175 protein-coding genes, 1 tRNA gene, 1 pseudogene and 1 riboswitch are annotated in these 168,920 nt (G+C 64.5%); of the genes and pseudogenes, 71 read left to right on the forward strand and 106 right to left on the reverse strand.

The features are described from left to right. Positions 1-179: 179 nt before the first annotated feature. Complete coding sequence (locus tag GA0061098_RS28660) at positions 180-1,127, reverse strand: hypothetical protein (RefSeq protein WP_165637673.1); 948 nt, start codon at positions 1,125-1,127, stop codon at positions 180-182. Between the two features lie 165 nt (positions 1,128-1,292). On the opposite strand from GA0061098_RS28660, the gene GA0061098_RS28665 reads away from it, so the two are divergent. Further along, positions 1,293-4,769, forward strand: a complete 3,477-nt coding sequence (locus tag GA0061098_RS28665; protein WP_091964591.1) for an indolepyruvate ferredoxin oxidoreductase family protein — start codon at positions 1,293-1,295, stop codon at positions 4,767-4,769. A gap of 128 nt (positions 4,770-4,897) precedes the next feature. Here GA0061098_RS28665 and GA0061098_RS28670 read toward each other — a convergent pair whose 3' ends face one another. The 4 genes from GA0061098_RS28670 to GA0061098_RS28685 all read right to left on the reverse strand — a co-directional run bounded on the left by GA0061098_RS28670 (position 4,898) and on the right by GA0061098_RS28685 (position 9,849). Next, positions 4,898-6,625: an FAD-dependent oxidoreductase gene (locus GA0061098_RS28670; protein ID WP_091964593.1), complete on the reverse strand. Its 1,728-nt coding sequence runs from the start codon at positions 6,623-6,625 to the stop codon at positions 4,898-4,900. A gap of 59 nt (positions 6,626-6,684) precedes the next feature. Then, positions 6,685-7,704: a S1C family serine protease gene (locus GA0061098_RS28675; RefSeq protein ID WP_091964595.1), complete on the reverse strand. Its 1,020-nt coding sequence runs from the start codon at positions 7,702-7,704 to the stop codon at positions 6,685-6,687. 92 nt (positions 7,705-7,796) lie between these two features. Further along, on the reverse strand, positions 7,797-8,243 hold the full coding sequence (locus tag GA0061098_RS28680; RefSeq protein WP_091964597.1) for a hypothetical protein: 447 nt from the start codon (positions 8,241-8,243) through the stop codon (positions 7,797-7,799). 7 nt (positions 8,244-8,250) lie between these two features. Next, a complete protein-coding gene (locus GA0061098_RS28685) occupies positions 8,251-9,849 on the reverse strand; it encodes a GMC family oxidoreductase (protein ID WP_091964834.1) in 1,599 nt (532 codons plus the stop codon). Between the two features lie 200 nt (positions 9,850-10,049). Here GA0061098_RS28685 and GA0061098_RS28690 point away from each other — a divergent pair, with 200 nt between their 5' ends. After that, a complete protein-coding gene (locus GA0061098_RS28690; RefSeq protein ID WP_091964599.1) occupies positions 10,050-10,838 on the forward strand; it encodes a thermonuclease family protein in 789 nt (262 codons plus the stop codon). Between the two features lie 219 nt (positions 10,839-11,057). Here GA0061098_RS28690 and cyoD read toward each other — a convergent pair whose 3' ends face one another. From cyoD to GA0061098_RS28710, 4 genes are read right to left on the reverse strand one after another with little or no spacing between them, the layout of a single operon-like run. Beyond that, positions 11,058-11,444 carry a cytochrome o ubiquinol oxidase subunit IV gene (cyoD, locus tag GA0061098_RS28695; protein WP_018322693.1) on the reverse strand — a complete coding sequence of 129 codons (387 nt, stop codon included), beginning with the start codon at positions 11,442-11,444 and terminating at the stop codon, positions 11,058-11,060. Further along, positions 11,441-12,082, reverse strand: coding sequence for a cytochrome (ubi)quinol oxidase subunit III (locus GA0061098_RS28700; protein WP_091964601.1), 642 nt, complete (start codon positions 12,080-12,082; stop codon positions 11,441-11,443). Before GA0061098_RS28700 ends, cyoD begins: the two co-directional genes overlap by 4 nt. Beyond that, positions 12,082-14,082 carry a cytochrome o ubiquinol oxidase subunit I gene (gene cyoB / locus GA0061098_RS28705; RefSeq protein WP_091964836.1) on the reverse strand — a complete coding sequence of 667 codons (2,001 nt, stop codon included), beginning with the start codon at positions 14,080-14,082 and terminating at the stop codon, positions 12,082-12,084. Before cyoB ends, GA0061098_RS28700 begins: the two co-directional genes overlap by 1 nt. Further along, positions 14,072-14,905, reverse strand: coding sequence for a cytochrome ubiquinol oxidase subunit II family protein (locus tag GA0061098_RS28710; protein WP_091964603.1), 834 nt, complete (start codon positions 14,903-14,905; stop codon positions 14,072-14,074). The genes cyoB and GA0061098_RS28710 overlap by 11 nt, the downstream gene beginning before the upstream one ends. Positions 14,906-15,154: 249 nt before the next feature. Between GA0061098_RS28710 and GA0061098_RS28715 the strand changes: the two genes are divergently transcribed. Continuing rightward, on the forward strand, positions 15,155-15,955 hold the full coding sequence (locus GA0061098_RS28715; RefSeq protein WP_018322689.1) for an SDR family NAD(P)-dependent oxidoreductase: 801 nt from the start codon (positions 15,155-15,157) through the stop codon (positions 15,953-15,955). Positions 15,956-16,129: 174 nt separating this feature from the next. Here GA0061098_RS28715 and GA0061098_RS28720 read toward each other — a convergent pair whose 3' ends face one another. Continuing rightward, positions 16,130-17,494 carry a PQQ-dependent sugar dehydrogenase gene (locus GA0061098_RS28720; protein ID WP_245323671.1) on the reverse strand — a complete coding sequence of 455 codons (1,365 nt, stop codon included), beginning with the start codon at positions 17,492-17,494 and terminating at the stop codon, positions 16,130-16,132. A 178-nt stretch (positions 17,495-17,672) separates the two neighbouring features. Here GA0061098_RS28720 and GA0061098_RS28725 point away from each other — a divergent pair, with 178 nt between their 5' ends. The 3 genes from GA0061098_RS28725 to GA0061098_RS28735 all read left to right on the forward strand — a co-directional run bounded on the left by GA0061098_RS28725 (position 17,673) and on the right by GA0061098_RS28735 (position 20,234). Further along, a complete protein-coding gene (locus GA0061098_RS28725) occupies positions 17,673-18,875 on the forward strand; it encodes a urate hydroxylase PuuD (protein WP_165637674.1) in 1,203 nt (400 codons plus the stop codon). A gap of 148 nt (positions 18,876-19,023) precedes the next feature. After that, positions 19,024-19,881: a VOC family protein gene (locus GA0061098_RS28730; RefSeq protein ID WP_091964607.1), complete on the forward strand. Its 858-nt coding sequence runs from the start codon at positions 19,024-19,026 to the stop codon at positions 19,879-19,881. Between the two features lie 77 nt (positions 19,882-19,958). Beyond that, positions 19,959-20,234, forward strand: coding sequence for a hypothetical protein (locus GA0061098_RS28735; protein ID WP_091964609.1), 276 nt, complete (start codon positions 19,959-19,961; stop codon positions 20,232-20,234). 6 nt (positions 20,235-20,240) lie between these two features. Here GA0061098_RS28735 and GA0061098_RS28740 read toward each other — a convergent pair whose 3' ends face one another. After that, on the reverse strand, positions 20,241-21,293 hold the full coding sequence (locus tag GA0061098_RS28740) for a L,D-transpeptidase family protein (protein WP_091964611.1): 1,053 nt from the start codon (positions 21,291-21,293) through the stop codon (positions 20,241-20,243). Between the two features lie 183 nt (positions 21,294-21,476). On the opposite strand from GA0061098_RS28740, the gene GA0061098_RS28745 reads away from it, so the two are divergent. After that, complete coding sequence (locus GA0061098_RS28745; protein ID WP_091964613.1) at positions 21,477-22,436, forward strand: lytic transglycosylase domain-containing protein; 960 nt, start codon at positions 21,477-21,479, stop codon at positions 22,434-22,436. Between the two features lie 48 nt (positions 22,437-22,484). On the opposite strand, the gene GA0061098_RS28750 is transcribed toward GA0061098_RS28745, so the two are convergent. Next, entirely contained in the window at positions 22,485-23,603 is a 1,119-nt protein-coding gene (locus GA0061098_RS28750) for a DUF1236 domain-containing protein (RefSeq protein WP_091964615.1), read from the reverse strand. A gap of 107 nt (positions 23,604-23,710) precedes the next feature. On the opposite strand from GA0061098_RS28750, the gene GA0061098_RS28755 reads away from it, so the two are divergent. Continuing rightward, positions 23,711-24,172: an NUDIX hydrolase gene (locus tag GA0061098_RS28755; protein ID WP_091964617.1), complete on the forward strand. Its 462-nt coding sequence runs from the start codon at positions 23,711-23,713 to the stop codon at positions 24,170-24,172. 20 nt (positions 24,173-24,192) lie between these two features. Here GA0061098_RS28755 and GA0061098_RS28760 read toward each other — a convergent pair whose 3' ends face one another. Next, positions 24,193-25,176: a Bug family tripartite tricarboxylate transporter substrate binding protein gene (locus GA0061098_RS28760; RefSeq protein ID WP_091964840.1), complete on the reverse strand. Its 984-nt coding sequence runs from the start codon at positions 25,174-25,176 to the stop codon at positions 24,193-24,195. A gap of 454 nt (positions 25,177-25,630) precedes the next feature. Between GA0061098_RS28760 and GA0061098_RS28765 the strand changes: the two genes are divergently transcribed. Both GA0061098_RS28765 and GA0061098_RS28770 read left to right on the forward strand, forming a co-directional pair. Then, complete coding sequence (locus tag GA0061098_RS28765; RefSeq protein ID WP_165637675.1) at positions 25,631-26,278, forward strand: hypothetical protein; 648 nt, start codon at positions 25,631-25,633, stop codon at positions 26,276-26,278. Further along, entirely contained in the window at positions 26,275-26,571 is a 297-nt protein-coding gene (locus GA0061098_RS28770; RefSeq protein WP_091964620.1) for an HGGxSTG domain-containing protein, read from the forward strand. The genes GA0061098_RS28765 and GA0061098_RS28770 overlap by 4 nt, the downstream gene beginning before the upstream one ends. A 163-nt stretch (positions 26,572-26,734) precedes the next feature. Here the strand turns inward: GA0061098_RS28770 and GA0061098_RS28775 are convergent, their stop codons facing one another. From GA0061098_RS28775 to GA0061098_RS28785, 3 genes are all read right to left on the reverse strand, one after another. After that, positions 26,735-26,917, reverse strand: coding sequence for a hypothetical protein (locus GA0061098_RS28775; protein ID WP_091964622.1), 183 nt, complete (start codon positions 26,915-26,917; stop codon positions 26,735-26,737). Between the two features lie 178 nt (positions 26,918-27,095). Then, complete coding sequence (locus tag GA0061098_RS28780; RefSeq protein ID WP_049801728.1) at positions 27,096-27,335, reverse strand: DUF3606 domain-containing protein; 240 nt, start codon at positions 27,333-27,335, stop codon at positions 27,096-27,098. A 251-nt stretch (positions 27,336-27,586) separates the two neighbouring features. Next, positions 27,587-29,005 (reverse strand): TAXI family TRAP transporter solute-binding subunit, encoded by a 1,419-nt coding sequence (locus GA0061098_RS28785; protein ID WP_091964624.1) that lies wholly within the window; start codon positions 29,003-29,005, stop codon positions 27,587-27,589. Between GA0061098_RS28785 and GA0061098_RS44130 the strand changes: the two genes are divergently transcribed. The 3 genes from GA0061098_RS44130 (at position 29,004) to GA0061098_RS28795 (ending at position 32,369) form a co-directional block, all read left to right on the forward strand. Beyond that, positions 29,004-29,267 carry a hypothetical protein gene (locus GA0061098_RS44130; RefSeq protein ID WP_129590981.1) on the forward strand — a complete coding sequence of 88 codons (264 nt, stop codon included), beginning with the start codon at positions 29,004-29,006 and terminating at the stop codon, positions 29,265-29,267. The two genes, GA0061098_RS28785 and GA0061098_RS44130, sit on opposite strands and share 2 nt — an antisense overlap. A gap of 24 nt (positions 29,268-29,291) precedes the next feature. Further along, complete coding sequence (locus GA0061098_RS28790) at positions 29,292-30,812, forward strand: CYTH and CHAD domain-containing protein (protein ID WP_091964626.1); 1,521 nt, start codon at positions 29,292-29,294, stop codon at positions 30,810-30,812. 306 nt (positions 30,813-31,118) lie between these two features. Beyond that, positions 31,119-32,369: an MFS transporter gene (locus GA0061098_RS28795; protein WP_091964628.1), complete on the forward strand. Its 1,251-nt coding sequence runs from the start codon at positions 31,119-31,121 to the stop codon at positions 32,367-32,369. 54 nt (positions 32,370-32,423) lie between these two features. On the opposite strand, the gene GA0061098_RS28800 is transcribed toward GA0061098_RS28795, so the two are convergent. Next, positions 32,424-33,296 (reverse strand): outer membrane protein, encoded by an 873-nt coding sequence (locus GA0061098_RS28800; protein WP_245323672.1) that lies wholly within the window; start codon positions 33,294-33,296, stop codon positions 32,424-32,426. A 253-nt stretch (positions 33,297-33,549) separates the two neighbouring features. Here GA0061098_RS28800 and GA0061098_RS28805 point away from each other — a divergent pair, with 253 nt between their 5' ends. The 3 genes from GA0061098_RS28805 to GA0061098_RS28815 all read left to right on the forward strand — a co-directional run bounded on the left by GA0061098_RS28805 (position 33,550) and on the right by GA0061098_RS28815 (position 37,211). Next, on the forward strand, positions 33,550-34,743 hold the full coding sequence (locus GA0061098_RS28805) for a M20/M25/M40 family metallo-hydrolase (protein WP_091964842.1): 1,194 nt from the start codon (positions 33,550-33,552) through the stop codon (positions 34,741-34,743). A 110-nt stretch (positions 34,744-34,853) separates the two neighbouring features. After that, positions 34,854-35,942: a mandelate racemase/muconate lactonizing enzyme family protein gene (locus GA0061098_RS28810; protein WP_091964631.1), complete on the forward strand. Its 1,089-nt coding sequence runs from the start codon at positions 34,854-34,856 to the stop codon at positions 35,940-35,942. Between the two features lie 120 nt (positions 35,943-36,062). After that, positions 36,063-37,211 carry an amidohydrolase gene (locus GA0061098_RS28815; RefSeq protein WP_091964633.1) on the forward strand — a complete coding sequence of 383 codons (1,149 nt, stop codon included), beginning with the start codon at positions 36,063-36,065 and terminating at the stop codon, positions 37,209-37,211. Position 37,212: 1 nt separating this feature from the next. Here the strand turns inward: GA0061098_RS28815 and GA0061098_RS28820 are convergent, their stop codons facing one another. Further along, the gene (locus tag GA0061098_RS28820; RefSeq protein WP_091964635.1) at positions 37,213-37,428 is read right to left on the reverse strand and encodes a hypothetical protein; all 216 of its coding nucleotides are present in this window, start codon (positions 37,426-37,428) and stop codon (positions 37,213-37,215) included. Positions 37,429-37,520: 92 nt separating this feature from the next. On the opposite strand from GA0061098_RS28820, the gene GA0061098_RS28825 reads away from it, so the two are divergent. Further along, entirely contained in the window at positions 37,521-38,243 is a 723-nt protein-coding gene (locus GA0061098_RS28825) for a DUF72 domain-containing protein (protein ID WP_091964637.1), read from the forward strand. Here GA0061098_RS28825 and GA0061098_RS28830 read toward each other — a convergent pair. From GA0061098_RS28830 to GA0061098_RS28840, 3 genes and pseudogenes are all read right to left on the reverse strand, one after another. After that, positions 38,240-39,427 (reverse strand): CaiB/BaiF CoA transferase family protein, encoded by a 1,188-nt coding sequence (locus GA0061098_RS28830; protein WP_091964639.1) that lies wholly within the window; start codon positions 39,425-39,427, stop codon positions 38,240-38,242. The genes GA0061098_RS28825 and GA0061098_RS28830 overlap by 4 nt on opposite strands. A gap of 198 nt (positions 39,428-39,625) precedes the next feature. Beyond that, positions 39,626-40,525: an MBL fold metallo-hydrolase gene (locus GA0061098_RS28835; RefSeq protein ID WP_129590982.1), complete on the reverse strand. Its 900-nt coding sequence runs from the start codon at positions 40,523-40,525 to the stop codon at positions 39,626-39,628. A 46-nt stretch (positions 40,526-40,571) separates the two neighbouring features. Continuing rightward, positions 40,572-41,201 (reverse strand): annotated as a pseudogene (locus GA0061098_RS28840) (DsbA family protein); the annotation flags it as partial. A gap of 114 nt (positions 41,202-41,315) precedes the next feature. Here GA0061098_RS28840 and GA0061098_RS28845 point away from each other — a divergent pair. Continuing rightward, positions 41,316-42,227, forward strand: a complete 912-nt coding sequence (locus GA0061098_RS28845; RefSeq protein WP_091964846.1) for a LysR family transcriptional regulator — start codon at positions 41,316-41,318, stop codon at positions 42,225-42,227. A gap of 15 nt (positions 42,228-42,242) precedes the next feature. Here GA0061098_RS28845 and GA0061098_RS28850 read toward each other — a convergent pair whose 3' ends face one another. Continuing rightward, positions 42,243-42,422 (reverse strand): hypothetical protein, encoded by a 180-nt coding sequence (locus GA0061098_RS28850; RefSeq protein WP_091964642.1) that lies wholly within the window; start codon positions 42,420-42,422, stop codon positions 42,243-42,245. Further along, positions 42,419-42,643: a hypothetical protein gene (locus GA0061098_RS28855; RefSeq protein ID WP_049815116.1), complete on the reverse strand. Its 225-nt coding sequence runs from the start codon at positions 42,641-42,643 to the stop codon at positions 42,419-42,421. The genes GA0061098_RS28850 and GA0061098_RS28855 overlap by 4 nt, the downstream gene beginning before the upstream one ends. A gap of 325 nt (positions 42,644-42,968) precedes the next feature. Between GA0061098_RS28855 and GA0061098_RS28860 the strand changes: the two genes are divergently transcribed. Then, positions 42,969-43,424 (forward strand): Hsp20 family protein, encoded by a 456-nt coding sequence (locus GA0061098_RS28860; RefSeq protein ID WP_018322651.1) that lies wholly within the window; start codon positions 42,969-42,971, stop codon positions 43,422-43,424. Positions 43,425-43,528: 104 nt separating this feature from the next. Next, positions 43,529-43,870, forward strand: a complete 342-nt coding sequence (locus tag GA0061098_RS28865) for a hypothetical protein (RefSeq protein WP_091964644.1) — start codon at positions 43,529-43,531, stop codon at positions 43,868-43,870. A 25-nt stretch (positions 43,871-43,895) separates the two neighbouring features. Here GA0061098_RS28865 and GA0061098_RS28870 read toward each other — a convergent pair whose 3' ends face one another. Genes GA0061098_RS28870 through GA0061098_RS28925 form a run of 12 tightly spaced genes read right to left on the reverse strand, consistent with a single transcriptional unit; the run spans position 43,896 to position 53,236 of the window. Next, complete coding sequence (locus GA0061098_RS28870; protein WP_091964646.1) at positions 43,896-44,930, reverse strand: Gfo/Idh/MocA family protein; 1,035 nt, start codon at positions 44,928-44,930, stop codon at positions 43,896-43,898. 6 nt (positions 44,931-44,936) lie between these two features. Beyond that, positions 44,937-45,386 (reverse strand): type II 3-dehydroquinate dehydratase, encoded by a 450-nt coding sequence (aroQ, locus tag GA0061098_RS28875; RefSeq protein WP_091964648.1) that lies wholly within the window; start codon positions 45,384-45,386, stop codon positions 44,937-44,939. A gap of 13 nt (positions 45,387-45,399) precedes the next feature. Beyond that, positions 45,400-46,146, reverse strand: coding sequence for an amino acid ABC transporter ATP-binding protein (locus GA0061098_RS28880; protein WP_091964650.1), 747 nt, complete (start codon positions 46,144-46,146; stop codon positions 45,400-45,402). Positions 46,147-46,205: 59 nt separating this feature from the next. Then, positions 46,206-47,033: a transporter substrate-binding domain-containing protein gene (locus GA0061098_RS28885; RefSeq protein WP_091964652.1), complete on the reverse strand. Its 828-nt coding sequence runs from the start codon at positions 47,031-47,033 to the stop codon at positions 46,206-46,208. A 56-nt stretch (positions 47,034-47,089) separates the two neighbouring features. Then, positions 47,090-47,746 (reverse strand): amino acid ABC transporter permease, encoded by a 657-nt coding sequence (locus GA0061098_RS28890; RefSeq protein ID WP_091964654.1) that lies wholly within the window; start codon positions 47,744-47,746, stop codon positions 47,090-47,092. Positions 47,747-47,758: 12 nt separating this feature from the next. Next, positions 47,759-48,427, reverse strand: coding sequence for an amino acid ABC transporter permease (locus GA0061098_RS28895; protein WP_091964656.1), 669 nt, complete (start codon positions 48,425-48,427; stop codon positions 47,759-47,761). A gap of 51 nt (positions 48,428-48,478) precedes the next feature. Further along, positions 48,479-49,342, reverse strand: coding sequence for a shikimate dehydrogenase (locus GA0061098_RS28900; protein ID WP_208610692.1), 864 nt, complete (start codon positions 49,340-49,342; stop codon positions 48,479-48,481). 6 nt (positions 49,343-49,348) lie between these two features. Continuing rightward, complete coding sequence (gene aroE / locus GA0061098_RS28905; RefSeq protein ID WP_091964657.1) at positions 49,349-50,176, reverse strand: shikimate dehydrogenase; 828 nt, start codon at positions 50,174-50,176, stop codon at positions 49,349-49,351. Positions 50,177-50,179: 3 nt separating this feature from the next. Then, positions 50,180-51,421 carry a CaiB/BaiF CoA transferase family protein gene (locus GA0061098_RS28910; protein ID WP_165637676.1) on the reverse strand — a complete coding sequence of 414 codons (1,242 nt, stop codon included), beginning with the start codon at positions 51,419-51,421 and terminating at the stop codon, positions 50,180-50,182. After that, positions 51,418-51,888, reverse strand: a complete 471-nt coding sequence (locus GA0061098_RS28915; RefSeq protein WP_091964659.1) for a MaoC family dehydratase — start codon at positions 51,886-51,888, stop codon at positions 51,418-51,420. Before GA0061098_RS28915 ends, GA0061098_RS28910 begins: the two co-directional genes overlap by 4 nt. Before the next feature lie 12 nt (positions 51,889-51,900). After that, a complete protein-coding gene (locus tag GA0061098_RS28920; RefSeq protein WP_091964661.1) occupies positions 51,901-52,287 on the reverse strand; it encodes a VOC family protein in 387 nt (128 codons plus the stop codon). A 4-nt stretch (positions 52,288-52,291) separates the two neighbouring features. Beyond that, on the reverse strand, positions 52,292-53,236 hold the full coding sequence (locus GA0061098_RS28925) for a ketopantoate reductase family protein (protein ID WP_091964663.1): 945 nt from the start codon (positions 53,234-53,236) through the stop codon (positions 52,292-52,294). A gap of 103 nt (positions 53,237-53,339) precedes the next feature. Between GA0061098_RS28925 and GA0061098_RS28930 the strand changes: the two genes are divergently transcribed. After that, positions 53,340-54,323, forward strand: coding sequence for a LysR family transcriptional regulator (locus GA0061098_RS28930; RefSeq protein WP_091964665.1), 984 nt, complete (start codon positions 53,340-53,342; stop codon positions 54,321-54,323). A gap of 256 nt (positions 54,324-54,579) precedes the next feature. Here GA0061098_RS28930 and GA0061098_RS28935 read toward each other — a convergent pair whose 3' ends face one another. The 7 genes from GA0061098_RS28935 to GA0061098_RS28965 all read right to left on the reverse strand — a co-directional run bounded on the left by GA0061098_RS28935 (position 54,580) and on the right by GA0061098_RS28965 (position 60,838). Next, positions 54,580-55,860 (reverse strand): FAD-dependent oxidoreductase, encoded by a 1,281-nt coding sequence (locus tag GA0061098_RS28935; RefSeq protein WP_283808010.1) that lies wholly within the window; start codon positions 55,858-55,860, stop codon positions 54,580-54,582. A 16-nt stretch (positions 55,861-55,876) separates the two neighbouring features. Beyond that, the gene (locus GA0061098_RS28940) at positions 55,877-56,665 is read right to left on the reverse strand and encodes a sugar phosphate isomerase/epimerase family protein (RefSeq protein ID WP_245323673.1); all 789 of its coding nucleotides are present in this window, start codon (positions 56,663-56,665) and stop codon (positions 55,877-55,879) included. 29 nt (positions 56,666-56,694) lie between these two features. After that, positions 56,695-57,351 carry a hypothetical protein gene (locus GA0061098_RS28945; RefSeq protein WP_091964669.1) on the reverse strand — a complete coding sequence of 219 codons (657 nt, stop codon included), beginning with the start codon at positions 57,349-57,351 and terminating at the stop codon, positions 56,695-56,697. A gap of 14 nt (positions 57,352-57,365) precedes the next feature. Beyond that, the gene (locus tag GA0061098_RS28950; protein ID WP_091964671.1) at positions 57,366-57,860 is read right to left on the reverse strand and encodes a type II 3-dehydroquinate dehydratase; all 495 of its coding nucleotides are present in this window, start codon (positions 57,858-57,860) and stop codon (positions 57,366-57,368) included. A gap of 35 nt (positions 57,861-57,895) precedes the next feature. After that, entirely contained in the window at positions 57,896-59,176 is a 1,281-nt protein-coding gene (locus tag GA0061098_RS28955; RefSeq protein WP_091964673.1) for a TRAP transporter large permease subunit, read from the reverse strand. A 61-nt stretch (positions 59,177-59,237) separates the two neighbouring features. Next, entirely contained in the window at positions 59,238-59,747 is a 510-nt protein-coding gene (locus GA0061098_RS28960) for a TRAP transporter small permease (protein ID WP_091964675.1), read from the reverse strand. Positions 59,748-59,821: 74 nt separating this feature from the next. Beyond that, entirely contained in the window at positions 59,822-60,838 is a 1,017-nt protein-coding gene (locus GA0061098_RS28965; protein WP_091964677.1) for a TRAP transporter substrate-binding protein, read from the reverse strand. 230 nt (positions 60,839-61,068) lie between these two features. Here GA0061098_RS28965 and GA0061098_RS28970 point away from each other — a divergent pair, with 230 nt between their 5' ends. The 3 genes from GA0061098_RS28970 (at position 61,069) to GA0061098_RS28980 (ending at position 63,873) form a co-directional block, all read left to right on the forward strand. Then, on the forward strand, positions 61,069-61,728 hold the full coding sequence (locus tag GA0061098_RS28970; protein ID WP_091964679.1) for a GntR family transcriptional regulator: 660 nt from the start codon (positions 61,069-61,071) through the stop codon (positions 61,726-61,728). A 73-nt stretch (positions 61,729-61,801) separates the two neighbouring features. Beyond that, positions 61,802-62,977 (forward strand): M24 family metallopeptidase, encoded by a 1,176-nt coding sequence (locus GA0061098_RS28975; RefSeq protein ID WP_091964682.1) that lies wholly within the window; start codon positions 61,802-61,804, stop codon positions 62,975-62,977. Then, positions 62,974-63,873 carry an SMP-30/gluconolactonase/LRE family protein gene (locus GA0061098_RS28980; RefSeq protein WP_091964684.1) on the forward strand — a complete coding sequence of 300 codons (900 nt, stop codon included), beginning with the start codon at positions 62,974-62,976 and terminating at the stop codon, positions 63,871-63,873. The genes GA0061098_RS28975 and GA0061098_RS28980 overlap by 4 nt, the downstream gene beginning before the upstream one ends. 224 nt (positions 63,874-64,097) lie before the next feature. Here the strand turns inward: GA0061098_RS28980 and GA0061098_RS28985 are convergent, their stop codons facing one another. From GA0061098_RS28985 to GA0061098_RS29005, 5 genes are all read right to left on the reverse strand, one after another. Next, entirely contained in the window at positions 64,098-65,780 is a 1,683-nt protein-coding gene (locus tag GA0061098_RS28985) for a tannase/feruloyl esterase family alpha/beta hydrolase (RefSeq protein WP_091964686.1), read from the reverse strand. A 191-nt stretch (positions 65,781-65,971) separates the two neighbouring features. Further along, entirely contained in the window at positions 65,972-67,309 is a 1,338-nt protein-coding gene (locus tag GA0061098_RS28990) for an aspartate aminotransferase family protein (protein ID WP_091964688.1), read from the reverse strand. Between the two features lie 73 nt (positions 67,310-67,382). Then, the gene (locus tag GA0061098_RS28995) at positions 67,383-67,805 is read right to left on the reverse strand and encodes a RidA family protein (protein ID WP_091964690.1); all 423 of its coding nucleotides are present in this window, start codon (positions 67,803-67,805) and stop codon (positions 67,383-67,385) included. A gap of 1 nt (position 67,806) precedes the next feature. After that, on the reverse strand, positions 67,807-68,208 hold the full coding sequence (locus tag GA0061098_RS29000) for a hypothetical protein (RefSeq protein ID WP_091964692.1): 402 nt from the start codon (positions 68,206-68,208) through the stop codon (positions 67,807-67,809). Between the two features lie 101 nt (positions 68,209-68,309). Beyond that, positions 68,310-68,384, reverse strand: a tRNA-Gln gene (locus GA0061098_RS29005). Between the two features lie 256 nt (positions 68,385-68,640). Between GA0061098_RS29005 and GA0061098_RS29010 the strand changes: the two genes are divergently transcribed. Continuing rightward, complete coding sequence (locus tag GA0061098_RS29010; RefSeq protein ID WP_091964694.1) at positions 68,641-70,419, forward strand: acyl-CoA dehydrogenase family protein; 1,779 nt, start codon at positions 68,641-68,643, stop codon at positions 70,417-70,419. 90 nt (positions 70,420-70,509) lie between these two features. Here the strand turns inward: GA0061098_RS29010 and GA0061098_RS29015 are convergent, their stop codons facing one another. Then, positions 70,510-71,748 carry an MFS transporter gene (locus tag GA0061098_RS29015; protein ID WP_091964696.1) on the reverse strand — a complete coding sequence of 413 codons (1,239 nt, stop codon included), beginning with the start codon at positions 71,746-71,748 and terminating at the stop codon, positions 70,510-70,512. A 207-nt stretch (positions 71,749-71,955) separates the two neighbouring features. Between GA0061098_RS29015 and GA0061098_RS29020 the strand changes: the two genes are divergently transcribed. The 8 genes from GA0061098_RS29020 (at position 71,956) to GA0061098_RS29055 (ending at position 81,252) form a co-directional block, all read left to right on the forward strand. Continuing rightward, complete coding sequence (locus tag GA0061098_RS29020) at positions 71,956-72,714, forward strand: enoyl-CoA hydratase-related protein (protein WP_091964698.1); 759 nt, start codon at positions 71,956-71,958, stop codon at positions 72,712-72,714. Positions 72,715-72,907: 193 nt separating this feature from the next. Continuing rightward, entirely contained in the window at positions 72,908-74,563 is a 1,656-nt protein-coding gene (locus GA0061098_RS29025) for a bifunctional metallophosphatase/5'-nucleotidase (RefSeq protein WP_091964700.1), read from the forward strand. Positions 74,564-74,696: 133 nt separating this feature from the next. Then, the gene (locus tag GA0061098_RS29030; RefSeq protein ID WP_091964852.1) at positions 74,697-75,626 is read left to right on the forward strand and encodes a histone deacetylase family protein; all 930 of its coding nucleotides are present in this window, start codon (positions 74,697-74,699) and stop codon (positions 75,624-75,626) included. A gap of 74 nt (positions 75,627-75,700) precedes the next feature. Beyond that, complete coding sequence (locus tag GA0061098_RS29035; protein WP_091964702.1) at positions 75,701-75,952, forward strand: exodeoxyribonuclease VII small subunit; 252 nt, start codon at positions 75,701-75,703, stop codon at positions 75,950-75,952. Between the two features lie 609 nt (positions 75,953-76,561). After that, positions 76,562-78,490, forward strand: a complete 1,929-nt coding sequence (gene dxs / locus GA0061098_RS29040; RefSeq protein ID WP_091964854.1) for a 1-deoxy-D-xylulose-5-phosphate synthase — start codon at positions 76,562-76,564, stop codon at positions 78,488-78,490. Between the two features lie 193 nt (positions 78,491-78,683). Further along, positions 78,684-79,238, forward strand: coding sequence for a nucleoside 2-deoxyribosyltransferase (locus GA0061098_RS29045; protein WP_091964704.1), 555 nt, complete (start codon positions 78,684-78,686; stop codon positions 79,236-79,238). Between the two features lie 39 nt (positions 79,239-79,277). Next, positions 79,278-80,012: a TlyA family RNA methyltransferase gene (locus GA0061098_RS29050; RefSeq protein ID WP_165637677.1), complete on the forward strand. Its 735-nt coding sequence runs from the start codon at positions 79,278-79,280 to the stop codon at positions 80,010-80,012. After that, on the forward strand, positions 80,005-81,252 hold the full coding sequence (locus GA0061098_RS29055) for a class I SAM-dependent RNA methyltransferase (protein WP_091964708.1): 1,248 nt from the start codon (positions 80,005-80,007) through the stop codon (positions 81,250-81,252). The genes GA0061098_RS29050 and GA0061098_RS29055 overlap by 8 nt, the downstream gene beginning before the upstream one ends. A 10-nt stretch (positions 81,253-81,262) precedes the next feature. Here GA0061098_RS29055 and GA0061098_RS29060 read toward each other — a convergent pair whose 3' ends face one another. From GA0061098_RS29060 to GA0061098_RS29080, 5 genes are read right to left on the reverse strand one after another with little or no spacing between them, the layout of a single operon-like run. Next, positions 81,263-82,114, reverse strand: coding sequence for an ABC transporter permease (locus GA0061098_RS29060; protein WP_091964710.1), 852 nt, complete (start codon positions 82,112-82,114; stop codon positions 81,263-81,265). 2 nt (positions 82,115-82,116) lie between these two features. Beyond that, entirely contained in the window at positions 82,117-82,965 is an 849-nt protein-coding gene (locus tag GA0061098_RS29065) for an ABC transporter ATP-binding protein (RefSeq protein WP_091964712.1), read from the reverse strand. Continuing rightward, positions 82,962-84,008: an ABC transporter substrate-binding protein gene (locus tag GA0061098_RS29070; RefSeq protein WP_091964714.1), complete on the reverse strand. Its 1,047-nt coding sequence runs from the start codon at positions 84,006-84,008 to the stop codon at positions 82,962-82,964. Before GA0061098_RS29070 ends, GA0061098_RS29065 begins: the two co-directional genes overlap by 4 nt. Before the next feature lie 42 nt (positions 84,009-84,050). Then, complete coding sequence (locus GA0061098_RS29075; protein WP_091964716.1) at positions 84,051-85,265, reverse strand: CaiB/BaiF CoA transferase family protein; 1,215 nt, start codon at positions 85,263-85,265, stop codon at positions 84,051-84,053. Next, complete coding sequence (locus GA0061098_RS29080) at positions 85,262-86,197, reverse strand: hydroxymethylglutaryl-CoA lyase (protein WP_091964718.1); 936 nt, start codon at positions 86,195-86,197, stop codon at positions 85,262-85,264. Before GA0061098_RS29080 ends, GA0061098_RS29075 begins: the two co-directional genes overlap by 4 nt. Before the next feature lie 88 nt (positions 86,198-86,285). Between GA0061098_RS29080 and GA0061098_RS29085 the strand changes: the two genes are divergently transcribed. After that, on the forward strand, positions 86,286-87,194 hold the full coding sequence (locus GA0061098_RS29085) for a GntR family transcriptional regulator (protein WP_245323676.1): 909 nt from the start codon (positions 86,286-86,288) through the stop codon (positions 87,192-87,194). A 199-nt stretch (positions 87,195-87,393) separates the two neighbouring features. Here GA0061098_RS29085 and GA0061098_RS29090 read toward each other — a convergent pair whose 3' ends face one another. Together GA0061098_RS29090 and GA0061098_RS29095 are read right to left on the reverse strand one after the other, a co-directional pair. Beyond that, positions 87,394-88,011, reverse strand: coding sequence for a hypothetical protein (locus GA0061098_RS29090; RefSeq protein ID WP_091964720.1), 618 nt, complete (start codon positions 88,009-88,011; stop codon positions 87,394-87,396). 77 nt (positions 88,012-88,088) lie between these two features. Further along, on the reverse strand, positions 88,089-88,472 hold the full coding sequence (locus GA0061098_RS29095) for a bleomycin resistance protein (RefSeq protein WP_091964722.1): 384 nt from the start codon (positions 88,470-88,472) through the stop codon (positions 88,089-88,091). Between the two features lie 44 nt (positions 88,473-88,516). On the opposite strand from GA0061098_RS29095, the gene GA0061098_RS45220 reads away from it, so the two are divergent. Beyond that, a complete protein-coding gene (locus tag GA0061098_RS45220; protein ID WP_165637678.1) occupies positions 88,517-88,681 on the forward strand; it encodes a hypothetical protein in 165 nt (54 codons plus the stop codon). A gap of 15 nt (positions 88,682-88,696) precedes the next feature. Continuing rightward, positions 88,697-89,470 carry an enoyl-CoA hydratase/isomerase family protein gene (locus GA0061098_RS29100; RefSeq protein ID WP_091964858.1) on the forward strand — a complete coding sequence of 258 codons (774 nt, stop codon included), beginning with the start codon at positions 88,697-88,699 and terminating at the stop codon, positions 89,468-89,470. 37 nt (positions 89,471-89,507) lie between these two features. Here the strand turns inward: GA0061098_RS29100 and GA0061098_RS29105 are convergent, their stop codons facing one another. Continuing rightward, positions 89,508-90,143 carry a hypothetical protein gene (locus GA0061098_RS29105; protein WP_091964724.1) on the reverse strand — a complete coding sequence of 212 codons (636 nt, stop codon included), beginning with the start codon at positions 90,141-90,143 and terminating at the stop codon, positions 89,508-89,510. Positions 90,144-90,311: 168 nt separating this feature from the next. Continuing rightward, the gene (locus GA0061098_RS29110; protein WP_091964726.1) at positions 90,312-91,175 is read right to left on the reverse strand and encodes a DUF1194 domain-containing protein; all 864 of its coding nucleotides are present in this window, start codon (positions 91,173-91,175) and stop codon (positions 90,312-90,314) included. Positions 91,176-91,600: 425 nt separating this feature from the next. Beyond that, positions 91,601-91,691, forward strand: a riboswitch (Fluoride riboswitch). A 101-nt stretch (positions 91,692-91,792) separates the two neighbouring features. Between GA0061098_RS29110 and GA0061098_RS29115 the strand changes: the two genes are divergently transcribed. The 6 genes from GA0061098_RS29115 (at position 91,793) to GA0061098_RS29140 (ending at position 95,378) form a co-directional block, all read left to right on the forward strand. Beyond that, entirely contained in the window at positions 91,793-93,007 is a 1,215-nt protein-coding gene (locus tag GA0061098_RS29115) for an MFS transporter (protein ID WP_091964728.1), read from the forward strand. Between the two features lie 19 nt (positions 93,008-93,026). Next, positions 93,027-93,416 (forward strand): fluoride efflux transporter CrcB, encoded by a 390-nt coding sequence (gene crcB / locus GA0061098_RS29120; RefSeq protein WP_091964730.1) that lies wholly within the window; start codon positions 93,027-93,029, stop codon positions 93,414-93,416. A 6-nt stretch (positions 93,417-93,422) separates the two neighbouring features. Next, positions 93,423-93,845 (forward strand): fluoride efflux transporter CrcB, encoded by a 423-nt coding sequence (gene crcB / locus GA0061098_RS29125; RefSeq protein WP_091964733.1) that lies wholly within the window; start codon positions 93,423-93,425, stop codon positions 93,843-93,845. A gap of 2 nt (positions 93,846-93,847) precedes the next feature. After that, positions 93,848-94,189, forward strand: a complete 342-nt coding sequence (locus tag GA0061098_RS29130) for a DUF190 domain-containing protein (protein WP_091964735.1) — start codon at positions 93,848-93,850, stop codon at positions 94,187-94,189. A gap of 43 nt (positions 94,190-94,232) precedes the next feature. Then, positions 94,233-94,538, forward strand: a complete 306-nt coding sequence (gene clpS / locus GA0061098_RS29135; protein WP_091964737.1) for an ATP-dependent Clp protease adapter ClpS — start codon at positions 94,233-94,235, stop codon at positions 94,536-94,538. A gap of 78 nt (positions 94,539-94,616) precedes the next feature. Continuing rightward, positions 94,617-95,378 carry a hypothetical protein gene (locus tag GA0061098_RS29140; protein ID WP_208610694.1) on the forward strand — a complete coding sequence of 254 codons (762 nt, stop codon included), beginning with the start codon at positions 94,617-94,619 and terminating at the stop codon, positions 95,376-95,378. 21 nt (positions 95,379-95,399) lie between these two features. On the opposite strand, the gene GA0061098_RS29145 is transcribed toward GA0061098_RS29140, so the two are convergent. The 4 genes from GA0061098_RS29145 to fabI all read right to left on the reverse strand — a co-directional run bounded on the left by GA0061098_RS29145 (position 95,400) and on the right by fabI (position 99,377). Next, positions 95,400-96,590 carry an adenylate/guanylate cyclase domain-containing protein gene (locus tag GA0061098_RS29145; RefSeq protein WP_091964740.1) on the reverse strand — a complete coding sequence of 397 codons (1,191 nt, stop codon included), beginning with the start codon at positions 96,588-96,590 and terminating at the stop codon, positions 95,400-95,402. A 75-nt stretch (positions 96,591-96,665) separates the two neighbouring features. Continuing rightward, positions 96,666-97,754 (reverse strand): chorismate synthase, encoded by a 1,089-nt coding sequence (gene aroC / locus GA0061098_RS29150; RefSeq protein WP_091964742.1) that lies wholly within the window; start codon positions 97,752-97,754, stop codon positions 96,666-96,668. Between the two features lie 194 nt (positions 97,755-97,948). After that, entirely contained in the window at positions 97,949-98,548 is a 600-nt protein-coding gene (locus GA0061098_RS29155) for a histidine phosphatase family protein (RefSeq protein WP_091964744.1), read from the reverse strand. A gap of 13 nt (positions 98,549-98,561) precedes the next feature. Further along, positions 98,562-99,377 carry an enoyl-ACP reductase FabI gene (fabI, locus tag GA0061098_RS29160; RefSeq protein ID WP_091964746.1) on the reverse strand — a complete coding sequence of 272 codons (816 nt, stop codon included), beginning with the start codon at positions 99,375-99,377 and terminating at the stop codon, positions 98,562-98,564. A gap of 173 nt (positions 99,378-99,550) precedes the next feature. Between fabI and GA0061098_RS29165 the strand changes: the two genes are divergently transcribed. Both GA0061098_RS29165 and GA0061098_RS29170 read left to right on the forward strand, forming a co-directional pair. Next, positions 99,551-100,039: an RNA polymerase sigma factor gene (locus GA0061098_RS29165; protein WP_028144186.1), complete on the forward strand. Its 489-nt coding sequence runs from the start codon at positions 99,551-99,553 to the stop codon at positions 100,037-100,039. A 106-nt stretch (positions 100,040-100,145) separates the two neighbouring features. Continuing rightward, on the forward strand, positions 100,146-100,916 hold the full coding sequence (locus GA0061098_RS29170; RefSeq protein WP_091964748.1) for an anti-sigma factor family protein: 771 nt from the start codon (positions 100,146-100,148) through the stop codon (positions 100,914-100,916). Positions 100,917-101,237: 321 nt separating this feature from the next. Here the strand turns inward: GA0061098_RS29170 and GA0061098_RS29175 are convergent, their stop codons facing one another. Continuing rightward, entirely contained in the window at positions 101,238-102,200 is a 963-nt protein-coding gene (locus GA0061098_RS29175; RefSeq protein WP_091964750.1) for a DnaJ C-terminal domain-containing protein, read from the reverse strand. Positions 102,201-102,309: 109 nt separating this feature from the next. Next, positions 102,310-102,717: an RT0821/Lpp0805 family surface protein gene (locus GA0061098_RS29180; RefSeq protein WP_161966502.1), complete on the reverse strand. Its 408-nt coding sequence runs from the start codon at positions 102,715-102,717 to the stop codon at positions 102,310-102,312. 113 nt (positions 102,718-102,830) lie between these two features. On the opposite strand from GA0061098_RS29180, the gene pdxH reads away from it, so the two are divergent. Both pdxH and GA0061098_RS29190 read left to right on the forward strand, forming a co-directional pair. Further along, on the forward strand, positions 102,831-103,472 hold the full coding sequence (gene pdxH, locus GA0061098_RS29185) for a pyridoxamine 5'-phosphate oxidase (protein ID WP_091964751.1): 642 nt from the start codon (positions 102,831-102,833) through the stop codon (positions 103,470-103,472). Positions 103,473-103,498: 26 nt separating this feature from the next. After that, complete coding sequence (locus GA0061098_RS29190) at positions 103,499-104,251, forward strand: SDR family NAD(P)-dependent oxidoreductase (RefSeq protein ID WP_091964864.1); 753 nt, start codon at positions 103,499-103,501, stop codon at positions 104,249-104,251. Positions 104,252-105,283: 1,032 nt separating this feature from the next. Here GA0061098_RS29190 and GA0061098_RS29200 read toward each other — a convergent pair. Together GA0061098_RS29200 and GA0061098_RS29205 are read right to left on the reverse strand one after the other, a co-directional pair. Then, positions 105,284-105,502: a hypothetical protein gene (locus GA0061098_RS29200; RefSeq protein ID WP_038972668.1), complete on the reverse strand. Its 219-nt coding sequence runs from the start codon at positions 105,500-105,502 to the stop codon at positions 105,284-105,286. Between the two features lie 204 nt (positions 105,503-105,706). Further along, positions 105,707-106,684, reverse strand: coding sequence for a magnesium transporter CorA family protein (locus tag GA0061098_RS29205; RefSeq protein ID WP_028144018.1), 978 nt, complete (start codon positions 106,682-106,684; stop codon positions 105,707-105,709). A gap of 337 nt (positions 106,685-107,021) precedes the next feature. Between GA0061098_RS29205 and GA0061098_RS29215 the strand changes: the two genes are divergently transcribed. Next, the gene (locus GA0061098_RS29215; RefSeq protein WP_018321707.1) at positions 107,022-107,708 is read left to right on the forward strand and encodes a L,D-transpeptidase; all 687 of its coding nucleotides are present in this window, start codon (positions 107,022-107,024) and stop codon (positions 107,706-107,708) included. Positions 107,709-107,744: 36 nt separating this feature from the next. Here GA0061098_RS29215 and GA0061098_RS29220 read toward each other — a convergent pair whose 3' ends face one another. Continuing rightward, entirely contained in the window at positions 107,745-108,866 is a 1,122-nt protein-coding gene (locus tag GA0061098_RS29220; protein WP_091964753.1) for an extensin family protein, read from the reverse strand. A 65-nt stretch (positions 108,867-108,931) separates the two neighbouring features. Between GA0061098_RS29220 and GA0061098_RS29225 the strand changes: the two genes are divergently transcribed. Further along, the gene (locus GA0061098_RS29225; RefSeq protein ID WP_091964754.1) at positions 108,932-110,560 is read left to right on the forward strand and encodes a fatty-acid--CoA ligase; all 1,629 of its coding nucleotides are present in this window, start codon (positions 108,932-108,934) and stop codon (positions 110,558-110,560) included. A 207-nt stretch (positions 110,561-110,767) separates the two neighbouring features. Further along, entirely contained in the window at positions 110,768-111,622 is an 855-nt protein-coding gene (locus tag GA0061098_RS29230; RefSeq protein WP_091964755.1) for a DUF1499 domain-containing protein, read from the forward strand. 127 nt (positions 111,623-111,749) lie between these two features. Here GA0061098_RS29230 and GA0061098_RS29235 read toward each other — a convergent pair whose 3' ends face one another. The 4 genes from GA0061098_RS29235 to GA0061098_RS29250 all read right to left on the reverse strand — a co-directional run bounded on the left by GA0061098_RS29235 (position 111,750) and on the right by GA0061098_RS29250 (position 117,162). Next, the gene (locus GA0061098_RS29235) at positions 111,750-112,667 is read right to left on the reverse strand and encodes an MBL fold metallo-hydrolase (RefSeq protein WP_104463014.1); all 918 of its coding nucleotides are present in this window, start codon (positions 112,665-112,667) and stop codon (positions 111,750-111,752) included. Positions 112,668-112,836: 169 nt separating this feature from the next. Then, positions 112,837-114,051 (reverse strand): acyl-CoA dehydrogenase, encoded by a 1,215-nt coding sequence (locus GA0061098_RS29240; RefSeq protein ID WP_091964757.1) that lies wholly within the window; start codon positions 114,049-114,051, stop codon positions 112,837-112,839. Between the two features lie 129 nt (positions 114,052-114,180). Then, on the reverse strand, positions 114,181-115,257 hold the full coding sequence (gene ribB / locus GA0061098_RS29245) for a 3,4-dihydroxy-2-butanone-4-phosphate synthase (protein WP_091964758.1): 1,077 nt from the start codon (positions 115,255-115,257) through the stop codon (positions 114,181-114,183). A 174-nt stretch (positions 115,258-115,431) separates the two neighbouring features. Continuing rightward, complete coding sequence (locus GA0061098_RS29250) at positions 115,432-117,162, reverse strand: cation:proton antiporter (protein WP_091964759.1); 1,731 nt, start codon at positions 117,160-117,162, stop codon at positions 115,432-115,434. Positions 117,163-117,229: 67 nt separating this feature from the next. Between GA0061098_RS29250 and GA0061098_RS29255 the strand changes: the two genes are divergently transcribed. Together GA0061098_RS29255 and GA0061098_RS29260 are read left to right on the forward strand one after the other, a co-directional pair. Continuing rightward, positions 117,230-117,757 (forward strand): DUF3124 domain-containing protein, encoded by a 528-nt coding sequence (locus GA0061098_RS29255; RefSeq protein ID WP_165637679.1) that lies wholly within the window; start codon positions 117,230-117,232, stop codon positions 117,755-117,757. Positions 117,758-117,812: 55 nt separating this feature from the next. Further along, the gene (locus GA0061098_RS29260; RefSeq protein WP_091964760.1) at positions 117,813-119,045 is read left to right on the forward strand and encodes an aminotransferase-like domain-containing protein; all 1,233 of its coding nucleotides are present in this window, start codon (positions 117,813-117,815) and stop codon (positions 119,043-119,045) included. Positions 119,046-119,129: 84 nt separating this feature from the next. Here the strand turns inward: GA0061098_RS29260 and GA0061098_RS29265 are convergent, their stop codons facing one another. After that, the gene (locus GA0061098_RS29265) at positions 119,130-119,402 is read right to left on the reverse strand and encodes a helix-turn-helix domain-containing protein (RefSeq protein WP_026202606.1); all 273 of its coding nucleotides are present in this window, start codon (positions 119,400-119,402) and stop codon (positions 119,130-119,132) included. 159 nt (positions 119,403-119,561) lie between these two features. Between GA0061098_RS29265 and GA0061098_RS29270 the strand changes: the two genes are divergently transcribed. Together GA0061098_RS29270 and GA0061098_RS29275 are read left to right on the forward strand one after the other, a co-directional pair. Further along, positions 119,562-120,014: a hypothetical protein gene (locus GA0061098_RS29270; protein ID WP_091964762.1), complete on the forward strand. Its 453-nt coding sequence runs from the start codon at positions 119,562-119,564 to the stop codon at positions 120,012-120,014. Positions 120,015-120,109: 95 nt separating this feature from the next. Continuing rightward, positions 120,110-120,346, forward strand: a complete 237-nt coding sequence (locus GA0061098_RS29275; protein WP_091964869.1) for a hypothetical protein — start codon at positions 120,110-120,112, stop codon at positions 120,344-120,346. Between the two features lie 175 nt (positions 120,347-120,521). Here GA0061098_RS29275 and GA0061098_RS29280 read toward each other — a convergent pair whose 3' ends face one another. From GA0061098_RS29280 to GA0061098_RS29310, 8 genes are all read right to left on the reverse strand, one after another. After that, the gene (locus tag GA0061098_RS29280; protein ID WP_091964871.1) at positions 120,522-121,340 is read right to left on the reverse strand and encodes an aldo/keto reductase; all 819 of its coding nucleotides are present in this window, start codon (positions 121,338-121,340) and stop codon (positions 120,522-120,524) included. Positions 121,341-121,538: 198 nt separating this feature from the next. Then, a complete protein-coding gene (locus GA0061098_RS29285) occupies positions 121,539-123,113 on the reverse strand; it encodes an alkaline phosphatase D family protein (protein ID WP_091964763.1) in 1,575 nt (524 codons plus the stop codon). A gap of 213 nt (positions 123,114-123,326) precedes the next feature. Then, positions 123,327-123,746, reverse strand: a complete 420-nt coding sequence (locus GA0061098_RS29290; RefSeq protein WP_091964764.1) for a hypothetical protein — start codon at positions 123,744-123,746, stop codon at positions 123,327-123,329. Between the two features lie 107 nt (positions 123,747-123,853). Then, positions 123,854-124,855 (reverse strand): NAD(P)H-dependent flavin oxidoreductase, encoded by a 1,002-nt coding sequence (locus GA0061098_RS29295; RefSeq protein ID WP_091964765.1) that lies wholly within the window; start codon positions 124,853-124,855, stop codon positions 123,854-123,856. A 138-nt stretch (positions 124,856-124,993) separates the two neighbouring features. After that, positions 124,994-126,613, reverse strand: coding sequence for a DHA2 family efflux MFS transporter permease subunit (locus GA0061098_RS29300; RefSeq protein WP_091964766.1), 1,620 nt, complete (start codon positions 126,611-126,613; stop codon positions 124,994-124,996). After that, entirely contained in the window at positions 126,610-127,758 is a 1,149-nt protein-coding gene (locus tag GA0061098_RS29305; protein ID WP_091964873.1) for an HlyD family secretion protein, read from the reverse strand. The genes GA0061098_RS29300 and GA0061098_RS29305 overlap by 4 nt, the downstream gene beginning before the upstream one ends. Before the next feature lie 198 nt (positions 127,759-127,956). Next, positions 127,957-128,115: a hypothetical protein gene (locus tag GA0061098_RS45225; RefSeq protein ID WP_018321727.1), complete on the reverse strand. Its 159-nt coding sequence runs from the start codon at positions 128,113-128,115 to the stop codon at positions 127,957-127,959. 21 nt (positions 128,116-128,136) lie between these two features. Next, on the reverse strand, positions 128,137-128,511 hold the full coding sequence (locus tag GA0061098_RS29310; RefSeq protein WP_028144036.1) for a PRC-barrel domain-containing protein: 375 nt from the start codon (positions 128,509-128,511) through the stop codon (positions 128,137-128,139). A 141-nt stretch (positions 128,512-128,652) separates the two neighbouring features. Between GA0061098_RS29310 and GA0061098_RS29315 the strand changes: the two genes are divergently transcribed. From GA0061098_RS29315 to GA0061098_RS29345, 7 genes are all read left to right on the forward strand, one after another. Next, positions 128,653-130,449 (forward strand): thiamine pyrophosphate-requiring protein, encoded by a 1,797-nt coding sequence (locus GA0061098_RS29315; protein ID WP_091964767.1) that lies wholly within the window; start codon positions 128,653-128,655, stop codon positions 130,447-130,449. A gap of 8 nt (positions 130,450-130,457) precedes the next feature. After that, positions 130,458-130,685, forward strand: a complete 228-nt coding sequence (locus GA0061098_RS29320) for a hypothetical protein (RefSeq protein WP_018321730.1) — start codon at positions 130,458-130,460, stop codon at positions 130,683-130,685. Between the two features lie 88 nt (positions 130,686-130,773). Further along, positions 130,774-131,325, forward strand: coding sequence for a DUF4142 domain-containing protein (locus GA0061098_RS29325; RefSeq protein WP_091964768.1), 552 nt, complete (start codon positions 130,774-130,776; stop codon positions 131,323-131,325). A 199-nt stretch (positions 131,326-131,524) separates the two neighbouring features. Then, positions 131,525-132,415 carry an SDR family oxidoreductase gene (locus GA0061098_RS29330; RefSeq protein ID WP_208610696.1) on the forward strand — a complete coding sequence of 297 codons (891 nt, stop codon included), beginning with the start codon at positions 131,525-131,527 and terminating at the stop codon, positions 132,413-132,415. Between the two features lie 101 nt (positions 132,416-132,516). Continuing rightward, positions 132,517-133,095: a phosphatase PAP2 family protein gene (locus GA0061098_RS29335; protein WP_091964770.1), complete on the forward strand. Its 579-nt coding sequence runs from the start codon at positions 132,517-132,519 to the stop codon at positions 133,093-133,095. Beyond that, on the forward strand, positions 133,092-133,439 hold the full coding sequence (locus GA0061098_RS29340) for a DUF3147 family protein (protein ID WP_091964771.1): 348 nt from the start codon (positions 133,092-133,094) through the stop codon (positions 133,437-133,439). The genes GA0061098_RS29335 and GA0061098_RS29340 overlap by 4 nt, the downstream gene beginning before the upstream one ends. Further along, positions 133,439-133,924 carry a hypothetical protein gene (locus GA0061098_RS29345; RefSeq protein WP_091964772.1) on the forward strand — a complete coding sequence of 162 codons (486 nt, stop codon included), beginning with the start codon at positions 133,439-133,441 and terminating at the stop codon, positions 133,922-133,924. Before GA0061098_RS29340 ends, GA0061098_RS29345 begins: the two co-directional genes overlap by 1 nt. Here GA0061098_RS29345 and GA0061098_RS29350 read toward each other — a convergent pair. Both GA0061098_RS29350 and GA0061098_RS45230 read right to left on the reverse strand, forming a co-directional pair. Further along, the gene (locus tag GA0061098_RS29350) at positions 133,895-134,089 is read right to left on the reverse strand and encodes a hypothetical protein (protein WP_091964773.1); all 195 of its coding nucleotides are present in this window, start codon (positions 134,087-134,089) and stop codon (positions 133,895-133,897) included. The genes GA0061098_RS29345 and GA0061098_RS29350 overlap by 30 nt on opposite strands. After that, on the reverse strand, positions 134,073-134,231 hold the full coding sequence (locus GA0061098_RS45230) for a hypothetical protein (RefSeq protein ID WP_018321736.1): 159 nt from the start codon (positions 134,229-134,231) through the stop codon (positions 134,073-134,075). Before GA0061098_RS45230 ends, GA0061098_RS29350 begins: the two co-directional genes overlap by 17 nt. Positions 134,232-134,403: 172 nt before the next feature. Between GA0061098_RS45230 and GA0061098_RS29355 the strand changes: the two genes are divergently transcribed. Continuing rightward, positions 134,404-134,652, forward strand: a complete 249-nt coding sequence (locus GA0061098_RS29355; protein ID WP_091964774.1) for a hypothetical protein — start codon at positions 134,404-134,406, stop codon at positions 134,650-134,652. A gap of 251 nt (positions 134,653-134,903) precedes the next feature. Here the strand turns inward: GA0061098_RS29355 and GA0061098_RS29360 are convergent, their stop codons facing one another. From GA0061098_RS29360 to GA0061098_RS46335, 3 genes are all read right to left on the reverse strand, one after another. Beyond that, positions 134,904-135,125 (reverse strand): hypothetical protein, encoded by a 222-nt coding sequence (locus GA0061098_RS29360; RefSeq protein WP_028144043.1) that lies wholly within the window; start codon positions 135,123-135,125, stop codon positions 134,904-134,906. 70 nt (positions 135,126-135,195) lie between these two features. Continuing rightward, positions 135,196-135,327, reverse strand: coding sequence for a hypothetical protein (locus GA0061098_RS47025; RefSeq protein ID WP_257787559.1), 132 nt, complete (start codon positions 135,325-135,327; stop codon positions 135,196-135,198). A gap of 116 nt (positions 135,328-135,443) precedes the next feature. Beyond that, positions 135,444-135,638, reverse strand: a complete 195-nt coding sequence (locus tag GA0061098_RS46335) for a hypothetical protein (protein WP_091964775.1) — start codon at positions 135,636-135,638, stop codon at positions 135,444-135,446. 94 nt (positions 135,639-135,732) lie between these two features. Between GA0061098_RS46335 and GA0061098_RS29370 the strand changes: the two genes are divergently transcribed. Further along, positions 135,733-136,245 (forward strand): DUF4142 domain-containing protein, encoded by a 513-nt coding sequence (locus GA0061098_RS29370; protein WP_091964776.1) that lies wholly within the window; start codon positions 135,733-135,735, stop codon positions 136,243-136,245. A gap of 5 nt (positions 136,246-136,250) precedes the next feature. On the opposite strand, the gene GA0061098_RS29375 is transcribed toward GA0061098_RS29370, so the two are convergent. Then, positions 136,251-136,532: a hypothetical protein gene (locus GA0061098_RS29375; protein ID WP_091964777.1), complete on the reverse strand. Its 282-nt coding sequence runs from the start codon at positions 136,530-136,532 to the stop codon at positions 136,251-136,253. Positions 136,533-136,813: 281 nt separating this feature from the next. Here GA0061098_RS29375 and GA0061098_RS29380 point away from each other — a divergent pair, with 281 nt between their 5' ends. Both GA0061098_RS29380 and GA0061098_RS29385 read left to right on the forward strand, forming a co-directional pair. After that, positions 136,814-143,110 (forward strand): HAMP domain-containing protein, encoded by a 6,297-nt coding sequence (locus GA0061098_RS29380; protein WP_091964778.1) that lies wholly within the window; start codon positions 136,814-136,816, stop codon positions 143,108-143,110. A 13-nt stretch (positions 143,111-143,123) separates the two neighbouring features. Further along, positions 143,124-144,611, forward strand: a complete 1,488-nt coding sequence (locus GA0061098_RS29385; RefSeq protein ID WP_091964779.1) for an HWE histidine kinase domain-containing protein — start codon at positions 143,124-143,126, stop codon at positions 144,609-144,611. 97 nt (positions 144,612-144,708) lie between these two features. On the opposite strand, the gene GA0061098_RS29390 is transcribed toward GA0061098_RS29385, so the two are convergent. Further along, positions 144,709-144,930: a hypothetical protein gene (locus GA0061098_RS29390; protein WP_028144049.1), complete on the reverse strand. Its 222-nt coding sequence runs from the start codon at positions 144,928-144,930 to the stop codon at positions 144,709-144,711. Between the two features lie 142 nt (positions 144,931-145,072). Between GA0061098_RS29390 and GA0061098_RS29395 the strand changes: the two genes are divergently transcribed. Next, positions 145,073-145,330, forward strand: coding sequence for a hypothetical protein (locus tag GA0061098_RS29395; RefSeq protein ID WP_091964781.1), 258 nt, complete (start codon positions 145,073-145,075; stop codon positions 145,328-145,330). Positions 145,331-145,425: 95 nt separating this feature from the next. Continuing rightward, entirely contained in the window at positions 145,426-145,674 is a 249-nt protein-coding gene (locus GA0061098_RS29400) for a hypothetical protein (RefSeq protein ID WP_038972655.1), read from the forward strand. A gap of 111 nt (positions 145,675-145,785) precedes the next feature. Here GA0061098_RS29400 and GA0061098_RS46340 read toward each other — a convergent pair whose 3' ends face one another. Continuing rightward, positions 145,786-145,992: a hypothetical protein gene (locus GA0061098_RS46340; RefSeq protein ID WP_091964874.1), complete on the reverse strand. Its 207-nt coding sequence runs from the start codon at positions 145,990-145,992 to the stop codon at positions 145,786-145,788. An 18-nt stretch (positions 145,993-146,010) separates the two neighbouring features. Next, entirely contained in the window at positions 146,011-146,232 is a 222-nt protein-coding gene (locus tag GA0061098_RS46345) for a hypothetical protein (protein WP_091964782.1), read from the reverse strand. A gap of 115 nt (positions 146,233-146,347) precedes the next feature. On the opposite strand from GA0061098_RS46345, the gene GA0061098_RS29415 reads away from it, so the two are divergent. Both GA0061098_RS29415 and GA0061098_RS29420 read left to right on the forward strand, forming a co-directional pair. Beyond that, complete coding sequence (locus GA0061098_RS29415; protein WP_091964783.1) at positions 146,348-146,542, forward strand: DUF3072 domain-containing protein; 195 nt, start codon at positions 146,348-146,350, stop codon at positions 146,540-146,542. A 79-nt stretch (positions 146,543-146,621) separates the two neighbouring features. Further along, entirely contained in the window at positions 146,622-146,909 is a 288-nt protein-coding gene (locus tag GA0061098_RS29420) for a DUF6496 domain-containing protein (RefSeq protein WP_091964784.1), read from the forward strand. A 12-nt stretch (positions 146,910-146,921) separates the two neighbouring features. On the opposite strand, the gene GA0061098_RS29425 is transcribed toward GA0061098_RS29420, so the two are convergent. Continuing rightward, a complete protein-coding gene (locus GA0061098_RS29425; RefSeq protein WP_092262621.1) occupies positions 146,922-147,284 on the reverse strand; it encodes a hypothetical protein in 363 nt (120 codons plus the stop codon). 276 nt (positions 147,285-147,560) lie between these two features. Beyond that, on the reverse strand, positions 147,561-149,096 hold the full coding sequence (locus tag GA0061098_RS29430; RefSeq protein WP_165637681.1) for a Do family serine endopeptidase: 1,536 nt from the start codon (positions 149,094-149,096) through the stop codon (positions 147,561-147,563). A gap of 209 nt (positions 149,097-149,305) precedes the next feature. On the opposite strand from GA0061098_RS29430, the gene GA0061098_RS29435 reads away from it, so the two are divergent. After that, a complete protein-coding gene (locus GA0061098_RS29435) occupies positions 149,306-150,142 on the forward strand; it encodes a universal stress protein (protein WP_165637682.1) in 837 nt (278 codons plus the stop codon). Positions 150,143-150,162: 20 nt separating this feature from the next. Here GA0061098_RS29435 and GA0061098_RS29440 read toward each other — a convergent pair whose 3' ends face one another. From GA0061098_RS29440 to GA0061098_RS29485, 10 genes are all read right to left on the reverse strand, one after another. Next, on the reverse strand, positions 150,163-150,375 hold the full coding sequence (locus tag GA0061098_RS29440) for a hypothetical protein (protein WP_091964789.1): 213 nt from the start codon (positions 150,373-150,375) through the stop codon (positions 150,163-150,165). Positions 150,376-150,541: 166 nt separating this feature from the next. Further along, positions 150,542-152,398, reverse strand: a complete 1,857-nt coding sequence (locus tag GA0061098_RS29445; protein ID WP_091964791.1) for a putative bifunctional diguanylate cyclase/phosphodiesterase — start codon at positions 152,396-152,398, stop codon at positions 150,542-150,544. A gap of 265 nt (positions 152,399-152,663) precedes the next feature. Continuing rightward, positions 152,664-153,401, reverse strand: coding sequence for a ribulose-phosphate 3-epimerase (gene rpe / locus GA0061098_RS29450; RefSeq protein ID WP_091964793.1), 738 nt, complete (start codon positions 153,399-153,401; stop codon positions 152,664-152,666). Then, a complete protein-coding gene (gene cbbX, locus GA0061098_RS29455; protein WP_091964795.1) occupies positions 153,398-154,330 on the reverse strand; it encodes a CbbX protein in 933 nt (310 codons plus the stop codon). Before cbbX ends, rpe begins: the two co-directional genes overlap by 4 nt. A gap of 98 nt (positions 154,331-154,428) precedes the next feature. Beyond that, positions 154,429-154,836, reverse strand: a complete 408-nt coding sequence (locus GA0061098_RS29460) for a ribulose bisphosphate carboxylase small subunit (RefSeq protein WP_091964797.1) — start codon at positions 154,834-154,836, stop codon at positions 154,429-154,431. Positions 154,837-154,847: 11 nt separating this feature from the next. Continuing rightward, positions 154,848-156,308: a form I ribulose bisphosphate carboxylase large subunit gene (locus GA0061098_RS29465; protein ID WP_091964799.1), complete on the reverse strand. Its 1,461-nt coding sequence runs from the start codon at positions 156,306-156,308 to the stop codon at positions 154,848-154,850. Positions 156,309-156,346: 38 nt separating this feature from the next. After that, entirely contained in the window at positions 156,347-157,432 is a 1,086-nt protein-coding gene (gene fba, locus GA0061098_RS29470; RefSeq protein WP_091964801.1) for a class II fructose-bisphosphate aldolase, read from the reverse strand. An 11-nt stretch (positions 157,433-157,443) separates the two neighbouring features. Then, positions 157,444-159,462: a transketolase gene (tkt, locus tag GA0061098_RS29475; RefSeq protein ID WP_091964803.1), complete on the reverse strand. Its 2,019-nt coding sequence runs from the start codon at positions 159,460-159,462 to the stop codon at positions 157,444-157,446. A gap of 16 nt (positions 159,463-159,478) precedes the next feature. Next, entirely contained in the window at positions 159,479-160,354 is an 876-nt protein-coding gene (locus GA0061098_RS29480) for a phosphoribulokinase (RefSeq protein WP_018321765.1), read from the reverse strand. Between the two features lie 12 nt (positions 160,355-160,366). Next, positions 160,367-161,404 carry a class 1 fructose-bisphosphatase gene (locus GA0061098_RS29485; RefSeq protein ID WP_091964805.1) on the reverse strand — a complete coding sequence of 346 codons (1,038 nt, stop codon included), beginning with the start codon at positions 161,402-161,404 and terminating at the stop codon, positions 160,367-160,369. 118 nt (positions 161,405-161,522) lie between these two features. On the opposite strand from GA0061098_RS29485, the gene GA0061098_RS29490 reads away from it, so the two are divergent. Then, positions 161,523-162,500 carry a LysR family transcriptional regulator gene (locus GA0061098_RS29490; RefSeq protein ID WP_091964807.1) on the forward strand — a complete coding sequence of 326 codons (978 nt, stop codon included), beginning with the start codon at positions 161,523-161,525 and terminating at the stop codon, positions 162,498-162,500. A 229-nt stretch (positions 162,501-162,729) separates the two neighbouring features. On the opposite strand, the gene GA0061098_RS29495 is transcribed toward GA0061098_RS29490, so the two are convergent. Both GA0061098_RS29495 and rfbC read right to left on the reverse strand, forming a co-directional pair. Continuing rightward, on the reverse strand, positions 162,730-163,626 hold the full coding sequence (locus GA0061098_RS29495) for an NAD-dependent epimerase/dehydratase family protein (RefSeq protein ID WP_091964809.1): 897 nt from the start codon (positions 163,624-163,626) through the stop codon (positions 162,730-162,732). After that, on the reverse strand, positions 163,623-164,147 hold the full coding sequence (rfbC, locus tag GA0061098_RS29500) for a dTDP-4-dehydrorhamnose 3,5-epimerase (protein ID WP_091964811.1): 525 nt from the start codon (positions 164,145-164,147) through the stop codon (positions 163,623-163,625). Before rfbC ends, GA0061098_RS29495 begins: the two co-directional genes overlap by 4 nt. Positions 164,148-164,299: 152 nt before the next feature. Here rfbC and GA0061098_RS29505 point away from each other — a divergent pair, with 152 nt between their 5' ends. Beyond that, positions 164,300-165,532: a class I SAM-dependent methyltransferase gene (locus GA0061098_RS29505; RefSeq protein WP_091964814.1), complete on the forward strand. Its 1,233-nt coding sequence runs from the start codon at positions 164,300-164,302 to the stop codon at positions 165,530-165,532. A 14-nt stretch (positions 165,533-165,546) separates the two neighbouring features. Here the strand turns inward: GA0061098_RS29505 and GA0061098_RS29510 are convergent, their stop codons facing one another. From GA0061098_RS29510 to GA0061098_RS29525, 4 genes are all read right to left on the reverse strand, one after another. Then, positions 165,547-165,744 (reverse strand): hypothetical protein, encoded by a 198-nt coding sequence (locus tag GA0061098_RS29510; protein ID WP_028144073.1) that lies wholly within the window; start codon positions 165,742-165,744, stop codon positions 165,547-165,549. A gap of 138 nt (positions 165,745-165,882) precedes the next feature. After that, positions 165,883-166,302 carry a DUF4118 domain-containing protein gene (locus GA0061098_RS29515; RefSeq protein ID WP_091964878.1) on the reverse strand — a complete coding sequence of 140 codons (420 nt, stop codon included), beginning with the start codon at positions 166,300-166,302 and terminating at the stop codon, positions 165,883-165,885. Positions 166,303-166,451: 149 nt separating this feature from the next. Further along, positions 166,452-167,645 (reverse strand): MFS transporter, encoded by a 1,194-nt coding sequence (locus GA0061098_RS29520; protein ID WP_091964816.1) that lies wholly within the window; start codon positions 167,643-167,645, stop codon positions 166,452-166,454. Between the two features lie 53 nt (positions 167,646-167,698). Then, positions 167,699-168,319, reverse strand: coding sequence for a TetR/AcrR family transcriptional regulator (locus GA0061098_RS29525; RefSeq protein ID WP_091964818.1), 621 nt, complete (start codon positions 168,317-168,319; stop codon positions 167,699-167,701). Positions 168,320-168,920 lie beyond the last annotated feature (601 nt).

The raw sequence follows: 168,920 nt of genomic DNA on the forward strand, positions 1-168,920 counted from the left end.
GCCAGCCAACCGATCCAGCGCCGCATTGGCGCCGGCGCCCTTCGGCATCAGCGCTTCCACAAAGCTCGGCTGTCCTGTCCGCTTCACCGCCATCGATACCTCCAAGGCTTTGCCCTAGGGAATCACAACTGGCGGATTACGCAACAGGCCCACAAGGGGAGAGGGTGCAGCCATCGCTCCTACGCCCCATACAGCTGCCGATACTCTTCCGCGTACGGCGCATAGGAGTCCTTCATCGTTGCCATGTTCAGCAGCATGGTGGCGACCACCGTATTCGCCTTGTCGAACACACGCGTCCTGGCCCACGCGCTTTCGGTGCGGCGGCTGCCGGAAAGCGCCACCACCTCGCGCTCGACTTCGTAGTCCTCGTCGACGAAGAGCGGGCCCTTGATCAGCCGGATCTCTTGGTCGGCGAACAAGCCGACGGCCGGCCCCTTGGCCGGCAGCGGATCGTCCTTCGAGCGATACTGGAACAGCACGCTCAGCATCTCCATCGGGATGATCGGTCTGCCCCAGGGGTTGTCGGCGCCCGAATAGTATGGCGAGTTTTCGGTGATGACGGCGAGCTTCTGCCGCAGCGAGAAAGGATAGAGGTCGCCCATGATCTGATCGAACGCCATGCGGACCGTCTGCCGCTTGCCCGTCTGCGCCACCTTGACGTCGCGCAGGATCACGGGATCGGCAAGCGGCTTGAGCTCGGCGAGGCGCGCCTCCAGCGCAGTCGCTGCGTGCGGTTCACCGACGGAGGCCGTGCCGCGCAGCACCTCCGTGCCATCGCGCTTGACCATCTGGATCTGGCACTGGCGCGTCCCGGGCAGTGGCTTCGACAGGATCGCCTGCACCTCCTCACCCTCATAGCAGACGCTGCGATAATGCGCGGACAGGCAGCCGGTCTCGAACCAGGCGCGTCCCCACAGCTGCGCGCCAAGCGGAGCGAACTGGCTGAAATGCGTCGGGCCTTCGATGGTACCGCCCTTGAAGCCGAGCTTCTGCGCGGTGGCGTCGTCGTGAATGGACGCGTGCGCGTCGTAGGTTTGCGCTTGCAGCATCTGACGAGGCTGGCGCCACGGTCCAATCAGGGCCTCGGCCGTCGCCGTGATCTCGGTGTCGAATGCGCTTGCAGCCATGATGTTCTCCACTGGAAGCCATGACTAGCAGGAGCGCCACGGATGCGGCCAGCGATATTGACTTCGCCGGCCCATGCTCTTGACTGCGATCTCCCGCTTCGCAAAGCCGCAAACCTCCCGCGGCGCAAAATCCCTCGCCGGACCAGGACAACAAGGACCCCCGAAATGACGCTGTTGCAGGTCGAGCTGGACGATAAATACCGGCTCGAATCGAAGCGGATCTTCCTGTCCGGCACACAGGCCCTGGTTCGATTGCCCATGTTGCAGCGCGAACGCGACCGGCTCCAGGGCCTCAACACCGGTGGCTTCATCTCCGGCTATCGCGGTTCCCCGCTCGGCATGTACGACCACGCGCTGTGGCGCGCGAAGTCACACCTTGCGCAGCACGACATAGCCTTCGTCCCAGGCCTGAACGAGGATCTGGCGGCGACTGCGGTCTGGGGCAGCCAGCAGGTCGGCTTGTTTCCGGGCGCCAAGGTCGATGGCGTATTTGGCATCTGGTACGGCAAGGGCCCCGGCGTCGACCGCTCGGTCGATGCGCTCAAGCATGCCAACGCCGCCGGCACCTCGCTCAACGGTGGCGTGCTTGCGCTGGCCGGCGACGACCACGGCTGCCAGTCCTCGACGCTGGCGCATCAGAGCGAGCAGGTGTTCGCAGCGGCGCTGATCCCCGTGATCAATCCGGCGACGCTGCAGGACTACCTCGATCTCGGCCTCTACGGTTTCGCGCTGTCGCGCTTCTCCGGCTGCTGGGTCGGATTCAAGGCGATCAGCGAGACCGTGGAAAGCTCGGCGTCGATCGACAGCGACCCTGAACGCATCAAGATCGTGCTGCCCGAGGATTTCGAGATGCCGCCCGGCGGCCTCAACATCCGCTGGCCCGATCCGCCGCTGGATGCAGAGAGGCGTCTGTTCGGCCCGAAGATGGCCGCAGTGCAGGCCTTCGCCCGCGCCAACCAGCTCGACCGCATCGTGCTCGATTCCAAGCCGGCGCGGCTCGGCATTGTCGCGACCGGCAAGGCCTATCTCGATCTGCGCCAGGCCCTCGCCGACTTAGGGATTACCGACAAAGACGCGCAGGATCTCGGCTTGCGCATCTACAAGGTCGCGCTGACCTGGCCGCTGGAGGAAAGTGGCGCGAAGCGCTTCGCAGAAGGCCTTCAGGATATTCTCGTGGTCGAGGAGAAGCGTGGCTTCATCGAAGACCAGCTGATGCGCATCCTCTACAACATCGATGCCTCCAGGCGCCCGACGATCACAGGCAAGCGCGACGAGCGCGGCGCGCCGCTGTTGCCGAGCGAAGGCGAACTGACGCCGACCATCGTTGCCGCCGCGCTGGTGGCACGCTTGCGCAAGCTCGGCCATCATAGCCCGGTGCTGGAGCAGCGCCTGGCGCGGCTGGAGGCCTTCGACAATCCGGTCACCGCCAGCACCCAGATCAAGCTCGCGCGCACGCCGTTCTTCTGCTCGGGCTGCCCGCACAACACCTCGACCCGCGTGCCCGAAGGCAGCCGCGCCATGGCCGGCATCGGCTGCCACGGCATGGCCCTGAGCATGCCGACCCGCCGCACCGATCTGATCTCGCATATGGGCGCCGAGGGCGTGAACTGGATCGGGCAATCGCCCTTCACCACCGAGACGCACATCTTCCAGAATCTTGGCGACGGCACCTATACGCATTCCGGGCTTCTCGCCCTTCGCGCGGCATCGGCCGCCGGCATCAACATCACCTACAAGATCCTCTACAACGACGCCGTCGCGATGACCGGCGGCCAGCCCGCCGAAGGCGCCTTCAATGTCGCGCAGATCGCGCATCAGGTCTGGGCCGAGGGCGTCAAGCGCCTGGCAATCGTCTCGGACGATCCGGGCAAGTACCCGCAAGGAAACTACTTCCCGCAAGGCGCGACCATCCATCATCGCCGCGAGCTCGATGCTGTCCAGCGCGAGCTGCGCGACATCAAGGGTCTCACCGTCATCATCTACGACCAGACCTGCGCCGCGGAAAAGCGCCGCCGCCGCAAGCGCGGGCTCTATCCCGATCCCGCCAAGCGCGCCTTCATCAATGAGCTGGTCTGCGAAGGCTGCGGCGACTGTTCGCAGGCCTCTAACTGCGTCTCGGTGCAACCGCTCGAGACCGAGTTCGGCCGCAAGCGCCAGATCGACCAGTCTAACTGCAATAAGGACTTTTCCTGCGTCGAGGGTTTCTGCCCAAGTTTCGTGACCGTCCATGGCGGCTCGCTGAAGCGCATGAAGACTTCGGCCGTCGATTCAGGCCAGCTCTTCGCCGACCTGCCGCTGCCGCCCGCGCGCGAGCTGGACGCGCCCTACAACATCCTCGTCACCGGCATCGGCGGCACCGGCGTCATAACCATCGGCGCCCTGCTCGGCATGGCGGCCCATGTCGACGGCCGCGGCTGCTCGGCGCTCGACTTCACCGGCCTGTCGCAAAAGAACGGTGCCGTGATGAGCCATGTCCGCATCGCACGGAGGCCTGAAGACATCTCCGCGGTCCGCATCACCACCGGCGGCGCCGACGTCATCCTCGGCTGCGACATGATCGTCTCGGCCGGCCCCACCGCGCTCAGCCGCGCCGAACGTGGCGTGACCAAAGCCTACATCAACGCCGATTTGCAGCCGACCGCGAGCTTCGTGCAAAACCCCGATCTCGACTTCGAGATGGGCACGATGCAGACCGTGCTGCGCGACGCCGTCGGAGACAAGAACCTCGATATTATCGATGCCACAGGCATAGCCGCTGCGCTGATGGGCGACAGCATCGCCACCAATCCCTTCATGCTCGGCTTCGCCTTCCAGAAGGGCGCGATCCCGCTGTCGCTGGAAGCGCTGCTGCGCGCCATCGAAATCAACGGCGCCGCGATCGAGATGAACAAGCTCGCCTTCACCTGGGGCCGCTTGGCCGCCCACGACATGTCGCGGGTGCGCAGCGTGCTCCAGTTCAAGAGCCGGGCGGCGGCACCGACGAAGTCGCTCGACGACATCATCGCGACCCGCATGGAGTTTTTGACCAGCTATCAGGACAAGGCCTATGCCGACCGCTATCTCGCGGCCGTCGCCAAGGTACGCAAGGCGGAAACCTCCGCCTCTCCCGCGTCAACCGAGCTGACCGAGGCCGTCGCGAAGAACCTGTTCAAGCTGATGTCCTACAAGGATGAGTACGAGGTCGCCCGGCTCTACACCGACGGCAGCTTCGCGAAGAAGGTCTCGGAGAAATTCGACGGCGACTTCACCCTGAAATACCATTTGGCGCCACCCATCTTCGCACAACGCGACAAGACGACGGGCCGGCTGCAGAAGCAGGAGTTCGGCGGCTGGATGATCCATGCCTTCCGCGTTCTCGCCAAGCTCAAGTTCCTGCGCGGCGGCGCCTTCGATCCGTTCGGCCGCACCGAAGAGCGCCGCACCGAGCGCAAGCTGGTCGCGGATTATCTCGGCATGATCGATCAGCGGATCGCGGGCCTGAAAGCGGAGCAGATCCCGCTGCTGGCAAGGCTCGCCAGGGTGCCGGAGACCATCCGAGGCTTCGGCCACGTCAAGGAGGCCAATATCAAGCTGGCGGCGGCCGAGACGGCGCGGCTGGAGGCGGAGCTGGAGAACAGCCGTTTTGCGGCGGCGGCGGAGTAGAGGTTAACGCGAGCTTCTCCCCGTCATTGCGAGGAGCCCTTGCGACGAAGCAATCCAGACTGTCACCGCGGAAGGATTCTGGATTGCTTCGCTGCGCCCGCAATGACGCGGATGCAGCGGGGCCCCGATCAGACGGATGCCTTTGCAGCTCCGAGTGTCGTCACCACGCTTCCCTCCGCCAGATGCCGCCCCGCGATGTATCCGAACGTCAGCGCCGGCCCTAACGTGATCCCCGGCGCCGGATAATTGCCGTTCATGATCGAGCCCATGTCATTGCCGCAGGCATAGAGCCCCGCGATCGGCGCGCCGTCCGCGCGCAGCACGCGGGCCTGCGCATCGACCTTCATACCAATCGCGGTGCCGAGATCAGCCGGATAGATGCGCATCGCGAACAACGGGGCACCGACGATCGGCGCAACGCAGGGATTGGGCTTGTGAGCGGCATCGCCGAGATGGCGCTGGTAGATAGTGCTGCCGCGGCCGAATTCGCCATCGCGGCCCTCCCTTGCGCCTTCGTTGTAGCTCGCGATCGTCGCCGCCAGCACCGTCGGCTTGACGCCGATCCTCGCCGCAAGCTGCGCAATGTCAGGAGCCTCGACCAGCTCGCCGCTCGCCACATAGCGCCGATAGCTGCGCGTGAACGGCTTGATGCGGCCGAGGCCGTAGGTCCACAGGAACCGGCGATCGCAAATCAAATAGAACGGCCGGTCCGGATCGCCATCGCCATGACGGAGCATGGCGAGCACAAACTCGTGGTGGGACAGCGCCTCGTTGACGAAACGCCGGCCCGCTGCGTTGACAGTGATCACACCGGGCTTGGCGCGGTCGGTCACCGTGTGCGGGAACACGCCGCGGCTACCGTCGGCGCGGCGGAACAGCGAGGCCGGCACCCAATAGGCCGGGCTGGTCGCGTCCGTATTGAGCGCGGCACCTGTCGTTGCCGCGAGCCGAAATCCGTCGCCGGTGCTGGAAGGGTTGGCTGCCGAGACAAATCCGGCCGCCGCCGGGAGGAAGCGCTTGCGCAAGCACGCATCGTGCGAAAAGCCGCCCGTCGCCAGCACCACGCCGCGGCGCGCTGCGATCGGCCGGTCGCGGGAGCCATGACGGATCACCACGCCGCTGACGCGATCACCCTGAATCGAGAGGTCCGCGACATCGGCGCTGAAGAGAACTTCGACCTGCCGCGCCAGCAGCGAAGCATAGAGCTGCGCGGCAAGTGCGTTGCCGAGATGCAGCGACGTTCCACGCGGACTGCGCAGCCGTTGCAACGCATACGCGGAAACCAACCGCGCCGCTCGCAGGGTCGAGCGCAGCGATTTTCCAACACTGAGCAAATGCGGAACGTCGAGAGGATCGATCATCATCCCGCCGAACAGCGTGAACTCCGGCAGCGGCGGCCGCAATCGCTCAAAAGCTTCGCCCAGCCGCCTGCCATCGAAACCGACCGGCTCCAGCACGCGGCCGCCAGCGGTTGCGCCCAGCCGCTCCGGATAACAATCCGGACAGGCCTTCACCGGCTGGAGGCGAACTTCCGTGTTGGCTTCGAGATAGGCGATCGCCTCGGGCCCGCGCGCGAGGAAGGCGGCGCGCAGGCCGGCATTGGCGAGCTGGGGCACCGTGCTCGACAGATATTGGACCGCATCCGCGACGCTGTCGGAGAGCCCGGCCTCTTTCATCCTGGCATTGGCGGGGATCCAGACCATGCCGCCAGACCAGGCGGTGGTGCCGCCGACGAACGCGGTCTTCTCGATCACCAGCACGCGCAGGCCTTGCGCAGCGGCCACGGCCGCCGCCGTCATGCCACCGGCACCGGCGCCGATGACAATGACGTCGTAGGTCTCGTGTGCCGGCATCATGCGGCGGGTTTCCGAAGGCGAGGCATGACACCGTCATACCCCGCCTCGCCCGTCCCGCGCTAGCGCTGCGGCTTGCGCTCGATCGGGTCGATATCGATCGCCCGCAGGCGGCCGAGCCGCAGCACGTCCATCGCGAGCCGCCGGCCGATCCGGTCGCGGTCGAGCACGCGGATCAGATCGTCGACACCGTTGATCTCGACGCCGTCGAGCCTGATCACGACGTCGCCGGGCAACAGGCCCGCCTTCGCCGCCGGACCATCCGGCTCGATCTGCGCGAGCAGCGCGCCCATCTTGTTTTCGATGCCGGCCAGCACCGCGTGCCGCCGCGGGACCGGCGCGGTCTGCCCGGCGACGCCGATATAGGCCCGGCGGACATAGCCGTGACGGATGATCTCCGACAACACGAATTGCGCGGTGTTGCTGGCGACCGCGAAGCAGATGCCTTGGGCGCCGTTGATGATGGCGGTGTTGATGCCGATCACCTCGGCATTCGACGACAGCAGCGGCCCGCCGGAGTTGCCGGGGTTGAGCGCGGCGTCGGTCTGGATCACGTCCTCGATGGTGCGGCCGCTGACCGAGCGGATCGAGCGGCCGAGCGCCGAGACCACGCCGGCAGTCACAGTCGATTCGAAACCGAGCGGATTTCCGATCGCGATCACGAGCTGGCCGCGGCGCAGCGTCTTGGAGTTGCCGAGCGCGGCATAGGGCAAATGGCGCACGCCGTTGGCGCGCAGCAGCGCAAGGTCGGTATCGGGATCGACGCCGAGCACCTGGGCTTCGCCGACATGGCCCTCGACGTCGCGCAGCCGGATCTCCTTCGACGTGCCGACCACGTGGCTGTTGGTGAGGACGAGGCCATCAGGCGAGATCACGATGCCCGAGCCGAGCCCGCCGCGCTCACGGCCGTTCGGCACTTTTGGCCCGGTCTCGACACGCACGACCGCGGGGCCGACCCGGTCGGTCACATCGATCACGGCATTGGAATAGGCGTCCAGCAACGCCCGGTCATCGGCCGGCGCAGATGCTGTCGTTCGCGATGACGCGGCGTCATCGACGATATCTGAGGTGAAATCCAGCATGGCAAGAGTCCTTGAAGGCTCACACAGATGGTGGCCTGTGACCGGCCGCGCAAGGTGCCAGCCGGGCGCGCAGGGCTGGACTGCCCAGATGGCTAGGGCGCCCGCCTGAGCGTACCGGCCCTCGCCTTCACCGGGTCGAGCAGCGACCAGTCTCCATCCGGAAGCACATGGCCCTTCGGGAATGGCGCCCGCAGTTCGATCCCCAGCGAACCCAGCACGCGGTCGTCGCGGTAGTAGCATTGCAGCACGACGCGGACGAGCGTCGCGGCGGCGACGCCGCCGTGCTTGCGAAACTCCTGCGCCACCGCATCGCGCCTGGTGGCATCAAGCTCGGCGAGCGGCGCTCCTGACAGCCGCGCCAGATCATCCAGCGCGGCCGCGACCAATTTGGTATCGCGGCCAAGCGTTGCGAGCATATCTGCCTGGATCGCGGGATCGTCGGCGCCGGGCACCTTGTACTCGTCGCTGGCGGGAACGATCATCGCGGCGATGCTGCGGAGGTCGTCGCGTTGGGTGCGCGTAAGATTGTCTGCGGACATGGCGGCCTTAATCAAACAAATTGGCGAGGCGCTGCTTCATCTGGTCGGCGATGTAGAGCGCGAGGGCCTGGATGGTGGAGGTCGGGTTCACGCCGCCCGACGTGACGAAGATGCTGCCGTCGACGATGAAGAGATTCTTGACGTCGTGCGTGCGGCCCCATTCATTGACCACGGAGCTTTCAGGGTCGGTGCCCATCCGCGCGGTGCCGAGCAGGTGCCAACCGCCCCAGGGGATCGGCGAGTTGATGCAGATATCGGTGGCGCCCGCGGTCTCCAAAACCTCCCGGCCGCGCGCCAGCGCATGCTCCATCATCTTCCGGCTGTTCTCGCTGATCGTGTAGTCGATCTTCGGCGCGGGAATGCCGTGACTGTCTTTCAGGACGGGATCGAGCGTGACGCGATTATGCTCCTCCGGCAGATCCTCACAGATCGCGGAAAATCCGAGCCGATGGCCGTTCAGCTTGCGGAAGACGCGGTGATGATCCTCGCCCCAGGGCAGAATGCCCTTTTGCTCGCTGACGACAGCCTCGAACACCGGTCCGGCCCCGCGCACGAACTGAACGCCATAGCCGCGCACGAAGCCGCGCGAGGGGTCCGTGTCGTACCACTCCTTGCTCCACAGGCAGGTCGGCGGCGCGCGGTTGCTATCGGTCGGCTCCTTCACATAGCCGTAGATCTGCGCGTAGGGATGGAACATCAAATTCTTGCCGACGAGGCCGGACGAATTGGCAAGGCCGTTCGGAAAGCGCGAGGACGCCGAATTCAGCAATAGCCGCGGCGTGCCGACGCCGTTGCAGGCGATGATGACGACATGCGCGGGCTGGAACTGCTCGATGCCGTCCTTGTCGTAATAGACCACGCCCGAAGCCATACCGCTCTCGTCGGTGGTGATCTCGCGCACCCGGCAATGGGTGCGCAGCTCGACGCCGGCGCGGATCGCCTGCGGCCAATAGGTGATGTCGGTGGAGGATTTCGCGCCCTGCGCGCAGGCCGGCGTGCAGTGGCCGAGATTGATGCAGCGCGCCCGGCCCTCATAATCCATCGTCGCGACCGTCGTGTCCGACGGCCACCAGTGCCAGCCGAGCTTGTTCATGGCCTTGCCGATGATGGCGCCGGACAATCCGAGCGGCTGTTGCGGCATCGGCGGATGCGTCAGCGGGGACCGTGGGTCGCCCGACAAGCCCGATGTGCCCATGATCCGGTCGTTCTCTTCGAAGAACGGGGTCAGCGTGTCGTAATCGATTGGCCAGTCGTCGGCGACGCCGTCCAGCGTCCTCACCTTGAAATCGGAGGGATGCAGCCGCGGCCAGTGCGCGGTGTACATCACCGTGGAGCCGCCGACCGCATTGTAGTTCACGACCTTGATCGGCGAATTGTCGTCGTTGATCGGATAGTCCTCGGGACGGCCGCGCACGTTCGGGCTCGACGACCACTCGCCGTAGAACTTGGCCTCCCAGTCCCGGCCGGTGCTGGGATATTCCGCCGGGTTCATCCAGCCGCCCTGCTCCAGGCAGAGAATGTGCATCTTGGTCTCGGCCAGCGACCACGCCACCGCCGCGCCCGAAGCGCCGGCGCCGATGATCAGGACGTCCACGGGGTCTTTCATCGCAGCCTTTTCCTCCCGCCCTCGCCGCTTCCCGGGCGATTCGGCCTGCACGATCTGCAAGGCCTGGGAACGATAGGGTCAGAGCGGGCGGGGAGTAAAGCCGCGGGGCCGGAATGTCGCACTTCGCAGGGTGCAGACCATTGGTATCGCCACATCCGGATGCTAGGAACAGGCGCACGAGCAATCGATAGCGAGACCGTATGTCCTTCCGAAATGTCTTTGCCGCCGCCCGCGCTTTTGCGCTCGTTTTGTTTTTCGCCTTGTCCGGAGTCCTGGCGTCTTCCGAGCCGGCTTCCGCGCTGACCGCCGCCGCGACAGTCCGCGACGGCAACTCCATCCAGCTTGGCGACGTCACCTACCGGCTCGACGGCGTCGACGCGCCCGAACTGGACCAGGTCTGCATCGACGACCACGCCGATTCCTGGACCTGCGGCATCGAGGCTCGCGACCAGCTGGCGAAGCTGATCAACAAGCGCTCCGTGCGCTGTGACGATGTCGGGCCGGAGAAGAGTTTTGGCAAACGGCACCGGGCGATCTGCACGGCCGAGGGCGACAAGACCAGCTTGAACGAACAGCTGGTCAAGCTCGGCTTTGCCGTCGCGCGGGAGCCGATCAAGGCGAACGTCAAGCCGGCCGTGGCCGAGGCCAAGTCAGCCGCCGCCGGGATCTGGAAGGGCTGTTTTGTTGCACCGCAAGACTTCCGCGCGGGCAAGAAGGACGGCGCACTGCTGGGCGCCGCCTGCCGCCCGGACCGCGACAAGGAAATTCGGGCCGTGCTGTTCCCGGAGGAGCTGACGATGCCACCGAGTTGCAGCATCAAGGGAAAGCTCGCGGTGCGCGCACGCGTCACCGGCAACATCGGCATCTATCATTTGCGGGGTTGCCCGAGCTACCCGGCGACCACCAAGCCGGACCGCTGGTTCTGCTCGGAGGACGACGCCCAGGCAGCCGGCTTCCGCAAGGCCTACAACTGCCGCCGGCCGAAGTGAATAATTCTCTCACGCATCCGTGAGTAGTAGTCCGGGACCGTATTGATCCGGAATTGAACTCCTTCGCGAGTTGCCGCACTCATAAAGGTACGCAAGCGCTTGCGCGGGCGTTTCCTTGGCAGCAATCCGGCTCCGGCCTGATTGCCTTGCTTGGGCGTTTCCTCCCTAGACTTGGGCCGCTTGTCACAACAAGCGGCTCTTCTTTTTTGGGCGGTCCTTTCACTGCATCCGCATGATCTGGTCCATCGGCGGCATGTTCGCATTCAGATGCGCCATGATCCAGACCGTGCCGCCCACCACCAGGAAGACCACCAGCAGGCCGAAGGCCAGCGCCAGCACGTTGTTCGTGTTGTCGGGGCCGGTCGTGATGTGCAGGAAGAACACCAGATGCACACCCATCTGCGCAATCGCCAGCACGATCAGCGCGACGGGGATGGAGGGCTGCCAGACCAGATCGGTGCCGGCGATGAAGAACGACGTCGCCGTGAGCAGCAGCGCCAGGACAAGGCCGACGACGTAGCCAAGAATACGGGTGCCGACACTGTGTTGCTCTTCCTCGCCCGGCGCGAGGTCGTGGTCGCTCCGCGCGTGGCTCTGATCGCTCATGCGGCACTCCCAAGCAAATAGACGACGGAGAACACCCCGACCCAGACGATGTCGAGCGCGTGCCAGAACAGCGCAAAGCACATCATCCGGCGCAGGACGTCGGCGCGAAAGCCTTTCGCGAACACCTGGGCCATCATGGTGAGGAGCCACAGCACGCCGGCCGAGACATGCAGGCCGTGGCAGCCGACCAGCGAGAAGAACGCGGTCAGGAACGCGCTGCGCGACGGGCCATAGCCGCGCGCGACGAGGTCGGCGAATTCGCGGAATTCGATCGCCAGGAATATGAGTCCCAACAGACAAGTCACGGCCATGCCGAGATAGAACCAGAACCGGTTGCGCACGTCGGCGGCAATGCTGGCCATGCCGCAGGTAAAGCTCGACAACAGCAGGCAGACCGTCTCGATCGCGACGTTCCTCTGCTCGAATAACTCCGAGCCCTTCGGGCCGCCGGCCGTCTGGCCAGACAGCACCGCATAGGCCGCGAAGAAGCAGGAGAACATCACGATGTCGGAGAGCAGGAAGACCCAGAAGCCGTAGGCGGTCACGATCCGCTTCGAAGCGGGTCCGGGATGCTCGATGACGAGCCCGATGTGATGGGGATCGGCATGCGCGTGGCCGGCGGTCGCCGTCATCGCCATCAGACCGCCCCCGCCATGCTGATGAGGCCGCGTCGTTCCTCGAGATTGACGCGGTCGATCGCGGCGACCTCCTCCGCGGGAATGACGTATTCGTCATGATCGCGCCAGGCGAACACGACGAAGGTCGCGAACGCGCCGAGGCCGCCCAAAATCACCATCCACCAGATGTGCCAGATCAGTGCAAAGCCCATGATGGTGGCAAAGAACGCGCAGACGAAACCGGTGGGAGAATTCCGGGGCATCTCGATGTCCTGATATTCCGGCCTGTCGCGTTCGAGCGATTGCTGCTGGGCATGGACCTTCATGTCCCAATAGGCGTCCTCGCCGCGCACATCGGGATTGAAGGCGAAGTTGAACACCGGCGGCGGCGACGAGGTCGCCCATTCCAGCGAGCGGCCGTCCCAGGGATCGCCGGTGCGGTCGCGCAGCGCCTCGCGGTTGCGGATGCTGACCACGAGCTGCACGATCTGGCAGATCACCCCGATCGTCAGCACGGCCATGCCAATTGCTGCAACGATCATCCAGGGCCGCCACGCCGCAACGTCGTAATGCTGCATGCGCCGGGTCATGCCGAGCATGCCGGCAATGTAGAGCGGGATGAAAGTGATGAAGAAGCCGAGGAAGGTGAACCAGAACGCCAGCTTGCCCCAGCGTTCGTCGAGGCGGAAGCCAAACGCCTTGGGAAACCAGTATTCGAAGCCGGCGAAGGCGCCGAACAGCACGCCGCCGATGATGACGTTGTGGAAATGCGCCACCAGGAACATGCTGTTGTGGAGCATGAAGTCAGCCGGTGGCACCGCGAGCAGGACGCCCGTCAGTCCACCTACTATGAATGTCACCATGAAGCCGACCGCCCACAGCATCGGCGTCGCGAAGCGGATGCGGCCGCCATACATCGTGAACAGCCAGTTGTAGATCTTCACCCCGGTCGGCACCGCAATGATCATGCTGGCGATGCCGAAGATGGCATTGACGTCCGGCCCTGCCCCCATCGTGAAGAAATGATGCAGCCAGACCATGAAGGAGATGACGCAGATCGCCATGGTCGCGAGCACCATCGAGCGATAGCCGAACAGCCCCTTGCCGGAGAAGGTCGAGACCACCTCAGAGAAGATGCCGAACGCCGGCAGCACCAGGATGTAGACCTCCGGATGTCCCCAGGCCCAGATCAGGTTCATGAACATCATGACGTTGCCGCCGGCCTCGTTGGTGAAGAAGTGGAAGCCGAGGTAACGGTCGAGCAGCAGCATCGCGAGCGTGGCGGTAAGGATCGGGAAGGCTGCAACGATGAGGAGGTTCGAGGCCAGCGTGGTCCAGCAGAACATCGGCATGCGCAGATAATTCATGCCCTTGGTGCGCAGCTTCAGCACCGTGGTGACGAGATTGATGCCGGCCACCAGCGTGCCGACGCCCGAGATCTGCAGCGACCAGGCGTAATAGTCGACGCCGACGCCGGGCGAATAGGACAGCTCCGACAGCGGCGGAAAAGCGAGCCAGCCGGTGCGCGCGAACTCGCCGACCACGAGCGAGAGATTGACCAGCAGCGCACCGGTCGCGGTCAGCCAGAAGCCGACCGAATTGAGCGTCGGGAAAGCGACGTCGCGCACGCCGAGCTGGAGCGGCACGATCAGGTTCATCAGCCCGATCACGAACGGCATTGCCACGAAGAAGATCATGATGGTGCCGTGCGCCGAGAAGATCTGGTTGTAGTGCTCCGGCGGCAGGTAGCCCTGCGACTGGTAGGCGACGGCCTGCTGGATCCGCATCATGATGGCGTCGCTGCCACCGCGCAGCAGCATCACCGAGGCCAGTAGAATATACATGACGCCGATGCGCTTGTGATCGACGCTGGTGATCCATTCGCTCCAGAGATAGGGCAGATGCCCCTTCACCACGACCCAGGTCAGCACGCCCAGGATCGCGACCAGCACCACTGCGCCCGCGACCAGCGGGATGGGCTGATCGAACGGAATCGCCGACCAATCGAGCTTACCGAGCATCATGGCCTCCACTGTGCGGACGGCCTGCATCGGAGAGCAGTTCCGGCCCCGGTCCCGGCGGAATGTGCTGGGTCGCGATCAGATCGAACAGGCGGGGATCTTCCAGGCGATAGATCGGCCTGCCCTTCTCGACGCCCTGCTGCATCAGCTTCTTGTAGCTGTCCTCATTCAGCACGGCATCGGTCTTCGCCGTGGTCGCCACCCATTCCGGAAAGGCGAGCGGCGAGACCACGTTGACGTCGAACATCATGTCGGGAAAGCCGTCGCCGGAGAAATGCGCGGACAACCCCTGCAGCTTGCCTTCGTTGTCGGCGCGCAGGTTCAGCTTCGTCACCATGCCGTTCATGGTGTAGATCATGCTGCCGAGCTGCGGGATGAAGAACGTGTTCATCACGCTCGACGACGTCAGCTGAAAGTTCAGCTCGGCGCCGGCCGGCACGGTCAGCGTGTTGACGGTGGCGATGCGCTGGTCCGGATAGATGAACAGCCATTTCCAGTCGAGCGAAACCGCTTGGATCCGCACCGGGCTTCCAGTCCCCGGCACCGGTGCTGCGGGATCGAGCTGATGCGAGCCGATCCAGGCGACGCCGCCGAGCAGGATGACGGTGAGCGCAGGGATCGCCCACACCACCATCTCGACGCGGCCGGAATAGACGAAGTCAGGCTGGTAGCGCGCTTTTGGATTCGAGGCGCGAAACCAGAACGCAAAGCCGAGAATCGCGAAAATGGTCGGCACCACGATCACGAGCATGATGAAGACGGAATCGACCAGAATCGTGCTGTTGGCCGCAGCCACGGGCCCTTGTGGGTCGAGCAGATTCATCGGCAAGCCACTGGCGGTTGGGAAGCCCCAAGACAGAGCCTAGCGCGGGAAAGGCTCCGCAACAAACGCTGCGACCTCAGAACGGTTCCTGAACCGCGAGGGCCAGCCATGCGCATTGGGCCGGCGCAACATGCAAATCCATGCGATGTCAATGACATGAACGCAAAAGCCGCGCCCTTCTCTCCGGTCGGGGCGATTGCTAATCTGCACGAAAATAATGAGAAGTCCGGGATCAGGGAGTGAACCGAGATGCGCTTGAAGGACAAGGTCGCCATCGTCGTCGGAGCCGGGCAAAGCCCCGGCGAAGGCATGGGCAATGGCCGCGCCACCGCGCTGACCTTCGCGCGCGAGGGCGCAAAGGTCTTGTGCGTCGATCATCATCTGGAATCGGCGCAGGAAACGGTTGCGATGATCACCGCGAAACATGGCACCGCCGCGGCCTTCAAGGCCGACGTCACGAAGTCGGCCGACATCAAGGCGATGGTTAAGGACGCGCAGTCGCGCTGGGGCCGGATCGACGTGCTGCACAACAATGTCGGCGTCAGCCTGTCCGGCGGCGATGCCGAGCTGCTGCAACTGACCGAGGAAGCGTTCGACCGTGTCGTCGCCATCAATCTGAAAAGCTGCATTCTCGCAGCGAAAGAGGTGATCCCGATCATGCGCGCGCAAGGAAGCGGCGCCATCATCAACATCTCCTCGATGGCGGCGATCACGAATTATCCCTATGTCGCCTACAAGGCGACGAAGTCGGCGATGATCGCTTTCACCGAACAGCTCGCCTATCAGAATGCCGAATACGGCATCCGTGCCAACGTCATCCTGCCCGGCCTGATGAACACGCCGATGGCCGTCGACACCCGCGCCCGCGAATGGCACAAGACCCGCGCCGAGGTCGAAGCCGAACGCGACAGCAAGGTGCCGCTGCGCAAGAAAATGGGCACCGGCTGGGACGTCGCCAACGCCGCGCTGTTTTTGGCGTCCGATGAGGCGAACTTCATTACGGGCGTGACGCTGCCGGTGGATGGTGGAGCGAGCGTGAGACGGGGGTAGAAGCCGCAAGAGCGGTGCCTCTTCCCTTCTCCCCTTGCGGGAGAAGGTGGCGCGAAGCGCCGGAATGAGGGGTTCTTTCCACGCACTCATAGCGAGATGGATTCGCGGAGACATACCTCACCCGGCTTCGCTATCGCGAAGCCACCCTATCCCGCAAGGGGAGAGGGTGCACCGTCACTGCGGCGCGTGCGTCACCCGCCAGATCGCGCCGTTGCCGTCCTCCGACACCAGCAGCGATCCATCCTTCGCCACGGCCACTCCCACCGGCCTGCCCCACACCTCCGTGTCGCTGACGACAAAGCCCGTGACGAAATCCTCGTACTCTCCCGTCGGCTTACCGTCCTTCATCCGGATGCGGATCACCTTGTAGCCGGTGCGCTTCGACCGGTTCCAGGAGCCGTGCTCGGCGGCGAAGGCGTCGCTCTGATACTCGGGCGGAAAGTGCGTGCCCTGATAGAAGGCCATGCCGAGCGAGGCCGAGTGCGGCTGCACCAGCACGTCGGGGATCGTCACCTTGTCCTTGATATCCGGCCGCGCACCGGCATGGCGTGGGTCTTCGTTGTCGCCGATATAGAACCAGGGCCAGCCGTAGAATGCGCCTTCCTTCACGCTGGTCACGTAATCAGGAACGAGATCGTCGCCGAGCCCGTCGCGCTCGTTGGTCGAGCACCAGGGCAGACCGGTCTGCGGCTGGATCGCAAGCCCGACGCAATTGCGGATGCCGGTGGCGTAGATCTTCCGCTCCTTGCCATCGGGATTGAATGCCAGCACCGCCGCGCGTTCGGTCTCGCTGGCCCAGGCCGCGCCGAGCGGTTGCGTTTTCGCCCACGCCTCCATCCCGCCCGGCGGCATGCCGATGCCTTCCGCAACGTTGCTGAGCGAGCCGACGGAGACCAGCATACGCTTATTGTCGGGCGTGAAGACGATGTCGCGGGTGGAATGACCGCCGTCATGCGACAGGCTTGCCACGATCGTCACCGCCTTGCCGCGCGCCTTGAGATCGCCCGCCTGATAGGGAAAGCGGACGACACTGTCCGTGTTGGCGACATAGACCCATTGCGGATTGTCACCGTTCGGGAAGAAGGCGATGCCGAACGGTTGCCTCAGTCCGCTGGCGAACACCTCATTGGTCGCGAGCTTGTTGCCCTCCCCGGCACGAAGCACACGGATGGTGCCTGCCCGAGTCTCCGCGACAAAGACGTCGCCGTTCGGCGCCACCCGCACGATGCGTGGCGCGCGCAGGCCTTCGGCGAACAGCTCGATCTTGAAGCCTGCCGGCACCTGAAGCGCAGCCTCGGCCGGGCGCGGCACCACGCGCGACCAGCTCGCAACCGAGCGCGTGGCGCCGGGCCTGACCAGATCCTGCGGCCGGATCAGCCTGACCGTGCCGGGCTTGTCGGCCCGCCAATCGCCATAAGCGTCCTTGCCCTGCAACACCGGCTCGGCCTGCGCACCGGTAGCAATCAGTAGCCCCGCGAATATCGCGACGGACAAAATTCTGCTCTTCAAATTGTCCTCCCGGCCAGCAATCTCGAGCATCGATACCACCGCGGCAGGTCGAAGCTCTGCCGCATCCCACGTCACCCGATGCCCGCACGATGTGCATCAGCTGCGCCCATCGTACTGGAAAACACCGCGGATAGGTGCGACACATTGTATGGGCGGGGGTTGCGGTCATCAAAGCTGCGGCATCGCTGTCGCAATTGACGGGATGATCATGTGGGGATCCATCATATCGGAATGGGCGAGCCTGCTGCTGCGCTGGCTCCACGTGGTGGCGGCGATCGCCTGGATCGGCAGTTCCTTCTATTTCATCGCCCTCGACCTCAGCCTCAGGCCCAAGGGCAACCGAACGAGTGACCTGCCCGACGGCGTCCAGGGCGAAGCCTGGCAGGTCCATGGCGGCGGCTTCTACCGGATCATGAAATATCTGGTGGCTCCAAACCAAATGCCGGACGAGCTGACCTGGTTCAAATGGGAGGCCTACACCACCTGGCTGTCCGGCTTCGCGCTGATGGTGGTGGTGTATTATCTCGAGGCCGATCTGTTCCTGGTCGACAAGTCGGTCGCCGATCTCACGCCGTTCCAGGCCGGCCTGTTCAGCCTTGCGAGCCTGGCTCTGGCGTGGCTGCTCTATGAAGCGGCCTGCCGCACCGGGCTTGCCCAGCGCGAGCTGCCCTTCGCTATCGGCGGCTATCTGTTCCTGGTCGCGCTGACCTATGCCTTCACCCATGTGCTGAGCGGCCGTGGCGCTTTCAACCAGATCGGCGCGATCATCGGCACCATCATGGTCGCCAACGTCTTCGCGCTGATCATCCCGAACCAGAAGAAGATCGTGGCCAGCCTGATCGCGGGACAGACGCCGGATCCAAGGCTCGGCAAAGCCAGCAAGGAGCGCTCGGTCCACAACAACTACCTGACGCTGCCCGTGGTCGTGCTGATGATCAGCAACCACTATCCCCTGGTCTACGCCACGCGCTTCAACTGGATCATCGTCGCCATCATCCTGGCGCTGGGCCCCGTGATCCGCCACTTCTTCAACGAGCGCCACGCGGGGCGCAAATCGCCGTGGTGGGTGTGGAGCGTCGCGGCAATCGGCGTGATTGCGATCCTCTTCCTCTCCGCCGCAGGACCGCGCGAGGTCAAGTCCGGCGCACTGCCGACACAGCCGACCCTTGCCGCTGTCGAGGAGATCGTGACGTCCCGTTGCAGCATGTGCCACGCCGCCGAGCCGGTCTGGGCCGGCATCGTGACCGCGCCGAAGGGCATCTTGCTCGATGCGCCCGAGCACATCCATCGCAACATCCGCCTGATCGGCCGCGTCGCGGCCTGGTCCAATGCGATGCCGCCGGGCAACATCACCGAAATGACCGGCGAGGAGCGCGCGATCCTCGCCGCCTATCTTGAGCAGGCCCGCTGATGCTGCCCGTGCGGCGACAGATCATTTCGCGGAATGAAATTCCGCATCTCCTACCGAATTGAAAATGACTTGACCGCCCATCCGGCGTAGACAGGACCAGCGGCCGCCGACGCGGCCCAAAGTCATTTGCATGCGCGGGGAAAGAACAGTGGCTCTCAAGAACGTCATCGGTATCGACCACGCTGTGGTCATGGTTCAGGACCTCGAAAAGGCCGCCGAGAACTATCGGCAGCTCGGCTTCACCGTGTCGCCGCGCGGCACCCATAGCGCGCATATGGGCACCGGCAATTACACCATCATGTTCGACCCTGATTATATGGAGCTGCTGGGCGTGCTCGCGGCGACCGAGCACAACGCGCCGGCGCGCGCCTTCCTCGACAAGCGCGGCGAAGGCATCGAGCGCATCGCCTTCACCGCGGTCGATTCCGCTGAAGGCGCGGAGGAGATCCGCGCACGAGGGTTCACGCCGATCGGCCCGACCGATTTCGAGCGCCCGGTAACCTTGCCCAACGGCACGGTCTCGGCGGCAAAATTCCGCACCTTCATGTGGCCGACCGCGGAAGCGCCCGGCAGGGTACGCATCTTCGCCTGCCAGCACAAGACGCGTGAGACGGTTTGGATTCCTGAATTGATGAAACACGCCAATGCGGCGAAGCGGATCAGGCAGACGCTGATCGCAACGCCGGAACCGGCAAAGGACGCCGCGCATCTCGGCAGGCTGATCGACCGCGAACCGACCGCCGAGGCCGATGGCGCGGTCACGGTGCCCTCTGGCGGCGATCGGGCCGACTTCGTCTATCTCACGCTGGACCAGCTCGCCAAACGCTATCCGGGCGTGCCGCTCGCCGGCCTCTCCGAGCGCGGCGGCGCGGCGCTTGTGCTCGTCAGCGGCGATCTGGCGGCGACCGAAAAAGCGCTGGGTTCGGCAGCGGTGCGCAGCGGGGCTGCGATCTGTGTGCCGCCGGCCAAGGCCAACGGCACCCTGCTCGCCTTCATTGCCGGCTGATTTTAACTAGTTCTTTAACGAGCGTTTACCCGGCAGCCCTAGGATTCCCTGCAATCCTAGCCACCGGGGCCTAACGCATGTTCAAAGAGGGATCGCCGATCGCCTATGACGCGCCGGCCGAACTGAAGAAGTGGCCGTCGCTGAAGGGCGAGAGGCAGAAGGACAGGGGTCCGCCCTATCTCGTCTACAACGGCACGCTCGCCGACTGCGTCCGCGAGCTCATGGGCAAGCCGATCAAGGGCATCTCGCTCTACGACATCATGACGAAGCCGCAAACGGCCTTCGATCAGACCGTGCTGTCGCCGGGCGATGCCGCCGAGATGGCGATGCGCAAGGATTTCCCCAAGGACTAGCAAGGACTAGTTCGCGGCTCGCTTGCCGGCCGTCTTGCTCTTCTGCTTGGAGGAGGATTCCGTCGGCGCATCGAGGAAGACGACGGGCGTACCGCGCTTGGTGTTTTCGCCGAGCGTGCGGGCGTCCCAATTGGTCAGCCTGACGCAGCCGTGGGACGCCGACTTGCTGACCCTGTCGGGCTCCGCCGTCCCATGGATGCCATAGCCCTGCGCCGACAGCCCGATCCAGTACGATCCCACCGGATTGTTCGGGCCCGGCTTGATGTCGAATGGCTCCCTGGATTTAACGCTCTTGAACTTGTACTCGGGATTGTAGTGGTAAGTCGGCTTCTCGTTGGTGCTCGTGACCTTGAGTGTGCCACTCGGCGTCGGACGATCCGGGCTACCGATTGAAGCCGGGTAGAACGCGAGCAGAGCACCACTCCCATCGAACGCTTTGAGCGTTCCCAGTTTCTTGTCGACCTCGAGCCGTGCAATGCGCGGCAGCTCCTTTCGCGCGGAAACATTCGCAACGACGATCATCTCGCCGGCCTTGTCAAAGGACTTTCCCGCATTGAGCGCCTTGAGCAGATCCGCGCTCATGTGGAATTTCTCGGCGAGCCCCTCGAGCGCGCTGGTGTAGCTCAGCGCCTTCAGCGACCTCATCTGCTCGAGCCTGGCCGGCAGCTCCTTCAGGAAAGGTCCTTTTACATCAGCCTCGTCGATCTTGTAGTCGATGACAATGGACTCCTCGCTCGCTGCCGTCAGCTTGTCCCAGAGTTCGGGCGCAATTGCCTTCTCGGATGCGATACCGTTCTGCTCGGCAAATGCCTTCAGCGCTTTCTGCGCGTTCTCGCCGAGCTTGCCGTCGATCTCGCCGGGCGAGAATTGCGCACGATCGAGCAGGACCTGAAGCTTCACCACCGATGCGTTGAGCTTGTCGGTGGCCGGCTGTTTTGCGGGCCGCGCAGCATCATTCACCGCTTTTGCATCGAGATTGGCTTTTGCATCGAGATTGCCCGCGAGCACCGGGCAGATGAGCCACAGCGACATCACCGCGCCAAGCATCCATCGCATCATGATCGCTCGTCCAATTCGCAAAATAGAGGTCCGCGAAACCGCGGGAAGTTTCTGTTTGGGAACACCGTAGTAACACCGAAGGAACCGACGAGACCGCAGCTTTGCCGCAATCGGACGGTTAAGAACTCCTTATCGCCGCGCACCGCTGGCCGTTCATCCCACAGTTCGAGGTTGTCTCCGCAAATGCGATTTGTCATCGCGGCTTGCGCCGCGTTCATGATTCTGATGTGCGACCTCGATCCGTCGGCGTCCCGGCAAACATCAACTTTCGACCGCGCCGTTATTCAGAACAATCGGGCCTCCCCACTTGTTCCGGTGGTCGAACTCTTCCTCGCAAGTGTGCAGGCCATCGAGCTCGCCAACGCGCGTGCCGCCCATGAGCAGGTGATCGAGCCGCCCCGCGCGGACGAGCCAGCCCTACAGGCGCCGGTTTCCCCGACCGAGCGATTTTGCCACGCGCTTCGCGAGGCCGCCGAGGCCAGCGGCATTCCCGTTCCATTCTTTGCCCGCCTGCTCTGGCAGGAGAGCCGCTTCAAGTCCAACGAGGTGAGCCAGGCCGGCGCCCAGGGCGTGGCGCAGTTCATGCCCGGGACGGCCGCCGAAGTCGGGCTCGACGATCCCTTCGATCCCATGCAGGCGCTGCCCGCATCGGCAAGATTCCTGCGCAAGCTTCGCGACGATTTCGGCAATCTCGGCCTCGCTGCGGCTGCGTACAATGCCGGTCCCGGCCGCGTTCAGAAGTGGCTCGCCAAGGAGAGCGAGCTGCCACGTGAGACGCGCGACTATGTCCGCATCATCACCGGCACCAAGGCTGAGGACTGGACCGAGCGGTCGGAGGCGCTCGCGATCAGGATCGACCTGCCGCGCGAGGCGCCGTGCGAGGGCATCGGCAGCCTCTCCAAGGCGAAGGATATCGCCTGGGTCCCGGTCAACCTGACACCCTCGGTCGCGACCATCATTCGCAAGGCCGAACAGCTTGCGGCGCGCCTGTCGACCAACCGCGCGCGCAAGCGGTTCGTATCCCTGCTCCACAAGAAAACCCCGGCCTACGGCAAGGCGAGGAGCATGATTGCAGTCCGCGCGGCGAAGGGCACCAAGGCTCGCGCCATCCGCATCGCAGCGCGCGAACGTTCGGCGATCTGACGCACAGATCGAGAAGCCGCCCGATGGGCGGCTTCCGACGGCTGCGGACTAGTCGATCTCCTCGATCACGCGTCGTTCGCGAGGCTCGATGACATAAGTCCGGGTATCGCGATGGATGTAGCGGTACTCCCGCAGGTCGGGCGCATCACGGTAGACTGTGCTCGGAAATTCCTCGACCTCGACGCTATCAGGGACGCGATCGCCGACATGGATCTCGGTGCGCGCGGTGCTACCGGTGGTCTGCCGTTCGCTCCGGCCTTCGGGACGAGCTTTCGCATGCTTCCGGATCGCATCGCGATCGCGGTCAGAGAACTTGCTGGCGCTACGCTCGCGGGTGGTCGTCGTTGCCGTGGACTGCCCCGAATACGGCAGCACCGTCACGATCTTGTAGGTCGCCGGATCGACCACGACGATTTCATTCTTCACCAGCGCGAAGCTGTAGCCGCGATATTGCGGCACGATCTCGACCACGTCAGGCGGCAGTGTCGACAGATGCACATCGCGCGGCACCACCGTGCCGACATTCAGCGAGAAATTGACGCTGGTCAGCGGCCGAACGTTCAGGCGCGAGATCGAGGTGCTGATCCTGGTCTCCTGCTGGCGGTTCAGATTGACGTTGGTCTGCGCAGCCGCCTGAGAGTTGGTTCCGGACCGCTCGCCCTGCGCCTGATTGCCGGTTGGCGCAGTCGGCGCCTGCTGAGCCTGGTTGGTCCCGGATGCAGCGGGCGCCTGCTGGGCCTGATTGCTATTGGCCGGCGGCGGATTGGACCGATCCTGCGCCTGGTTCGTGTTTGCCGGCGGCGGGTTGGCGCCCTGCTGGGTCGCGGGCTGGTTGCCGGTCGTGTTCGAGCTTGCCGTGCCGCTCTGCGGCCGCGAGGTGTCCGTGCTGTTCGCAGCATTGGACGTGCCCGATCCGGAATTGGCAGCCCCGGAGGACGGCGCGGTGCTCTGCGTCGTCTGCGCCGAAGTTCCTGTCGGCGGTGATTGCTGCGGCTGCGATGTGGTCTGCTGCGTGCCGGCCGCGCCGGATGGCGAGGTCGTCGCTGGCGCCGTGGAATTGGATTGGGATTGCGGCGTCTGCTCAGACTTCGTCGTGCTTGGCGATTGCGCGAAGGCGGCGTTCGCCAGCACCAGCCCCAATGCGGTGGTTGCCAACAGGCGGATCATGGTTCACTCCCTTTTATCAAAATAAGCGTTGGCTACTAACCTGCGCTAAAACGGCCGGTTCCACTTTTTCCCGAGACAAAGCGGACCGCTTTTGCACGGAACCTGTGATGCCATCGAAGAGTGCCGGGATCATCGCCTATCGCAAACGCCGGGCGATCGAGATCCTTCTCGTTCATCCCGGCGGGCCGTTCTGGCGCAACAAGGATCTCGGCGCGTGGTCGATCCCCAAGGGCGAATATGCGGACGAAGAAGATGCGGAGGCCGCCGCGCGACGGGAATTTGCCGAGGAGCTGGGATTCGAGCTGTCCGGGCCGCTGATCGCGCTTGGCGAGGTCAAGCAGCGCGGCGGCAAGCTCGTCACCGCGTTCGCCGCCGAGCTCGACATCGATGTGCGCCGCATTCGCAGCAACACATTCGAGATGGAATGGCCACCGCGCAGCGGCAAACGGCAAGTCTTCCCGGAAGTCGATCTTGCCGATTGGTTCACGCTCGAGGAGGCGCGGGGGAAGATCAACGCAGGACAACGCCCGCTGCTCGATCGGCTGGCGCAGCTGACCGGCGGCGAATAGCGATGGAAGCAGGCGCGCCCCTACTCCGCCTTGATTTCCGCGGCTGCGACGACCTCGGCGAGCTCTTTCGTCTCCTTCGCGATCTTCGCGGCGTACTCGGCCGGGGTCAGCACGCTGACCACGCCCTGCGAGCCGAGCTTCTCCGCGACCGCCGGATCCTTGGCTGCCGCGGCGATCTCCCGGTGCAGCGTCTCCAGGATCGGCGCCGGCGTCGACTTCGGCATGAAGAAGCCGACCCAGAACGAGATGTCGAAGCCGGGGAAGCCTGCTTCCGCGACGGTCGGCACATCGGGCAGTGACGGCAGCCGCTCGGCCGACGACACCGCGAGCGCGCGCAACTTTCCGGCCTTGACCAGCGGCACGGCAGAGAGCGGATCGAACACCGCCAGCACCTCTTGGGCGAGGATGCCGACCTCGGCGGCCGAACCGCCGCGATAGGGCACGTGGATCAGCTTGATGCCGGCCTTCTGGCTGAGCAGCTCCATGGCGAGATGGGCGAGATTGCCGTTGCCGCCCGAGCCGTAGGCCAGCGCACCGGGTGCGGCCTTCGCTGCGGCGACAAGATCGGCGACGGTCTTGATATTAGCCGTCTTTGGATTCTCCGGATTGACCACGAGCACCAGCGGTGCCGACACGACGGTGGTCAGCGGCGCGAAGTCCTTTTCCGGATCGTAGCGGATATCCCTGAACAGCGTCTTGTTGAGCGTGATGGTGGACGAGTTGCAGGCAAGCATGGTGTAGCCGTCGCCGTCCGCATGCGCGACACCTTCGGCTGCGATCATGCCGTTGGCCCCGGCACGGTTCTCCACCACGAAGGGCTGCCCGAGCTTGTTGCCCAAGCGATCGCCGATGATGCGCGCGACGACGTCGACCGGACCGCCGGCGCTGAAGCCGACCATGACCTTGACCGGCCGCACCGGATATTTCTGCGCCATGGCCTGCGTCGACAGCGCAGAGGCGCACAATCCGGCGATGACGACCAGCAGGCGGGCGGTTCGTTGCATTGGCTCTCTCCCAGACATCAGCAGCGCCGCTTGTGCAGGCTTGTTGGTGCGACGCATCTAAAGATCATGAATAGCGGCCATCCCGGATTTCGCAATCGCGTTTGGGCGCCGGCATTCCGCCGCACGGCACGTGCGCGCCGCCGCCAAACAAAAAAATGCGAAAACAACCCCATGCACAGTAGACGGCCCTTGTCCGAACAAGGACTTACGCCAGGCAGAGACTTTCGGATGTTACGAAGTCGATTTTGACTCGTCGGGCAAAACAGGGGCATAATGCCATCATCGCGATTAGCGTCAGCAACCTGGCCTCCACGGTCATGTGGGCCTCGCTTCGATCGCGCACAAGCCCAGCATCGACATTTGAAAACGCAACCGCCGCACGGCAACCGAGAGGGTCGGCTTCGCACCAGAGGGGCCTGCTCGCCCGTGCCGTGGGCTCAAAGGAGACATCGACATGACAACAGCCATGACACGCAACAGCACGACGCCAATCGTCAGGTACGGCAGCAGGCCCACCCCGCGGGTCAAGCTCACCGGACAACGGATCGCAATTCAGCATCCGGACGCGGAGACCGGCGAGCACTTGATGGGCGAGGCGCTCGGTGCCGCCGATCAAGACGCTCTGCATGGCATCCTCAAGCAATTGATGAAAGCCAGCGTGATCCTGCAGAAGCCCGATGAGGATAATCTCGCCTTCATGATCTCGATGGTGAAAGGCATCGCGCCGCGGGATTCCCTCGAGACCATGTTGACGGCGCAGATGGTGTCCGTCCACGTCGCGACCATGCGCTTTGCCTGCCGCCTCGCCTTCGCCGAAGGCATCCCGCAGCAGGAAGGCGTCGCCCGCACATTGACCCGGCTGGCCCGCACCTTCGCAGCCCAGATGGAGGCTCTCAACCGCCATCGCGGCAACGGCGAACGTCCGATCACGGTGCAGAATCTGTCGGTGCAGGACGGCGGCAGCGCGATCGTAGGGAATGTCACGCAACAGGCGCATCTGATCGCTGCCGAGCCAGGCACCGCGATCGACGCGGGGCCGGTCCCGTCCCGCAACGTCGGCGAACGCGATCGGGCCGACGTCATGCAAGGCGCCACCGCATGAGTGCCGGTCACCTCCGCAACACGCGCGCGATGGCGGCGAGCCCGCGCTGCGGCGCCGGCACCCGCGGCGGCCTCGCCTGCCGCGCGCCGGCCGTGCGCGGCAAGCTCCGCTGCCGTATGCACGGAGGCGCGCCCGGATCGGGCGCGCCATGGGGAAACCGCAACGCGCACAAGCTTGGCGTCTTCACACAGGAGCGGATCGCGGAACGAAGGGCGATCCGGCAACTGCTCGATGAGGCAGGAAAACTGCTGGGGGAGATGGCGTCGGACGATCCGAGGGATCAAACCGCTTAGCAGGCGCGATCTCCGGCTGAAGCAGGCCGTCGCGCCTTGAATGCCGGCATCCCGAGCCCCGCAGCAAGATCAACCGCAATCGGACTGTGTCGCGAAGGACCTGCAAAGGCTGCCCGGCTGCGCAACCGGCGACTGGCCACATCACCGGGTGCCAGCCGAAAAGCTAGCGCGGCGCGTTTGTCGGATCGACTGCGGAAATCTGCAGCCCTGCCTCATCCAGCGCCTGGGCAATCTGCTTCGCCAGCAGCTTGGCCTCTTCGGTCCCGATCTGCGTGTCGGGATGTCCCTTGAAGAACGCGCAAATGGTCGTGGCGATGATGGTATTCACCTGGTGCAAATCATCCATTTGATGCACGCGAAGTTGCGAACGGATTCACCCGGAAGAGGTGGCGCATCGCGAACGCACAAGAAGAACGGTCAACGCAAGCCAAAGAACGACAGAATGGCTGCGATCACGACGACTAATCCTATGAGGTAAATCAGGCCGTTCATCGGAGTTCTCCTTTTCGATCGGGTAACTGAATCTATCCGGGGGACGTAAGTCCACCCTTGAGTCCATCCTTGGCGCTGCTCTGCTCCACGAGCTCGAGCTTTTCGAGCTGAACTTCCTTCTCGATGGCCGTCAGAGAGTTGCCGATCTTTTCGACTATCCTGACCAGATCGGCATCGGAGATCTTGAGGCGCTTTCGAACGGACTTGACCTGCTTTGCGTTCGCAAGATCAAGCGTCGTGCGAATGACCCGTGGCGGCCTTGAGCACAGCATGAGCAGTTCTCCTATCTAGACTAAGAGCGATAATGTCCGTTTTGTTCCGATTCTTCCCGAACAGCGCGGGCACCGAATGATGGAATAAGCGAAACGGCGACGAGAGCGTCACGATCGACGGCAGGATGTGTGTCGGGGCGGAGAACTTCGACCGCGTCGGAAGCCCGTGCACACAAGCAGAAGTTGATCTAGGCGGCTCCGCCCCTCGATCCGTTGGCATTTGCGGGCGATGCGTCGCAGCGCCGGTCGTCTCAACCTCGCGGCGCGCTCGCCGCGCCTCGAACGGTTTCGAAGTTGGCGGGCTGCAGCGCGGCTCGTCTCTCCGCGATGGCGCTGCTCAACAGGCCGAGCACCAGACTGAATGCTGCGAGCTCCTCCTCCTCGATAGCGCCGTCGTCGTAGCATTCGAGCGTTTCAGCTATGATGGCGTCGGCCTCCCGCTGCAGAACCAGAAGCTCCTGGTTCGATCCCGCGGTTCGCGCACTGGACACCATGGCCAGGATTCTCTTGCGATGGTCGTTGGTTTCCTCTCTTTCGTCGCGATTCAAATAGCGACGCAACCAGGCGGCGGCCGAGCCGATCCCGGAGAGAAGCAGCAGCCCGAACCAGAAGTAATCGCCGTATCGGTCGAGGAAGGTACGTTCGTTGCCGTCGATGACAGCCGCCGCTCCCCGATGCACCGGCAGCTCCGTGTCCTTGTCGACATCAGGCTTGGTAATGTGCGCAGCACCCGGGACCTGCCTTGCAATCGCCTGGCGAACGGCAAAGAGCTGACGGAAAAAGGCGGCCACCGTCGTTTCAGGCAGGGACTTTCTCGCGACGATGAGATGGCTGACGCTGACCGTTTCAACCTTGTCACCGGGCCAGGCCGGATCCGCATTGAAGACGCTGGGCGGAATTTCCTCCGATTCATACCGCGGATGCTTCAGGGCGATCGCTTCCGATGTCTCGATGGCGAGAAACTTCGGCTCGCCGCGCAAGCGCGCCGTTGCAGCCACGGCATCGGACGTTATTTTGCTGTCGAGCGGCCCGACCGCCATGAATGCATCGATGGTAAGATCGCGTGCCAGCTCCTCGGTCTGGTCCGTACCGAAATGTGTCACGACGACCTTGTCCGCCTCCACTCCGGAGGCGCTCAGGATGACGCGTAGCAATGCGGCGTTTACCGGGGTCCGGCCGATCACGCCGACGCGGCGCCCTGCGAGATCGGCGACCTCCTTGATTCTCGGCGAGGGCTTTCTTTTCGAGGTCTTGCCGGCAGGTCCAGACGGAGCCCACAGCACGACGAAGTTCTTGCGCACGACGGCGACGGTCTGTGCCTCGGCGGGCATGTCCAGATCGGCGCGGCCGACGGCAAGGTCGGCCTTGCCCGCCCCAAGCAGGGCGAGGGACTCCACCGCCCCGTCGGTTTTGACGGGAAGCAGCCTGACAGTTCGGCTTTCGCTCGCGAAGGTGTCGGCCATCGCCTGAATGACTTTGTAGTCATCGCTGCCGGACGGTCCAACGGCGATCCGGAGAATGTCCGGCCGCAACGCATAATAAAGCGCGCCGGCCGCGGCGGCAAAAATGAGAAATCCAACGGCGAGGACCAACAGTAAGGAATTGCTCCTTCTCCGCTCGCGGCGGGCCGCTTCACTGGTCGTTTTACTCGTACTCTCGGACGAAGACATGGCCGCCGCCAACCGCAGATCGTGGTTCTCCCTGCTCCGCAGGATACCACGTTTTCCCGGAAACAATCTCTGGCGGCCGGCCTGGTCCGTGCGCGCGAACGATGACGAGGATCGCGATTGCGTTGGTTCGGCCCAGGGCGCCGCTTCAGTTCATGGCGTTGCCTTCAATCGCGTGACGTTTCCATGCCTTTGCGGCTCCCGCAGCAGCGTGCGGGTTGAAAAGCTGGCGGGCCCGGAACTTCCCGAGCCGGCACCACTTTGAATTCAGCAAACGGAAGAATTCGCCATGGCCTCCGAAACGGAACTGAAATTCCGCGTTGCGCCGCGAAAATTGTCGTCAGTGTTGCGGACGGGCGGTTTGAGTGGGCGGCGCGGCGACCAGTCCGAGCAGTCGCTCGTGTCGACCTACTACGATACGACCAAGCACAAGCTCAGGCGCCATGGCCTGACGCTGCGCGTCCGCAAGATCGAGGGGCGCTACGTGCAGACCGTGAAAGCCGGCGGCACGGGTGGCGTGAAGCGGGGCGAATGGGAGCATGAGGTTTCCGGTGCATGTCCCGACCTGAACAAGACGGGACACACGCCGCTCCGGGATCTTGCGACGCGAAAGCTTCCTCGCAAGCTGAAGCCGGTCTTCCAGACCGACATTCATCGCCTGGCGCAGGCGCGACGCGTCCGGAAGAGCCAGATCGAACTAGCGGTCGACCGTGGCCGCATCAGCGCCGGCCACCGGTCGCGGCCCGTCGCCGAGTTGGAGCTGGAACTGAAATCCGGGCATGTCGCGGACCTGTTCCGCCTTGCCCGCGATCTCGAACGCAAAACCGGGGCGGAGCTCGATCTGCGTTCGAAATCCGAGCGCGGCTACCTGCTCGTCGCGGGCAGTGGCGGCGGCGCACAGCACGCCGAGCCGATCGCGCTGGAGGACGGACTCTCACCGCGCGAGGCGTTCCGCGTCATCGCGCATTCGACGTTACGTCAGGTCACCGCGAATGCCGATCCGGTGCGTGAGATGGACGCCGAAGGGGTTCATCAGATGCGGGTCGGCCTGCGGCGTCTGCGTGCGGCCATCTCGCTGTTCGCTGATATCCTTCCGCGGGCGAGCACCGCGCGGATCAAGGCCGAGCTGAAATGGCTCACGAGCGAGCTGGCGCCGGCGCGTGAAATCGACGTATTCCTGAACGAGAGCATCCGGCCGATCACCGAACGGGACGTGCCGCGACGCGGCGCCCGCGCGATCCGCAAGAGGTTCTCCCGGCAACGGGTGGCGGCATTCGAGCGGGCACGCGATGCGGTCATGTCGGCGCCTTACCGCCGCCTGCTGATCGACGTGATCGAGTGGATCGAAGTCGGACGGCCTCACGGCGATGATGACCGTTCGATCGCCGCTTACGCCGCGGAGTTGCTCGACCGGCGCATCAGGAAGGCGCGAAAGGAGGGCAAGCGCCTGCACGATCTGGATCCGATGCGGCGCCACAAGCTGCGGATAAAGATCAAGAAGATCCGCTACGCCGTCGATTTCTTCGAAAGCCTCTACGCTGATCGCGACCGCAAGGAGCTTGCAGCCCTGTCCGACCGCCTGAAGCAGATTCAATCCGCGCTCGGATCGCTGAACGACTTCATGGCGCACCGCGAGCTGGCAACGGAGGCGGCGCTGACGGCGCCACCTGCGCACCGCCGCGCCCAGGCTTTCGCATCGGGCGTCGTCGTCGGCCAGGAACGCGAGGCCGCTGACGGCCTGATGAAGGACGCGACGAAGGAGCTGAGCAGGTTGCGCCGGCTGCGCGCGATGCCGATTGCGCGAGCGTAGGAGGGCCGGCATGGCAACTGACATCGCTTGGGTCGGCAACTGGCGAAATCAGTTCGGCTCCATCTTGCCCATCACTGACGATGCGAACCGTCGGCCAAAGGGGGCCCGCGAACGGCGACGATCAGCAACGTCGTGCTCGCGCGGGCCCTGAGGTAGCCGACGAAGAAACTTCGGCTGCCCGTATCTCGTCTTTCCGCGCGCTGATCCCGAGACGCCACAATCCGGAATGAGGGGGTCGCGCTGCCGCCATTGGCGCCCGCCTCGTCATCATGTACGCCCAATTAAACCTTCCGGGACGGGACGCCCATGGCCACCACCGACGACGCGGGCACCGCCACCCGCACGCTGATCTTTGCACTGCTCGCGCTCGCCTGCGGCCATATGCTCTCGACCTTGTTGCGCACTATTCCCGCCGTCAGCCTCGACCTCATGGCCGCGGATTTCCACATCGAGCCGCAAGCCCTCGCCAGCCTCACCTCGATCTATCCTTTCGCCTTTGCCGCAGCGCAGATCCCGGTCGGGGCGGCGATGGACCGGTTTGGCGTGCGGCCGGTGTCGCTGAGCCTGCTCGCGGGGACCGTATTCGGCGCGGTGGCGTCGGGCTTTGCCACGGGGGCTGCGAGCTTTGCGGTCGGGCAGTTCATGCTGGGCGTTGCCACGTCCGGCATGCTGATGTGCCCGATGACGCTGGCGGCCAAGCAATTGTCGACGGGCCGCTTCGGGCTGTGGTCGGGCGCGATCCTCTCGATCGGCAATATCGGCATGCTGCTGTCGTCGAGCCCGCTCGCGTTCGTGGTCGACGCTTACGGCTGGCGCGCCGGGTTCTGGATATCCGCGGCTGGCGGCGTTGCAGTCGCGCTCGCCGTGTTCGCGCTGGTGCCGCAGCAGCCGGCCGAGCACAAGGACGATTCCTCGCCGTTGTCGCAGATGATCGAGGTGCTCAGGCTCGGCCTTTCGCGTCCGTTGCGAGGGCTGATTGCGCTCGCGCTGGTGTCGCTGGCAACCTCGCTGGTGCTGCGCGGCCTGTGGGGCGGACCGTGGCTGATGGACGTCAAGGGCTTGTCGCGGGTCGAGGCCGGCAATCAGCTCGGCGCGTTCACGCTGGCGATGATCGCAGGGCCCCTGTGCATCGGCATGATCGACCGCAGGCTCGGCCGCCGCCGCGCGCTAGTGGCAGGCTCGCATATGGCCGGGGCGCTGTTGCTGGCGCTGATGGCGCTCGGGGCGCCGCATTACCCCGTGTCCGTTTTGTTCGGCGTGCCCGTGATGCCGCCGCAATACGACCTCGTTCTGTTTGTGCTGATCGGCCTTGCGACCTCCGCCCAGCCGCTGCTGTTCGGCATGTCGCGGCAGCTGGTCGACGCGCAGACTACGGGCAAGGCGCTGGCGGCCGTGAACCTCGCCTTCTTCCTCGGCGCGGCGCTGGTGCAGTCGGTGACCGGCGCGGTAGCGGCGCTCGCGGGATTGCCGGCGGTGCTGCTGTTCATGGCAGCGATGCTGGCAATCGGCGTGCTGGTCTTCCTGGCCTATACGCTGCCGCTTCGCGGGACCGGCTGAGCGCCTCGCTCAACCCCATCCTTCCACGCTCTCAGAGCGCCCCCGTGGCCGAGCTCAGTACCTGGCGACGACCGGCCCGCCGAAGCGATAATTGACCCTGAGGGTCGCTTGCTCGACGGTCAGCCGCGAGCTTGACGTCCCCGTCGCGAAAACGCCGCCGAACCCATCGGGAACGGTGAAGGCGACGCTGCGGCGGCCGAAGTCGGTGTAGCGATATTCGCCGGCCAGGCTCCAGTTCGGGGTGAACGCCCACTCGATGCCTCCGCCGACGGTCCAGCCCCAGCGCGTGGTCGAGCCGTTCGTTGCCGTGAACGTTCCCGCCGGAATGCCGATGCCCGGGCCGTTGACGACGGTGGTCCTGGAACCGCCGATCTCGGCAACGGCGGCGCCGCCGGTGACGTAGAACAGCGCCCGGTCCACCGTGACGCCGGCGCGGCCGCGGAAGGTGGCCATCCAGTCGATATGACCGAAATCGACTGTCACCGTCTGCGTCACCGGCGGCGCAAATGTCGGAGCGCCGAAGGTACGCGAAGCGCTGCCGCTGCTGCCGTTCAAGCCGGTGCCGACCGCGTCGGCTTCCACGCCGAGCACGAACTGCTGGACCTGCCAATTGTATCCGATCTGGCCGCCGCCGATGACACCGCTGTGGCGGCCGTCACCGGGAATGGTGCCCCTCTGTTCGGGAACAATCGTCAGCACGGGTGCGACCGGGGGCGGCACGCCGAAAGCGGGAAACAGCGGTCCGAAATCGCTGTCACCGCTGCCGGGAGTCCAGGCGCCGCCGACATTGGCGCCGACATAGAAGCCGGTCCAGCTGAAGATCTGCGCAGCGACCGGCGCGGGTCTCGCCTTGACCGCCATATCCGCGGCATTTGCCGCCACGACACCGAACAATAAGGCACTTCCGGCAATGGCCGCGATCCGCATCGTCGTCCCCAGCATTTCGGCAAGTATCGGCGTGCCGCGGCGCCAAGAAACACCTTAAGTTAGAAGCGAATCGGAGCCGACGCTGTCACCTGACAGCAACATCCGGACACATTGTGTTCGCGCGACGCGACGCCGCCTGCGGGACCATGCGCGCATGGCAACGCAGCTCCGTCCTTCATGCGTCGAGGCCGCCTTGCACAACGGCGTGCTGCAAGGGATGCTGACAAGCATCGCGCATCAAAGGAATGAACTCATGCCTGTCGACACCAAAGCCGCCACCGACCGCCTCATGCGCTTCCTCGCCGTCGAGGGCGTGACCGGACAGGAGGCGGCGATCGGGCGAGAGCTCATGGCCGCGCTGAAGGACAGCGGCGTACCGGCGAAGGCGATTCGGCTCGACGATGCCAACACCCGCATTCCCGTGCCGACCGAGACCGGCAACCTCATCGTCGACCTGCCCGGCCGAGGCGCGCTGCACAACCAGCCGCGCATCATGTTCATGACCCACATGGACACCGTGCCGCTGTGTGCCGGGGCCAAGCCGAAGAAATCGGGCCGCAGAATCGTCAACTCCGCCAAGACTGCGCTCGGCGGCGACAATCGCTGCGGCTGCGGGGTGCTGGTGACGCTGGCGGCCGAGCTCGAGAAGCACAAGCTCGACCATCCGCCGATCACGCTGTTGTTCTGCGTGCGCGAGGAGAGCGGGCTCTACGGCGCGCGCCACGTCAAGCTGGACGAGCTTGGCTCGCCCGTGATGGCTTTCAACTATGACGGCGGCTCGGCCTCCAACGTCATCATCGGAGCCGTCGGCGCCGACCGCTGGACCGTCGAGATCATGGGGCGCGCCTCGCACGCCGGCGTCGCGCCGGAGCGCGGCATCTCCTCGACCATGATCATGGCGCTCGCGCTTGCCGAGGTGAAGGCCGGGGGCTGGTTCGGCAAGGTAGTGAAGGGCAAGCGGCAAGGCACCAGCAATGTCGGTCCCGTCACCGGCGGCGAGGGCCGCCCCGCGGGCGATGCCACCAATGTCGTCACCGACTACGTGCATGTCCGCGGCGAAAGCCGCAGCCATGACGGAAAGTTCTTCAAGGAGATCACCAAAGCCTACAAGGCCGCGTTCGAAAAGGCGGCCAAGAAAGTGACGAATGCGCAGGGCAAATCCGGCAAGGTCAAGTTCAAGGCCGAAACCGACTATTATCCGTTCCGCATGAAGGACAGCCAGCCCGTCATCAAGCGCGCGGTCGAGGCCGTATCCGCGGTCGGCGGCACGCCGAACGTCCGCACCGCCAATGGCGGCCTCGATGCCAACTGGATGGTCCGCCACGGCATTCCGACCGTGACCTTCGGCGCCGGCCAGAACGAGGCCCACACGATCGACGAGTGGATCAATCTCGACGAATACGACCGCGCCTGCGCGCTGGCCGTGCAGCTCGCGACGATGCGGTGAGGCAAGGGCGTAGGATGGGTAGAGCGTAGCGAAACCCATCGCCCAACGTTGAAGATGATGGGTTTCGCTGTGCTCTACCCATCCTACGATAAGAAGAAAAGGGAGGCCACATGCCGCACATCGCAAATATCGAGACCGGGCTCTACCGGATCCCCCTCCCCGTCACGCTCTCCGACTCCACGCATGGCGAGATCGCCGCGTTCGAGCTGATCACCTGCCGCATCCGTGATGCCGACGGCGCCGAGGGCGTCGGCTACACCTACACGGTCGGGCGCAATGGCGGCGCCGTCGCCGACATCCTCAAGCGCGAGATCCCCGCGCTGATCGAAGGACGCGAGGCCGACGATACCGAGGCGGTCTGGCATCACGTCTGGTGGGCGCTGCATTATGGCGGCCGTGGCGGGCCGGTGGTGCTGGCGCTGTCCGCGCTCGACATCGCGCTGTGGGATTTGAAGGCGCGGCGCGCCAAGTTGCCGCTCTACCAATTGCTCGGCGGATTCGATGCGCGCGTGCCGTGCTACGCCGGCGGCATCGACCTCGATCTCTCCGTGGAGGCGCTGCTCGCGCAGACCGACGGCAATCTCGCCAAGGGCTTTCGCGCCATCAAGATGAAGGTCGGCCGGCCCGATCTCAAATCCGACGTCGCGAAGGTCTCCGCGATGCGCCAGCACCTCGGCGACGGTTTCCCGCTGATGGTGGACGCCAACATGAAATGGACGGTCGAGGAGGCGATCCGCGCCGCCCGGGCCTTCGTTCCCTACGACCTCACCTGGCTCGAGGAGCCGATCATCCCCGACGACGTCGCCGGCCACGCGCGCATCTTGCAAGCAGGCGGCGTGCCGATCGCGGCGGGCGAGAATTTGCGCTCGCTGTGGGAGTTCAAGAGCTACATCGCCAGTGGCGCGGTGTCCTATCCCGAGCCTGACGTCACCAATTGCGGCGGCGTTTCCACCTTCATGAAGATCGCGCGGCTGGCGGAGGCCTTCAACCTGCCCGTCACCAGCCACGGCGCGCACGACATTACCGTGCACTTGCTCGCGGCCTGCCCGAACCGATCCTATCTGGAGGCGCACGGTTTCGGGCTCGACAAATATATCGAGCACCCGCTGGTGCTGCAGGAGGGCAAGGCGCTGGCTCCGGACCGGCCCGGGCACGGCATCAGCTTCGACTGGTCGGGGCTGGCGAAGCTGGCGCCTTAGTGCGCCGTCAAGCCCGGCCATGACGATGTGGTTGCACGCGAGCTATTCGCTGGCCCCGGATGCACAGGCCGAAGATTTCGGTATGGTGGCGGGTCGCAACCATTCGAAAGATCCCCAGCCTTGACACCCGAGCTGCACCAGAAACTGACCGCGTGGCGCCGGCACCTTCATGCGCACCCGGAGCTCTCGCTCCAGGAGAAGGAGACCGCCGCCTTCGTGCAGGACAAGCTCACCGAGCTCGGCATACCCTTCGAGGCGGGCATCGGCGGCCACGGCATCGTCGCGACCTTGACGCGCGGGCATGCGCGCAGCCGCGTCGGCTTGCGCGCCGACATGGATGCACTGCCGATCACCGAAGATACCGGGCTTGCCTACGCCTCCAGGACATCAGGCGTGATGCATGCCTGCGGCCATGACGGACACACCGCTTCGCTGCTCGGCGCCGCCGCGTTGCTCGCCGCTGATACCAGCTGGAGCGGCACGGTCGATTTCATCTTCCAGCCGGCGGAGGAAGGCTTTGGCGGCTCGCGCGCGATGGTCGCGGCCGGACTGTTCGACCGCTTTCCGATGCAACGCGTGTTCGGCTTTCACAATTGGCCGGGCCTTGCCGCCGGCACCATCGCCGTGCATGACGGCGTCGTCATGGCCTCCGGCGGACGCATCACCATCACCATCGAGGGCCATGCCGGCCACGCCGGCATGCCGCATCTGACGCGCGATCCGGTGATGGCGGCGGGCCATCTGATCGTGGCACTGCAATCGATCGCCTCGCGCAGCGTCGATCCGCTCGACACCGCCGTGCTGTCGCTCTGCACCATCGAAGGCGGCACCGCGCCGAACCAGATCGCCGGACGCGTCACCATCCGCGGCACGCTGCGGTACCACCGCGAGGCGGTCAAGCACGTCATCCTCGATGGCATCGAACGGACCTGCGCCGGCATCGCGACCAGCTTTGGCGTCAAGGTGACGCCCGAGATCGTGATGGGCGTCGGCGTCGTGATCAACACGCCTGATGAGACCGCCCTTGCGCGCATCGCCGCCGAGAAGGTGCAGGCCGAGGTGCGGCGCGACCTCGCGCCCAGCATGGCCGGCGAGGATTTTGCCCACTATCTCCAGCAGCGGCCGGGCGCCTTCGTCTGGATCGGCAACGGCGAATTGCGCGACGGCGCCGAGCTGCACGGCCCGCGCTACGATTTCAACGACGCGATCCTGCCGGTGGCGTCGAGCTGGATGGCGGAAGTCGCCAAGGCGGCGCTGGCGTCGAACTAGTTCACGAGATCTCGCGCGGCAGCTTCCAGTCTCGCCGCGGCGCGAACGTCTCCTCGACGGGCGCGACGTGATATCCGGCAGGGAGAAGCCGGCCGCCCTCCTCGTCTGCGACCGGAACGTCGGTCACGAGGCCCTCGATCAAGGCGGCTTCCCACACCTCCTTCTCGGTCGGAAAGGGATCGCCGATCTGCTTGTTGCCTTCGAACAGCGCGTACATCGGTTCCGGTCCTTGCGTTGGCGGGTTCACCAGCAACGTATCGACTGCCTGGACGTTCCTCTCCGGCAAAGGCAACGGAGGGCACGGAAACAATGGCGCGCGTTCTGATCGGAACTTCGGGCTGGCATTATGATTCCTGGCGCGGCCCGTTCTTTCCTGAAGGCGTGACGCTGAAGCAGCAGCTTAGCTATTACGCCGGACAGTTCGACACGACGGAGCTGAACGGCGTGTTCTACCGCACGCCGACGCCTGAAGCGGTGAAAGGCTGGCGCGAGCAGACCGGCCGCGATTTCGTCTTCGCCTGGAAGGCGTCGAAATTCATCACGCACTGGAAGCGCCTGTCGGAGCGCTCCGTCAACAGCCTCGAGCTCCTGGAGGACCGCATCTCACGGCTCGGCGGCAAGGCCGGCCCGATCCTGTTCCAGCTGCCGCCGCAATTCGAGGCGAATGCGGACCGCCTCGCCTCCTTCTTCAAGCTGTTGTCGCGGAAACGGCGTTACAGCTTCGAATTCCGGCATCCGAGCTGGTATCAGCCGCGCATCCTCAAAATGCTGGCGGACGAGAACATCTCGCTGTGCCTGTCCGACCATCACGATGCGCCCGCGCCCTGGAAGCGCACTGCGGATTTCGTCTATGTGCGCGGGCACGGGCCGGGCGGGCGCTATCACGGGCACTATACCAGGGCGGCGCTGGCGCAATGGGCGAAGCGCATCAAGTCGTGGAAGCGGCAGGGCTGCGACGTCTATGTCTATTTCGACAATGACCAGAAGAGCGCGGCGCCCGCGGACGCCAAGGCGTTGAAGCAGCTGCTCTAGATGACGCCGCGTTGCCGAAGCGCCGCGATCGCAGCCTCGTCATAGCCGAGTTCGGCGAGAACCAGATCGGTGTGCTCACCGAGCGTCGGCGGGCGGCTCGCGATCTTGCCCGGCGTTTCCGACAGCCGGACGGCGGCACGCGTCACCGGGGCGGGCTTCGGCAGGCCGGGATAATCGATGTCCTGCATGAAGCCTGCGGCGCGGATGTGCGGCTGATCCAGCGCCTGTTGCGGTGAGAGGACCGGCCCAGTTGGAATCATCGCCTGGCCCAGCGCATCGACGGCTTCCTGCGTGGTGCGCTCGGCGCACCAGCGCGCCATCCGCTCGCTGATGATGGCGCCGTTGTTGCCGCGGCTGATGTCGTCGGCAAAGCGAGGATCGTTCAGCCACACCTCCTCCTCGCCCATCAGCCTCGCCCAGCGCTTGAACAGCGGATGTCCCGTGACCTGGCACAGCACCCAGCCGTCCCGGGTGCGGTAGATGTCGGCGGGCGCTGCGGTCTGGCCGAGATTGCCCGTCGGCACGCGATTGACGTTGATCACGGCCTGCTCGATCAGCGTCGCATTGGTGAAGGACAGCGCGGTTGCGAGCAGCGCGCCCTCGACGATTTGCCCTCGCCCGGATTTGCCGCGCTCGATCAGCGCGGCGAGCGTGCCGAACGCGCAGTGCAGCGCGGTGCCGAAATCGACCCAGTTCACCGCGGCCCGGTATGGCGGATCACCAGTGCCCGTCATGTAGACCGATCCCGACATCACCTGCCCGACACCGTCGAAGCCGACCCGGTCGGACCACGGCCCCGGCCCGCCGAACGCGGTTGCGGTCGTCAGAATGATCTCCGGCTTGATCGCTTTCAAGGACTCGTAGTCGAGCTTCATCGCGCGCAGGGTCTGCGGCGGCAGATTGGCGACGACGACGTCCGCGGTCGCAACCAGGCGGCGCATCACCTCCTGCCCTTCCGGCTTCATCGGATCGAGCGTGACGCACTTCTTGTTGCGGTTGACCTGAAGGAACAACGCGCCCTCGCCGCCTTCGCCGACCGGCGCGACGAACCGATCCTCGCTGCCCTCGCGCTTCTCGACGCGAATGACCTCAGCGCCGAATTCGGCCAGCAATGTCGCGCAATAGGGCCCTGCGATATAGCGCCCGAAATCGAGCACGCGCACGCCCTCCAGAACTCCTCCCATCGATTCCTTCCCTGCGCCGTTTGCCTGGTGTTTTCGCCAGATTACAGGGACTGGCCGCCACGGCAAGATCGCAGCGCGCATGGGCCTTTGCCGCCGGGCTCGCGGGCCCGGACTTGTCCTCATCCTGAGAGCCCGCCTAAAGGCGGGCGTCTCGAAGGATGGCCGCAGGAACAGCTCTCGAATGCGAATCCCCTGCCCTCAGCCCCACTTCATCTCGCCCTTGGCGACCTTGGAGCCGATATCGAGCGCGACGCCCATGCCGAGATTCGGGAAGCGCGCTTCCATGGCAGCCTTCAGCGCAGCGCTGTCAGCGGCCTTCGCCAGCTCTTCGTCGAATGCGAGCAGATATGTCCTGGTATGCTCGACAGCGGAAAGATCGACGGCGACACCTAATTCCATGTGACCGGGCACGACGAGGGATGGCTTGCGGGCCGCGATCTTGTCGAGGTTGGCGATCCAGGCTGCGCGCTGCTCCTTGGTCGGGGTATCGGCGGTCCAGACATGCACGCCGGAGAAGACCATCACGCCGCCGAACACGGCATTCAAGGACGGAACGAAGAGATAGCGGCGGTTGGCGAGACCTTCGGCGTTGACGATTTCGATCGCCTCGCCGTCAACCGCAAGAGAAGCCCCATCGAACGCTTCCGGCAGAACGACATCGGCGAGCGTCTGCGGACCGTTCTCCTTGAGCTGCGGTCCCCAGACGGCGAGCTTCTTCTCCACATTCGCCTTGATGGCCGCGAGCGTCACGGACGCCGCCAGCACCTTGGCATTCGGGAAAGCCTCGCGCACCGGCTTCAGGCTGAAATAATAGTCGGGATCGGATTGGCTGATGTAGATGGTGGTGAGCTTCTTGCCGCTCGCCTTGATCGCCTCGACGAGCGCGCGTCCGTCCGGATAGGAGAAGCCGCCGTCGATCAGCACCGCCTCGGTCGGACCGGAAAGCAGGACGGGCGCACGGAAAAATCCGTTGGGGCCTGCGGGAAAATGTTTCCAGCTCAGCTTGGCCTCTGCGGCATGGCCGACGTCGGCGGCCGCGAATAGAGCGGCGGCACCCGCGGCAAGGCTGGTCTTCATGATCTGTCTCCTCGACAACATGGCTCTCTCCATTGAACTCTGCAGGGAAAATCGGTTTGGGTGATCGGGCGGCACGGAGTTGTGCGGCCAGCAGATCGAACCGCCCGAACAGCATGCTGCCGTCGAGCAGCCTCCGTCCGGCGCCCTCGCCGACCACCAGAGCCGGCACGCCACCGGCCCCAAATCGCGTCATGTCGGCGCGCGCGGCCGCGATCCGCGTCTGGTAAGCCGCGATCAATGCATCGTCAGGCGCCCGCACGCGCCGTGCCGCATCGGTCAGTTGCGCGCCCTCGAGCACGTCGGCGACGATTTGAAGGCTGGAATTATCGCGGCCATCGACGTAGCGGGCGCGCTGCAAGAGCTTGAGCGCCTCGAGCTCACGGATGGGGTCAGTGAGACCCACGGCGACGACGCCAAGGGTCGCCGCCGCCGAGTCGAACAGGCGGCCGGTATTGCCGAGAATGCCAGTGCGATAGGCCTCACTGAACGGCTGGCCGGTCAACCGCGCGATGCGCTGGTCGTTCTGCCAGGCATAGGCGGCAAAATGCTGGTCCATGGTCCGCGCCGCAGGGCCCGCAAACAGGCCGGTCGGTGCCAGCACCAGGGTGGCATCGCCGTGCGCGGCAAGCTGCTCCAGCACCGGCGATGCGCCGTAGCACCAGCCGCAGAGAGGGTCGAAGAGATAGGTGATTTGCATGATTTCGGGCCGCCAATGTTCGATGCAGTGAAACCTAGCGGCCGATCATTATTTGATAAATATCAGATAATGGTACATATTGTTTGTTATTAGCTAACAATGGCGACGACCCGCATGGAAGCGATCAACCTCAACCGCCTCGCTTATTTCGCAGCCGTGGTCGATGCCGGCTCGTTCACACGCGCTGCCGAGCGCCTCGGCATCACCAAGACCGTCGTCAGCCAGCAGGTGGCACGGCTCGAAGCGGAATTGAAAACGGCCTTGCTGCTGCGGACCACCAGGAGGGTCGAGCCGACCGAAGCCGGCCGGTTGCTGCATGCCCGTTGCGTCATGATCCTGCGCACGGCGGAAGATGCCGTGGACGAGCTCGCCCAGACCAATGCCGAGCCGATGGGCATGCTGCGGATCGCCGCGCCGAACGACTATGGCGCAACGATGATCGCGCCGCTGGCGGCGAAGTTTGCGCGAAAATATCCCGCTTGCAGTGTCGAGCTGATCCTGTCGGACACGCGAACGGACCTCCTCGCCAACCAGATCGACCTGTCGATCCGGGTCGGCTGGCTGAACGATTCAAGTCAGCAGGCCAGGCGGATCGGATCGTTTCGACAATTGCTGGTGGCCGCGCCGGACGTGGCCGCGGCGTTCAGAGGCATGACGCCCGATGAGCTTGCGGCTCTGCCGTTCATCGCCAACGGAGCGCTCGACGAGCCGCTGGTCTGGCGCTTCACCAGACGCGATATCGACAGCCGCACGATCCGCATGCGGCAGTCGATCTCGATCAACACGACGCCTGCGGTGCTGGGCGCAGCCCTCGCCGGCGGCGGACTCTGCGTGCTGCCCGACTATTTGGCCGCGGAGCATTTGAAGTCCCGCCGGCTGGTCCATGTCCTGCCATCCTGGAGCTTGCCGGCCGGCGGGATCCATGCCGTGTACCCCGCGGCCCGGTTCCGGCCGCCGAAGATCACGGCGTTCGTGGCCATGCTGGTGCAGGAAGGCCGCACGCTCGCCAGCAAATTTCCGGAATGACACATGCGCGCCTGTTCACGCCGCCGATCGATCCGGCAGGCCGCCCCGCAGAGCGTCAAGCAGGCGCTGCTCGCGCTCGATCCGGGCGCGGTAGAGCTCGCGTTCGCTCTCGCTTTTGGCACCGGCCAGCAACACGCGATAGTGCCCGATCACCTTCTCGCTGCCGCTGATGAGGAGGTTGCGGACGTCACTCATCGTTCCGCTCCGGTCGTGGCAATCGCCGATGGTGTATTCGGAACGGTGAATGCGGCCGGGAAGGCATCGGCGGCGAGAGCCTCGAGCGCGGTCTGCTCCTCGGCGAGGCGTCGTTCGATAAACTGGCGCTCAATGTCCGACAGCTCAGTCTTGAGCAAACGTCGATAACGAGAGAGGTTGTTGCGGTGCGCGCGGATGCGGGCGAAATCCTGATCGAGCATCGTCGTCACTCCTGACGGTCTTTCACGGTCCTTTTCGAATTAGCAGTGTCGGAAGAAGCATCTTCCGGCGCAAAAGATATTCAGGCTTGTTTTGCTGTCAAGCCCCTCTCTCGCCGCTTCCCGGACGCCGCCGGGAGCCACCGAAAAAATTTTACGCGTCCCTCTTGCAAGGTCCTTGCGGCGCTCTAAGTCGTTTTTCGCCGCGAGAGCGGTGTGCCGGATGCCCCGATCGGGTCCGGCGCGGGCGCCGGGCCGGGTCTTCGGATCTGTTCCGATTCCTGACTGGCGCTCCTTCGTATCCATCTTGCTCTTTGGAGGACTTGGTATGAGGACCACCTTTGACTTCGCGCCGCTGTGGCGCTCCACCATCGGCTTCGACCATCTGGCCGACCTCGTCGACAGCACGCTGCGCCAGGCGGGCGAGGACAATTATCCCCCCTACAACATCGAGCGCTCCGGCGAAGACCAATACCGGATCACGCTGGCCGTGGCGGGCTTTGGCGTCAACGACATCAGCGTAACCGCCGAACAGAACGCGCTCACCATCGAGGGCCGGAAGCCGGACAGCGCCACGCGCGAATATCTCTATCAGGGTATCGCCGCGCGTCCGTTCCGCCGCGTGTTCAATCTCGCCGACTACGTCCAGGTCAAGCAGGCCGCTTTCCAGGACGGTCTCCTGGTCATCGATCTCCTGCGCGAGATTCCGGAAGCCATGAAGCCGCGCCGGATCCAGATCGCGGGTGCTGCGTCACCGCAGATCGAGCAGAAGAAAGCGGCTTAGGCCAGTCGAACGCGTTTGACTGCGACCACCATGGCGGATGGCGACCGGACCGCCATCCGCCGATCGGACCATCCCTTCGAAAGGAGTGTAGAGGGAGACAAGTGATGACCAATGCCAATGCGACCACCGGCGGTCTCGGCGCGCTGTTCCATCCCGCTGCGCATTATGCATCGCCAAGCGCCGTCCTCGACGACGGCAAGCTCTCGACGGCGGAGAAGCGGATCATATTGTCGTCGTGGGCCTCGGACATGTACGCCGTCGAATCCCATCCCGCGCTGCGCGAGATTCCCGGCATGGATCAGCCGATCCGGCTCGCGGACATCCTCGCCGCGCTCCGCAAGCTCGATGATGACGACGACCCGCCGCCCGGCGGCGGCGTCCCGATGCGGCTGCGGCGGCCCTGGGCCGCCGCAACGCCGTCATCGAGGACCAGCCAAAGGATCTGAACAAAACCGGCTTCACTTTCCAGTATCAGACCGACACGAGATATCCGGTTTCCGCTGCGCGTTTGACCGCGTCGATCACTCTGAGCGTCTTCAGCCCCTCGCGCCCGCTCACCACAGGCTTGGCCGTGCCGCGGATAACCCGGCAGAAATTTGCGATCTGCAGGCCGAGCGGGTCTTCCTTCTCGTAGCTCAGCCGCTCGCGCTCGATCGGCGCCCACCAGCTGGCCTTGCTCGGATGATGCCATAGATCGAGCTGGGGAATAGCCAGCGATGCCCTCGTGCCGCCGATGTGATAGCACGTCTCCGGCGTATGGCTGTACGCCGGGTTCTCACCAGCGGTGAATTCCCAGCTCCAAGGCGACTGGATGGTATCGGAGACGTTGACCGTTCCCAGCGCGCCGGAGACGAAGTGCAGGATCATCACCGCTGTCTCTTCAACCGCATTTCCACGCAGTCGATTGGATTGGGCAGCTTGAACAGCCGCGATATCCCCACACAGGTACCGCAGCAGGTCAATATCGTGAATGAGATTCAGGAAAACAGGCCCGGCTCCTTTTTCGCGGCGCCAGCCCACATCGAAATATTCGTCCGGCTTGATCAGCCAGAACATGCCATGGACCGACACGATCTGGCCGAGGCGACCGCTCTCGATCTCCGCCTTGGCGCGTTGGATCATCGGATTGTGGCGGCGATGATGGCCGGTGAGCAGCGGCACCCCCGCCCGTTCGGAGGCTTCGACCAGGGCCTGTGCCGCGACGACGTCATCCGCTAACGGCTTCTCGATGAGAGCCGGGAGGCCCGCAGCGATACAATCCATGCCGTTGCCCACGTGCATCTGATTGGGGGTGGCGACAACCACCCCCTCGGGCCGGTTCTTGGACAGCATGTCCTGCAACGATGGAAACCAGTCCACCTTCAGCGAAACCGCCAACTCGCGTGCCGCCGGCGTCGGATCGACGATCGACGACAGCACCGCCTCCGGCCGCGCGAGAATGTGTTCGATGTGTCGCTTGCCGATGAGACCCGCTCCCATCACTGACAGGCCGACGGGTGCACTCATGCGATACTACCCCTTCTTCTCATCGAGCAGCTTGGCCACACGACGCAAGCCGAGCAGATAACCCTGTGTTCCGAAGCCCGCGATGACCCCATCAGCTCGTTTGGAGACAAACGAGTGGTGGCGGAATTCCTCGCGTTTGTGCACGTTGGAAATATGCACCTCGATCACTATACCCTCGAACGTGTTCAAAGCATCCAGGATGGCGACCGACGTATGGGTGAAGGCCGCGGGATTCATCACGATACCGGCAGCCGTCTCGCGCGCCTCGTGGATCCAGTCGATCAGCTCGTATTCCCTGTTCGATTGGTAAAAGCGCATCTCCAGTGCAAGCTCCCCGGCCAGCGCCCGGCAATCCCGCTCTACGTCCGCAAGCGTCTCGTGACCGTAGATGTGAGGCTGGCGCTTGCCAAGCAAATTGAGATTTGGCCCGTTGAGGACGTAGACAAGACGACTCATGGAAGAACTCCGTTCAGTGATGGGCAAGGATCTCGCCGAGGAACTGCCTGGTGCGGGCGTGCTGTGGATTGCGGAAGAAAGCGTCGGGCGCGCCTTCCTCGATGATGTGCCCTTCGGCCATGAAGATGACACGATCGGCAACCTGGCGGGCAAAGCCCATCTCGTGGGTGACGCAAATCATGGTCATGCCGTCGTTGGCGAGGCCAATCATCGTATCGAGCACCTCCTTGACCATTTCAGGATCGAGAGCCGAGGTCGGTTCGTCAAACAGCATCACCTTCGGCTGCATACATAGCGCACGCGCGATCGCGACACGTTGCTGCTGGCCGCCCGAAAGCTGAGCCGGATATTTCTCGGCCTGGTCACCGATGCGTACCCGCTCCAGATATTTTCGCGCGGTCGCCTCTGCCTCGGCCTTGCCGATGCGGCGTGCGCGAATGGGGGCGAGCATGCAGTTCTGCAACACCGTCATATGCGGAAAAAGGTTGAAGCTCTGAAAAACCATGCCGACGTCCTGACGTACGACATCGATCGCCTTGATGCTGTCGTCCAGCCGATGACCGTTCACCACGATACTGCCCTGCTGGATCGCCTCCAGGCGGTTGATACAGCGGATCAGCGTCGACTTGCCCGAACCGGACGGACCGCAGAGCACGATCTTCTCGCCCTTGCGTACGGTGAGATCGACATCGCGAAGCGCCTGGTATCCGCCATACCACTTCTGCACGCCCTTCATTTCGATCAGGTTCTGGTCCTGCATGCTTGCCTCCGCTGTCGGGCGGCGGCCAACGCGGATCGCGCGTCGGCCGCTCGCAGGGACTACTGAACGGTGAAAGGAACGCCGGGGACCGAGTCCGGGAAGACCGGGACCGGCACCTTCATCCATTTGGCGTAGAAGGCGGCCAGCTTGCCGTTCGACTTGATCTGGTCGATGAACTTGTTGACCGTCTCGTTCCACTCCTTGTCTCCCAGGCGCGTGCATGCGCCGTTGTACAGAGCGGAGAAATGAAGCTTCGGTTCGAACCCGAGCTCCGGTTTCGCGGCATTCAAACGTTGCGGGTAAAACAAGTTGGCACCCACGGCCTGGACCTGGCCAGAGAGCAGTGCCTGTATCGTGGCCGCGTCATCGTCGAATCTGCGGATCTCGGTGCCCGACGGGGCGTTGTTGGTGACCTGCGTATCTTGCGTCGAGGAGCGCGGGACACCGATGACATATTTGCCCATATCGGCATTGCTGTTGATCGGCGTTGCCTGGGCCGCGACAAGCGTAATTTCGTTGGCGACATACGGCTTGGAATACTGCACCGCCTTCGCACGCTCTGGCAGCATAGCCATGGTCGCGAACAGGATGTCCACACGGCCCGTGGTCAGTGCCGGGATACGATTGGCCACGGCCAGAGGCGAGAACTCGGCCTTCACGCCAAGGAATTCAGCGAAGGCACGCCCCATGTCGGCGTCGATGCCCTCCTGCTTTCCCGAGCTGTCGACAAAGCCCCAAGGCGCATTATCGCCCTGAATGCCGATGACAACGACACCCTTCTTCTTCACGTCTTCCAACGTAGCGGCCTGCAATTTGCCCGCGGTGGCGACAGCCGCCAGTGCGAGTAGCCCGATGCCGAGCTGGCGGCGAGTGATCGAAAATAGCATTTGGTGTTCTCCTCCTCCTGGTGATGGCTGTGTTTGATTGGGTAGGTGCGCCGTTCCTACCTTTGATTGGCCAGGGCGAGCCTGGCCTCCATCCGGCTGCCCCACCATGAGAGTGGCCAGCAGAGGATGAAATACATCGCGCCAACCACGCCGAAGACCAGCAACGGCTGGTAGGTCTGGTTCGATACGATTTGGCCGGCGCGGGCGAGTTCGATGAAGCCGACAATGGCGGCGAGCGAGGTGCCCTTGATGAGTTGCACGAGATAGCCGATGGTCGCCGGCAGCGAGATGCGGATCGCCTGCGGCAGCACGATGTCGCGCATGCGGGAGGAATAATGCAGGCCGAGCGCCATTGCCGCCTCGGACTGGCCGCGCGGCACGGCCTGTATTGCACCGCGCCAGATCTCGCCGAGAAAGGCGGAAGCGTTGACGGTGAACCCGATTGCGACCGCCACGAACGCTGACAGCTTCAACCCGACGAGCGCCAAGCCGTAATAAACCACGAAGAGTTGCAGCAGCAGCGGTGTGCCCTGGAATATCCCGATATAGATCCGGACCATCCATTCCACGGTCTTGTGACCAGAGGTGCGCAACAGCGCGACGATCAGGCCGGCTGTACAGCCGCCGACGAATGCAACCAGCGTCAGCAGCACCGTCCATTGCAGCCCCTGCAGCAGGAAGCCGAACTCGGGAAGACCGAAATGCGGTGTCATATTCCGTCCTCTTCAGCGCGTCGGATATGAGAAGAAGCGGTGGGAGATGATCGCGAAGCCCGACATCAGCAGCCAGGAGATCGCGAGGTAGAGGACGGTGACGAAGAAATAGACCTCGAAGCTGCGGAATGTGTCGCTTTCGATGCGCTGCGCAACCGATGTCAGTTCATAGGCAGAGACGGCCGAACAGATCGACGAGGTCAGCGTCAGCATGATGAACTGCCCCGTGAGCGACGGGTAGATCGCGCGAAGCGCGGGCTTGAGTACAATGAAGCGGAACACCTGTCCTTTGTGCAAACCGAGCGCGTAGCCCGCCTCAACCTGTCCTTGGTGAACAGACTGCACGCCGCCACGGATGATCTCGATGGCGTACGCGCCTCCATTCACGCCGAGTGCGATAATGGCGGTGGCGGTCGGATTGAGCTTCAATCCGATGAGCGGCAGTGCAAAGAACAGAAAGAAGATCTGCACCAGGAAAGGCGTATTGCGCACGATCTCGACGAAGCCGATCACGATGGCACGTAACCAGGCCGCCTTCGAATCGCGTGCCGCGACGCCGGCGACGCCGATAATCATCGCCAGTGTCATGCCGGCAAGCGCCAGACCCAACGTGCCCACGCACCCCCACAGCAGCGCGGGCATGGCATGCCAAACCACCGAGAAATCGAGCGTATAGCCCATCTTGCGTTTCCTCTCGGGCGTTGTGCGTGCCGCTCGCCCATCGGCCGGGTGTCACCCTCCCAGGGATGCGAAAGTTGAGAAGAAGACGTCTGGATCGGGTGAAATGCCCGTGAACAGGCGGAATGCTTCGGTGCCCTGGAAGATCGCCATGCCGCCGCCGTCGACGGTGCGGCAACCGAGGGCCCGCGCCTCGCGCAGCAGTGCGGTTTCCAGCGGGAAATAGACGATCTCGGCGACCCATAGATCGGGACGCAGCAAGGCCGTCGGCAGCGGCGTGCCCGGATACTTGTCCATGCCGATCGGCGTTGCGTTGACGATTCCGTCTGCGGCCGCCACGGCCGTTGCAACATCCTGGCCGGCCTTTAAGCGCCCTTCTGCAAATCGGGGGGACAATCCGTCCACCACGCTCTGCGCCTTGGCCAGGTCCAAGTCGACAATGATCAACTCCTGCACGCCGAGTTTCATCAGCGCAAAAGCGACTGCCGCGCCCGCGCCGCCCGCGCCGAACTGGACGACGCGGCCGAGCGGGGCGCCTTGCATGTTGCGGCGAAAGTTCTCGGCGAAGCCGAACCAGTCCGTGTTATGGCCGGTCATTCGACCATTATTGATGACCACAGTGTTCACCGCGCCAAGCGCTTCTGCATCCGGCGAGAGCTCGTCCAACAGCGGAAGAAGTGCCTGCTTGCACGGATGCGTCACATTCAATCCGCCAAACCCCATCCGCTTCGCGGCGGCGAGCAACTCGGGCAAGGCTTCGACGCCGAGCTTCAACTCGTTCAGGTCTATCTTCTTGTAGAGATAGCGGATGCCAGCGGCATCAGCGGCCGCTTCGTGCATGGGCGGCGTGCGGGACGCAGCAATGCCGCTGCCGATCAGGCCGACGAGGAAGCTGGGTTTGGGTTGAATGCTCGGCATAGCCCGTCAGCGCAATGGAACGGTCAGCGCCGCGATGACCTGAGCCGTGCTCGGTCGAACGCCGCGCCACCAGGCAAAGGCTTCTGCCGCCTGCTCGACCAGCATGCCGACGCCGTCGGCCAGCTTGGCCACGCCTTCGGCGCGGGCCGCGTGCAGAAAGGGAGTGAGCCCCTTGCCATAGGCGAGTTCGTACGCCAGCTCCGCACCGCGGAAGACATTGCCTGGAAGCGGCGGCATTTCACCGCGCAAACTGGCCGACGTCGCGTTGACAACGACGTCGTAGCCCTCCGCGAGATCGGCCAGTTCAGCATAGCCGCTGACGATCAGGGGACCACAGCCGGCAAACTCTTCCGCCAATGCCACGGCTTTCGACAGCGTTCGGTTGACGAGAACCAGCTCCGAGGGCTCCTGGCGCAGGAACGGCAGCATCGCGCCGCGCGCCGCTCCTCCCGCGCCGAGCATCAGGACGCGGCGGCCGGCCATTTTGACGCCGAGATTGAGGGTGATGTCACGGACGAGGCCGATCCCATCGAAATTCTCGGCAATGATCCGATCGCCGACGAACTTCAGGCAGTTTGCGGCGCCAGCTCGCTCGGCGCTCTCCGAAAGCTCGTTTGCGTACTCGAAGGCATCGAGCTTGAACGGGGCGGTGATGTTCAACCCCTTGGCACCCTCGGTCCGGAATTGATCAACGCGTCCGTTGAAGCCATTGAGGGGGCCCTCGATCGCCTCATAGACGAGGTCCTGTCCCGTCGTCTTGGCGAAAGTACTGTGAATGAGGGGTGATTTGCTGAAGCCAATCGGATTGCCTATCACCGCATAACGATCGCTCATGGCTCACTCCTGCACTGCGGCTTCGTTGTACAGCACGCCGTCGCGCACCATCGCCTCGACGAGCTCGGCCGACAGCAACAGCGACTCTGCAATGCGGCGATTGTCCTGGCCGAGCAGCGGCGCCGGAGTGCGCACCGTGGTGTCGCAATCTGAGAAGCGGAAGGGCAGGTTCGGCAACGTCACCTTGCCCAGCACGGGATGCTCCTGCTCGACCAGCATGCCACGCGCGCGGATCTGCGGATCCTTCACGACCTCTTCGATGGTCTGCACGGGAGCGGACGGCACACCTGCTTCCTCGAGTGCCGCCAGACAGGCATTTCGAGACGGCTGTGACAGAGTCCAGTTGCGCACAATCTCCATGGCCTCGGCGTAATGGGCGTTGCGCGCAGCAGGCTTGGCGAAGCGTTCGTCGGATGCCAACGCGCTCCCGCCGATCAACGTCGCCAATCGCCGCCAGGCATCATCGACTTGCGCGGCGATGACGAGATTACCGTCCTTGGCAGGGAAGACGCCGTAGACGGTCGAGTCCGGCTGTCCGCTGCCGGTCTGCTTCGGCATGTCGGCGCCGTTGGAGAGGAAGTAACGCTGAACCGCATAATCGTGCATCGAGACCATGCAGTCGTACAGCGCCAGATCGATGTGTTGGCCGCGGCCGGACGATACGCGGCCGACCAGCGCCCCGTTGATGGCTGCTACGCCGTGGATGCCGGTATACATGTCTGCCAGCGGCATCCGCAGCAACGGCGGAGCTTCACCGGGAGTGCCCAGTTGCGCCAGTGCACCCGACATCGCCTCTGCGATCAGACCGAAGCCCGGACGGTCGGCATAGGGACCGGTGTGTCCGTAGGCGGAGACCGAGCAGTAGATCAGTCTGGGATTCCGTGCCGCTAGCGCCTTGTAACCGAGCCCGAGGCGCTCGAGTGCGCCGGGGCGGTAGTTCTCGATGAAGATATCGGCCGTGTCGACGAGCTTCATCATCATGTCGAGACCGCGCTTGTCGCGCAGGTCGATGCAGAGCCCCTGCTTTCCCATGTTCTGCTGCAGGAAGTAGCCGGATTGCCCGTCCTTGAAATATCCGTGGGCGCGTCCCGCATCGCCTTCCCTGGGGCGCTCCACCTTGATGACTTCCGCGCCCATTGCGGCGAGGCAACGGCCCATGAACGGGCCTGCCAGGAAATGGCTGTAGTCGATGACGCGAATGCCTTTGAGCGGCAGATCTTGGAGCGGCAGATCTTGCGCGGTCATGCCTGCTCTCCTGCGGCGTTGTTCTTCGGGCGCATCGGAATCATCAACCGATGCTCACCTAGCTGCACCACTTCGCCGCGCTGATTGATCAGCTCCGAGGGCAGCACCACGATGCCCCACCCATCACGCTTCGTGGCGCGCATCGAGCCGACACGGAACTTCACGTGCACGGTGTCGCCGAGCTTGATCGGCAGCTTGAAATCCCACGTCCAGCCCAGCGACATTCCTGGAAGGAAGCGGTAGTCCGCACGGGTCTTCAAACCGTCGGCCAGCGAGAGACCAAACAGCCCGTGCGCGACGCGCGTGCCGAATGGTGTTGTCCTGGCGTATTCCTCGTCGACGTGGACCGGGGTAAAATCACCCGTCAACTCGGCATAGGCATTCACCATCGCTTCGGTGACCGTCACCGAGGGCGTGACGCATTCGTCACCGACCTTGGCATCGTCCCAGTAGCGTTCATCGATCATGTCGCGTTTTCCTTAGGCCCGTGGATTGATCGCCAGGGCGGCTTCCACAGCGCCTGCGCTGGCTTGCAAGATTTCGACGTTGAGCCCGCCCGGCAGTTCGAGCCAGTTTGGCCCCGCGGGCAACGCCCTCGCGCCCCAGGCGGCAGCGCGGGCGAGCACGCCTTCGTAGTCGTCGACCATGATGCCGAGATGGGCGAGACGCCCCTCCGGTCCGACAAAATTCGGATCTTCGATGAGTTGCACGCTTCCGAGCACCCACACCTGGCGCGGGCGCGCACCATCGGCGGGTTGCTCGTCGCGAATGGCGAGACCAAGCACCTCGCGAAAGAAGCCAACGTGACGATCAATGTCCGGCACACGGATCGCGGCGTGCTCGATATAAGCGCGAGGCAGCGACATCGTCTCAGCTCTTTCCAGGATAGTCGCTGCGGGCGTATTCGAGCCCTTTGACCAACGCGACGAGGGTAGAATTGACCGGGGTCGGCACGTTGAGCTTTGCGCCCCAACGGACGACGGAGCCGTGAATGTAGTCAACCTCGGTCGGATTGCCGGACTGCAAGCTCTGCAACATCGACGTCTTGAATTCGGGCGGCAGACCGGCTGATGCCATTGTCCAGGCGCGGAGCGGGTCGGTGATCGAGATCTTTACGCCGGCCGCCTGCGCTACCGCGATGCCCTCTGAAATCGCTGCCAGCGCACACTCCTCCAGGATGGGGAGCGAATAGAGGCCGCCATAGGTCAGGCCGGTAATGGCGGTGACGCCGCCGCCGGCGACGTTGATAAAAAGCTTGTCCCACATCGTGCCCGAGATGTTGTCGCTGAGCAGCGTGAGAATGCCGGCACGATTGAAAGCCTCGGAGATTCGCTGCGCGCGTTCCGTCAAGCGTCCGTCAAGTTCACCGATGATGGTTTCCTTGCCGATAATCCCGGAGCGAACATGACCGGGGCCAAGCAGCACGCCACCAACGTAGGTCTTGCCCGCCATGACCCGGTCACGACCAACTTCCTCCGAAAGGATGTCTTCGTGACCAAGACCGTTCTGAAGTGACATCACAACCGTCTGCGGCCCAATGATCGGCGCTGCAGCGCGGATCGCATCCCGCGTGTAGTAGGATTTGACGAGGACGATGACGAGGTCGGCCTCTACGCCGACTTGGGCCGCGGAGGTGCAAGCGGCGACCTTCACGATGGTTTCGGCGTCGCCTTCGAGCATCCGAAGGCCCGCGGCATTGATGGCGTCGACATGAGCCTGGAACGGATCGATCAACCACACCTCGGCACCGCCGCGCGCCAGCGTGCCGCCGATGGTCGAGCCCAAGGCTCCCGCTCCAATAAAGCAGATCCTCATCCGAACGCTTCCCCGCGCGCCCTTCTTGGCGCTGGAAGCGTGGTAGCAGGCCGATCGATATTAAGATATGATATGATCATTATATCCATTATTGTGAATCGCAATGACGTACGCGGATAATGTCGAGACCAACCTGCTGGACCCGCGCCTGCTGAGGCTCTTTGACGCGTTATTCGCCACGGGCAGCGTCACCAAGGCCGCAGAAAAGCTCGGTCAAAGTCAGCCGACCATCTCGATCTGGCTGGCGCGACTGCGTAAGGAACTGGACGATCCGCTCTTCATCCGGTCGGCGGAGGGAATGCTGCCAACGCCGCGCGCCGAGGCTCTCATCGGCACGGCGAGGCAGGCCCTGGAAACGCTGCGTCGTCTGGCTGAGCTTCGCACCGACTTCGATCCCTCAACCGCAAAGCGCCGTTTTGCGATCTGCATGACGGATGGAAGCCACGTCACGCTGCTTCCGTCCATCCTCGCTCGCATCCGCCGCGTCGCCCCGGGCGTTCGTATCGAGGCGACACAGATCGGCGCGGACACCCCACGGATGCTACAATCCGGTGAAGCCGATCTGGCCCTCGGATACATCTCGGGTCTCGATGCCGGACATTTCCAACAGGCACTTTTTCCGCAGGATTGGGTCTGCTTGGCGAACGCGAAACATGCCCGGATCCGCGACCGTATCACCGCAAAGGATTTCAGGCGCGAAGCCCACGTCCTCATTCGCTCCGGCACTGGACATCAGTTGCTCGGGACCGCGCTACAGGAGCAGCGGATAGTCCTTGACGTGGCGCTTGAGCTACCCGGCTTTTTGGGACTGCCTGCAATCGTGGGGACGACCGACCTGATCGCCACCCTGCCAAGGCACATTGGCGAAACGCTGGCTCACTATTACGGACTGCGCGTGCTCGACTGCCCGCTGGCGATCGCCGGGTTTACTGTGAAGCAATATTGGCATGCCCGCTTCCATCACGACCCGGCAAGCCAATGGCTGCGTGGCATCTGCGCGGAACTTTTTCAACAGCAGGAAGTGCGGGGTCTGCATCCTTCCAGTTGGCCAAAGAAACGAGGGCCACGCAAAATGCGGTCGCAGTGAAGCGCTTATTGAGGCAGTTTTCGGCTCTTCGCTGCCATACGATCGAAGCTAAACGTCCGCCTTGCGCAAGACAGCAGCTTAAGCTCTGGCTGGGGCGGGAGGGATCGAACCTCCGAATGGCGGAATCAAAATCTGTTTGATTATTCAACGATTTCAGGGCGGGTTTGGAAAAGTGGCCCAAAATGACCTCTGGGAAGCTCAAATACTTAGCAGCCATTTCCAAATGAACGACAACTCTCCACGCAGGATCTCTCGGTCAAGTCTTGGAGAGCGAACCGCGCCCGCGCTGAAGGGCCTCAGTCGAGGGCGGAGTTCCCTGGGGGTGAACCAGCCCGATACCAAAATCCCTGATGAATGCGCGGTCGCAGATTAGGAAGGCCGTCGCTGCCGAAGCGTTCGAGCGCAACATCGCTGCGACGAAGTCGTGGTAGGAGTCGGCTTCATTTACGAAGCGGCGCCCCGATTTGTTGACGGCGAGCAATCCAGGCTTGGCACGATCGAGCATGATGTGCGGGAAGACCGACACTTGGCCGTCGGCCTGCGCCATCACCGAACTCGGCATCCATAAGGCCGGGCTTTCGAGGTCGCGCTCGACGACGGCGTTGACGCGTTCGGCCGTCAGGATACCGTCTCCAGTGTTGGATGAAGGCGCGAGCGAAAAGCGGCGTGCGGCTTCGGGAAACAGCCGTTCGCGCAGCTCACGGCTCCAGCCGATGCCGCCTGTCGCCAGCACCACGCCCTTGCGGGCGCGGACGGCCACCTCTCCGATCGGAGCCGAGAGCACCGCGCCGGCGACATCGTCGCCATCGCAGATGATCTCGCGAAGTACCGTCTCAAATCTCAGGTCGACGCCGGCGCGGCGGACGCCCTCAAACAGTCTTGCGACAAGCGCGTTGCCCATGATCAGGCGTGTTCCGCGCTTGTGGCTGATGCGATCCAGCGCATGTCGGGTCAGAAGACCGATGACGTGCCGAAAATTCGTCCAGTTGCGGAAGGGCGCCAGCAGCGCAGGAATATCCGCCTTCCCGACCATCATGCCGCCGAGAACCATGAATTCCCGGCGCGGCGGCCTCACCCGGGCAAAATCGTCGCCGAGCTTGCGGCCGTCGAACGGAACGGCCCCGAGCGCGCGACCGCCGATCGCCGCCCCCGGAAGCTGTTTGTAGTCGGGATGGACCGGCGGCGCAGCGAACCGCACGTTTGTCTTCTGCTCGAGATAGTCGAGCACGACCGGCCCGGCCTTGAGGAACATATCCAGGCGTTCGTCAGTTGCGTGCTCGCCGAGCATCGCGGTCAGATAGGTGCGCGCGGCATCGACCGTATCGGGCGTTCCGGCAAGCTGTCCCTGCCGGCTGCCCGGGATCCAGACGGTACCGGCAGAGGTCGCGGTCGTCCCGCCAACCATCTCCGACTTTTCGCAAAGGACAACGTTGAGGCCTTCGAGGGCACCGACCAACGCTGCCGTCATTCCGGCCGCACCTGCGCCCACGACCAGCAGATCGGTCTCGACGTCCCAGGAGCGATCGCCTTGCGGCATCCGGAGCACCCTTCCTTCAGGAGTTCGCGCGCGCCCTCTCGACCACGGTCTTGCCCGCCGCGAGCGCCCGGCGCGCACGCGTTTCGGCATCAACAGTCTTCGCCAACTGGACGGTCGGAACCTCGATGCTGATGGTGAGGTCGTCCGGCATCGCCCTCGCCAGTCCGACGATATCTAGGCCGCCCTCGCCCGGAAACATCCGCTCCTCGCGCGCGGCATGGATGAGCTGCTCCGTCGTCGACGGGCGTTCGGCCGGACCGTCGCAGAGTTGCCAGTAGTGCAGCCGCCGCGCGGGGATGGTGCGGAGATCCCCAAGCGAACTCTGCGATCGATCGAAATGCAGCGCATCGACCAGAATGCCGGCAGCGGGATGATCGATACCACCGACGATCCGGATTGCGGTCTCGAGGTCCGGAACGCTGGTCCAGGGCATGAATTCGAGATCGGACGTCAGACCGTACTGTGCCGCCGCCTCGCAAAACTGCCGGTAGCGGTCGGAAAATCGTGCCAGATCCGGATCGTAGGCGGCGACGAGAATGTGTTTGGCGCCGAGGCGCGCCCCCGCCTCGAAGAAGGGTGTGAAGGAGCCAACATCCGTCTCCGGTCGGAATGCAACGACCTCGATATCGGCGACGGTCACGCCCGTCGACTGCAACCGCCGGAGTGTCTCCCGCAACAGCGGCGCATCGTCCATCAGACGGTAGGCGACCCCGCCAGGCGTTGCCGGCAGCAGCCTCAGCCCGACTTTGTCGTAGCCGCAACGCGCCGCCAGCTCGATCATCTCGGGCGGCGCCAGCTCGAGCACGGTTAACGCGGCGACCGAGAACGTGGCCATCAGCCGAAATCCGCGATGCGGGCGTCGAGCGCGAACATACCCTGATAGACTTCCGGCTCGCTCGCCCGGTCCATGACGTCAGGCGCAATCGTGCGCGCCTGCTGCAAGGCGGCCTGCAACGAGGCCTCGTCGAGTGCCTCGACCAGCAGAAGCCCGGCGAAAAAGCCCTCGTCCTTCCGCATGCCCTTCTCAGTCGTCGGCACCAACGTCCGCGCCTCGTCGGTTGCGCCGATCTGCACGGCGGCGATCCCGTCGCACGCAACGAGCGCCTCGGCCAATTTTTGCGGACCCGCCGGCAGTTTTTCGATCCGCAGCGCCATGATCGTGGCCCCCTCGCCCCGCCCTGCCCGCGCGACCATGACGCCCCCACCCCGCACGAAGTTCCCGAGCTTGGGCATGATGCGCTGCGACCAGGGAGTTGGTGCGTTGAGGCGTGCCAGATAGGCCTCGCCATCGAGGACCTCGGGCGCCTCAAGCTCGTACAGGATGAAGAAGCGATTGATGTCGTCGCGTGTCGCGCGGAAGACACGCGACGCCAGGAAACCCCTCGTCGTCACCCGCTCGGTAGTGTGCTCGCGCGTGAGCCAATGCCTGTAGTCGGTCAGATCGTGCGCCTCGACGTCGCTCCAGATGGCGAGGAATCCCGCTCCGCGCATCGCGCTCTCCCTGCTTACGCTTGGCCCGCGGCCGCAAGCCCGTGCAGCGCCGGCGCGATCGTTTCGGGCAATTGTCCGAGCCGCTGCACGGCCGCCAGGATCGCGGCGATATAGCCGTACGGACCCAAGCCGCAGATGACCGCCGTGCAGGCGCTCGACGTGATCGAGTGACGGTGAAGCTCGTCGCGCGCATGAATGTTCGAGATATGCAGCTCGATCTTCACCCCCTCGAAGATCTTCAACGCATCGATCAGCGCGATTGACGTGAAGGAATAGCCCGCCGGGTTCATGATGATCGCGTCCGCCTTGCCGTGAGCGGACTGGATCAGGCCGACGAGCTCGCCCTCCATGTTGGACTGATGGAACGAGATCGAAGCCCCGAGATGATCGGCCAGCGCATGACAACTCGCCTCGATCTCCTTCAGCGTCGTCCGGCCGTAGATGTGCGGTTCTCTGGTGCCGAGAAAATTCAGATTGGGTCCATTCAGGATCATGATTTTGGCAGCCATTTTATCCCTCGTCTCCTTTTGCCAATGCTGCGCGACTAACCGCCGAACCATTTCGCCGGAATCGTCACCAGTCCCGGGAACAGCACCATCGCGAACAGGACAATCAGCTGCGCGATCATGAAGGGCCAGACGCCCTTGATGATGTCCTCCATGCTGATCCTGGAGACGCCGCAGACGACGTTGAGCACAATGCCGACCGGTGGCGTGATCAGGCCGATGGAATTGTTGATGATGAAAAGCACACCAAAATAGACGGGGTCGATATGCGCTGCCTTGACGATCGGCATCAGGATCGGCGTCAGGATCAGGATCGTCGGCGTCATGTCGAGCGCCGTTCCCACGATCACCACCACGACCATGATCGCGAGCATCAGGATCGTGTTGTTCCCCATGAAAGGTTTCAGGAGATCGACGACCTGAGCGGAGATTTCGGACACCGTGATGAGCCAGGAGGACACCAGCGCCGCGGCCACCAGAAACATCACGATGCTCGTCGTCACGGCGGAGGAAACGAATACTTCGTAAAGCTGCGACAGCTTCAGCTCGCGGTAGACGCAGGTCGCCACGAACAGCGAATAGACGGCAACGACCACCGCGGCTTCCGTGGGCGTGAAGATGCCGAAACGAAGGCCGACCACGATGATGACAGGCAGCATCAGCGCCCAGAAGCCGTCGACGACGGCCTTCACGATCTCGGACATCGAGGCCCGCGGCGGCGGTGTCAAATTTTCCTGCCGTACGACCCAGGCCCAGGCGAGGCACAGTCCCGCCCCGAGCAACAGTCCGGGCACGATGCCGGCCAGAAACAGTTTCGAGATCGAGACGCCGGCGGCAACGCCGAAGATGACGAAGCCGATGCTGGGCGGAATCACGGGGGCGATGATGCCGCCAGCCGCCACAAGACCCGCCGCGTAGGACTTCTTGTGTCCCGCCGCCACCATCATCGGCACCAGCAGCGCTGCGAGGGCCGCGGCGTCGGCCGCGGCAGAGCCCGACAGCGAAGCGAGAATGCAGGACGCCAGGATCGTGACGTAGCCAAGTCCGCCGCGAAAATGCCCGACTGCAACGAGGGCGACATTGACGATGCGCTTGGCCAGCCCTCCTTTGTTCATGATCTCGCCGGCGAGCATGAAGAAGGGAATGGCCATCAGCGGAAAACTGTCCGCGCCGTTGATGACGTTCTGCGCCACGATCTGGGCGTCGAACATGTCGATCGTGCTCATCAGGGCGACGCCGCAAATGAGGAGCGCGAAGGCGATCGGCATACCCAGCGCCATGGCGCCGAGCAGCGAGAAGGTGAAGACGGCGATCGTCATGCCATGATCCCGGTGGTGTGCAGCAGGTGAGCGCCGGTCGGCAAGGTTCGAAGAGATGGCATCAGTGCTCTTCCGATTCTTTCACGGCGACCATGTCGGCTTCGCTGGCCTGTCCGGCGAGAACGCGGAGCAAGTCGTAGAGAAGGATCACGCCGGCCGACACGCCGAAGATCACGCCGACGGCGTAGAAAATAGCCATCGACAGGCCGGTGGCCGGCGCGCGGTCGTCGATGTTGATGAGGGTCTGGCGCCAGCTGCCGGAGAGCAAAAGCCAGTCGGCAAACAGCATCAGGCCATAATTGATGACGAAGCAGATGCGCTTGCCGAGAGCCGGCAGCATCCGGATCAGGGTGTCGACGCCGAGATGGGCGTGCTCGCGCAGCGCGACGATGGCGCCGAGGAAGGTCAGCCAGACCAGCAGCCAGCGCGACAGCTCCTCGGAAATCGTGATGCCGGAATTGAAGCCGTAACGCAGCACCACATTGCCGAAGACCAGGACCACCATGACCGCGAGACACGCGGCAATGACGGCTTTGAGGAACGAGCAATAGAGGTCGAGGAATCGCGCCATGCGTCAGGTCCGGGCAAATGGGGCATGAGCCGGCCGTTGGCCGGCTCCGCCGCTTTCCGTGATAGAGAAGCCGGCTACTTCACGTCCTTGCGGATGCGCTCGACTTCGTCGTTGAACAGCTTCACCGTCTCGGAGCGAAGATTGGCGGAGATCTTGTCCACGACCGGTTGCACCGCCTTGCGCATGCGCTCGGTCTCCTCGGGGGCGATCGCATTGTACTGCATGCCCTTGGCCTGCAATTCCGCCAGGGCCTTGTCGGTCTGAAGCCGCGTCTGCTCCTTCTGGTAGCCGCGGCTCTCTTCATAAGCCTCGCGCATCAAGCGCTGCTCGGTCGGCGACAGCTTGTCCCAGAATACCTTGCTCACCAGAATGATGTTCAGGGTGAAAGTGTGGTTCGTGGCGGAAACGTATTTCTGCACTTCGTAGAATTTGTTCGAGAGAATGACCGTGTAGGGATTCTCCTGGCCGTCGACGGTGCGGGTCTCCAGCGCCGAATACAGCTCGCCGAAGGCCATCGGGACCGGATTGGCCTTGAAGGCACTGAAGCTTTCGAGATAGACCGGATTCGGAATCACCCGAAGCTTGAGGCCGCTGAAGTCCTCGAGCTTGGTGATCGGGCGGGTGCTGTTGGTGACGTTGCGGAAGCCCAGGCCCCAATATCCCAGCCCGGTCAACCCCTTCGACGGCAACGTATCGAGCATCGCCTTGCCGAATTTGCCGGTCGCGAGAGCGTCGGCCTGCTCGGTCGTGTTGAAGAGGAACGGGAAGTCGATCAGGCCGAATTCCGGAACGACGGTCGCGAGCGATGTCGTCGAGGCCGACAGCATCTCCTGCGTGCCGCCGCGCAGCGCGGATTGCTGCTGCAGCTCGTTGCCGAGCTGCGAGGCCGCGAACTCGCGGACCTTCATCTTGCCCCCGCTCTTCGCAAGCAGGATTTCGGCGAATTTCTGCACGCCCATGCTGACGGGATGATCGGTGTTGTTCAGGTGGCCCCACCTGATCGTCCGCTCCTGAATGTCCTCAGCGGATGCACCGACCGTCAGCGCCACACAGATCGCCGTCGCAGACAGCGCCCGAACCAACAAGCTCATTCGTCTTCTCCCTGTTCGATCGGGCACGAACGACGGCTTAAGCCATTATTTTCCGCACCCTCAGCTTATTTAGACATCATACATATATTTCCATGTCAAACGACAAAATATATTTCATATGATATTTGTGCATACGTCATATGGTTGCGTTCTGCTATATTGCTGGCAACATTGATGGTTCGGCCGGCCGAGGGGTGGCCGGCGATCCGGGACAAGCGAGATCAGAGAGCATGACGTCACTTGAGGAACGGCCTCTGTCGGCGGGCGACAGCGGCTATCAGCGCATTCGCTCCGACATCATTTTCGGAGTGCTCATGCCATCCGGACGGCTCAGGCTCGATGCCATGAAGGAAGATTACGGTGTCAGCATCTCGACGCTGCGCGAGATCCTCAATCGCCTGACGTCAGAGGGTTTTGTGGTTGCCGAGGGCCAGCGCGGCTTCGAGGTGGCCCCGATCTCGATCCAGAACCTGCGCGAGCTCGCCGATCTGCGCATCCTGCTGGAGCATCACGCCATGGCCGAGTCGTTCCGTGCCGGCGACGTCGAGTGGGAGGGCCGCGTGGTGTCAGCGCATCACAAGCTGGCGGCGACCGAGCGTACCGTCCTCAAGGAGGGCGACGATCCCGAGCTGCGCAAGCGGTATGACGGCGAATTCCACCAGGCGCTGATCTCGAGCTGCGGGTCGCGCGAGCTGATGCATACCCATTCGATCGTGTTCGACAAATACTTTCGCTATGCGCTGCGCTATCGGGGCACGGAGACGATCAACCAGCACAAGGCGCTGTTGGAATGCGCCCTAAAGCGGGACATCAAGAGCGCGCGGACTGTCCTCAGCGAACATATCAACGGCTGCGTCGCGCATGCCCTTTCGTCCTGGAAGGACACCTGACCACCCTCTCCCACTAAGGATTAACGTCAAGGCTTCGCGTCAAGGATCAAGTCGTCTGCGAAAAGAACGATAGATGCACTCCGAAAAAATTCCATTCTCCATGGCCAGGCTTGACGACTTGCTCGATGATTTCGGCATCGACGTCCTGATCGTCACCTCGAAACACAACATTCAGTACCTTCTCGGCGGGTACTATCACTTCCAGTTCGATTTTATGGAAGCCATCGGCATCAGCCGGTATCTGCCCATCTTCGTCTACGTGAAGGGCGCTCTGGACAAGTCGGCCTATATCGCCAACCGGAACGAACGGGACAGCATCCAGAACAGAACCAGCGCCGGATATTGGATGCCGACGGTCGTGTTCGGGTCGTCAACCTCGGTCGAAGCGATGACACTCGCTCTCGAGCACGTAAAAGCTGCCGCAACATCTGCGTTAAATGTCGGCGCCGAGATGTCGTTCCTGCCGGCCGATGCGGCGGACGTGCTGCGCAGCGAACTCCCCAACTGCCGGCTCGTCGAGGCGATGCGCCCGCTTGAGAAACTGCGGTCCATCAAGACCGCGGCCGAGTTGGAGATCCTCCGCGAGGCGTCCGAGCGTGTCGTCGCTTCCATGATGGACGCCGTCAGCCGCACCCGCCCCGGACAAAGTAAGCGCAAGATCATCGATCATCTGCGTCAGGCCGAACTGTCCCGCGACATGATCTTCGAATACGCGCTCGTGACGATAGGAACGAGCCTTAACCGGGCTCCGTCTGAACAACGTCTCGAACCCGGCGATATCGTCTCGCTCGATTCAGGCGGGAACTATAGAGGTTACATCGGTGATCTCTGCCGGATGGCCGTGCACGGCGCGCCGGACGAAGAACTTGTCGATCTGCTCGCGGAAGTCGATCTGATCCAGCAGGCGGCCCGCGCTCCGATCCGCGCGGGTCTCACGGGCAGCGATATCTACGCCGCCGCAGCCGAAGCGCTGGCACGGTCCCCTCATGGCAAGCAGATGCACTTCGTTGCCCACGGCATGGGCATCGTCAGCCACGAAGCGCCGCGCCTCACGGCGAGCGGCCCCATTCCCTATCCCGCCGACGACGCCAGCGTACCTCTCGAGGCCGGCATGGTCATCTCGATTGAGACCACGCTGCCTCACGCGCGAAGGGGCTTCATCAAGCTCGAGGATACGATCGCGGTGACCCCGGACGGGTATCAGGCCTTCGGAGACGGCTCGCGCGGTTGGAGCCGGATTTCGGGATGACGACGAACCCGCCCCACAAGGTGGAGACCGTAGTCGCCACGACGGATATTCTCGGTGAGACGCCGCTCTGGTGCGGCCGCACGAACAAGCTCTGGTGGGTCGATATCGACCGGCAACTTCATCAATCTTTCGATCTCGCGACCGGCGCGCACGAGACGATCCGCTACGACTGCCGGTTTCTCGGCAGCCAGGCCTTGGCCTCCGACGGCTCGCACATCCTCGCGCAGGATCTCAGCCTGTTTCGTCGCGATCCGGTGAGCGGCATCGTGAGCCGCATCTGCGAGGTCGAAACGGGGGTCGACAATCGGCTCAACGACGGACGGGTCGATGCGCGGGGGCGCCTGTGGATCGGAACGATGGATAACGAGCTGCATCGGCCGAACGGCGCGCTCTATCGCGTCGACGGCGACGGCGCAGTCCGGCGCATGTTCGCCGATGTCATCGTCACCAATGGCATTGCGTTTTCGCCGGACAGCCGCACGCTCTATTTCACGGACACGCGGCGCTATCGCACCTGGTGCTTCGATTTCGATCTCGATGACGGCACGATCAGCAACAAGCGACTGTTCGCAGACTACGCAGCGTCCGGAGAGCGCCCTGACGGCGCCTGCGTCGACGTCGATGGCGGGCTCTGGACGGCGTTCTTCTCCGGCGGGCGCATAGCGCGTTATCGACCGGACGGCCAGATCGACACCGTTATTTCCCTGCCCGTGACCAATCCGACCTGCGTCTGTTTCGGCGGCAGCGACTACAAGACCATGTTCGTCACGAGCGCGCGAAAGTTTCTCGACACCGGGCAATTGAGCAGCGAGCCCGAAGCCGGTCACCTCCTCGCCATCCACGGCCTCGCGCAGGGCCTTCCGGAGCACCGCTTTGTGTTTGGGAAGGCGGACTGAAGACGCCCTCCTGTCCGTCGTTGTCGTATCCTGCGGCAGAAGCCACAACGACTTGGTCAGCCCTCATCCTGTCTCGAAAAGGCGCGGCCCAGCATGACCGAAGAGTCAAGCCAATCTGCTCGAAGCGGAACGCTCGATTGCATCGGGAATTTGGGTCGGATCCCATACTGCGGCGCGATCCGACTGTCCCGCAAGCGCCTGGATTGGGGAGACGCTCAGCCGCGCTACGGCGCCTTGCAGACGAAATTGCTCGCTTCCTCGATATCGCCCGAGCCGGAATAGGCCGCATACGACGGATAGACGCAAAGCGGCCGGGTACGATGGGGGCTCCACGTCCCCGGAACTTCCTTGTTGGCCGGATCGATCGAAGCAACTATCCGCTCAGGCGCCTTGCCCTGCTCCACCCAATCGGTCAGCGCCGTCAGAGCATCAAACTTGTCGAGTGCAACTCCGCCGCCGCAATGTGTCCCGCCGGGTATGGTGAAGAGGCGCACGAAGCCATCGGCATGGCCCTGCGCGTTTTTGTTCAGCCGGCCATACCACCGGATCGTGTCGTTGACCGAGAAGACCGGATCGGCATGACCGTGATAGATGAGCATCTTGCGTCCGGCCGCTTGCAGGCCTGCGAGCTTGGGGTCGTCAACATCGGGGGGCGTCATGAACTCCATGGCCGATTCGGTGAACGTGCCGTCCTTGGCGAATATCTTTGGCGCGTCCCTGTCGAAGTCGTAGGCCTTTAGCGCGTCAATGAGCTTCTCGTTGCTGCCTTCCACCGCAACAGGCGGGGTCGAAAAAATATAGTTCAGCGACGCCGCCCCCATCGTGGCGATGATCGGATAGTTGTTCCACGGTGCGACCGTGCTCTCGACCTTCCAGGCGCGCCAATTGCCGGTGCCGACGCCGCCATCGAGCGGCCAGTCCGAATAGAGCGCCTCGCCTTTCGAATTTTTCGGCCCGGCAAGGCTGGTCTTCAGCGCATCGACCTTGGCTTCAGGCAGGCACGCATTGGTTTGGCCCGGCGCGCAAATGAGGCTCTTGAGGTCGAAGGCCTTCTGGCAGGCTGCGAGATTGGACGTGAGGCCATCCTTGACACCATCCAGCGCGTCGCAGGCCTCCGTGATGCGCAAGGATACGAGTTGCGCATCCTCTTTGGTAATCGACTTGCGGAGATCCGGGTCGGCCTTCAGGAAAGCCTGCACATCCCAGGCGTGCTGGACCGCGGCGCGTGGCAGATCGAAGCCGGGATTGCCGACGAGGAAGCCATCGTAATTTTCGGGCATGCGGGAGGCGGCGACCATCGCATGACGCCCGCCGTTGGAGCAGCCGGCCATGTAGGAGCGATCAGGCTTGCGGCCGTAATGCAGTGTGATGATCTTTTTGGCGACCGGCGACAGAGCCATGTCGGCGGCGTAGCCATAGTCGCGCCGCGCCTGCGGATCGAGCCCGAAGGCGGCACCTGCTGCAAGCCCCAGCGCCTTGTTCGCGGGATCGGAGCCCGAATGGCCACTGTCCGACGACAGCACAGCGAAGCCTCGCGCCAGCGGCACTGTGCCGCCCGATGCAAGACCGTCGGGTTTGGGACCAAGGGCGGGGACCACGATGCCATCATTGCCGCCGTTCACCTGGTGCAGGAAGCGGCCGTTCCACTCGGCCGGCAGCCTGATCTCGAAGTGAATAGCGTAGGACTTTCCGTCCGCACCAGTGCGCTGGTTGGCGAAGCCGGTCACGATGCAATGCTTTGCTACGCCGTTGCTGGCTTCCTGGAGCTTCGAACCGACAACTTCGACGTTGGAGATACCAAGCGAAGCAGTGCTGACCGGCGAGCAGCTCTCACCCTCTGCGCGGACAACTACGGTCGATTCAAGGAGGGCAGCGAGCGCGACTACCGATACCAAGCCAGACCTCACCGGCTCCTCCCGATTTGTTTATATTTTATAATTATTACGTCTATTCTTCATTCTGGCAAGGGCATTTCATCCGCGTTGCTGCCATTGCGGACTTGCTCGAGGGCACAACTTGCCTGGTAGCCAGTCTGGGTTTGACCGAAGCGTGTCGCAATCTGTCTCTGCGCGCGCGCCAGGAAGACCAATCCTACCAGTTAGCGCCTTGGCAGGATGTCCCCCCAGCGGTCGGCAAAGCTGTCGACGGCCGACTCGACCTTGTCGAGATCGTCGTGGGAAAGTGCCAAGGATAGCGCCATCATCCCGCGGCGTGCAATCCATATCCCCTCCTCCAGCATGTGCAGGTAGAACAGTTCACGCAGACTAGGATGGGACGTCACGGCATCATTCGCATTCCTCAACGAACCCATCACGAAATGGATCGCCAAGATCGAGCCGAAGCCGGTGAACTGCCCCGCAACGCCGGCGCCCTCGAGCGTCCCGTTCAAGCGCCGGCGAAGGTCATTTCCGCGAACCGACAACTGGGAGATCGCTTCCTCCGTCGCGACCTCCGACAGCACAGCGGCACCGACCCGCATTCCAAGACTATTGTTGTTGAACGTGCCGGACAGGACGAGCGACGCCGGCTTGCGCGGGTCGAACTGCGCCATGATGTCCTCGCGTCCGCCAAATGCGCCGATCGAGAGGCCGCCGGCAAGATACTTGCCGAGCGTGGTCATATCAGGCGTGATGCCCCAGTAGCCCTGCATTCCGTTCGGGGCGAGGCGCGACGTCTGGATCTCATCGAAGATCAGAACCGCTCCGATCCTGGCCGTCTCCTCCCTCAACGCGGCGAGAAATTCGCGATCGGCGGGAATGCTGCCTCCCGCGCCCAGCATCGGCTCGACGATCACGACACCCAGCTTCTCGCCTTGACGCCGAATGGTCGCGCGAACGGCTTCAACGTCGTTGTACGGCGTCTGAACGAGGTCAAGGCGCGCGTTCAGCGGCGAAGGACCATTAACAGGGAAGTTTAGGCTGCCGCCATGGTAGGCCCCCTCGAACACCATGACCTTGGACCTGCCAGTGTAGTGAAGCGCGGCAGCGATCGCCGAGACGTTGGCTTCTGTCCCGGAATTGGTAAAACGGACCTTCTTGATCGAGGGGAAACGATCGACGATCAGGCGGGCAAAGCGCGCCTCGTCCTCGATCTGCCCGCCTAGACTAAGACCATTGTCGAGCGCCTGCCGTATCGTCCCCAGCACCACCGGATTGGAGTGCCCGAGCAGACCAGCCGTGAACTCGCTGAGGGCATCGACGTAGCGCTTGCCGTCGAGATCCCAGATGTAAGCATCCTGGCCGCGCGCGATGAAGACGGGAAACGGCGAGTTGAAAAGACCGCTACGAGTGGTGCCTCCCGGCAGATACTCGGCCGCCCGCTCGAACGCCTCCAGACTCTTGGGGTTGGCCCGGACATAGCTCGCGCGTGCTGCAGTCACCGCTGCATCGATATCGCTTTCCACGTTCTTCGGATCGAGCTGAAGCGACTTATTCATGGTTGTCCCTCGAATTGGCCTTGTGATTGGCGAGCGAAGCGCGCGACATCAGCCGGAAGATCGCCGGCGAACTTCACCCTGGAATCACTGCGATCGCGTCGATCTCGATCAGCGCGCCCGCTGCTGCAAGCGCCGACACTTCGACAAGCGTGCTCGCCGGTTTCGTCGTCCCGAAGACGCGTGCCCGGATCTCATTGACGTGCGCGCGCTGTCCAATGTCGGTGACAAAGGACGTCATCTGCACGACGTCCGCGCAACCGGCACCAGCCGATCGCAGGATACACGTCAGGATCTCGAATATCCGCTCGGTTTGCGGCCCGATCTGGCCGGGTGCGACGACGGCGCCCGTGTCATCGAAGGGCAGCAATCCCGAAACATAGACGGTGTTGCCGGCACGCACAGCATGGCTGAAGTGACCACGCGGAGCCGGAAGGCCCTCGCCAGAGATCTGGATGTGAGATGGTTGTTTCATCTTGCAGAACCGTTCCTGGCCCACCTCAACCGGCTGCGGCCTGATCGATCCGGCGCAGGGTCTCGGCGAAGATGCCTATGACGTGCTCTACGTCCTCGCCGGTATACGGCGCGATCGGGCCAAAGGTACGCGAGGTGATCGCCAAGCCCTGATTGGTCACGCCGAGGCACATCAAGCGCCACAGATCCTGATTGCCGCGCTCGGCGGTGTCGGCGTCCACGACGTCCTCACGGGTGAAGTGGATACCGGCGCAAGGACCTTCGCCCGTGACCTGTACGGGGATGCGCAGACCGTCCGCGGCCCTGCGAAGTCCCTCGCGCAGGCGCGCTCCCTGCGCACGCACGCGCGCAAAGACCTCCGGGGTTGCGAGCTTCACCCGGCGCCGCCAGTAATACACGGCGCTCCGGCGAAAGATGTGGACAGCCATTTCGAAACACACCCTGTGCAGCAGCAGTTGTGTCGCAGAGCTGTGCAGCAGCTCCCCAGCCAGGCGGGTTTCGCGAGTGATTTCAGGCCGAGCGGGAGATCTGGCTGGGGCGGGAGGGATCGAACCTCCGAATGGCGGAATCAAAATCCGCTGCCTTACCGCTTGGCTACGCCCCAACAGGCGACCTGGGGGCCGGCGGAAGAACTGGCTACCGCAGATTCCCTTGGTCGCAGCCGGTCTATAGGGAGCGGCGCAGCATTTCAACCGCCTGGAGGGGCAAAATACCACAGCCCCGGGATCGGCCCGCTACACTCTCTTTATTGGCCCGCGACGGCCGCGTTCTGACCGCCACCGTCCGGCCCCTCCCGCCCCATTGAGACCTCCCCCATTTCATGGGAATAGGGCGCCAAGACCTGTCCACGGGAGTGAGCCATGACCTACCGCGCGCCGATTTCTGACATGCTGCTGTCGCTCAATCACGGTGCCGGCCTCAAGGCTGCCGTGGAGGCCGGTCATTACGGCGATTTCGACGCCGACATCGCCGCGGCCGTGCTGGAGGAAGCCGGCAAGTTCGCAACCGACGTCCTGGCCCCGCTCAACAAGGTCGGCGACGAGCACGGCATCAAGCTCAGCGACGGCAAGGTGACGACCGCGCCGGGCTGGCCGGACGCCTACAAGCGCTGGACCGAGGGCGGCTGGAACGCGGTGTCCGGCCCCGAAGATTTTGGCGGCCAGGGCCTGCCGATCGCGATCAACGCCGCCTGCACCGAGATCTGGAGCGCCTCGAATCTCGCCTTCGGCCTCTGCCCGCTGCTGACGGCGTCGGCGATGGAGGCGCTGGACGCGCATGGCAGCAGTGAGCTGAAAAAAATCTATCTCGAGAAGCTCGTCTCCGGCGAATGGACCGGCACGATGCAGCTCACCGAGCCTCAGGCCGGCTCCGACGTCGGCGCGCTGCGCACCCGCGCCGAGAAGCAAGCCGACGGCACCTATCGCATCAAGGGGACGAAGATCTTCATCACCTATGGCGAGCACGACATGACCGACAACATCGTGCATTTCGTGCTGGCGCGTCTGCCCGATGCGCCCGCCGGCACCAAGGGCATCTCGCTGTTCCTCGTGCCGAAGTTCATGGTCAATGCAGACGGTTCTCTCGGCGCACGCAACGACATCTACGCCTCCGGCGTCGAACACAAGCTCGGCATGCATGCCTCCCCCACCTGCACCATGACCATGGGCGATCATGGCGGCGCCATCGGCTTCCTGATCGGCGAAGAGAACCAGGGCATGCGCTGCATGTTCACGATGATGAACCAGGCGCGCCTCGGCGTCGGCCTCGAGGGCGTCGGCGTCGCCGATCGCGCCTATCAGCAGGCTTTGTCATATGCGCAGGAGCGCAAGCAGGGCCGCGCCGTCGGCAGCAAGAGCGACGGCTCGGACGCGATCTTCGTGCATCCCGACGTCAAGCGCATGCTGATGCGGATGCGGGCGCAGACCGCCGCTGCGCGCACCATTTGCTACGCGACCGCGGTCGCGATCGACGTCTCGACGCGCGCCAGGGATCCCAAGGTGCGTGCGGATGCCGCCGCGCGCGCGGCGCTGCTGACGCCGATGGCCAAGGGCTATTCCACCGACATCGGCAATGAGGTCGCCTATCTCGGCGTGCAGGTGCATGGCGGCATGGGCTTCATCGAGGAGACCGGTGCGGCCCAGCATTATCGCGATGCCCGCATCACCGCGATCTACGAAGGCACCAACGGCATTCAGGCGATCGACCTCGTCACGCGCAAGCTCGCGGCCAATGGCGGCGCTGCCGTCTGGGCGCTGCTCGACGAGCTCGCAGCGACGGTCAAGAAAGTCGAAGCGTCGAACGATCTGGCTTTTGGCACCACGGGCGTCAAGCTGCGCGAAGCGCTGGAGGCCTTGACGCGCACCAGCAAGTGGTTGCTGGAGCGCGTGACGTCCGCGCCGAACGAGGCGCTTGCCGGCGCGACACCGTATCTGCAGCAGTTCGGCTCAACGCTCGGCGGCTGCCTGCTCGCCTCCGAGGCGCTTGCCGCCAAGGCCGAGGGCAACACGGACGCCGCACGCTACGTCTCGCTCGCACGCTTCTTCGCCGAGAACATCAGTGTGCAGGCCGGCGCGCTCGAGCGCACCGTGACCGAGAGCGCGGAGTCCGTCGCGGCGGCGGATGCGGTGTTGCTGGGGTAAGGGACCTTGTAGCCCGGATGGAGCGCAGCGCAATCCGGGGCCGTCGTCGCTCGTGGCACGAATCCCGGATTACGCTTCGCTCCATCCGGGCTACGAGGCCGGGACCTTCGCGCTTCTCCCCGGCCGCCACAACACGATGCCCGCCGCCACGAGATCCAGCACGACGCACATCGCAAACGCCATCGTGTAGTTGCCGGTCAAGCTGCGCACGAGGCCGACGATGCCGGGACCGAAGGCGCTGACGACGCCGCTGATCGAGGTGCCCAATCCCATTGCGGCGGCGAAGGCGGCGGCGCCGATCTCGCGCTGGATGATCAAGGGCGGAAACGTGATCATGTTGCCGATCGAGAAGCCGTAGACGGCGCAGCACACCAGCAGCACGGTCGGGCTCGTGCTCTGCACGAGAACGAACAGCGCCGCCGCCTGGCTCGTCATCGACGCCGCGCAGGCGAGCCTCGGATCGAGCCGGTCGACGAACAGGCCGAGCGACAGGCGGCCGACCACCGCCATCGCCGCCATGATGGTGACCGCGCCTCCTGCGGCCGAGCGGCCGATCAGCGGCTCGAGAAACGTCACCTGGTGGATGATGAATCCCATCTGCGCCAGCAGCGCGATCGCGATCGGCAAGACCATGGTCCAGAACGCCGCGTTGGCAAGCAGCGTCTTGCGGGAATGGCTTGGCGCGGCCGCGCTCTCACCGGAAGGGCGTCCGCTCGAAGCCGGCGAGGTCCCGGCAGGCCAGCCGATGAAGGTCACGACCACCGGCAGCACCAGCACCATCATCGCGAGCGTGGCCGCCAGCATGGCGGAGCGAAATCCGATGCTGCCGGTCAACGACAGCAGCAGTGGAACGAGGATGATGCCGCCGCAGGTAGCGCCGTTGAACGCGAGGCTGAGCGCGAGCCCGCGCCGGCGCTCGAACCAGGAGTTCAGCACGGTTGCGATCACCACGGTGCCCATGCCGGTCCAGCCGACCGACATCAGCGCGTAGGCGAGATACAGCTGCCAGGGCGTCTGCATCATCGCCAGCAGCACCGTCGAGGCGCCGAGCGCCGCCAGGCCGCACAGGATCAGCGACCGCAAGCCGATGCGCGCGAGCAGATCGTCGGTGAAGATGACGAGGACGGAGGTCAGGAGAAACGAGAATGTGCTGGCCGCGGAGACCAGCGTGCCCGGCCAGCCATGGGCGCGCTGCAGCTCGGCGAGATAGACGCCCTGGCCATACAGGCCAAAGCCGAACATGAAGAAGGCCATCAGGAAGCAGGCCAGCACGACGCGCCAGCCGCGGTAGTGCAGCGAGGATTCGTCGACGCGGGTTGCGGCAATCATCAATCGGGCAATCGGGTCACATGGAACCGCGCGGGATCGTGCACCACAACCACCGGTTTTTCAAATGAAACATTGTAGCCATTTGTTGCGGCGCGTTGGCGCCGAAAAGGTTGACTCAGCGCATTGGCACGCCTGCGGGATCATGTAGGCTGATGCTCGGCGAGACTCGCGAAGCGGCGAGCATCGCGGCGAGCGCAGGGGGCTCTCATGCCGAATGGCAATATCGTCGTCACCGAAGAGCGCGGAACGCGTGTCATCACCCTGCGCCGCCCGGGCAAGAAGAACGCGATCACCCAGGACATGTACCGGGAGATGAGCCACGCGATCGACACCGCGCAGAACAACCCCGACATCCGCTGCATGATCATCACCGGCGGCTCCGGCGTGTTCACCGCAGGCGATGATATCGACGATTTCATGCGCGCCGACACCGCGCGCCCCGAGACGTTGTCGGAAGGCGCCAAGTTTCTCTATTCGCTCGCCCTCAACGTCAAGCCGATCATCGCCGCCGTCGACGGCGCCTCGATCGGCGTGGGCACCGTGATGCTGTTTCACTGCGACTACGTGCTGGCCTCGAACGCTGCGACCTTCTCCGCGCCCTACATCCATCTCGGGCTGGTGCCGGTCGGTGCCGCCAGCCTCTTGATGCCGAACACGATGGGATATCAGCGCGCCTTCGCCATGCTGGTGATGGGGCGGACTTTTTCCGCCGCGGAGGCGCACGCGGCCGGCTTCGTCAACACCGTGGTGTCGCCGGGACATACCGAGGTCGAGGCGCGCAAGGTGGCGCGCGACATCTGCCGGCTGCCGGCGGAGGCGGTCGCAACCTCCCGCAAATTGCTGCGCGCGCCGGCCGAAGAGCTCACCCGCCGCATCGACCAGGAAGGCCATCTGTTCGGCGAGCGACTCAAGTCGGAGGAAGCGGTGGCGGCGTTCAACGCCTTTGCGAACCGGAAGAAGAAGTAGCGGCGCTCTCTCTCCGCGAGCCCGGTATCGTAGGGTGGGCAAAGGCGCACTTGCGCCGTGCCCACGCCTTAATACGTGGGCACGCTTCGCTTTGCCCACCCAACGAGGCCGTAGTCGGGGACAGACCCTCTCATCCCGCGCGTTCACGACAATGCTTCGTGAAATCTTCGCGCGGACCGACTAGTCTTGTTCCATGCGATACCGATCCATCCTCGCCGCCCTCGCCCTCATCACCGCGCTCCCCGCCTCGGCCCAAACCGCCGCGCCGGTCGAACTGCGCGTGCTCGCGATCAACGATTTTCACGGCAATCTGCGGCCGCCGCCGGGCGGCATCCGCATCGCCGATCCCGAGGACGGAGCCAGGAAGGTGACGGTGGCGGCCGGCGGCGCCGAATACATGGCGACGCTGGTGAAGCAGCTGCGCGAGGGGCACAAGAACACGATCTTCGTCGCCGCCGGCGATCTGATCGGTGCGAGCCCATTCCTGTCGGCGATGTTTCACGACGAGCCTTCGGTCGAGGCGCTTTCGCTGATGGGTCTTGCGATCAGCTCGGTCGGCAATCACGAGTTCGACGAGGGCAAGACCGAGCTGCTCAGGATGCAGAACGGCGGCTGCCATCCGATCGACGGCTGCCAGGGGCCGCATCCGTTCACGGGCGCCAAATTCCGCTATCTCGCCGCGTCCACCATCGAGACTGCGACGGGCAACAGCGTGCTGCCGCCCTACGATATCCGGGAATTCGACGGCATCCCGATCGCCTTCATCGGGCTGACCCTGAAGGAGACCGCGGGCATCGTCTCACCGTCGGGCATCGCCGGGCTCGAATTCCGCGACGAAGCCGAGACGGTGAACGCGCTGGTGCCGCAGTTGAAGGCGCGCGGCGTCGAGGCGATCGTGGTGCTGATCCACCAGGGCGGCGAGCCCGCCGGCGACTACAATGAATGCCCCGCCATTACCGGGCCGATCGTCGAAATCGTCAAGAAATTCGACCGCGCCGTCGACGTCGTCGTCAGCGGCCATACCCACCGCGCCTATGTCTGCGACATCGACGGGCGGCTCGTCACCAGCGGCGACAAATACGGCACGCTGGTCACCGCGATCGATCTCAAGCTCGATCCAGTAACCCGCGACATCGTCAGCGCCAAAGCCGAGAACGTCATCGTCGCCAATGCCTCGCTGGCGAAGGACGCAGAGCAGACCGCGCTGATCGAGGCCTATGACCGGCTCTCGGCGCCGATCGCCAACCGGCCGGCCGGATCGGTGACGCAGACGCTATCGCGCGTGCCGAACGAGGCCGGCGAAAGCGCGCTCGGCGACATCATCGCGGACGCGCAGCTTGCTGCGACCAGGGACGCCAAGGATGGCAGCGCTGTCATCGCGCTCACCAATCCCGGCGGGATCCGGACCGACATCGTCCCGAAGGAGAACGGCGCGATCTCCTTCGGCGATGTTTTCGCCAGCCAGCCATTCCGCAACCGCCTCGTGACGATGACGCTGACGGGCAGTCAGCTCAAGGACATGCTCGAGCAGCAATGGTTAGATCCGAAGCGGCCGCGAATTCTCCAGGTGTCGAACGGATTCAGCTATGCCTGGGATGCGTCGAAGTCATTCGGCGAGCGCGTAATCGCCGACAAGATGATGCTCAACGGCAGGCCGATCGAGCAGGCCAGCGGCTACCGCGTCACCCTCAACGATTACCTCGCCGTCGGCGGCGATGGTTTTACCGTCGCCAAGCAAGGCACGGCGCCGCAATATGGGGGCTACGACGCGGACGCGCTGTTCGCGTTCTTCCGGGCACACGGCCCGATCGGCCCGCTGCCGTTGAGCCGCATCCTGCGTGTGAATTGATCCGGATCAAACGGGCCAGAATGGGACGACCCTTTGCCATTCCCGTTCAAACGCATAGATTGGGATTTGCATTGCGTTTTGGCGCCGGATGCGCCAAGCGACGTCGAAAGCCCGGATCCATGAGGCCGACCTGATGAGCACGCTTCTCCTTTCCCACAAGGCCTGCCTCGACCATGTCACGCCGCCGGGACACCCTGAAAGACCGGATCGCCTGCGTGCGGTGGAGGAAGCGCTGTCGCATGAGCGCTTCCAGTTCCTGGTGCGCGACCAGGCACCGGAGGGCGATCTCGATCTCGTCACGCTCTGCCACAATGAGCACTACGTCACCGAACTGCGCCACATCGCACCGAGCAGCGGGCAGGTCTATATCGACGGCGACACCTCGATGTCGCCCGGCACGTGGGAAGCGGTGATGCGCGGCGTCGGCGGCGCGGTGGCGGCGACCGAAGCGGTGATGGCGGGCGAACATCGCAACGCCTTCGTCGCGGTGCGCCCGCCCGGCCATCACGCCGAGATCGGCAAGCCGATGGGCTTCTGCTTCTTCGACAACGTCGCCATCGCCGCGCGCCACGCGCAGCGCAAATACGGCATCAAGCGCGCGGCCATCGTCGATTTCGACGTGCATCACGGCAACGGCACGCAGGACATATTCTGGTCGGACCCGACCGTGATGTATTGCTCGACGCACCAGATGCCGCTGTTTCCGGGCACGGGCGCGACGGGCGAGCGCGGCGACCACGACACCATCGTCAACGCGCCGCTCGCCTCCGAGGACGGCGGGCCGGAATTCCGCTCCGCGTTCGAGAATTTGATCCTGCCGCAGCTCGAAAAATTCAGCCCCGAGCTGCTCATCATCTCCGCCGGCTTCGATGCGCATTATCGCGATCCGCTGGCTTCGCTGAATTTGCGCGCGGAGGATTATGCCTGGGTGACGCGCAAGCTGATGGATCTCGCCGACAGGTCCGCGGGGGGGCGCGTTGTTTCGGTGCTCGAGGGCGGCTATGACCTGCAAGGACTGAAAGAATCTGTTACGGCGCATGTCGGCGCCCTGATGGGCGCCTGACGACGCCCGCCACATTAAGCCCGCAAAACCCGCTTTCACTGCAAGGAAAGCGAGTCGGGCAATCGGAAACGGATATGGCCGAAAATACTCAAGTCGACGTCTCCAAGCTTACCTTCGAGCGCGCGATCGAGGAACTCGAAACGATCGTGAAGCGACTCGAGGACGGCAAGGTGCCGCTCGAGGAATCCGTGACGATCTACGAGCGCGGCGAGGCGCTGAAGCGCCGCTGCGAGGAATTGCTGCGCCAGGCCGAGGCGCGCGTCGACAAGATCACCACCGATGCCAGCGGCCAGGCCACCGGCACCGCGCCGCTGGACGTGCAGTAGAAAAGCCGAGACTTTCCCGCTCAGTCTTCTCAGGGCAGGCCCCGAAACGTCATCACGGGAGCGTGGCCGCCCGCATCGATTTCACGATCGCACGGCGCTATCCGCTGAGCAGCGCGGTTCCGTGCAGGCGCATCGATGCCATCCGTCCGGAAATCCGTCCCTCGGGACCAAAAAAAGAACTCATTCAGGCGAAAAAGCCTGCCAGGGGACCCGGCAGGGCGGGAACCCGTTGTCCCGGGCCACAGTTAACCACTCTGGCCCGCCGGTTGCATCTGCATACCCCTAATCGGTCCGGCGGGTTGGCTTTGGCCCAAGCTTTGGTGTAAAGCTGCGCGGAGTGTGGCTTTTTGCAAGCCTTGCGTGGGCAGAGAATTCCGACGACAAGCGCTTCAAACTGCTAATGAAATTGGCTGGGACGGACGAAGCCGATCTAAGTGACAGGGATCACAGAGACTGAACCGGAGCGCACTTAAGCTTACCTAAGCTTGAAGACGGGGCCTTGCCCCATGCAGGTGGCTCCGACGGTTTGAGGACTCGCGCTGCGCCGATATTGTGCAAACCCATCGCGCACCGGAATGACCTTCCGGCGCTGACAAATTGGAAATCGCCGTGAACGCATACAGTAAAACGCCGCTTCTCGACACCATCCGGACGCCGGACGACCTGCGCAAGCTCAAGATCGAGCAGGTTCGCCAAGTCGCCGACGAGCTGCGGCAGGAGACCATCGATGCCGTCTCGGTGACCGGCGGTCACTTCGGCGCGGGCCTCGGCGTGGTCGAGCTCACCACCGCGATTCATTACGTTTTCGACACGCCGCGCGACCGGCTGATCTGGGACGTCGGCCATCAGGCCTATCCGCACAAGATCCTCACCGGCCGGCGCGACCGCATCCGCACGCTGCGCACCGGCGGCGGCCTGTCCGGCTTCACCAAGCGCAGCGAGAGCGATTACGATCCGTTCGGCGCGGCGCATTCCTCGACTTCAATCTCCGCCGGCCTCGGCATGGCGGTGGCGCGCGACCTCTCCGGCGGCAAGAACAACGTTATCGCGGTGATCGGTGACGGCGCGATGTCGGCCGGCATGGCCTATGAAGCCATGAACAATGCGGGTGCGATGAACTCGCGCCTGATCGTCATCCTCAACGACAACGACATGTCGATCGCGCCGCCGGTCGGCGCCATGAGCGCCTATCTGTCGCGGCTCTACTCCGGCAAGACCTATCGCACGCTGCGCGATGCGGCCAAGCAGATCAACAAGCGCCTGCCCAAGATCATCGCCAACCGCGCCAACCGCGTCGAGGAATATTCCCGCGGCTTCATGATGGACGGCGGCACGCTGTTCGAGGAGCTCGGCTTCTACTATGTCGGCCCGATCGACGGCCACAATCTCGACCATCTGCTGCCCGTCCTGAAGAACGTCCGTGACATGGAGACCGGCCCGATCCTGGTCCACGTCGTGACGCAGAAGGGCAAGGGCTACGGCCCGGCGGAAGCGTCCGCGGACAAGTACCACGCCGTCGTCAAGTTCGACGTCGCGACCGGCACCCAGGCCAAGGCCAAGCCGAATGCGCCGGCCTACCAGAACGTGTTCGGCCAGAGCCTCGTCAAGGAAGCGCAGAAGGACGATAAGGTCGTCGCCATCACCGCGGCGATGCCCTCGGGCACCGGTGTCGACATCTTCAACAAGGCCTTCCCCGACCGCACCTTCGACGTCGGCATCGCCGAGCAGCACGCGGTGACCTTCGCCGCCGGTCTTGCGAGCGAAGGCTACAAGCCGTTCTGCGCGATCTACTCGACCTTCCTGCAGCGCGGCTACGACCAGATCGTCCATGACGTCGCGATCCAGAACCTGCCCGTCCGCTTCGCCATCGACCGTGCCGGCCTCGTCGGCGCCGACGGCGCGACGCACGCCGGCTCGTTCGACAACGCCTATCTCGGCTGCCTGCCGAACATGGTGATCATGGCGGCGGCCGACGAAGCCGAGCTCGTGCACATGGTGGCGACCCAGGTCGCGATCGACGACCGTCCGAGCTCGCTGCGCTATCCGCGCGGCGAAGGCCGCGGCATCGAGATGCCCGAGGTCGGTATTCCGCTCGAGGTCGGCAAGGGCCGCGTGATTCGCCAGGGCAGCAAGATCGCCTTGCTCTCCTTCGGCACGCGCCTCGCCGAATGCGAGAAGGCGGCCGATGAGCTCGCAGCGCACGGCCTGTCGACCACGATCGCCGACGCGCGCTTCATGAAGCCGCTGGACACCGAGCTGGTGCTCAAGCTTGCCCGCGACCACGAGATCCTGATCACGATCGAGGAAGGCTCGGTCGGCGGCTTCGGCTCGCATGTCGCGCAGTACCTGACCGATCAGGGTGCGCTCGACACCGGCATGGTCAAGTTCCGCTCGATGGTGCTGCCCGACGTGTTCCAGGACCACGACACGCCGGCCGCGATGTACGGCCGCGCCGGTCTGGACGCCAAGGGCATCGTCGCCAAGGTGTTCGAGGCCCTCGGCAAGGACGTGAAGGCCGAGACGGTCAAGCTGGCCTAACGGCCGTTTTCTTCACCTCTCCCGCTTGCGGGAGAGGTCGGATCGCGAAAGCGATCCGGGTGAGGGCTTTCTCCTCATGGGGGTTCTCGCTCGCGGAGAGACCCCCACCCCAGCCCTCCCCCGCAAGCGGGAGAGGGAGTAGAGCACGCGCTGCGGCTCGCACCTCGATCCAATCTTGTCCGGCGGTGACGCCATGAAAATCTATCTGGCAGGCCCCGACGTGTTCCTGCCGGATGCAATCGAGATCGGCCGGCAGAAGGTCGCGATCTGCGATCGCTACGGGCTCACCGGCCTCTATCCGCTCGACAACGCCATCGACCTCACCGCGCCCGATGCCGCGCGGCAGATCTTTTGCGGCAACGAGGCGATGATGGATGCGGCCGACGCCATCATTGCCAATCTCACCCCGTTCCGCGGCGCCGGCGCCGATCCCGGCACCGTCTACGAGCTCGGCTACATGGCCGGCCGCCGCAAATTGTGCCTGGCCTATTCCAACGACGGCGCCGCCTATGCCGACCGTGTCGGCCGCTTCATGGAGGTCACCTCCGAGGACGGGCGGCTGGTCGATGCGCAGGGGCTGACGGTCGAGGATTTCGGCCTCGTCGACAATCTCATGATGATCCATGCCCTGGAGCTGCACGGCTGCCCGCTGGTGACGCCGGCCGCGATGCCGATCGACGTCTGGCACGATCTGGCCGCGTTCGAGACTTGCGTCCGGATGGCGGCCGCGCGATTGATCGCTACATAAGCAGATCAATCGTTCCAAGAAGAGTCCCAAGAGAGCGTGATGTCCCCTGCCCGCAAGCGCGCAGATGTATTGCTGGTCGAGCGCGGCCTGTTCGAGAGCCGGGCGCGGGCGCGCGCGGCGATCGAAGCCGGCCTCGTCACCGCCGATGACAAGCCGGTCGCCAAACCGTCGGAGACGATTGCCGAGGACGCCGTGATCCAGGCCGAGCCTGCGCACCCCTACGTCTCCCGCGGCGGCGTCAAGCTCGCCGGCGCGCTGGAGCGGTATCCCATCGAGATCGAGGACCATGTCTGCCTCGACGTCGGCGCCTCCACCGGCGGCTTCACCGAGGTGCTGCTGGCGAACGGCGCGAGCCTCGTGTTCGCCATCGATGTCGGCACCAGCCAGCTGCATCCTTCGCTGCGCGACCATCCCAAGATCGTGTCGATGGAGGAGACCGACATCCGCAGCTATGACGGCAAACGGCTGCCGGCACGGCCTGATGTCGTCGTCATCGACGTCAGCTTCATCTCGCTCAAGACCGTGTTGCCGGTGGCGCTGTCGCTGGCCGCAGCGCCGATGAGCCTGCTGGCGCTGATCAAGCCGCAATTCGAGGCTGATAGGAAGCACAACAAGAAGGGCATCGTCCGCGACGCCGCCGTGCACCAGGAGATCTGCGACGACATCGCCGCCTTTGCCGCTTCGCTCGGCTGTACCGACATCGAGATTTTCCCCTCGCCGATCACGGGCGGCGACGGCAATATCGAATTCTTCCTGGGCGCGCATCGTGGTTGAGCGCATCAGGATCGATCATGTCGGCCATCGCGGCGACGGCGTCTGCCTCGACGCCGGCGAAGCGATCTACGTGCCCTACACGCTTGGCGGTGAGACCGTTGAGGTGGATCACGTCGTGGGCAACCATCCCGACCGCCGCAAGCTGCTCGCGGTCGACGTCGCAAGCCTAGAGCGTATCGAGCCGTTCTGTCCGCATTTCGGCGTCTGTGGCGGCTGCGCCATCCAGCATTGGGCGGCCGAGCCGTATCACGCCTGGAAGCGCGGCATCGTGGTGGAGACGCTGGCGCAGGCCGGCATCGATTGCGAGGTGGCGCCGCTGGTCGATGCCCATGGCGCCGGCCGCCGGCGTATCACGCTGCACGGCCGGTTCGGCACGCATGACATCCTCAAGGTGGGCTTCTCGGCGACAAGCTCGCACGACGTCATCCCGATCCATCGCTGCCCGATCCTCGATCCCGCACTCGATGGCGCGCTCGATGCCGCCTGGGCGCTCGCCGAGCCGCTGACGTCCAGGATGCCGGTGACCAAGCCGCTGGACATCCAGGTCACCGCCACCGCCAACGGCCTCGATGTCGACGTGCGCGGCTCCGGCCCGCTGCCGACGGCGCTCGTCACCGCGCTCTCGCGCGTCGCCGAGCAGCATCGCCTGTCGCGGCTGACGCGGCATGGTGAATTGGTGCTGCAACGCCTGGCGCCGACAATAAAGATGGGCCGCGCAGAGGTGACGCTGCCGCCAGGCTCGTTTCTGCAGGCGACCGTGGCGGGCGAAGAGACGCTGGCAGCGCTCGTCGCCGAGCGCATCGGCAAGGCCAAGGAGGTTCTCGACCTCTTCTGCGGCGTCGGCCCGTTCGCCTTGCGGCTCGCCGAAAAAGCCCGCGTCACCGCCTATGACAACGACGCCGGTGCGATCGCAGCGCTGGCAAAAGCCGCGCGCACGCCGGGCCTGAAGCCGATCAAGGCCAAGCCGCGCGATCTGTTCCGCCGTCCGTTGGTGCCTCCGGAGCTGCGCGATTTCGATGCCGTGGTATTCGACCCGCCGCGCCAGGGCGCACAGGCGCAGGCGCTCAAGCTCGCCGCAAGCAAGGTGCCGGTGGTGGTCGCGGTGTCCTGCAACGTCGCGACCTTTGCCCGCGACGCGCGGCTGCTGATTGACGGCGGTTACCGGCTGGAGGGGGTGGTGCCGGTCGATCAGTTCCGCCACACGCCGCATGTGGAGCTGGTGGCGCGGTTCAGCCGTTGAGGTCAGGCCGCTATGCCGACGGCTCGAATTGCGGCTGCCATCGCAGCAAATAGGACTGCAGCGAGCGTACCGCGATCGCCAGCAGGATGCCGACGAACATCATGACGAAGATGGCCACCATCATCTCGCTGGCATTGGCGCGCGCCTCCGCTTCGATGATGAGCTTGCCGAGGCCGCGCTCGGCGCCGATGAACTCGCCGACGATGACACCGATCAGCGCAAAAGACACCGCCGGTAAAAGCGAAGCGAACACCCAGGCGAGCGCGGACGGGATCACGACGGTCCGTAGCACGGTGAACGCGCTGGCGCCGAGCAGACGGGCGGCAGCGATCTGGTCGCGGTCGACCGCACGCGTTCCCTCGAACGTGTTGAAGAACACCACGAAGAAAACGACGAGCCAGGCGGTCGCGATCTTGGAGAGGTCGCCGAGACCGAAGATCAGGATCACGAGCGGCACCAGCGCAATGCGCGGTATCGAGTTGAGCGCCACGATGTAGGGTCCGAACACGCGGGCAAGGAAATCCGAACGGCCGAGGACCAGGCCAGCCGCGATGCCGCTCGCAGAGCCGAACAGAAAGCCCCACCAGGTGTTCTTCAGCGTGACGAGCGTGGCGAGCCAAAGATTGTTGTCGTTGCCCCTGATGCAGGCGGCAAAGCCGCCGGCGTCAGAGAAGCAGCCGAGCCGCAGAAAGCTCTGCCAGATCAGCGACGGCTTGGCGACAAAATAGGGATCGAGGATTTTGGGCACGTAAGCCCTCGGCAGCAGCGCCTTGCTCCATTCAAAGCCCCACTGCCAGATGACGAGCACGGCCGCGAGAATGGCCAATTGCCAGAACAGGATCACGGTGCGGCTGTTGGACATGGTCAATCGGCCCGGGTGCGGCGGAATTCTTCGCCGAGGGAGTGCCAGATGTGAGAATAGAGGCGACCGAATTCGGCGCTCTCGCGCACGGCCACGGGGTCACGCGGCCGCGGGATGGCGACGTCGAAGTCCTCCTTCAGTCGCCCGGGCCGCGCCGAAAGCAGGATGATGCGGCTCGCCAGCGTCAGCGCCTCGCCGAGATCGTGCGTCACGAACAGCACGGTCTGCCGCTCGCGCTCCCAGATCTCCAGCAGCGTCTTGTGCATCTCCAGCTTGGTGTGGGTGTCGAGCGCGCCGAACGGCTCGTCCATCAGCAGGATCTCAGGCTCGAGGATCAGCGTGCGCATCAAGGCGACGCGCTGGCGCATGCCACCGGACAGCATGCGTGGAAAGCTCTGCCCAAACCCCGAGAGCCCGGCCTTCTCGACCGCCGAAGCGACGCGGCTGGCGCGCTCGGTCTTCCGCAATCCCGCGATCTCCAGCCCATAGCCGATGTTCTGCTCCACGGTTCGCCAGGGAAACAGCGTATCGCGCTGGAAGACATAACCAACCCTGGGGTTGACCTTGCCGGTCTCGACCGTGTCCTGATCGATCAGGATGCGTCCACCAGAGCGCGGCAACAACCCCGCGACCATGTTGAGAATGGTGCTCTTGCCGCAGCCGGACGGACCCAGCAGCGCAACGAATTCGCCCTGCTTGACCTCGAAGGAGACGTCATCCACCGCCACGAACTCGCGGCCGGACGCGTTGAAGCGCTTGGCAAGACCCTGCACGGCAATGCGGACGCGCGCTGCCGCCGTTTGATCCTCGTCGCGCGCGAGCGCAAGGCCCTGGCCCGGCGCGGCGATCATTTGTACTTCGCCCTGGCCGCCTGGAGGAAGCTCATGTCAACGGCATCCTCGTATTTGGTCGCGGGAATATCCGTGCCCTTGCGGTACCAGGGCCTGGCGCCGCGTTCGAACGCAGTCTTGTCGATGACGCCGTCATAAGCCCAGGTCGACTTGTCGAAGCCGAGCTCGGCATTGACCGCATCGGGATCGATGCCCGAGAAATATTTCGGCGTGACCAGCGCCTGCACCTCCGCGAGCGGCGCCGCTTTCACGAACGCCATGGCCCGGTAGATCGCATTGACGTAGGCCTGCGCCAACGCCTTGTCCTGCTCCACCGTGTCCTGGAGCGTGTAGATCACGAGCACAGGCAGCGTGCCGCCGAAATCCTTCTCGAACACGCCCGGCTTGGACGTGTCGTAAATCGTCTTGCCAAACCCTTTCTTCTCGACCTCGACGATCCAGCTCGGCGGCGCCATGATGGCGTCGAACTGCTTGGTCTGGAGCGAGGGGAACATCGTGTTGGTCCCGCCGCCCGCGACCCAGTTCACCTTGTCGCCGAGCCCGCGTGCTTCGAACACATAGGTGCCGAACACCCAGGTGCCGGACCCGATCGCGGTGGCGGCAACGATCGGCTTGGCGCCGTCCGGCCGTTTGTAGTCGGCGAGTTTCTCGACCGAATTGATGCCGCTGTCGTGGAGGTCCTGCCGGACCATGATGTTGGCGTAGGAGCACACCATCTCGGTTGCGAGCAGTATCTTGCAGGGCTTGCCGCGGGCGCCGAGCTGGAGCGGGTGGCTGGCATCGCCGTGCGCGAACAGTGCCTGCCCTGCCGCCAGCGTCTGGCGTCCGAACGTCCCGGCATTGCCGGTGATGAGCTTTGAATCGAGCCCTTCGTCCTTGAAGTACCCTTTCAGCTCGGCGATCATGCCGATGGCGTAGACCGGCGACACCGGTCCGAACGCAAGGGAGACCTGCTTGCTCTGCGCAAGCAATCGTCCCGGCAACAGCGATGCTCCGGCCAATGCGGAGCCCGCGATCAGCGCCTGGCGCCTGGTAATGCTCATGTGCTCCTCCTCCCTCGTTTTCTGTTCGATTACGCCGATCGGTCAGGACGGCGCGACCTTGATCGTCCCTGCTTGTCGCAGCGCCTCGATGTCTTCCGGAGACATGCCGATCTCGCGCAGGATCTCGCCGCTGTGCTCACCGATCCCAGGTGGATCGTAGCGGTTGGGCAGGCGCCTTCCGTCCATGGAAATCGGCAAGAGCGGCGTCTTGGCCTCGTTACCGTCGGGCAGCCTGATGTCGGTCAGGCCGCCCGATTGGTTCAGATGCGGATCATCGAAGAGATCGCCGGGCTTGTTGACCGGCGCGTAGGGCAGATCAAGCTGCTCGAGGCGCGCGGCGAGATCGGCCTTGTCCCATTGCTTGAAGATCTTCGCGATTTCGGGGATCAGCCAGCCGCGATGATCGACGCGGTCATTGCTCGTCGCAAAGCGCGGATCAACGAGCCAGGCTTCACGATCGAAGGCACGACAGAACGCCTCCCATTGCTCCTCGCCGACGATGGTGACGAACAGCTTCGATCCGTCCCTGGTGTCGAAGAGATCGTAAACCGGCCACGGGCTGTCCTTGATCGAATAGGGAATCGAAGGCTGGCCGCTGACCACCTCGCACATCATGGCCTGCGCCATCAGGAACACGTTGTTCTCGTAGAGCGCGCTCTGGATGTAACGGCCGCGGCCGGTGCGCTGCCGCTCGGCGAGCGCCGCCTGGATCGCGATCACGCCGAACATGCCGCCCATGACGTCGTTGACCGAAGCCCCGGCGCGCATGGGACGATCGGGCAAGCCGGTCATGTAGGCGAGGCCCCCCATCATCTGCACGACTTCGTCGAGCGCGAGGCGGTTCTCATAGGGGCCGGGCAAATAGCCCTTGAGCGAGCAATAGATCAGGCGGGGCGCGAAGGCCGCGACGCTCTCGTAGTCGAGGCCGATCCGCTTCAAGAGGCCCGGCCGGAAATTCTCGATCAGGACATCGCTGTTCTCGATCAGCCTGCGTGCGATGTTCTGGCCGGCCGCGGTCGACGTATCCAGCGCGATGCTGCGCTTGTTGCGGCTGTAGGTGGCGAAGAAGCCGGCGGCTGGGCCTTTGAAAGTGCGGGTGCGGTCGCCCTTGGGCGGCTCGACCTTGATCACATCGGCACCGAGATCGGCCAGGATCAAGCCGCAGCTCGGCCCCATCACCATCTGACTGAACTCGACGACGCGAAGCCCGGCGAGCGGGCGAAGCTCCGATGCCGTCTCACGTGCAGCTGTGGTCATGCCGCGCTCCGCAGGACTTTGGGAATGCCGGCCTCGTGCAGATGCCCCGTCAAATGTTTTGCCGGGATATGACGGGCGAGAATCTCGCGCGTCTGCATCAGACGGTCGAGGTCGATGCCGGTGGAGAGGCCCATGCGTTCCAGCATGAACACGAGGTCCTCGGTGACGATGTTGCCCCGCGCACCGGGAGCAAAGGGGCAACCACCGAGGCCTGACACGGCGGCGTCGAAACGGCGGATGCCGGCTTCGAGGCCCGCGACGGCATTGGCAAGGCCCGCGCCGAGCGTATCGTGCAGATGCAGCCGCAACGTCATTTGCGGCCCGATCTCGCGCCGCACGGCTGCAGCGATCTGGCCGATCAACTTTGGGGTGGCGTAACCAACGGTGTCGGCAAGCCCGATCTCGTCGGCACGGGCCTCGGCAAAGGCGCGCGCCACCCGGCACACCGCCGCTTCACTGACCTCGCCTTCGAGCGAGCAGCCGAAGGCGGTGGCAATCGCGCCCATCAGTTGCGGCCGCTGGCCCACAGGCCGGGCGTCGATCGCGGCGCGGACCGCGCGAAATCCCTCGATCTGCTCATCGACCGTGCGGCGGACATTGGCCTGGTTGTGCGTCTCGCTCGCCGAGATGACGAAATAGACGGCGTCGACACCGGCGGCGATGGCGCGCTCGGCGCCCTTCACGTTCGGCACCAGCGCACCAATGGTTGCCGATTTGTGCGTGAGCGCGTGCGCCATCACCGTATCGACGTCGGCGAATTGCGGCACGACCTTTGGCGGCACGAACGAGCCGGCATCAATCTCGCGCACGCCGGCAGCAGCGATCGTGTCGATCAACGCGCATTTGGCTTCGGTCGGAACGAAGATGTCGAGATTCTGCAGACCATCGCGGGGAGCGACCTCGCAAATATGGACATCCGGCGCGCGTGCCATCGGGCTCTCCCTGGTTGATTGTATATTGTTGCATAAAAGAACAATCCATGGGACAGTCTGTCAAGCCCTAAACTTTGCGTGCACTGCAATGACTGCATCCGACAGTTCCCGACAACGCACTGACAAGAACGGTTCCGAACGCGCCGAACACCTTGCCGGGCTGATCATGGCGCTGGCCCGGCGCGAAGGCATGAAGGCCGGCGACCGCTTGATCGAACAAAGGCTTGCCGACGCGCTGGACCTTTCACGCGCGCCGATCCGGCTGGGCCTCAAGGCTCTGGAGGCCGCGGGGTTGGCGCGCGGCGAGCCGCATCGCGGCTTTGTGCTGGCCAAGAATCCCACCAGCGGCGCAGCCCAACCGGCGCTCGCGGCAGTCAGGCGCAACGAGCAGGTTTATTCGTCCGTCGCAGGCGACGTGCTCGCGAGCCGGCTGCCGACCGACGTTACCGAGGCGGAGCTGATGCGCCGCTATGACGTCACGCGGGCCGAGCTGCAGCGGCTGCTCGACCGGATTGCTGCCGAGGGCTGGATCGCGCGCCTGCCGGGCTATGGCTGGCGTTTCGCAGAGACGGTCTCAAGTCCCGAATCTCAAGCACAGGCCAAGGCGTTTCGTGCGGTGATCGAGCCGGCAGCAATCGCGCAGCCGGGTTTTGCCCTGCCGCAGGAAGTGATCGTACGTCTGCGCGAGCGCCAGCAGCGCGTCTTCGAAGGCGAGCTCGAGAAGATGACGATCGGCGAGATCTTTCACTCCGGTTGCGAATTCCACGAAGACATTATCCGCGGCGCCGGCAATCCCTTTTTTCTCGAAGCGCTCAAGCGCGTGAACTCGATCAGACGCCTGTTCGCCTACCGCAGCTTCGCCGACCGCGACGGCATGCGGCGTCACGTGCGCGAGCATCTGCGCCTGCTCGACATTCTGGAAACCGGGCGTTATGCCGAAGCGGCGGAACTGATGGCCAAGCACCTGCAACGGCCGCTGGTGGCGGGCTTGTCGTGATGCCCAAACCAGGATTGCGTGGCCCCGTCATCCGAACTTGATTCCGGTCAATCGTTCTGAGCCGTTGCTGCTAAGCGCATCCTGCGCAAGGGCATGGAGCGACGCTGTGGCTATCCCGCGGCCATCACCTCTTGTCAGTTTTGGCGGCGCCGCCGAAAACCTCGTTCTCGCGGCGTCCGCCGGAGCTGGTGATGCGATCCTAACGCCGAAGGCCACTCAGGGCCGGCGACTCGCCGGGCAGCATGTTCGATCTGATATCGCTGTCCATGCGACCCGAGTCCTGCTGGATGAAACCGGCGCCGAACGACAGACTGAGGTTGGAGGTCGGTTTGAACTCGACGCCGGCAAATGCGCTGGTGCCGGGTGCCGCGCCCGACGTCAGCGGCGCCACCGAGCTGCCGATGCCATTGCCATATTTCAACGTGTCGAAGCCGGCAAAGAACGTCACGGGCAAGCCGCCAGCTGTCTTGGTGGTGTAGCCGAACTGCGTGCTGTCATAGGAGAGCGCGCTGAAATTGCCGGCAAGTCCGCTCTGACTAAGCCCGGTCTGACTGAGCCCGCTCCAATTGAGGTTGCCGCGCTGGCTGCCGACGAAGAAGCCGTTCGCAAAATTAGTGCGCCCGCCTGCGTCACCGGCATTGAAGCCCGGAAAATTGCCGTAAGGATCCGAGCTCTGGCCATCGCTGCCGCCAAAGCCAAACGGTCCGCCCGATATGACATACCTCAGCGGTGCAACTTGCGCATCAACGGAGGTGCCGCCGAGCCAGAGCACGGCGAAGATAGCTGCAAGACCGCATGAAGTTGCAAGGCGGGACATTCAGGTAACCTTCGAAAACCTCGCAAATCATACCCTCCAGCGATGAGGAATGCCAGCGAGGCTGCGCCGGCATCGCCTCAGCCGGGTTCCGGGATACCCATGCCGAAGGTGAGCTGATTGCCGTCGGCATCAACGATGTCGAAATCGCGCATGCCGTAATCGCGATCCTCCGGCTGGTTGATGGGCCTGGCGCCACGGCCGGACAATTCGGCATAGAGCTGGTCGACGTCGCGGACGAAAATGCAGAGGCCGCCCTGCCCGGGCAATCGTTTCGTCCAGGCCGCTGCAAGCAGATGCAGGGCGACCTCCTCGCGGCAGAGGCAGGCATAGGACAAGGGCGCACCATATTCGAAGGTGACCTCGAACCCGAGCACGTCGCGGTAATAGGCGAGGCTCGCGGCGATGTCGGAGACGACGAAAACGGTGGCGGAGCCGGCCATCATGGGATGTTCGTCGGTCATCTGTCCTCTCCAAGTCGCGAGCAATCTCCGGCGCGCAGCCTAGCATGCGCGCCCGAGGTCTTGCACGGGTCGCGCCGCTACGTAAGCTGATCCCGCATCTGGCGGAACGGGCCGAATGTCTGGCGCGGCTGATCGGCGATGGTGCCCTTGCGGCCGCCCGCGAAGTCTTGCGCAAGATCGAGGGGCAGTCGAAGGTGCTGCCTCAATGAAGCATGGAGAACTTGGTGACCTCTGACAATCCCGTCGCGTACGAATGCGTTGGCAACATCGCCCGCATCACGCTGCGCCGCCCGCCCGTCAATGCGCTGAGCCTCGAGATGATCCGCGCAGTTGTCGCCGCCTTCCGCAGCGCTGCGGACGACGACGGCGCACGCGTGGTCGTGCTGGCGAGCGCAATTGCAAAGCGTTTTTCGGCGGGCCTCGACCTCGACATCCTGCTTGGCAGATCCGGCGCCGAGATCCGGGAATTCCTCCAGGCGCTCTATATCGACCTTTACGATGTACAGTACGGGCTCGGAAAGCCCTCGATCGCCGCGGTCGGCGGTGCGGCGCGCGGCGGCGGCATGACCATGGCGGTGTCCTGCGACGTGGTGCTGGCAGCCGAGAGCGCGACGTTCGGCTATCCCGAGATCGACGTCGGCGTCATTCCCGCGATCCACTACGCGCATCTGCCGCGCATCGTCGGACGCCATCGCGCCTTCGAGCTGCTGTTCACCGGCCGGGTCTTCAGCGCCATGGAAGCACGCGAGCTCGGCGTGGTGAACCGCGTCGTCTCGGATGCGGAGCTCGAGGCCGAGGTGGCGAAGCTCGCTGCGCAGTTCACCGCCAAATCGGCCGCGGTGCTGCGGATGGGCCGCGCCGCCTTCATGCGCCAGATCGATCTCGACTATCGCCGCAGCATTGCGAGCGCCGTGGACGATTTCTGCAATGTCGCGACGTCGGATGAGGCGCAGGAGGGCTTGAGGGCGTTCGTGGAGAAGCGGGCGCCGAAATGGTGAGGACAGCAGGCCCCGCGCGTGTCGGAGCGCCGCGCGTTCAGGCGGTCCTGTCCACGGAGGACGATGAATCGGCCGGCGGATATTTCGTCACCGGCACCATGAAGGATTTCGTACCGACCTGGTAGATGACCTTGCCGTTCTGCCCGTCATCGGTCGCGATCTGCGTCTGCCCGAACATGATGACGTTCTTGTAGACGTAGCCGGTTCCCTGGCGCGTGACGCCATCGGTGGTGACGCTGACCTGGGCTTCCTTGCCATTGACCGCGAGCACCTTGAAGCTCGCGCTCTTGCCGTTGGCGCTGGAATAGCCGCCCCAGCTTCCCATGAGGCGGCTGTCGGAAGCCGGCGGGGCCTGCTTCTCGAGATTCGCGGTCTGCTTGCCGGCGCCCCCGAAGGAGAACAGCATCACCATGTTCTTGCCGTCCTTGGTGCCGACCGTCACCCCGCCGAAGGTGATGAGCGTGCCCTGGACCTCGGCAAAGCCGCGCTCGGTGTGCCCGTTATGGGTGTACTCGACCTGCGCGCGGGCACCGCGGATGTTCACGACCTTGAAGCCGACGGGCTGGTTGTTGCCCACCCAATTGCCCTTCCAGTCACCGACCAGAGCACTCTGGTGATACAGGCGCTCGTTGGCGGGCGAAATCTGGTTGGTGCTCGATGAGATGACGGCCATGTGATTGCTCGGAAGACGGGCCCAACAGACCCGCTTCGTTCGGCTTCAGCGATATCGGGACGCCGACTGGAAACGGACAGAAACCGACCGATTAGGGCCATGCACCGGTTAACGAGCCGTTAAGTTCAACTGCCGGTTGGATGGGCAAAAGGTCTCAGCCGGGGGGCTTCATCGCCCCCAGCGGTCCGACCAGATCTTCTCGCCGATCAGGCAATTGACGCGCGGCTCCTTGTCGGCGACGCGCATCACGGGGCGCTCAGGCGTGCGGCCGGCGACCTCCATCAGCAGCTTGGTGCGGATCGCCTCCTTGAACTTGTCACGGTCCTTGATCGTGATGACGAAGGAGCCCGGACCGCCGATGACGCAGTCCTCGTAGTAGAAATCGAGATTGTCGATATCCATGGTCGAATAGGACGGCTCCTTGACCATGATCGGCAGGCCGTTGATGACGACGCCCTTCTCCAGCGCGGCGTCGCGCGCCACCGTGACCGGGCCGCCATTGTTGTTGGGGCCGTCGCCGGAAATGTCGATCACACGGCGCAGGCCCCGATAGGGATCCTCGTCGAACAGCGGCATCGCGAACGTGATCGCGCCGGAGATCGAGGTGCGCGAGGCGCGCCGGATCGGCGTCTTCATGATCTCGGCCGCGACCGCATCCGCCGTCTCCGGCCCGTCGACCAGCCGCCAGGGGATGATGATCTTCTGGTCGCTCGAGGCGGCCCACTCGAAATAGGTCACCGCGATCCGGCCGTTCGGACCGAGCTTCAGCGCCTGAAGAAATTCCTTCGACTGGATTGCCTGCGCATAGCCTTCGCGCTGGATCGCGAGCTCGTCCATGTCCATGGAGTAGGACACGTCGACGGCGAGGATCAGCTCGACGTCGACCGTCTGCGCGTCTCTGTCGGCTGCAAGCCGCTGCGGCTCGTTCTTTGGCGGTTCGAATTTTGGTCCTGGTGCCGCGATGCCCGCGACGTCCCCTCCGGCAAACATGCCGGCAACCAGCACAGCCCCGATCGAGAACAGCAAGCGCATCGCAGTCTCCCGTCGTATGACGCGATGGTGACATGCAATCGCCGAGCCGCAAAGGGCGAAGATCGCTTGCGCTTCACATTCGAGTGCATCGCTGCCGCGCGTCGCCGTCGTTTCGCCATGGCGCTGACACGGGAACAGGCGCGATCTGAGCGCACGCCTCGTCCTTCGAGACGACCGCGAGCCTGTCATCGGGCCGCGCTTTGCGCGGACCCGGTGGCGGTCCCAGAATGAGGCTAAGCGTCGGTGCCCGTCGAAACTAGCGCAACGCACTCGGTCCTCATCCTGAGGGCCCGCCAACGGCGGGCGTCTCGAAGGATGGCCACAGGCAAAATCGCTGCATATGCGATTGCCCTGGGAAAGACAGGGTGCTGATAGAGGCCTACACCCCGCCTACTTGTCCGGCACGATTTCCATGCTAGGTTGGCCACGCAGATGGGGATGGAGTCCCCCGATAACCGCCCGGCGGCCATGAACCCGAATCTTGGACCGTAGTGGGCTGATGACTCCTGCTTGAGGAGGGGCAATCACTGAGCCTCTGCCTTCGGCGGGAGCATGGACAAACCCGCCGGTGGCGGGTTTTTTGTTGTCCGGTGCCAAGGCCAGGAGAAGGCGACGACGTGACGACGACGACACCGACTGCTGCACGTAGCGGGCTGCCCAGGGGGATCTGGGTGCTCGGCTTCGTCTCGATGCTGATGGACATCTCCTCCGAGATGATCCACGCGCTCCTGCCGGTCTATCTCGTCACCGTGCTCGGCGCTTCGACGCTCACCGTCGGCTTCATCGAGGGCATCGCGGAGGCGACGGCCTCGATCACGAAGATCTTTTCCGGCGCATTGTCCGACTGGCTCGGCCGGCGCAAGCTGCTCGCGGCGCTCGGCTATGGGCTCGCGGCCTTCACCAAGCCGCTATTCCCGCTTGCCCCCAGCGTCGGATGGCTGGTGGCCGCACGCTTCATCGACCGCGTCGGCAAGGGCATTCGCGGTGCGCCCCGCGATGCGCTGATCGCCGATATCGCGCCTCGCGGCCTGCGCGGGGCGAGCTTTGGCCTGCGGCAGTCGCTCGACACCATCGGCGCCTTCGTCGGACCGCTCGTGGCGATCGGCCTGATGTGGTGGACCGCTGACAATTTTACCGCGGTGTTCTGGGTGGCGGTGCTGCCGGCCTTCTTGTCGTTCGGCTTGATCGCGTTCGCGGTGAGCGAGCCGGAGCCGGAGCCGGATCCGAGCCGGGAGCCCGCAGGGAATCCGCTCAATCTCGCCGCGATGCGGCAGCTCGGCACGGTTTATTGGCGCGTCGTGGCCGTCGGCGTCGTCTTCACCCTCGCGCGCTTCAGCGAGGCCTTTTTGATCCTGCGGGCGCAGAATATCGGGCTCAATGCGATGTGGGTGCCGGCGGTGCTGGTGCTGATGAACATCGTCTACGCGCTGTCGGCCTATCCGGCCGGCGTGCTCTCGGACCGGATCAACCGGACCGGCCTGCTCGCGCTCGGGCTCGTCTTCCTCGCGTGTGCCGATCTCGCGCTGGCGCTGCTGCCGAGCCTCGGCGGCCTCGCACTCGGCGTCGCGCTGTGGGGGCTGCATATGGGACTGACGCAAGGATTGCTCTCGGCCCTCGTCGCCGACGCCGCGCCGCCCAGCCTGCGCGGCACCGCGTTCGGCTATTTCAACCTGTTCACCGGCCTTGCCTTGCTGGCCGCGAGCGTGATCGCCGGCGCGCTGTGGGACGCCTATGGTCCGGCAGGAACGTTCTTTGCGGGGCTCGGCTTCGCGCTGGTCTCGCTCATGGGACTCTTGGCTGTCGGCAACGGTCTGGCAGCGGAGGACAAATGAGGATGGGAGGTCGTTCATCGTGCTGAGCGGAGCAATCGCGATCATGGTCGGCAGCGTGCTCGGCGGCTGCGCGCGCTATTTCCTGTCCGGCGTGATCGCGCGGCGGCTGGGCGAGACGTTTCCGTGGGGCACCATGACCATCAACGTCACCGGCGCCTTCCTGATCGGCATTTTCGGCGCGCTGGCGACCCATCCCGGCTCGGCCTTCGCCACGCCCAATCCGTGGCTGTTCGCGGTGACGGGATTTCTCGGCTGCTACACCACGGTGTCCTCGTTCAGCCTGCAGACGCTGACACTCGCACGTAACGGCGAACCGATGCATGCGCTCGGCAATGTCGTGTTCTCGGTCGGGCTCTGCCTTGCCGCCGTCAGCTGCGGTTTCCTCCTTGCGGACGGTCTGGGAGGCTAGAGGCCGATGAACTCTCCCGCCGAGCGCTGGCGCACTGCGCTGCTTTATGCCTGGGTTGCCGCCGGCAGCATCGTCGGCGGCCTGACGCGTTATCTGGTCGGGCTCGCGCTCGACACCGGGCCGGGCTTTCCCTTCGCGACGCTGTTCATCAACGCCACGGGCTCGCTGATCATCGGCTTCTACGCGACGCTGACCGGCCCCGACGGCCGCATGCTGGCGCGACCCGAGCACCGGCAATTCGTCATGACCGGGTTCTGCGGCGGCTACACCACCTTTTCGACCTTCAGCCTGGAGACCTTCCGCCTATTCCACAGCGGCATGAAATACACCGCGCTGGCCTATATCGCGGCATCCGTCATCTGCTGGCTGGTGTCGGTATGGGCAGGGCATATGATGGCCAGCCGCTACAACCGCTTGGCGAGGAGCTGACCATGCAAATCCCCAATCAGGCAGTTTCGCTCCGGATCTTCATCGGCGAGAGCGACCATTTCGACGGCAAGCCGCTTTATGAAGCGATCGTGATGACCGCGCGCGAGCGGCACCTTGCCGGCGCTACCGTGCTGCGCGGCCCCATGGGCTTCGGCAAGTCGAGCCGGCTGCATACGTCGAAGATCCTGCGGCTGTCGGAAGATTTGCCGCTCTTGATCGAGATCGTCGACAGCGAGGACAACATCAACGCATTCCTGCCCATCCTGGATGGCATGATGTCGAGCGGGCTGATCACCTTGGAGAAGGTGCAGGTCCTGCAATATGGTGCGAAGATCGCCAGCTGATCGCTGCGGCAGGGAACCCGAGCCCGCGTGTCCGGGAGGCGGAATGAACAACACTATCACCAAGCCGAAGACGCGGACCAAGACCAAGGTCGAGCGGCCGAAGCTGCACAAGGTCATCCTGATCAACGACGACTACACGCCGCGCGAGTTCGTCACCATGATCCTCAAGGCTGAATTCCGCATGACCGAGGATCAGGCCTACAAGGTGATGATCACCGCGCACAAGCTCGGCGCCTGCGTCGTCGCCGTGTTCACCAGGGACGTCGCCGAGACCAAGGCCACCCGCGCCACCGACGCCGGCCGCGCCAAGGGCTATCCGCTGCTGTTCACGACCGAGCCGGAGGAATAGGGCGTCGATTGCCCGCTTCCGGTCAATTTTACCGATCCCCGCTACCACAGGTTCAATCTCCTGTGTCACCACGGTGAGATGACAGTTGCACTGCGCAAACAGCTCGCGCTCAAGCCGGCCCGCCCAGAAACCTCGTTCGGTCCGTTCAAGCTCCTGCACGCCCTGCCCTGGCTGATCCTGGCGGCTGCAATGCGCGTGATCGCGTTCGGCGGCGGCGCCGTGGCACTGCCTGCCATCATCGTTTCCGACATTTCGGTGCTGCTGGCCTTCTTTGCGACGGCACGGCAATCGATCGAGGCGGCCGGCGGCCAATCCTCGCTCGGCACGCTGACATTGGGCGAGCAGTTCAAGCTTTCCTTCTCGATCCTGTGGCGGATCATGCTCGTGATGATCGCAGCGGCGCTCAGCGCCGCAGCGATCGGCTATAAGGCTTCGTATCATCTGATGGCGGGCCTCGACGGCATGGCGTTCGACCAGTTCACCCATCCCGGTCGATTCTGGAGCGCATGGATCGCCGCACTCGTGCTGCTCATGATCGTCCGTGCCGAGCGCGACGACGGCAAGGTCGCCCTGTTTGCCGCGATCGGCGAATTCGCACGGCGCGGACTGTGGCTCGGCACCGCCGTCATCGTCCTCGGCGTCGTCAACATCGCACTCGCCTATGGACAGGAAGCGGTGCGGACCGCGATCTGGAATTTCTGGCAGACCTCGTCGGCGACGCAGTTCACCAAGAACCTGATCTATTTCGTCTTCATCTTCAGCTTTGCGATGATGCGGCTGTGGATCACTCTGACGATCCTGACGCTTGGGCTGAGGCAGTCATATGTGCGCGCTGACTAGTTTCGTCGCCGGTGCCGTCCGCTAGGCCATCACAACCGGTGTCTCCTCGCCGAGCCCATACACGCGCTGCGCCTTGGAAAATCCTGCGATCGGAAACTCCCCGAGCTCGCGCCAGTCGTGGCGGCAGACATTGGCAAAACCTTCCGAGGCGACGACGGTCCGCCCCAGGCGGCCCGTGATCTTCTCGAGCCTTGCGGCAAGGTTCACGGCGGGACCAATGCAGGTGAAGTCGAGGCGATTGCCGCCGCCGATATTGCCGTAGAGGATGTTGCCGACGTGCAGCGCGACGCCGAAGCGGAAGCGCTCGACGGCCTCGCCGACCGGAAAGGCCAGCGCCTCGACGCTGGCGCGGGACTCGCGCGCTGCTTCCAGCACGCGCGTGCAGACATGCGCGGCATCGCCGACATATTCGTCGATCGGAAACACAGCGAGCAGGCCGTCGCCCATGAATTTCAGCACTTCGCCGCCATGGCCGCGGATCGCGGTCACCTGACAGTCGAAATAGTGATTGAGGATCTCGACCACCGTCTCGGGTGGCAGCCGGTCCGACAGCGCGGTGAAGCCGCGCAGGTCCGACAGCCAGATCGCGGCCTGCATGGTGTCGTTGTGGCCGCGGCGGATCTGGCCGCCGAGGATGCGCGCGCCGGCGCGGTTGCCGACATAGGTGTCGAGCAGCATCTCGGCGGTGCGGCGCAGGCTGATGATCTCGCTGACGCGCGCCAGCGGCGTCACGATGGAGCGGATCGCCGCGATGTGGTCGTCGGTGAAGCCGCCGGGATGCCGTGTCACCCAGCTCGTCGCGTGGACCGAGCCGTCGAGAAACGGCATCGGCACCGCGATGTAGTCGGTCGCTCCTTCGGCGCCGATGTCTTTGACGATCGGAAAGCGCGCATTGTCGGGATCGCCGACGCGCCCCCTGACCTCGATCCCCTGCTCGAACACGATGCGGAGCGGGCTCGCGGCGAATTCGGGCGTGTCCAGGACATCGAAATCGACGGTGCCGACCTCGACCTCCTCGCCCTGCCGCCAGATGAAGTTGCGGCCAAAGATTTCGGGATGCAGGGTACGGATGAAGATGCCGAACCGCCAGATTGGCAGGCCGGCGTCGACCAGATGCTCGCAGACGTCCGCGATCATCTCGGCCGGGGTGCCTGACGACCGCGCGCCGTCGATCAGCCAGTTGGTGATGCGCTGCAGCTCGGAGCTTTGCATGCCCGCATTTGCGGACGAAGTTGCGGGATCGTCAAGCTGCGCGGTGGGCTAGTACCGCGACATGAAGACCTTTTGCTAGCGTCCCACCTGCCCGCGGTCGCGCAGGAAGTGATCGGCCAGCACGCAAGCCATCATGGCTTCGCCGACCGGAACGGCGCGGATGCCGACGCAGGGGTCGTGGCGGCCCTTGGTGAAGATTTCGGTGTCCGCGCCCTTGCGATCGACGGTCCGGCGCGGCTGCAGGATCGAGGACGTCGGCTTCACCGCAAAGCGCACCACCACCGGCTGGCCCGTGGAGATTCCGCCCAGCACGCCGCCGGCATGGTTGGACAGGAAGCGCGTGCCGTCATTGCCGGTGCGCATCTCGTCGGCGTTTTCCTCGCCGGTGAGCTCCGCCGCGCCGAAACCGGCGCCGATCTCGACACCCTTCACTGCGTTGATGGTCATCATCGCGCCCGCCAGATCGGAATCGAGCTTGGCGTAGATCGGTGCGCCAAGGCCGGCTGGAACGCCTTCGGCGACCACCTCAATCACCGCGCCGATCGAGGAGCCGCTCTTGCGAATGCCGTCGAGATAGGTCTCGAAGAACGCGGCCTTGTCCTTGTCCGGGCAGAAGAACGGATTTTTGGCGATCTCGTCCCAGTCCCACTTCGCACGGTCGATCTTGTGCGGTCCGATCTGCACCAGCGCGCCGCGCACCTTCACGTCGGGCAGCACTTTGCGCGCGATGGCACCGGCGGCAACGCGCGTCGCGGTCTCTCGCGCCGAGGAGCGGCCGCCGCCGCGATAATCGCGCAGGCCGTATTTGGCCTCATAGGTGAAGTCGGCGTGACCGGGGCGAAACTTGTCCTTGATCTCGGAATAGTCCTTGGAGCGCTGGTCGGTGTTCTCGATCAGGAGCCCGATCGGCGTGCCGGTCGTCACCTGCACGCCGGTCTCCGGATGCGCCATCACGCCCGAGAGAATCTTGACCTGGTCCGGCTCCTGGCGCTGGGTGGTGAAGCGCGACTGGCCCGGCCGGCGGCGATCGAGATCGCCCTGGATGTCGGCCTCGGTGAGCGGGATCATGGGCGGACAGCCGTCGACCACGCAGCCGATTGCCACCCCATGGCTCTCGCCGAAAGTGGTGACGCGGAACATGTGGCCGAAGGTGTTGAAGGACATCGTTTATGCTGACTTTTTACATTTAAGTTGATTGTCAACGTGTGGTAACGCGCAGGCGCCCGGGGGTCAAACCTACTCCGTCATGGCCGGGCTTGTCCCGGCCATCCACGTTCTTGGGTGCCACGGTCAAGGAAGTTCGTGGATGCCCGAGACGAGCCCGGGCATGACGGCGGAGGGCGGGGCAGCCGACCGGCTTAACGAAACTTCTCCAGCCGGCCGTCGCGGAACACGTAGACAGCGCCCTGCTCGATATAGAGCTCGGCGGCACTGACGGGGGTCTCCAGGCCGAGCGAAACCATCAGGGCCCGGCAGGTCCCGCCATGGGCGACCGCGACGATGTCGGTCCGCAGCTGGTCGTACCAGGCGCGAACGCGGACCTGCACGTCGGCATAGGTCTCCCCGCCGTCGGGGCCGACCGTCCATTTGTCGGTGAGGCGCCTGGCATAGACGCCGGGATCCTTCGCCTCGCTCTCGGCCAACGTCAGACCTTCCCAGACGCCATAGCCGATCTCGCGCAGGCGATCGTCGAGCGCGTAATCCGCCACCGGCAGCTCTAACTTGGCGCGCGCGAGTTCCATGGTCTGGCGCGCACGGCCGAGCGGGCTCGACACATACGGTAGCGCCGCCTTGTCACGTCCGTCGCGCTTGAACAGATCGGCGAGAATGCTGCCGGCCTGCACGGCCTGACCGCGTCCACGCGCGTTCAGCGGAACGTCCTTGGTGCCCTGAAGCCTCCCGAGCGCGTTCCACTCGGTCTCACCATGGCGAAGGTAATAGATCGTGGGCACGGCCATTCCGGATTTGAGGCTAGTCCTTGCCGCCGAACGAGATGTCCGGCGCGTCCGGGCGCTTCATGCCGAGCACGTGATAGCCGGAATCGACGTGATGCACCTCGCCGGTGACGCCGCGCGAGAGGTCGGAGAGGAAATACAACGCACTGCCGCCGACGTCCTCGGTCGACACGTTGCGCCGCATCGGCGCGTTGGCCTCGTTCCACTTCAGGATATAGCGGAAGTCGCCGATGCCGGACGCCGCGAGCGTCTTGATCGGACCTGCCGAGATCGCATTGACGCGGATGTTCTTCTCGCCGAGGTCGGCGGCGAGATAGCGCACGCTGGCCTCCAGCGCCGCCTTGGCGACGCCCATCACGTTGTAGTGCGGCATCCACTTCTCGGCGCCGTAATAGCTGAGCGTGATCAGCGAGCCGCCGTCGGTCATCAGCTTCTCGGCGCGCTGCGCCACCGCCGTGAACGAGTAGCAGGAGATCAGCATCGACTTGGAGAAATTCTCCTGCGTGGTGTCGACGTAGCGGCCGTCGAGCTGCTCGCCATAGGCGATCGCGTGCACCAGGAAGTCGATCTTGCCCCACTTCTCCTTCAGCACCGCGAACGCGGCATCGATGGTCGCGGCATCCGTGACATCGCAATGGCCGAGCACGAGACCACCGATCTCGGCAGCGAGCGGCTCGACGCGCTTCTTCAGCGCATCGCCCTGATAGGTGAAGGCGAGCTCGGCGCCGGCGGCGCGGCATGCCTTGGCGATGCCCCAGGCGATCGAGCGGTTGTTGGCAACGCCGAGGACCACTCCGCGCTTTCCTTGCATCAGACCCGAATTCTGCGCCATTTTTGAACGTCCCGTCGAACTCTTGGTGAGGTCTGGAGGTACACCAGCCCTCCCCTGCGGTACAGCCCTAATACGCCGCGTTAACGCTGTTTCGAGCGCCGGAATAGCCGTTCCGTTCGGGTGTTATGATCGCTATAGGCGCTCGCGCCTGATACCAGGACGTCAAGATCGCAATGAGTGCGTTTCGCCAGAGTGTGGAAGCCATGATCCCGGCGTTGCGCCGCTACGCCCGCGCGCTCACGCGCGACGCGGACGCGGCCGACGATCTGGTGCAGGACACGCTGGTGCGGGCACTGCGTTCGGAGCGATTGTTTCTCGGAGGCGACGTCAGGAGCTGGCTCTACACGATCCTGACCAACCTCAACAAGAACCGGCGGCGCTCGCTGGCGAGGCGGCCGCAGTTCATGCAGCTGACGGAGAACAACCCGGACGCCAGCGGCACCGAAGCCGAAGGGCGCGACATCGAGAGGGCGCTGGCGACGCTCGTCGAAGAGCAACGCTCGGTGTTGCTCCTCGTGATGCTGGAAGGCATGAGCTACCGCGAGGTCGCCGACATCCAGGGCGTACCGATCGGCACCGTGATGTCGCGCCTGGCCCGCGCCCGCGCCCACGTCAAGGCTTCGCTGGAGGGCGAGCGTCCGACGCTCAGGCGGGTGAAATGATGGCAGGGTTGATGCATCGCGTGTCGTCCGCCCGCAGCATGAAGATGAGCTACGCGACGTCGAGCTTTGAACGACATTTAAGGCCACAGAGCCAGAGACGATTGATATGAACGACCGCAATATCCCAGTGACCGAGGACGAACTGCACGCCTATGTCGACGGCGAGCTGCCGGCCGAGCGCCGCGCCGACGTCGAGGCCTGGCTCGCAGCCCATCCTGAAGAGGCCGAGCGCGTGCAGTCCTGGCGCGCCATGGCGGAGATGCTGCACGCCCGCTACGATGCCATCGCCCAGGAGCCGGTGCCGGCCCGGCTGGAGCTCGAGCGGCTGGAACGCCGCCCGCGGCAATGGCTCTATGGCGCCGCGGCGGCGGTGCTGGTCGGCTTCGTCGCCGGCGGCGCCGCCGGCTGGGTCGGGCATGGCGCCGCCAATGCCCCCTCCACCTTCCGGAGCTTTACGGCGGACGCGCTCGACGCCCACCGCCTCTATGTCGTGGAGGTCCGCCACCCTGTCGAGGTCGGCGGCAACGAGCGCGACCACCTGCAGGCCTGGCTGACCCGGCGTTGCGGCTGGACCGTGTTCGCGCCGAACCTGGAGGCGAGCGGGCTGAAGCTCGTCGGCGGCCGGCTGTTGCCGGGTCCGAGCGGTCCGGCCTCGTTCCTGATGTATGAGGGCGCCTCGGGCGAGCGCTACACGATCTACACCGCCAAGACTGAGAATGGTGCGACGCAAATGCGCTACGCCAAAACGGACAAGGATGGTGCGTTGTTCTGGACCGAGCGTGGCGTCGGCTACGTCGTCAGCGGCGGCGGTGATCGCGACCGGCTGACCCGGGTGGCGCAGGCGGTGTATGATCAGGCCGAGAAAAACGGCACCTAGACAGTCGCTCGAGGGCGGTGCCTAGATTCCGTCATTGAAAATTTGGAATGAAGACATCGGCGCGTCTCATTATCGCACCGGATGATCACGCGAAAATGAGCAGCGTTCGATCCGCCGATCGACGCGGGCGGCCTCGATTGGGGTTTTTGGTACCGCGCTGGTCCCCCTCTCGAGGCCGCACCTTTTTATCGGCTGCCCCGCCGGGCAACCGACACGTCTCGAACGTCAGCGTCGAAGCGCGAGCCGCGCTTCAGGCGTATGTTGAGCATCATCCTTTCGGGAAGAGAATGCTCCGATCGTCGGGATACCTCGGCTAGCGCCCTAGCCGAGTCCGCTACGTGGATTGTAGGGGTGTTGGTCCCGCCACTTCTCCATCAATGCTTCAAGCTCGGCGTCGTTCCCGTCCGGTAGCATAATCCTGATGGTGACGAAGAGATCCCCGGTTCCGCCAGATTTCGGCAATCCCTTACCTTTGAGGCGGAAGGTCCGGCCACTGGAGGTGTTTTTCGGAACCGAAAGCTCCACGGCATTGCCGAGGGTGGGCACGCGGACCTTGGCTCCGAGCACCGCCTCGTAGAGCGTCACCGGCAGATCGATCCGCAAGTCAGCGCCCTCGACCTTGAAGTAGGCGTGCGGCGCGATGCTGATGGTGATCAGGAGATCGCCGGGCGGATGGCCCTGCGCGGACTCGCCCTGTCCCCGGAGCCGGATCTGCTGGCCCTCAGTGACGCCGGCCGGAATCTTGACGTTGAGCTCCTTGCCCGTCGGCAGCCGGACGCGCTTCTCGCCGCCCTTGACCGACTCTTCCAGCGAGACGGACATGGCGACATTCACGTCGAGATCGAGCCCGACGCCGCCGGTGTCGAATTCGAACTGCCCGGCGCCGCCGGCCCCAGGCCGGGCGCCGCGCACCCCGCCGCCGAACATGCTGTTGAGGATATCCTCGAACGCGCCGCCGCCCTGGCCGGGACCGCCGCCGGAGCGGAAAGTATAGCTTTCGAACCCGCCGGGGCCGGCGCGGCCGCGCGGCCCGCCACCGCCCGGAAAACCCTGGAAGCGCGGCTTGCCGTCGGCGTCGATCTCGCCGCGGTCGAACTGCTTGCGCTTGTCCTCGTCGCCGATGATCTCGTTCGCCGAGTTGATCTCGGAGAAGCGCTCGGCGGCTTTCGGGTCGTCCTTGTTGCTGTCGGGATGATGCTTCTTGGCAAGCTTGCGATAGGCGCTCTTGATCGCGGCAGCGTTGGCGCTCCGCGGCACCCCCAAGACCTCATAGGGGTCGCGCATCCGTCACGTCTCCTTCAAGAAATCGAATTGTTCAAAGGGCTCCCCGCCCCACCAGGGATTCATGTGGGAAGAGAGTGGCATTTTTGCAACTAGGGGCGCGCGCCGAATCCTAGCTCCGCCACGGCTTTAGCGTATGAATCTCCCAACGGCCACGGGTGCTTTGGCAGCCGGCGCCCTGGAGCCAGCTTTCGGTCGCCCCGTTGACGTAGCTCGCCAGGAAATCGCGGCATTTGCGGCCGTCCTCGGCGGCATAGGACTGCGCGATCGGCGTCACCGAACCGCGCGCGCCGGTCTCCGGATTCTCCCAATGCTGGCTGGAATCCCTGTCGCCCTTGCTGAGGACGTCGGAGGCGGCGTTGCGGGCGAAGGCGAGATCGGTCTCGGTCGGCGGGGCGTCCTTCGCCGGCCGCGCGATCGAACCGGTGAGGTCGCTGTCGTCGGCCTTGGCGTAGGCACTCTTGTCATTGCGGGAAAAGCTGCATCCTCCGGCACCGAGCCCGATGAGAATGATCGTCATGACAAAGCCGGACGGCCGGATCGCCGATAGGCCAACGCGTCCCCATGCCCTATATAGGGCGGTAGCGGACGACAACGCGTTTTGGGCCGCGGGACGCAACTCGGACTCCAGACATGACCGACACGACCTCGATGAAACACCAGACACCCTTAACATCCGGTGATTTCACCGCCGCCGACGAGCCATTTGCACTGTTCGAGGCCTGGCTGAACGAGGCCATCAAGAGCGAGCCGAACGATCCGAACGCCATGGCGCTCGCAACCGTCGACCCCGACGGCTTGCCTGACGTGCGCATGGTGCTGATGAAAGGCTTCGATACCGAGGGTTTTGTCTTCTACAGCCACATCGCCAGCCAGAAGGGCCGCGAACTCGCCTCAAATCCTAAGGCAGCGTTACTTTTTCACTGGAAGTCGCTGCGCCGTCAGGTCCGCATCCGCGGCAACGTGACGCCGGTGACCGAGGCCGAGGCCGACGCCTATTTCGCCACCCGACCCAAGCAGGCCCAGATCGGCGCCTGGGCGAGCAAGCAGTCGCAAGAGCTGGAGAGCCGCTTCGCCTTCGAGCAGGCGATCGCGAAGGTCGCGGCCAGATACGTCATCAGCGAAGTGCCGCGGCCGCCGGGCTGGAGCGGCTGGCGCATCACGCCCTCACGTATCGAGTTCTGGCACGACCGCCCGTTCCGATTGCACGACCGCATCGAATTTCGCCGTGACGCGGCCGGCCAGAAGTGGTCCAAGACGCGCATGTACCCCTAAGCTTTAGGCCGACCTGAAAGATGTCCATGCCGCATTCGTCCAATGCGCCGCGCCGCACACTGCTCCTGACCGGAGCCAGCCGCGGCATCGGCCACGCCACCGTGATCCGCTTCTCCTCGGCGGGCTGGCGCGTCATCACCTGCTCGCGGCATCCCTTCCCGGAAGACTGCCCGTGGGACGCGGGACCCGAGGACCACATCCAGGTCGACCTCGGCAATCCCGAGGACACCGCGCGCGCGATCAGCGAGATCCGCAGCCGGCTGGAGGGCGGCACGCTGCATGCGCTGGTCAACAACGCCGCGATCTCGCCGAAGGGCACGGGCGGCTCCAGGCTCGGCTCGGTCGACACCGATCTCGAAACCTGGACGCACGTCTTCCACGTCAACTTCTTCGCGCCGATCATGATGGCGCGCGGGCTGATCGAGGAGTTGAAGGCGGCCAGGGGCTCGGTGGTGAACGTCACCTCGATCGCGGGCTCGCGCGTGCACCCGTTCGCGGGCGCCGCCTACGCCACGTCGAAGGCCGCGCTCGCATCGCTGACGCGCGAGATGGCGTCCGATTTCGGCCGCGTCGGCGTCCGCGTCAACGCGATCGCACCGGGCGAGATCGACACCTCGATCCTGTCGCCGGGCACCGAGAAGATCGTCGAGCAGCAGATCCCGATGCACAGGCTCGGCACGCCCGACGAGGTCGCCAAGATCATTTACGTGCTGTGCACGGACACTTCGTCCTACGTCAACGGCGCCGAGATCCACATCAACGGTGGCCAGCACGTTTGACCGGCTCGCGTCATTGCGAGCTGTTGGTCCCGTCATCCCCGCGCAACCGCGAAGCGGTTGTCGCTGGAGGTGCGAAGCTTGCAATGCGAAGCGTTGCAAGCGAAGCCTCGAAGGATGAACGGCCGAGATGCAGCCGGGCCGTCGCCCTTCGAGGCTTGCTCTGCAGCGCTGCGCGCAGCAGAGCGCGCACCTCAGGGTGACGGCCATAAGCTTTTGCCTCGCTTTCTATCGCAGACATGGCTTCTCGTTCTCGCGGCTGAATTCGCCCGAGCTTTGCTTGGTCTCGCTACCCTCTAAATCCAAGAGGGCGCAGGGAAGACCGGGTGCTGGCTCGCACCCGCGGTCCGCTGCGCGAAAAGCGCACGCAGAAAGAACCGCACAGCAGCATACAGGTGGCGCCGATCACTCGGCCTTCCCTGCGCAGTGGCTGGACGGCTTATGCCGTGATCTCCCGGGAGCCGAACTTTCCTTCTGGCCTCCCTCGCCCCGCGAATTGATGATGCAGTCTGCCCGGTTGGGCTCGCTCGCATCTCCGCGGAAGCTTGACCGTAGCAACGACGGCCAGGACCACACGGTTTTGCCGTACGCACGGCCCGCCATTTCGCCGCAGTTTTTCCGGGCCCTGTCGACGGAGCCGGAAACTTACAGACGAGACGAAGCCTAGCAGCGCCGTCGTCCGCACGAAGCCTCGGGCTCACAGGGACTACCCGCCCTGCCCGCGCCTCTCATGCCGACGCTGCCGCGTCCACCGCAAGCCCGGCTCGCGATGCGTGACGACACATGATCGCCCCTCTTGGGTGAGCCGGGATGGACGACACATACCGAAACCGAATTTCGGTAAAGTGGAATATTTTTGGCGAAGCGGATTGACAGAGCGCGACACAGGCCCCGTTTTGGCTGGATGGACGGTTCAGTCGCTCTCCAGCGCACCCGCCAATCGGACGTCACAGCCGATTGTCTTGAAAAGAAAGGGAAGCAAGGCGATCCAGACAACGCCGCCGCAAGACCTGGATCGCCCTCGCCTTCCGTTCCTCAATCGATTCGAATCCGACGTGACCTGTCGCGCGGCCGCGGAGCGGCCGTGCTGAATGCGGTCGAGCAGTCGTCGTCGTTCTCACCGTCGAGCAGCGGAGCACCACAGTGCCGGCACATGCGTGCCGACATCGACGACGCCTTGCCGCTCGCCAGGACCTGACGATAGTTCGCCAGGTCGATGACGTTGCGGGGCGACGTTATGTGTTTTTCAACCATGGTTGTTCCTCGCGGCTACGCACTGCTTATCGCAGACAAGTTTCGCGCAAACGTTCAGCCCACCGCTCAAATTTTACCGGAGGAATTGCGGCACGGCGAACACATCACGGCGCGGCCTCAATCCCGATCTATTCTGCGACACGATTCACCGTGTCTGTGCGACCGGCGTAAGGTCTCGGTAGCTATTTTCCGAGCGCGACGAGATCAGAGCCACTTCTTCCACTTGAAGAGCCAGTACGGAAGAATCGCGGCGACGAGCATCATCACCAGCGCCATCGGATAGCCGTGCGCCCATTCGAGTTCCGGCATCATCTTGAAGTTCATGCCGTAGATCGAGGCGATCAGCGTCGGCGGCATCAGCACGACGGCCATGACCGAGAACAACTTGATGATGTTGTTCTGCTCGAGATTGACGACGCCGAGCATGGCATCGAGCACGAAGGTGATCTTGCTGGAGAGATAGGAGGCGTGGTCGGTCAGCGAGGAAACGTCACGCTGCATGGTCTTGAGCTGCTCGCGCATGTCCTTCGACCATTTCACACCCTCCACCACCGCCGAAAGGAAGGTGACGACGCGGCCGATCGACACCAGGCTCTCGCGAACCTTCGAGGTCAGATCGCCCTTGCGGCCAATCGAGATCAGGATCTGGGAATATTGCTTGGCGTGACCGTGGCGCTCGCTCTCGGGCTCGAAGATGTCGTGGCTGACCTGGTCGATCTCGGCGCCGCAGCGTTCCAGGATGTCGGCGCAGCGGTCAATCACGGCGTCCAGCAGCTCCATCAGCACCATCTCGCCGGTAATGGAGGGCGTGCAGGAGCGGGCGAGCTTGGCCTCGACCAGAGCGAACGGCTTCGGCAGGTCGTAGCGCACCGTCACCAGGCGGTGGTCGCCGAGGATGAAGGTCACCGCCGTGGTCCTGGGCATGTCGGTATCGGAGTGGCACATCAGCGTCGCGGTCATGTAGCGCGCGCCGTTCTCGATATAGAGACGGCTGGAGATCTCGATCTCCTGCATGTCTTCCCGGGTCGGGATGGCGATGCCGGCGAGCCGCTCCACCGCCTTGTCCTCGGCCGCGCTCGGGTTGACGAGATCGATCCAGACCGCGCTTTCGGGCAACGCGGTGAGATCTTCGATGACAACCTTCTTCAGGACGGACTCGGAGGGAACAAACACCGAAAACATGCACGACTCCAGCGAACCTGCGACAGAATGACAGCCCTTAGCGCGATTCTGACAAGTTCACGATGACAACCACATTAACGGAGCGTTTGCATTTGTGGCGGTGACATGGCTCAACTGTGGCACGGAATCGACAGTCCGGCCCCCTTTGGCCCAAAAATCTTCACGGGGCCGCAAAACTTGCGGCAGAAAAGCCACAGGTTGGGTCTCGCAGCGCGGGATAAGGCCTTCAGTGCTGGAATTGTGGCAGATATCAACGATAATGGGATTAACGGAGTCGAGGAACTTGGGCGGTAAGCTCAGGCCTTCCGCACGGTATTGTTTTGATTGGAACCAAATCATGTCGTCGCTGAAAGTTAAGTTAGGAATTCTGGCCGCCGGCCTGATGCTGTCGGGCTGCATGCAGGCCACGCATTTCGAGGCGACCGACACCAAAGCCTTCAAGCCGAAGGACAAGGAACTGCTCGCCAAGGTTCGGTACGAGAACACCCCGGTTGCGGAGCCGTTCCGCCGCGCCATCGTCCAATACCACCGCAAGGAATCGCCGGGCTCGATCGTGGTCGATTCCGACAATCACTACCTCTATTACGTGCTGGATGGCGGCAAGGCGATCCGTTACGGCATCACCGTTGGCGAAGAGGCCATGGCTTGGTCGGGCATCGCCAAGGTGGGCAGCAAGACCGAGTGGCCGGCCTGGCACCCCACCCCTGGCGAGATTTCGCGCCTGGGCGTGCCGACCTATGTCGCACCCGGCCCGGACAATCCGATGGGCTCTCGCGCGATTTACCTCTATTCCGGCGGGAAAGACACGTTGTTCCGCATCCACGGCACCAACCAGCCGGAATATATCGGCGCTTCGATCTCCTCGGGCTGCATCCGCCTGACCAACGAGGACGCGATCGATCTCTATGATCGCGTCAAACTCGGCACCCTCGTCGTGGTGCTCGAGCCGAAGCACGGCGATTCGCCCTACAATTCGCGGCTGGCGCTCGGCGGCAGCCAGACCGGCCAGGCGGGCAGCTACTGATCGCCTGCTGATCTCTGAGATCCAAAAGCGCCGGTTTCACCGGCGCTTTTTTGTTGCCGGCTTGCGCGGCTGGGACTTGCTGCCGTCGGCCGCCGGCTTTTTCGCAGGCGCCGCGGACTTCTCCGCCGCCTCGTCGTCAGCTCCTTCCTTTTCTTCAGACTTGGCCCCAGGCTTGGCCTCGGGCTTGACCTCGGGCTTGGCCGCGACCTCGCGCGGTGGCGCCTCCTCGGGGCGTTCCGCCGGCAGCAACGGGGCGACCTGCGGCAGGGGATCCCAGACGTTCCACTGGCAGATCCGGTAGTCGTTGCGCCGCTGCGCCAGGTCGAGATGGATATGGTCCTCATGGTACCAATCCGAACCCGGGCCGAGCACGGTGGAAAACCGCGCGCAAACCGAGTGCAGCACGCGCTCGCGCACCTCGCGTGACATGCTGCGATCGGTGAGGCCGATCGACTGCCCGTTGGCCAGCTTGATGGCCCGGACGTCGAGGGCGTTGGCCTTGCCGTGCTCGGACAGCAGCGCGCCGACGACGCGGTTGCGGCCGCGGCACTCGAACGAATCGAAATTGTCGAGTTCGCCAATGGTCGAGCCGAGGCTGGTGGCCAGCGGCGCCATGTCCTTGCGCAGCCAATCGGCGATCGCCGACGCCATGGTGCAGCGAAGGATCGCCGCCGGCTTGACCGTCACCTTGCGCTTGTCCGGCAGCACGACGGCCTCCAGCCGCACCAGATCCTCGCCGCCACAGGCGCCGGGGCCGCGGATATCCGGAATTGAGGGCGCGATCGCGATCTCGTCGGTCAGCGCGAGACGGCAGGCCGAGACCGGCTTCTGGGCCGGCGGCGCAGCCTCGGCCGGCTTGTCGGCGCCGGACTTGTCCGCCGAAGGCTTGCTGTCCGCCTCCGGCGGGGCCTCGTCCGATGCCTTGGGCGCCTCCTGGGGGCGCGGTCGCGGCAGCGGAATCCGGGCGGAATGAACCGCGGGGCGCGACCGTGGTGCAGCGATACCGAAGATATCCAGCGGGGATGTGTATTTTCGCGCCTCTGCCCTCTCGGCGAGCACGAGCGACAGCCCGAGCGCAGCGGTAACCATTGCCGCGCCAGCGGACATATAGCCGCGACAAGACCATTTGCGGCGAAAGTCCGGCAGGCTAAAACTCATGACAATTCTTTGGCCCAACGCTGAGAGCGACAACGCGCCCAGCGACTTCTCGGAGGAACGTCGGAATGCTTGGTTTGATGCAAGATTGGCCCCTGCTCTGCCACCGGATCATCGAACACGCCGCCAAAATTCATGGCAAGCAGGAGGTGGTTACTCGCTCGGTCGAGGGACCGATCCATCGCACCAATTACGCCGAGATCCACAAGCGCGCGCTCAAGGTCTCGCAGATGCTGGAGCGCGACGGCATCAAGCTCGGCGACCGTGTCGCAACGATTGCCTGGAACACCTGGCGCCATCTCGAGGTGTGGTACGGCATCATGGGGATCGGCGCCATCTGCCATACCGTCAATCCCCGCCTTTTCCCCGAGCAGATCGCCTGGATCATCAACCATGCGCAGGACCGCATCGTGATGACCGACATCACCTTCGTTCCGGTCCTGGAGAAGATCGCCGACAAGCTGACAAGCGTGGAACGCTACGTCGTGCTCACCGACAAGGCGCACATGCCGCAGACGACGCTGAAGAATGTGGTCGCCTACGAGGACTGGATTGCGGAGGCCGACGGCAAATTCAAATGGAAGGACTTTGACGAGAACACGGCAGCCGCGATGTGTTACACGTCGGGCACGACCGGTGACCCGAAGGGTGTGCTGTATTCGCATCGCTCCAACGTGCTGCATGCGCTGATGGCCAACAATGTCGACGCGCTCGGCACCAGTGCGTCCGAGACGATGCTGCCGGTGGTTCCGCTATTCCACGCCAACAGCTGGGGCATCGCCTTCTCCGCGCCCTCGCAGGGCACCAAGCTGGTCATGCCCGGCGCCAAGCTCGACGGCGCCTCGGTCTACGAGCTGCTCTCGACCGAGAAGGTGACGCACACCGCCGGCGTGCCCACGGTGTGGCTGATGCTGCTCCAGCACATGAGTGCCAATAATCTCAAGCTGCCGGAACTGAAGATGGTGATCTGTGGCGGCTCGGCGATGCCGCGCTCAATGATCAAGGCCTTCCTCGACATGGGCTCGAACGTGCGTCACGCCTGGGGCATGACCGAGATGAGCCCGATCGGCAGCGTCGCGGCGCTGAAGCCGCCGTTCCAGAACGCCACCGGCGATGCGCGGCTCGACGTGCTGCAGATGCAGGGCTATGCGCCCTTCGCGGTGGAGATGAAGATCACCGACGATGCCGGCAAGGAACTGCCCTGGGACGGCACGACCTTCGGCCGCCTCAAGGTCTCAGGCCCGGCCGTCGCCAAGGCCTATTTCCGGATCGACACCGACATCCTCGACGAGGACGGCTTCTTCGACACCGGCGACGTCGCGACCATCGACGAGGCCGGCTACATGCGGATCACCGACCGCTCCAAGGACGTGATCAAGTCCGGCGGCGAGTGGATCTCCTCGATCGACCTCGAAAACCTCGCGGTCGGCCATCCGGCCGTGGCGGAAGCCGCCGTGATCGGCGTGTTCCACCCCAAATGGGACGAGCGGCCGCTCCTGATCGTGCAGCTCAAGCAGGGTCAGCAGGCCACCCGCGAGGACATCCTGAAATTCATGGACGGCAAGATCGCCAAATGGTGGATGCCCGACGACGTCGCCTTCGTCGACGGTATTCCGCATACGGCCACCGGCAAGATCTTGAAGACCGCGCTGCGCGACCAGTTCAAGGATTACCGCTTCCCGAACGCGGCGGCGTAGCGCGCTAAGCCACGCACTGTCATTCCGGGATGGTCCGAAGGACCAGACCCGGAATCTCGAGATTCCGGGTTCGATGCTCCGCATCGCCCCGGAATGACGGGCAGTAACAGCCCCGTCTCCCTTGAATTTACCCCCGCGCCGTGGTCTCAACGGCCCATCGTCGCGCCAGATCGGCCGGCATCGCCAAACCCCGGCAGAGCTCACTCGATGGCCCGCAGGTTTTCCGCTCCCTATCAGTCGGAGCCCGTGTCCAGCCTCGCGAGCTGGGCGCGCAATCTGGCCGTGTTCGCGGTGGTGGCGGTGGTGGTCTCGATCATAATCGTCCGCTTCGATTTCCTGGAGCCGAAGCCGGCGCTTGCGACCTTCTTCGGCGGGCTCGCGATATCAGGCCTGTCGATCCTGTTCGGGCTCGCCGGCTTTGCCGCGATCTGGCAGAACGGCTCGCGCGGCATGGCGCGCATCCTGCTCGCTTTGCTGATCGACGGGGCGATCCTCGCCTATCCCGCCTATCTGGCCTTGCAATATCGCAAGCTGCCGGCGATCTACGACATCACCACCGACCCGATCGATCCGCCGCGTTTCGACGCGCTGGCGCGCCTGCGCACCGGCGAGGGCACCAACACCGCGGTCTATGCCGGCCTCTATTCGGCGGAGCAGCAGCGCCATTTCTACCCTGATATCGAGCCCATCGAGCTCGAGATTTCCGTCGACCGCGCCTATGCGATCGCGCTCCAGCTCGTCAACAAGCGCAAATGGATCGTCATCGACGAGCGAGCACCGCAGCCGCCGCGCCGCATCGGCCGTATCGAGGCGGTGGCGCGCACGCCGATCATGGGTTTTCGCGAGGACATTTCGATAAGGTTCGTGCCGGACGGCGATGATTCCCGCGTCGACATCCGCTCGGCTTCGCGCAATTTCGACAGCGATCTCGGCAGCAATGCCGCGCGCGTCAAGAAATTCATCGACGATCTCAACACCGCCGCCGATGCCGACGCGCTCAAGCCGGTGAAGAAGACCCCGGTGGCGCCACCGAAGGCGCCGGCAAAGACGGTGAAGAAGTGACGCGATAGAGCGTCATCCCGGGGCGCGCATTAGCGCGAACTCTGGTGCGCAATTGCGCACCTGAGGATCTCGCGCCGCAACCTCTGGATTCCGGGTTCGCCGCGTTGCGGCGCCCCGGAATGACGAGCTAGGCCATCCGATATGTCCCGCCGATCACGGGATCGCCATCCGTCGCCACCACGCCGCGGGCGACCAGGTCTTCCAGGTGCGCCAGCACGGAATAGCCGGCGGCCGTCGTCAGCCTCGGATCGATGCCGATATAGATCGCGCGGACCATGGTCGGGATGTCGGTCTCGCCCTTGGCGAGGCGATGCAGGATCGAGGCCTCGCGTGCCTTGCGATGACGGATCAGGAAGCGCACGAAGCGCTGGCCGTCGGGGATCTCGGGGCCATGGCCGGAGAAGTAGAGATCCTCCGCGCGTGCGGCGAGCCGATCGAGCGAGTCCATGTAGTCGATCATCGAGCCGTCGGGCGGCGCCACAATCGAGGTGGACCAGCCCATCACGTGATCGCCGACGAAGTTGAACTTTCGCTCCGGCCAGGCGAATGCCAGATGATTGGCGGTGTGCCCCGGCGTCGCCACGGCCTCGAGCCGCCAGCCGTCGCCTTCGACGACGTCGCCATGGGCGATCCGGATGTCGGGTACGAAGTCGCGATCGGAGCCGGATTCCGGATTGTGCTTCTCGCTCTCGAAACGCGGGCGCGAGGCCCGGTGCGGGCCCTCGGCATAAACCGGTGCGCCGGTCGCCTGCTTGATCCGCGCGGTGTTCGGCGAATGGTCGCGATGGGTGTGGGTGACGAAGATATGGCTCACCGTCTCGCCGCGCACGGCATCGAGCAGCGCGGCCGCATGGGCCGCATCGTCCGGACCGGGATCGATGATCGCGACATTGCCCTTGCCGACGATGTAGCTGACCGTGCCGGTGAAGGTGAACGGGCTCGGATTGTTACAGAGCACGCGGCGCACGCCGGGCCGGACTTCCTCGACGACGCCCGGCTTCAGCGGAAAGTTGCGGTTGAACGGGACGTCGTCATTGTCGGACATGGCAATTCCTGTGCACTGCTGCCCCAACCTCGCCGTCATACTCCGCGTAGGCGGGGTATCCAGTACGCCGTGGCGTCTGTGGCGAAGGCAAGGTCTCTGGATACTGGATCGTCCGCCTGCGCGGACGATGACAGTGGAGCAAGACAATCGCCACGGTGCTCCGCGACTATCAGAAAAACGCCTGAATGCCCGTGATGGCGCGGCCGAGGATCAGCGCGTGGACGTCGTGCGTCCCCTCGTAGGTGTTGACCGTCTCGAGGTTATGGACGTGGCGCATCACGTGGTACTCGGCCGAGATGCCGTTGCCGCCGTGCATGTCGCGCGCGACGCGGGCGATGTCGAGGGCCTTGCCGCAATTGTTGCGCTTCATGATCGAGATCATCTCGGGCGCGAACTTGCCCTCGTCCATCAGGCGGCCGACGCGAAGCGAGCCCTGCAGGCCGAGCGCGATCTCGGTCTCCATGTCGGCGAGCTTCTTCTGCACGAGCTGGGTCGCGGCGAGCGGCTTGCCGAACTGCTTGCGGTCGAGCGTGTACTGGCGGGCGCGATGCATGCAGTCCTCGGCGGCGCCGAGCGCACCCCAGGAAATGCCGTAACGAGCGCGGTTGAGGCAGCCGAACGGGCCTTTCAGGCCGGACACGTTGGGCAGCAGCGCATCTTCCGGAACCACGACGCCGTCCATCACGACCTCGCCGGTGATCGAAGCGCGGAGCGACAGCTTGCCGCCGATCTTCGGCGCGGAGAGGCCCTTCATGCCCTTCTCCAGCACGAAGCCGCGGATCTGGTTATCGTGCGCCGCCGACTTGGCCCACACCACGAACACGTCGGCGATCGGCGCGTTCGAGATCCACATCTTGCTGCCGGTGAGGCGATAGCCGTCCGCAACCTTCTCGGCGCGGGTCTTCATGCCGGCCGGATCGGAGCCGGCATCAGGCTCGGTCAGGCCGAAGCAGCCGACCCACTCGCCGCTGGCGAGCTTCGGCAGGTACTTCTTGCGCTGGTTCTCGTCGCCATAGGCGTAGATCGGGTACATCACCAGCGAGGACTGCACCGAGTTCATCGAGCGATAGCCGGAATCGACCCGCTCGATCTCGCGCGCGACCAGGCCATAGGCGACATAGCTCGCATTGGCGCAGCCAAATTCCTCCGGCAGCGTGATGCCGATCAGGCCGAGCTCACCCATCTCGTTGAAGATCTCGCGATCGGTCGTCTCTTCGAGATAGGCCTTGGTGACGCGCGGCAGCAGCTTGTCCTGGGCATAGGCGCGGGCGGTGTCGCGCACCATGCGCTCGTCTTCGGTGAGTTGCTCGTCGAGCAGGAACGGATCGTCCCACTGGAAAGAAGCCGCAGCCGGCTTGTCCTTGGCCTGAGGGCGCACGCTCATGAAACGTCCTTTCGTCTGGTTCCGTCAAAATTTGCCCGACAAACTAAAGCGCCGCGGCAACAAGTGCAATTGCATCCTGGTTTCGGTCATTCCGGGGCGCGCAACGGCGAGAACCCAGCAACGGCCTCGTCAGCTTTCGAGCTGCTCGTTGGCGACGATCTCGATGCCGAAGCCCGACAGGCCCTTGTAGTCGTGCACCGACGAGGTGAGATGCCGGATCGAGGTGACGCCGAGATCGCGCAGGATCTGCGCACCGACGCCGACTTCGCGCCACTGGCGGTTGCGGTCTGCCTCCGTCGCGCTCTCGTCGGGCAGCGGGGCCACGGGGACACCGGCAGCGCCGTCGCGCAGATAAACCAGAACGCCACGGCCGGATTTCTTGAAGTGCTCGAGCACCGTCGCCATGCGCTTGTGGCCCGTGAAAGTGTCCTTGACGATGTTCGGCTTGTGAAAGCGCGTCAGCACGTTCTTGCCGTCACCGACGCCGTTGTAGACGAAAGCGACGTGGGCGATGGAATCGAACGGCGAACGATAGGCATAGCCCTGCAAGGGGCCGATCGGGCTTTCGGTGACGAAGGTCGAGACCCGCTCGATCAGCTTCTCGCGCGCCTGACGGTAGGCGATCATGTCCGCGATGGTGACATGCTTGAGCTTGTGCTGGGCGGCGAAGCGGGCGACCTGCTCGCCCTTCATCACGCTGCCGTCGTCGTTCATCAATTCGCTGATCACGCCGACCGGCGGCAGGCCGGAGAGCTTGCAGAGATCGACGGCGGCCTCGGTATGGCCCGAGCGCAGCAGCACGCCGCCATCCTTGGCGATCAGCGGGAAGATGTGGCCGGGCCGGGCGAAATCATTGGCGCCGACATTGGGATTGGACAGCGCGCGGCAGCAGGAGGCGCGCTCCTCGGCGGAGATGCCGGTGCCGCCATCGGGCTTGTAGTCGATCGACACCGTGAAGGCGGTGGTGTGCGCGGAATCGTTGTGGGCCACCATCGGATCGAGCCGCAGGCGGCGCGCGTCCTCGGTGGTCACAGGCGCGCAGACGATGCCTGACGTATGACGGATGATGAACGCCATCTTCTCGGCGGTGCAGAGCGAGGCGGCGACGATCAGATCGCCCTCGCCCTCGCGGTCCTCGTCGTCGGTGACGACCACGAGCTCACCCCGGGCAAAGGCCTGCAAGACTTCCTGAACGCTATCGGGCATGTCCCAATCTCTATCGGTTATGCCGGGAGGCTTAGCCGGACTTGGGCCGGGGCGCTAGTGTCCTGGACGCAACCGCATATGCCTGACGGCAGGTCTGCCAAGGTGGGCAGGCTTGCACCGAAGATACCAGGGATATAGGCGCGGATTGCCGGGGTGGAAGGCGGCCGGTCCCCGTCAGGGCAGCACTTCGCGGCGCTCGCCGAGCCGCTGGTCGAGCTCGGCGCGCTTGTCGGTCAGCAGGCCGGCCTGCGCGGCCTCAATGACCGTGAACAGCTCATGAGCGTCGCTGAGCCGGGTCACGGTGACGTAGCTGGCGCCGGCCGCATAGAGCTCCTCCACGTCCGACAGGAGATCGGCCGTGGCCACGATCAGGGCGGTCGGATTGAGCGCGCGGACGTGGCGGACCAGCTTCTCGTTGCTGGCGCCCTTCAGCAGCGAATCCGGCACGCTGAGGATGATCATCTCGGACTTGCCGACGCCGGCATGGAGCAGCGTATCCGCGCTGCTGATGTCGCCATAGATCACGTGCAGGCCGCGCGACAGCAACGTCTGGTACACATTGGGGTTGAAATCGACCACGGTGATCTGCTCGAGCAGCACCGGCGTCTGCCGTTCGATCTCGGCCAGCAGCGCGCTCGCCGCACGGAAAAAGCCGAGGATGACGATACGGCGGGCCTCGCCATGGCCGCCCTCGTGCCCCTCCTCGGCATGGCCGTTGCCGTGGTCGAGGTCGCGCAGGCCGATCCGCTTCAGGGGGCCGATCGCCCAGCGGGTGATCTCGTCGCTGCGGCTCATCGCGAAGGTCGAGAGCACCGCGAGCACCACGAAGGCGAAGGAGGCGGCATTCGCCGTCTGCGCTGAGATATGGTGATCGGCGACGCCGGTCTGGATCACCACCAGCGAGAACTCGGAAATCTGCGCGAGGTTCAGCGCCGGCAACAGGCTGGCGCGCAGGCCCTGCTTCATCAGATAGAGCGGCGTGAAGGTGGTGACGAGGCGGCTGACCACCGTGAAAGCCGCGATCATCAGCGCCAGCCCGATCACGGAGAGGCCGGGGACTGGAATGGTCATGCCGAGTGCGACGAAGAACAGGGTGATGAAGAAGTCGCGCAACGTGGTGACCTTGGCGGTGACGTCGAGCGCGTAGGGAAAGGTCGAGAGCGAGACGCCGGCGATCAGGGCGCCCATCTCGCGCGACAGCGACAGCCGCTCGGCGGTCTCGGCGACGAGAAAGCACCAGGCCAGCGCGCCGAGCAGGATCAGCTCGGGCCGCCGGGCGATCTGGTGGAACAGCCGCGGCAGCACGTAGCGGCTGATCAGCAGAGCTGCGGCGACCAGCACCGCGACACGGCCGATCGAGAGCAGGATGACGCTGGCCTGCAGATTGGCAAGGCTCGGCTGCACCGCCAGGAACAGGATGGCGAAGATGTCCTGCAGCACCAGCACGCCGAGCGTGATGCGCCCTGGCAGCGTGTCGAGCTCGCGTTTCTCGTAGAGCACCTTGACGATGATGACAGTGCTCGACAGCGCGCAGGCGACGCAGAGATAGACCGCATCGAAGTGCCCGCCGCCGAGCGACAGGCCGATGCCGACGAAGAACAGGACCCCGAGCAGGCAGCCGCCGAGCAACTGGCCGCCCGCCGCGAACAGGATCACCTTTCCCGCCCGCACGATCTTCTTCAGATCGATCTCCAGGCCGATCATGAACAGCATGAAGATCAGGCCGAGCTCGGAGATGACGCCGATCGATTCCTGCGAATGGACCCAGCCCGCGCCGAATGGACCTATGCAAAAGCCGGCGATAAGATAGGCCAGAATGAGCGGCTGCCGGGAGAAATGGGCGAGCAGGCCCAGCATCCAGGCAAACAGAATACAGAGAGTGATGTCGCGAATGAGCTCGTGCATGCCAAATTGGTCCGTTTTGCCGCACCCTAGAGACGGGTTGCGGCGCGGCAAGCGAGCAATTCGTCACATGCGAAAAGGGCTGTTCGCAGCAATGCTGTTATGCCCCCTCGCCTATGCCGTGCCCGCCGTCGCACAATCCAAGGTCAATATTGAACAGAACTTCGCCGATTCCCTCACCGCGCTGCCGAAGGAGGAACTCGCAATCTCCGGTGGATTCTACGTGCCTGCCTATTCCAGCGTCGCAATGAGCCAGGGCAAGCTGCGCGTCGACTTCTCGGTGACCTTGAGTGTTCACAACGCCTCCGAGACGCAAGCACTGGTGATCAAACGCATCGCCTATTTCGACACCGCAGGCAAGCAGGTCGAGAGTTATCTGAAGACGCCGGTGGCCGTGAGGCCACTTGCCACCGTCTCGATCTTCATTCCGACCGACGACGTGCGCGGCGGGACCGGGGCCAATTTCCTCGTCGACTGGGCCGCGACAGGCGAGATCGCCGAGCCCGTGGTCGAGGCCCTGATGGTTGGCGGCGTCGCCAATGCGCATTACGCTTTCATCAGCCAGGGCCGTCCGACTAGGACGGCTGGCAAGAAGTAAGGCTGGCCGGCGCAACGCCGGCGGGCTCAACAAGAACAAAACGAGGAACACTCCCATGACGTCCAGCTTCGATTTCGCACCCCTGTTTCCGGCAGGGCTGCCGGCCCCTTCCGCGCGCTGGACGGGCCTTGCCAAGTACAGTTTCGTGGGCGGCAACAACGATTCGGAGCAACTGCCGCTCGAGGGCCTGATCGAGGCGACCACCTCAGCGTTACAGCGCGAAGGCCGGTCGCTCGCGACCTACGGGCTGGCGCATGGCCCGCAGGGCTACCTGCCCTTGCGCGAATTCCTGGTGACGAAGCTCAAGCGCGATGCCGGCATCAACTGCACCGTCGACGATCTCCTGATCGTGTCCGGCTCGCTCCAGGCGCTCGACCTCGTCAACGCGACGCTGCTGACCCGCGGCGACACCGTGATCTTCGAGCAGGACAGCTATCAGGGCTCGCTGACCCGCCTGGCACGGCTCGGCGTCAATGTAGCAGGCGTCCCCCTCGACAAGGACGGCATGCGCATGGACGTGCTGGCCGCGACGCTGGCTGACCTGAAGAGCCGCGGGATCCGGCCGAAATACATCTACACCATTCCGACGGTGCAGAACCCGACCGGCAGCATCATGCCCGAGAGCCGCCGCACCGAGCTGGTACGGCTCGCGACCGAGTATGGCGTGCCTGTCTTCGAGGACGATTGCTATGCCGACCTCGTCTGGTCAGGACAGCGGCCGCCGGCGATTCATGCGATGAGCGAGAGCGGCGGCGTGATTCATATCGGCTCGTTCTCCAAGTCGATCGCGCCGGCGCTACGCGTCGGCTTCATCGTGGCGCCCTGGGAGGTGATGTCGCGGATGCTGGCGCTGAAGACGGATGCGGGCTCCGGCGCGCTGGAGCAGATGGTGCTCGCCGCTTATTGCAAGCCGCATTTCGCAAGCCACGTGCCGGCCCTGACCAGGGCGCTGCGCACCAAGCTCGACACGCTGATGGAGGCACTGAACGAGCAGTTCGGGACGGCCGCCGAGTTCGAGGAGCCCAAGGGCGGCATCTTCCTCTGGGTGAAGCTGCCCGAACAGGTCGATACGCTGAAACTCTATCAGGCCGCACTCGCCGCCGGCGTCTCGATCAATCCGGGGCCGGAATGGTCGACCGACAAGAGCCATTCCCGCTCGCGGCTCAGGCTGTGCTTTGCAAGCCCGACGCATCAGCAGATCCGCGAAGGCGTCGCCGTGCTGGCCGAGGTGTGCCGCAAGGAATTCGGCGTCCCGGCCCGGAGTGCCAATGTGGAGAAGCGGGCCTAGCCTTATTGTTTGGGCATGGTCCTGCCGGAAAACCGCTACGCCGTTTGCGCTGACGCGGCCCTTCGGATCGGGATCATGCTCGGATCAAGCCGCCTGTGGCTGGCTGCCGTGGATCGCGGAGGCCAGCCGCAGCAAGAGGACGATCGAGACGTTGCCCTTGCCGGCCTCGATCTGGGCGATATAGCGCTCGGAAATCCCGGAACGGCGGGCCAGCTCGCGGCGCGACAGGTCGCAGCGCATGCGCGAGGACCGCAAGCGATCGCCCAGCTCGGTCAGAAACGCGGTCTCGGAATAAGGCGGCACGGCGCAGCTCCCCGGCAGCACTTCGCCCGCAAAATCCATGACTTGATTCAGCATTGGTCTATCCAGGTTCGCCTTCGGGAAGCGCCATCCTACCCCGGAAACGACCGGCCTCATTGACGCGGATCAAATTCGCGAGCGATCGGCGGAGGCCATGGACGGAAGCGGGCGGGATGCTACACTTTGGAATTCTTCGAGGCGGGGTTTCTTCAGGACATGACGCGTTGTTTGAGCCGCTGGATCGCGGCTGCGATGCTGTGGGCGGCGATCACCTCCACGGCAGGTGCCGAAACACTGACCGCGACGGTCGAGCAATGGGGCCTGCTCGGCTCGTGGGCGGTCGACTGCGCCGTCCGGCCCGACCGCGACAAGGGCGCGCTCCTGACTTACGAAATCCGGAAGGACGGCCGGGTGATGTACCGGCGCAATTTCGGCGAGGCCAAGGACGAGAACGAGGTGGTGTCGGCCCAGGTCAGCGCCGAGGGCCTGCTCAATGTGATGGTGTACTTCCCCTCGCTGCACCAGGCCCGTGAGTTCGGGCTGCTTCTGGCGAAGGACGGCAGCCTGCGCGCGATCTACAATCGCAGCGATCGCGGCGAGTACACGATCAGGAACGGCAAATACGTCGCCACCGGCGCGCCGACGCCGGCGCAGCAACGCTGCGATTAGTCACCTGAACAGCTGTTCAGAATTCTCCCGCGTTTCCTCCGGAACGTTCGCGCGAATGCGCGGTTTAAATGTGCATTCGATTGGAGGAGGACATCATGAAGAAGCTTGGTTATGTGGTTGCGGCTCTGGGTGCGCTCGTGATCGCGGCGCCGACGCTGGCGAACGCGGAGACGGTGGTGATCAAACGCGGCGGCTACCACCACCATGATCACGGACCGTACGGCGCTCGCGCCGAATTCCGCGGCCATCGCGACTACGGCTGGCATCGCGGCCACCATCGCGACAAGGTCGTGGTGATCAAGCGCAGCCATCGTCACCATCACTGGGACTAACCGAGACGCATATGGAAATGGCCCCTCACGGGGCCATTTTGCGTGTCGTCAGTCTTGTAGGGTGGGCAAAGCGAAGCGTGCCCACCGCTTCCATAGTGATTGAGAGGTGGTGGGCACGGCCCAAGTGCGCCTTTGCCCCACCCTACGATTCCTGCCATTCGCGTTTGAAACGAAGCTAATCCCACGCCGGCGCGAAGCCCGGATTGACACAGCGGCGGTCCTTCGGCAGCGCCGCGATCTTGTTGCGGTCGGCATCGTCGAGCGTGATCTTCAGCGCATCGAGATTGGCCTGCTGGCTCTCCCGGCGCGAGGCCTTCGGAATCGCGGCGATGCCGTCCTGGTCGAGCAGCCATTTCAGTGCCACCTGCGCAGCGGTTGCGTTGTGCCTGGCGCCAATCTCGGCCAGCACCGGGTCCGAGGCAATGCGCCCTTGCGCGAGCGGACAATAGGCCACCAGCGGGATCGACTTCGCGGCGAGATAGGCCAGCACCTTCGATTGATCGAGCATCGCGTGATATTCGATCTGGTTGCAGGCGATCGGAGCCCTGATGTCCTCGACCACGGTCTTGAGCAGCGCCGTGGTGAAGTTGGCAACGCCAATCGCCCGCGTGCGCCCCTCCTGCTTCAGCTTCATCAGTGTCTCGAACACCGCGCCCCAGTTCGCAGCCTTCGACGGCCAGTGCACGAGATAGAGATCGACATGATCGAGCCTGAGCTTGTTCAGGCTGGCATCGAAGGCACGCCGGATCGCGTCGGGGCTGAGGTTCTCATGCCAGACCTTGGTCGTGACGTGCAGCTCGCCGCGCGGCAGGCGAGCCGCGGCAAGGGCAGCGCCGATAGATTCTTCGTTGGCGTACATCTCGGCGGTGTCGATGTGGCGATAGCCGATCGACAGCGCGCTCTCGACCGCGGCACGGCACGCATCGCCCCGCATGCGAAAGGTGCCGAGGCCGAGCTTGGGCATGCTGATGCCCTGGGTCTTCAGATTGTCCATGAACAGGCTCCTGACGTCGTTCAACCCGCTGGATGCACGCAGCGTTGCCGCGTGGGCAGACTCTTTGGTGATGGAAAAGAGGTGGCGGGAGCGAGCAGCATAGCCCGGCATGAGCAGCGCGGCCAATCAAGATCGGGTTAGAGGCGCGCCATGCCTATCCTTCGTCATGGCGGGACCCGCGCACAGAGTATCCGCCCCTCACGAATGCTGCGCCACCACGGCCGGGCGGATCTGCTGTTGCGGCACGATATCGACCGACCAGAGGTCGCTATTGTCGACGTCCTTCAAGGTCACGGTCATCACGCCGCTGGCGCCGTCGATGTCGACGCGGCCGAAGAACTGCAGGCCGAAGCAGGGCGCGAGGTTCTCGCCCTGCGCCGCGCTACAGCCATTCTGGTACATCGCGACCGGACCAAAGGTGTTGTCGAGCTCGCCGGGGCCCCAGGTGCCGGCGTGCAGCGGGCCGGAAACGAACTCCCAGAACGGCTCGAAGTCTTGAAACTGCGCCTTGCCGGGATCGTAATAATGCGCGGCGGTGTAATGCATATCGGCGGTGAGCCAGACGATATTGCGCACGCCAGCGCGCTTGATGGAGGCCAGAAGGTCGGCGATTTCGTGCTCGCGCCGGTCGGGCGGCCCATCGCCGAGCGCGACGGCGTCCAGGCTGACCAGGCCGATCGGCAGGTCGGCCGCAATCACCTTCCAGGTTGCGCGCGAGGCCGCGAGCTCGCGCTTCAGCCAGGCGAGCTGCTCGGCACCCAAAATCCAGCCGCGGTGATCGCCGCCCTTGTTCCAGCTGTCGTCGCGATAGCTGCGCATGTCGGTCATGAAGACGTCGAGCAGCGGGCCGTAGGCGATCTTGCGATAGACCCGGCCTTGCTGCGCGCCGATATCGCGGATCGGCATGAAGTCGAAGAAGGCGCGGCGGGCGCGCGCGACCAGGCGCGGGGTGCCGTCGTCCTCATGACCGGCCTCGTCATGGCTGCCGGCCGGCGACCAGTCGTTGGTGACCTCGTGGTCGTCCCATTGCGCGAACATCGGCACCTCGGCGTGGAAGGCGCGAAAATTCTCGTCGAAATGGTTGTATTTGTAGTTGCCGCGAAACTGCGCCAGCGTGTGCGCGACCTCGGACTTTTCCTCGGTCACGAGGTTGCGCCAAATCTCGCCGTTCGGCAGCTTCTGCTCGGAAGGAACCGTGCAGTCGGCGTAGATGTGATCGCCGGAGTGGATGAAGAAATCCGGGTGGTTGTCGAGCATGGTGCGATAGCTGCGATAGCCGCCGCGCGAAATGTCGATGCCCCAGCCCTGCCCCGCGACATCCCCGGACCAAACGAACGAGATCGACCGGCCCGCAGCCGGCGCGGTGCGGAAATGGCCGACGCGGCTTTCGCCGGCAATACCGGTCGCGATGTCGTCGAAGCGCACGCGGTAGAAGATATCCTGGCCGGGCGACAGATCGTCCAGCAGCAGCTTTGCGGTGAAATCCGCATCAAGCAGAGCGTCGCGCGAAGCTGACGCGATGATGGTCTTGAAGCTCTCGACGGTCGAACATTCCACCTGCATCCGTGCGGGCCGGTCGGCGCGCGCCCAGATCACGGCGGAGTCGCCAGAGACATCGCCGGACTGGATACCGCCCGCGATCTGCGGCCGGTCGGCGGCGCGGCTGAGGTGTGGCGTTGCGAGCGTGCCGAGCGAGGCGACGGCGAGGCTGGAGGTCGAGCGGACCAGGAATTGCCGCCGGGTCCATGCGCGCGAAGCGCGGAGCGTTGCCATTCAGGAAACCTTCGTCGAATCGCGACGGAAGGTGCCTGCGCTCCTTGACTCCTACCCTTACGGTTTCTTGACCCCGCGCCTACGGTTTTGCGACGTGCCGATGACGGGGGAAGCAGTCGCAGCGAACGGTGCACTCCCTCGCCCCGCTTGCGGGGAGAGGGTCGGGGTGAGGGGGAGTCTCCACGGGGACGGTGAGAGTTAGACTCGCGGAGTCTAGCGCTGCCAGTTGCAGATGCCGCCGGAACGGCATGGCCAGGTCTGGATGCGGGTATCTCTCGCCTGTGCATCCAGCGGATTGCCGCGGCGGTGCGCGAGCTTGGCGCGGGCTGCACCGCGCGGCTGCACGGGCTTGGCGTGCGCGACCTTCGGCTGGGCCACGTGCACGCGCTCGGCCGCGACCTTCTTCGGCACGTCGACCGGCTCGGCGCGCGCGTGCGCGTCATTGCCGCCGCGCGCTTCGAGGGCGACCGGCGCAAACTGCGTCTCGGGCCCGAGACGTTTCGGCGACAGAACGGCCTTCGAAAGGTCGAGGCCGAGATATTCGTCTGGCTTGTAGTCGTCAGCGCGCGCGAAGCCGCCCCATGCGATCACGAGGGCAACGGCAACTGCAAAAGGAACACGTTTCAGGACCACGGACGCCTCCTGAAATTGATTCTGAAAGAGGTAATTTACCTCTATTTAGGAGGCGTCGCGCGCAATTCCAGCGGCCAAGTGCCGCCGTGGTTAAGAAGTTGACGGTGTCAGGCGACCTTTCGCGTCGCCCCCGTCCCATCCAGGAACCCCATCAAACGGCTGCGGATGATCTGTTCCGCCTCGCTCATGATGCGATCGACGAGTTCCTTGCAGGAGGGGATGTCGTGGATCAGGCCGGCGACCATGCCGCAGCTCCACGCGCCGGCGTCCATCTGTCCTTCCAGCATGATCCTGGGATAGACGCCCGCGACCTGATCGTGAATGTCGTCGATATTCAGCTTGTCGCCCTTCTCGCGCTCGATCTCGATGAGGCGATCGACATTGGCGTTCTTCAGCACGCGCTCGGTGTTGCGCAGGCTGCGCATGATCAGGCGCGTGTCGAGCTCGGTCGCGGCGACCAGCGCATTCTTCACATTCTGATGCACGGGCGCTTCCTTGGTGGCGATGAAGCGCGTGCCCATGTTCATGCCGGCGGCACCCAGCGACAATGCCGCGACGAGGCTGCGCCCGTCCGCCATGCCGCCGGAGGCGACGAACGGGATCTTCAACTCCTCCGCCGCGCGCGGCAGCAGGATCATGTTGGGAATGTCGTCCTCGCCGGGATGACCGCCGCACTCGAAGCCGTCGACGCTGACGGCGTCGCAGCCGATCCGCTCCGCCTTGAGTGAGTGACGCACCGAGGTGCATTTGTGGATGACCTTGATGCCCGCCGCCTTCAGCGCCGGCATGTATTGTTCGGGACTGCGGCCCGCGGTCTCCACCGCCTTGATGCCGCCCTCGACGATGGCCGCGATGTATTCCGGATAGGGCGGCGCCGCGAAGGTCGGCAGGAAGGTGAGGTTCACGCCGAACGGCTTGTCGGTCATGTCCCGGCAGCGCGCGATCTCCTTCGCGAGCAATTCCGGCGTCTTCTGCGTGAGGCCGGTGATGATGCCGAGCCCGCCGGCATTGGAGACGGCAGCGGCCAGCTCGGCAAAGCCGACGAAATGCATGCCGCCCTGGATGATGGGGTGCTCGATGCCGAACAGCTCGGTGATCGCGGTCTTCACTTAATTCGCCTCCCGGAATTTGCTCAGGTTGGGTTCAGTCTAGCCGGACTTTTGCGCCGCGGTCACCATTTCTCTCCGAACGGCCGGATCTCCATCTCGAAGGTATAGGTCCGGCCTTCGCCTGACGACCCGCGTCGGTCAATGCCCCCGCGCCGGCGCACCCAGCTTGATCGGCCGCAGCACGGCTGCGGTGGGGATCATCAGCAACGCAATGATCGCCAGCGTCCAGAACACGTCGATATAGGCGAGCAAATCGACCTGCTGCTGCAAGGTGCGGCCGACCCAGGCGAGCGCCTGTGATGCGGCATCGCTCGCATTCGAGCCCTGGGCCTGGAAGTAGCGCGTCATCGCGTCGATGGTCTGCTGATAGCCGAGGTCTGACGGCGCGGCGTGCTCGATCAGGCGGCTCTGGTGGAATTGCTGGCGCTGCGCCAGAACCGTCTGCGCCAGCGCGACGCCCATGGATCCGCCGATGTTGCGGGCGACGTTGATCAGCGCAGAAGCCTGGTTGGTCTTGTCGGGCGGCACGCCATCGTAGGACGCGGTCGTCACTGGCAGGAACAGGAATGGCAGGCCCAGCGCGAGGAAGATGCGCGACAGCGCCGCGTAACCATAGGTGATGTCGCCGGTGAGCCCGGTGAGATGCCACATCGAGAACGCGACGATGGCAGCGCCGAACATGATCAGATATTTCGGCTGCACCGTGCTGACGAGGCGGCCGACCACCGGCATCAGCACCAGGGTCGCGACCCCGCCGGGCGACAGCGCGAGGCCGGCCAGCATTGCCGTGTAGTTCAGCTCGGTCTGGAGCAATTGCGGCAGCAGCTGGGTGGTCAAGATCAGCACCGCGCCCGTACCGAGCATGACCAGGAAGCAGGCGGCGAACTGGCGCCGGCCGAGCAAGCGAAGATCGACGATGGGATCTTCCCGCGTCAGCTCCCACGGGATCAGCGCGACCAGCGAGACCGCGGCCAGCACCGCAAAGACGACGATCATATTCGACCCGAACCAGTCGTTGCGCTGCCCCTCGTCGAGGACGAATTCGAGCGAGCCGAGCCCGATCGCGACGAGCAGGAAGCCGACATAGTCGACGCGCAAGCCCTTGCTCAGCAGCTTCTCCCTCTCCTCCTCCGCGCCCGAGGGCTCCTTGACCAGCGTACCGACCAGGAACAGCGAGAGCAGCCCCATCGGCACGTTGATCAGGAACACCCAGTGCCAGCTGTAGGTATCGGTGATCCAGCCGCCCAGCGTCGGACCGATCACCGGCGCGACCACGACGGCGACGCCGTAGATGGCAAAAGCCTGGCCGCGCTTGTGTGGAGGGAAGGAGTCGGCGAGGATCGCCTGCTCGCTGGTGGCCATGCCGCCGCCGCCGAGCCCCTGCAGGATGCGAAACAGCACCAGCGACTGCAGATTCCAGGCGAAGCCGCACAGCAGCGATGCGATCGAGAAGATCGCGACGCACATCATGTAGAAGCGCTTGCGGCCGATCACCGTCGACAGCCAGCCCGAGATCGACAGCACGATCGCGTTGGCGACGAGATAGCTGGTGATGACATAGGTGCTCTCGTCGATGCCAACCGCGAGCCCGCCGGCGATGTGGCGCAGCGCGACATTGGCGATGGTGGTGTCGAGCACCTCCATGAAGGTCGCGATCGAGACCACGAAGGCGATGAGATAGGGATTATGTCCGCCGGCCGCGGATCGCTCCGGCGACCAGCCGCCCGCGGATGCGCCGCCTTGCGCAGCGTCCGTCATCGCACCCTGGTCCAGAGCACGACCGACATGCCGGGACCGACGGGCAGATTGGCCGGCCAGTTGTCGACCACGATCTTCACCGGCACGCGCTGCACCACCTTGACGTAGTTGCCGGTCGCGTTCTCCGCCGGCAGCAGGCTGAACGCGGTGCCGGAGCCCGGCTGCACGGAATCGACATGGCCCGTGAGCTTGCGGCCGGGATAGGCATCGATGCGGATCTCGACCGGCTGGCCCGGACGCATGTCGCCCAGCTGCGTCTCCTTGTAGTTGGCGACGATCCAGACCTCGTCGGGGACGAACATCATCAGGCTCTGTCCCGCCGTGACGAAGGTGCCCTTGGCGCCCGAGAGCTTGACGACACGGCCCGATTGCGCCGCGACGACGTTGGTGTACTGCAAGTTCAGTTTGGCTTGATCGAGCTGCGCCTGCGACTGCTCAAGCTGCGCCTTGGCACCTTCGAGTTGGGCTTGCAGCGTCTTGATGCCGAGTTGCGCCGAGGTCACCGCGGTCTTGGCGCGTTCGGTGTTGGCCTGCTGCGCCTGAAGATCGGAACGGGTCTGCTGCTGGCGCTGCACGGTGCCGGCACCCTTCTCGACGAGATCCTCGGCGCGCTTGAACTCCTCTTGCGCGAACTGCAGCTGAGCCTGCGCCTGTTCGAGCTGTGCCTGGGCCTGCTTGATCTGCTCCTGCTGCGAATCGATCTGCGCCTCGACATTGGCGATGTTCGCCCTGGCACTGGCGACCTGCGCATTGGCTTGATCAATGGCGATACGGTAGTCGCGCTCGTCGATCCTGGCGAGGAGATCGCCCGCACTGACGTGCTGGTTGTCCGTCACCGGGATGTCGGTCACGTAGCCGCCGACCTTCGAGGCCACCGAAAAGCTACGCGCGGCGACGAAGGCATCGTCGGTGGATTCATAGTGGCGCACCTGCAGCCAATAGAGCAGACCGCCAACGAGTGCGGCGATCAGCACGAAGGCGCCGGCGGTTGCCAGCAGCCAATGCTGACGAAGCCGGTCTCGCAGCGACGGCGCCTTCGCCGGCTGACTGGTCTCGCTCGTATGATCAGGAGGCGTTTTTGGAGCTTCCTTCGCCCTCTGCGGCTGCTCCGCGGACGGCCCACGCTCCCTGGTTTGAGCATCCACGGCCAACACCTTTCTCGGGACTCAACCGGCGGCAGGTGGCAACGAGCCGCCTCGCCCGCCGCGAGCCTAACCGCACCGCCGAAGCATGGTTCCGCCCTGGGAGAGCCCCGCGCCCATTCGTGAACGCCTGCTCAAAAAGAAGCGCGGCACAATGGGTGCCGCGCTCGTCTCTGACGTCTCACGGGAAGCCCGCCTGTCTCAGTGCGTCTTCGTCTCGTGCCATTTCTCGAGATCGGGCTTCTCCTCGTCCGATCCCTGCTCCTTCTCCGGATTGCCCTTCCACGGCTTGTCCGTCTGCCGGTGCGAACCCCAGTCGTTCTGCTGCCGGGGATCGTCGTTAGGCCGTTCCTTGCTCATCGATCTCCCTTTCCGTGAACGTCAAGCAAAGGGAACACCGTAATAGGAGTTGATGCCGCGCACCGCGGCGTCATCACCCCAGTTCCAATCGCTTCGTTCGCCATATTTCGGCGCCCCTTCGAGTTCCTTGGTGGTGATGCCGGTGACATACCCGCCAAGCTCCGTGTCGTATTTCAGCGACTGCCAGGGCAACGGGTAGTGGTCGTTGCCGAGGCCCAGGAATCCGCCGAAGCCAAGCACGGCGTAGGACACCCTGCCGCTGACCTTGTCGATCATCACGCGTTCGATCGAACCGATCCGGTTGCGGTCGGCGCCGTAGACCGACGTTCCCTCGACCTTGTCGCTGCCGATCAGCCGTCCCATCTCGCTGCGGCCCAGCTCGCCTTGATTCAGCATCTTAATCCTCCACTCAGCCAATGTGAATCAACCGGATCAGCAAGCGATCGTTCCGGCGCCGATGTTCCCGGAAGCGGACCAGGAACATCGCAGGGAAGGAGCCGTTCTCTGAACTTCACGCACAACCGAGAGCCACGCGCGATGTCCCAGACCGTCTCCGACTTCATCGTCCAGCGTCTGCATCAATGGGGCGTGCGCCACATCTTCGGCTATCCCGGCGACGGCATCAACGGCGTGTTCGGCGCGATGAACCGGGCCCAAGGCAAGGAAGGCAAGATCGGCTTCGTGCAGGCGCGGCACGAGGAGATGGCGGCATTCATGGCCAGCGCCTACGCAAAATTCTCAGGGCAGCTCGGCGTCTGCATCGCGACCTCGGGCCCAGGTGCCTCGCATCTCATCACCGGGCTCTACGACGCGCTGCTGGATCACCAGCCGGTGCTGGCGATTGTCGGCCAGCAAGCCCGCAACGCCCTCGGCGGGCACTATCAGCAGGAGATCGACCTTCTCTCGATGTTCAAGGACGTCGCCGGTGCCTACGTCATGCAGGCATCCTCGCCTGCGCAAGTGCGACACTTGATCGACCGAGCCGTGCGGATCGCGCTGGCGCGGCGGACCCCGACCGTGATCATCCTGCCCAACGACCTGCAGGAAGAAGCTTTCGAGAGCCCGCCACGTGCACACGGCACGCTGCATTCCGGCATTGGTTATAGCGCGCCCAGCATCATGCCGCGTGAGGCCGATCTCGATCGCGCCGCGGAAGTGCTGAATGCCGGCAAGAAGGTCGCGATGCTCGTCGGCGCCGGCGCACTTGGCGCCACCGACGAGGTGATCGCCGTCGCTGACCGGCTCTCGGCCGGTTGCGCCAAGGCGTTGCTCGGCAAGGCAGCGCTGCCCGACGACCTGCCGTGGGTCACCGGCTCGATCGGCCTGCTCGGCACCGAGCCCAGCTACAACATGATGATGGAATGCGACACGCTGTTGATGGTCGGCTCTGCCTTCCCCTATGCCGAGTTCCTGCCGAAGGAAGGCGCAGCGCGCGGCGTGCAGATCGACATCGACGCCGGCATGATGTCGATCCGCTTTCCCATGGAGGTCGGCCTCGTGGGCGACGCCGCTGAGACGCTGCGCGCACTGTTGTCGCGGCTCAAGCCCAAGAGCGACCGCGCCTGGCGCCAGGGTATCGAAGACGACGTCGCGACATGGTGGAAAACGCTGGATGGCCGGGCACATCAGCCGGCAGCGCCCGTCAATCCGCAGCTCGTCGCCTGGGAATTGTCCCCGCGCCTGCCCGACCGTGCGATCATCGCCAGCGATTCCGGCTCCTGCGCCAATTGGTTCGCCCGCGACCTGAAGATGCGCCGCGGCATGACGGCCTCGCTCTCCGGCGGCCTCGCCTCGATGGGCGCCGCGGTACCCTATGCGCTCGCCGCCAAATACGCCCATCCGGACCGTCCCGTGATCGCCCTCGTCGGCGACGGCGCGATGCAGATGAACAACATGGCCGAATTGATCACCGCCGCGAAATACTGGCGCTCCTGGCGCGACCCGCGTTTCATCGTCTGCGTCTTCAACAACGAGGACCTCAACCAGGTGACCTGGGAGCAGCGCATCATCAACGGCGATCCCAAATTCGAAGCCTCGCAGCGCATTCCCGACGTCTCCTATTCACGCTTCGCCGAGCTCATCGGCCTGCGTGGCATCTTCGTCGACAGCCCACAGCTGCTCGGCTCGGCCTGGGAGCAGGCGCTGGGAAGCGAGATGCCCGTCGTGCTGGAGGTGAAGACCGATCCCGAAGTGCCGCCGCTGCCGCCGCATATCACGCTTCAGCAGGCCAAGAACTTCTCGCTCGCCCTCTTGAAGGGCGACCCGAACGAGAGCGGGATGATCAAGGGGGCAGCGCGGCAGGTGCTCGAAACGATCCTGCCCGGAAAGCAATGAGGTCAACCATGAGCGACTTTCGCGACATCCAGCACGGCGTCAACGATCCCGTCGACGGCGTCGACGTGAAATACCATTTCAACGACAACAAGACTCCGCACGAGCGCGCGCAGCACCATGCCGATGTGCGTGCCGACGCCACGGCTGCCCCCGCCGAGCCGTTTCTGCCGGAGCGGCTTCGACGCAAACCGACCGATCCGATCAATCCGCGCACCGGGCGGAATCCGACGGATTAGTCGTTAGGAACCTCGGTGCATGCGACGTGTTGATCGGCGCAACACCGCGCGGCAAGAGGCCGCGCGCCCCACTCGGAGGGACCGAACCATGAAACGTACCATCATCGCCCTTGCCTGCGTGCTTGTCGCAGGGCCAGCGCTCGCCCAATCTCTTGGCGAGAAGACCGGCGTCAATTCGGCGCTCGGCGTCGCGCCAACGACTGCCGACTTCGTCAAGCAGGTCGCCATCAGCGACATGTTCGAGATCGAGTCGAGCAAGCTTGCCACGCAAAAGGGCAACGCGCAGGAGAAGAGCTTCGCGCAACAGATGGTGACCGACCACACCAAGACCAGCACCGAGCTCAAGGGCCTCGTCGGTGACGGCAAGGTGCAGGCGACCCTTCCGACGGCGCTCGACAGCTCGCACCAGAGCAAGCTCGACAAGCTCAAGAGCGCGAACGGCAAAGACTTCAGCTCGGACTACAATTCCTATCAGGTGAGCGCCCATGAGGATGCCGTGTCGCTGTTCGAGCGCTACGCCAAGGGCGGCGACAATTCCGCGCTGAAGGATTGGGCCGGCAAGACGCTGCCGGCGCTCAAGCACCATCTCGACATGGCCAAGGAGCTCGGCAAGGCGCCGAGCGTCGGCCAGGCGAAGTAAACGTTGAACGAGGGCGCCGGCTTGGCCGGCGTCCTCTGCGTCCTGGCAATGATGCCTGTCTCCGATCACAAACATCGCGGAGAGCATCATGGCCCAGCAGGACAAGACCTCAATATCCAGCCGGCACGTCGCTCGCGCCGCGAGCACGACGCTCGCCGCGGCTACGCTGGCGTCTTCGACCGCGAAAGGAGATTCGCACATGGCCGAGCAGCCGCTGATCGATCCCGTCGGCCGCTTTCCGAAGCCGCCGTTCAAAAAGCAGTCGCAGCCCTGGCCGGGCCTCGCCGGCAAGATGGAGCCGCGGCCGGACCATGGCGAGACCAGTTACAAGGGCTCCGGTCGGCTCGCCGGCCGCAAGGCGCTGATCACCGGCGGCGATTCCGGCATGGGCCGCGCCGCCGCCATTGCGTATGCGCGTGAAGGCGCCGACGTCGCCATCAATTATCTGGCGGCGGAAGAGCCGGATGCACAGGAGGTGATCGCGCTGGTCAAGAAGGAAGGTCGCACCGGGCTGGCGATCCCCGGCGATCTTCAGGAGGAAGCCTTCTGCAAAAGGCTGGTCGAGCAGACCGTGCAGGGCCTTGGCGGTCTCGACATCATCGTCAACAATGCCGCCCGGCAGCAGGCGCGCGGCTCCATCCTCGACGTCTCCTCGCAGGACTTCGACGCGACCATGAAGACCAACATCTACGCGCCGTTCTGGATCATCAAGGCGGCGCTGCCGCATCTCAAGCCCGGATCCTGCATCATCGGCACGACCTCCGAGCAGGCTTACGATCCCTCGCCCGATCTCTACGATTATGCGCAGACCAAGGCGGCGACGACGAATTATGTGAAGGCGCTGGCCAAGCAGCTCGCCTCGAAGGGCATCCGCGTCAACGGCGTGGCGCCGGGGCCGATCTGGACGCCGCTCCAGGTCTCCGGCGGCGCCACGATGGAGAAGCTCGAAAAATTCGGCGGCATGACGCCGCTCGGCCGCCCGGGCCAGCCGGTCGAACTCGCCTCGATCTACGTGCAGCTTGCCGCCGCCGACGCCAGCTATGCGACCGGTCAGGTCTATGGCGCTGCCGGCGGATCCGGGCAGCCATAATCGCAGCGCCGTGGGCCTGATGCCACGCGGCAGAGCCCAGGAACCTTCCTTGTTTCCCGGCTTTACAAATTTGTCATTGAGAACATCTCGCCTGCTGACCGATGGCGCTCGTAACAGTCAAACCCACCCGGATCGACACGGCGATCGCGAACGAGATCGCACACAACACCAACTCGGGGCTCGAGCATGCCGCCCAGACATTGACCTGGGGTGCCGACGAGCATGTGCTCATCGCGCTGGCCGCTGCGGGATGGCTCTACACCCGGCTGCGGCACCCGCAGCAGCGTCCAGTTGCAGATCACGTTCTGATGGTCTCGCTGGCGACAGCCATACTGCCGCATGTTCTGAAGTCCGTGTTCGATCAGACCAGGCCGGACCGGCTGACGGTCACCGGCCATTGGCGCGGCGTCCCCTTCTCGGGGCGATCCCGCGACGCATTTCCCTCCGGTCACGCCGTGCATATGGGCGCGCTCGCCTCGGCGGCCGGCCTGTTGCCGCCTGCCCGGCGTCGGGCGGTCCGCGCCCTTGCCGTGGTGCTATCGTTGACGCGCGTCGTGGTGCTGGCGCATTGGGCCAGCGATGTGGTGGCGGGCTTTACGCTTGGCGTCGCCGTCGAGCGACTGTTCAGGCCGTTCACGCTGGCGAAACGGCGGCCTAAAGCGTCACGGATACGGCCATGACCGAATATCTCCTGCGCTTCATCGCCGGCGGCCTGATCGTCTCTGCCTTCGCGATCCTGGGCGACATGCTGCGACCGAAGAGCTTTGCCGGCCTGCTCGGCGCGGCGCCGTCGGTCGCGCTGGCCACCCTCAGCATCGCTGTCGTCCAGCACGGCCCGCAATATGTCGCCGCCGAAAGCTGGACGATGATCTATGGTGCCATCGCACTCGGCTGCTACAGCATTGTCGTCTGCCATCTCCTGATGAGGTTTCACTTCTCCGCACTGCCAGCCACCATCCTCGCTTTTGCCGCATGGCTCGTCGTCGCCTTCGCTCTGCTCGCGGGTTTCGGAGGTGCTGCCTGATGCTGGTCAAACTGTCTACATCGGCGCTCAAACAGACGCGGTGGTACGAGTATGGTGTCCGCTTTCTGCTCGGCGGACTGGCGACGGTCCTCGCGGGGGCCGTGACCACAGGTTTCGGCGTCTCCGTCGGCGGCCTCTTCCTCGCGCTCCCCGCCATCTTCTGCGCCAGCGCAACGCTGATCGAAAGCCATGAGCGGCGCGCCAAGGAAAAGGCCGGCCTCAGCGGAGACAGACGCGGACAGCAGGCCGCAGCCCTCGATGCCGCCGGTGCCGGCCTGGGAAGCATCGGCCTGGCGGCATTCGCTGCAGTCTTTTACGTCGTGGTTTCGACAACCGTGATCGGGGCGTTCGTCGCCGCCATCCTGATATGGGCGGCCGTGTCGGTGTCGGCGTGGTGGCTGCGGCGAAAGCTTCGCATCACCTCGCGCACCACGCAGACCGAACGCATGGGGCCATCAGCGAGGCGCCGCGGCCTCTTCCCGTAGCATCAGAAAGCCATACATCTCGGCGGCAGTCTGAAGCTGATCGATGCGCGCGAGAACAACGTCACGCTGGCGGCCGTCCGGCAGGTCCGACAATTCGTGCTCGAGCCGCAGCTTCTGCGCCCTGAGACGCTGCTCGAATGTGTGTGGCTCAGATCGTCTTCGCATCTTCCGTCCTCGGTGGCTGCAGACCCGGGCTGTTGGCCCAGCGCTCGACTTGCTCGATGACCTTCTGGTGGCTCGGACGCACCGGCTTGGGGGCTTCCGGCTCTTCGGAAAGCTTACGGGGCAACCTGACTTCGTCAGTCATGGCTTCTCTCCCTTTTCAAGAGAATGCGCCATCGCGAAAGACGTTCAATAATAACTCATTGATTTTGCTATATTTTCATACTCATTTGGCGTTTTTGTCGACTCTTGTGGAACTCCCGCCAAGTTGGTTTGTTGAGTAACCTACTCAACCTACTCAATTTGCGTGATCGACCATGAACGACCTTCGCGCCGAGCGCCTTCAGGTCATGCTCTCGCCGGAAGAGTTGGCCGCCGTTGACGATTTCCGGTTCAAGCATCGCATGCCGACGCGGGCGGCAGCGGTCCGCGAACTGCTCAAGTTCGGACTGGCCGCCGTCGGCGTCGACGCAGCCGCGGGTGTGAAGTCGAGCAGCTTCGGCGTGTTCGGCCGCGGGCCGGAGGGACATACGCAGGAAGATCCCGAGAACGGCACCGGGGGCTGACCCGCAAGAACCGTCCATAAGCGAACGACCCCGGCACGGTGGGTGCCAGGGCCGTCCTTGGAGATTGCTTCCGGCGCACCGGGGGCATGACAACCGGAAGCAACCTGTCGACGCGTCGCGCGAAGATTTGTTCCTCGCGCTAATCCGTTGCGTCTAAATCACGATGCGATGAGGATGAATCGTCATCGCGCTTTAGGTTGTTCAAGCATGATCTTTTCGGAAAACCGCCGCGCACTTTTCCGGATCGTGCTCTAGCCGCTCGGCGCGTCGCCGGAATCGTCCGGCGTCATGCCTGAGCCCGGGGTCTTGCTGTTGTCGTTCAGCTTGGGATCGCGCGTCGCCTCCCGCGACGGTGAGCCTTTCGAACCCGTCTTTTGCGGATCCGTCTTGTGCACGGACTGCGCGCGCTGCTTGTCGCGCGGCTGTTCCTCCGCCCGTTTGTCCTTGACGATGCCGTGGTCGGAATGGGCCATGATGTGCTTCGCCTCTCTCTGATGTGTCGAAGCGCTTACGCACTGCGGCGTCGAATGTTCCGGCGCAGCGCTAGCTGTGCGCCGCGTGGACCGCAGCCGATGCGTTCTCCAGATGAACCTGACGCACCGTCGTCACCGTCGCGAACGCGACCGACACACCAAAGGCGAGAATGAGTGAAAGAAGAGCCAGACGTGGAGCCATTACCAAACCTCCTTCTGGAAGCGAAAACCAACGCGATCGACTATTCCCTGATCATCCTGGATTGGTCACTTGGTTTCCGTGAGCGGTCTCACACGCGGATTCACGAAAAGAAGCCCTCACGCATCCCGCTTTTGAGGGAAACGGACCATGACGGGCGGAATTTCGCCATCGAGCCAATCCTGCTCGTGAGCGAGCGCCGTCCAGGCGTCCGCCATGCGCGAAAAGCGCTTGTGCGCGGGTTGTCCCTCGGCGCGCTCAGCGAGCTGAAGACAGTTGTCGGCATTATCCCTGAAGATGTCAGACTGTTTCATCTTGAAGACGTGGGGACGGAACTCTCGCGTCGCAACCCGCTTGCCGGATCGTAATGTTCAGGGAACTTCGCTCGCCATTGGCTGTTTGATATCGATGCGAGTTTCCGTCGCGATCGTCCTGGCATTCATCAGCACCGCAGCGCTTGCCGACAGCACCGGTGAACGAAAGTCTGGCGACCGCCCTCCGAGCGCAACCGACGTCATCAGCGGCCTCTATAATTTCAGCCGCTTCCAGCAAGGCCTCCTGGAGAGCACCGATCTGAAGGGCAACGCCGAGGTCAAGAACCTCGCCGCCTTGCGTGCCGAGGAAGCTGTCAAGCGCGACAAGGCGCTGAAGCAGATCCAGGAGGCGATCGGCGCGGAGCCGCGCGTCGACAAGACGATGTCGGTTAGCGCGGGCTTGGTCGAGCCTGAAACATCGGACGGACCGACTTACGTCCGAAGCTTCTATGCCTCGCAGATTCCCGAATATGAATCGGCCATCGAGCTGCTCGAACGCTATCTGAAGGCGCCCGACAATGCGGCGCTCGCAACGTTTGCGCGCGAGCAGCTCCCGATGCTGCGCGCGCAAGTCAAGGACGCCGGGCGTACCATGGCGGACAAGTAGCCCCTCTATTTATGTTGCTGGCTCTGCGGTCGCACGGTGCGGTCGCTCTCCGGCATCCGGTCGCGGCCCGCATCCCCATTGTCGTCCTTGCCGCCCGAAGACGAGGTGCCGCTGCCGCTCGGGTTCGACCGGGTCGCCGCTCCCGTGGTCGGTGTATCCGCCTTCGGGCTGGCGGAGCTCGCGGCGGGATCGCCGGTCACCGCCCCGCGGCCGCTGGGCGCTCCGCCCTGCGCCAAGGCTGACCCGGCAAACAGCATGACGACGATCGCGGCAAGTCCTGCTTTCATATCCGTTCTCCCTGTCGTTGCGGGCTAACCGCGCGGCCTGGCGCTCGTTCCGAAGGATGGTGGTGACGGACGAACGGGCCGCGGGACCGCGGTCCCCATCTCTTTTTCCGATTCGCATGGAACTAATTCGGCGGATCGTGGTTATATCGGCCGGGCTGAGCAAAGCAGGTTCCATTTGCTGGCGCTGCAACGTTGGCGCTTGATTTCGAATTTGGCTGACGCTCTATTTTGACCAATCGCGTCGGGCCTTGGATTCGGCCGACATCTGCGGGGGAATCAGTATGAGCGACCTCGATCCCGGATCTGCATCAAGGTCCGGTCGTCGCGTCCCAAAGCCAAAACCCAACGGTGTATCGGATCCGGATTCCCGGGCCGAATTGCTGCTCGCCCTGCAGGCCATGCGCAGCGGCGATTTCTCCGTCCGCATGAGCGGCGACTATCTCGGCATCGACGGCAAGATCGCCGACACTTTTAATGAAATCATCGCCGCCAACCAGCGTATGGCGCAGCAGCTCGAGCTGGTCGGCCAGGTGGTCGGCCGCGAGGGCAAGACCCGCCAGCGCGTGAAATTCGGCCTCGCCTCGGGCTCCTGGGCCGACATGGAAGGCTCCGTCAACACGCTGATCGACGATCTGTTGTGGCCGACCCGCGAGGTGACGCGTGCGGTCGCCGCGGTGGCGCAAGGCGACCTGCTCCAGACCGTCAAGCTCGACGTCGATGGCCGTCCGCTCCGGGGCGAATTCCTGCAGTCGGCGACCATCGTCAACACCATGATCAAGCAGCTCGGCGTGTTCACCTCCGAGGTGACGCGCGTGGCGCGCGAGGTCGGCACCGAAGGCAAGCTCGGCGGCCAGGCCCAGGTGCCGGAAGTGACCGGCGTCTGGAAGGACCTCACCGAGAGCGTCAACTCGATGGCGAACAACCTGACCAACCAGGTTCGCAACATCGCCGAGGTGACGATCGCGGTCGCCAACGGTGACCTCTCCAAGAAAATCACGGTCGACGTCCGCGGCGAGATCCTTCAGCTCAAGGAAGCCATCAACACGATGGTGGACCAGCTCCGCTCCTTCGCCTCCGAAGTGACGCGCGTGGCGCGCGAGGTCGGCACCGACGGCAAGCTCGGCGGCCAGGCCATCGTGCCCGGCGTTGCCGGCACCTGGAAGGACCTCACCGACTCCGTCAACGCGATGTGCGGCAACCTGACCGCACAGGTCCGCAACATCGCCAACGTCACCACCGCCGTGGCGCGCGGCGACCTGTCGCGCAAGATCACGGTGGACGTGCGCGGCGAGATCCTGGAGCTGAAGGACACCATCAACACCATGGTGGACCAGCTCAATTCGTTCGCCTCGGAAGTGACGCGCGTCGCGCGCGAGGTCGGCACCGAAGGCAAGCTCGGCGGCCAGGCGCAGGTGCCCGGCGTCGCCGGCACCTGGAAGGACCTCACCGACAACGTCAACTTCATGGCCTCGAACCTGACCGCGCAGGTCCGCAACATCGCCGACGTCGCCACCGCCATCGCGAGCGGCGACCTCTCGAAGAAGATCACGGTGAACGTCTCGGGCGAAATCCTTCAGTTGAAGGAGACGCTCAACACCATGGTCGACCAGCTCAACGCGTTTGCCGGCGAAGTGACGCGCGTCGCGCGCGAGGTCGGCACCGAGGGCCGGCTCGGCGGCCAGGCCAACGTGCTCGGCGTCGCCGGCACCTGGAAGGACCTCACCGAAAGCGTCAACTCGATGGCGTCGAACCTGACCGCCCAGGTCCGCAACATCGCCGAGGTGACCACCGCGGTCGCCGGCGGCGACTTGTCGAAGAAGATCACCGTGGACGTGCGCGGCGAGATCCTGGAGCTGAAGGACACCATCAACACCATGGTGGACCAGCTCAACGCCTTCGCCGGCGAGGTCACGCGCGTCGCCCGCGAGGTCGGCACCGAAGGCAAGCTGGGCGGCCAGGCCGTCGTGCGCGGCGTCGGCGGCACCTGGAAGGACCTCACCGACAGCGTCAACTCGATGGCCTCGAACCTCACCGGCCAGGTCCGCAACATCGCCGAGGTCGCGACCGCGGTCGCCAAGGGCGATTTGTCGAAGAAGATCACGGTGAACGTGTCGGGCGAAATCCTTCAGCTGAAGGAAACGCTCAACACGATGGTCGACCAGCTCAACGCCTTCGCCGGCGAAGTCACGCGCGTCGCGCGCGAGGTCGGCACCGACGGCAAGCTCGGCGGCCAGGCCGGCGTGCCCGGCGTCGCCGGCACCTGGAAGGACTTGACCGACTCCGTGAACTCGATGGCGGGCAACCTCACCGCCCAGGTCCGCAACATCGCCGAGGTCGCGACCGCGATCGCCGGCGGCGACCTGTCGCGCAAGATCACCGTGGACGTGCGCGGCGAGATCCTGCAGCTGAAGGACACGCTGAACACGATGGTCGACCAGCTCAACCGCTTCGCGGGCGAGGTGACGCGCGTGGCGCGCGAGGTCGGTACCGAAGGCCGCCTTGGCGGTCAGGCCAACGTGCCCGGCGTCGCCGGCACCTGGAAGGACCTCACCGACAGCGTGAATTCGATGGCGGGCAACCTCACCGCCCAGGTCCGCAACATCGCCGAAGTGACCACTGCCGTCGCGCGCGGCGACCTGTCGCGCAAGATCACCGTCGACGTGAAGGGCGAAATCCTCGAGCTCAAGAACACCATCAACACCATGGTGGACCAGCTCAACGGTTTTGCCGGCGAAGTCACGCGCGTGGCGCGCGAGGTCGGCACCGAAGGCAAGCTCGGCGGCCAGGCCGAAGTGCCGGGCGTTGCCGGCACCTGGAAGGACCTCACCGACAACGTCAACTTCATGGCCTCGAACCTGACGGCCCAGGTCCGCAACATCGCGGAGGTCGCGACCGCGATCGCCGGCGGCGACCTGTCGAAGAAGATCACGGTGGACGTGCGCGGCGAGATCCTGCTGCTCAAGGACACCTTGAACACCATGGTCGAGCAGCTGCGCTCCTTCGCCGCGGAAGTGACGCGCGTCGCGCGCGAGGTCGGCACCGAAGGCCGGCTCGGCGGTCAGGCCGTGGTGCCCGGCGTCGGCGGCACGTGGAAGGATCTGACCGACAACGTCAACCTTTTGGCGGCGAACCTCACCACCCAGGTCCGCAACATCGCCGAAGTGACCACGGCGGTCGCGCGCGGCGACCTGTCGCGCAAGATCACCGTCGACGTGAAGGGCGAAATCCTCGAGCTGAAGAACACCATCAACACCATGGTGGACCAGCTCAACGCCTTCGCCGGCGAAGTCACGCGCGTGGCGCGCGAGGTCGGCACCGAGGGTAAGCTGGGCGGTCAGGCGCAGGTGCCCGGTGTTGCTGGTACCTGGAAGGATCTCACCGACACCGTGAACCTGATGGCTGCGAACCTGACCGAGCAGGTGCGCGGCATCGTCAAGGTGGTGACCGCGGTCGCCAACGGCGACCTCAAGCAGAACCTGACGATGAAGTCGCGGGGCGAGGTCGCCGCTCTCGCCGATACCATCAACAACATGACCGAGACGCTCGCGACCTTCGCCGACCAGGTGACGTCGGTGGCACGCGAGGTCGGCGTCGAAGGCCGGCTCGGCGGTCAGGCCAACGTGCCGGGCGCAGCCGGCACCTGGAAGGACCTCACCGGCAACGTGAACCTCCTGGCGGCCAACCTCACCTCGCAGGTGCGCGCGATCGCGGAAGTCGCGACCGCCGTCACCAAGGGCGACCTGACGCGATCGATCCAGGTCGATGCCCGCGGCGAAGTCGCCGAGCTGAAAGACAACATCAACACGATGATCACGAATCTCCGTCTCACGACGGACGTGAACACCGAGCAGGACTGGCTGAAGACCAACCTCGCCAAATTCACCAACATGCTGCAGGGCCAGCGCGACCTCACCACCGTCGGCCGGCTCTTGCTCACCGAGCTGTCGCCGCTGGTGAACGCCCATACCGGCGTGATCTACCAGATCGAGAGCGAGGACAATCCGCAGCTCCTGCTGCTCGCCTCCTACGCCAGCGACGGCATCTATCCGTATCAGCGCGTGCTGCAGTTCGGCGACGGCCTGATCGGCCAGTGCGCGCTCGACAAGCGGCCGCGCGTGGTCGCGGACATTCCGTCCGACGTGGTGCCGATCAACTCGGCGCTGTTCCGCGTCGCACCGAAGAACCTCGTCGTGCTGCCGGTGCTGTTCGAGGGCCAGGTCAAGGCCGTGATCGAGCTCGCCTCGCTCGTCTCCTTCACGACCTCGCAGATGACCTTCCTGGAGCAGCTCACCGACTCCATCGGCATCGTGCTCAATTCGATCGAAGCGACCATGCAGACCGAAGGCCTGCTCAAGCAGTCGCAGCAGCTTGCCGGCGAGCTCCAGACCCAGCAGCGCGAATTGCAGCAGACCAACGACCAGCTCGAACAGAAGGCGCAGCAGCTCGCCGAGCGCAACGTCGAGGTCGAGCGCAAAAATCAGGAGATCGAGCAGGCCCGCCGCGCCCTCGAGGAAAAGGCGACCGAGCTCGCGCTGACCTCGAAGTACAAGTCCGAATTCCTCGCCAATATGAGCCACGAGCTGCGCACGCCGCTGAACTCGATCCTGATCCTGGGACAGCAGCTCACCGACAATCCGGACGGCAACCTCTCGGCCAAGCAAGTCGAATTCGCCCGCACCATCCACGGCGCCGGCACCGACCTGCTCAATCTCATCAGCGACATTCTGGATCTGTCCAAGATCGAATCCGGCACGGTGACGGTCGACGCCGAGGAAATCCTAACCGCGAACCTGCTGGAGACCGTCGGACGGCCGTTCCGGCACGAGGCGGACAACCGCAATCTGTCATTCAAGATCGACGTCGATCCGGCCCTCCCACGCAGCATCGTCACCGACTCCAAGCGCCTGCAACAAGTCCTGAAGAACCTGCTCTCCAACGCCTTCAAGTTCACCGCCGAAGGCGAGGTACGCCTCAATGTCACCGCCGCGGTCGGCGGCTGGGGAGCGGATCACCCGGTGCTGAATTCCGCGCCGGCCGTGATCGCGCTCGAAGTGTCCGACACCGGCATCGGCATTCCCGTGGAGAAGCAGAAGCTGATCTTCGAGGCGTTCCAGCAGGCCGATGCCGGCACCAGCCGGAAATATGGCGGCACCGGCCTTGGGCTTGCGATCAGTCGCGAACTGGCAAGCCTGCTCGGCGGCGAAATTCATCTGCGCAGCTCGCCGGGCAAGGGCTCCTCGTTCACGCTGTATCTGCCGCTCAAATATTCGGGCCCGACGCTCGCACCGCGCGCCGCACCTGCGTCGCAGCAACACAACCAGCCGCCGGCGCTGCAGCCGGCCGCGCCGGAGCAACAGCGCGTCATCGAGCAGCTTCCCGACGACCGGCTCAACCTCGAGCCTGGCGACAGCATCCTCCTGATCGTCGAGGACGACCCGCATTACGCCCGCGTGCTGGTCGACCTCGCGCGCGACAAGGGATTCAAGGTTCTGGTCGCCGCCCGCGGTGCCGAGGCGCTGGAGCTTGCCAAGCAATACCAGCCGCGAGCAGTCTCGCTCGACGTGTTCCTGCCCGACATGCTCGGCTGGACCGTGCTGAGCCAGCTCAAGCACAATCCGCTGACCCGCCACATCCCCGTGCAGATCATCACGCTCGACGAGGACCGCCAGCATGCGCTGGCGCGTGGCGCGTTCTCCTTCGTCAACAAGCCGACGACGACCGAGGGCGTCTCGGCCGCGCTGACGCAGATCAAGGAATATGCGCGTCCCAGGCGCAAGCGGCTCTTGATCGTCGAGGACAATGAGGCCGAGCAGCTTTCGATCCGCGAGCTGCTGCACCACGACGACATCGAGATCGTGACGACCGACACCGGCGCCGGCGCGCTGTCGACCCTGCGGGAGGCGCCCTGCGACTGCGTGGTGCTCGACCTCAGGCTGCCCGACATGAGCGGCTTCGAGGTGCTGGACCAGATCCGCAACGACGAGGCGCTGTCCAACGTTCCGGTCGTGGTCTTCACCGGCCGCGAGCTTTCGGCGGAGGAGGATGCGGAACTCCACACCATGGCGCGCAGCATCGTGGTCAAGGGCGTGGAATCGCCAGAGCGCCTGCTCGACGAGACCGCGCTGTTCCTGCACCGCGTGATCACGGAGCTTCCGGTCGAGAAGCAGCGCATGCTGGAGAAGCTGAACAGTTCCGACGAGGATTTGATCGGCAAGACTGCGCTTCTCGTCGACGACGACGCCCGCAATATTTTCGCGCTGTCGAGCGTGCTGGAACGGCGCGGCATGAAGGTGCTGACCGCCACGACCGGCCGTGAAGCCGTCACCCTGGTCGGATCCAATCCGGAGATCGCCATCGTTCTGATGGACATCATGATGCCGCAGATGGATGGCTACCAGACCATCGGCGTCATTCGCGAAAACCCGGCCTTCGCCCGCCTTCCGATCATCGCGCTGACCGCCAAGGCGATGAAGGGTGACCGGGAAAAATGCCTCGAAGCCGGCGCGTCCGATTACCTCGCCAAACCCGTCAACACCGATCAATTGCTGCTTGCGATCCGCATGTGGCTGCACCGCTGAGTTGGGCCCGCGAATGGACCACGAAAAGGTCAACATCCTGCTCGTCGACGACCAGCCGGCCAAGCTGCTCGCCTATGAGGTGATCCTGAAGGAACTCGGCGAGAACCTCGTGATTGCTTCGTCCGGACGCGAGGCGCTGGAGGTGCTGCTCAAGACCGAGATCGCGGTGATCCTGGTCGACGTCTGCATGCCCGAGCTCGACGGCTTCGAGCTCGCCGCGATGATCCGCGAGCATCCGCGCTTCCAGAAGACCGCGATGATCTTCATCTCCGCCATCCAGGTCAGCGACATCGACCGGTTGCGCGGCTACGAGATGGGCGCGGTCGACTACGTGCCGGTCCCGGTCGTGCCGGAGGTGCTGCGCGCCAAGATCAAGGTGTTTGCCGAGCTGTACCGCAAGACCCGCGAGCTGGAACGGCTGAACCAGGAGCTCGAGGACCGTGTCCGCGCGCGCACGGCGGAACTGGAGAACTCCACCGCGAAGCTGCGCGAGAGCGAGCAGCGGCGCAGCATGGCCATCGCCGCCGGCAAGATGGGCTCCTGGGATTGGGACTGGATCAGCGGCGACTGGATGTGGGACGAGGGGCAGTATCGCATCTTTGGCGTCGGCCCGGAGAGCTTCGAGGTCAATCCGGCCAACGTTCAGGCGCTGTTGCATCCCGACGACGTCGATCAGTTGCGCAAGGCGATCGCCGAGTTCAACAAGGGCACGCGGGCCTATGAGACCGAATTTCGCATTGTGCGGCCCGACAGCGAGGTGCGCTGGTGCGTCGGCACGGCGGCCGCGACGGTCGACGACAGCGGTCGTGTCGTGCGCGTGAGCGGCGTCACCGTGGACATCACCGAACGCAAGCGAGCCGAGGAACGGCAGAATCTGCTGGCGCGGGAAGTCGATCATCGCGCCAAGAATGCGCTGGCGCTGGCGCAGTCGATCGTGCGCCTTACCCGTGCTGACGAGGTCAAGGCCTATGTCAACGCCGTCGAGGGGCGCATCAATGCGCTGGCGCGCGTGCACACCATCCTGTCGCTATCGAGCTGGCAGGGCGCGGAGCTCTCCAAGCTGATCGACGAGGAGCTTGCGCCCTATTCGCTCGGCGGACAGATCGTATTGGCGGGTCCGGAGGTCCAGTTGGTGCCGGCGACGGCCCAGACGCTGGCGCTGGCGTTGCACGAGCTCTTCACCAACTCGGCCAAGTATGGCGCACTCTCGACCAGGTCGGGACGGCTCATGATCGGCTGGCAAGTCGAGGACCAGCTGCTGACGCTGAGCTGGGAAGAGTCCGGCGGTCCGCTCGTCATGACCCCGAAATCCCGCGGCTTCGGCACGCGGAGCCTGCTCGCGAGCGTCGAGTCCCAGCTCGGCGGACAGGCGCAATTCGATTGGCGAGCCGAAGGACTGTTGTGCCGCCTCAAGGTGCCGCTGACACGCAAGACGGCGACGACCGCCCCCGGAAAATTCGACGGCCCCAGCTCAGCCGAATTGCAGCGCGCCTCGGGCTAAAGCGCGATGCGATCAGGATGAATCGTCATCGCGCTTTGGTTTGCTGTTTGAGCATGATCTCTTCGGAAAACCGCTGCGCACTTTTCCGGATCATGCTTTAGCCCGACGCCGCCATCCTGGTTTGCCGCGGCGGCCGCGCTTCCTCGGCGAGGCGTCCTTCGAGCCAGGCTTCCGTCTGAGCGAGATCGCGTAGCGCCCTCGCGTAGCGGCGGGCCGCACTTCGCTCCGCACCGCGCGGCAGTTTGCGGGCCTTGCGCAGCATGTCCGCAGCCGCGTTGCGATAGGCCAGCGAGCGGTAAAGAAAGACTACCTTACCCATATCGAATGTTCCCGTTTTGCCGACGCTTATCCTCGCAGGCCCGGCATGAACGTCGGATGAAGCCGGTGATGACAATTCCTTCATGCGTTTGGAACCGGTGAATATCGTCCGCGTTTGCATGTCAGTTCGGGATGCAGTTCCCATGCGCGCAAAAAAGTCGTCGGACCTGATCTCTCCCACCGGCCTCATCAAGCTGATGACGCATGCGATGATGGGCGCAGCCCTCGGCCTCGCCTTCAGCCTCACGCTGATCCTGTCCAATCCCGCCGTCGCCAGGCTGCTCGATCACGGCGGAAGCCAGGCCGCAATCGTCTTCGCCCTCACATTGGTGACGACGTTCGCGATCGGCGCGACACTCACCGGCGTCGTGTTCATCCTTGCAGAGGACAAGCAATCTTGATGCGTGCGTGCGGCGCGGCAGATGCGTTTGTCGGGAACTCCTTCGGCAAATGGCGGTTGGCTGCCTGCGTCAATTTAACTCAGGGAGTTCCCCGCATGACAACGGCAAAGCTCGTTCTCACCGCAATGCTGGCCACCGGCCTCGCCGCCGCGCCGCTCGCCGCACAGGCCAAGTCGCACAAGGCCAAACACGGATCATCGATGTCGTCCTCGCAGACCACGGGCGCCAACACCAAGGCCTCGAAGGGCGCGGATCCTTCCGGCCAGGGCGGCTCCGGTCCCGGCTCGGACCAGGGCGGCACCATGACGAACAAGAGCAGCAAGGGCATGAGCAATACCAAGTGAGCTCAGGCCGACATGACATCAAAAGCCCCGCGGCGACGCGGGGCTTTTTTCTTGTTCTTGATGCGGGATCGGCAATCGAGCGCCACATCGTCGAGCGCCCGCGTCAGCTCGTTACGGGCGACGCGTTTCAGAGTTGAGCGCGCGGCTCGCAGCATTCGTCTTCACGAGTTGCTCGAGCTGCGCCCGCTTGCGTCCGATCAGAAGCTGGGCCGCAGCATCGTCGAGCCCCGCACGCTGCAATTGCCGGATGGCCGAGCCCAATTCGAGAATCTCGGCGCGCAACCTCAAGATCCGGTAAGTGTCCGGGTCTTCCTCCACGGCGGCCCCCAAAAGGTTTCAGCGCCGCGTGCTCGCGCGCTCGGGATTGCCGGCTGTCTTCACGAGACGAAGGCGCACCCGGTCGCGAACGTCAGGCAGGACATCGCCGCCGCCGGCAGCCTTCCATTCGCCGATCAGCAAATTGACTTTCCGGCGCAAATCCATCTGCGCCAGGGCCTGCTGGACGCAATCGCGGTCGCCGTTGATGAGATCGCGCACGGAGGCCTCGACGCCGGCCATCTCAACCCTCAAGGCGCTGATTTTACGCCGAATTTCATTAATTCTGTTGTCCATGGCTTGTTAGAACAAAATAAGAACATATAGTCAAGTCACGATTTCAGGACGGAGAAGCGACATGCTGGTTCAAGGCAAATACGACGCCAGGGTTTTCCTCGCCGAGCAGATGACACGGACGCAGGGGCAGAGGTTGAAACGGCTGAGTGAAGAAGCGTATCAGCCCGCGCAATATGCGCGCGATCTGTCCTTCACCGAGGCCGCACGGCGCATTCAGGTGCTGGAAGCGGAGATCGAGCTGGCGAATTCCTTCTAGGCTGCGCCTGGTACGCTGTCCGCGTCCTTCGGAACCATGCCCGTGTCGAATGGTTCTCCCCGGCCAAGGGAGAACATGCATGGCACGCAAGGCAAAGAAGCGCCGCTACTCGCGCAGCTCCGGCAGCGATGTCGAAAGCGAGATGCGTCGCTACAAGAAGGGCACGGCAAAGAGCGGTCGTAAAGGCCGTGGCGGACGCGTGAAGAGTCGCAAGCAGGCGATCGCGATCGGACTGTCGAAGGCACGCAAGAAGGGCAAGAAAGTCCCGAAGAAGGCTGCCAAGAAGACCTCCAAGAAGACGTCCAAGACGACGTCCAAGAAGAGGACGACCAAGAAATCGTCGAAGCGCAAATCCAGCAAGCGCTGACGTTGGCCCGTGTCAGATCATGCTGCCCGGCATGAAACAGCGGATCGAAACGCCGAACGCGGTCTTCACCGGCCACACCATGGTGCGGCCGGCCCGGTTCGGCTCGGTGATGACGGCTTCGTCCGGCACCTCGATCCACTCGCCGTCGAGACGCACGCGATAATGCCCGTTATGCGACTCCCAGTCGGGATCGGCGACGGCAAAACCATCCGCATCTGAGCAGCACGGACCAAGGTGGCTGCGCAGGCTGTCGAACCATGGCTTCAGGGGTGAGTCCGCATAGCGGCCGTCGTCCCGCCCGAGAGCGTCTCCGCCCCAGAGCACGAATGGCGCCACGAGTAGCGCCCTCCTCAGCGAGAGCTTCAATCGATCCATGTCGGCACCGATCAAATGCGAACCAGCGGCCAGCTTCAGAAACCGGCGGCAAGTTCGAAGTTCCACGCTTGCAACTGGTCCCGGTGGCATCGTTGCCGCCGGCGACCTGCACGAGTCGGAACTTTGATGAGCGAACACGGCTTTTTCGGACGAACCGCGTCATCGTCGCTGCCGTTAACGAGAATGTTATCGATCGCCTCCCGGGGGTCCTGAAGGCGAACGAAAAAGGCGGCCTCGAGGGCCGCCTTTCTTGGTCCATGGCGATCGACGTTCGCCTCAGGCGAGTGGTACCGCGACGAAGCGGGTCGCCTGTGCGCCTCTGACCTGCAACAGCACGCTGCGCTTGCCGGACGATTTGGCCTGCGCCAGCTCCGAGCGGACATCGCCGACATTGGCGACAGCCTTGCCGCCGACATTGAGGATGACGTCGCCGGTCTGGATGCCGCGCTGCGCCGCCGGCCCCTGCGGATCGACTTCGGTGACGACAACGCCCTTCTGGCCAGCGCCCTGGACGTCACCGGCCGGCGCCAAAGCAAGACCGAGGCGCGGCGTGCCGGGGCCCGGCTGGTCCTTGCCAACATCGGCCTTGGCCTGCCGTTCGTTCGGCAGTTCGCCGAGCGCGAGCGTCACCGTTTTGCTGTCGCCTTTGTGGAAGACGTCGAGCTTCACTGAGCTGCCAGGCGCAAGGGTCGCAATCGTGCGGGCGAGGTCGCGGGAATCCTTGACCGCGGTGCCATTGACGGCGGTGATGACATCGCCCGCCTCGATGCCGGCCTTGGCCGCCGGGCTGCCATCCTGCGGATTGTCGACGATCGCACCGCGCGCCTCCTTCAGCCCGAGGCTGTCGGCAATCTCGGCGGTGACCGGCTGCACTTGCACGCCGAGCCAGCCACGGGTCACCGCGCCCTTGTCCTTCAGCTGCGCGACGACGAGTTTTGCGGTCGAGGCCGGAATGTCGAAGCCGATGCCGACCGAACCGCCGGAGGGCGAGAAGATCGCAGTGTTCACGCCGATCACGTTGCCGCTCATGTCGAAGGCCGGGCCGCCGGAATTGCCTTTGTTGATGGGCGCATCGATCTGGATGAAGTCGTCATAGGGGCCGTTGCCAATGTCGCGGCCGCTGGCCGAGACGATGCCGGCAGTCACGGTGCCGCCGAGGCCGAAGGGATTGCCGACCGCGACCACCCAGTCGCCGATGCGCGGCTTCTGGTCGGAGAATTTGACGAACGGGAAGTCCTTCTTGCCGTCGACCTTGATCAGCGCGAGATCGGTCTTCGGATCGGTGCCGACGACCTTGGCGGTGTAGCTTGTGCCGTCATCCATGGTCACCTGCACCGACTCGGCGTGGTCGACGACGTGGTTGTTGGTCACGGCATAGCCGTCAGCGGAGATGAAGAAGCCGGAGCCTTCGCCCGTGATCATCTGATGGCGCTGGCGCGGCATGCCGTTCATGCCGCCCGGTCCGCGGAAGCCGAACTGCCGCGAGAACTGGTCGAACGGGGTGTCCTCGTCCTGATCCATCCGGTTCTGCTGCAGCATCGCGCTCTTGTCGTTGTCCTGGTCGATCTTGACCCGCACCGAGATGACGGCGGGTTTGACCTTGCTGACGAGGTCACCGAAGCCCGGCGGCGTCGCGGCGGATTCGGCGGCCTGGGCCGGGGTAATGAAGGAGCTCGGACCGAACGGCGAAGAGCCGGGAGCAGCCGCCAGCACGGCCACGCCAAGCGCGGCCACGGTGCCGAGCAGCGCAAGCCGGCGCGGCCTCAAGATCCTGCGGGACGTCGTGGTGTCGGAATTGACGCGATCGTTCATGTCGAAATGTCCATGTTGGATAAGGTGTCGCCTTGCATCCAACATGGCCATCGTCACCTTACGACGTCCCGTCCATCCGATTAAATCTTGGCAAAGAATGCGCGGGCCCCGCGGGAAAGTCGTCCCCTGCGCATTTGATGCAGCTCAACGCGGGTCCTTCGGGCAGTGAAAAAATGCGGCCACCGGATGATGTTCATCGGAGGCGCGCCATGTACAAAGACATTCTCGTCCACATCCCCACCGAACGCCCCATGCGCTGCGCGATCGAAGGCTCGATTTCGCTCGCGGCGCAGTTCAACGCCCATCTCGACGCAGTCGCGATCGGCTATGTCGCAACCAGTGCGGCTTACGTGATGGAGGGCGGCGCCGCGGTGGCGGCCGTGTTCGAACTGGAACGCGAGCGCGCGGTGGAGCGGGCCGAGGCCGCGCTCGCGGTGTTTGGCATCGAAGCGGCGAACGCCGGCATCTCCTACGGCTGCCGCGCGCTCGGCGCGATCCCGGTGGACGCGGCCGGCTCGCTCGGAGAGATGGCGCGGTTGCACGACCTCAGCGTCGTGCTTCAGCCAGATCCGGCGCAAGGCTCGTTCGACAACGACGTACCGCGCGAGATCCTGTTCCAGGCGGGCGGCCCGGTGCTGTTCCTGCCCTACACCTTCCATGGAGCGTTCAAGGCGGGCCGGATCGGCATCTGCTGGGACGGCAGCCGCCTCGCGGCCCGCGCCGTGCACGACGCCGCACCGTTCCTGGCGCGCGCCGATGAGATCGTGATCATCACCATCAACGAGGCCGACGCGGCCCCCGACGAAGCTTCAGCGAATGGTCTGGCAAGACATCTCGGCCGGCGCGGACTGTCGACCCGCACAGTCGGCCTGTCGGCGACGCGCGCCGACATCCAGCCGACCATCCTGTCGCTGGCGGCCGACGAGGGCCTCGATCTCCTGGTGATGGGCGGCTACGGCCATTCGCGGTTGCAGGAGCGCGTTCTCGGCGGCGTCACCCGCGCGATGCTGCAGGCCATGACGGTCCCGACGCTGATGTCGCATTGAGCCGGGCCCGCCCGGCGCCGTCACGCCGCGACCGGGGTCTCCCACGTCGCGGGCGCAGCGGCGCCATCGTCGTGTTGCACATTGCACGCGTCGAAATGCGCCTTGAGCTCGACCTCGGCGAGATATTCGAAATGTTCGGCCTGGCCGAGGAGTTCCCAGTTCTGAAGCGGCCGGTAGGCCGCCTGCTGACGACAGAGGGACGCCAGCGCCCGGTAGCGACGTACGTTCTCCATGAGACCCTCCCTCGCACTCACAAGGCTTATTGCCCCGATTTGCGTCAGGCCGATGGCGATTATGCAAAAGATTTGCTGCGCCGACCGCGCGCCTAGCCTCGGCTCGTTGTTAGGAAATATATGTCCGGGCCAAAGTTCCAAATGAACCGCGCCTTGGACCCGAAGGCTAGGCGTAGAGCCGGCGCTCCACGGTCACGCCGACCAGGTCGAGATAGCGCTCGATCAGGGCGGGCCGGCCGACCAGATAGCCCTGCATCTCCTCGCAGGCCTCCCGCGCCAGGAAGGCACGCTGCGCTTCCGTCTCCACCCCCTCGGCAATGACCGGGATATGCAGGGCGTGCGCGAGGCTCAGGACCGCGCGGACAATCTCGGCCGATTGCGGCGTCGCCTCGAGATTGGAGATGAAGCTGCGATCGATCTTGATCTTGTCGAACGGGAACGACTGGAGATAGGACAGCGAGGAATAACCGGTGCCGAAATCGTCCATCGCGATGCGGATGCCGAGCGCCTTCAGCCGCCGCAGCAGATTGAGTGCGCGGGTGAAATCGCCGATCAGCACGCCCTCGGTGATCTCGACCTCGAGCCGCGTTGGCGTCAGCCCCGTCTCCAGCAGGATCTGGTGGATCGAACGTTCGAGATCGCCGGCCTGGAACTGGATCGGCGACAGATTGACGGCGACCTGCAGCGGCCGCGGCCAGGAAGCCGCCTCGCGGCACGCTTCGCGCAAGACCCATTCGCCGATCTGGACGATCAGCCCGTTCTCCTCGGCGAGCGGAATGAACTGGTCCGGCAAAACGAAGCCCCGCGTCGGATGGTTCCAGCGCAGCAGAGCCTCGAAGCCGATGACCTCGCCATCCACCCGCGCCTGCGGCTGGAAGTAGACCAGGAACTGGTTCTGCTCCAGCGCCTGTCGCAAATCGTGCTGCAACAGCCTGCGGTCGCGCAGTTCCTGGTCCATCTCGGATTCGAAGAAGCGCACCCGGCCCCGGCCCTCGCGCTTGGCACGATAAAGCGCCGAGTCGGCGTTGGCGAGCAGCGTGGCGGCGTTCACGCCGTCGTCGGGATAAAACGCGATGCCGACGCTGAGGCCGACATGGGAGAGATAGTCGTCGACCTCCAGCTCCTGACCGATGGTCTCGACCAGGCGTTCGGCGAGCGCCAGAACGTCATCGCGGCTGATGTCGTCGGGCATCAGGATCATGAACTCGTCGCCCCCGATACGGGCGACGAAGGCGCCGTCGGCTTCCTCGGCAAGCCGGTCCGCCGCCGCCCGCATCAGCAGATCGCCGACGGGGTGGCCGAACACGTCGTTGACTTCCTTGAAGCGGTCGAGATCGAGGCTGAGCACGGCAAAACTGGTCGCCGCCTCCTGCGCCCGCCCCAGCCGCTCGCCGAGCACGGCGTTGAAGGCGCTGCGGTTCGGCAGGTCGGTCAACGCATCATGATGCGCAAGATGGCTGATGCGTTCCTGGGTGTTGACGCGCTCGTTGACGTCCTCGATCACGCCGACCAGGTATTGCGGGTCGCCGTCGTCATCCGTGATCAGCATCTTGCGTGAATTGACGACGCGGTCGTGGCCCTTGACGCCGATGTCGAGCAGATGCTCTTCGAGGAACATCGGCATGCCGCTGGCGACGACACGGCGGTCCTGCTCTTTGACCACGCGGGCGACGTCGGCCGGAAAGATCTCCTCCGGCGTCCGGCCTAACATCTGTTCGCGCGGAATGCCGTAATAGTCCTCGCCGGCCCGGTTGAGCAGGATGTAGCGGGAATCCTTCGCGCATTTCGCGAACACGGCGATCGGGATGTTTTCGACGATGGTGTCGAGGAATTCCTGGGTTCGCAGCAGATCAAGCTTGACCTCATCGTGCGTGTGAGCGCGTGCGTCGGTCATCCGCTGGCGGTCGCGATCGCTCGCGTCATAGGCCGCGCTGACGAGCTCGCCCAGCTTGAGGACGTCGACCCGTCCGGCCGCATCGGTCGCGCAGCGAAGCTGCTCGGCGAACAAGCGATGGATGCTCACGCCATCGCCCCATGCCGCGTGCAGGCCTCGTGCCTGGCAATAGCCTTGATCCGCATCCCCGCGCTCTCTTGGCATTCCTGCACGCAGGTTGCGATGCACAGCATTGCGCGGGCGTTAATCGAATTTTCGCCTCGGATGCGTTGGTTACCCCGACCTGAAAGACGCGATCGCTTTTTGCCGCAACCTCCGTGGAACCCCGGAGTAAGTGCCACGCCGTGGGACAACCGGCACGGGCGGATCTTCCACGGCTTGCGCTTTCCGTAGTCTACCGGATACGGCCTGCCTCGCTGACGCGCAGCGGCTGCGTAGAATTATCTTGCAGCTTCGTAACCCGGCCCGTCTCGGCGGCCATGCGAATGGCCTGAATATTCGCGGCATATTCGGCAACGCTCTTGCCGCGAAACACCGCGGAGCCCGCCACCAGCGTATCAGCGCCCGCTGCCGCCACGGCAGCGGCATTGTCGCGCGTGACACCGCCATCGACCTCCAGCCGGATCGGCCGGTCGCCGATCATGGCTTTGATCCGTTCGATCTTCTCGAGCTGGGATTCGAGGAAGGACTGGCCGCCGAATCCCGGATTGACCGTCATCACCAGCACGAGATCGATGCGGTCGAGCACATAGGCGATCGCGCTCTCGGGAGTGGCGGGACACAGGCTGACACCGGCCTTCTTGCCGAGCGCACGGATCGCCTGCAGCGAGCGGTCGAGATGCGGGCCGGCTTCGGCATGAATCGTGATGACGTCAGCCCCGGCCTTCGCGAACGCCTCGAGATAAGGATCGACAGGCGCGATCATGAGATGCACGTCGAAGATCTTCTTCGTCGTCGGCCGGATCGCCTTGATGACATCGGCGCCGAAGCTGATGTTCGGCACGAAGTGTCCGTCCATGACGTCGCAATGGATCCAGTCGGCGCCGGCCGTGTCGATTGCGGCGATCTCCTCGCCGAGGCGCGCGAAATCCGCGGCCAGGATCGAGGGAGCGATCATGATCTCTCTGGTCATGGCTTTGCACTCCGCGCATCGGCGCCGCCGCTGAAGACACGGCTCGCCAGAACGTCCATGGGATCGATGGTTTCGAGATCGTCGACATCGAGCATACGGTCGAGGTCGGACACCAGGCGATCGGCCTGCCGCAAGCGGATGCGGTCGACGGCGTTGCGGATCGAACGCGCATTGGAGAAGAACGGCTGGGTCCGGCGCAGCGCGATGTATTTCTCGAACGCCTCGCGGGCCGTGGCCGAAAAGCGATAGCCCCGCTCCTTCAGCATCAGCTCGGCAATGACAAGCAACTCGGCCTCCGCATAGTCAGGGAATTCGATGTGATGGGCGATGCGCGAGCGGAAGCCGGGGTTGGACGCGAAAAAGCTCGTCATGCGCTCGCCGTAGCCGGCGAGGATCACGACGAGGTCTTCGCGCTGGTTCTCCATCACCTGGAGCAGGATCTCGATAGCCTCCTGACCGTAGTCACGCTCGTTGTCGGGGCGATGCAAATAATAGGCTTCGTCGATGAACAGCACGCCGCCCATCGCCTTCTTCAGGATCTCTTTGGTCTTCGGCGCGGTGTGGCCGATATACTGGCCGACGAGATCGTCGCGCGTGACCGAGATCACCTGCCCGCGCCGCACGAAGCCGAGCCCGTGCAGGATCTTGGCCATGCGCAGCGCGACGGTCGTCTTGCCGGTGCCAGGATTGCCGGTGAACGACATGTGCAGGGTCGGCGGAGTCGATGCCAGGCCGGCGCGCTGCCTGATGCGCTCGATCAGCAGCAGCGAGGCGATCTGGCGCACGCGGTTCTTCACCGGCTTCAATCCGATCAGCTCCTGCTCGAGCTGCTGCAGCGTGTCGGTGATCCCGGCCGCTTCGGCTTCCTTGCGGAGATCGAATTGGGTCTCGTTGGGCTCAGTCGTGGTTGCGTGGGGAACATCGAGCATGGCTACCCTCGAAGAAAAGAGCTTCGCCGCGAGGGAGCGGCGAAGCAGTGGTCCGCCAAGGATGCGGAGCAGGGAGTGCTCCGCGCGGAAGCGGATACTTAAGTTGAGGCGTGCGCGGCCGGCCGGCGCACGGTGGTGTAGCGGATCGCGCGGCCGCCGACTTCCTGCCGCACCAGCTCGAACTCGGCCTCATGCGGTGGCCTATTGACGAGGAAGGAGATCCGCACCGATTCCCAGCCATGGCTGGAATCGAAGCCGCTGATGCGGATGTACTTGTTGCCATACACCCTGCGGCACTCCGCGAGCTCCATCATCACGCCGGCGGCGTCCTGGAGGTCGAACATCGGCAAGCCCCACATCTCCCAATAGGTGTTGCGGGGATGAGGATCGTCGGTGAACTCGATATTCACCGCCCAGCCGTTGCCAAGGCAATATTGCACCTGCTTAAAGATCTGATCGTCGGTGAGATCGGGCAGGAACGAAAAGCAACCTTGAGTGAGTTTCATGCTGCGTCTCCTCAAACGGTTTCGAGCGCGGTCGGCACGAAGTCCGGCGTGTCGGTGGATTGATAATTGAACGTCACGTCCTTCCAGACCTCGAGCGCGGCCTTCAGCGGCGTGCAGGTTTCGGCCGCCCTGGCCAGGATCTCCGGACCTTCGTGGACATAGTCGCGCCCCTCGTTACGGGCGAGGATCATCGCTTCCAGCGCCACGCGGTTGGCGATCGCGCCGGCCGCAATGCCCATGGGATGGCCGATGGTGCCTCCGCCGAACTGCAACACGACGTCTTCGCCGAGCAGATCGAGCAGCTGATGCATCTGGCCGGCATGGATGCCGCCGGAGGCGACCGGCATCATCTTGTTCAGGCTCGCCCAGTTCTGGTCGAAGAACAGGCCGTGCTCGAGCTTGGTCGGGTTGAAGTCCTCGCGGCAGACATCGTAATAGCCGCGCGTGGTGTTGGGGTCGCCCTCCAGCTTGCCGACCACCGTGCCGGCATGGATGTGGTCGACGCCGGCAAGGCGCATCCATTTGGCAATGACGCGGAACGACACGCCATGGCTCTTCTGCCGCGTATAGGTCGAGTGACCGGCGCGATGCAGATGCAGGATCATGTCGTTGCGCCGCGCCCATTTGGCCATCGACTGGATCGCGGTGTAGCCGATCACGAGGTCGATCATGACGATGCACGATCCGAGCTCCTTGGCGAACTCTGCACGCTCGTACATGTCCTCCATCGTGCCGGCGGTGATGTTCAGGTAGGTGCCCTTCACTTCGCCCGAAGCAGCCTGCGCGCGGTTCACGGCCTCCATGCAGTAGAGGAAACGGTCGCGCCAGTGCATGAAGGGCTGCGAGTTGATGTTCTCGTCGTCCTTGGTGAAGTCGAGTCCGCCCTTCAGCGCCTCGTAGACCACGCGGCCATAGTTGCGCCCCGAAAGCCCGAGCTTCGGCTTCACCGTCGCGCCCAGCAGCGGCCGGCCGAACTTGTCGAGCCGTTCGCGCTCGACCACGATGCCGGTCGCCGGACCCTGGAAGGTCTTCACATAGGCGACGGGGAAACGCATGTCTTCCAGCCGCAGCGCCTTGAGCGGCTTGAAGCCGAACACGTTGCCGATGATCGAGGCCGAGAGGTTCGCGATCGAGCCTGGTTCGAACAGGTCGAGGTCATAGGCGATGTAGGCGAAATACGAGCCCGGCGTGCCCGGCACGGGATCGACGCGGTAGCATTTCGCGCGATATTTCTCCGCCGCGGTCAGGCGATCGGTCCACACCACGGTCCAGGTCGCGGTCGAGGATTCACCTGCCACCGCAGCCGAGGCCTCGATTGGGTCGACGCCCTCCTGCGGCGTCACGCGGAACAGCGCGATGACGTCGGTGTCCTTTGGCGTGTAGTCGGGCTCCCAATAGCCCATGCGCTTGTATTCCATCACGCCGGAGCGATAGCGCTCTTTGCCGCGGACCGTGCCTGCATGTGCGTTCATGTCTCTCTCCTGCTGTTTTCTCTGTTGTTTCCGATTGACTAGGCCGCGACGGGTTCGCGGGCGTCGATGCGCGCATCGAGCTCGCCGGCGCGATAGCGCCGCGCCATCTCGCTCAAGGGAATGACCTTGATCTTGCTGGCATGGCCCGCGGTGCCGAACTGCTCGAAACGGTCGCGACAGAGTTCGCGCATCGCGTCCATTGCGGGCTTGAGGAATTTGCGCGGGTCGAACTCGGAACGCGTTTGAGCGGCGACCTTGCGGAACACGGCGGTCATCGCGAGGCGGCAGTCGGTGTCGATATTGACCTTGCGCACGCCGCTCTTGATGCCGCGCACGATCTCCTCGACCGGCACGCCCCAGGTCTGCGGCATCTCGCCGCCGAACTGGTTGAACATGTCCTGTAGGGGCTGCGGCACCGACGAGGAGCCGTGCATGACGAGGTGCGTATTCGGCAAGCGGCGATGGATCTCCTCGACCACCCGCATCGCCAGGATGTCGCCATCCGGCTTGCGGCTGAACTTGTAGGCGCCGTGCGAGGTGCCCATCGCGATGGCGAGCGCATCGACCTTGGTGGCCCGGACGAAGTCGACCGCCTGGTCGGGATCGGTCAAGAGCTGGTCGTGGCTGACCGTGCCCTCGACGCCGTGACCATCTTCCTGCTCGCCGCCGCCATGCTCGAGCGAGCCGAGCACGCCGAGCTCGCCTTCGACGGAGGCGCCGACCCAATGGGCGAGATCGACGACGCGGCGGGTGATCGCGACGTTGTAGTCGTAATCGGCCGCCGTCTTGGCATCGGCCTTGAGCGAGCCGTCCATCATGACGGAGGTGAAGCCGTGGGCGATGGCGGAGGCGCAAGTCGCTTCGTCATTGCCGTGGTCCTGGTGCATGCAGAGCGGGATGTCGGGATAGGTCCGCTCTAACGCATCGATCATGTGCGAGAGCATGAGATCGCCGGCGTAGCTGCGCGCGCCGCGCGAAGCTTGGATGATGACGGGCGCATCGACCTCGGCCGCTGCCTGCATGATCGCGATGCCCTGCTCCATGTTGTTGATGTTGAACGCCGGCACTGCGTAGCCGTGAGAGGCGGCGTGATCGAGCAGTTGTCGAAGGGTGATACGGGCCACGATAGTCCTCCTTACTGTCGCTTGCGGGCGATCGCCCGGCGGGCGGCTTCCGCAATGCTTTGCGGCGTGATGCCGAATTCGCGGTACAGCACCGGCGCCGGCGCCGAGGCGCCGAAGCCGCGCATGCCGACGAACTCGCCGTCGGAGCCGATCCAGCGCGCCCAATCGCCCTGCACGGCCGCCTCGATTCCTACACGCGGCGCGGTGCCGAGCACGCTGGCGCGGTAATCGTCCGGCTGCTCCTCGAACAGGGCGAAGCAAGGCGCGGACACCACGGCGGCGCGGATATGCTCGGTCGCGAGCAGGCGAGCGGCTTCCATCGCGATCGAGACTTCCGAGCCGGTTGCGATCAGCGTCACGTCGCGGCCGCCGTCCGGCGATACGACGAGATAGGCGCCGTGTGCGACGCGGTTTCTGCCGCGCGCATCGCTGCGGAAGGTCGGCAACGCCTGCCGCGACAGACACAGCACGGAGGGGCGGCCTTCGGAGTTGAGTGCGCAATCCCAGGCTTCCAGCGTCTCCACCGCGTCGGCGGGACGGAACACCAGCAGGTTCGGGATCACCCGCAACGCGGCGAGGTGCTCGACGGGCTGGTGCGTCGGGCCGTCCTCGCCGAGGCCGATGGAGTCGTGGGTCATCACATGGATGACGCGCAGCCGCATCAGGGCCGCAAGGCGGATCGCGGGCCGGCTGTAATCGGAGAATGCGAGGAAGGTGCCGCCGTACGGGATGAAGCCGCCATGCAGAGCGAGGCCGTTCATCGCGGCGGCCATGCCGTGCTCGCGAATGCCGTAGTGGATGTAGTCGCCGGCGAACGTCCCGCGCTTGACGGGGACTTGCACCTTGGCGTGCGTGAGGTTCGAATGCGTCAGGTCCGCGGAGCCGCCGACCAGGCCGGCAATCGTCCCGGCGATGCCGTCGAGCACCTGTTGCGAGGCCTGCCGCGTCGCGAGCTTCGGACGCTCGGACGCAAAGCGTTCGCGCAACTTCGCCGCGGCCAGCGCATAGGCGGCCGGCAGGGCAACCGCTTTGCCTTCGATGAACATGTCGCGCTGCTCGGCCGTCACCCATTCATAGCGATCGAGCCAGGCGAGCCGATCGACCTGGCCGCGTTGCCCGATCATCCGCCACGCCTTCTGGACGGTAACAGGCACCACGAAGGGCTGATAATCCCAACCCAGCGTCCGGCGCGCGGCCGCGGTCTGCTCGGTGCCGAGCGGCGCACCATGGGCTTTCTCCGTGCCCTGCCGATCAGGCGCGCCGTAGCCGATGATGGTGCGACAGGCGATCAGCGACGGCTTTGCGGTCTCTCGCTCCTCTGCGATCGCCTGCGCAATCGCTTCGGGATCGTGGCCATCGATGCTGCGCACCGACCAGCCGGAGGCGGCGAAACGCGCCAGCTGGTCGTCGGACGTCGCCAGCGAGGTGGGCCCGTCGATCGAGATCCCGTTGTCGTCGAACAGCACGATCAGGCGGCCAAGCCCGAGATGCCCGGCGAGCGAGAGCGCTTCCTGGCTGAGGCCCTCCATCAGGCAGCCGTCACCCGCGATCACATAGGTGAAATGATCGACGAGGCCGTCGCCATGTCGCGCGTTGGCCATCCGCTCGGCGAGCGCCATGCCGACCGCGGTCGCGATCCCCTGCCCCAGCGGCCCTGTCGTCATCTCGACGCCCGGCGTGTGACCATATTCCGGATGGCCCGGCGTCTTCGAGCCCCATTGCCGGAAGGCCTTGATGTCGTCGAGGCTGACGTCGCCGCCGGTCAGATGCAGCAACGCATAGAGCAGCATCGAGCCATGGCCCGCCGACAGCACGAAGCGGTCGCGGTCCGGCCAGTTGGGGTGCGCCGAGTCGAACTTCAGGAACCGCGAGAACAGCACGGTTGCGACATCGGCCATGCCCATCGGCAGGCCGGGATGGCCCGACTGCGAGGTCTCGATGGCGTCGACCGCGAGGAAGCGGACGGCATTGGCGAGGTCGTTGTGCGTGACCGCCGTGAGGTCGGCTTCGGCGTGGACGGAGATGTTCATCGGATTCTCTCCTCGTTCACTTCAAGCTGCGCTTGCGCTCGATGAGCTGCATGATCAGCGGCGTCAGGATCAGCTGCATCGCGAGATCGAGCTTTGCGCCGGGGCACACGATCGAGTTCGCGCGCGACATCCAGCTCTGCGGCAGCATCGAGAGCAGATAGGGGAAGTCGATGCCGCGCGGGTTCTTGAAGCGGATCACGACCATCGATTCGTCCGGCGTCGGGATCCAGCGCGCGATGAACGGATTGGAGGTGTCCACCGTCGGCACGCGCTGGAAGTTGATGTCGGTCTCGGTGAATTGCGGGCAGATGTAGTGGATGTAATCGGGCATCCGCCGCAGGATGGTGTCGGTGACGGCCTCGGTCGAATAACCGCGGGCGCTGCGATCACGGTGCAGCTTCTGGATCCATTCGAGATTGATGACTGGCACGACGCCGATCTTGAGGTCGGCATAGCGCGCGACATTGACCTTGTCGGTGACGACGGCGCCGTGCAGGCCCTCGTAGAACAACAGGTCCGAATTCTCCGGCAGCCGCTTCCAGTCAGTGAAGGTGCCGGGCGCCGCGCCATGCAGCGCGGACTCCTCGGCGTCATGCACGTAATGCCGTGTCGTCGCGGTGCCGGTCTCGCCATAGTCGCGGAACGCGCGCTCCAGCTCCTCGAACAAATTGGTCTCGGGACTGAAATGGCTGAAATGCTTGTTGCCGCGATCGGCCTCCTTCGCCATCTGCGCGCGCATCTCGGCGCGGTCGTAGCGATGGAACGCGTCACCCTCGATGTAGGCCGCGTTGACCTTCTCGCGGAAAAATATCTGCTCGAAGGTCTTCTTGACCGAGGTGGTGCCGGCGCCGGAGGAGCCGGTGATGGAGATGATGGGATGCTTCCTGGACATCGGACGCCCTCCTCAGAGCCGGAAGAATCCGCGCCGCGCGAACAGCGGCGCTGAGACGCTGGCAACCAGCAGCGGATCGCAATGCAGCTCCTCGACCCGGCGCACCTCGTTGCTCGAGCCCATGATCAGCGGCACGCGCTGGTGCAGGTTTTGCGCCGAGAGATCGAGGATGCGCTCGCGTCCCGTCGTGGCGGAGCCGCCGGCCTGCTCGATGATCATGGCCATCGGATGCGCCTCGTAGGTCAGGCGCAGGCGGCCGTCGCCGTAGCCGGGGCGCGCGTCCGAGGGATAGAGGAAGACGCCGCCGCGGGTCAGGATACGATAGGCCTCGGCGACCAGCGAGCCGACCCAGCGCATGTTGAAATCATGGTTGGCGGGCCCGTCGACACCGGCGAGGCACTCGTCGACGAAGGCACGCACCGGCGAATCCCAGTGCCGGCGATTCGACGCGTTGATCGCGAATTCCTCGCAGGCCTCGGCGATCTGCGCGCCGCTGCGCGCGAGGCGGAAGCAGCCCGCCTTGCGGTCGAGCGTGAAGATGTCGACGCCCTCGCCGAGCGTCAGCACCAGGGAGGTCTGCGGCCCGTAGGTGACGAAGCCTGCCGCGAGCTGCGCCGAGCCGCGCTGATGGAAGGCGAGCGAGAGATCATCGGGCGCGGGCAGGATCGAGAAGATCGTGCCGACCGTCATGTTGATGTCGATGTTGGAGGAGCCGTCGAGCGGATCGATCGCGATGCAGATCTTCGCCTCACGATCGCCGATCTGGGCCTCGCGCATCTCTTCCGACGCGAGCGCCGCGACCGGCAGCTTGCTGAGGCAACGGCGCAGGATCGCATCCGCCTGCACGTCGAGATCACGCTGGACGTCGCCGTCGCTGTTGCGGCCGGTGGTCAGGCCGGAGGCGTCCGCGAGATCTCCGGTGGCGATCAGGTCGGCGATCTCGATCGCCGCCGCCGCGATGGCATCGACCGCGGCCGCCACGGCGAGCGCGTGAGGTGCGGTCTCGGAATACCGTTGAAGGTGGTCGTCCAACCTCAGTTGCCCGGTCATCTGCGCATCCCCTTTGCCGGCGCCGTATCCAGTTCCCTCCCCTCTGGAGGTCGGTACGGTCGGGCCCGGCATCAGGAGATTGACAGGGGGGGCTTAATAAGGAAAATTTCTATTCATAATGAGCGTCAAAGAATTTTCTTATAATGGCCCCGGCCATGCGGCGGCCCAGCTCCGGCATCTGACGATCCGGCAATTGCGCTCGCTTGCGGCGCTCTCGGCCAAGGGCAGCGTGACGGCGGCGTCCGGCCATCTCGGGCTGACCCAGCCGGCCGTGACCCAGCAACTTCGGCAGCTTCAGGACCTCGCCGGCCTGCCGCTGGTGCAGCGGACCGGCGACGGCATGCTGCTGACGGAGGCGGGCAAGGAGGTGTTGACGCTGGCGGAACGGGTCGAGGCCGCCATCATGGACTGCCAGGGCGCGCTCGACCTGCTCGCGGGACGGACCGGCGGCACCGTGCATCTCGGCGCGGTCTCGACCGCGAAATATTTCGTGCCGCACGCGATTGCGGCGTTCTCCAAGCGGTACCCCAAGATCGAGATCAAGCTCACCATCGGCAATCGCGAGGAGATCCGCGAGGCCATGCACGGCTACGACCTCGATTTCGCGGTGATGGGTCGGCCACCGGCCGACGTCACGGTCGACGTCCGCCAACTCGGGCGCAATCCGCACATCATCGTCGCACGCAAGGGGCACTGGCTGGAAAACGATTCCGGCCTCAACCTGACCGACCTCGTGCACGAGACCTTCCTCACCCGCGAGCCCGGCTCGGGCACGCGGACGCTGATGGAGGGCATGTTCCAGAAGTCCGACCTCGAGCCGATCATCGGCATGGAGATGAGCAGCAACGAGACCATCAAGCAGGCGGTGATCGCCGGGCTCGGCATCGCCTTCATCTCGGCCCACACGGTGGCGCATGAGCTCACCGAGGGCCGGCTCATCGTGCTCGACGTCGCGGGCCTGCCGATCGTGCGGCAATGGTACGTGATCCGCCGCAGCGACAAGGTGCTGCTGCCGCCGGCGCAGGCGATGTTCGATTTTCTGGGCTCGGAAGGGTCGAACTATCTGCCCGACGTGCCCGAGTTCGGCGGAAGATGATCCGCTCGCGTTCAGCTCATCAGCTTCATGGCAACCGTCGCCGCCAGAATCACGATGATCTGGAGCAGACGCTCGGTCGTGAAGATGCGGTTGAACGTGATCATTGCTTGCCCCGGCCGACGTGAGGGAGATTTCGGTCGGCCCGTTGCTAGCACAGGCACCCAGCCAGACAACTCCGTAATTGCCACGGGTGCCGCTTGCCGCCGGCGTGTTGCGAGGAGATCGCACGTCATCCCCTCCCCGGCAGACGGTCGATCCACCATGCGAGATCGCGCGCAGCGCCCGCCTCGAAACCGATGATCGGCACGGCCGCGGTCACGCCGCGGAGACGGCGGACGTCGGCGGCAATGATCGGCTCAGCGTCGACGCCCGTTGCATCGACGACGCCGAACCTGACCAGATGGCGTGCCTTGAGGAGACCTGCGACATGCTCGATCACGCTGCGCAGGCTGCGCGTCTCGCCACTGGCGAGATTGACGACGCCGGAGAGCTCGCTGTCGAGCATGGCGGCGATCATCTGCGCGAGGTCATCGACATAGACGAAATCGCGCAGCTGTCCGCCATGCGAGCAATCGAAATTCGCTCCCGCGCGAAGGCTCCGGATCAGCGAAGGGATGAGGCGCGCTTCGGGCTCGTGCGGCCCGAACGGGACAAACACGCGGCCCCAGGCGGCGCCTGCCGCGATGTAGGCCTCGGCCGTCGCGAGCTTGGCTTGGCCGTACAGTGTCGTGGGACGGCATTGGCTGGTGCGTTCCTCACATGGGCCGCTCTGCGGTCCGTATTCGAGGCAGCTTCCGATGCCGAGGATGCGCTTGGTGCCGCAGGCTCGCGCACGTGACAACAGGTCAATGCTCGCCTCGGCCCACAGCCGGTTGACCGGATCCTCGCGATAGCGGCCCGGCCGCACTTCCCATGCGAGATGAACGAGATGCGTCGGCCGCGACGCCGACAGCGCGTGCACGCGGCCGGCTTCGGTGAGGAGATCGGCGGCGTGCCAGCTCACGCCTGACATCGCCGGTTGCGACGAGCGCGCGATGCCGTGCACCTCGAAGCCGCGACCAGCCAGCACAGGCAGCAGCGCCCGGCCGATGAAGCCCGACGCGCCCGTGACCAGCACCCGCCTCATGCGAGACACGGCAGCGCGCGGTCGCGCGCGGACAGGATCGGATCGGGCAGCGGCCATGCAATCGCGAGCGACGAATCATCCCAGCGAATGCCGGCCGCAGCTTGCGCGTCATAGGGCACATCGATGCAATACATCAGCTCGGTCCCATCGACGAGCGTCTGGAAGCCGTGTGCGCATCCGGCGGGGATGAACACGGCATTGCGGCGATCGGCGGCGAGCTCGACCGAGCACCATTGTCCGTAGGTCGGCAGCGAGCGGCGCAGATCGACGATCACATCGAAGGCGCGGCCGGCCACGCATCGCACCAGCTTGGCCTCCGGCCGGCCCACCTGGTAGTGCAGACCGCGCAACGTGCCGGCGCGCTCGTTATGCGAGAGGCCGTGTTGCGCGAAATGCGTCGGCAGGCCCTGCGCCGCGAAGGCCTCAGTGTCGAACAGCCGGGCGAAGAATCCGCGCGCGTCGGTCTCCGGCTCGATCCCGATTTCAATTACGCCCGGGAGAGCCAATGCAGTGAACTTCATCCCGGGCCTCCGCGCCGCGACGCCGCCGTTGCGAACGTCGGTTCACCGAAACGCCTTTTGGGTTGCATCATGCGCAACCTTGTCGGAATTTCCGTGGCTTGAGAGAATTCACTAACAGCCGCAGCACGACGGCACAACGGGACGATCCGTTCATGGACAGGCACCGATGCCGCTTTTGCGCGCAGGAGCTCGACGAGACCTTCGTCGATCTCGGCCTGTCGCCTCTGGCGAATTCTTATCTGCCGCCGGAGCAGGCGGATGCGACTGAGCCGACCTATCCGCTGCATGCCCGTGCGTGCGGTGCCTGCGGGCTGGTGCAGCTTCCGCAATTCGAGCCTGCGGCCAGCATCTTCGAGCAGTATCTGTATTATTCGTCCTATTCCGAGAGCTGGCTCCGCCATGCGGAGAGTTATGCCGCCGCGATGATCGCCCGCGCGAAGCTCGGAGCAGCGTCCGAGGTGATCGAAATCGCCAGCAATGACGGATATCTGCTGCAGTATTTCCTGCACGCCGGCATCCGCGCGCTCGGGATCGAGCCGGCCAGCGGCCCGGCGGCCGCTGCGATCGCCAAGGGCATCCCGACCCGGACCTGCTATTTCGGCCGCGACGTCGCGACCACGCTGCGCGCCGCAGGTCATAGGCCCGAGCTGATCGTCGCCAACAACGTGCTGCCGCACGTCCCTGATATCAACGATTTCGTCGCGGGCCTGCGCATTCTGCTGCCCGAGACCGGCCGTGCAACGCTGGAGCTTCCGCATCTCCTGCACCTGATCGAAGGCGTCCAGTTCGACACGATCTATCACGAGCACCTGTCGTACTTCTCGCTCGCGACCCTCGAGACGGTCTTTCGCGCACATGCCTTGCGCGTTTTCGACGTGGATGAATTGCCGACCCATGGCGGCTCGCTCCGTCTGCACGTCTGCAGCGAGACCGCGCCTCCGAGCGCGTCCCTTGCACTCGAGAGCTTGCGCCGGCGCGAGACCCTGGCAGGGCTCGACCGGCCCGCGAGCTATCGTGATTTCCAGGCGAAGGTGGCGGCCAAGCGCGAGACGATCCGCGACTTTCTCGTCGCGGCGCGGCGCGCTGGCAAGACGGTGCTGGCTTACGGCGCGCCCGCGAAGGGCAACACGCTGCTCAATTATTGCGGCATCACGCGCGAGCTGATTCCGTTCACCGTCGACCGCAATCCGCACAAGCAGGGCCTGCTGCTTCCGGGATCGCATCTGCCGATCCGCGATCCCGCCGCCCTGATCGCGGCCAGGCCTGATTACGTCTTCATCCTGCCCTGGAATCTGAAGGACGAGATCATCGCCCAGCTGGCGGAGGTTCGCGCCTGGGGTGGACAATTCGTGGTGCCGACGCCCTATCTGACGATCATATCGTGAGCGATGGTTAACAATCAGGCTGCGAGCGGAGCGGCGTAGTCCGCGCGCAACGCGAAATAGGCTTCCAGCTCCGACAACGCCCGCGCTTCCCAATCGCTCGCCTGCTCCAGCAGCGACCAGCTCTGGCCCGGGCGGAACGCAGCGGTCTGGCGATAAAGCGATGCGATGCCGCGATAGCGGCGCACATTCTCCAAGATGGCTTGACCGTTCATGTCCGAAAACTCCCTCGTCATTCCCGGGGGAGAACCTGCGGCTAAATCTTTTTCGAAAAGTTAGCGGCGCGCGGCAAGCCTGCGGATGGTTGCCGGACTGTTGCGCGGACGCAACGTGCACGACCGCGCAAAGGCGAATTATTGCGGATTCGTTGCCGCGCTCTCGCCCGGGGACTTCAGCCCGCCTTGGCTGACGATCCTCATGGTCTCGCGGCAGAGATCGGCAAGGCCAATCAGCAGCACGGCGAGCAGGCAGAACAGGTTGATGGAATCGGTATTTGCGTTGCTCAGCGCGTTGAACTCGAAGAAGGGCGGAATGAACGCCCACCACACCAGGGGAATGGTGAACAGCGCGGCAAATCCCGCCGCCGGCGTGCCCGCAACGATGCCGAGCATGAACAGACCGGGCAGGAATGCTGCAAAATAGAGCTTTGCGCCGAGCGCAACGCAAATACCCTGAAACGCAGCCGAGATGGCGACAACGACGCATCCGAGCAGAAACGCCTGCCACGACCATGGCCGTACCCGCGGTACGCCAAACAGCCCCGCACGCCTCATCAGCCTCCCCCTGCCGCCCATTAACCGGGCCCGCTTGAGACCAAAGTACTACAGCAGCACCGAAATCGCGAGATGGAAATTGCGGCGCCCGCGGCTTCGTCTCCGGGCCTTGGTAAACGCCCGCATCGCACAATTGCTGCGGCCGGCGGCTATTCGGTCGCCGCATAGAGCAATCCGATGACGGGCAGAGCGAGGCCGATGGCCGATGCGAGCGTCCATCCGCCTTGCGCGAAAGCCCAGGCGCCGACAGCGGACCCGGCCGCGCCGGCGGTGAAGAACGTTGCCATGTAGAGGCCGTTGAGGCGGCTGCGGTGCTCGTGCCCGAGCGCGAAGATGGCGCGGAAGCCGAGCACGACGTTGCCCTGGACACCGACGTCGATGGCAATTGCCGCCGCGACCAGGCAGACCAGGTTCAGCGTCGAGCCGGGCATGCCGATATAGGTCACGAGGAAGCCCCCGGCCGCGAGCAGCATCGCGACCAGCGTCGCGATGCGGCTATGGCCGCGATCGGCGAGCCGTCCCGCGATGGGCGCCGCGAACACGCCGGCCACACCGGCCAGCGCAAACAGCGCGATACCGCGCTGGGTGAAGCCGAACGCGTCGGCGAGTTGGAGCGGCGCCACCGTCCAGAACAGGGTGAAGCAGCCGAACAGGCTGGCCTGGTAGAGCGCCCGGCGCCGCAGCAGCGGCGTCGCCCGCACCAGATGCGGCATCGACAGCAACAGCTCGCCATAGTGCATCCGCGTCACCGGCTTGCGGTTCGGCAGCGTCATCCAGAGCACCGCCGTCAGCACGATCATCAGCGCGGCGGAGGCGAAGAACACCGCGTGCCACGACAGCGCCGAGGTGACGAAGCTCGACACCGGACGCGCCAGCATGATGCCGAGCATCAGGCCGGTCGAGACGTTGCCGACGACGCGGCCGCGGATGGCTTCCGGCGCCAGATGCGCGGCATAGGGAATGATGATCTGCACCGCGACCGAGCCGAGGCCGATGAACAGCGCGGCGATCAGGAACGGCAACGCATGGGTGGCGAACGCGGCGGCAAGCAGGGCCGCCGCGCCGAGCGTGATGACGGAGCAGATCAGCGCGCGGTTCTCGACGAGATCGCCGAGCGGCACGATCAGCAGCAGCCCGGCGCCGTAACCGATCTGCGTCATGGTGACGATCAGCCCGGCCGCCGCGTGCGACAGGCCGAGCGCGGCGCTGATCGGGGCGATCAGCGGCTGCGCGTAGTAGATGTTGGCCGCGATCATGCCACAGGCCGCGGCAAGCACGAAGGTCAGGCGTTGCGACACCGCATCCGGCCCGGGCGCGGTCTCGATCGTGGCATTCATCGTCATGACGTACGGTCTCCGAGAAATCGGGAACGATCATTCCCTAATAAGACATAAATTCAGGCCAGCAGTTTCATCGCGACGCCGACGAGGCGGGTCCCGTCGAGCGGCAGGCGCGCCTTGCCGACGACGCGCAGGCCCTGCGTGATGCAGATCACCAGCCGCGCGGTGTCGTCGGCCGCGACATGACCGGGAATCGAGCCGTCGGCCTGCCCCTCGCGGATGAGGCCGGCGATAAAATCTTCGTTGGTCTTGAGCTGCGCACCGACGCGGGCGGCGACGACGGAATCGACCGCCGACAATTCGACCGCGCTGCCGACCACGAGGCAGCCGCGCCGTCCCTCGGCGCCCTGGGACTGCGCGACATAGGACAGCAGCACGTTGTGAATCCGATCGCGGCCGTTTGTGCCGCGCCGGGCGGCGCTGCGGGTCTGCTCCTGGCGCAGCGCCGTATAGCGCTCGAAGGCAGCCAGGAACACCGCATGCTTGTCGCGAAACGCCTTGTAGATGCTCCCCGTCGCCAGCCGCATCGCCGCGGTGAGGTCGCCGATGGAGGTCGCATGATAGCCGCGCTCGCGAAAAACCCGCACGGCGCGGTCCAGCGCCGTATCCATGTCGAATTCCCGGGGACGACCGGGCGGACGGGCGGCAGACTGCGATCGGCGGGCGGCTTTTTGCATTGCGGGATAATAGGGAATGATTGTTTCCTAATAAAGACAATTGGTTGTGATGGGGGAGGTCGAGTGGTCGGACAAGCAGGACGGCCGGATCTCGTGTCCCCGACGTGCTGCAACGCCTCTTGGCGTTGCTGCGCAGAGCCGGGACCCAGAAAGCGAGGGCGCGATGCGCATGGATGGGCCCCGGCTCTGCAGCGCACCGCTTCCGGACGATGCTTCGCATCGCCGGGGACGCCGCGCTGCGTCCGGGGCACGAGAGCGGAGTGTGGCGCGCGCTCTCCACATGATTGCGATGTCCAGTGCAGATCCCAGCAGCGCTGCCGTAGGGTGAGCAAAGGCGCATAGCGCCGTGCCCACGATCTCCCTCCATGAGCGACAAGGCGTGGGCACGCTGCGCTTTGCCCACCCTACGAGATCGAGATTGTGGCACGCAGCTCAATCGCACACGCGGCTTTGCGGCCTCGCGGCGCATTTCGCCCGAGCTTTGCTTGGTCTCGCTACCCTCTAAAACCAAGAGGGCGCAGGGAAGGCCGGGTGCCGGCTCGCACCCGCGGTCCGCTGCGCGAAAAGCGCACGCAGGAAGAACCGCACAGCAGCATACAGG

Origin of the sequence: Bradyrhizobium shewense, from assembly GCF_900094605.1 — a bacterium.
Classification (GTDB): domain Bacteria; phylum Pseudomonadota; class Alphaproteobacteria; order Rhizobiales; family Xanthobacteraceae; genus Bradyrhizobium; species Bradyrhizobium shewense.

Bases quoted from the DNA above. Each gene is read 5' to 3' on its own strand.
- GA0061098_RS28660 (WP_165637673.1), bottom strand. From the start codon at position 1,127: ATGGCTGCAAGCGCATTCGACACCGAGATCACGGCGACGGCCGAGGCC.
- GA0061098_RS28665 (WP_091964591.1), top strand. From the start codon at position 1,293: ATGACGCTGTTGCAGGTCGAGCTGGACGATAAATACCGGCTCGAATCG.
- GA0061098_RS28670 (WP_091964593.1), bottom strand. From the start codon at position 6,625: ATGATGCCGGCACACGAGACCTACGACGTCATTGTCATCGGCGCCGGT.
- GA0061098_RS28675 (WP_091964595.1), bottom strand. From the start codon at position 7,704: ATGCTGGATTTCACCTCAGATATCGTCGATGACGCCGCGTCATCGCGA.
- GA0061098_RS28680 (WP_091964597.1), bottom strand. From the start codon at position 8,243: ATGTCCGCAGACAATCTTACGCGCACCCAACGCGACGACCTCCGCAGC.
- GA0061098_RS28685 (WP_091964834.1), bottom strand. From the start codon at position 9,849: ATGAAAGACCCCGTGGACGTCCTGATCATCGGCGCCGGCGCTTCGGGC.
- GA0061098_RS28690 (WP_091964599.1), top strand. From the start codon at position 10,050: ATGTCCTTCCGAAATGTCTTTGCCGCCGCCCGCGCTTTTGCGCTCGTT.
- cyoD (WP_018322693.1), bottom strand. From the start codon at position 11,444: ATGAGCGATCAGAGCCACGCGCGGAGCGACCACGACCTCGCGCCGGGC.
- GA0061098_RS28700 (WP_091964601.1), bottom strand. From the start codon at position 12,082: ATGGCGATGACGGCGACCGCCGGCCACGCGCATGCCGATCCCCATCAC.
- cyoB (WP_091964836.1), bottom strand. From the start codon at position 14,082: ATGCTCGGTAAGCTCGATTGGTCGGCGATTCCGTTCGATCAGCCCATC.
- GA0061098_RS28710 (WP_091964603.1), bottom strand. From the start codon at position 14,905: ATGAATCTGCTCGACCCACAAGGGCCCGTGGCTGCGGCCAACAGCACG.
- GA0061098_RS28715 (WP_018322689.1), top strand. From the start codon at position 15,155: ATGCGCTTGAAGGACAAGGTCGCCATCGTCGTCGGAGCCGGGCAAAGC.
- GA0061098_RS28720 (WP_245323671.1), bottom strand. From the start codon at position 17,494: ATGCTCGAGATTGCTGGCCGGGAGGACAATTTGAAGAGCAGAATTTTG.
- GA0061098_RS28725 (WP_165637674.1), top strand. From the start codon at position 17,673: ATGTGGGGATCCATCATATCGGAATGGGCGAGCCTGCTGCTGCGCTGG.
- GA0061098_RS28735 (WP_091964609.1), top strand. From the start codon at position 19,959: ATGTTCAAAGAGGGATCGCCGATCGCCTATGACGCGCCGGCCGAACTG.
- GA0061098_RS28740 (WP_091964611.1), bottom strand. From the start codon at position 21,293: ATGATGCGATGGATGCTTGGCGCGGTGATGTCGCTGTGGCTCATCTGC.
- GA0061098_RS28745 (WP_091964613.1), top strand. From the start codon at position 21,477: ATGCGATTTGTCATCGCGGCTTGCGCCGCGTTCATGATTCTGATGTGC.
- GA0061098_RS28750 (WP_091964615.1), bottom strand. From the start codon at position 23,603: ATGATCCGCCTGTTGGCAACCACCGCATTGGGGCTGGTGCTGGCGAAC.
- GA0061098_RS28755 (WP_091964617.1), top strand. From the start codon at position 23,711: ATGCCATCGAAGAGTGCCGGGATCATCGCCTATCGCAAACGCCGGGCG.
- GA0061098_RS28760 (WP_091964840.1), bottom strand. From the start codon at position 25,176: ATGCAACGAACCGCCCGCCTGCTGGTCGTCATCGCCGGATTGTGCGCC.
- GA0061098_RS28765 (WP_165637675.1), top strand. From the start codon at position 25,631: ATGACAACAGCCATGACACGCAACAGCACGACGCCAATCGTCAGGTAC.
- GA0061098_RS28770 (WP_091964620.1), top strand. From the start codon at position 26,275: ATGAGTGCCGGTCACCTCCGCAACACGCGCGCGATGGCGGCGAGCCCG.
- GA0061098_RS28775 (WP_091964622.1), bottom strand. From the start codon at position 26,917: ATGGATGATTTGCACCAGGTGAATACCATCATCGCCACGACCATTTGC.
- GA0061098_RS28780 (WP_049801728.1), bottom strand. From the start codon at position 27,335: ATGCTGTGCTCAAGGCCGCCACGGGTCATTCGCACGACGCTTGATCTT.
- GA0061098_RS44130 (WP_129590981.1), top strand. From the start codon at position 29,004: ATGGCCGCCGCCAACCGCAGATCGTGGTTCTCCCTGCTCCGCAGGATA.
- GA0061098_RS28785 (WP_091964624.1), bottom strand. From the start codon at position 29,005: ATGTCTTCGTCCGAGAGTACGAGTAAAACGACCAGTGAAGCGGCCCGC.
- GA0061098_RS28790 (WP_091964626.1), top strand. From the start codon at position 29,292: ATGGCCTCCGAAACGGAACTGAAATTCCGCGTTGCGCCGCGAAAATTG.
- GA0061098_RS28795 (WP_091964628.1), top strand. From the start codon at position 31,119: ATGGCCACCACCGACGACGCGGGCACCGCCACCCGCACGCTGATCTTT.
- GA0061098_RS28800 (WP_245323672.1), bottom strand. From the start codon at position 33,296: ATGCGGATCGCGGCCATTGCCGGAAGTGCCTTATTGTTCGGTGTCGTG.
- GA0061098_RS28805 (WP_091964842.1), top strand. From the start codon at position 33,550: ATGCCTGTCGACACCAAAGCCGCCACCGACCGCCTCATGCGCTTCCTC.
- GA0061098_RS28810 (WP_091964631.1), top strand. From the start codon at position 34,854: ATGCCGCACATCGCAAATATCGAGACCGGGCTCTACCGGATCCCCCTC.
- GA0061098_RS28820 (WP_091964635.1), bottom strand. From the start codon at position 37,428: ATGTACGCGCTGTTCGAAGGCAACAAGCAGATCGGCGATCCCTTTCCG.
- GA0061098_RS28825 (WP_091964637.1), top strand. From the start codon at position 37,521: ATGGCGCGCGTTCTGATCGGAACTTCGGGCTGGCATTATGATTCCTGG.
- GA0061098_RS28830 (WP_091964639.1), bottom strand. From the start codon at position 39,427: ATGGGAGGAGTTCTGGAGGGCGTGCGCGTGCTCGATTTCGGGCGCTAT.
- GA0061098_RS28835 (WP_129590982.1), bottom strand. From the start codon at position 40,525: ATGTTGTCGAGGAGACAGATCATGAAGACCAGCCTTGCCGCGGGTGCC.
- GA0061098_RS28845 (WP_091964846.1), top strand. From the start codon at position 41,316: ATGGAAGCGATCAACCTCAACCGCCTCGCTTATTTCGCAGCCGTGGTC.
- GA0061098_RS28850 (WP_091964642.1), bottom strand. From the start codon at position 42,422: ATGAGTGACGTCCGCAACCTCCTCATCAGCGGCAGCGAGAAGGTGATC.
- GA0061098_RS28855 (WP_049815116.1), bottom strand. From the start codon at position 42,643: ATGCTCGATCAGGATTTCGCCCGCATCCGCGCGCACCGCAACAACCTC.
- GA0061098_RS28860 (WP_018322651.1), top strand. From the start codon at position 42,969: ATGAGGACCACCTTTGACTTCGCGCCGCTGTGGCGCTCCACCATCGGC.
- GA0061098_RS28865 (WP_091964644.1), top strand. From the start codon at position 43,529: ATGACCAATGCCAATGCGACCACCGGCGGTCTCGGCGCGCTGTTCCAT.
- GA0061098_RS28870 (WP_091964646.1), bottom strand. From the start codon at position 44,930: ATGAGTGCACCCGTCGGCCTGTCAGTGATGGGAGCGGGTCTCATCGGC.
- aroQ (WP_091964648.1), bottom strand. From the start codon at position 45,386: ATGAGTCGTCTTGTCTACGTCCTCAACGGGCCAAATCTCAATTTGCTT.
- GA0061098_RS28880 (WP_091964650.1), bottom strand. From the start codon at position 46,146: ATGCAGGACCAGAACCTGATCGAAATGAAGGGCGTGCAGAAGTGGTAT.
- GA0061098_RS28885 (WP_091964652.1), bottom strand. From the start codon at position 47,033: ATGCTATTTTCGATCACTCGCCGCCAGCTCGGCATCGGGCTACTCGCA.
- GA0061098_RS28890 (WP_091964654.1), bottom strand. From the start codon at position 47,746: ATGACACCGCATTTCGGTCTTCCCGAGTTCGGCTTCCTGCTGCAGGGG.
- GA0061098_RS28895 (WP_091964656.1), bottom strand. From the start codon at position 48,427: ATGGGCTATACGCTCGATTTCTCGGTGGTTTGGCATGCCATGCCCGCG.
- GA0061098_RS28900 (WP_208610692.1), bottom strand. From the start codon at position 49,342: ATGCCGAGCATTCAACCCAAACCCAGCTTCCTCGTCGGCCTGATCGGC.
- aroE (WP_091964657.1), bottom strand. From the start codon at position 50,176: ATGAGCGATCGTTATGCGGTGATAGGCAATCCGATTGGCTTCAGCAAA.
- GA0061098_RS28910 (WP_165637676.1), bottom strand. From the start codon at position 51,421: ATGACCGCGCAAGATCTGCCGCTCCAAGATCTGCCGCTCAAAGGCATT.
- GA0061098_RS28915 (WP_091964659.1), bottom strand. From the start codon at position 51,888: ATGATCGATGAACGCTACTGGGACGATGCCAAGGTCGGTGACGAATGC.
- GA0061098_RS28920 (WP_091964661.1), bottom strand. From the start codon at position 52,287: ATGTCGCTGCCTCGCGCTTATATCGAGCACGCCGCGATCCGTGTGCCG.
- GA0061098_RS28925 (WP_091964663.1), bottom strand. From the start codon at position 53,236: ATGAGGATCTGCTTTATTGGAGCGGGAGCCTTGGGCTCGACCATCGGC.
- GA0061098_RS28930 (WP_091964665.1), top strand. From the start codon at position 53,340: ATGACGTACGCGGATAATGTCGAGACCAACCTGCTGGACCCGCGCCTG.
- GA0061098_RS28935 (WP_283808010.1), bottom strand. From the start codon at position 55,860: ATGCCGCAAGGCGATCGCTCCTGGGACGTCGAGACCGATCTGCTGGTC.
- GA0061098_RS28945 (WP_091964669.1), bottom strand. From the start codon at position 57,351: ATGCGCGGAGCGGGATTCCTCGCCATCTGGAGCGACGTCGAGGCGCAC.
- GA0061098_RS28950 (WP_091964671.1), bottom strand. From the start codon at position 57,860: ATGGCTGCCAAAATCATGATCCTGAATGGACCCAATCTGAATTTTCTC.
- GA0061098_RS28955 (WP_091964673.1), bottom strand. From the start codon at position 59,176: ATGACGATCGCCGTCTTCACCTTCTCGCTGCTCGGCGCCATGGCGCTG.
- GA0061098_RS28960 (WP_091964675.1), bottom strand. From the start codon at position 59,747: ATGGCGCGATTCCTCGACCTCTATTGCTCGTTCCTCAAAGCCGTCATT.
- GA0061098_RS28965 (WP_091964677.1), bottom strand. From the start codon at position 60,838: ATGAGCTTGTTGGTTCGGGCGCTGTCTGCGACGGCGATCTGTGTGGCG.
- GA0061098_RS28970 (WP_091964679.1), top strand. From the start codon at position 61,069: ATGACGTCACTTGAGGAACGGCCTCTGTCGGCGGGCGACAGCGGCTAT.
- GA0061098_RS28975 (WP_091964682.1), top strand. From the start codon at position 61,802: ATGCACTCCGAAAAAATTCCATTCTCCATGGCCAGGCTTGACGACTTG.
- GA0061098_RS28980 (WP_091964684.1), top strand. From the start codon at position 62,974: ATGACGACGAACCCGCCCCACAAGGTGGAGACCGTAGTCGCCACGACG.
- GA0061098_RS28990 (WP_091964688.1), bottom strand. From the start codon at position 67,309: ATGAATAAGTCGCTTCAGCTCGATCCGAAGAACGTGGAAAGCGATATC.
- GA0061098_RS29000 (WP_091964692.1), bottom strand. From the start codon at position 68,208: ATGGCTGTCCACATCTTTCGCCGGAGCGCCGTGTATTACTGGCGGCGC.
- GA0061098_RS29010 (WP_091964694.1), top strand. From the start codon at position 68,641: ATGACCTACCGCGCGCCGATTTCTGACATGCTGCTGTCGCTCAATCAC.
- GA0061098_RS29015 (WP_091964696.1), bottom strand. From the start codon at position 71,748: ATGATTGCCGCAACCCGCGTCGACGAATCCTCGCTGCACTACCGCGGC.
- GA0061098_RS29020 (WP_091964698.1), top strand. From the start codon at position 71,956: ATGCCGAATGGCAATATCGTCGTCACCGAAGAGCGCGGAACGCGTGTC.
- GA0061098_RS29025 (WP_091964700.1), top strand. From the start codon at position 72,908: ATGCGATACCGATCCATCCTCGCCGCCCTCGCCCTCATCACCGCGCTC.
- GA0061098_RS29030 (WP_091964852.1), top strand. From the start codon at position 74,697: ATGAGCACGCTTCTCCTTTCCCACAAGGCCTGCCTCGACCATGTCACG.
- GA0061098_RS29035 (WP_091964702.1), top strand. From the start codon at position 75,701: ATGGCCGAAAATACTCAAGTCGACGTCTCCAAGCTTACCTTCGAGCGC.
- GA0061098_RS29045 (WP_091964704.1), top strand. From the start codon at position 78,684: ATGAAAATCTATCTGGCAGGCCCCGACGTGTTCCTGCCGGATGCAATC.
- GA0061098_RS29050 (WP_165637677.1), top strand. From the start codon at position 79,278: ATGTCCCCTGCCCGCAAGCGCGCAGATGTATTGCTGGTCGAGCGCGGC.
- GA0061098_RS29060 (WP_091964710.1), bottom strand. From the start codon at position 82,114: ATGTCCAACAGCCGCACCGTGATCCTGTTCTGGCAATTGGCCATTCTC.
- GA0061098_RS29065 (WP_091964712.1), bottom strand. From the start codon at position 82,965: ATGATCGCCGCGCCGGGCCAGGGCCTTGCGCTCGCGCGCGACGAGGAT.
- GA0061098_RS29070 (WP_091964714.1), bottom strand. From the start codon at position 84,008: ATGAGCATTACCAGGCGCCAGGCGCTGATCGCGGGCTCCGCATTGGCC.
- GA0061098_RS29075 (WP_091964716.1), bottom strand. From the start codon at position 85,265: ATGACCACAGCTGCACGTGAGACGGCATCGGAGCTTCGCCCGCTCGCC.
- GA0061098_RS29080 (WP_091964718.1), bottom strand. From the start codon at position 86,197: ATGGCACGCGCGCCGGATGTCCATATTTGCGAGGTCGCTCCCCGCGAT.
- GA0061098_RS29085 (WP_245323676.1), top strand. From the start codon at position 86,286: ATGACTGCATCCGACAGTTCCCGACAACGCACTGACAAGAACGGTTCC.
- GA0061098_RS29090 (WP_091964720.1), bottom strand. From the start codon at position 88,011: ATGTCCCGCCTTGCAACTTCATGCGGTCTTGCAGCTATCTTCGCCGTG.
- GA0061098_RS29095 (WP_091964722.1), bottom strand. From the start codon at position 88,472: ATGACCGACGAACATCCCATGATGGCCGGCTCCGCCACCGTTTTCGTC.
- GA0061098_RS45220 (WP_165637678.1), top strand. From the start codon at position 88,517: ATGCGCGCCCGAGGTCTTGCACGGGTCGCGCCGCTACGTAAGCTGATC.
- GA0061098_RS29105 (WP_091964724.1), bottom strand. From the start codon at position 90,143: ATGGCCGTCATCTCATCGAGCACCAACCAGATTTCGCCCGCCAACGAG.
- GA0061098_RS29110 (WP_091964726.1), bottom strand. From the start codon at position 91,175: ATGCGCTTGCTGTTCTCGATCGGGGCTGTGCTGGTTGCCGGCATGTTT.
- crcB (WP_091964733.1), top strand. From the start codon at position 93,423: ATGAACTCTCCCGCCGAGCGCTGGCGCACTGCGCTGCTTTATGCCTGG.
- GA0061098_RS29130 (WP_091964735.1), top strand. From the start codon at position 93,848: ATGCAAATCCCCAATCAGGCAGTTTCGCTCCGGATCTTCATCGGCGAG.
- clpS (WP_091964737.1), top strand. From the start codon at position 94,233: ATGAACAACACTATCACCAAGCCGAAGACGCGGACCAAGACCAAGGTC.
- GA0061098_RS29140 (WP_208610694.1), top strand. From the start codon at position 94,617: ATGACAGTTGCACTGCGCAAACAGCTCGCGCTCAAGCCGGCCCGCCCA.
- GA0061098_RS29145 (WP_091964740.1), bottom strand. From the start codon at position 96,590: ATGCAAAGCTCCGAGCTGCAGCGCATCACCAACTGGCTGATCGACGGC.
- aroC (WP_091964742.1), bottom strand. From the start codon at position 97,754: ATGTCCTTCAACACCTTCGGCCACATGTTCCGCGTCACCACTTTCGGC.
- GA0061098_RS29155 (WP_091964744.1), bottom strand. From the start codon at position 98,548: ATGGCCGTGCCCACGATCTATTACCTTCGCCATGGTGAGACCGAGTGG.
- fabI (WP_091964746.1), bottom strand. From the start codon at position 99,377: ATGGCGCAGAATTCGGGTCTGATGCAAGGAAAGCGCGGAGTGGTCCTC.
- GA0061098_RS29165 (WP_028144186.1), top strand. From the start codon at position 99,551: ATGAGTGCGTTTCGCCAGAGTGTGGAAGCCATGATCCCGGCGTTGCGC.
- GA0061098_RS29170 (WP_091964748.1), top strand. From the start codon at position 100,146: ATGAACGACCGCAATATCCCAGTGACCGAGGACGAACTGCACGCCTAT.
- GA0061098_RS29175 (WP_091964750.1), bottom strand. From the start codon at position 102,200: ATGCGCGACCCCTATGAGGTCTTGGGGGTGCCGCGGAGCGCCAACGCT.
- GA0061098_RS29180 (WP_161966502.1), bottom strand. From the start codon at position 102,717: ATGACGATCATTCTCATCGGGCTCGGTGCCGGAGGATGCAGCTTTTCC.
- pdxH (WP_091964751.1), top strand. From the start codon at position 102,831: ATGACCGACACGACCTCGATGAAACACCAGACACCCTTAACATCCGGT.
- GA0061098_RS29190 (WP_091964864.1), top strand. From the start codon at position 103,499: ATGCCGCATTCGTCCAATGCGCCGCGCCGCACACTGCTCCTGACCGGA.
- GA0061098_RS29200 (WP_038972668.1), bottom strand. From the start codon at position 105,502: ATGGTTGAAAAACACATAACGTCGCCCCGCAACGTCATCGACCTGGCG.
- GA0061098_RS29205 (WP_028144018.1), bottom strand. From the start codon at position 106,684: ATGTTTTCGGTGTTTGTTCCCTCCGAGTCCGTCCTGAAGAAGGTTGTC.
- GA0061098_RS29215 (WP_018321707.1), top strand. From the start codon at position 107,022: ATGTCGTCGCTGAAAGTTAAGTTAGGAATTCTGGCCGCCGGCCTGATG.
- GA0061098_RS29220 (WP_091964753.1), bottom strand. From the start codon at position 108,866: ATGAGTTTTAGCCTGCCGGACTTTCGCCGCAAATGGTCTTGTCGCGGC.
- GA0061098_RS29225 (WP_091964754.1), top strand. From the start codon at position 108,932: ATGCTTGGTTTGATGCAAGATTGGCCCCTGCTCTGCCACCGGATCATC.
- GA0061098_RS29230 (WP_091964755.1), top strand. From the start codon at position 110,768: ATGGCCCGCAGGTTTTCCGCTCCCTATCAGTCGGAGCCCGTGTCCAGC.
- GA0061098_RS29235 (WP_104463014.1), bottom strand. From the start codon at position 112,667: ATGTCCGACAATGACGACGTCCCGTTCAACCGCAACTTTCCGCTGAAG.
- GA0061098_RS29240 (WP_091964757.1), bottom strand. From the start codon at position 114,051: ATGAGCGTGCGCCCTCAGGCCAAGGACAAGCCGGCTGCGGCTTCTTTC.
- ribB (WP_091964758.1), bottom strand. From the start codon at position 115,257: ATGCCCGATAGCGTTCAGGAAGTCTTGCAGGCCTTTGCCCGGGGTGAG.
- GA0061098_RS29250 (WP_091964759.1), bottom strand. From the start codon at position 117,162: ATGCACGAGCTCATTCGCGACATCACTCTCTGTATTCTGTTTGCCTGG.
- GA0061098_RS29255 (WP_165637679.1), top strand. From the start codon at position 117,230: ATGCGAAAAGGGCTGTTCGCAGCAATGCTGTTATGCCCCCTCGCCTAT.
- GA0061098_RS29260 (WP_091964760.1), top strand. From the start codon at position 117,813: ATGACGTCCAGCTTCGATTTCGCACCCCTGTTTCCGGCAGGGCTGCCG.
- GA0061098_RS29265 (WP_026202606.1), bottom strand. From the start codon at position 119,402: ATGCTGAATCAAGTCATGGATTTTGCGGGCGAAGTGCTGCCGGGGAGC.
- GA0061098_RS29270 (WP_091964762.1), top strand. From the start codon at position 119,562: ATGACGCGTTGTTTGAGCCGCTGGATCGCGGCTGCGATGCTGTGGGCG.
- GA0061098_RS29275 (WP_091964869.1), top strand. From the start codon at position 120,110: ATGAAGAAGCTTGGTTATGTGGTTGCGGCTCTGGGTGCGCTCGTGATC.
- GA0061098_RS29280 (WP_091964871.1), bottom strand. From the start codon at position 121,340: ATGGACAATCTGAAGACCCAGGGCATCAGCATGCCCAAGCTCGGCCTC.
- GA0061098_RS29285 (WP_091964763.1), bottom strand. From the start codon at position 123,113: ATGGCAACGCTCCGCGCTTCGCGCGCATGGACCCGGCGGCAATTCCTG.
- GA0061098_RS29300 (WP_091964766.1), bottom strand. From the start codon at position 126,613: ATGACGGACGCTGCGCAAGGCGGCGCATCCGCGGGCGGCTGGTCGCCG.
- GA0061098_RS45225 (WP_018321727.1), bottom strand. From the start codon at position 128,115: ATGAGCAAGGAACGGCCTAACGACGATCCCCGGCAGCAGAACGACTGG.
- GA0061098_RS29310 (WP_028144036.1), bottom strand. From the start codon at position 128,511: ATGCTGAATCAAGGCGAGCTGGGCCGCAGCGAGATGGGACGGCTGATC.
- GA0061098_RS29315 (WP_091964767.1), top strand. From the start codon at position 128,653: ATGTCCCAGACCGTCTCCGACTTCATCGTCCAGCGTCTGCATCAATGG.
- GA0061098_RS29320 (WP_018321730.1), top strand. From the start codon at position 130,458: ATGAGCGACTTTCGCGACATCCAGCACGGCGTCAACGATCCCGTCGAC.
- GA0061098_RS29325 (WP_091964768.1), top strand. From the start codon at position 130,774: ATGAAACGTACCATCATCGCCCTTGCCTGCGTGCTTGTCGCAGGGCCA.
- GA0061098_RS29330 (WP_208610696.1), top strand. From the start codon at position 131,525: ATGGCCGAGCAGCCGCTGATCGATCCCGTCGGCCGCTTTCCGAAGCCG.
- GA0061098_RS29335 (WP_091964770.1), top strand. From the start codon at position 132,517: ATGGCGCTCGTAACAGTCAAACCCACCCGGATCGACACGGCGATCGCG.
- GA0061098_RS29340 (WP_091964771.1), top strand. From the start codon at position 133,092: ATGACCGAATATCTCCTGCGCTTCATCGCCGGCGGCCTGATCGTCTCT.
- GA0061098_RS29345 (WP_091964772.1), top strand. From the start codon at position 133,439: ATGCTGGTCAAACTGTCTACATCGGCGCTCAAACAGACGCGGTGGTAC.
- GA0061098_RS29350 (WP_091964773.1), bottom strand. From the start codon at position 134,089: ATGCGAAGACGATCTGAGCCACACACATTCGAGCAGCGTCTCAGGGCG.
- GA0061098_RS45230 (WP_018321736.1), bottom strand. From the start codon at position 134,231: ATGACTGACGAAGTCAGGTTGCCCCGTAAGCTTTCCGAAGAGCCGGAA.
- GA0061098_RS29355 (WP_091964774.1), top strand. From the start codon at position 134,404: ATGAACGACCTTCGCGCCGAGCGCCTTCAGGTCATGCTCTCGCCGGAA.
- GA0061098_RS29360 (WP_028144043.1), bottom strand. From the start codon at position 135,125: ATGGCCCATTCCGACCACGGCATCGTCAAGGACAAACGGGCGGAGGAA.
- GA0061098_RS47025 (WP_257787559.1), bottom strand. From the start codon at position 135,327: ATGGCTCCACGTCTGGCTCTTCTTTCACTCATTCTCGCCTTTGGTGTG.
- GA0061098_RS46335 (WP_091964775.1), bottom strand. From the start codon at position 135,638: ATGAAACAGTCTGACATCTTCAGGGATAATGCCGACAACTGTCTTCAG.
- GA0061098_RS29370 (WP_091964776.1), top strand. From the start codon at position 135,733: ATGCGAGTTTCCGTCGCGATCGTCCTGGCATTCATCAGCACCGCAGCG.
- GA0061098_RS29375 (WP_091964777.1), bottom strand. From the start codon at position 136,532: ATGAAAGCAGGACTTGCCGCGATCGTCGTCATGCTGTTTGCCGGGTCA.
- GA0061098_RS29380 (WP_091964778.1), top strand. From the start codon at position 136,814: ATGAGCGACCTCGATCCCGGATCTGCATCAAGGTCCGGTCGTCGCGTC.
- GA0061098_RS29385 (WP_091964779.1), top strand. From the start codon at position 143,124: ATGGACCACGAAAAGGTCAACATCCTGCTCGTCGACGACCAGCCGGCC.
- GA0061098_RS29390 (WP_028144049.1), bottom strand. From the start codon at position 144,930: ATGGGTAAGGTAGTCTTTCTTTACCGCTCGCTGGCCTATCGCAACGCG.
- GA0061098_RS29395 (WP_091964781.1), top strand. From the start codon at position 145,073: ATGCGCGCAAAAAAGTCGTCGGACCTGATCTCTCCCACCGGCCTCATC.
- GA0061098_RS29400 (WP_038972655.1), top strand. From the start codon at position 145,426: ATGACAACGGCAAAGCTCGTTCTCACCGCAATGCTGGCCACCGGCCTC.
- GA0061098_RS46345 (WP_091964782.1), bottom strand. From the start codon at position 146,232: ATGGCCGGCGTCGAGGCCTCCGTGCGCGATCTCATCAACGGCGACCGC.
- GA0061098_RS29415 (WP_091964783.1), top strand. From the start codon at position 146,348: ATGCTGGTTCAAGGCAAATACGACGCCAGGGTTTTCCTCGCCGAGCAG.
- GA0061098_RS29420 (WP_091964784.1), top strand. From the start codon at position 146,622: ATGGCACGCAAGGCAAAGAAGCGCCGCTACTCGCGCAGCTCCGGCAGC.
- GA0061098_RS29425 (WP_092262621.1), bottom strand. From the start codon at position 147,284: ATGGATCGATTGAAGCTCTCGCTGAGGAGGGCGCTACTCGTGGCGCCA.
- GA0061098_RS29430 (WP_165637681.1), bottom strand. From the start codon at position 149,096: ATGAACGATCGCGTCAATTCCGACACCACGACGTCCCGCAGGATCTTG.
- GA0061098_RS29435 (WP_165637682.1), top strand. From the start codon at position 149,306: ATGTACAAAGACATTCTCGTCCACATCCCCACCGAACGCCCCATGCGC.
- GA0061098_RS29440 (WP_091964789.1), bottom strand. From the start codon at position 150,375: ATGGAGAACGTACGTCGCTACCGGGCGCTGGCGTCCCTCTGTCGTCAG.
- rpe (WP_091964793.1), bottom strand. From the start codon at position 153,401: ATGACCAGAGAGATCATGATCGCTCCCTCGATCCTGGCCGCGGATTTC.
- cbbX (WP_091964795.1), bottom strand. From the start codon at position 154,330: ATGCTCGATGTTCCCCACGCAACCACGACTGAGCCCAACGAGACCCAA.
- GA0061098_RS29460 (WP_091964797.1), bottom strand. From the start codon at position 154,836: ATGAAACTCACTCAAGGTTGCTTTTCGTTCCTGCCCGATCTCACCGAC.
- GA0061098_RS29465 (WP_091964799.1), bottom strand. From the start codon at position 156,308: ATGAACGCACATGCAGGCACGGTCCGCGGCAAAGAGCGCTATCGCTCC.
- tkt (WP_091964803.1), bottom strand. From the start codon at position 159,462: ATGAACATCTCCGTCCACGCCGAAGCCGACCTCACGGCGGTCACGCAC.
- GA0061098_RS29480 (WP_018321765.1), bottom strand. From the start codon at position 160,354: ATGTCCAGGAAGCATCCCATCATCTCCATCACCGGCTCCTCCGGCGCC.
- GA0061098_RS29485 (WP_091964805.1), bottom strand. From the start codon at position 161,404: ATGACCGGGCAACTGAGGTTGGACGACCACCTTCAACGGTATTCCGAG.
- GA0061098_RS29490 (WP_091964807.1), top strand. From the start codon at position 161,523: ATGAGCGTCAAAGAATTTTCTTATAATGGCCCCGGCCATGCGGCGGCC.
- GA0061098_RS29495 (WP_091964809.1), bottom strand. From the start codon at position 163,626: ATGAGGCGGGTGCTGGTCACGGGCGCGTCGGGCTTCATCGGCCGGGCG.
- rfbC (WP_091964811.1), bottom strand. From the start codon at position 164,147: ATGAAGTTCACTGCATTGGCTCTCCCGGGCGTAATTGAAATCGGGATC.
- GA0061098_RS29505 (WP_091964814.1), top strand. From the start codon at position 164,300: ATGGACAGGCACCGATGCCGCTTTTGCGCGCAGGAGCTCGACGAGACC.
- GA0061098_RS29510 (WP_028144073.1), bottom strand. From the start codon at position 165,744: ATGAACGGTCAAGCCATCTTGGAGAATGTGCGCCGCTATCGCGGCATC.
- GA0061098_RS29515 (WP_091964878.1), bottom strand. From the start codon at position 166,302: ATGAGGCGTGCGGGGCTGTTTGGCGTACCGCGGGTACGGCCATGGTCG.
- GA0061098_RS29520 (WP_091964816.1), bottom strand. From the start codon at position 167,645: ATGACGATGAATGCCACGATCGAGACCGCGCCCGGGCCGGATGCGGTG.
- GA0061098_RS29525 (WP_091964818.1), bottom strand. From the start codon at position 168,319: ATGCAAAAAGCCGCCCGCCGATCGCAGTCTGCCGCCCGTCCGCCCGGT.